This window comes from Labrenzia sp. PHM005, assembly GCF_006517275.1.
Lineage (GTDB): Bacteria > Pseudomonadota > Alphaproteobacteria > Rhizobiales > Stappiaceae > Roseibium.
Window position 1 is genome coordinate 172618 of the sequence record NZ_CP041191.1, and the last position, 230686, is coordinate 403303.

Annotated in this window: 211 protein-coding genes, 4 tRNA genes, 1 other RNA gene and 1 pseudogene (2 of these 217 running past the window's edge); 79 read left to right on the forward strand and 138 right to left on the reverse strand. The window is 55.1% G+C overall.

Going from position 1 to position 230686, the window contains the following annotated elements:
* The 4 genes from pabB to msrA (FJ695_RS00960) all read right to left on the reverse strand — a co-directional run.
* Positions 1-509, reverse strand: the 5' portion of a protein-coding gene (gene pabB, locus FJ695_RS00945; RefSeq protein WP_141183698.1) for an aminodeoxychorismate synthase component I. The gene continues 1351 nt to the left of window position 1, outside the view; 509 of the gene's 1860 nt are visible here — the first part of the coding sequence; its start codon is at positions 507-509; its stop codon lies off the left edge, out of view.
* Positions 510-699: 190 nt separating this feature from the next.
* On the reverse strand, positions 700-2190 hold the full coding sequence (locus FJ695_RS00950; RefSeq protein ID WP_141183699.1) for a methyl-accepting chemotaxis protein: 1491 nt from the start codon (positions 2188-2190) through the stop codon (positions 700-702).
* Positions 2187-2453 (reverse strand): hypothetical protein, encoded by a 267-nt coding sequence (locus FJ695_RS00955; RefSeq protein WP_141183700.1) that lies wholly within the window; start codon positions 2451-2453, stop codon positions 2187-2189. Before FJ695_RS00955 ends, FJ695_RS00950 begins: the two co-directional genes overlap by 4 nt.
* A 322-nt stretch (positions 2454-2775) precedes the next feature.
* Positions 2776-3441, reverse strand: a complete 666-nt coding sequence (gene msrA / locus FJ695_RS00960; protein ID WP_168206227.1) for a peptide-methionine (S)-S-oxide reductase MsrA — start codon at positions 3439-3441, stop codon at positions 2776-2778.
* Positions 3442-4405: 964 nt separating this feature from the next.
* Between msrA (FJ695_RS00960) and FJ695_RS00970 the strand changes: the two genes are divergently transcribed.
* Positions 4406-4495 (forward strand) — tRNA-Ser (locus FJ695_RS00970).
* A gap of 78 nt (positions 4496-4573) precedes the next feature.
* On the opposite strand, the gene FJ695_RS00975 is transcribed toward FJ695_RS00970, so the two are convergent.
* The 3 genes from FJ695_RS00975 to FJ695_RS00985 all read right to left on the reverse strand — a co-directional run bounded on the left by FJ695_RS00975 (position 4574) and on the right by FJ695_RS00985 (position 10018).
* Positions 4574-5935: a lipopolysaccharide biosynthesis protein gene (locus FJ695_RS00975; RefSeq protein WP_141183702.1), complete on the reverse strand. Its 1362-nt coding sequence runs from the start codon at positions 5933-5935 to the stop codon at positions 4574-4576.
* 5 nt (positions 5936-5940) lie between these two features.
* Entirely contained in the window at positions 5941-7209 is a 1269-nt protein-coding gene (locus FJ695_RS00980) for a GNAT family N-acetyltransferase (protein ID WP_141183703.1), read from the reverse strand.
* Between the two features lie 382 nt (positions 7210-7591).
* A complete protein-coding gene (locus FJ695_RS00985; RefSeq protein ID WP_141183704.1) occupies positions 7592-10018 on the reverse strand; it encodes a hypothetical protein in 2427 nt (808 codons plus the stop codon).
* A gap of 577 nt (positions 10019-10595) precedes the next feature.
* On the opposite strand from FJ695_RS00985, the gene FJ695_RS00990 reads away from it, so the two are divergent.
* Positions 10596-11888 carry an Hsp70 family protein gene (locus FJ695_RS00990; protein ID WP_141183705.1) on the forward strand — a complete coding sequence of 431 codons (1293 nt, stop codon included), beginning with the start codon at positions 10596-10598 and terminating at the stop codon, positions 11886-11888.
* A gap of 191 nt (positions 11889-12079) precedes the next feature.
* Here the strand turns inward: FJ695_RS00990 and FJ695_RS00995 are convergent, their stop codons facing one another.
* Both FJ695_RS00995 and FJ695_RS01000 read right to left on the reverse strand, forming a co-directional pair.
* The gene (locus tag FJ695_RS00995) at positions 12080-13486 is read right to left on the reverse strand and encodes a PepSY domain-containing protein (protein ID WP_141183706.1); all 1407 of its coding nucleotides are present in this window, start codon (positions 13484-13486) and stop codon (positions 12080-12082) included.
* Positions 13487-13562: 76 nt separating this feature from the next.
* Positions 13563-13862 (reverse strand): hypothetical protein, encoded by a 300-nt coding sequence (locus FJ695_RS01000; RefSeq protein WP_141183707.1) that lies wholly within the window; start codon positions 13860-13862, stop codon positions 13563-13565.
* A 478-nt stretch (positions 13863-14340) separates the two neighbouring features.
* On the opposite strand from FJ695_RS01000, the gene FJ695_RS01005 reads away from it, so the two are divergent.
* Genes FJ695_RS01005 through cobM form a run of 7 tightly spaced genes read left to right on the forward strand, consistent with a single transcriptional unit; the run spans position 14341 to position 20013 of the window.
* Positions 14341-14586 (forward strand): DUF6732 family protein, encoded by a 246-nt coding sequence (locus FJ695_RS01005; RefSeq protein WP_141183708.1) that lies wholly within the window; start codon positions 14341-14343, stop codon positions 14584-14586.
* A 36-nt stretch (positions 14587-14622) separates the two neighbouring features.
* Positions 14623-15264: a precorrin-8X methylmutase gene (locus FJ695_RS01010; RefSeq protein ID WP_141188512.1), complete on the forward strand. Its 642-nt coding sequence runs from the start codon at positions 14623-14625 to the stop codon at positions 15262-15264.
* 1 nt (position 15265) lies between these two features.
* Positions 15266-15511 carry a hypothetical protein gene (locus FJ695_RS01015; protein WP_141183709.1) on the forward strand — a complete coding sequence of 82 codons (246 nt, stop codon included), beginning with the start codon at positions 15266-15268 and terminating at the stop codon, positions 15509-15511.
* Complete coding sequence (cbiE, locus tag FJ695_RS01020; RefSeq protein ID WP_141183710.1) at positions 15508-16707, forward strand: precorrin-6y C5,15-methyltransferase (decarboxylating) subunit CbiE; 1200 nt, start codon at positions 15508-15510, stop codon at positions 16705-16707. Before FJ695_RS01015 ends, cbiE begins: the two co-directional genes overlap by 4 nt.
* Complete coding sequence (cobI, locus tag FJ695_RS01025; protein WP_209011051.1) at positions 16704-17429, forward strand: precorrin-2 C(20)-methyltransferase; 726 nt, start codon at positions 16704-16706, stop codon at positions 17427-17429. Before cbiE ends, cobI begins: the two co-directional genes overlap by 4 nt.
* Positions 17399-19243 carry a precorrin-3B C(17)-methyltransferase gene (cobJ, locus tag FJ695_RS01030; RefSeq protein ID WP_141183712.1) on the forward strand — a complete coding sequence of 615 codons (1845 nt, stop codon included), beginning with the start codon at positions 17399-17401 and terminating at the stop codon, positions 19241-19243. Before cobI ends, cobJ begins: the two co-directional genes overlap by 31 nt.
* Positions 19240-20013 carry a precorrin-4 C(11)-methyltransferase gene (gene cobM / locus FJ695_RS01035; RefSeq protein ID WP_141183713.1) on the forward strand — a complete coding sequence of 258 codons (774 nt, stop codon included), beginning with the start codon at positions 19240-19242 and terminating at the stop codon, positions 20011-20013. The genes cobJ and cobM overlap by 4 nt, the downstream gene beginning before the upstream one ends.
* A gap of 47 nt (positions 20014-20060) precedes the next feature.
* On the opposite strand, the gene FJ695_RS01040 is transcribed toward cobM, so the two are convergent.
* On the reverse strand, positions 20061-21407 hold the full coding sequence (locus tag FJ695_RS01040) for a cobyrinate a,c-diamide synthase (RefSeq protein ID WP_141183714.1): 1347 nt from the start codon (positions 21405-21407) through the stop codon (positions 20061-20063).
* Positions 21397-22245, reverse strand: coding sequence for a uroporphyrinogen-III C-methyltransferase (gene cobA / locus FJ695_RS01045; RefSeq protein ID WP_371708948.1), 849 nt, complete (start codon positions 22243-22245; stop codon positions 21397-21399). The genes FJ695_RS01040 and cobA overlap by 11 nt, the downstream gene beginning before the upstream one ends.
* A 138-nt stretch (positions 22246-22383) precedes the next feature.
* Between cobA and FJ695_RS01050 the strand changes: the two genes are divergently transcribed.
* From FJ695_RS01050 to FJ695_RS01060, 3 genes are all read left to right on the forward strand, one after another.
* Positions 22384-23478, forward strand: a complete 1095-nt coding sequence (locus tag FJ695_RS01050; protein WP_141183716.1) for a cobalt-precorrin-5B (C(1))-methyltransferase — start codon at positions 22384-22386, stop codon at positions 23476-23478.
* The gene (locus FJ695_RS01055; protein WP_141183717.1) at positions 23468-24223 is read left to right on the forward strand and encodes a cobalt-precorrin-6A reductase; all 756 of its coding nucleotides are present in this window, start codon (positions 23468-23470) and stop codon (positions 24221-24223) included. Before FJ695_RS01050 ends, FJ695_RS01055 begins: the two co-directional genes overlap by 11 nt.
* A 496-nt stretch (positions 24224-24719) precedes the next feature.
* A complete protein-coding gene (locus FJ695_RS01060; protein ID WP_141183718.1) occupies positions 24720-25796 on the forward strand; it encodes a glycoside hydrolase family 5 protein in 1077 nt (358 codons plus the stop codon).
* A 134-nt stretch (positions 25797-25930) separates the two neighbouring features.
* Here FJ695_RS01060 and FJ695_RS01065 read toward each other — a convergent pair whose 3' ends face one another.
* Genes FJ695_RS01065 through FJ695_RS01080 form a run of 4 tightly spaced genes read right to left on the reverse strand, consistent with a single transcriptional unit; the run spans position 25931 to position 29264 of the window.
* Entirely contained in the window at positions 25931-26755 is an 825-nt protein-coding gene (locus tag FJ695_RS01065; RefSeq protein ID WP_141183719.1) for a class I SAM-dependent methyltransferase, read from the reverse strand.
* Positions 26752-27810 carry a glycosyltransferase family 4 protein gene (locus tag FJ695_RS01070; RefSeq protein WP_141183720.1) on the reverse strand — a complete coding sequence of 353 codons (1059 nt, stop codon included), beginning with the start codon at positions 27808-27810 and terminating at the stop codon, positions 26752-26754. Before FJ695_RS01070 ends, FJ695_RS01065 begins: the two co-directional genes overlap by 4 nt.
* Before the next feature lies 1 nt (position 27811).
* A complete protein-coding gene (locus FJ695_RS01075) occupies positions 27812-28210 on the reverse strand; it encodes a 6-carboxytetrahydropterin synthase (RefSeq protein WP_141183721.1) in 399 nt (132 codons plus the stop codon).
* A gap of 19 nt (positions 28211-28229) precedes the next feature.
* Positions 28230-29264: a zinc-binding alcohol dehydrogenase gene (locus FJ695_RS01080; protein ID WP_141183722.1), complete on the reverse strand. Its 1035-nt coding sequence runs from the start codon at positions 29262-29264 to the stop codon at positions 28230-28232.
* Between the two features lie 97 nt (positions 29265-29361).
* On the opposite strand from FJ695_RS01080, the gene mdoH reads away from it, so the two are divergent.
* Positions 29362-31194, forward strand: a complete 1833-nt coding sequence (mdoH, locus tag FJ695_RS01085; protein ID WP_141183723.1) for a glucans biosynthesis glucosyltransferase MdoH — start codon at positions 29362-29364, stop codon at positions 31192-31194.
* 236 nt (positions 31195-31430) lie between these two features.
* Here the strand turns inward: mdoH and ptsN are convergent, their stop codons facing one another.
* The 9 genes from ptsN to FJ695_RS01130 form a co-directional block, all read right to left on the reverse strand.
* Positions 31431-31898: a PTS IIA-like nitrogen regulatory protein PtsN gene (gene ptsN / locus FJ695_RS01090; protein ID WP_141183724.1), complete on the reverse strand. Its 468-nt coding sequence runs from the start codon at positions 31896-31898 to the stop codon at positions 31431-31433.
* Positions 31899-31965: 67 nt separating this feature from the next.
* Positions 31966-32553, reverse strand: coding sequence for a ribosome hibernation-promoting factor, HPF/YfiA family (gene hpf / locus FJ695_RS01095; RefSeq protein ID WP_141183725.1), 588 nt, complete (start codon positions 32551-32553; stop codon positions 31966-31968).
* A gap of 300 nt (positions 32554-32853) precedes the next feature.
* On the reverse strand, positions 32854-34416 hold the full coding sequence (gene rpoN, locus FJ695_RS01100; protein WP_141183726.1) for an RNA polymerase factor sigma-54: 1563 nt from the start codon (positions 34414-34416) through the stop codon (positions 32854-32856).
* Between the two features lie 82 nt (positions 34417-34498).
* On the reverse strand, positions 34499-35281 hold the full coding sequence (gene lptB, locus FJ695_RS01105) for an LPS export ABC transporter ATP-binding protein (RefSeq protein WP_141183727.1): 783 nt from the start codon (positions 35279-35281) through the stop codon (positions 34499-34501).
* Between the two features lie 96 nt (positions 35282-35377).
* A complete protein-coding gene (locus FJ695_RS01110; protein ID WP_141183728.1) occupies positions 35378-35968 on the reverse strand; it encodes an LptA/OstA family protein in 591 nt (196 codons plus the stop codon).
* Positions 35965-36564 carry an LPS export ABC transporter periplasmic protein LptC gene (gene lptC / locus FJ695_RS01115; RefSeq protein WP_209010862.1) on the reverse strand — a complete coding sequence of 200 codons (600 nt, stop codon included), beginning with the start codon at positions 36562-36564 and terminating at the stop codon, positions 35965-35967. The genes FJ695_RS01110 and lptC overlap by 4 nt, the downstream gene beginning before the upstream one ends.
* A 113-nt stretch (positions 36565-36677) precedes the next feature.
* Complete coding sequence (locus FJ695_RS01120; RefSeq protein ID WP_141183729.1) at positions 36678-37298, reverse strand: ribonuclease D; 621 nt, start codon at positions 37296-37298, stop codon at positions 36678-36680.
* A gap of 170 nt (positions 37299-37468) precedes the next feature.
* A complete protein-coding gene (locus FJ695_RS01125; protein WP_209010863.1) occupies positions 37469-37930 on the reverse strand; it encodes a cytochrome c in 462 nt (153 codons plus the stop codon).
* 326 nt (positions 37931-38256) lie between these two features.
* A tRNA-Leu gene (locus FJ695_RS01130) sits at positions 38257-38343 on the reverse strand.
* Positions 38344-38521: 178 nt separating this feature from the next.
* Here FJ695_RS01130 and FJ695_RS01135 point away from each other — a divergent pair.
* Positions 38522-39496, forward strand: coding sequence for a complex I NDUFA9 subunit family protein (locus FJ695_RS01135; protein ID WP_141188515.1), 975 nt, complete (start codon positions 38522-38524; stop codon positions 39494-39496).
* A 104-nt stretch (positions 39497-39600) separates the two neighbouring features.
* Here the strand turns inward: FJ695_RS01135 and FJ695_RS01140 are convergent, their stop codons facing one another.
* Positions 39601-39837: a DUF1127 domain-containing protein gene (locus FJ695_RS01140; RefSeq protein ID WP_141183730.1), complete on the reverse strand. Its 237-nt coding sequence runs from the start codon at positions 39835-39837 to the stop codon at positions 39601-39603.
* Between the two features lie 148 nt (positions 39838-39985).
* Between FJ695_RS01140 and FJ695_RS01145 the strand changes: the two genes are divergently transcribed.
* Positions 39986-41014, forward strand: coding sequence for a YafY family protein (locus FJ695_RS01145; RefSeq protein ID WP_141183731.1), 1029 nt, complete (start codon positions 39986-39988; stop codon positions 41012-41014).
* On the opposite strand, the gene FJ695_RS01150 is transcribed toward FJ695_RS01145, so the two are convergent.
* Positions 41006-41812 carry an undecaprenyl-diphosphate phosphatase gene (locus FJ695_RS01150; protein WP_141183732.1) on the reverse strand — a complete coding sequence of 269 codons (807 nt, stop codon included), beginning with the start codon at positions 41810-41812 and terminating at the stop codon, positions 41006-41008. The two genes, FJ695_RS01145 and FJ695_RS01150, sit on opposite strands and share 9 nt — an antisense overlap.
* Before the next feature lie 192 nt (positions 41813-42004).
* Between FJ695_RS01150 and FJ695_RS01155 the strand changes: the two genes are divergently transcribed.
* The 3 genes from FJ695_RS01155 (at position 42005) to FJ695_RS01165 (ending at position 46161) form a co-directional block, all read left to right on the forward strand.
* Positions 42005-42697, forward strand: a complete 693-nt coding sequence (locus tag FJ695_RS01155) for a glutathione S-transferase family protein (protein WP_141183733.1) — start codon at positions 42005-42007, stop codon at positions 42695-42697.
* Between the two features lie 18 nt (positions 42698-42715).
* Complete coding sequence (gene queG / locus FJ695_RS01160; RefSeq protein WP_168206228.1) at positions 42716-43876, forward strand: tRNA epoxyqueuosine(34) reductase QueG; 1161 nt, start codon at positions 42716-42718, stop codon at positions 43874-43876.
* Positions 43877-43983: 107 nt separating this feature from the next.
* Complete coding sequence (locus FJ695_RS01165) at positions 43984-46161, forward strand: hypothetical protein (RefSeq protein ID WP_141183734.1); 2178 nt, start codon at positions 43984-43986, stop codon at positions 46159-46161.
* A 66-nt stretch (positions 46162-46227) separates the two neighbouring features.
* On the opposite strand, the gene fdhF is transcribed toward FJ695_RS01165, so the two are convergent.
* The 17 genes from fdhF to FJ695_RS01250 form a co-directional block, all read right to left on the reverse strand.
* Positions 46228-48996, reverse strand: coding sequence for a formate dehydrogenase subunit alpha (gene fdhF / locus FJ695_RS01170; RefSeq protein ID WP_141183735.1), 2769 nt, complete (start codon positions 48994-48996; stop codon positions 46228-46230).
* The gene (locus FJ695_RS01175; RefSeq protein WP_141183736.1) at positions 48993-50669 is read right to left on the reverse strand and encodes an NAD(P)H-dependent oxidoreductase subunit E; all 1677 of its coding nucleotides are present in this window, start codon (positions 50667-50669) and stop codon (positions 48993-48995) included. The genes fdhF and FJ695_RS01175 overlap by 4 nt, the downstream gene beginning before the upstream one ends.
* Before the next feature lie 138 nt (positions 50670-50807).
* The gene (locus FJ695_RS01180) at positions 50808-51338 is read right to left on the reverse strand and encodes an RNA pyrophosphohydrolase (protein WP_141183737.1); all 531 of its coding nucleotides are present in this window, start codon (positions 51336-51338) and stop codon (positions 50808-50810) included.
* 27 nt (positions 51339-51365) lie between these two features.
* Positions 51366-52520: a divergent polysaccharide deacetylase family protein gene (locus FJ695_RS01185; protein WP_209010864.1), complete on the reverse strand. Its 1155-nt coding sequence runs from the start codon at positions 52518-52520 to the stop codon at positions 51366-51368.
* 102 nt (positions 52521-52622) lie between these two features.
* A complete protein-coding gene (locus FJ695_RS01190; protein ID WP_141183738.1) occupies positions 52623-53951 on the reverse strand; it encodes a S41 family peptidase in 1329 nt (442 codons plus the stop codon).
* Positions 53948-55315: a murein hydrolase activator EnvC gene (locus tag FJ695_RS01195; protein ID WP_209010865.1), complete on the reverse strand. Its 1368-nt coding sequence runs from the start codon at positions 55313-55315 to the stop codon at positions 53948-53950. The genes FJ695_RS01190 and FJ695_RS01195 overlap by 4 nt, the downstream gene beginning before the upstream one ends.
* A 228-nt stretch (positions 55316-55543) precedes the next feature.
* Positions 55544-56026 (reverse strand): 23S rRNA (pseudouridine(1915)-N(3))-methyltransferase RlmH, encoded by a 483-nt coding sequence (gene rlmH / locus FJ695_RS01200; protein WP_141183739.1) that lies wholly within the window; start codon positions 56024-56026, stop codon positions 55544-55546.
* 82 nt (positions 56027-56108) lie between these two features.
* Complete coding sequence (rsfS, locus tag FJ695_RS01205; RefSeq protein ID WP_141183740.1) at positions 56109-56492, reverse strand: ribosome silencing factor; 384 nt, start codon at positions 56490-56492, stop codon at positions 56109-56111.
* 232 nt (positions 56493-56724) lie between these two features.
* The gene (locus FJ695_RS01210) at positions 56725-57360 is read right to left on the reverse strand and encodes a nicotinate-nucleotide adenylyltransferase (RefSeq protein ID WP_141183741.1); all 636 of its coding nucleotides are present in this window, start codon (positions 57358-57360) and stop codon (positions 56725-56727) included.
* Positions 57357-58637 (reverse strand): glutamate-5-semialdehyde dehydrogenase, encoded by a 1281-nt coding sequence (locus tag FJ695_RS01215; protein WP_141183742.1) that lies wholly within the window; start codon positions 58635-58637, stop codon positions 57357-57359. The genes FJ695_RS01210 and FJ695_RS01215 overlap by 4 nt, the downstream gene beginning before the upstream one ends.
* A 52-nt stretch (positions 58638-58689) precedes the next feature.
* The gene (gene proB, locus FJ695_RS01220; RefSeq protein WP_371708959.1) at positions 58690-59841 is read right to left on the reverse strand and encodes a glutamate 5-kinase; all 1152 of its coding nucleotides are present in this window, start codon (positions 59839-59841) and stop codon (positions 58690-58692) included.
* The gene (gene obgE, locus FJ695_RS01225) at positions 59829-60875 is read right to left on the reverse strand and encodes a GTPase ObgE (protein WP_141183744.1); all 1047 of its coding nucleotides are present in this window, start codon (positions 60873-60875) and stop codon (positions 59829-59831) included. Before obgE ends, proB begins: the two co-directional genes overlap by 13 nt.
* Positions 60876-60921: 46 nt before the next feature.
* Complete coding sequence (locus FJ695_RS01230; protein ID WP_141183745.1) at positions 60922-61467, reverse strand: GNAT family N-acetyltransferase; 546 nt, start codon at positions 61465-61467, stop codon at positions 60922-60924.
* Positions 61464-62033 carry a GNAT family N-acetyltransferase gene (locus FJ695_RS01235; RefSeq protein ID WP_141183746.1) on the reverse strand — a complete coding sequence of 190 codons (570 nt, stop codon included), beginning with the start codon at positions 62031-62033 and terminating at the stop codon, positions 61464-61466. The genes FJ695_RS01230 and FJ695_RS01235 overlap by 4 nt, the downstream gene beginning before the upstream one ends.
* Positions 62030-62635, reverse strand: a complete 606-nt coding sequence (locus FJ695_RS01240; RefSeq protein WP_209010867.1) for a GNAT family N-acetyltransferase — start codon at positions 62633-62635, stop codon at positions 62030-62032. Before FJ695_RS01240 ends, FJ695_RS01235 begins: the two co-directional genes overlap by 4 nt.
* Positions 62636-62776: 141 nt before the next feature.
* Entirely contained in the window at positions 62777-63046 is a 270-nt protein-coding gene (gene rpmA, locus FJ695_RS01245) for a 50S ribosomal protein L27 (RefSeq protein ID WP_008192734.1), read from the reverse strand.
* 55 nt (positions 63047-63101) lie between these two features.
* Entirely contained in the window at positions 63102-63701 is a 600-nt protein-coding gene (locus tag FJ695_RS01250) for a 50S ribosomal protein L21 (RefSeq protein WP_141183748.1), read from the reverse strand.
* A gap of 437 nt (positions 63702-64138) precedes the next feature.
* On the opposite strand from FJ695_RS01250, the gene FJ695_RS01255 reads away from it, so the two are divergent.
* Positions 64139-64228 (forward strand) — tRNA-Ser (locus FJ695_RS01255).
* A gap of 22 nt (positions 64229-64250) precedes the next feature.
* Here the strand turns inward: FJ695_RS01255 and FJ695_RS01260 are convergent.
* Positions 64251-65081: an alpha/beta hydrolase gene (locus FJ695_RS01260; protein ID WP_141183749.1), complete on the reverse strand. Its 831-nt coding sequence runs from the start codon at positions 65079-65081 to the stop codon at positions 64251-64253.
* A gap of 83 nt (positions 65082-65164) precedes the next feature.
* Here FJ695_RS01260 and FJ695_RS01265 point away from each other — a divergent pair, with 83 nt between their 5' ends.
* On the forward strand, positions 65165-65767 hold the full coding sequence (locus FJ695_RS01265; RefSeq protein WP_141183750.1) for a TetR/AcrR family transcriptional regulator: 603 nt from the start codon (positions 65165-65167) through the stop codon (positions 65765-65767).
* Positions 65768-65904: 137 nt separating this feature from the next.
* Positions 65905-66984 (forward strand): LysM peptidoglycan-binding domain-containing protein, encoded by a 1080-nt coding sequence (locus tag FJ695_RS01270; RefSeq protein ID WP_141183751.1) that lies wholly within the window; start codon positions 65905-65907, stop codon positions 66982-66984.
* A 50-nt stretch (positions 66985-67034) separates the two neighbouring features.
* On the opposite strand, the pseudogene FJ695_RS01275 reads toward FJ695_RS01270, so the two are convergent.
* A pseudogene (locus FJ695_RS01275) lies at positions 67035-67169 on the reverse strand (MGMT family protein); the annotation flags it as partial.
* Between the two features lie 158 nt (positions 67170-67327).
* On the opposite strand from FJ695_RS01275, the gene FJ695_RS01280 reads away from it, so the two are divergent.
* On the forward strand, positions 67328-68962 hold the full coding sequence (locus tag FJ695_RS01280) for a PD40 domain-containing protein (protein WP_141183752.1): 1635 nt from the start codon (positions 67328-67330) through the stop codon (positions 68960-68962).
* A 53-nt stretch (positions 68963-69015) separates the two neighbouring features.
* On the opposite strand, the gene FJ695_RS01285 is transcribed toward FJ695_RS01280, so the two are convergent.
* The 9 genes from FJ695_RS01285 to FJ695_RS01325 all read right to left on the reverse strand — a co-directional run bounded on the left by FJ695_RS01285 (position 69016) and on the right by FJ695_RS01325 (position 78884).
* Positions 69016-70077 carry a bifunctional transcriptional activator/DNA repair enzyme AdaA gene (locus tag FJ695_RS01285; protein WP_141183753.1) on the reverse strand — a complete coding sequence of 354 codons (1062 nt, stop codon included), beginning with the start codon at positions 70075-70077 and terminating at the stop codon, positions 69016-69018.
* Positions 70078-70176: 99 nt separating this feature from the next.
* Positions 70177-70932, reverse strand: a complete 756-nt coding sequence (locus FJ695_RS01290) for an ABC transporter substrate-binding protein (protein ID WP_209010869.1) — start codon at positions 70930-70932, stop codon at positions 70177-70179.
* Between the two features lie 174 nt (positions 70933-71106).
* Positions 71107-71862 carry an ABC transporter substrate-binding protein gene (locus FJ695_RS01295; protein ID WP_141183755.1) on the reverse strand — a complete coding sequence of 252 codons (756 nt, stop codon included), beginning with the start codon at positions 71860-71862 and terminating at the stop codon, positions 71107-71109.
* Positions 71863-72274: 412 nt separating this feature from the next.
* On the reverse strand, positions 72275-73084 hold the full coding sequence (gene panB / locus FJ695_RS01300) for a 3-methyl-2-oxobutanoate hydroxymethyltransferase (protein ID WP_141183756.1): 810 nt from the start codon (positions 73082-73084) through the stop codon (positions 72275-72277).
* Between the two features lie 38 nt (positions 73085-73122).
* A complete protein-coding gene (panC, locus tag FJ695_RS01305; protein ID WP_141183757.1) occupies positions 73123-73974 on the reverse strand; it encodes a pantoate--beta-alanine ligase in 852 nt (283 codons plus the stop codon).
* A 113-nt stretch (positions 73975-74087) separates the two neighbouring features.
* Positions 74088-75704 (reverse strand): thiamine pyrophosphate-binding protein, encoded by a 1617-nt coding sequence (locus FJ695_RS01310; RefSeq protein WP_141183758.1) that lies wholly within the window; start codon positions 75702-75704, stop codon positions 74088-74090.
* Positions 75701-76981, reverse strand: coding sequence for a CaiB/BaiF CoA-transferase family protein (locus tag FJ695_RS01315; protein ID WP_141183759.1), 1281 nt, complete (start codon positions 76979-76981; stop codon positions 75701-75703). The genes FJ695_RS01310 and FJ695_RS01315 overlap by 4 nt, the downstream gene beginning before the upstream one ends.
* A 118-nt stretch (positions 76982-77099) precedes the next feature.
* Complete coding sequence (locus FJ695_RS01320; RefSeq protein ID WP_209010870.1) at positions 77100-77990, reverse strand: PHB depolymerase family esterase; 891 nt, start codon at positions 77988-77990, stop codon at positions 77100-77102.
* A 108-nt stretch (positions 77991-78098) separates the two neighbouring features.
* The gene (locus FJ695_RS01325) at positions 78099-78884 is read right to left on the reverse strand and encodes an ion transporter (RefSeq protein ID WP_141183760.1); all 786 of its coding nucleotides are present in this window, start codon (positions 78882-78884) and stop codon (positions 78099-78101) included.
* Positions 78885-79100: 216 nt separating this feature from the next.
* Here FJ695_RS01325 and FJ695_RS01330 point away from each other — a divergent pair, with 216 nt between their 5' ends.
* Complete coding sequence (locus FJ695_RS01330; RefSeq protein ID WP_141183761.1) at positions 79101-79862, forward strand: SDR family oxidoreductase; 762 nt, start codon at positions 79101-79103, stop codon at positions 79860-79862.
* A 295-nt stretch (positions 79863-80157) separates the two neighbouring features.
* Here FJ695_RS01330 and FJ695_RS01335 read toward each other — a convergent pair whose 3' ends face one another.
* Complete coding sequence (locus FJ695_RS01335) at positions 80158-80541, reverse strand: DUF302 domain-containing protein (protein WP_247653772.1); 384 nt, start codon at positions 80539-80541, stop codon at positions 80158-80160.
* Positions 80542-80736: 195 nt separating this feature from the next.
* Complete coding sequence (locus FJ695_RS01340) at positions 80737-81888, reverse strand: YeeE/YedE family protein (protein WP_141183763.1); 1152 nt, start codon at positions 81886-81888, stop codon at positions 80737-80739.
* 242 nt (positions 81889-82130) lie between these two features.
* Between FJ695_RS01340 and FJ695_RS01345 the strand changes: the two genes are divergently transcribed.
* Entirely contained in the window at positions 82131-83516 is a 1386-nt protein-coding gene (locus tag FJ695_RS01345; RefSeq protein ID WP_141183764.1) for a tetratricopeptide repeat protein, read from the forward strand.
* Positions 83517-83569: 53 nt separating this feature from the next.
* Positions 83570-84844, forward strand: a complete 1275-nt coding sequence (locus FJ695_RS01350; RefSeq protein ID WP_371708968.1) for an OpgC family protein — start codon at positions 83570-83572, stop codon at positions 84842-84844.
* Between the two features lie 75 nt (positions 84845-84919).
* Here FJ695_RS01350 and FJ695_RS01355 read toward each other — a convergent pair whose 3' ends face one another.
* The 4 genes from FJ695_RS01355 to FJ695_RS01370 form a co-directional block, all read right to left on the reverse strand.
* Positions 84920-85204, reverse strand: a complete 285-nt coding sequence (locus FJ695_RS01355) for a DUF1150 domain-containing protein (protein WP_141183766.1) — start codon at positions 85202-85204, stop codon at positions 84920-84922.
* A 33-nt stretch (positions 85205-85237) separates the two neighbouring features.
* Positions 85238-85666, reverse strand: coding sequence for an Hsp20 family protein (locus tag FJ695_RS01360; RefSeq protein WP_141183767.1), 429 nt, complete (start codon positions 85664-85666; stop codon positions 85238-85240).
* Positions 85667-85873: 207 nt separating this feature from the next.
* Positions 85874-86275, reverse strand: coding sequence for a DUF4440 domain-containing protein (locus FJ695_RS01365; RefSeq protein WP_141183768.1), 402 nt, complete (start codon positions 86273-86275; stop codon positions 85874-85876).
* Between the two features lie 194 nt (positions 86276-86469).
* Entirely contained in the window at positions 86470-87288 is an 819-nt protein-coding gene (locus tag FJ695_RS01370; RefSeq protein ID WP_141183769.1) for an RNA polymerase sigma factor, read from the reverse strand.
* A gap of 165 nt (positions 87289-87453) precedes the next feature.
* Between FJ695_RS01370 and FJ695_RS01375 the strand changes: the two genes are divergently transcribed.
* From FJ695_RS01375 to FJ695_RS01385, 3 genes are all read left to right on the forward strand, one after another.
* Positions 87454-87813, forward strand: a complete 360-nt coding sequence (locus FJ695_RS01375; protein WP_141183770.1) for an MmcQ/YjbR family DNA-binding protein — start codon at positions 87454-87456, stop codon at positions 87811-87813.
* Positions 87803-89002, forward strand: a complete 1200-nt coding sequence (locus FJ695_RS01380; protein ID WP_209010871.1) for a nitrate/nitrite transporter — start codon at positions 87803-87805, stop codon at positions 89000-89002. The genes FJ695_RS01375 and FJ695_RS01380 overlap by 11 nt, the downstream gene beginning before the upstream one ends.
* A 68-nt stretch (positions 89003-89070) precedes the next feature.
* Entirely contained in the window at positions 89071-89709 is a 639-nt protein-coding gene (locus FJ695_RS01385; protein ID WP_141183771.1) for a glycoside hydrolase family 25 protein, read from the forward strand.
* Between the two features lie 117 nt (positions 89710-89826).
* On the opposite strand, the gene FJ695_RS01390 is transcribed toward FJ695_RS01385, so the two are convergent.
* The 3 genes from FJ695_RS01390 to FJ695_RS01400 all read right to left on the reverse strand — a co-directional run bounded on the left by FJ695_RS01390 (position 89827) and on the right by FJ695_RS01400 (position 93326).
* On the reverse strand, positions 89827-91572 hold the full coding sequence (locus tag FJ695_RS01390) for a methyl-accepting chemotaxis protein (protein WP_141183772.1): 1746 nt from the start codon (positions 91570-91572) through the stop codon (positions 89827-89829).
* A gap of 122 nt (positions 91573-91694) precedes the next feature.
* Entirely contained in the window at positions 91695-92693 is a 999-nt protein-coding gene (locus tag FJ695_RS01395) for a DNA alkylation repair protein (RefSeq protein ID WP_209010872.1), read from the reverse strand.
* A gap of 309 nt (positions 92694-93002) precedes the next feature.
* On the reverse strand, positions 93003-93326 hold the full coding sequence (locus FJ695_RS01400; protein WP_141183774.1) for a hypothetical protein: 324 nt from the start codon (positions 93324-93326) through the stop codon (positions 93003-93005).
* Between the two features lie 71 nt (positions 93327-93397).
* Here FJ695_RS01400 and FJ695_RS01405 point away from each other — a divergent pair, with 71 nt between their 5' ends.
* Positions 93398-94135, forward strand: coding sequence for a YafY family protein (locus FJ695_RS01405; RefSeq protein WP_209010873.1), 738 nt, complete (start codon positions 93398-93400; stop codon positions 94133-94135).
* A gap of 423 nt (positions 94136-94558) precedes the next feature.
* A complete protein-coding gene (locus FJ695_RS01410) occupies positions 94559-95320 on the forward strand; it encodes an amino acid ABC transporter substrate-binding protein (RefSeq protein ID WP_141183775.1) in 762 nt (253 codons plus the stop codon).
* A gap of 193 nt (positions 95321-95513) precedes the next feature.
* On the opposite strand, the gene FJ695_RS01415 is transcribed toward FJ695_RS01410, so the two are convergent.
* From FJ695_RS01415 to FJ695_RS01435, 6 genes are all read right to left on the reverse strand, one after another.
* Positions 95514-96590, reverse strand: a complete 1077-nt coding sequence (locus tag FJ695_RS01415) for a sn-glycerol-3-phosphate import ATP-binding protein UgpC (RefSeq protein ID WP_141183776.1) — start codon at positions 96588-96590, stop codon at positions 95514-95516.
* Between the two features lie 8 nt (positions 96591-96598).
* The gene (gene ugpE, locus FJ695_RS01420) at positions 96599-97441 is read right to left on the reverse strand and encodes a sn-glycerol-3-phosphate ABC transporter permease UgpE (RefSeq protein WP_141183777.1); all 843 of its coding nucleotides are present in this window, start codon (positions 97439-97441) and stop codon (positions 96599-96601) included.
* A 10-nt stretch (positions 97442-97451) separates the two neighbouring features.
* Positions 97452-98333 (reverse strand): ABC transporter permease subunit, encoded by an 882-nt coding sequence (locus FJ695_RS01425; protein ID WP_141183778.1) that lies wholly within the window; start codon positions 98331-98333, stop codon positions 97452-97454.
* Between the two features lie 95 nt (positions 98334-98428).
* Positions 98429-99739: an extracellular solute-binding protein gene (locus FJ695_RS01430; protein WP_141183779.1), complete on the reverse strand. Its 1311-nt coding sequence runs from the start codon at positions 99737-99739 to the stop codon at positions 98429-98431.
* Positions 99726-99854, reverse strand: coding sequence for a hypothetical protein (locus FJ695_RS28385; protein ID WP_256370142.1), 129 nt, complete (start codon positions 99852-99854; stop codon positions 99726-99728). Before FJ695_RS28385 ends, FJ695_RS01430 begins: the two co-directional genes overlap by 14 nt.
* 388 nt (positions 99855-100242) lie before the next feature.
* Positions 100243-100665, reverse strand: coding sequence for a YqaA family protein (locus tag FJ695_RS01435; RefSeq protein WP_209010874.1), 423 nt, complete (start codon positions 100663-100665; stop codon positions 100243-100245).
* 149 nt (positions 100666-100814) lie between these two features.
* Here FJ695_RS01435 and FJ695_RS01440 point away from each other — a divergent pair, with 149 nt between their 5' ends.
* Positions 100815-101780, forward strand: coding sequence for an RICIN domain-containing protein (locus tag FJ695_RS01440; protein WP_141183780.1), 966 nt, complete (start codon positions 100815-100817; stop codon positions 101778-101780).
* A 57-nt stretch (positions 101781-101837) separates the two neighbouring features.
* Here the strand turns inward: FJ695_RS01440 and FJ695_RS01445 are convergent.
* Together FJ695_RS01445 and FJ695_RS01450 are read right to left on the reverse strand one after the other, a co-directional pair.
* A tRNA-Ala gene (locus FJ695_RS01445) sits at positions 101838-101913 on the reverse strand.
* Between the two features lie 148 nt (positions 101914-102061).
* The gene (locus FJ695_RS01450; protein WP_141183781.1) at positions 102062-102448 is read right to left on the reverse strand and encodes a TIGR02300 family protein; all 387 of its coding nucleotides are present in this window, start codon (positions 102446-102448) and stop codon (positions 102062-102064) included.
* 272 nt (positions 102449-102720) lie between these two features.
* Between FJ695_RS01450 and aroA the strand changes: the two genes are divergently transcribed.
* From aroA to rpsA, 3 genes are all read left to right on the forward strand, one after another.
* Positions 102721-104076, forward strand: a complete 1356-nt coding sequence (gene aroA, locus FJ695_RS01455) for a 3-phosphoshikimate 1-carboxyvinyltransferase (protein ID WP_141183782.1) — start codon at positions 102721-102723, stop codon at positions 104074-104076.
* On the forward strand, positions 104073-104693 hold the full coding sequence (gene cmk / locus FJ695_RS01460; protein WP_141183783.1) for a (d)CMP kinase: 621 nt from the start codon (positions 104073-104075) through the stop codon (positions 104691-104693). Before aroA ends, cmk begins: the two co-directional genes overlap by 4 nt.
* Positions 104694-104963: 270 nt before the next feature.
* The gene (gene rpsA, locus FJ695_RS01465) at positions 104964-106661 is read left to right on the forward strand and encodes a 30S ribosomal protein S1 (protein WP_141183784.1); all 1698 of its coding nucleotides are present in this window, start codon (positions 104964-104966) and stop codon (positions 106659-106661) included.
* A gap of 105 nt (positions 106662-106766) precedes the next feature.
* On the opposite strand, the gene FJ695_RS01470 is transcribed toward rpsA, so the two are convergent.
* Entirely contained in the window at positions 106767-108782 is a 2016-nt protein-coding gene (locus FJ695_RS01470; protein ID WP_168206229.1) for a bifunctional UDP-sugar hydrolase/5'-nucleotidase, read from the reverse strand.
* Positions 108783-109028: 246 nt separating this feature from the next.
* Here FJ695_RS01470 and FJ695_RS01475 point away from each other — a divergent pair, with 246 nt between their 5' ends.
* The 5 genes from FJ695_RS01475 (at position 109029) to FJ695_RS01495 (ending at position 112242) form a co-directional block, all read left to right on the forward strand.
* On the forward strand, positions 109029-109457 hold the full coding sequence (locus FJ695_RS01475) for a peptidylprolyl isomerase (RefSeq protein WP_141183785.1): 429 nt from the start codon (positions 109029-109031) through the stop codon (positions 109455-109457).
* A 127-nt stretch (positions 109458-109584) separates the two neighbouring features.
* Positions 109585-110571 carry a signal peptide peptidase SppA gene (gene sppA, locus FJ695_RS01480; RefSeq protein ID WP_141183786.1) on the forward strand — a complete coding sequence of 329 codons (987 nt, stop codon included), beginning with the start codon at positions 109585-109587 and terminating at the stop codon, positions 110569-110571.
* 16 nt (positions 110572-110587) lie between these two features.
* The gene (locus tag FJ695_RS01485; RefSeq protein WP_008191762.1) at positions 110588-110887 is read left to right on the forward strand and encodes an integration host factor subunit beta; all 300 of its coding nucleotides are present in this window, start codon (positions 110588-110590) and stop codon (positions 110885-110887) included.
* Positions 110888-110951: 64 nt separating this feature from the next.
* Positions 110952-111317: a lipopolysaccharide assembly protein LapA domain-containing protein gene (locus FJ695_RS01490; RefSeq protein ID WP_141183787.1), complete on the forward strand. Its 366-nt coding sequence runs from the start codon at positions 110952-110954 to the stop codon at positions 111315-111317.
* A 16-nt stretch (positions 111318-111333) separates the two neighbouring features.
* Positions 111334-112242: an ornithine cyclodeaminase gene (locus FJ695_RS01495; RefSeq protein ID WP_141183788.1), complete on the forward strand. Its 909-nt coding sequence runs from the start codon at positions 111334-111336 to the stop codon at positions 112240-112242.
* Between the two features lie 286 nt (positions 112243-112528).
* Here the strand turns inward: FJ695_RS01495 and FJ695_RS01500 are convergent, their stop codons facing one another.
* Positions 112529-112867, reverse strand: a complete 339-nt coding sequence (locus tag FJ695_RS01500; protein WP_247653774.1) for a VOC family protein — start codon at positions 112865-112867, stop codon at positions 112529-112531.
* A 217-nt stretch (positions 112868-113084) separates the two neighbouring features.
* Positions 113085-113681 (reverse strand): short chain dehydrogenase, encoded by a 597-nt coding sequence (locus FJ695_RS01505; protein ID WP_141183789.1) that lies wholly within the window; start codon positions 113679-113681, stop codon positions 113085-113087.
* A gap of 100 nt (positions 113682-113781) precedes the next feature.
* Here FJ695_RS01505 and FJ695_RS01510 point away from each other — a divergent pair, with 100 nt between their 5' ends.
* Positions 113782-114669 carry a LysR family transcriptional regulator gene (locus tag FJ695_RS01510; RefSeq protein ID WP_141183790.1) on the forward strand — a complete coding sequence of 296 codons (888 nt, stop codon included), beginning with the start codon at positions 113782-113784 and terminating at the stop codon, positions 114667-114669.
* Between the two features lie 7 nt (positions 114670-114676).
* On the opposite strand, the gene FJ695_RS01515 is transcribed toward FJ695_RS01510, so the two are convergent.
* From FJ695_RS01515 to FJ695_RS01585, 15 genes are all read right to left on the reverse strand, one after another.
* Positions 114677-115288 carry a trimeric intracellular cation channel family protein gene (locus FJ695_RS01515; RefSeq protein WP_141183791.1) on the reverse strand — a complete coding sequence of 204 codons (612 nt, stop codon included), beginning with the start codon at positions 115286-115288 and terminating at the stop codon, positions 114677-114679.
* Between the two features lie 78 nt (positions 115289-115366).
* Positions 115367-116002: a nucleotide exchange factor GrpE gene (gene grpE / locus FJ695_RS01520; protein WP_141183792.1), complete on the reverse strand. Its 636-nt coding sequence runs from the start codon at positions 116000-116002 to the stop codon at positions 115367-115369.
* A 151-nt stretch (positions 116003-116153) separates the two neighbouring features.
* Positions 116154-116474, reverse strand: a complete 321-nt coding sequence (gene trxA / locus FJ695_RS01525) for a thioredoxin (RefSeq protein WP_008194002.1) — start codon at positions 116472-116474, stop codon at positions 116154-116156.
* Between the two features lie 85 nt (positions 116475-116559).
* Positions 116560-120075, reverse strand: coding sequence for a double-strand break repair helicase AddA (addA, locus tag FJ695_RS01530; RefSeq protein WP_209010875.1), 3516 nt, complete (start codon positions 120073-120075; stop codon positions 116560-116562).
* A complete protein-coding gene (addB, locus tag FJ695_RS01535) occupies positions 120072-123212 on the reverse strand; it encodes a double-strand break repair protein AddB (protein WP_141183794.1) in 3141 nt (1046 codons plus the stop codon). The genes addA and addB overlap by 4 nt, the downstream gene beginning before the upstream one ends.
* Positions 123213-123214: 2 nt before the next feature.
* Positions 123215-123949 (reverse strand): nucleotidyltransferase family protein, encoded by a 735-nt coding sequence (locus FJ695_RS01540; RefSeq protein ID WP_141183795.1) that lies wholly within the window; start codon positions 123947-123949, stop codon positions 123215-123217.
* A gap of 46 nt (positions 123950-123995) precedes the next feature.
* A complete protein-coding gene (tsaE, locus tag FJ695_RS01545; protein ID WP_141183796.1) occupies positions 123996-125519 on the reverse strand; it encodes a tRNA (adenosine(37)-N6)-threonylcarbamoyltransferase complex ATPase subunit type 1 TsaE in 1524 nt (507 codons plus the stop codon).
* A 12-nt stretch (positions 125520-125531) separates the two neighbouring features.
* Positions 125532-128042, reverse strand: a complete 2511-nt coding sequence (locus FJ695_RS01550) for a PAS domain-containing sensor histidine kinase (RefSeq protein ID WP_209010876.1) — start codon at positions 128040-128042, stop codon at positions 125532-125534.
* Between the two features lie 246 nt (positions 128043-128288).
* Positions 128289-129677 (reverse strand): adenosylhomocysteinase, encoded by a 1389-nt coding sequence (ahcY, locus tag FJ695_RS01555; protein ID WP_141183797.1) that lies wholly within the window; start codon positions 129675-129677, stop codon positions 128289-128291.
* A gap of 371 nt (positions 129678-130048) precedes the next feature.
* Positions 130049-131347 carry a cyclopropane-fatty-acyl-phospholipid synthase family protein gene (locus tag FJ695_RS01560; RefSeq protein WP_247653776.1) on the reverse strand — a complete coding sequence of 433 codons (1299 nt, stop codon included), beginning with the start codon at positions 131345-131347 and terminating at the stop codon, positions 130049-130051.
* 61 nt (positions 131348-131408) lie between these two features.
* Positions 131409-131678, reverse strand: coding sequence for an HPr family phosphocarrier protein (locus FJ695_RS01565; RefSeq protein ID WP_141183798.1), 270 nt, complete (start codon positions 131676-131678; stop codon positions 131409-131411).
* 22 nt (positions 131679-131700) lie between these two features.
* The gene (locus FJ695_RS01570; RefSeq protein WP_141183799.1) at positions 131701-132105 is read right to left on the reverse strand and encodes a PTS sugar transporter subunit IIA; all 405 of its coding nucleotides are present in this window, start codon (positions 132103-132105) and stop codon (positions 131701-131703) included.
* A gap of 119 nt (positions 132106-132224) precedes the next feature.
* Positions 132225-132692 (reverse strand): HPr kinase/phosphorylase, encoded by a 468-nt coding sequence (locus tag FJ695_RS01575; protein WP_141183800.1) that lies wholly within the window; start codon positions 132690-132692, stop codon positions 132225-132227.
* Positions 132689-134512, reverse strand: a complete 1824-nt coding sequence (locus FJ695_RS01580) for a sensor histidine kinase (protein WP_141183801.1) — start codon at positions 134510-134512, stop codon at positions 132689-132691. The genes FJ695_RS01575 and FJ695_RS01580 overlap by 4 nt, the downstream gene beginning before the upstream one ends.
* 29 nt (positions 134513-134541) lie before the next feature.
* Positions 134542-135240 carry a response regulator transcription factor gene (locus FJ695_RS01585; protein ID WP_141183802.1) on the reverse strand — a complete coding sequence of 233 codons (699 nt, stop codon included), beginning with the start codon at positions 135238-135240 and terminating at the stop codon, positions 134542-134544.
* A gap of 677 nt (positions 135241-135917) precedes the next feature.
* Here FJ695_RS01585 and FJ695_RS01590 point away from each other — a divergent pair.
* The 7 genes from FJ695_RS01590 to FJ695_RS01620 all read left to right on the forward strand — a co-directional run bounded on the left by FJ695_RS01590 (position 135918) and on the right by FJ695_RS01620 (position 145159).
* Entirely contained in the window at positions 135918-137528 is a 1611-nt protein-coding gene (locus FJ695_RS01590) for a phosphoenolpyruvate carboxykinase (RefSeq protein ID WP_141183803.1), read from the forward strand.
* Between the two features lie 127 nt (positions 137529-137655).
* Positions 137656-137991 carry an XdhC family protein gene (locus FJ695_RS01595; protein WP_141183804.1) on the forward strand — a complete coding sequence of 112 codons (336 nt, stop codon included), beginning with the start codon at positions 137656-137658 and terminating at the stop codon, positions 137989-137991.
* Between the two features lie 13 nt (positions 137992-138004).
* Positions 138005-138634 (forward strand): LysE family translocator, encoded by a 630-nt coding sequence (locus tag FJ695_RS01600; protein ID WP_141183805.1) that lies wholly within the window; start codon positions 138005-138007, stop codon positions 138632-138634.
* Between the two features lie 3 nt (positions 138635-138637).
* Positions 138638-139333 carry an XdhC family protein gene (locus tag FJ695_RS01605; protein ID WP_141183806.1) on the forward strand — a complete coding sequence of 232 codons (696 nt, stop codon included), beginning with the start codon at positions 138638-138640 and terminating at the stop codon, positions 139331-139333.
* Positions 139330-140949 (forward strand): NTP transferase domain-containing protein, encoded by a 1620-nt coding sequence (locus FJ695_RS01610; RefSeq protein ID WP_141183807.1) that lies wholly within the window; start codon positions 139330-139332, stop codon positions 140947-140949. Before FJ695_RS01605 ends, FJ695_RS01610 begins: the two co-directional genes overlap by 4 nt.
* A gap of 288 nt (positions 140950-141237) precedes the next feature.
* Complete coding sequence (locus FJ695_RS01615) at positions 141238-141444, forward strand: hypothetical protein (protein ID WP_141183808.1); 207 nt, start codon at positions 141238-141240, stop codon at positions 141442-141444.
* Between the two features lie 313 nt (positions 141445-141757).
* Entirely contained in the window at positions 141758-145159 is a 3402-nt protein-coding gene (locus FJ695_RS01620; RefSeq protein ID WP_141183809.1) for a PAS-domain containing protein, read from the forward strand.
* A gap of 78 nt (positions 145160-145237) precedes the next feature.
* Here FJ695_RS01620 and FJ695_RS01625 read toward each other — a convergent pair whose 3' ends face one another.
* The 6 genes from FJ695_RS01625 to FJ695_RS01650 all read right to left on the reverse strand — a co-directional run bounded on the left by FJ695_RS01625 (position 145238) and on the right by FJ695_RS01650 (position 152973).
* Positions 145238-145645 (reverse strand): F0F1 ATP synthase subunit epsilon, encoded by a 408-nt coding sequence (locus tag FJ695_RS01625; protein WP_141183810.1) that lies wholly within the window; start codon positions 145643-145645, stop codon positions 145238-145240.
* Between the two features lie 106 nt (positions 145646-145751).
* The gene (gene atpD, locus FJ695_RS01630) at positions 145752-147176 is read right to left on the reverse strand and encodes a F0F1 ATP synthase subunit beta (protein WP_141183811.1); all 1425 of its coding nucleotides are present in this window, start codon (positions 147174-147176) and stop codon (positions 145752-145754) included.
* A 25-nt stretch (positions 147177-147201) separates the two neighbouring features.
* Positions 147202-148086: a F0F1 ATP synthase subunit gamma gene (locus FJ695_RS01635; protein ID WP_141183812.1), complete on the reverse strand. Its 885-nt coding sequence runs from the start codon at positions 148084-148086 to the stop codon at positions 147202-147204.
* Between the two features lie 33 nt (positions 148087-148119).
* Positions 148120-149649, reverse strand: coding sequence for a F0F1 ATP synthase subunit alpha (gene atpA / locus FJ695_RS01640; protein ID WP_141183813.1), 1530 nt, complete (start codon positions 149647-149649; stop codon positions 148120-148122).
* Positions 149649-150209 carry a F0F1 ATP synthase subunit delta gene (locus FJ695_RS01645; protein ID WP_141183814.1) on the reverse strand — a complete coding sequence of 187 codons (561 nt, stop codon included), beginning with the start codon at positions 150207-150209 and terminating at the stop codon, positions 149649-149651. Before FJ695_RS01645 ends, atpA begins: the two co-directional genes overlap by 1 nt.
* Before the next feature lie 568 nt (positions 150210-150777).
* The gene (locus FJ695_RS01650) at positions 150778-152973 is read right to left on the reverse strand and encodes a primosomal protein N' (RefSeq protein WP_141183815.1); all 2196 of its coding nucleotides are present in this window, start codon (positions 152971-152973) and stop codon (positions 150778-150780) included.
* A 286-nt stretch (positions 152974-153259) separates the two neighbouring features.
* Here FJ695_RS01650 and fsa point away from each other — a divergent pair, with 286 nt between their 5' ends.
* Positions 153260-153913 carry a fructose-6-phosphate aldolase gene (fsa, locus tag FJ695_RS01655; protein ID WP_141183816.1) on the forward strand — a complete coding sequence of 218 codons (654 nt, stop codon included), beginning with the start codon at positions 153260-153262 and terminating at the stop codon, positions 153911-153913.
* Between the two features lie 88 nt (positions 153914-154001).
* On the opposite strand, the gene FJ695_RS01660 is transcribed toward fsa, so the two are convergent.
* Entirely contained in the window at positions 154002-154571 is a 570-nt protein-coding gene (locus tag FJ695_RS01660; protein ID WP_141183817.1) for an NADPH-dependent FMN reductase, read from the reverse strand.
* A gap of 119 nt (positions 154572-154690) precedes the next feature.
* On the opposite strand from FJ695_RS01660, the gene FJ695_RS01665 reads away from it, so the two are divergent.
* Together FJ695_RS01665 and FJ695_RS01670 are read left to right on the forward strand one after the other, a co-directional pair.
* Positions 154691-155572, forward strand: coding sequence for a LysR family transcriptional regulator (locus tag FJ695_RS01665; RefSeq protein WP_141183818.1), 882 nt, complete (start codon positions 154691-154693; stop codon positions 155570-155572).
* Positions 155573-155635: 63 nt separating this feature from the next.
* Positions 155636-156589, forward strand: coding sequence for a tyrosine recombinase XerC (locus FJ695_RS01670; protein WP_141183819.1), 954 nt, complete (start codon positions 155636-155638; stop codon positions 156587-156589).
* A 45-nt stretch (positions 156590-156634) separates the two neighbouring features.
* Here FJ695_RS01670 and FJ695_RS01675 read toward each other — a convergent pair whose 3' ends face one another.
* On the reverse strand, positions 156635-157147 hold the full coding sequence (locus FJ695_RS01675) for a GNAT family N-acetyltransferase (RefSeq protein ID WP_141183820.1): 513 nt from the start codon (positions 157145-157147) through the stop codon (positions 156635-156637).
* A gap of 151 nt (positions 157148-157298) precedes the next feature.
* Here FJ695_RS01675 and FJ695_RS01680 point away from each other — a divergent pair, with 151 nt between their 5' ends.
* Entirely contained in the window at positions 157299-157730 is a 432-nt protein-coding gene (locus FJ695_RS01680) for a hypothetical protein (protein WP_209010878.1), read from the forward strand.
* A gap of 112 nt (positions 157731-157842) precedes the next feature.
* A complete protein-coding gene (locus FJ695_RS01685; protein ID WP_141183821.1) occupies positions 157843-158070 on the forward strand; it encodes a hypothetical protein in 228 nt (75 codons plus the stop codon).
* A 64-nt stretch (positions 158071-158134) separates the two neighbouring features.
* Here the strand turns inward: FJ695_RS01685 and FJ695_RS01690 are convergent, their stop codons facing one another.
* The gene (locus tag FJ695_RS01690; protein WP_141188528.1) at positions 158135-158788 is read right to left on the reverse strand and encodes a cation transporter; all 654 of its coding nucleotides are present in this window, start codon (positions 158786-158788) and stop codon (positions 158135-158137) included.
* 75 nt (positions 158789-158863) lie between these two features.
* On the opposite strand from FJ695_RS01690, the gene FJ695_RS01695 reads away from it, so the two are divergent.
* Positions 158864-159283 (forward strand): helix-turn-helix domain-containing protein, encoded by a 420-nt coding sequence (locus FJ695_RS01695; protein WP_141183822.1) that lies wholly within the window; start codon positions 158864-158866, stop codon positions 159281-159283.
* Positions 159284-159316: 33 nt separating this feature from the next.
* Here FJ695_RS01695 and FJ695_RS01700 read toward each other — a convergent pair whose 3' ends face one another.
* Positions 159317-160591: an agmatinase family protein gene (locus FJ695_RS01700; RefSeq protein ID WP_141183823.1), complete on the reverse strand. Its 1275-nt coding sequence runs from the start codon at positions 160589-160591 to the stop codon at positions 159317-159319.
* Between the two features lie 283 nt (positions 160592-160874).
* Here FJ695_RS01700 and FJ695_RS01705 point away from each other — a divergent pair, with 283 nt between their 5' ends.
* Entirely contained in the window at positions 160875-161174 is a 300-nt protein-coding gene (locus FJ695_RS01705; protein ID WP_141183824.1) for a helix-turn-helix transcriptional regulator, read from the forward strand.
* Positions 161174-162367, forward strand: a complete 1194-nt coding sequence (locus FJ695_RS01710; RefSeq protein ID WP_141183825.1) for an NADH:flavin oxidoreductase/NADH oxidase family protein — start codon at positions 161174-161176, stop codon at positions 162365-162367. The genes FJ695_RS01705 and FJ695_RS01710 overlap by 1 nt, the downstream gene beginning before the upstream one ends.
* A 79-nt stretch (positions 162368-162446) precedes the next feature.
* Here the strand turns inward: FJ695_RS01710 and lpdA are convergent, their stop codons facing one another.
* The 9 genes from lpdA to zapE form a co-directional block, all read right to left on the reverse strand.
* Positions 162447-163850, reverse strand: coding sequence for a dihydrolipoyl dehydrogenase (lpdA, locus tag FJ695_RS01715; protein WP_141183826.1), 1404 nt, complete (start codon positions 163848-163850; stop codon positions 162447-162449).
* 51 nt (positions 163851-163901) lie between these two features.
* Positions 163902-164660, reverse strand: a complete 759-nt coding sequence (locus FJ695_RS01720) for an SDR family oxidoreductase (RefSeq protein ID WP_141183827.1) — start codon at positions 164658-164660, stop codon at positions 163902-163904.
* Between the two features lie 3 nt (positions 164661-164663).
* A complete protein-coding gene (locus FJ695_RS01725) occupies positions 164664-165278 on the reverse strand; it encodes a LysE family translocator (protein ID WP_141183828.1) in 615 nt (204 codons plus the stop codon).
* A gap of 39 nt (positions 165279-165317) precedes the next feature.
* A complete protein-coding gene (gene odhB, locus FJ695_RS01730) occupies positions 165318-166826 on the reverse strand; it encodes a 2-oxoglutarate dehydrogenase complex dihydrolipoyllysine-residue succinyltransferase (RefSeq protein WP_141183829.1) in 1509 nt (502 codons plus the stop codon).
* Positions 166827-166890: 64 nt separating this feature from the next.
* Positions 166891-169878: a 2-oxoglutarate dehydrogenase E1 component gene (locus FJ695_RS01735; protein ID WP_141183830.1), complete on the reverse strand. Its 2988-nt coding sequence runs from the start codon at positions 169876-169878 to the stop codon at positions 166891-166893.
* A gap of 221 nt (positions 169879-170099) precedes the next feature.
* Complete coding sequence (sucD, locus tag FJ695_RS01740; RefSeq protein ID WP_141183831.1) at positions 170100-171008, reverse strand: succinate--CoA ligase subunit alpha; 909 nt, start codon at positions 171006-171008, stop codon at positions 170100-170102.
* The gene (sucC, locus tag FJ695_RS01745) at positions 171009-172208 is read right to left on the reverse strand and encodes an ADP-forming succinate--CoA ligase subunit beta (RefSeq protein ID WP_141183832.1); all 1200 of its coding nucleotides are present in this window, start codon (positions 172206-172208) and stop codon (positions 171009-171011) included.
* A 68-nt stretch (positions 172209-172276) separates the two neighbouring features.
* On the reverse strand, positions 172277-173239 hold the full coding sequence (gene mdh / locus FJ695_RS01750; protein WP_141183833.1) for a malate dehydrogenase: 963 nt from the start codon (positions 173237-173239) through the stop codon (positions 172277-172279).
* Between the two features lie 173 nt (positions 173240-173412).
* Positions 173413-174594 carry a cell division protein ZapE gene (zapE, locus tag FJ695_RS01755; protein WP_141183834.1) on the reverse strand — a complete coding sequence of 394 codons (1182 nt, stop codon included), beginning with the start codon at positions 174592-174594 and terminating at the stop codon, positions 173413-173415.
* Positions 174595-174943: 349 nt separating this feature from the next.
* Between zapE and FJ695_RS01760 the strand changes: the two genes are divergently transcribed.
* Positions 174944-175939 carry an ABC transporter substrate-binding protein gene (locus FJ695_RS01760; protein ID WP_168206231.1) on the forward strand — a complete coding sequence of 332 codons (996 nt, stop codon included), beginning with the start codon at positions 174944-174946 and terminating at the stop codon, positions 175937-175939.
* Complete coding sequence (locus FJ695_RS01765) at positions 175936-177963, forward strand: bifunctional diguanylate cyclase/phosphodiesterase (protein ID WP_141183836.1); 2028 nt, start codon at positions 175936-175938, stop codon at positions 177961-177963. Before FJ695_RS01760 ends, FJ695_RS01765 begins: the two co-directional genes overlap by 4 nt.
* A gap of 196 nt (positions 177964-178159) precedes the next feature.
* Here FJ695_RS01765 and FJ695_RS01770 read toward each other — a convergent pair whose 3' ends face one another.
* From FJ695_RS01770 to FJ695_RS01785, 4 genes are all read right to left on the reverse strand, one after another.
* Entirely contained in the window at positions 178160-178945 is a 786-nt protein-coding gene (locus FJ695_RS01770) for a hypothetical protein (protein ID WP_141183837.1), read from the reverse strand.
* 73 nt (positions 178946-179018) lie between these two features.
* A complete protein-coding gene (locus tag FJ695_RS01775) occupies positions 179019-179552 on the reverse strand; it encodes a protease inhibitor Inh/omp19 family protein (protein ID WP_141183838.1) in 534 nt (177 codons plus the stop codon).
* 274 nt (positions 179553-179826) lie between these two features.
* Positions 179827-180267 carry a low molecular weight phosphatase family protein gene (locus FJ695_RS01780; protein ID WP_209010879.1) on the reverse strand — a complete coding sequence of 147 codons (441 nt, stop codon included), beginning with the start codon at positions 180265-180267 and terminating at the stop codon, positions 179827-179829.
* Between the two features lie 148 nt (positions 180268-180415).
* Positions 180416-180778, reverse strand: a complete 363-nt coding sequence (locus FJ695_RS01785; RefSeq protein WP_141183840.1) for a carboxymuconolactone decarboxylase family protein — start codon at positions 180776-180778, stop codon at positions 180416-180418.
* Between the two features lie 125 nt (positions 180779-180903).
* Here FJ695_RS01785 and FJ695_RS01790 point away from each other — a divergent pair, with 125 nt between their 5' ends.
* The 3 genes from FJ695_RS01790 to recQ all read left to right on the forward strand — a co-directional run bounded on the left by FJ695_RS01790 (position 180904) and on the right by recQ (position 184278).
* Positions 180904-181281, forward strand: a complete 378-nt coding sequence (locus tag FJ695_RS01790; protein ID WP_141183841.1) for an MAPEG family protein — start codon at positions 180904-180906, stop codon at positions 181279-181281.
* A 115-nt stretch (positions 181282-181396) separates the two neighbouring features.
* On the forward strand, positions 181397-182290 hold the full coding sequence (locus tag FJ695_RS01795; protein WP_141183842.1) for a 1-acyl-sn-glycerol-3-phosphate acyltransferase: 894 nt from the start codon (positions 181397-181399) through the stop codon (positions 182288-182290).
* Positions 182291-182388: 98 nt separating this feature from the next.
* Positions 182389-184278 carry a DNA helicase RecQ gene (recQ, locus tag FJ695_RS01800; protein ID WP_141183843.1) on the forward strand — a complete coding sequence of 630 codons (1890 nt, stop codon included), beginning with the start codon at positions 182389-182391 and terminating at the stop codon, positions 184276-184278.
* 23 nt (positions 184279-184301) lie between these two features.
* On the opposite strand, the gene msrA (FJ695_RS01805) is transcribed toward recQ, so the two are convergent.
* Positions 184302-184946 (reverse strand): peptide-methionine (S)-S-oxide reductase MsrA, encoded by a 645-nt coding sequence (gene msrA / locus FJ695_RS01805; protein ID WP_141183844.1) that lies wholly within the window; start codon positions 184944-184946, stop codon positions 184302-184304.
* 221 nt (positions 184947-185167) lie between these two features.
* Entirely contained in the window at positions 185168-186574 is a 1407-nt protein-coding gene (gene creD / locus FJ695_RS01810) for a cell envelope integrity protein CreD (RefSeq protein WP_141183845.1), read from the reverse strand.
* Positions 186575-187108: 534 nt separating this feature from the next.
* On the opposite strand from creD, the gene FJ695_RS01815 reads away from it, so the two are divergent.
* From FJ695_RS01815 to FJ695_RS01830, 4 genes are all read left to right on the forward strand, one after another.
* Positions 187109-188302 (forward strand): hypothetical protein, encoded by a 1194-nt coding sequence (locus tag FJ695_RS01815; RefSeq protein ID WP_209010880.1) that lies wholly within the window; start codon positions 187109-187111, stop codon positions 188300-188302.
* Positions 188299-189084, forward strand: coding sequence for a bifunctional 2-polyprenyl-6-hydroxyphenol methylase/3-demethylubiquinol 3-O-methyltransferase UbiG (locus FJ695_RS01820; RefSeq protein ID WP_141183846.1), 786 nt, complete (start codon positions 188299-188301; stop codon positions 189082-189084). The genes FJ695_RS01815 and FJ695_RS01820 overlap by 4 nt, the downstream gene beginning before the upstream one ends.
* Positions 189085-189262: 178 nt before the next feature.
* Entirely contained in the window at positions 189263-190651 is a 1389-nt protein-coding gene (locus FJ695_RS01825; RefSeq protein ID WP_141183847.1) for a glutamate decarboxylase, read from the forward strand.
* 4 nt (positions 190652-190655) lie between these two features.
* Complete coding sequence (locus FJ695_RS01830) at positions 190656-192140, forward strand: amino acid permease (protein ID WP_141183848.1); 1485 nt, start codon at positions 190656-190658, stop codon at positions 192138-192140.
* A gap of 180 nt (positions 192141-192320) precedes the next feature.
* Here FJ695_RS01830 and FJ695_RS01835 read toward each other — a convergent pair whose 3' ends face one another.
* From FJ695_RS01835 to FJ695_RS01860, 6 genes are all read right to left on the reverse strand, one after another.
* On the reverse strand, positions 192321-193634 hold the full coding sequence (locus FJ695_RS01835; RefSeq protein WP_141183849.1) for a tetratricopeptide repeat protein: 1314 nt from the start codon (positions 193632-193634) through the stop codon (positions 192321-192323).
* Between the two features lie 167 nt (positions 193635-193801).
* Positions 193802-195556, reverse strand: a complete 1755-nt coding sequence (locus FJ695_RS01840) for a mechanosensitive ion channel family protein (protein ID WP_141183850.1) — start codon at positions 195554-195556, stop codon at positions 193802-193804.
* A 90-nt stretch (positions 195557-195646) separates the two neighbouring features.
* Positions 195647-196624 (reverse strand): DUF808 domain-containing protein, encoded by a 978-nt coding sequence (locus tag FJ695_RS01845; RefSeq protein ID WP_141183851.1) that lies wholly within the window; start codon positions 196622-196624, stop codon positions 195647-195649.
* A 136-nt stretch (positions 196625-196760) separates the two neighbouring features.
* Entirely contained in the window at positions 196761-199892 is a 3132-nt protein-coding gene (locus FJ695_RS01850) for an efflux RND transporter permease subunit (protein ID WP_141183852.1), read from the reverse strand.
* Positions 199893-199894: 2 nt separating this feature from the next.
* Positions 199895-201025, reverse strand: a complete 1131-nt coding sequence (locus FJ695_RS01855) for an efflux RND transporter periplasmic adaptor subunit (RefSeq protein WP_141183853.1) — start codon at positions 201023-201025, stop codon at positions 199895-199897.
* Between the two features lie 249 nt (positions 201026-201274).
* Complete coding sequence (locus FJ695_RS01860) at positions 201275-201832, reverse strand: hypothetical protein (RefSeq protein ID WP_141183854.1); 558 nt, start codon at positions 201830-201832, stop codon at positions 201275-201277.
* Between the two features lie 205 nt (positions 201833-202037).
* Between FJ695_RS01860 and FJ695_RS01865 the strand changes: the two genes are divergently transcribed.
* Both FJ695_RS01865 and FJ695_RS01870 read left to right on the forward strand, forming a co-directional pair.
* Entirely contained in the window at positions 202038-202766 is a 729-nt protein-coding gene (locus FJ695_RS01865) for a DUF1028 domain-containing protein (protein WP_141183855.1), read from the forward strand.
* Between the two features lie 323 nt (positions 202767-203089).
* Positions 203090-203275: a hypothetical protein gene (locus FJ695_RS01870; protein WP_141183856.1), complete on the forward strand. Its 186-nt coding sequence runs from the start codon at positions 203090-203092 to the stop codon at positions 203273-203275.
* Positions 203276-203410: 135 nt separating this feature from the next.
* Here FJ695_RS01870 and FJ695_RS01875 read toward each other — a convergent pair whose 3' ends face one another.
* Positions 203411-203908 (reverse strand): MarR family winged helix-turn-helix transcriptional regulator, encoded by a 498-nt coding sequence (locus tag FJ695_RS01875; protein WP_141183857.1) that lies wholly within the window; start codon positions 203906-203908, stop codon positions 203411-203413.
* A 101-nt stretch (positions 203909-204009) separates the two neighbouring features.
* Between FJ695_RS01875 and FJ695_RS01880 the strand changes: the two genes are divergently transcribed.
* A complete protein-coding gene (locus FJ695_RS01880) occupies positions 204010-204435 on the forward strand; it encodes a PACE efflux transporter (protein WP_141183858.1) in 426 nt (141 codons plus the stop codon).
* A gap of 308 nt (positions 204436-204743) precedes the next feature.
* Here the strand turns inward: FJ695_RS01880 and FJ695_RS01885 are convergent, their stop codons facing one another.
* From FJ695_RS01885 to FJ695_RS01920, 8 genes are all read right to left on the reverse strand, one after another.
* Complete coding sequence (locus tag FJ695_RS01885) at positions 204744-205526, reverse strand: succinate dehydrogenase iron-sulfur subunit (protein WP_141183859.1); 783 nt, start codon at positions 205524-205526, stop codon at positions 204744-204746.
* Between the two features lie 60 nt (positions 205527-205586).
* Positions 205587-206423, reverse strand: coding sequence for an FkbM family methyltransferase (locus FJ695_RS01890; protein WP_168206232.1), 837 nt, complete (start codon positions 206421-206423; stop codon positions 205587-205589).
* Between the two features lie 21 nt (positions 206424-206444).
* A complete protein-coding gene (gene sdhA, locus FJ695_RS01895; protein ID WP_141183860.1) occupies positions 206445-208274 on the reverse strand; it encodes a succinate dehydrogenase flavoprotein subunit in 1830 nt (609 codons plus the stop codon).
* A gap of 5 nt (positions 208275-208279) precedes the next feature.
* Positions 208280-208663 carry a succinate dehydrogenase, hydrophobic membrane anchor protein gene (gene sdhD, locus FJ695_RS01900; protein ID WP_141183861.1) on the reverse strand — a complete coding sequence of 128 codons (384 nt, stop codon included), beginning with the start codon at positions 208661-208663 and terminating at the stop codon, positions 208280-208282.
* Positions 208664-208673: 10 nt separating this feature from the next.
* Entirely contained in the window at positions 208674-209072 is a 399-nt protein-coding gene (sdhC, locus tag FJ695_RS01905; protein ID WP_141183862.1) for a succinate dehydrogenase, cytochrome b556 subunit, read from the reverse strand.
* A 356-nt stretch (positions 209073-209428) separates the two neighbouring features.
* Positions 209429-210346: a glutaminase gene (locus FJ695_RS01910; protein ID WP_141183863.1), complete on the reverse strand. Its 918-nt coding sequence runs from the start codon at positions 210344-210346 to the stop codon at positions 209429-209431.
* Positions 210347-210375: 29 nt separating this feature from the next.
* Positions 210376-211044, reverse strand: a complete 669-nt coding sequence (locus tag FJ695_RS01915; RefSeq protein ID WP_141183864.1) for a sulfate transporter family protein — start codon at positions 211042-211044, stop codon at positions 210376-210378.
* 79 nt (positions 211045-211123) lie between these two features.
* The gene (locus tag FJ695_RS01920) at positions 211124-211687 is read right to left on the reverse strand and encodes a GNAT family N-acetyltransferase (protein WP_141183865.1); all 564 of its coding nucleotides are present in this window, start codon (positions 211685-211687) and stop codon (positions 211124-211126) included.
* A gap of 197 nt (positions 211688-211884) precedes the next feature.
* On the opposite strand from FJ695_RS01920, the gene FJ695_RS01925 reads away from it, so the two are divergent.
* Entirely contained in the window at positions 211885-212631 is a 747-nt protein-coding gene (locus FJ695_RS01925; RefSeq protein WP_168206233.1) for a class I SAM-dependent methyltransferase, read from the forward strand.
* A 7-nt stretch (positions 212632-212638) separates the two neighbouring features.
* Here the strand turns inward: FJ695_RS01925 and FJ695_RS01930 are convergent, their stop codons facing one another.
* The 4 genes from FJ695_RS01930 to FJ695_RS01945 form a co-directional block, all read right to left on the reverse strand.
* Complete coding sequence (locus FJ695_RS01930) at positions 212639-213283, reverse strand: hypothetical protein (RefSeq protein ID WP_141183867.1); 645 nt, start codon at positions 213281-213283, stop codon at positions 212639-212641.
* Positions 213284-213365: 82 nt separating this feature from the next.
* Positions 213366-213974: a recombination mediator RecR gene (recR, locus tag FJ695_RS01935; RefSeq protein WP_141183868.1), complete on the reverse strand. Its 609-nt coding sequence runs from the start codon at positions 213972-213974 to the stop codon at positions 213366-213368.
* Between the two features lie 244 nt (positions 213975-214218).
* Positions 214219-214539, reverse strand: coding sequence for a YbaB/EbfC family nucleoid-associated protein (locus tag FJ695_RS01940; protein WP_141183869.1), 321 nt, complete (start codon positions 214537-214539; stop codon positions 214219-214221).
* Between the two features lie 377 nt (positions 214540-214916).
* Complete coding sequence (locus FJ695_RS01945) at positions 214917-216848, reverse strand: DNA polymerase III subunit gamma/tau (RefSeq protein WP_209010882.1); 1932 nt, start codon at positions 216846-216848, stop codon at positions 214917-214919.
* A 140-nt stretch (positions 216849-216988) separates the two neighbouring features.
* On the opposite strand from FJ695_RS01945, the gene FJ695_RS01950 reads away from it, so the two are divergent.
* The gene (locus FJ695_RS01950; RefSeq protein ID WP_209010883.1) at positions 216989-217243 is read left to right on the forward strand and encodes a hypothetical protein; all 255 of its coding nucleotides are present in this window, start codon (positions 216989-216991) and stop codon (positions 217241-217243) included.
* Complete coding sequence (locus FJ695_RS01955) at positions 217243-217647, forward strand: hypothetical protein (protein ID WP_141183872.1); 405 nt, start codon at positions 217243-217245, stop codon at positions 217645-217647. Before FJ695_RS01950 ends, FJ695_RS01955 begins: the two co-directional genes overlap by 1 nt.
* Positions 217648-217671: 24 nt before the next feature.
* Here the strand turns inward: FJ695_RS01955 and ffs are convergent.
* Positions 217672-217769: signal recognition particle sRNA small type (gene ffs, locus FJ695_RS01960), an RNA gene on the reverse strand.
* A 117-nt stretch (positions 217770-217886) separates the two neighbouring features.
* Positions 217887-218519 (reverse strand): LysE family translocator, encoded by a 633-nt coding sequence (locus tag FJ695_RS01965; RefSeq protein ID WP_141183873.1) that lies wholly within the window; start codon positions 218517-218519, stop codon positions 217887-217889.
* Between the two features lie 99 nt (positions 218520-218618).
* Between FJ695_RS01965 and FJ695_RS01970 the strand changes: the two genes are divergently transcribed.
* The 9 genes from FJ695_RS01970 to FJ695_RS02010 all read left to right on the forward strand — a co-directional run bounded on the left by FJ695_RS01970 (position 218619) and on the right by FJ695_RS02010 (position 228173).
* Positions 218619-219113 (forward strand): HIT family protein, encoded by a 495-nt coding sequence (locus FJ695_RS01970; RefSeq protein WP_371708972.1) that lies wholly within the window; start codon positions 218619-218621, stop codon positions 219111-219113.
* A 43-nt stretch (positions 219114-219156) separates the two neighbouring features.
* Positions 219157-220104 (forward strand): NAD(+) diphosphatase, encoded by a 948-nt coding sequence (gene nudC, locus FJ695_RS01975; RefSeq protein WP_209010884.1) that lies wholly within the window; start codon positions 219157-219159, stop codon positions 220102-220104.
* A complete protein-coding gene (locus tag FJ695_RS01980) occupies positions 220101-220679 on the forward strand; it encodes a histidine phosphatase family protein (protein ID WP_141183874.1) in 579 nt (192 codons plus the stop codon). The genes nudC and FJ695_RS01980 overlap by 4 nt, the downstream gene beginning before the upstream one ends.
* Positions 220680-220749: 70 nt before the next feature.
* Complete coding sequence (locus FJ695_RS01985; protein WP_371708987.1) at positions 220750-221958, forward strand: lytic murein transglycosylase; 1209 nt, start codon at positions 220750-220752, stop codon at positions 221956-221958.
* A 50-nt stretch (positions 221959-222008) separates the two neighbouring features.
* Positions 222009-222788: an FkbM family methyltransferase gene (locus FJ695_RS01990; RefSeq protein ID WP_168206234.1), complete on the forward strand. Its 780-nt coding sequence runs from the start codon at positions 222009-222011 to the stop codon at positions 222786-222788.
* 377 nt (positions 222789-223165) lie between these two features.
* Positions 223166-225250 (forward strand): G8 domain-containing protein, encoded by a 2085-nt coding sequence (locus FJ695_RS01995; RefSeq protein ID WP_168206235.1) that lies wholly within the window; start codon positions 223166-223168, stop codon positions 225248-225250.
* A gap of 464 nt (positions 225251-225714) precedes the next feature.
* Complete coding sequence (locus FJ695_RS02000) at positions 225715-227037, forward strand: peptidoglycan-binding domain-containing protein (protein ID WP_141183878.1); 1323 nt, start codon at positions 225715-225717, stop codon at positions 227035-227037.
* Between the two features lie 29 nt (positions 227038-227066).
* On the forward strand, positions 227067-227294 hold the full coding sequence (locus FJ695_RS02005) for a hypothetical protein (protein WP_209010885.1): 228 nt from the start codon (positions 227067-227069) through the stop codon (positions 227292-227294).
* Positions 227295-227543: 249 nt separating this feature from the next.
* Entirely contained in the window at positions 227544-228173 is a 630-nt protein-coding gene (locus tag FJ695_RS02010) for a hypothetical protein (protein WP_141183880.1), read from the forward strand.
* Between the two features lie 48 nt (positions 228174-228221).
* Here the strand turns inward: FJ695_RS02010 and FJ695_RS02015 are convergent, their stop codons facing one another.
* The 3 genes from FJ695_RS02015 to FJ695_RS02025 form a co-directional block, all read right to left on the reverse strand.
* Positions 228222-228971: a VOC family protein gene (locus FJ695_RS02015; protein WP_141183881.1), complete on the reverse strand. Its 750-nt coding sequence runs from the start codon at positions 228969-228971 to the stop codon at positions 228222-228224.
* Between the two features lie 3 nt (positions 228972-228974).
* Positions 228975-230252 carry a tetratricopeptide repeat protein gene (locus FJ695_RS02020; RefSeq protein ID WP_141183882.1) on the reverse strand — a complete coding sequence of 426 codons (1278 nt, stop codon included), beginning with the start codon at positions 230250-230252 and terminating at the stop codon, positions 228975-228977.
* Positions 230253-230314: 62 nt separating this feature from the next.
* A protein-coding gene (locus FJ695_RS02025; RefSeq protein ID WP_141183883.1) for an ABC transporter ATP-binding protein crosses the window boundary here: on the reverse strand, positions 230315-230686 show its 3' end. It continues 1260 nt past the right edge of the window; only the last 372 of its 1632 coding nucleotides appear in the window; the start codon falls outside the window, past its right edge — the gene reads right to left on this strand; the stop codon is at positions 230315-230317.

Genomic DNA, 230686 nt, shown 5'->3' on the forward strand with positions numbered 1-230686 from the left:
CGCAGCAAATCCTGGAACAAGCGTTCTGGTGCCCCTTGTTGCTGAAAGCGGGCTCGCAGCGTCAGATTAACCTGATAGATATCGCCTTTTGCCAAATGATCCTGAACTTGTGAAAAAGCCGTCCCATAGGCTTCCGGCCCCATGTCGAAGGCCGGTTTGGAAAATGAAGGCGAGGTGTCTTCGCCACCGGCCTCCAGAATACCAACAGCTTCAGAAAGTGAGAGCTCTTGCGCCCTCTCATAAAGACCAAACCACATGAGTGGTTCGCCGGTCTCCTCAAATCGGCTGCGGAGCTTTTCCTCAAAAGCAAAGCCGAGTTCATAGGCAAGGAAACCAGCAGCATAAAGGCCTGTTTTTTGTGCTGCCTCCAGACGAAGAAGCGCTGCTTCCACGTCTTTGAGCCGGGTGCAGGTCACGATCTCCTTTGGCGCATCAAACAACAGAGCCGTCCGGCGTTTCAAAACGTCCAGAAGCAGAACAGACCCAGTTTTTAACGTACGTTGAGACATCCGTTGACGCTGATTTCCTAAGAGGACCGATCCATTCCCATTCCTTACAGGTTTTATGGGATGTCAGCCGTCTGTAAAAGGCGGCAGATTGCATCCATGCGTCACGCGGTCAAGTATTTCATCGTTCTGAAAACAAAAATGACCAGCAGGCGTCCCTGCTGGTCATTATTTCGAGGGGCCAACGGAGACCTTATGCCGCCGCAACATCCTTCAAGAAATTGTCGATCGAACGCCGCATATCCGCAGCTTCGTCATTCAACATTTGCGTTGCGTCAACCATCGACAGAGCAGAGGTTCCTGTCCGCTCGGCCGATTCGCGTACATCCCCAATGTTTGCAGCAACCCGTCCGGTGCCATCTGCAGCCTCGGCCACATTGCGGGAAATCTCCTGGGTCGCACCGCCTTGTTCTTCAACAGCGGCAGCAATCGCCGAGGTATAGCTGTTGACTTCATCCATGGTGGAGGCGATCGCCCCGATGGACTCAACCGCATCCTTGGTCTCTGCCTGAATGGCTGAGATCTGCGCGCCAATTTCTTCGGTCGCCTTGGAGGTTTGGGTCGCCAGTTCTTTCACTTCGGCTGCAACAACGGCAAAGCCCTTGCCAGCCTCGCCAGCACGGGCCGCTTCGATTGTCGCGTTTAAGGCAAGAAGATTCGTTTGCTCGGCAATCGCTTGAATGAGTGTCACCACTTCGCCAATACGGTTCGCAGCTTCCGCAAGCCCCGCGACTTTCTGGTTGCTGGTCTGCGCATTCTCGGTCGCCCTCATGACAATGCCGGTCGTCTGTTCCACTTGCCGGGAAATCTCCGAAATCGAGCTGCTGAGTTCTTCTGCCGCAGACGCAACAGTCTGAACGTTGGACGAGGCGTTTTCCGACGCATCGGAAACAGATGCGGCCCTGCTGGAGGTGTCATCCGCAATCTGGCCAAGGTCCTGGGCAGAACCGCGCATTTCGTCCACTTTTGCAGTCACACCGTCGAGTTTCGCCGTAATTTCCGACTGGAAACGCGCGATCCGATCTGCGACCGCATTTTGTTTCTCACGCTCTTCTTCTGCACGGTGCTCATCCTGATTTTGGAGAACGCTCGCTTCGGTTTGAGCTGCTTCGGCCTGCTCTCGCGCCTCATCAGAGTCCGCAAAGGCTTTCGCCACACAATCCGTCGTCCACCAAAGGGCGGCCACTTCCGCAACAACGATCAAAGCATGAAACACCACCCGGCCGAAGTCAGCCCCAGCGGGAAATACCGCCCACGGCATGGCGAAGTTCAAAACCAGGTGGTGAACCGCAACAACTGCTGCATATCCAACCAGTGCCCGCCAGTCCACCCAACCGGCCAGGATCGCCAATACGGCAAAGAAATACATATGGCCATCGAGCTGGAAGGAGGCTTGAACATCTGGCGTGTGAAGCGAGGCCACAAAAAGTGCGACCAATCCAGCCTGAGACATTGCTGTCGCGAGCCGGGTTTCAATGCCAATTCCAAAGCGGACCCAGCTTGCAGTCGCTGCAACACCTAACAGCAGAGCACCGCCACAAATCGTGACAAACGACACGTTGCCAACCCACCAGGCCGTGCCGATGACCAGAAACACGTTAAACCATGTGAAGAAGATGACGATCCGGGAGAACTTCTCCCGCAGCATATCCAGGCCCGACAATTCGGTTACTGTTTCGCTCATTCCTGGCTCTCCATAGATAATCCGGTCAATCGCGCGCAGGCATATGCAACCGCAGACGACGCGACAAACCCTGCTCCCGCCCGATAGAGGCGGGTGACAAATCCACTATCCGATGCTTCGGTAAGCGCAATCCAAGACGAAGAAGGCGCGGACATCAGCCGACCTTCGGCCTTAGCAACCACCTCTAAGGCAGATGTGCCCCAGGGTTTTGCAAAGACGACAACTGGTCCATTGCCAGACGGCATGAGACTCCCAAGAAGCATGATCAAACAACTTCCCAGGAAATAAATAGCCGCAAAGCGTTTCACGGATTTCGTCAATCGCCTCCCCCAGATGCGCAAAGCATTTGGTAAGCGATTATCCGTGCGGCAATTTAATAAACTCTAAAGCAAAATGTCATTATGCAATTTTTGCGTGTAAGCACTTGCTGCGCATCCGCTTTTCTGTAGTTCAAACCCCTTCGAGCCATTTATGCCCAAACGCGTTTTTCCCTCGGAACAGCGGCACCAAAGCACACTGATTCGCGGCCAGGCTTCATTGATCAATGGAATCTAAAAAACCTGTGCCATTGGCCGGATATCAAAACTAGATATCCTGGCCAAGACCGGCTGGACACGTCACGCCAGTACCACCAATTCCGCAATACCCATCTGGGTTTTTCGCCAGATACTGTTGGTGATAATCCTCGGCGAAATAGAATTCGTCGAGTTTGCGGATTTCTGTGGTGATGGTGTTGCTAATCCCACCGCTTCGCAGCGCCGATTGATAAGATTCTTTGGATGCCTCAGCAAACTCTAGCAGAGTGTCCGTCGGAGCATAAATGGCGGACCGGTATTGAGTTCCCGTATCATTTCCCTGACGCATGCCTTGCGTCGGATCATGGTTTTCCCAGAACACTTTTAATAGATCACCTATTCCGATCTGTTCGGGGTCATAAACAACAAGCACGGCTTCTGTATGCCCGGTCCGGCCCGTACAGGTTTCATGATAGGTTGGATTGGGCGTTAATCCGCCAGCATAACCAACCGCCGTCACATGAACGCCCGGCAAAGACCAGAACAGACGTTCCGCACCCCAAAAGCAGCCCATGCCCAAAAGCACTGTTTCCAGTCCGTCCGGATAGGGCCCGGTCATCGTTTTCCCATTTACAAAGTGGGGGGCCTCCGGATGGATCGCGTCTTGGCGCCCGGGAAGCGCCTCTGACGCGTTCGGTAAAGAGAACTTTTTACTCAACATGGTCATGAAAGACATGATCGATTCCCGGATCATTGAAGAAAACTGGCGGACACCGCCACCTTTGGCCCATCGATCGGCAAACCGGCGGGCTCTGCCACATTATGTGGAACTTTTATCCAGCTTGTCCATGACCTTGGCCAGAACAGGAACTGTCAGCTCAAGCGTAGCGAAAGCGCTGTTTCTGCCGCTGTGCACCCAACCACAGGAACATCAAGCCAAAACCGGCAAACACCACCCACGCAGGCCAAGTCAGCAAAGTTTGTATCATCGGGTCCCAGACTGTCGGATGTACGTACCGTTGAATGACCGCCTGAGACAGGTTCAAAGTTTCCGGAGACATTTCAAACCAAAGCTGGCCAAGCGGTTTGAGCGTAACACCCGATTCTGCAATTGACCGGCTGGCGTCCGAAATTCCCGATATGATTGCAAGCGCAAGTAAGACCGCGCCTAAAACTCGTAAAACAAACTTCAAAATACTTACCATTGCCGTACCGTAGGGCTTGTAATCCCAATAAATGTTGAACCAAGCGGAGAGTGTTTTTTACCGGCTTCAAAAACATAACCAGCGGCAACTCCGCGCCACTCATAAATATTAACTTCAAAATCTTGATCAAGTATTCCTGTTTAACACTTTTGTGTTCACCGCGCCAACAAAAGGAGCTTGCAATTTCCCTACCCAAGACCTGTTCAGCCTGAGACGTTCAATTCTGTTTCTTTCGAACTGATGCACCAAGGCGGTAAGTGGCAAGCAGCACCCATAGGTCACCAGAGGATCCCAACGCCTTGATCTCTTTGTTTAACTGGTTATCCCCCGACCGAAAAATGCACACTGCCCCCCGTTTTTCAGATGCAGCTTTAATCCCAAAAACGCACTATCCCCAGGCCTGAGGAAATAGATGAAAAAAAACTTCTTCGAGCGCTTGCCTTCAACCGCCGCATCAGTATATTGCGCCCACTCAAGCGGGACACTGCTTGCGACGGACAGGTGGCCGAGTGGCTGAAGGCGCACGCCTGGAACGCGTGTATACGGGCAACCGTATCGAGGGTTCGAATCCCTCTCTGTCCGCCATTTTCTTCTGAAGACATCAAAACAGCTCTTTGTATGCCCGCATGTCTGAGCGGAGCTGTTGTTTCAGCTATTTCCGGTTCAAACGCGTTTCAATGAACCGATAAAAGATGATGTCCCAAGATACCGCCGAACCATCAGCTCGATCATGATGGAATAGACGATCAGCGAAACGGTCGTCGCAATAGCTGCACCGTGCATGCCAAGCCACGGAATCAGCGAAAAATTCAGAACCAAATTCAGGCCCGTGGACACCGCCTTTGCTTTGAATTCTGCGTATTCATAGCCAACCATTTTCAGCGCATCTTCCGCCCCACCCGTGCTGGCGCGCACCAGAAGCCCGAGCGCAAGGATCGGCAGCAGAGAATAGGCCGAGGTAAATTCTGCTCCGAACAGCCACAACAAGGGCCACCCCGCCACAAGAATTCCAACCGTGATTGCGAGTGTTGGCCAAAAGATCCACCGCACCGAATTGTGCACAAGTTCGCGCAAAGCAACCAGATTGTCTGTTGCTTTGAAGGACGACATTTTTTGCGCCACTGCGCTTAAGACCGAAAACTGCACAGCTGCGATTTGGGACGTGATCCGTGTTGCTGCGAAATACAGAGCAACGGTGGAACTGTCTAAGAACATCCCCAAAATGATTATGTCGCTGAAAGTCAAGCAGAGCTGGAACCCACTGGCAAGAAGCATCGGCAGTGCTGTTTTCATCCAGTGCCTGCGCTCTGTCTTCAAAGGGGCTTTCGGCAGAATTTTCGCGGTTCTATGTAGAAAAATCACCAGTTGGCCACCGGCTGATAAAAGCAATGCCAGCAGAACACAAAGCAAAGCCGTGGCCGCAGTTACAGTGTTCCCGGCAAGGACAAAAGCCAAAACCAGAACCATAATCAGAGCCTGACGCAAGACATAAGGTGGAATGTGGCCAAGACCGGTCCAGGAAAAGGAGAGCGCGTACCCCTCCATGAGCTCCTGCAAAGCCATCAGCGGCAAGCACAACAGGGCCAAGACAATGAGAGTTACATACCCCTCCGGCAGGGTTTGCTGAAATATGAAAGCCCAGGAGATGCCGATGACCGCCAAGCCAATGGAAGTGATAAGTGTCAGCGACAGGGCGTTCCAAATAAACCCCCAGGCAAGATCATACTTACCGGTGTCCCGATACTCAGCGATGAAGCGTGTGGCCGCTTCACTCAGCCCAAAGCTGGTGACCAGCCCACCGACCATGATCCAGACCCAAAAATAGGAGTAAAGACCATACTGCTCAGCGCCAAGAACCTGGGCGAGAAGAATTTGGCTGCCAAAACCAAGCCCTGCCGCGGCTATTTTCACGGCGAGCGCGGTCAGCGCGGCATAATGCAGCTCAACGGATGCTCCGATCAATCCGAAACGCTGTGAAATTAGGTTCTTCAGCTTTCGAATTCGCTTATCTCCGTTCGCCCGCAATTGGGTTACCTTTTTTGGCGTATGCGGCCAATGAGCCCGTTACAGCTGTCCCGGAGGGTTTTCGCTGCGCGCCGCGTGTTGATTATGCGATCTATGCGCTTAGCTCCTGACCGCTGGCTGGCGGTAACATAAACCGCTTCGATTGTCTTGCGCTCAAGCCAATACTTGTTCAGCAAATGATTGCCGTCAGTGCACGAATCCAGCAGCTGATAGTCCCCAGTTTCCAGAAGTTTTTCCAGCAACCAGGTATATGCAAGAATGCCCGGGCTGCATTGCGCCAGAGACTCATCGATTCCCGACCTCACGCCGAACACATGTCCTTGTGAAACCAGATTGAACAAGCCAGCTATGATGCGCCCATCCAGCCGGATTACCGATAGGAGTGCCGCGCTCGGCAAGATCTTCGGATTGAAAGCATTAAGGGCAAAATCGCGTGAACCTTTCTGGCTATTGAAAGCAGTCCCCATTTGCCCCTTCCAGCCAGACGCCTCAAGTTTCAACAACTCATCCAAAGCATCCGAGAATCCCGGATCTGACTGAGAAATGTTTTCAAACGTTACCGTGCCCTTTTCGGCCAGCTTGCGATGCGCCGCTCTTAAGTTTCTCGAGCGCTTTTTCGACCATTTCTTAGTGTAGTCAGCGTAAGAAGAAACAGGTTTTGCGACAGCACGTTCGTGGCTGTTTTCAACGTTTCGAATGATACCTTTGCCCGAAACGAGATTCTGAAGGGCAAGCCCACTCTGGGTGTCTGCCCCCAATTCACGGCAATGTAGTACATCTGGGAGATTGGGATGGCGTGCCAGAAATTCCAAGAAGCACGACCACACGGTTTCTACAGTTTCGATCGTTTCACCTGAAATTAGCGGCACGGTGTTCCCAGTCACGCAGTCCCGCCATAACTCGCAAACCGGATGAAGATACCCGTACCGGATCCCCTTCACCGAAATTGGAAATAGACCTACCAGCTTCTTGGGTCCGTCGCCTTGCCATACGAGCACAAGCTGGCAAGAGGTTTCGGGACAAAGATGTTTGGCGCTGGCCAGCAAATAAGCCGGATTATAATAGGGGGTGGGATCAACGGCCCGCTCTGCCAATCGCAGCCAATCTCCCATGAAGTGGTTGGCTTCCGACAACGGAACCAGCTCAGCATCAAATTTTTCCGGCTTGTTAAGATGGCGCTCTTCGTTTGTTAATTTTTGATTTGAATACTCTTTTTCGCCTGCAGGATTGGTAGGTTCAAAACTTCGACGCTTCTGAGTTGCCAACTCACCCATGCGAAATACCCTAAATAAAAACAGTTCTGCCCGATTTGACGTGTCCTTACACGACCGTAGATGTTGTACATCCACTTCTGGAAAAAAGTCTTAATCTGGCAATTTTACGCATGACAGAAATGCTATGGGGTGGAGCGGATGACTCCATTCCCGCGCTCGCGTCAGGTTTTCGGAAACAAGCGGCAATTTCGCTTTCCGAAGGTCTCTACTTAGGCACCAATAATCGGCTTTGAGTGTAGCTGGCTGTGTACCGGCATTGTGCTTCTTCCCGCATGCACGCCACAACTGTACGAAAACGCCAGAACTCCCTTTTTGGCTGCCGTCTAGCGGAATTGGGGCGCACGCAGAAAACAATGCCTGGCGTGCGCTCCGAATACAGCCGTTAGAAGGAATCGAACATCAACGAATTCGCCGCGAAATTCGCATAGTCCCCAGCAGACATCTCTATGGAGCCAATGATGTTGACCGCATCAGTGGAATCCAGAAGGTTATTCACGCCAAGATCATCGACATAACCGATGACCGCGCTCCCTGTTTCTAGATCCGCATCAAAATAGGAAACCAATACACTGGTGTCCGCACTCAAAGCTGCCCCATTGTTCACATTGACCGTACCGGTACCAATCGCCTCACTGAAGCTCGTCGCGCTCGTATCTGTGAAATTGATAATCTGGTGCTCTGCAGCGTCAGCGACGGCCCCCGCATCCGCAGCAACCTCCAGCACTGAGACCAATCCGCGATCGACCGCCGCACCGATATCACTGTTCGCCCCATCTCCATGAATGGTTGAGAACGACAGGGAAGCGGTGTCATCGGCATCCACATCGTCAATCGAGAACAGTATTGAATCGCCCGAACTCGCATCGACACCGACAGTAAAGCCACTTATCGCGTCACCGCCAAAGACCAACGTGCCATTTTCGACTTCGAATATACGGAGCACATCGTCGCCACTGCCAAGTGCCGCGGTGTCTGCGCCAGCTCCCAAGGATATGTCATCTCCGAAGTCTGAACCGGTCAGTCCAAGTGTGCCATCAGTTTCAAAAATTCCGACGAACATCAGGCCATCGGTAAGAGCAGATGCATCAATGCTGGTGGCAGCTCCTGAAGCTGTTGTCTCATCTGCAATCACAAAAGTTTGGGCACCGCCTGCCAACTCGATTGTTTCAAAGTTTCTGACAGCATCAAGGTCGCTTCCCCCCTTGAGTGCGTCGGCCATGATGAGCGTGTCCGTGCCATCACCGCCGTTGATCAAACCGTCGTCGGATCTAACGGCACAGGCATTATCCGCATCAAGCTTCAGCGAGTCGTTTCCGGAAGACAGAAGGACACCTCCGGCACCGCCGTTACCCAGATTTGACAGATCCACGTCGTATCTTGAGAAGTCGATGTCCCCGGCGGCCGTCAGCACGAGCGTTTTAGCTGCCCCAGTGTCTTCGAAGTTGGTCTCGTAGATGCTGTTCCACCGGTCTGCGGTACCGTTGACCCAAGTGTCTTGCGGTCCACTTCCATCAAAGACACCTAGAAACCTGACACCATCAAAGAGATCAACCGTTGTTGTGTGAGTATCATCTTCATAGATGTCCAGGTATTCGACCCCGCTGACATTGGTGAAGACATAGTGGGTATCCGCCGTGATATCAGCATCGATGATCAAGGCATCCTCGTTCCCATCACCACCCAAAATGGTGGCGGTTTCTGCTGCCTCAGCAGTCACGACGATCAAGTCGTCTCCGCCGCCTGCGTCGATGTATGCGTCGCTTGTTTGAAGTTCATCAATCAAATCGTCGCTGGCACCGAGCGTTACCGACAGGCCGGTGTGATTTGACAGTGTAATTTCCGAATAAAAACTTCCGCTTGTGTTCCCAACAAGCAAAGTCTGGCCATCGGCTTTCGTAACTGCTTCCAAGGCGCCAGAAGCGCCCTGGACTTCTATGTTTTCACCGTTGTGTTTATCCTCGATGTCGACTTCACCAATCGCATCTTCAAAAATAATGTTTTCAACGGACGTCAGATCCATATCAAGCTGGTCGGACACGTCGGATGCGTCGTTCGTCCGGACATCGTCAATTGCGAAAGTATTGAAGCCAGTAATGATGAGTGTATCGTCACCATCTCCGGCGTCGATGACACTCAAGTCTGCATTGTCGAACGTGCTGTAGATGGTGTCACCCAAGTCGGTCGCTGAATTTGTCGCGTTAACAGGAACGCCGCCAACCAAAACCTGTGAGGCTCCAGCTTCCAGCAGAATAGTGTTTCCGGTTGGGCTGGCACCGCCTCCGCCACCACCGCCTCCGCCGGCCCCGGCGTCACCATCATCGCCATCCCCGATGCCGAGTGGCGTATCAGAGTTTCCGCCAGACAAATCTGTACCCGATAGTGTCTGTGCACCTGGACGGTTCTCAAACTGGCCGTGCAAAATCCAGTGCTGATATGCGGTCATCTGCCCGGCATCTACAGCGGCCTGAACGTCGGGATTGGCGGCAAGATAGGTTGCCGAATCAAAGACATCGTCGCCTTCGCCAATTGCCGGGTAACCGAGCAACGCATCGATTGTCGGATTAGGCACACGACCTTCTGCTGCACCATACGTCAAAAAATGATGAAACGGGTTCACGCCGGCAGCGGCAACATCCGGGTTTTCCGAAAGGTAAAAGGAGGTATCAAAATGTTCGTTTGGATCGCGGCCTTCTGACCATCCAAACAGATTGTAATGTTCTTCTGCCGAGGCAACTGTTCCGGCAGCAACCGCTTCTGCAACATCTGGGTTGTTGGCCAGATAAAAGGTTTCATTGAACGCAAATGACATAATTTCCCTAACAAGGATACAGCTGCTGTGACGGGCTAATCACCATCACGACATAAGGGAACCGCACTGTTTTTGCGGCGTAATAGATCCGCCAGATATACCTAACGAATTATTAATATCAACTATTTTTAGATTAATTCAATGTATTAATCAAAACCCTCACCCGTCATTCAAATATTAACCAAAATATTGCCACAATTAACCTTAATTTCAGGAAATATAAATTCATAATAATGAAATTAAACTCAGATTGAAGACTGCTTCCACACAATTTCCACTTGATACATCAAACTCTCCCGAATATTGCACCTCACCACTCCGATATTTCAGAAGTCCAGTTGGCATCTGCGCATTAATCCAGCGCTTGTTAAATACAAAAACACTTCAATACTTCGGCTACAGCGAAGCTATGACCGCAATCATCACTGGGTTCTCCGATTTGCCCCATCTCCAATCCCTTGCTTTTTCTCCAAAACAGGCGTAATCGCCTCGGCTCCTTTCAATAAACCAAACATCGTTTGACTGACCCTGCCAGGCGGTGCGGGACGTTGAGCTGTTGCGGAACAAAGGCACCGGCATGAAACAAACCATCGGCCTCGACTTTGGAACTTCCAACACCGTTGCGATGGCCGCAACCGGTGCAAGCTCTGCCACGGCTGTCGACTTCTGCCGTGGCGAGGATACTGTGGCGTCCCTGCCCTCGGTTCTCAGCTTTTTGGACAAGGGCGCCGCCAAAGCACCGCACCCGGAAGTCGGTCCCTGGGCTATCCGCCAATTTCTGGAAAGCTTTGGTGATGTCCGCTTTATCCAGTCTCTGAAGACCTTCGCTGCAAGTTCAGCGTTTAAAGGGACCGGAATTTTTGGTGTCCCTTTCGATTTTGAAAGCCTGATGGCAACTTTTCTTGCATCCGCTATTGAACGCGCCAATCCGCAAATTGATCCAGCAAAAACCCGGCTTGTGGTCGGCCGTCCGGTTGAATTCGCCGGCCATAATCCCGATGAAACACTCGCTATGGCGCGCTACCGATCTGCCTTCCGAAAACTTGGCTATGAAGATATTTTGTTCGTCATGGAGCCAGTCGGGGCTGCGTTTTCTTATGCTCAATCACTGAAACAGGACACTACCATTCTGGTGGCGGATCTTGGCGGCGGCACTACCGATTATTCCCTCATGCGGTTTGAAACGGCAGCCGGTCACATGCAGGCACACCCGCTTGGGCGCGGCGGAATTGGCATTGCTGGAGACACGTTCGACTACCGGATCATCGATCAGGTCGTACTGCCGAAACTCGGCAAAGGGTCACAATACAAAAGCATGGGTAAAACCCTCGATATTCCGCCAAACCTTTTTTCGAATTTCGCCCGCTGGCACATGCTGTCGATCTTCAAGACGTCAGACGATTTCAAGGAGATGAAAAAGCTGCTGCGCTGGTGTTTGGAACCGGAGAAAATCGAACTCTTCATCGAGTTGGTCGAAGAAGATCAGGGGTATCCGCTTTACAAATCCGTTTCCGAAACCAAGGCAAATCTGTCATCCGAAGATGCGGCTGAATTGGTGTTTACACCCCTCGGAGCTGATTTCAGGGCCACAGTTGCCCGCAAGGATTTTGAGGACTGGATTGCCTCGGATCTAGCAAAGATGAACCGGGCGCTTGATGACACACTTGAACGCGCCAATCTGGCAGAAGCGAAAATCGACCGCGTGTTCATGACGGGCGGAACATCCTTTGTACCAGCCGTCCGCAAGATGTTTGCTGACCGGTTCGGGCAAGACCGGATTTCAGGCGGCAACGAATTAACATCCGTTGCCAACGGCCTTGCTTTGATCGGTGCGCGTGAGGATGCGGCAGATTGGGCGGTCGCGGCTTAGATTTCAGCCATAGTCTAGAAGGTCGATCTCCGCCATCAGATCCGGCTACGGTTTCCTGACACGCATCGTTGGGCTCAACCGGCATCAGCTTACCCGCAAGCCTGTCGAATTTATTGTTGCGCACCTGATGCGAACTGTCGTTGAAAGAGGACACTTGGCCTCGGATAAGACGAGGCCAAGTGCGCTGATCATCAACCGATTGCTTTACGCAAGACCGGGATACGTTTGACCAGCAGATAGTCAAGCGCCAGAACGGTCAGCAATGTGATGCCGACCAGCGGAAATGCCAACGACAAGAACAGCATGAGGATCATGGCTCCACGCCAATGCGGAAGATCCTCTGGCGTTTTCGGCGCAACAATCCGCAAGGCTGCGCCTTTGGGCCTGCGGATCCACCACATAACGACGCCGCTGATACACAGGAATATCACTGACAAGCAGGCAATCGTGTTGAGGATCAGGTTCCACAGTCCGACCAATCCCATATGAAGCGGGATACCGACTGCCATTGCCTTGGCCGCCAGCGAATAATCGGCGAACCCCACCGAAGCCAAAATCTTGCCGGTAAATTGATCCACATGAACCGTTCGATCTGAGAACGGATCTTCGGCGTCGGAACTCATCGTATCTTGATTGATCGTCCAAACGCCCGTCGTGCCTTTGGGATAGGCAATGCGGTAACGGGCATTGAACCCGATGGCTGCTGCTAGGTTCGAAATGCTATCAATGTTGACGGGCACCCCGTCCACCGTTCCGGTTACACCTTGATTTGAGCCAGAAGCCGGCATGGGCGTTTGTTCCAGCGCCCAAGGGACATCCGAGGCCGCATCATGGTTCATGGATGCGTGTGTGTCATCTGACAGCGGAACATTGTTCCACTTTTCGGCCGGAAACGTGTTCCAGGCTTGCATCAGCTTGCTGCCCCAGATCCCGGTCCAGGCCATCCCCGTGATCAGGAACAACAGTAATATGGCAGACAACCAGATCCCGATGCTGGAGTGAAGCGACCGCCAGAGTGCCCGGCCCTTCTGACGCACATCAGGAAACAGCACTTTGGAAACGCCACCACCACGCGGCCACCAGAGATAAATCCCAGTCACGATCAGAACAATCGACAGGCCAGCTGCAATTTCGAGCAAACGGTCACCCGTGACACCCAGCAGCAGATCGCTGTGAATGCTGTCGGCAAAGTCGTACCAGCCTTGCCGGCGCACCCAAGTTTCAACGACGTCTCCGGTGTAAGGATTGACTGCTACCATGGTCTGGCCGGTTTCGCCTTGAAGCCTGAAAACCGAAACGCTTTCAGCGCCCCGGCCCTTCAGCCACTCAATGACCTGGCTGCCTGGTATTTGAGCGGCGGCGGCCGACGCCTGGTCCGATACGCTCAGCACCTCGGCGTTTGCTGGGACCGGTACAGTTATCCTTTCTCCGTCGCGGCCATCGAACAGGCCGATATACATCATCATCATGCCGGTAACCGCCAAGATGATCAGGAACGGCACCACAAAGATGCCGGCGTAGAAATGCCAGCGCCAAGCTGCCAAATAGAAATGCGAATGGGATGGCGTGCTGTCCGCCGCCTGTGTGTTTTGTGTCATGAGTGTTCTCGCAAAGGCCGCAGCACAAACCTGTGGTTTGTCGGCCAGTTATTAAGTTCAAAAGGATGGATTGGACTTATGCGAGAAAAGGCGGAGCACGGGCCCCAAGACGGTTCGTGATTTTGCGCCGGATCTGCTGGGCCGTGCTGACCGGCCAGGGGAGAAGTGCGGGAACACCGATCTCTCTACCGCTTGCAATATCCGGCGCAACGAGATCAGACCCGAGAATGCTGAAAACACAGTGGTTACTAGGAGAGGTGTCTTCATTTTGATCTGCGGGAACCTCTTGACCGGTTTCGTCAAAAACAACGGTCCGAAGTCCATCCGTGGTACAGATCGTAACGGTAAACCAGCCATCACCGGTCGAAGCCGGCATGACACCTTTTGGTAGAGCCGAGACAAGCAGAAACGGCAGAAGAAGGAATGCTCCTATCAACTGCCTTAGCTGCTTTTTTGTCCGCCCGATAAATTGCACCGACCTGAGCCCCTCAACTCTATACGTACAACCCCCTATATGGTTTGGTCCGCAGTGTAAATTGTTGCTTGGTCGAAGAGTGTTCGCTCTAGAAATCGTTGTGGACGGCTGCATGACGCCAGTGGCTCAATTCTTGTCGGATTGATGCTTGATCCGGCAAAGGTGCTCCCCTAAGGTGCCGCCACCTGACGGCGTCCTGACAGGGACTGAAAGCGATTCTGGATGCGGCTGACCCAGTCCGGGGGCCAAGGCCGGAGCTGTTAAAGGCAAGTGACCCGAGCGCGGTTGATAGACCGTGCCGAAGAGATTTGTCTTTCTTTCTCCCTTTCGCAACTTGCCGTATTTATTCGCCGAAACGGCATCAAGATAGGGAAAGACCATGACCACCAGGATCGTCCTGTCCGGACTGCTAACGATATCCGCACCTACCGCTGCTTTTGCGCATGCAGGCCATATCGGTGAACTTGCGGGTCATGCCCATTGGGTTGGTATTGCAGCTCTTGCTGGTGCCGCTGCGATTGCCGGTGTCGCGGCATGGGCAGGCCGTAAGAATGGTCAGGCCGACGCCGAACAAGAGGAAGCCGCAGATCAGGATCTCGGCGAAACAGCTGAAGAAGCTGTTTGACAGCACAACTGAGTAGATTTCGTGCCGACCACCGAGATGCCACACTATGCCTATGAAACGGACCCTGCGGAAATCTACCGCCAGTCCTTCTCCATAGTACGGCAAGAAGCTGACTTGTCTCATCTGCCGGAGATGCTGCGTCCGGTCGCAGTGCGCCTGATCCATTCATGCGGCATGACCGACCTGCCGCAGGACCTGGTCTGGTCGAAAGATGTCGTGAGTGCGGCCCAAGCTGCCTTCTCAAAAGGGGCGCCGGTATTCTGCGACGTTGAGATGGTAGCGCACGGCATCATCAAAAACCGGCTGCCTGAAGCCTCCAAGGTTGTTTGCACATTGAACGATCCGTCTGTTCCGGATCTGGCAACGAAACTGAATACCACCAGGTCAGCAGCCGCGGTCGAGTTGTGGCGCGATCAGCTGGATGGCGCCATCGCCGCAATTGGCAACGCACCAACAGCGCTGTTTCATCTTCTAGAGATGGTCGCTGCAGGAGGACCAAAACCAGCTGTAGTCTTGGGGTTTCCAGTGGGATTTGTGGGCGCCGCGGAATCCAAGGATGCGCTTGCCGAAAATCCTTTCGGCATTCCGTTTCTGGCAATCAAGGGCCGCCGCGGCGGATCAGCTATGGCTGCAGCTGCTGTCAATGCGCTGGCCGCCGGACTGCCGGAGGAGGCCTGAGATGAAAGATCCGGTTTCGAAAAGGGGGCTAAAATCCGTCCCGGCAGGCAAGCCTCTGCGCTCGCGCGGATTTTTGTCTCAACCAGGCGGCCAACCATCTGGAGCAGGCAACGGCACAGAACGCAAAGAAGCCGGCAAACCCTATAAGTCCCGGGGACAACGGCAACCGGTTGTGACCGGAAATGGAACACCCGAAACCTTGGCCGCCAAAGCATCAATCCGGCGATACAAGCTGGAGGACAAATGACCACACCCTGGCTGACTTTGATCGGGCTTGGCGAGGATGGATCATTTTCGACAGCCGCCTGCACCGCGCTTGAGACTGCAGACATCATCTATGGCAGCGCACGGCATTTTGAGCTGGTGCCAGCGCTTTCAGGCGAAAAACGCCTGTGGCCGTCGCCCTTTTCCAAAGTGTTTGACGATCTGGCGGCGCTGAAAGGCCAGTCCGTCGCCGTGCTCGCAACCGGCGATCCGCAGTGGTATGGCATCGGTTCCAGCCTGGCGCGGTATTTTCCTTCAGAAGAAATGGTCGTCTTTCCGGCCCCTTCCGCGTTTCAGCTTGCGGCCGCGCGGCTTGGCTGGGCAGTTCAGGAGACGGAATGCCTCTCCATCCATGGCCGCCCTGTCGACCTGCTGCGTTCACTGCTTTATCCAGGCGCCCGGCTTCTGGTCCTGACCAGCAACGGCAAAGCACCAGCCCAAGTCGGCAAAATCCTCGCTGGCGAAGGCTATTCCAAAAGCAGATTGACGGTTCTTGAACATCTCGGCGGCGACAAAGAACGCATCATATTCAAGACTGCGGACGCTTGGACGGAGGAGGTTGCTGATTTTCACACTCTTGCTGTTGAAGTGATCGCCGATCCCGATACCAAGGTCCATTCCCGTGTTCCGGGTCTTGCCGACGACATGTTCCGTCATGACGGCAAAATGACCAAACAAGAAGTCCGTTCGGTCACACTCGCCGCCCTCAAGCCTTATCCCGGCGCCCTTCTTTGGGATGTTGGGGCAGGTTGCGGCTCGGTTGCCATTGAATGGCTGCGCGCGGCTAATCGGACAAAGGCGATTGGGCTGGAACCCTATGCCGACCGCCGCCAGATGGCGGCGGAAAATGCGGTTGCCCTCGGCGTCCCTCATTTGGACCTCCGCAATGCAAATGCACCGGATGGATTGCGGGATCTTCCAGAACCCGATGCGATTTTTATCGGCGGTGGCCTGACGGCCGATGGCATGATTGAAACGTGCCTTGAGGCCCTGAAGGCCGCTGGCACGCTCGTTGCCAATGCTGTGACCTTGGAAAGCGAAGCAGTTCTCTTGGATGCTTATCGGCAGCACGGCGGCGATCTAAAACGTCTGTCCGTCCAGCGCGCGAGTGCAGTAGGCGGCCTCACCGGCTGGCGCCCGGCCATGCCGGTGACCCAATGGAGTTTTACAAAATCATGAGCGGCAAGCTCTTTGGTATTGGTCTCGGCCCGGGCGATCCGGAACTGATGACCTTGAAGGCGCACCGGCTGATCTCCTCAGCCAAGGTGGTCGCCTATCCGGCCCCAGATTCCGGCGATAGTTTTGCCCGCTCGATCGCGGCGGCTGCAATCCCTGAAAGTGCTCGAGAAATCCCGATTGTTGTGCCAATGCGCGTGGACCGGTTCCCGGCACAAGAAATCTATGATCGGGCCGCAAAAGAAATTGGCACGGTCCTTGAGGCCGGCGACGATGTCGTCGTGTTGTGTGAAGGCGACCCGTTTTTCTTCGGCTCCTTCATGTACCTATTCGAGCGCCTGTCGGGCCGTTTTGACTGCGAAGTGGTGCCGGGCGTCACGTCCATGACAACCTGCGCGGCTCAATTGATGCGGCCGCTAACATCACGCAATGATGTGCTGACGGTCATTCCGGGCCCGCTGCCCGACGTCGATATCCGCGCCAAAATCAACGAAGCGCAGGCGATCGCCATCATGAAGGTTGGCCGGCACTTGGCGCGCTTGAAGGCCCTTCTTGATGAGATGGGCCTTCTGGAACGGGCCGGGTACGTCGAACGGGCCAGCTTGCCGGAACAAAAGGTTCACCGCCTGATTGACCTCAATGCGGAAACCGCCCCCTATTTCTCTATGATCCTCATTTACAAGGGAGACGAAGCGTGGACGCTTCCCCCATCCTTCTCGTCTTGAACCAGGCAGGCCTCGACACGGCCGAGGACATCGCCAAACGGTTTTCGACCGCACGCATCCACGGCCTCGCTGGCCGTGTCCCGACAGCCGACACGCAGTTCAATGAAACCATTGAACACCTTCAGATGCTGTTTAAGGCTGGCCATCCGATCATTGGATTTTGTGCCAGCGGCATTCTGATCCGGGCGCTGGCGCCGGTCTTGTCGGATAAGCGTAACGAGCCGCCTGTTGTTGCGGTTTCCGAAGACGGGTCCAGCATTGTCCCGCTTCTCGGCGGTCATCGCGGTGCCAACGAATTGGCCCGTCTACTCGCAAAAGGCCTTGGCGGGCATGCGGCGATCACGACGGCCGGTGACACTGCACTTGGTATTGCGCTCGATGCTCCGCCAAAGGGATGGAAACTCGCCAATCCGGACGATGCAAAACCGGTGATGGCCGAACTCCTCTCCGGTGCAGCCGTTCAGATCCTTGGTCAGGCAGACTGGCTGAAACAGGACAAGCTGACGATTTCGGAAGATGCGGATCTCACTTTGCTCGCGACCGATGAGCCGGTGGACGGCTCACCAACACGGCTGGTATATCACCCGCAGCGCTATGTCGTTGGGGTCGGCTGCGCCAGGGGCTGCGATCCGCAGGAACTGATTGATCTCGTTGATACACATCTGGCGATCCACAGCATTGCCAAGGGCGCAATTGCCTGCGTTGCGACCATTGATTTGAAGGCCGACGAAGCGGCGATGAATGCGCTCGCTGCCCATCTCGGCGCGCCTCTCCGGCTTTTCTCGGCGGAACAGCTGGAACTGGAAACACCGCGGCTGAAAAACCCGTCGGAAGTTGTCTATTCAGAAGTCCGTTGCCACGGCGTTGCCGAAGGGGCCGCCCTCGCCTCTGTCGGCCCTGATGGCCGCCTGGCGGTCGAAAAACAAAAAACCGCCAATGCCACCTGCGCCATCACCCGCGCTCTCGAGCCAATCGACGCGCTGTCCGTCGGCCGGCCGCGCGGGCATCTGTCGGTTATCGGCATTGGGCCCGGCAAGGACGACTGGCGTACGCCTCAGGCAACTAAGCTTCTGGCCGAGGCCACGGATGTTGTCGGCTATTCGCTCTATCTCGACATTGTGTCCGCCCATATCACCGGCAAAACACACCATAATTTTCCTCTTGGCGCGGAAGAAGACCGCGTTCGCTTTGCACTGGAGGAAGCTGGCAAGGGCAAAAACGTCGCGCTGATTTCGTCCGGAGATGCCGGCATCTACGCCATGGGCGCGCTCGTCTATGAACTACTGGACCGGGATGGTGACAATGGCGGCGTGACAGATGCGGCCAAACGGGTCAGCGTCACCAATGCGCCGGGAATTTCAGCTTTGCAGGCCTGTTCAGCTCAGATTGGAGCGCCGCTCGGCCATGATTTCTGTGCGATTTCTCTTTCCGATCTCCTGACGCCTTGGGACTCCATTGAAAAACGGCTGAACGCTGCGGCGGAAGGCGATTTTGTCATCGCCTTCTACAATCCCGTCTCGAAGCGCCGGCGGACGCAGTTGGCAGCCGCCAAGGAAATTCTCCTAAAACACCGGCCGGCCGACACTCCGGTGGTGCTCGGCATCAATCTCGGCCGCCCGGAAGAAACATTGCGGGTGCTGACCTTGTCAGAGTTGGAGGTCGATGATGTCGACATGCTGACCACCGTAATGGTCGGCTCGTCCAATTCCAAAGCGGTTACACGTGGCGACGGCAAACCTTTTGTCTATACACCGCGCGGCTACGCCAAACGCATCGACGCCCCCAAAGGCCAAAAAACGGAAAACAACAAATGACCGTACACTTCATTGGCGCCGGTCCCGGCGATCCGGATCTGATCACCGTTCGAGGTTTGAAGCTGATCCAATCCTGTCCGGTCTGTCTATATGCCGGCTCCCTGGTGCCGGAGCAGATCGTTGCGGCCGCTCCCGAGGGCGCAAGGGTGATCGACACCGCCCCGATGACTCTAGATGAGATCATCGCGGAAATTGAAACGGCCCACGCAAATGGTCAGGACATTGCGCGCGTTCACTCCGGCGACCCGTCCATCTATGGCGCAACAGCCGAACAAATGCGGCGGTTGGATGCGCTCGGCATCGATTACGATATTACGCCTGGTGTTCCAGCGTTTGCTGCAGCTGCTGCTGCTCTAAAAACCGAGCTGACCGTGCCGGAAGTCGCCCAGACTATCATTGTCACGCGCACGGCGATGCAGTCCTCGGCCATGCCGAACAACGAGGACCTGGATACGCTCGGCAAAAGTGGGGCTACTTTGGCTATTCACTTGTCGATCCGGAACTTGCGTGAAGTCGAACGGCAATTGACTCCACACTACGGTGCTGACTGCCCGGTTATCGTGGCTTACCGGGTCGGCTGGCCGGATGAATTCTTCATTCACGGCACGCTTTCAACCATCGCGGAAAAGGTCCGGGCTTCCAAAATCACCCGCACCGCACTGATCTTTGTTGGTCACGCCCTAAAACCAGGCGAGGACTTCCGCGACAGCGCCCTTTATGACGCAGATCATGTCCATGTTTTAAGGCCGAAGAAAAAGGCGAAGGGTTAGCGCAAAGCTGTTCGGGCTCCTGGCACTTAGCAGCTGGAAAGGTGTTTTCAGCTGCGCCGGTACTGGTTCACCGGACCAAGGGCAATAATATGCGCGAAAGACCCCATGACATTCCCGGCGCGCAGCCCCATGTCGGCCAGGTCCTGGCCTTCTGCATCCTTGGCTGCAAAGAGCCGGTCGGCATCACCTTCGCGGACAATACTGGCGTAGTGAAATTCATGTGCCGACAATGGCGTATCCCAAGGAACGCCGGCTAACGGCTTTAGGCAACGATACCCCAAATGCCGTTTGCGCGCCTGAAAGCTTGTCTCCAGCGGCAACAAGCCCAGCATCTCATGACGTTGGCCACCCACATCGATCAAGCTGTCGCCAAGCGCCATATAGCCGCCGCACTCACCGTAAATCAGTGCGCCTTTATTGGCAGCAGACCGCATCCCGGACTTAAATGACTGAGCATTTGCCAACTGGCCCGCATGTAGCTCGGGATAGCCGCCCGGCAAATAGACAGCGTCAGCTCCAGTCTCTGGCCCCTCATCTGCCAACGGCGAAAAGAAGGAGATCTCCGCTCCGCTCCGGCGCCAGTGGTCCAGCAAATGCAAATAGGAAAACGCGAAGGCAACATCCTCTGCAACGGCAATCCGCTGGCCGAGAGGAGTTGGAAGTTGAACGCTTGATGACTTCTGATCGAGGTCGATGTCCCCTGCCAGGTCCTTCACTGCTGCCAGATCCACATTCTTGAAACAAATGTCTGCGGCCGTCTCAAGAAACGCTTCCAACTCAGGATGTTCTACCGCCTGAACAAGACCGAGATGGCGTTCGGGCAATACCAGTTTTTCCGTACGCGGCAATGCCCCAAGGACCTTGATGTCGAGACCAGCCAATGCCTTACGCAACATTTGTTCGTGCCGAGCACTGCCGACGCGGTTTAGAATGACGCCCCTAACCGAGATATCGGACCGGAAGGTTTGAAATCCGCTGACAAGCGCTGCCACCGACTGGGCTTGTTTTGCGCAATCGACCACCAGAATGACCGGCACGTTCAGGCTTTTCGCCAGATCAGCGGCCGATCCCACACCGCTGGCTGCACCGTCAAAGAGCCCCATCGCTCCTTCGACAATCAACAAGTCATGGCCGCTGACATGTCCTTTTGCCAAAGCTTGAAGCGATCGGACCTCCATCGCCCACGCATCCAGATTGATACAGGGACGGCCGCTTGCAGCTTCATGGAATTTAGGATCGATATAGTCCGGTCCGGATTTTGCCGAGACCACAGATTGTCCGGCGTTCTTCAAAGCCCGTAGCAGCGCGAGCGTCACTGTCGTTTTACCAGCGCCGGATGACGGTGCCGCGATCAACAGGCCTTTTGTGTTTGGCAAAGGCTGTTCAACCGGCATCGGACTGACGGGACTTGGAGCGCAGTCCGAGCGGATCGGATTGAAGAACCTTGCCGGACATGGCTCCGAGCCAATCGAGGCCGGACCTGAGCCGCACCACCTCACCAACACAAACGATAGCCGGGGGGTTTAGTCCTGCTTCGGCGACATCCTGAGCGCATCTGCCCAGCGTTGTTTCAAGAACGTCTTGGGTATCCAAAGATCCGTTGCACACGATACACACAGGCTCATCCAAAGACCGTCCTCCGGCAATCAGTTTGCCGGCAATCGTTTCCAGGTGTTTCATCGCCATATACATGACAATGACTTGCGATCCCTTGGCAATTCCGTCCCAGTTGATGGCATCCGGAGCAAGGCCCAGCTGATCGTGGCCGGTTAGGAAGGTGACCGCCTGATTGCAATCTCTGTGCGTGGCTGGAATACCGGCATAGGCAAGGCCGCCGATCCCCGCCGTAATGCCCGGTATAATCCGGAACGGAACCCCCGCTTCAACCAAACCAAGCGCTTCTTCACCGCCCCGGCCAAACACAAAGGGATCGCCACCTTTCAGACGCAGAACCCGTTTTCCGGCCCGGGCGTACTCAATGAGTTTGAGGGTAATGTCGCGTTGATTGGGGCTCGGTTTTCCGCCGCGTTTGCCCGCATAATCGAGCACAGCGTCTTGTTTCGCCCATTCGAGGATACTCTTGTCTACAAGTGCATCATAAACAACCACATCAGCCTGGCGCAGCCCGTTGACCGCATGCAGCGTCAAAAGGCCTGGATCGCCCGGCCCTGCTCCGGCAAGCCAGACCCATCCGGCTTCGAATTCGGGCAAAGACTGAGCGAACAAGGTCATTTGGGGATCATCGTGCATTACTTCTGTTTATCGTTTTGCCCTGCGAGCGCCAAGCCTTTCCCGGTATAAAGCTATGCGAAAACGACATTTCATTTCTTGCGCTACGCACCTTGTGCAAAGTTCAGGTATAGAACATCCATGAACGAACCTGAGGGAAAAGAACTGCGGCGGGGCTGGACCACAGGCGCCTGTGCAACAGCGGCCGCAAAAGCGGCCTATCAAGCGCTTCTGACGGGAAGTTTTCCAGAGATCATCGAGATCACTTTGCCCCGAAATGGGACCGCCGATTTTGTTCTGACCCACCACGGTCTTTCGCAGGGTGAAGCCTTTGCCACAGTAACAAAGGATGCCGGTGACGATCCCGATGTTACTCACGGCGCGGAGATCACATCGACAGTGCGCCTCATGCCGAAGGGCGCCGGGATCTCTTTCAAGGCCGGACAAGGGGTCGGCACAGTAACCCGCCCCGGCCTGCCGATTCTCCCCGGCGAACCGGCCATCAATCCGGTCCCCCGTCAAATGCTGCAAACCGCGATCAGCGAGATCGGCGATACATTCGGTGGTTCTGGCGACGTCGAAATCGAAGTGTCAATCAAGGGCGGCGAACAACTCGCACAAAAAACCATGAACCCGCGTCTTGGCATAGTCGGTGGACTGTCCGTGCTCGGAACAACCGGCATCGTACGGCCCTTCTCTTGCGCCGCATGGATCGCCTCAATCCACCGCGGCATTGATGTCGCCCGGGCAACCAGTCTGGACCATGTGGTCGGGGCAACGGGCGCAATGTCCGAAAAAGCCGTTCAAACCCGCTATCAGCTTGAGGACGGTGCCTATCTGGACATGGGTGATTTTGCCGGCGGACTGTTGAAATATCTCAGAAGCCATCCGGTTCCAAAACTCACAATGGCAGGCGGCTTTGCCAAATTCACCAAGCTTGCCCAAGGGGCCCTGGATTTGCACTCCGCCCGCAGTTCCGTGGACTTTGAGTTTCTTCAAAGCCTTTTGGCTGAAGCTGGAGCTGCTTCCGGTCTGATTGAGCGTACGGCCGAAGCAAACACGGCCAAGGAGGTTCTAGACTTTTCAGCAGACAGAGGCATTGACCTGAGCCCCTATCTGGCGCGGCGGGCCAAACAGGCCATCAAGACCATTTTGCGGGACGCCCCCATCGCGGTCGAAGTCTTCATTGTCGACCGTCAGGGCAACATTCTCGGAGAGTGCGGTTTTGACGACTGACAATCCGCACATCCTGCTGCTTGCCGGAACACATGAGGCCCGGCTTTTGGCTAAACAATTGCCGGAACGCTTTCCCGGTGTGCGCCTGACCGCTTCTTTTGCGGGTGTTGTCAAAGACTTGCAGGAGCTCGACATCGCAAAACGAGTGGGTGGTTTTGGCGGCACAGAAGGACTGAAGGCCTTTGTTAAGGCTGAAAATGTCACGGTAATTGTGGATGCCACCCATCCCTTCGCGGCGCAAATAAGCCGGAATGCCGTAAGCGCGGCAACAGGTCTTGGTATTCCAGTAATCCGGCTTGAGCGGCCGGCATGGTGCGCCGGTCCCGGTGACCAATGGCAAACCGTTTCAACAATAGAGGAAGCGGCGAAAGCACTTCCTGCCGGTGCCCGGGCCTTTCTTGCTGTCGGGCGCAAGGAAGTGTCGGCGTTCTATCATCGCACCGACATATTTGGTCTGGCGCGCATGATTGAACCGCCCGAAAACCCTTTGCCGCATGGCTGGTCCTTACTTTTATCACGCCCACCACAGGATACTGACGAGGAGGTTGCGCTCTTCAAACATCATAACATCAGTCATGTTGTGACGAAAAACAGCGGCGGGACACGCGCCTTTGCTAAGATAAAAGCCGCCCGGCGCCTTCAGCTGCCGGTCATCATCATTGAACGGCCTAAGCTACCGGACACGGAAACGGCAGCAGATGTTCCGGAGACGCTGGATAGATTAGCGAACTTCGTCGACAACTGATTTCTCAACTGCAAATTTTTAGACGAAGAATTTGATAGAGAAATCTTGGCCCGCCGAGGACATAACGGCCAAAAAAGTGCCGTGGTTCCCGTAAAAACTAATAGAGCGTTTCCGCTCAAAAATCCGCTTTTTCATTCAGCACGGTCACCGGTGCTGGGCAAATTAGGCTACTTAAGTTTGTTTGAGAAGATCGTGTATTACCTTTCGGAATCTTGTGCTGGATTTGGCTCTGCAAAGAGTCCTGGGTTCCGTCTTTTCTGGTCCTAAAAGGTAAAGTCATTTTGGTCATATTGTCATGTCACAGGAATGAATTTGCTATCAAAAATTCGGACTTCATACTTGGGTTCCACGCCATCTCATATTAACCTAACTCCCGATTAGGGCTCAGGATTACTCCCTGCGGCAGTTTTCCTCTTGCGCAAGTCCGCTAGTCCTTCTTTTATGATTGTAGCTTCTAATAATCTCTACTTGTTCAAGTGTCTTTACAGGCCATTGTATGATCAATCGTTTTGCGAACAATCCAAAGACAACTCGAAACATCATCTTTGCAGCATTGTTCCTGGTAATGCCTCTGTTTCTTTCCGATGCTTCGGCTAAAGAGCGAATTTGCCTTAGAGGCGTCAACATCGCAGGCGCCGAATTCGGCGGTTATGAAGGCGAATACGGCAAGGCGTATATCTATCCCTCAGATGCCACGTTGGCATGGGCGGCCTCAAAAAAGATGACGGCGATCCGGCTTCCCTTTCGTTGGGAGCGGCTCCAGCCCGAGCTTTTTGGCCCATTTGATCAAGCGGAATTGTCCCGGTTACATGATACCGTTTCACGCGCCACTGAACTTGGATTATCTGTAGTCCTAGACCCCCACAATTTTGCCGAATACCGGGGTATCAAACTGGGCAAGGGTAACTTCACGGCCGGAGCCTTCGCTGATTTCTGGCAGAAACTCGCACCTGAGTTTTCAGACGACACCCATGTCATATATCTCTTGATGAACGAACCGGTCGGCGTAACGGCCACCACCTGGTTTGATGCGGCTCAGGCAGCGATCAATGCTATAAGGCGTACAGGTGCAGACAATCTGATACTAGTCCCGGGAACAATCTGGACCGGGGCATCTCACTGGTTCGAGGATCAACCGGGCGGCTCAAATGCCGAACTGTTCAAAGACATTTCAGATCCGATGGACAATTTCGCCTTCGAAATCCATCAGTATCTCGATGTCGATTTTTCCGGGACAAACGCGACTTGTCCGCGCACCGGGGACGCCATTTCTGCTTTAAAAGACGTGACCGATTGGATGCGCCTTCATGGATTTCAGGGATATCTTGGTGAATTTGGCGGTACAAGTTCGCCAGATTGCCTAGAAGGCATCTCGGAAGTGGCCGCGTTCATCAACAAAGAGGACGCAATCTGGTTGGGTTGGGCAGCTTGGGCCGCCGGTGACTGGTGGGGCAGTTATCCCTTGTCGCTTCAACCCAACAATGGCGTCGATAAACCACAGATGGACGTGCTTGAAGCCTATATTCCAACAACGAATGGCACGGCACCCGTGTGCGGAACTCCCGCCAACTAAGGTTTAGTCTTGCTGGCATTACGGTGTCCAAGATGATTACCCAAATTCACGGTCGCAAAGGTATCGAAACTCGGTCTCCACGATCCCGCGGATAAACACGCATAGCCAGAAACAGGCTATCTGCACGTCTTCCGCTAGAGGTCGTTTTTGCTGTTGCCTTGCAACTTTGGCAGCGCGACAAAGTCCAAATGTCCGACCATCATGGACAGTCTTTTTTCTGAAATTTGCTGGCTGCGAAGTTTCAGCCATCTATCCACCTCAGCCGGATTAAGGCCTTGTTTGCAGCCAACACGAGCCCAGCCGGACAGAAACTCTTTCAAGAAATTAGCGGCACCGGGCTCAATCTGCCAATCGGAAGCACCTTCTTTGACAAGATACCCTTTCGCGGTGAAGAGGTCGATTGCGCGCCGAGCTGCCTGCGGGCCCAGCGCCGGACCAAATCCCTTGTCGGTTTGCTGGTCTTTGTTCAAGGCCTCCCGCAGTGACTCATCCAGGGGGTTAGCCGGTTCAAATGTTGCCCGGCCATCATAAGTGAGGCTGGCTAAAAAGGGCTTTCCGGCACTTGTCACAGCATCGACCAAACGTTGCAAAAAACCTTCGGACGCCAAATCCAAAAAAGCCGATGTGGTGACGGCATCCACTTCGGAAAGCGGAAGCAGATCCAAACCTTCTGCTAAATCCACCTCCAAAGTTACGAGATTGGCAGGCGTTTTGTTATACCTGCGCGTGGCAGCAATGGTCAGAAGTTCAGCGTCATAATCGGCCAAAGTCCAGCTGATGACCGGGACGCCCCCGCGTGACAAGGCCGCAACTGTGGATCCGGCACCGCTTGCCAAATCGAGGACCTTCAAATCACGATCAGGAAGAGCAGCAAAAAATGCCGCTTCAACCTGTTTGTTGCGGGCGGCAAGATCCAAAGGTTCACGCAGCGCTAGCCACTCAGCTGAAAACCCACTCATGACCGCACCTTTTCAACGACAGTTTCAAATACGGTCACCGCGTCCTCCCAGGTCGGCAAGGATTGGGCCGCGAGGTGTGCCTCTTGAGCCAGTTTCTGCCGCGCTTCTGGATCTATGAGCAGCCGCTCTAAGGCGGCCTTGAGCGCCGGCACATCCTCGACACCACAAAAAAGCGCACCGCCGCCGGAAAGTGTGTCTTCTACCGCCCCCGCACCACTGCCGATCACAGGCAGGCCATGCGCAATTGCCTCGGTGTAAGCCATTCCGTAGCCCTCATAACGGCTGGCGAGCACGAACACATCCGCCGCTTGATAGAAGTCAGACAGCCGGTCATAGGGGACAGCTCCATGGAAGGTTAGACGGTCGGCCAGCTCCAGATCATCTGCCTGTGCATTGAGCGCTAAGACACACTCCGGGTCAGCTTCCAAGCCACCGATGATATCGAGATGCCAATCATGCTCTTTAAGGCCAGCTAAGGCGGAAAACAGAAGATCGTAGCCCTTACGCTGTGTCACCGTGCCAATGGACAGCAACCGCACCGTTTTTGACGGCGCGCGATCTATTGCCTTTGGCCGCTCGGTTCCAGGAAGTGCCACGCTGATTTTCTCGGCTGGAACGTCAAACAGATCTTGCAGCTGATCAGCGGTGGCCGGGCTGGTAACGATAATATGCTGGGCTTGGCGCAAGGCTGCGGCTTCACTGGCTTTTAGGTTTTGGGCCCCGTCTTCCGTAAGGCCATTTTCCTTACACAGCGGATGGTGGACCAGCGCCACGATGGTCAAACTTTCTGCGAGCCGTTGAGCAACATCGCCCAGTACACCAAAGGCAAGTCCATCGATAATCACCACACTCTTGTTGGGCAAAGAGGCTAATGAGCCCTCGGCAGACTGGAGTGTTTCTACGTTCGGGAAAGGAAATCCAGGACCAAGTGAAACCGGATGAACATCCCACCCATCTGATCTGAGGCCCGCAAGGATCTGGCGGTCATACCCATACCCGCCGGTCAATGTGTTGAGATCACCGGGATAAGCAAAATAAAATGCCGGCAAGACCATTCTAGATCTTGGCCTCGTACCAGGCCCGGGCAACATGGGATTCTGAAATCGTGATGCGGATGGATGTCAGCTCATCGCCTTTTCGGCCAAGCCGGTCCTGCCGGGCCGCTTCCGCCAAATGATCATGCACATGTTTGGTCAAAAACTCCGTGGTGGTGTTGATGCCCTTGAATTGAGGCAGATCGTCCAGGTTTTTGTAGTTCAACGGCTCCAGAACTTCCTTTAGCGCCTCATGTGCCCGGCCAATGTCGATCACCACTCCGTTTTCATCCAGAGCTTCGGCGAGGAATGCCGCATCAACCACAAATGTCGCGCCATGAAGTGCCTGGGCCGGGCCAAACAAGTCTCCCTTGAACGAGTGAGCAATCATCACATGATCGCGAACTTCAACTGCAAACATTCCTGTAATCCTGAATTTATTAAGTCTGGCCAGACGAGGCTGGCGCCTCAGCCGGTTGGTCATAAACGATGAGCGCCGCCAAGACATCTGACGCCTTGTTCAACACTTCGGGAAGTCTTACTGGGGTATCCTCGAACGGAACCCGGTGGCTGATCAACTGATCTAGCCGGGGATCTTCGAGAAGAGACAAAGCTGTTTGCAACCGCCGACGATACGTCCACCGTTCCTGCCGTTCGGGTGGAATGGTTCCCACTTGACTGGAGATCAGTCTGATCCGGCGGCTGTGAAAGTCTGCCCCGAGCGGCACTTCAACCGCCTGATCACCATACCAACTCATTTCTACGACGCTGGCGCCATTGCCCGCACAGGACAGCGCAGTGGTTAGACCAGCAGCTGTCGCACTGGTGTGAAACACAATATCTTGATCAAGAGGGACATTGTCTGGATGGCAAAACTGCAATCCCAATTCGCCAGCAATCTGCGCGCGCGCAGGATTTACATCGACCAGTGTCACCGTTGATCCAGGAAGCTGTCCGCATACGTAAGCGGTCAAAAGCCCGACAACGCCGCCGCCAACCACGCAGATGTGATCCCCAGGTGATGGTTTTCCATCCCATAAAGCATTGAGTGCAGTTTCCATATTGGCCGCGAGCACGGCCTTATGAGCCGGAACCGACGCGGGTACGGGAACACAAGCATCGGATGGGAGAGTGAAAAGATTTTGATGCGGATAAAGCGAAAAAACGGTCTGACCAATAAGATCGGCATCGCCGCCGATCACCTCGCCGACGCTGGCGTAACCGTACTTGACGGGGAATGGAAAGTCGCCCTCCTGAAAAGGCGCGCGCATGCGCTGCCATTCGCTTTCCGGAACAGCGCCACGGAAAATAAGCCCTTCAGTACCCCGGCTGACGCAGCTGTAAAACGTTTTGACGAGAACATGGCCCGGCTGCAAATCCGGGACACGGATATCCTTCAAAGCAACCGTTTCAGAGCCCATGTACCAGAGCGCTTGGGCTGCGCATCCGTTTGTAGCCGTCGCGCTACTCACCATTCACCAAGGTCTCCGAACTCTGTCACGTTTTTGCCACGACCCCATCATACCGCTAAGGCCACTATTGCTATGTTTGCGAGGATTGGAAGCCCCAAATATGCTGCAAGCCATTGATAAAATCACTTCATTTCAGGGTAACAAGACATTGACCGTCCGCCGGATCATCTTTTCATTGTTGTTAGCGACCAGCTTCCTTGCTTTGGCCGCGCTGATGTTCGTGACCTTATCGCCGGGTGGTCATTCGGCACTTGATCTGTTCATTTTCGCCTGCTTTTTGATCACACTGCCCTGGACCATCATCGGTTTTTGGAACGCGGTGATTGGCCTTATCATCATGCGGATGGCGAAAGACCCGATTGCCACGGTTTGCCCGATTGCCAACGCGGACCCGGAAGCTCCGCTCACCAACTCCACAGCCTTGTTGTCCTGTATCCGAGACGAAGACGTCGACGCTTTGGAGACCAATCTCAACGCCATGGCCAGCAATCTTGTTCGGGCCCGGGAAAACCAGAACTTCACGCTCTACGTGCTAAGTGACACATCTCAGGAAGTCATCGCACGCCAAGAAAAACACATGGTCGCGCGTCTCTCAGACCGGCTTTCCGGTCACATGGACGTTGTCTACCGGCGGAGGGCCGTGAACACCGGTTTCAAGGCCGGTAACATTGAAGACTTTTGCAAGACCTGGGGCGGACAACACGCCTATGCGATTGTTTTGGATGCCGACAGCTATATGTCCGTTGAAGCGCTCACCGGCCTGGTTCGGCGAATGGATGCCAATCCCCAAGTTGGAATTCTGCAAAGCCTCGTAGTCGGTCTTCCAACAGACAGTGCTTTCGCCCGTATCTTTCAGTTTGGTATGCGCCTCGGCATGCGCTCTTACACTATCGGCAGCGCCTGGTGGCAAGGGGATTGCGGACCTTATTGGGGGCACAATGCGATCCTGCGCCTAAAACCTTTCGCTGAACACTGCCGGCTGCCGCAACTGCCTGGCAAAGGTCCACTGAGCGGGCCGATCCTGTCACACGATCAGGTAGAAGCAGTGTTGATGCGCAGAGCAGGATATGAAGTCCGTGTTCTGCCGTTGGAAACAGGCAGCTATGAGGCCAACCCACCCCATCTCCTGGAGTTCATCCGCCGGGATCTGCGCTGGTGCCAGGGCAATCTGCAATACCGCCGCTTGCTGGGCCTGAAGGGTTTGAAACCAGTCAGCCGGGCACAGTTGGTGCTGGCGATCTTGATGTTCCTGGGCTCACCCGCCTGGATCGGTTTCATGGTCGGCGCTGCGACACTGGGCATGACCACGGATTATGCACCCTATCGTGCTGATACAGGTGCCGCGTTGTTTTTCAGCGTTCTAACAATGGTTTTTGCACCAAAGTTGGCCACGGTTGCAGATATTCTAGCGCGAAAGGATTTGCGCAAAGCCTTCGGCGGTTCCTTTAGAATCCTGCTCAGTGTCGCCATCGAAATTCTGTACTCAGCCATGCTCGCACCAATAATGGCGGTCGCCCACACTATCTTCATGGGCGGGTTGGCGGTTGGCAAGTCGATTGGCTGGGGTGCCCAGGCAAGAGACGTTGCACGCTTGCCGGTTGGTCTGGTTCTGCAGAAACTCTGGCCTCAAACAGTCTTTGGATTGGCCGGTTTGTTTTGGCTTGTCCATCAGCCTTTAGATCTTGTTTGGCCCGTAATCCCGGTGGCTATTGGTCCGCTGTTGGCAACTGTCCTGGCGGTAGCAACGTCCACCGCGACATTGGGGAGCTTGGCTATCCGCTCGACCCTTTGGCGCATTCCGGAAGAAACGATCCCGCCCACAGAGCTGCTCGATCTCCACTTGCCATCTCTTCGAAAAGGCTCGATCACTCCCACTCAGCCGCAAGAGATATCTGCTGGTCAATCCGAACCGGAACCGGCGGAGGCGGGCTGAGGGTCAAAACGCCCTACACCCTCGTCCATATTGCGAGGGTGGTTGTTTTAGAGCCTGCCGCACCCTTCCATATAAAAAGGCAAAGAATAAGGGCCGGACATATTTGCTCACTTGCGTCGTTGTTTTGCGGTTATGGTGATCACACTATCGCACGCAAATCGCCTAGCCAGAGATCAAATGTGTCACGGTCAAATGAAGCCAATTAGGTGCGGCAAGCTCTAATCTGCAAAGAGAAGCTAAGCCGCGTTAGAGGATGCAATCGGCTGGATCAGAAGGTCGTAGATGCCGTCGGCATCCGGTGCCGTCCGGATTCCTTCGGTTACGGCTGAATCGCGCAGCTGGCGTGCAATGCGGGCCAGCGCTTTCAAATGGTCCGCTCCAGCGCCTTCAGGCGCGAGCAGGAGAAAAACAAGATCGACCGGTTCTTCGTCGAGTGCATCAAAGTCGACTGGCCTGTCCAACTTGGCAAAGACGCCGACCAAACGATCCAAACGCGTCAGCTTGCCATGCGGAATCGCGATGCCATGACCGACGCCAGTCGACCCTAGGCGCTCCCGCTGCAGCAGCGTATCGAAGATTTCCCGCTCTGAAAGACCAGTCAGTTCCGCGGCTTTGGCCGCCAGTTCTTGAATCGCCTGCTTTTTGCTTTTGGCTTTCAATCTGGCGATAACCGCGTCTTTGCTCAGAAGATCACTAAGATCCATTCCTTCGCCTATTCGTTTTGGGCGCCGGCTTCCCGCTTTCAGGAAGCCGGACCCTTGCGCATGAGTGTTATTCGGCGGCTGCGTTTACCACCAGTGCCGGGTCTATCCACCCTATATTGCCATCTGCGCGGCGGTAGACAACGTTAACACCACCATTTGCCGCATTCTTAAACATGACAACAGGCGCTTCCGTCAAATCAAGTTCCATCACTGCCATACCGACAGTCATGGTTTTCACCTTCGCAGACGTTTCTGCAATGACGAGCGGATTGAAATCCGCCGGAACTTCCTCGTCCTCATCCGGAGACGCTAGAACAGAGTAAGCCGCTTCGACCGCCTCGCGGCCATTGCCATTGTGGCTATGATGATCCTTCAGTTTGCGTTTGTAACGCCGCAGGCGTTTTTCGATCTTGTCAGCAGCCAGATCAAAACTGTTGCGCGGATCTTGGTCCTGCGCGGACACCTGCAATACGATTCCCGTATTCAGATGCACGGTACACTCGGATTTAAAACCCGTGCCCTCCCTGCTGAGCGTTACGTGGCCAGTGAAACCGCCCGTAAAATACTTCGAAAGGGCGTCTTCGATTCGGTCGGTGATATGGACACGCAGTGCGTCGCCTACATCAACATTTTTACCCGAAATCCGCAAAGCCATGGGGACCTCTTCTTCTTCTATTGACCGACAGGTCACCGGCGTTTCTGCCGGTGGGGAAACGAGAAACGTTTCACGCCTACACAATGGACCAGTCAGCGCTAAAGTGCCATCCCCTCATTGTCACAAGGGCGGTCCTATAATTGGCGCCTGCATGAGAGTCAATTGTCTCATCAAAAGGGAAACAATCCGATAAATCGGATCGAGCAATCGAACTGAAATTTCAAAAATCGCGCGGAAACTCTACATTTCTTCCGGGCTTGGCTATGAATTCACAAGCAAGCCTCGACAGTTATGCGACGCTTACAGCTTTGCGTTCTTCTCCCGCCGCCGCTGAACAGATGAGCCGATTTTCATAGCTTCCCTGTATTTTGCGACCGTTCGCCGCGCGATATCCACACCCTCCCCCTTCAAAACCTTAACGATCGTGTCATCGGATAAAATGGCTTTGGGGTCTTCGGCGTCAATCATTTGCTTGATTTTGTGGCGCACGGACTCAGCAGAATGCGCGTCTCCACCAACTGTTGCGGCGATTGCAGAGGAAAAGAAATACTTCAGCTCAAATATGCCTCTGGGCGTTGCCATATATTTGTTCGACGTCACCCGGCTGACGGTCGATTCGTGCATCTCAATGGCTTCCGCGATGATCTTAAGATTGAGCGGGCGCAGATGCTCGATTCCGTGGGTCAGAAAACCATCCTGCTGGCGGACTATCTCTGTCGAGACTTTCAGTATCGTTTTGGCGCGCTGGTCCAAGCTCTTGGCCAGCCAGTTCGCTGTTTGAAGCGATTCAGTTAAATACTCTTTTTCAGTTTCATCGCGGGCGGTTTTCACCACTCTGGCATAGTAAGTCTGGTTCACCAGCACTTTCGGCAAGGTATCTGAGTTAAGCTCGACGTTCCAAGTGCCATCGCTGGCAGGGCGAACAAACACATCGGGCACCATCGGTTGAACAAGGGCACCACCAAACACCGATCCCGGCTTTGGATCGAGCGCCCGGATCTCCTGGACCATTTCCACAAGATCTTCATCATCCACACCGCACAGTTTTTTCAATGCGGCAAGATCCCGTTTGGCAAGCAACTCAATATTCGCAATCAAGGCTTCCATCGCCGGATCGTAGCGGTTCTTCTCAATGAGCTGCAGTTTCAAGCATTCAGCCAGGTTACGGGCAAATACCCCAGCCGGTTCAAATGTCTGCAGGACAGCCAGCACGTTTTCAACTCGAATCAGATCAACGCCCAACTGCTCAGCTGCCTCGGCAAGATCCAGATATAGATATCCGTTCTCATCGAGAGAATTGATCAGATGGCCCGCTATCAGCTTGTCGGCTTCACTGGCAAAGGCCAGATTCATCTGCTCTTCCAGCGAAGTTACGAGAGACTCCTCATCTGCAACAAAGGCTTCCAGATTATAATCTTCCGAAGCCGCGCTGGAGCTTGCGTTCTTGTAGCTGTCACCGCCTTTCAATTGCGCAGGATCCGGTGATGCAGGAACGCCGGGTTCGTCCGGAAACACATTGCCGAGATCGGTGTCCATCCGCGAGGCAATGGCTTCTGCACCAGTTTCCAGATCGCTCTGCATCCAGTCGCCCGTTCCCGGCTCACCGTCAGCCGCGGTCATGACCTCTTGCGCATCTGCCCGATCACCTGCCGGAGCTTCTGCTTGTGTATTGACATCGGACGGCGAGTTTTCTGCCGGGTCGGCTTCACCTTTTTCTAGGAGTGGATTGCGCTCAAGCTCAGCCTCCACATAAGATACCAAATCGAGATTAGACATTTGCAGCAGCTTGATCGCCTGCATCAGCTGCGGCGTCATGATCAGCGACTGGCTTTGCCGCATCTCCAATTTGGTTGAAATAGCCATTAATGTCCCAGGCGCCCGTCAGATTCTCTTGGTCTGTTTCTTGCTTGTTATCACAAGATACAAACTTGCACGCGCCTTGTCATCAAAGGGTAAACTGCTCACCAAGATAAAGCCGCCGGACGTCCGGGTTGGCCACGATGTCTTGGGGCAATCCTTCGGTCAGCACTTCGCCGGCCGCAATAATATAGGCCCGGTCAATCAACCCAAGGGTTTCTCGGACATTGTGGTCCGTGATCAGAACGCCGATCCCTCTCTTGGTCAGATGACGCACCAGCTGCTGAATATCGCCAACTGCAATCGGATCGATACCGGCAAACGGCTCGTCGAGAAGCATGAAGGATGGCCGGCTGGCGAGGGCTCGCGCAATTTCAACGCGGCGCCTCTCACCGCCGGACAAGGCGATGCTCGGCGACTTACGCAAATGAGTCAGCCCGAATTCGGCAAGCAGAGAATCCAGATCTTCTCTACGCCTTTTCCGGTTCGGCTCGATAACCTCAAGGACCGCGCGAATGTTTTCTTCCACCGTCAGCCCGCGAAAAATGGAGGCTTCCTGGGGCAGATAACCGATCCCGAGCCGGGCGCGCCGGTACATCGGCATGCGCGTGATATCAAACCCTTCCAGATAGATCTTGCCTTGATCAGGCCGGATCAAACCGGTGATCATATAGAAAGTCGTGGTCTTGCCAGCACCGTTCGGCCCAAGCAAACCAACGGCTTCACCCGGCCGGACCATCAAACCAACATGTTTGACAACCTGACGCCGCCCATAAGTCTTGCCGATCCCTTCGACAACAAGCGCATTCGACAAATCTTCGGCAGGTTGCTCATAGCCTGAGTAACCTTGCTGAAATTCCTGATTGTCCATTGGAGGCCGATTCACTGATGCGCTGTCCGTCAAGTCTGTCGTCGAAACACAGATAATGTATTGATTGTTTGTTTCCTAGCAGAACTTCTGCATAGGCTATTGCTGCGCACTTGGAACGGAATTCGGCAAAATCCGAACCTTTACCCGGCCAGACCCACCACCCTGGTTTGCGGTGGCTGGTGCAGGAGCTGCCTTCAGGTTTGCTTGTCCAGTCTTCAGGTTGACCGTCAAACGGTTGCCAACGACCACATTGGCGCCTTGGCTCAAAACAACTTCCCGGCCAGTCATCACCATGACTTCACGCTTCATATCGAAATTCGCGGCATCGCCGGTCGCGGTTTGATCTTTTGAAGAGATATGAACACCGCCAGCTGCTTCCAGCCGGGAAATTTCCTGCTGGGCGGTGGCCGGCTGTGCGCCACTGTTGCCGCCGCCATCGTAAAACACTTTCAGGCGCGCGGTCTCAAGCCGGGTATCGCCCTGGACAACAACAACGTTGCCGATAAAAGTCGCAACCTTGGTTTTGTCTTCCACTTGCAATTCGTTGGATTCGATCTCGATCGGCTGTCCATTGCTGGAGCCAAATCCGGCAAAAGAGTCGGAGAATGTCTGAGCTGCAACAGGTGCGCTCGCCAACAGCAGCGCTGAAAATACGATCAGGCTACCTTTTAAGACCGATTTCATCATTGCTTATTGTCCTCGGTCTCCGGATATAGAGTGATTTTTACGCCCTCTTTGAACACTACGATCCCTCTATCCTTGTCGTAATCAATCTTGCCAGCGGCCAACCGGCCTTTGTCAGATGTGATCGTAATGGGTTGATCTGAAGACATGGCGCCGGTTTTCAAATCCACTTCAACCTTGTCGACTTCAACACTATAGCCTTCGCTCCATTCCAGCTGCACCCCCTCATAAAGGCGCAAGGATTCAGCAGCATTGTTATAGATGCCCTTCAGTGACAGTATCTTGGCGCCTTCATCCGGCCCAAGAACAATGTCGGCCTGGATTTGTTCCAAATCTATTATTCGGGGATCAGTCAGCCGTTGCACCGCCTTGCGTGCTGTCACCTGATAGGAGCGGTCACCATCATGGCCGGAAAGCTTTGGATGATCCATTACGATCCCGTCGCTGGTCAGAACAAGGTTAGCGGCACCAAAAGAGCCGAGCACATTAAAAAGAACCACAGCCCCGATCATTCCTACCAGGATTAATAGACCGATCGCCGGAAACAAAAACCGCAACGTCCGCACGAGCACGCTGTGCCGGCGTGCTGAGCGTTGCACACGGCTTTCCATGTCACGAGGAATCAACCCTCCGAACTCTTGGCTCACAGTGCTCAAAAGCAGCTCCGAAAATCCATTTCCTAAGGCCGCCAACCAACGGATGGGTCCCGCGATCAGGAATGGGCAAAAATATCAGTCTCTTCCCAACCCTTCAGGTCGAGTTCGGCACGTGTTGGCAAAAAGTCAAAACACGCATCGGCAATGTGTGTCCGCTCCTCGCGCGCCAACATCATATCCAGTTTTTGCTTCAGCGCATGCAAATGCAAAACATCTGAAGCGGCATAGGCCAATTGCGCATCTGAAAGCGTTTCTGCTGCCCAATCTGAGCTCTGCTGCTGCTTCGACAGTTCTACGCCAAGCAACTCTCGGGTGATGTCCTTCAATCCGTGCCGGTCAGTGTAGGTCCGCACCAGCTTGGACGCGATCTTAGTGCACCAGACCGGTGCGACCTGAATGTCCAGATAGTGACGCAAAACGGCGACGTCAAACCGTGCGAAATGAAATATTTTCGGTTTCGACGGATCCGTCATGAGCGCAGCCAGATTTGGCGCTTCCTTTTGACCCTTAGCAATTTGCACAACGTCGGCCGACCCATCGCCAGGTGACAATTGAACCACACATAGGCGGTCACGATGCGGATTAAGGCCGAGGGTTTCTGAATCCACCGCGACCGCGGATGCCGATTCATAGGCACTCAAATCCGGCAAATCGCCTTTGTGGTAGCGGATTGTCATGTTGCCTTGTCCTTCCGGTTCTCTTGCTCAGGGCCGATGCAAAATTCAATGAACGTATTCGCCGAACGGAGTTTCAGGTAGAGCATGACACCGCCTGGCGCAAGGGTTCCTGCCGCGCGTTGGCGGCTTGAAAACAATGCGCTCCGAACCCTTAAGAGCGGCTCAACAGTCTATTTTTCGATCCGAAAAGCTTCGTGGCACGCCTTGCAGGTCTGTGCAAGTTTGCTGAAGGCCGCCGCGACAGCCCCTTTTTCCGCACCTTCTCCAGCTTTTATTGCCAATTCGCTGGCCGCCGCCTTCATATCGTTAGAAAAGCCAGCAAACTTATCCCAATCCTGCCAGATTTCCGGCCGTGCTTCCGTTGGTGGCATCAAGCTGCCCTCCGGAAACAAGCGCGTTAGTTTCTCGCCCGCATTTTCTGCAATGGTTTCAGCCGCCTGCCTGAGCGCGGCAGCATCATAAGGTTTCTGACCACGCAGCATCTGCCCGGCCAGTTTCATATTGCCGCCGATGGCTTCCATGGCGTCCATACGCTTTTTGACGATACCGGTTGCCCCGCCATGGGCAAACACGATCGCGCTTGTCAGAATAACCGCTAGAACGGCACCACCAAATAGTTTCACAAGCCGCATGATGGCAGTCCTTTCAACTGGACAGACGGACGGCGCGTTGCAGAAATCTTTTAGATGCAACGATTTTAGCGCCACCGCCATTCCCACCTAGCATCTGGCCCACAATTAATAGGATGTCCAGAGGTCGTGATCCCGCCGCATGCCTGTGACAGGACTTTCAAAAGATTTGCCTTGCCGGAAAGGGACCAGGAACGGGCAGCATTTATGCGGCAATCGGGCCCGAGCGCGGATGAGCATTGTCATTTTGATGAAAACGAAAAAAGCCCCGGAAACCGGAGCTTTTTCGGAGTGTTTCGGATCGAACTGGATGATCTGAAACGTATGTTTGGTGCCCAGGAGAGGACTCGAACCTCCACGCCCATAAGGGCACTAGCACCTGAAGCTAGCGCGTCTACCAGTTCCGCCACCTGGGCTGTGAGGGAGGCTTCTAAGGGGCTGCCCTGTCCTTGTCAATCACTGGCCGATACTTTTTTTGTTCATTCCCGCCCAGCCCTTCACACACTGCGCGCAAAGGTCTAAGAGACGGGGGGAAAATTCCGGCATAATGTTTGCGGGAAACAGCTTTTGGACGCGACAAAAGGCATTTTCAAGATGTCCACACCCCTCAACGGTAAACTCGTCACAGTATTTGGCGGCTCTGGATTTTTGGGCCGGCACATCGTTCAGGCTCTGGCACGGCGCGGTTACCGTGTGCGCGCGGCCGTCCGCCGCCCGGATCTGGCCAGCCATCTTCAACCGCTTGGTGCTCCAGGTCAGATTATGGCCATCCAGGCCAACCTGCGTTACCGCTGGTCTGTCGACCGGGCGCTGCAGGGATCAGATGCGGTCGTCAATGCCGTCGGCATTCTGGCACCAACCGGCAAGCAAAGCTTCGATGCCGTTCAGGCGTTCGGTCCACGCGCCATTGCCGAAGCTGCGCGGGCGGCCGGTATCAACGCGATCACGCATATTTCCGCTATTGGAGCGGACGCGGAAAGCTCTTCAGCCTACGCCCGGACAAAAGCTGCCGGCGAAGCCGGGGTGCTTGAGACGTTGCCAGAGAGTGTCATTCTGCGGCCGTCCATCGTCTTCGGGCCGGAAGACGATTTCTTCAATCAGTTTGCCGGGATGGCGCGCTTCTCGCCTGTGCTGCCACTGATAGGCGGCGGAGCCACCAAATTCCAGCCGGTTTATGTCGGAGATGTTGCCGAAGCGGTCGCCCGCGCTGTCGATGTCGATTTGAAAGCGGGCGCTGTCTATGAACTCGGTGGCCCGGAAGTTAAAAGCTTCAAAGAGTGCCTGGCGGAAATGCTGGACGTTACCCGGCGCTCCCGTGTGCTTTTGCCGATCCCGTTCGAGATTTCCTCTGCCATGGGCAAGGTGATGCAACTCCTGCCGGGTGCGCCGCTGACAGCCGATCAGGTGGAACTTTTAAAGACCGACAATGTGGTTTCCGAAACTGCAACTGCTGACAACCGGACACTCGCCGGTATTGGAATTACCCCGGCCACCACTGCAGCGATCCTGCCGTCCTACCTCGACCGGTTCCGCGAACACGGCCAATATGACGCGCATAGAGCCGTCTAGTCTGGACACGTCAGTCACGTGATGCAGTTAAAAGGCGGGCAAGGCCCGCCTTTTTCGTCTTCCTGGCCATATCGGTTGGCCGCCAACTGGTTTCGCACAGCCAGTTACACATTCCAGTACCCTGCTCCCAATCGGTCATGATGCAGTTTCCGGTAGCCATCATGTGTCCGCACCAAACCAATGTCCTGGAGCTCCTGCGCATTCAAATTGGCCAGAGCCCGTTCAGTAGCCCGACGGCGCCGATAAAGCTGGACGCGTGCGGCCAGAGCACGAAAGGCAACGAAGACAAGACTGCGATTGTTGGCACGGCGGCGGAATACGGTATCGATCTCAAGGCTCATCTCACTTCTCCTGAACTTCCTTCACCCCGATTTCTCCGGGGATGTGGACACAATGACAGGGCAATCCTGACAGCTGTGAGTCATGTTTGATCTTGTTCTGTTCTCGAGCTAAGATTTTTTTCGCCACAACCTAAAAGAGCTTTGTTCCATGAACCCGATTGAGCGTGCGCTCGGCATCTTGCTGCTTCTGACCGGCGGTAAACTCGTCCCTGCGACTGTCCTTGCGGACCGGTTTCAAGTCTCCTTGCGAACCGTTTATCGGGATATCGACCGGCTGATTGCGCTTGGTGTTCCCATCGATGCCGAACGCGGGGCCGAAGGCGGTTACCGGCTGGCGCAGGGTTACCTGCAGCCCCCTGTCGCGCTCACCCGCAACGAGACTGCAGCACTTTTGACTGCTATGGCCCTAGTGCGTTCCAGCCGCACCGTCCCGCTCGCCGATGACCTCGGCTCCGCTGAGAAAAAGCTCCTGGCAACCCTGCCAAAGACCGTTCATGGCCTGTTGAAAGACGCGGACCGAATCGTTGGTATCGAACCGATCCCGCCAGACATATTTCACTCCGGAACAAAAGCCGAGCCGAACGACGCCTGGCAAAATGCCCTCGACGGTTTCATGACCGGAATTCTGGAAACACGCCGCGTCCGGTTTGAACACTTCAATCCGTCCCGGAACACCCGCAAAGGACATGATGTAGAACCGCTCGGCGTCATGTTCGACCGGGATCTTTGGTATCTTGCCGGCCGCTGCGTCGACACTGATACACTCAAAGTCTACCGCGCTGACCGGGTCCACGACCTTGAAATCAGTGGTTTCCGCTTCCGGCCGCCAAAAGAGTTTTCCATTCAGTCCCTGCTTGGCGGCACCTGGTTATCAGAGGCCATGCGCCGCTGGGAGCGCGAAGAAGACATTGCGAAAATCAGGATCACAGCAGCACAAGCAAAAAAACTCAGCGCGGACTGGTACTACCGCCACGCGGTGTTCACCCCTATGGCGGACGGAGATGTTCTGATCAGCATCCCGAGCACCAACCGCGCCCGGATCCTGCCTCTGGTCCGCTGGCTAGGCCCCGGAGCAGAGCTTTTGGAACCGGCTCATTTGAGGCAAGAGCTGGCGGAGGAACTTTCATCGCTCACAGCCTGTTACGCCCCGCCACATACCTTCGACCGATCAGCCTAGGAAATAGAGCCCGGCAAAGCCCGCAAGGCCAACAATGATCCGCCACCAGGCAAAGGCGGCAAAGCCATGGCGGGAGACAAAGTCCAGGAGACCTTTGACCACAAACACGCCGGCAATGAAGGAGGCAACAAATCCGATGCCAATCAGCATTGCATCATCCATGGAGATGACATTTCGGTTCTTGAACAGATCATAGGTGAAGGCACCGGCCATAGTCGGCATTGCCAGGAAGAAGGAGAATTCAGCGGCTGACCGTTTGTCTGTCCCCATCAAAAGAGACCCGGCGATGGTTGCCCCAGACCGCGAAACGCCGGGCACCATGGCAAGGCACTGACAGATCCCGATCTTGAGGCACAGCGACAGCGGATAATCCATGACATTGGTATAGACCGGCTTTAGCGGCAGCCGGTCGATCCAAAGCAAGATAATGCCGCCAAGCAACAAGGTGGTGCAAACCAAAGCCGGTGTTTCGAACAAAACACCTTTGATGAAACCATGGGCCATCACGCCGATCACAGCCGCTGGCAGAAAAGCAATCAGGATCCCCAAAACAAATCGCCGGCTGGCCGGATCGCTTGGCAGCGCAGTCGCCAATGTCCACAGCCGGGCGGAATACACCGAGAGAATCGCCAGGATAGCCCCCAGCTGAATCAGGACTTCAAACGTTTTTCCAGTGCTTTCAAATCCTAGAAAGTGGCCGATGAGCAGCAAATGCCCGGTCGAGGATACCGGGATGAACTCGGTCAACCCCTCAACCACTCCCAAAATGAGAGCATTTACAATCGTTTGGCCATCCATTGTGTATCAGGTCTCCAAAAGCCTTGATGGAATGCGGGAAGGTCCGCTAAGTCTCGCGACGAATTTCGACCGCCTATTTGCCGGACCCAAAGACCTCCGTCAAACCCTTGATAACCATATCTGAGGCAAACTGCCCTGCCATGACGGCTTTCCGGCATAGTCTTGCCACAGTTCAGGCTCTTAAACGCTTTCATGCTGACCCTTTATCATCACCCGTTTTCTCCCTCCTCTAGGTTCGTTCGACTGATCTTGAGCGAATATGGCGCTGCGTTTGAAGAACAACATGTCAATCCTTGGGAACGCCCTCAGGATTTGTTGATGCTCAATGCCGCGGGCACGATCCCGGTTATCGTAGAGAATGAGGGACCCGCCATCTGTGGGCCTGGGCCAATCATGGAATATCTGGATGAGACCAGGGGTTATGCCGTGGGAGAACGGCGTTTGATGCCCGATCATCCCGATGCGCGTGCAGAGACCCGCCGGCTCGTGGAGTGGGCACTTGGCAAATTCGATGTAGAAGTCATTGGTCATTTGGTGCGCGAGCGGATCTACAAGCAAATCATGCCGAAATCGGCTGGCGGCGGTGAGCCGGATTCAGCAGCGCTGCGGGTTGCGCGAGCCAACATCAATCATCACCTGAAGTATTTCGGCTATCTGGTTGCTTCACGCCGCTGGATCGCAGGAGACCGGCTTTCCTTCGCCGATTTTGCATTGGCAGCGGGCTTGTCCTGCGCCGATTACCTCGGCGAAGTAAAGTGGAACACGGAAGAGGATATCAAAAACTGGTATGCGCGGGTAAAATCCCGGCCCAGTATGAGGCCGCTCTTGGGCGAAAAAGTTCTGGGCATGCCACCTGCCCCGGCCTACGCGGATCTCGATTTTTGATGTGTGTTGGAACCCCAATTGGACGCCAAGACCCAAAAACTTCTGACTGCCTTTACAGCCAAAGCGACTGCACTTGGATTTGATAGCCTAAAGATCGCTCCGGCCGACAGCATTCCGGAAGCGAAAGCCCGGCTGCAAAAATTTCTCGCTCAAGATTACCATGGCACTATGGCCTGGATGGCTGAGACTGCTGAACGCAGGTCTTCACCGCAAGCGCTCTGGCCAGAGGTGACGTCGGTCATCATGCTGGCAATGAACTACGGTCCGGATGATGCGCCGGAAAACCACCCGCTTGCGCATTTGAATGACAAAGGAACTGGCGGGATTTCGGTGTACGCCCGTCACCGGGACTATCACGACATCATCAAGGGCCGGTTGAAGGAACTGGCCAGTTTCCTGATATCCCGGGCAGGTGGCGATGTGAAGGTGTTCGTTGATACGGCTCCAGTGATGGAAAAACCCCTTGGCGAGGCCGCTGGCCTTGGGTGGCAGGGTAAACATACCAATTTGGTCTCCCGCGAACTCGGGTCCTGGTTTTTTCTTGGATCTATTTTCACGACGCTTGAACTGCCAGCGAGCGGTGCAGAGACGGATCATTGCGGCTCCTGCAGATCCTGCCTCGACGCCTGTCCGACCGATGCCTTTCCCGCGCCCTATCAGCTCGATGCGCGCCGCTGTATTTCCTATCTGACGATCGAGCATCCAGGACCAATTCCAATGGAGTTCCGGAAGGCCATGGGCAACCGGATCTACGGCTGTGACGATTGCCTGGCTGCGTGTCCCTGGAACAAATTTGCACAGGCGGCCAATGAAGCGAAACTAATCGCCCGCGACGACCTGAAATCACCGCAATTGGCTAATCTCCTAACTCTTGATGATCCCGCATTCCGGAAGCTCTTTTCCGGGTCCCCCGTTAAGCGGATTGGCCGGAACCGGTTTCTGCGCAACGTCCTGATTGCTGCAGGGAATTCTGACGATACCAGCCTACAAGACATGATCACGACACATTTGGAAGATCCAGATGACACGGTCCGCAGTACCGCTGTTTGGGCGTTACGTCAGCTGGTGGAACCGGATGAATTCAACAAACAGTGCCAACAAGCACTTCAATCAGAAACTAGCGATTTGGTCCGCCGCGAATGGCAGGCCGGTATCCAAAAAAGTGATCTCCAGCTATAGGCCACCTCATCGTGAGATTGGTCTATAGTCATGACAAGGTCGAAAGCTTCTTCCCATAGACAGTCCCCGCCGGCTGACTTTCCTTCTGTTCCTCAGGAGCCTCAAAAATGTATTTATTTAATGTCCGCTCAAATTTCTCGAACTCCTTTCGAACTCCATTTCGCAGTACCGGACTGCTGACGATCAGTGCTGCAATAGCGCTTTATGCAGGCAATGCAACTGCACAAACAAAAGGGCTGGACGCTTTTAATGCCTACGTCAGCGGCTTGAAAAGCCTTGGCCTTACAGTTGAAAACGGCGCCATCGATTATGACGGCACAACGGACACGCTGACGATCTCAGATACCGCGCTCGGTTTTGGCGGCACGATTGCCGACATCCCCGCAGACAATGCTGATATCGGTGGTAACGACACCACTCCGAAGTTGGATCTGCCAAAGAAAACAGACCTGACCTATGAAATGTCTTTCTCGTCGGGGACCATGACCATTGTCGGTTTATCGGAAGACAACAACGTCTTTGCCGCCGACAGCTGGACATACTCCGATGACAGCAGCCTATCGATTTCTGCAAAGGTCAATGGTGAAGGCCGGTTCAAAGTAGACGGCCGCCTGGCCGGAACGCTTGCGGAAAACTACAGGTTCACTATGCCGGAGCTTCCGACTGAAGATGCGAAGCGCCCGGCAAGCCGCTGGCTCCCCTTTATGAAAACCACCCTGTTGGCGTCTTACGATGAGGTCCGTGTCGATTCCACAGCGCTCACCTTTGAAGCTTATGCCGAAGAAGGCGAAAGCGAATCTCTTGTTGCTTCTGGAACGATGCAACTGGACGGTTACAAAATGGCGGGTGCGGACAACGGCCGAATTGAACTTTATTCTCTCGACAAGCTGTCCCAGACACTACAGACCCTAGATGCGGCCTCCGGCCAAATGCTCGTGCAGACGACCACGCAAGGCAAAACCGTTTATGAGGGTATAGACGCCAATCCGTTGATCGCGCTGTTTGATCCATCTGTTTCGGAAAAAGATGAAAAACTGACAGTCATTCGCCAAGGGTCCGCGGTTGATTATGTTAGCAGCCAGGAACTTGGTGACGGTATTGCACTGAAGATCACTGTAGACCGCAATTCGCTCAATGATTTCACCATCCAAAAGCGTGAAAGTGATATTCTGGGCCTCCTCGATGGTGTCCTCACCGGCGAAACCCCGGAACCGCAGAAACTGATCACCAGCCTTTTCCAGATCTATCGGTCTTTTGGAATTGCCGATGCCCGTGTCTCCGGCATTGGGCTTGAGGTCACCAACCCTGAAGAGGACATGACAGTGAACGCCACGATCAAGGAAGTGGCTGTCACCGATTTCAATTCCAATGGCATTGGTGAAATGATGGTCGTCGGCCTTAGCGCTCCTGACCTTCCCGAAGGCGCCGCTGTATCCCTTGATTGGGCTGCCATTGGAGGCATTGAGTTTGCTGACTTCGATCCGATGGAAGCCATGATTTCCACTTTGATCGAAAATCCGGACTACGGCGACGACAACCCCTTAGAAGTTGTTCGCGCTTTCATGCCTCATTCGTTCGGGTATGAGCTTGAAGGCCTTAAAGTGGTTGTTCCAGATTACGGACTGTCTCATATCGGGCGCGCCGAAATGAAGGTTTCCACCACGGTTCCGCCGATCCCGACCAGCTATTATGCCAAAAATGAGGGTATCCAGATTCCGGTCGCTACTCTTGACGACGAGGACATGGAAAAGTTTTTGGAGGCCCTTGGGATCACAGAAATTGTTTGGTCTGATGAGACCCGTCTTTACTGGGATGAAGCCACCAAGGAACTCAATCTGGAGCGTTTGACCTTCGAAATGGAAGGCGTTGGCAGGGCGGAGGCATCGGTCCGTTTTGCCAATGTACCAAAAGCGTTGTTTGAAGACCCGGAAGGACAAGGCCAAATGGCTCTGGTTGTCGCCCAGTTTGTGGAGGCCAAGATCAGCTTTACTGATGATGGTGTTACTGAAAACGGACTGGCCCATATTGCTGGACAAGAAAACATCCCGGTCAACGTTTTCCGTGAAGCGTTGGCAGAACAGGCAGCAGAAGCAACGGCGCCAATTCAGAATGCGGCGTTTACGGATATGGTCCGCACGGCCGTCTCTGATTTCTTGAAAAACCCTGGAGAAATCTCGCTCACTCTGACCCCGTCAGCGCCGGTTCCAGTGGCGCAAATCGTGGGCAGCTTGGCAGCTCCACAAACACTTCCGGATCTGTTGAACGTGAAGGTCAAAGCGAACTGAACAAGTGACCAAATTCTGATAACAAAAAAGGCGGCCACGGGCCGCCTTTTCAGTCTTTGCTCCAGCCTATTCGGCCGCTTGCTGATGTTCTGCCGCGGATATCCGGGCTGCGCAGAACTTGAACTCCGGGATCTTGCCAAAGGGATCCAGCTGCGGATTTGTCAAGAAATTCGCTGGGGCTTCAAAGAAGCAGAACGGAATGAACAGCATGCCCGCCGAAACATCCCGATCAGCCCGGAGCGTGAGTGTGATCGCGCCGCGGCGCGTTTCAACCGTCACCTGCTGGCCGATTTCCAGCCCCTGAAGTTTGATGTCACGCGGGTTCATCGAAACGACCGGTTCCGGCTCGATGGCGTCCAGAACTGCGGCCCGCCGGGTCATCGCGCCGGTGTGCCAATGTTCCAGCATCCGGCCTGTAGTCAGAACCAGCGGGAAGTCCTCATCCGGAGTTTCATCCGGCGGCACAAGATCCGTCGGGACGATTTTGCCGCGGCCATCGGAAGTCGGAAACGATTGACCAAATAGGATCTCGTTACCTGGCGTATCCGGACTGTCCGCCGGGTAGGTGACTGTGCCTTCCCGCTCCAGACGCTCCCACGAGATGTTCTGGATCGATGCCATATGAGACCGCATTTCTTCGTAGATTGCCGGAACACCATCGTAGGACCAGTTCAAGCCGAGGCGATTGGCGATCTCAATGATCAGCTCCCAATCTGCCCGAACCTCACCTGGCATAGGCACACATGGCTGACCAATCTGAACCTGGCGGTTGGTATTGGTGTAGGTGCCGAGCTTTTCCGCATGAGCGGACGCAGGCAGAATCACATCCGCGTGCCAGGCCGTTTCAGTCAAGAAAATATCTTGGACAACCAGATGCTTCAGGCTGGCCAGTGCCTTGCGGGCGTGGTTCTGATCCGGGTCTGACATTGCCGGGTTTTCACCCTGAATGTACATCGCCTCGATGCCGCCGGCCAGAATGTCGTCCATGATCTCAACGACCGTCAGCCCTCGCACTGGATCGAGCGTCCGTCCCCAGGCATCTTCATATTCCGCGCGGATATCGGCGTTCTCAACCGAGCGGTAATCCGGAAACACCATCGGGATCAGGCCGGCATCAGATGCGCCCTGCACGTTGTTTTGACCGCGCAGCGGGTGCAGGCCGGTTCCCGGACGGCCGATCTGGCCGGTGGTCAGCGCCATAGCAATCAGACAGCGGACATTGTCCGTGCCGTGCACATGCTGGGAAACACCCATGCCCCAGTAAATAATGGAACGCGGGCTTGTGGCGTAAATCCGGGCGACCTCGCGCAGAGTGCCGGCCTCAATGCCGCAGACCGGCTCCATGGCTTCCGGAGTGAAGTCCTGGATTTTCTCCTTTAGCGCTTCAAAACCATCAACATGAGCCGCGATATACTGCTCGTCATATAGCTTTTCAGTCACAATCACATTGAGGATGGCGTTGAGCATGGCAACATCCGTCCCTGGCTTGAAAACCAGGCTGTAATCGGCATGACGCATCAGGCCTTGACCACGCGGATCCATGACAATCAGTTTGGTGCCGTTTTTCGCTGCCTGCTTGATGTAGGTCGCGGCCACCGGATGGTTTTGTTCCGGCCGTGCACCGATCACAATCATGCAGTCGGCGTCTTCTGCGGCGTTAAATGGCGCAGTCGTTGCCCCGGAACCAATGCCTTCCATCAGCGCAGCCACAGACGAAGCATGGCAAAGCCGCGTGCAGTGATCGACGTTGTTGGTTTGGAACCCCTGCCGGATCAGCTTCTGGAAAAGATACGCCTCTTCGTTTGAGCCTTTGGCAGAGCCAAAACCCGCAATGCCCGCGCCACCTTTGGCGTCGAACGAAGCCTTCAGTCCGTTTGCGGCCCGATCAAGCGCTTCTTCCCAAGTCGCCTCCCGGAAAACGTCCAGATAGTTGTCGAGGGTCATGGAGATGTTGCCGCGTTTGGGCGCATCATCCCGGCGGATGAGCGGTTTGGTCAGCCGCTCCGGACTGGACACATAGTCAAAACCGAAACGGCCCTTCACGCAGAGGCGGTTTTCGTTTGCCGGGCCATCGCGGCCTTCAACACTGACGATCTTGCCGTCTTTGACCGAGACAGAGGTCAAGCAACCGACACCACAGAACGGACAAACGCTGTCGATGGTTTCTTCCGGATAGACTTCCCTGGTCGTCGCGGTGGCGTCCATCAGGCTCTTTTCCATCAGCGCCCCAGTCGGGCAGGCAGAAACGCATTCCCCGCAGGCCACGCAGGTGGAGATCCCCATCGGATCTGCTAGATCGAAGACAGGCGCAACATGCGAACCGCGGTCGGCCATGCCAATGACATCGTTGACCTGGACTTCCCGGCAGGCCCGTTCACATAGATTACAGGCGATACAGGCGTCGAGATTGACCGCGATTGCCGGATGGGAGACGTCTTGCGCTGGCTTTTCACAAGGTGCAAAGCGGCTGGATGTGACACCAACCGCATCAGACCACTTCCAGAAATCACTTTCCGGATCCGGATGTTGATCGCGGCTCGGCTGATCGGACGCCAGCAATTCGAAGACCATCTCGCGCGCTTTGGACGCCCGCTCAGTGGCGGTTTGAACCACCATGCCTTCCGCGGGTGTCCGGATACAGGAGGCGGCCAAAGTACGCTCGCCCTCAATATCAACCATACAGGCGCGGCAATTGCCGTCAGAACGATAACCCGATGCATCCTTGTGGCACAGATGCGGAATGGCAACGCCTTCGCGTTTGGCCACTTGCCAGATGGTCTCACCATCTTCAGCTGTTACGGTTTTGCCGTCGAGAGAGAAGGTGACATTACTCATACTTCAAACTCCTCGGAAAAGAATTTTAGCACGGAGGCCACTGGGTTGCTCGCCGCTTGTCCCAGACCGCAAATTGAGGCGGACCGCATCACTGCATCCAGGTCGGCGATCTTGTTCTTGTCCCAATCGCCATTCGCCAGAAGCTGTTCCATCTTCTCCGTGCCCGACCGGCATGGCGTGCACTGACCGCAACTTTCGTGCTTGAAGAAACGCATCAGATTGAGTGCGGCATCGCGCATATCGTCCTGATCGGAAAAAACAACGATCGCGTGACTACCAATGAAACAACCGTGTTTGTCGAGCGTACCGAAATCGAGCGGCTCATCAGCGAGGGACGCGGGCAGAATACCGCCAGACGCCCCGCCAGGCAGATAGCCCTTGAAGCTGTGGCCCTCATCCATGCCGCCGCAGAATTCGTTGAGCAGCTCATTCATGGTTATCCCGGCAGGTGCCAGTTTTACACCCGGCTCCTTAACCCGTCCGGATACCGAGAATGACCGAAAGCCCTTGTGGCCCCGGCGGCCTTGTTCGGCGAACCAGTCAGGCCCTTTTTCGACAATGTCGCGGATCCAAAAGAGGGTCTCAACATTGTGATTGAGGGTTGGACGGCCAAAGAGCCCAACCTGGGCGATGAACGGCGGTCGGTGGCGCGGCAGGCCACGTTTGCCTTCGATCGATTCGATCATCGCGCTTTCTTCGCCGCAGATGTAAGCACCCGCACCGCGGCGCAGTTCGATATCGATTGAGGTGATGATTCCTGCAGCCCGTAAAGCGGCGATTTCGGTCTTCAGGATTTCAAGAACCGCTGGATATTCATCACGCATATAAAGATAAACGCGATCAGCTGAAATCGCATGGGCCGCAACCAGCGCTCCTTCCAACAGCCGGTGCGGGTCACTTTCCAGATGATAGCGGTCTTTGAACGTGCCAGGCTCGCCTTCATCACCATTAATGGTCAGAAATTTCGGACCTGGTAAATCATTGACGATTTTCCACTTGGTACCGGTCGGAAAGCCCGCGCCACCCAGGCCGCGCAAACCAGCCGCAAGCGCCATGTCCGCAATATCTGCAGCAGCCAACTCACCGGATCGTACGCGCTCGAGCACATTGTAACCACCGGCAGCCTTGTAAGCTTCGAGTTTTGTGTATTCCGGAATGACAGGGTCAACCGAGCCTTCAAACAACGTCGCACGAACGGACATTTCGCTGGCGTTGTCGACAGCGCGTTTGCCGACTTGAACAGCCGGCGCACTGGCACAGCGGCCTATACACGGCACTTTCTGGATGCGGACGTTTTTGGGATCAACACCGCTTTCCAACGCTGCGGCCAGAGCATCAGCACCTTTCAGGGAACAAGCAATGCTGTCGCATACTCGCACGGTCACAGGCGCCGGTTTGGTCTCATCCTCACGAACGATATCGAAGTGATGATAGAAGCTCGCGACTTCGTAGATCTCGGCTTGAGACAGACGCATTTCTGCTGCGAGTGCCCGCATGTGCCGGGCCTCCAGACAGCCATACGCGTCTTGAATTTTATGCAAATGCTCGATCAACAGATCGCGGCGGCGCGGCTCATCCCCCAAAAGGTTCCGAACCTCGGCCAAAGCCGCATCTTCTAATTGACGCCCTTTTGGCTGGGACGGCTTGCGTGAAAGCCCCTTGCCGAAAGACATTGGCGTTTACTCCCAAAAAGATTTCGTTGGCCGGATGTTATTCACCGGGACCAGCCCTTTCTGTTTGAAAAACGACAATTGCCGCTCTAAAGCTGACGCTTTAGAACAAGCTGTTCACATTGCAGATATTTTTTCAGGTCAGATCGTCAAATGCGCAAAAGCTGCGACGACCTTTTCATAAACCGGCCGTTTGAATGGCACGATGAGATCTGGAACACGGGATACATCTTCCCAACGCCAGTCATCAAATTCAGCCGAATGGCCATCTGGCGGCGTCAAAATATTGACTTCGTCGTCAGATCCTTCGAACCGGTAAGCCAGCCACCTTTGAGCCTGCCCACGGTGTTTTCCCTTGCGCGTGTTGCGCAGGATTTCTTCCGGATAATCATAGGCAAACCACTCAGGCGCCTCTTCCAAAAGTGTCACCGAATGGATTGATGTTTCTTCATAGAGCTCGCGGCGCGCCGCTTTTTCTGGCGTTTCGCCGGCATCAATGCCGCCTTGCGGCATCTGCCACTTGTAATCGTACCCGTTTTTGTTGGCTTCTTGAGACCGGCTGCCGACCCAGACCTTGCCCTGGCGGTTGATCAGCATAATGCCGACACAGGGCCGGTACGGCAGGCCATCCACAGCTTCAGGATACCCTGGTCCAAAATCCAATTTTGTCACGAAAAACCTCGTTCGAAATACCGGATGTTACTTGTTTTCACGGTCAATCGTTGCACTGACTGGGACAAGCTGCAGGCCACGCTGCTCCAGATCCTGAACCCATTCTTCCAGTTGACGTACTGTGACCGGTAGTGCTGAACCGGCAGCAACCGCAAATCCGCGCGCCCGGGCCACACTCTCCAGCTGAAGCAGCTTTGCATCGATATTGCTCTCACGCGGGACTTCATCAAGCACCACATCAACCCCGCTGAAGGGCATGCGAACGTCAGCGGACACTTCGCCTGCGATGCTGCGCGACGTCGTCCCATTGTCAACGAACATCAACCCGCGGGATTTCAATTTTTCGAGCAGAAACTGCATGGATGGTTTTATCGATGTATACCGTGCGCCCATCTCACCAATGACACCGACATAGTTGGTGACCCGTGTCAGCAAAAACGCCAGTCTGTCGAGAAGTTCTGCCGGCTTTAAACTGACAAGCAGCGTATGTGGCCCTGGATCATTGTCCGGGAAATCAAAGGGTTCCAACGGGATTTGCAACAACAGTTCATGGCCTTTCATCCGGGCCTGCTGCATCCAAAGGTCAAGATCCGAGCCATAGGGCGCCAATGCAAATGTCACATCGGGCGGCAAGCGGTCGATCGCGTTTTGTGTCCCGGCTTCGCTCAATCCGAGCCCCGTGATAACGACCGCAATTTTCGGAATGGACGTAAATTCCGTCGCAATTGGCCGCGAATAAGCATCAAGCGGGCGTACACCGGCGTCGCTGATCATTGGCAAGAAGCCGTAATCGGACCGTTCGCTCACTCTGGTGTCTGGGTTGATCGCCAATCCCGTGATTGGCGCGTCATATTTCAGCCCATCCGGACGGATGATCATTTCATAGCGTGGCCCTAGGAAGTCTCCGCCGTTCTGCGGGCGTAAATTCGGGCCAAGCTCCCCTCCGACCGTTGGCCGGATCTCAACAACTTCAATATCTTGCGAGGTGATCCCTTCAACAACTTCGTCCAGAGGCAAAACCGCAACCGGTTCGCCGCCCAAAGGATCGTCGACCACTAGAATCCAAATAAGCGCCGTTGTGAAAACGACACTTATCAAACCTGCACCAATCAAACCAAACGGCAGCCTGACCAGCCGCCGTTTTCCCATTCCTAAGGGAGCTGTGAGATCTTCGCTCGCCATACCGTCCGGAGCCTTTTGGCCGGCGGGCTGCCGGCTCGATCGTTGTTATTTGATACGCAGAACGAATGGAAAAGCGCGCCGCTACCGGCGCGCCTTGAAATCTTAGTTCGGAACCGCGGCCGTGTCCGCAATCGGCGGGAAGGCGCTATTGACCTGAACGCCACGCAGGAGATCCAATGCGAGGTTCAACTGAGTGTCATCTTTCGGATCCGGCGGGACATAAGCCTGGCTGCCGGACTTTTCTTCGCCGTCAGCTTCCAAGTGACCACGCAGGCCTGCTTCGCCCTTTGTGTTGACCCGGCCGACGAGTTCTTCAGGCAGTTCCTGGAGCGCTTCAATGTCCGGCACGATGCCCTTGGCCTGAATGGACGTTCCTGCGGGTGTATAATACCGCGCGGTTGTCAGACGGATCGCGCCATTGGCCCCAAGGGGGATAATCGTCTGGACGGACCCTTTACCGAAGGACCGCGTCCCAAGGATGGTGGCCCGGCGGTGATCCTGCAGAGCGCCTGCAACAATTTCAGAAGCAGAAGCAGACCCGCCATTGACCAGAACAATCACAGGCTTGCCACCGGTCAGGTCACCGGCACGGGCATTGTAACGCTGAGTTTCTTCAGCTTCACGGCCACGGGTTGAAACAATCTCACCGCGATCCAAGAACGCATCAGATACCGCGATAGCCTGATCCAACAATCCACCTGGGTTGTTGCGCAGGTCGATGACGAAGCCTTTCAGCTTGTCCTTACCGATCTTCTCTGCAGTTGTTTCAAGACCTTTTTTCAGGCCATCAAAGGTCTGTTCGTTGAACTGGGTTACGCGGACATACCCAATATCATCCTCTTCGCGCCAGCGCACCGAACGGATCCGGATAATGTCGCGCGTGATCGTGATTTCAAGCGGTTCAACGCGGCCATCACGGCGGATGCTGACCACGATATCGGTGTTAACTGGCCCACGCATTTTTTCCACGGCTTCGTTCAAGGTAAGGCCCTGAACCTGTTCGCCATCGATATGTGTGATCAGATCACCCGCCAAAACACCTGCTTTGGCTGCTGGCGTATCGTCAATCGGCGACACTACTTTCACCAGACCATCTTCCATGGTCACCTCAATGCCGAGACCGCCGAATTCGCCACGGGTTTGTACCTGCATGTCGCGGAAGCTCTTTGGCGACATATAGCTGGAATGCGGATCAAGGGAGGTCAGCATCCCGTTGATGGCGCTCTCAATCAGCTGAGCATCATCAGGAACTTCCACATAATCCGACCGCACCCGTTCAAAGACATCTCCAAACAGGTTCAATTGCCGGTACGTATCCGTTGCAGCGGCATTGGCCTCCGCCGAAACATGGAACGGCATTTGGGACAAGGTGGTCACAGCTGCAGCCCCCATCAGGGCACCTGCCAGCAGCAAGGAAGCTTTCCGTATCATCCGCGAGCCTTTTCTTCTTCTGTGCGCGCCCACCACGGGGTGGGATCGACCGCACGGCCGTCCTTCCGAAATTCAACATATAATATCGGCTGGGTCGAGCCCAAACCGAATGTGGAGGCGCTAGCCCATTGGGTTGCCCCCATAACGCCAACCGGTTCCCCGGCCAAAACAAATTGCCCCAGCTCTGCATCTATCCGGTCCATGCCGGCCAGGAGCACATGGTATCCGTCTCCGGTGTTCAGGATCAAGAGCTCACCATAAGATCGGAACGGCCCTGAATAAACCACCCAGCCATCCGCTGGCGAGGTCACATTCGACCCCGGACGTGTTGCAATCGACTGGCCTTCCGTCATACCGCCGAATTCGTCTTCCTGCCCAAAATCCTTGAGCACCGTTCCCGAGACCGGTTGCGGCAATCGACCGAGGGCATCCTGAAACGCAATTGCCGGAGCCAAACGGCCCGGATCGGAAAACGGATCAAATTCACGCGATCTTGTCCGGCCAGTTTTCAAGGCCGCCTGTCTGGATTTTTCCGCCGCCTCGCGTGCGCTGTCGATTTCAGCTTCCAAATCTGCAATCAGTTCCTTGAGTGAACCTGCCCTGGCGGCTAATTCTTCAGCCCGGCGTTTCTCATCTGCAAGGACTCGAACTGTTTTAGTATGTTCCAGCCTTTTGGCGCTCAGGAGAAGTTCAAGCCGCGACTTTTCCTCAGCCAATCGCATTGCATCGCCGCGAAGACGGCGTTCTTCCTTAGCAATGACAGCCTTAAGCCGTTGTAATTCTTCGAGATCGGCCGCAAGCGCCTCTGTTTCCACCCTCAGTTCGGGCATCACCGCGTTTAGGAGAATCGCACTTCGAACCGCCGACAACGCATCACTTGGCCGGACAGCGAGGGCTGGCGGCGGTCGCCGGCCGATTCTTTGAAGTGCCGCGAGAACCTCAGCGAGGACATCCCGGCGCGCAATCAAGGACTGACGGACCGCATCTTCATTTTCACCGAGGCTGCGCAGGCGACGTTCGGTGTCGGTCAACTCCGTTTCCAGCCCGCGGATGGTATCGGCCGTATTGATAATTTTGGCGTTCAGCGTATCCCGATCCCGGTCCAAAGTTTGGATTTCCCGGGCAATAGCAGCCTGCCTATCGGCTGAAACGGTAATGTCGGACGTGAGGGCTGCAAGTTCCTTTTCCCGCAGATCTCTTTTGGCGATGGCCGCTTCAATTTCAGGTGAATTGGTCTTAACTTCGACCGTTTCCGGATCAGTTTGCTCCGTTGCAACTGCAGTCGACGGGCCTAAAGCTGCGCACATCACGATACCGCCAAGGAACAACTTGGCTCTGCCAAGCTCCTTCAGCGCGAATAGCACACCCCTGCCCGGATCTGTTATCAACGTGCCTCTAACTCCCATTCGGCCTACAATTTGCGATACCGTCATCGTGTTAACGAACCGTTTACCCTGGTATCCAATTCGTTAATGCAGCAATATTTGTCCACCAATTGCAGCCGTTTTTTCTCTACGCTGGGAATGCGGCGATATGCTGGCAAACTTTTGTGTTTGGGAAAACCGTGAGATTCATCCGTTGATAATGCGGTGTCATACCCGATGATATGGATGCCCAGACTGAATAGTGATCGCCCTATAGATCTGTTCGGCCAGCAGTATCCGGGCAATTTGATGCGGCCAGGTCATCGCGCCCAGAGCAAGCTTTAGATCTGCGCGTGCAAGCATCTCCTGCCCGTGCCCATCGGCTCCACCGATCGCAAAAACGATGTCTGGGATGCCATCATCCTTCCAGGCTTCCAGACGCCCTGAGAACGCTGGACTGGTTAGGTTCTTCCCGTTTTCATCTAATACCACAAGCTTGGCACCTGACGGCAAAGCCTGAAGGATCGCCTTCGCCTCATCAGCCTTGCGATCTTCTGCCCGCTGGCCGCGGCTTTCTGGCAATTCGGTGATCGCAACATCAGTGATGCCAAGCGCGCGTCCAGCCTTACGCGCTCTGTCCAGATAACGGTCGAAAAGATCTTTATCTGCACCCGCTTTCATGCGGCCAATGCAGATGAGTGAGAAGCGCATAAAATCCCCGCCGGACAAATTCCGGTGTTACGGCTGCGTCGACAATGTCACGAGATTCTTGGTTTAGAACCTCGATCCGGGATTAGCCGATGAACTGCGGAGCTTCATCCGTTTCCGGGGCCCACATCTTTTCCAGATTGTAAAAGCCACGAACTTCAGGACGGAAGATGTGAATGATCACATCGCCTGCATCAATCAGTACCCAGTCGCAAGTGGTTTGGCCTTCCACAGTTGGATTGCCGTGCCCTGCAGATTTCAGATCGCGCTGCACATGGTCCGCAATCGCCCCAACATGACGATGGGAGCGTCCGGACACAATCACCATGTGATCTGCCAGGGAACTTTTTCCTGCGATGTCGAGAGTAACGAGGTCCTCGGCTTTGGAATCTTCTAAGCTCGCAAGAACCGTATCGAGGAGGCCTGCCGCAAGGTCTGCGCCTACGGAAGCCTTCAGAGGAGTGGACATATCTGTCCGCCCACTTTCAATGGACATAGTCAGGTGGAGTGCCTTTCACTTTGGTTTCTGTCCTGCGTCCAACGTCGTCACGAACTTGATGGTTCGGCTTTGTACGTCACCCGTTTTGGCGCCAGGACCGGTTCATCGGTATACGACCGCTTCCTCCGGCGATCAATTAACATAATACCGCGTCCCACTTGGCAATTTCAAGACAACGGAGTTTTCACAAGGGTGTTTAGCGTTAACGGCTCGAACGTTGTCTAAGATCTGTTGACGAAGATTGGTCGAGTACCGTGTGCAAAAATGTCCAAACCGGCGGTTCCATTTCTGGCAACAATGCGGCGTCTTCTTCCGGAAGCCGATACTTTTCAAAGGCTTTTGCCATTGGCGAGGACATGACAGATAAAGACGCGCCGGGCCTGTCGACCACGGCGACTGGCACGGTCCCCAATATCCCCCGCCAATCTTGCCAGCGGTGGAAATCGGCCAAATTGTCAGCACCCATGACCCAAACGAATCGCACAGCCGGGTTCCGGGAGCGCAGCGCCTGAAGCGTTTTGGCCGTATAGGGCGTGCCGAGCACTTTTTCGTGCGCGGTCACCTTCATCCGCGGATGGTTGGCCAGTGACTGTGTCTGTTGCAGCCGGTTTTCCAGCGGAGCAAGATCTGAGTGGCTCTTGAGCGGATTGCCAGGAGTGACGAACCACCAGACCTGATCCAGGCCCAACCGTTTCAAAACCGTGTCCGCCACCATCTTGTGACCGGAATGCGGTGGATTGAACGACCCACCGAAAATCCCGATACGATTGCCCGCTTCACAATGTGGCAGTTTCAGCCAGTCCCGACTTCGGGCCTGGCTGGAGGAAGACTTGCTCATGGACGAATTTGGCCCGTCCCATGCACTTTGTATTTGAAGCTGGTGAGCTGTTCGACACCAACCGGCCCGCGGGCATGCATCCGTCCGGTGGCAATGCCAATTTCCGCACCCATGCCGAATTCGCCACCATCGGCGAACTGGGTCGAGGCATTGTGCAATACAATCGCCGAATCGACTTCCGCCTGGAACCGGTCTGCGGCGGCCTGATCTTCGGTGACGATACAATCGGTGTGATTGGACCCGTATTTGGTAATGTGCGCGATCGCCGCGTCGAGATCCGGCACGATCATTGCGGAGAGGATCTTGTCCAGATACTCCGTTGACCAATCCTCTTCGTTCGCTTGCAAAACACCGGAGCCAATCTTTTGAACTTCGGCATCGCCACGGATTTCGCACTCCCCCGCGTTCAACGCCTCCAAAATTGAAGGCAAGTGGCTTTCAGCGACGTCTTCATGCACAAGCAGCGTTTCCAAAGCGCCGCAAATTCCTGTCCGGCGCAGCTTGGAGTTTTTCACGATCGCGACAGCCTTTTCGAGGTCTGCTGCTTTATCGACAAAGATGTGCACCAGACCTTCGAGGTGCGCAAAGACAGGCACACGCGCTTCGGTTTGAACACGCTCGACAAGGCTGCGGCCACCACGCGGAACGATCACATCCAGATTGCCATTCAGCCCGCGCAACATTTCACCAACGGCTGCCCGATCCGTCACGGGAACGATCTGGATTGCGTCTTCCGGCAGGCCGGCTTCCACCAGCCCCTTTTGCAGCGCTGCGTGGATCGCCTTGTTGGAGTGGATGGTGTCGGAACCGCCACGCAAAACAACCGCATTGCCTGCCTTGAGGCACAACGCTCCGGCATCGGCGGTCACATTCGGCCGGCTCTCGTAGATCACCCCGATTACGCCAAGTGGTGTGCGAACCCGTTCGATCTTGAGGCCGTTGGGGCGGTCCCAAGCTGCCATCACGCTGCCGACGGGATCTTCGAGCGCAACAATGTCTTCCAGTGCCTTGGCTATCGCTTCGATGCGCTCTTCGTTCAAGGTGCCACGATCCAAGAACGCAGCGGTCTGACCATTGGCCTTCATCGCCTCAACGTCATTGGCGTTGCCCTTAAGAATAGTTGGGATCGCTGCCCGAACAGCCTTTGCCATTGAAAGCAAAGCCGTGTTCTTGGCCTCGGTTGGGGCATTGGCAAGCACCCGGCCAGCAGCCCGCGCGCGTGTGCCGATCTCCGCCATCAAAGCTTCCGTCGACAATGCCTCAACCTTATCCAACATTCCTTCAACTCCTGTTTGGCGATCTTCTCGTTCACCGCCTCATATGGTGTTTTTAACTTGTTCCGTTCAAAAAGCCATCTTCCAGGACCAGATCGTCCCGGTGGATCATTTCCGCGCGCCCCGGATAACCGACGATGGCCTCGATTTCCCGGCTGTTGCGCCCGGCAATCAATTGCGCTTCTTCCATGTCATAGGCAATCAACCCACGGCCGATCACGGCGCCTTCAGGTCCCAGAACCTTCACCGCGTCCCCGCGGCTGAAGGCACCTTTTACAGTCGTCACACCGGCGGGAAGAAGGCTCTTGCCGGATTTCAGTGCTTTCACCGCACCAGCATCCAGACCGATCTGACCGCGCGGTTCTAAAGTCCCACCGATCCAGGCCTTGCGGGCACTGGCCGGTGTCGCAAGTGCCGGGAACCAAGTAGCCCGCGCGCCCTCATCCAGCCGTTTGAGCGGATTAAGCTCCTTGCCAGACGTAATCACCATGGAGGTGCCAGCGGCGGTCGCGATCTTGCCGGCGTCGATCTTTGTTTTCATGCCGCCGCGCGACAGTTCTGAGCCGGCACTGCCGGCCATCGCTTCGATTTCGCCGGTAATTCTGGGAACTTCCGGCAGGAAGACCGCGGACGGGTCCTGCTGCGGCGGCGCAGTATAAAGGCCATCAATATCGGACAGCAAAACAAGACAATCGGCGCTCGCCATGGTCGCGACGCGGGCTGCCAGACGGTCATTGTCGCCGTAACGGATTTCGGAGGTCGCAACAGAATCGTTTTCGTTGATGATCGGCACAGCGCCAAGCTTCAACAACGTGCCGATGGTGGCGCGGGCATTGAGATACCGCCGCCGCTCTTCTGTATCGCCAAGGGTCAACAGAATCTGTCCAGCCTTGCGTCCATGGGCGTCCAAAGCATCAGCATAGGCTTTTGCAAGCGCAATTTGACCAGCAGCCGCTGCTGCCTGGCTCTCTTCCAGTTTCAGCGGTCCCTTGGGCAATCCCAAAACGCCACGGCCGAGCGCAATCGAGCCGGAGGACACCAGCAGAACTTCCGCACCAGCCTCAAGAAGACCGACGACATCTGAAATCAGCGCTTCCAGCCAGGCGCGTTTCAGCGCACCGTCCTCGACAAGCAGCGCCGAGCCGATTTTGACCACAATCCGGCTGTGGGTCTTCAGGGTCCGCAGATCCGACATTACGGATGCCATCCCTCCTGCTCAGGCGCAGGCACCTGATTGGCAGCTTCTTCTTTGTCTCGGTCGATCGCGCGCACGATCATGCGCAGCGCCCGGTCGACATTCAGACCACTCGCCGAAGACAAAATAAGAGGTTTCTGGCCGCAAGCGGCTTCCAAACTGGCTGCTTGTTCCGCAATCAGCTCTTCGTTCAAGGCATCACATTTGGACAAAGCAACGATCTCAGGCTTGTCGGTCAGGCCCGCGCCATAGGCTTCCAGCTCACCGCGCACCACCTTGTAAGCTTCGCCGGGATCTTCCTCACCCGAGCCATCTACTAGATGAAGAAGAACACGGGTGCGCTCAACATGTCCTAAGAAGCGGTCGCCCAGCCCGGTGCCCTCATGGGCGCCTTCGATCAAGCCGGGAATATCAGCCATGGCAAAGCTGTTGCCGTCGATCTGGACAATGCCGAGATTCGGGTGCAGCGTCGTGAAAGGATAATCGGCGATTTTCGGTTTGGCCGCAGACACTGTCGACAGGAAAGTTGACTTGCCGGCATTGGGCAATCCCACAAGCCCGGCATCAGCAATCAGTTTCAAGCGCAGCCAGATCCATTTTTCCTCGCCCTCAAGACCGGGATTCGCCCGGCGCGGTGCCTGGTTGACTGAAGATTTAAAGTGGGCATTTCCAAAACCACCGTTACCGCCGCGTAGCAGATGCACTTTCTGACCAATCTCTGTCAGGTCGGCGATAATGGTCTCGTTGTCCTCTTCGAGGATCTGGGTTCCCACCGGGACTTTCAAAACGGTATCGTCACCATGCGCACCTGTCCTGTTTTTGCCCATGCCGTGAATGCCAGTGCCAGCTTTGAAATGCTGCTTGTAGCGGTAGTCGATGAGCGTATTGAGACCATCGACACATTCCACCACGACGTCACCGCCTTTGCCACCGTCGCCGCCATCGGGGCCACCATACTCAATATACTTCTCTCTACGGAAAGAGACGCAGCCCGCACCGCCATTGCCGGAACGCACATAGACCTTGGCCTGATCGAGGAATTTCATTGTTTTTCTCTTTTCGTCCTGGTTCAGGCCTTGATCTTATTGCCAATCAATGGCCGGTCATAAACTCGCTACGGTGCAATTCGGCGCGTACGGCAGGAACACTACCCCCGCGGGACACGCTGTTACAGCCCACCTCGCCAACGACACGGAAACCGATATTTTCCAATACTTTCAGGGAAGCCGGATTCTCTTCCATGGCTTCTCCGGCCAGGACCCTGTGAGCGGTGTTTTCAAACAACCAGCAGGTTGCTGCATGAACCGCTTCGCTCATGTATCCCTTGCCCCAGAAAGGCTTGCCTAGCCAATAGCCGAATTCCGGGGTCGCCCGCAACTTTTTGAAGGAAACGCAGCCAATCATTTGGCCGTCTTGGTCAATATGGAAGGGCAACTCATCCGCATTTTCTGGATCCTGCCAATTTTCGGCGGCCTTCGTGAGATACGCCCTGCCGGACTCAAGCTCATACGGATATGGCACCCGGGAAAGCATCTTGGCGACGTCATAATCGCCCAAGAGCTCCGCGCAGGTGTCCAAGTCGTCCATGTGCGGCGGCCGGAGCACCAGCCGCTGCGTCCGGATTTCCGCCGGCATCATGCCACCTGCCTCCGGGCTTCGAACTCGTTGCGTTCCAAACGTACAACGACATTCGACACTTTCCGGTCCAAGGCCTTGGCATGGCGTTCGGTGAGCGCATACGGCTTGAAGCCAGCTTTGCGCAACAGCGCCCGCGACCGCGTGTTTTCTTCATAGGCGCGCGCGGCCAAGGCATTTGCTCCATAGACCTCGAATGCCCAGGCCAGCACCGCTTCCACGGCTTCGCTCGCATAACCATGACCTTGGAACGCCCGGCCAATCCAATAACCCAAGGTCGGATCGTCCGGCAATTCGGTCAGATCGCCCGGCGCTTCAACTGCCACGATGCCAATGAAGACACCACCCAGCGTGATGGCAAAAATGGCTCCGGTTTCCTGCGGATCCGTTCCGATGATTGATCCAAGAAATTTCTCGGCACTGCCGTCTTCATACGGCCAAGAATATGATGTCAGCCAGCGCGCCACGCTGAAATCCTTGCCTGCCAGTTCTTCAATCGCAGGGGCATCGCTCAGTTCGACCGGCCGCAGAATCAGACGACGGGTTTTTAACTCTGGCAACGTGATCATCGGCCCTGCCCCCAACCTTTCAAAGACTTCCAGATAGTCCGCTCAAGCGTATAGCGCTCAATCGGTACAGAGCCGCCTGCGCCAACAGAGCGGATCATGGACTGGTCGCGGTATTGGAACCCGGACTTCACCAACACCCGGCGCGATGCCGGATTGGTCACCCGGCAGGAGCCCTGCAGCTCTTCGATGTCGGTGTACATGAAGGCATGATCGACCAGCGCATGCACGGCTTCGGTGGCAAATCCCTGGCCCCAGAACGGCTCACCCAGCCAATAGCCGATATGGACCGGACCACCCGGCTCAACATTGGCATAGCGGGTCAGACCGATCAGCCGGCCGGTGCTTTTCAGCCGGATGGCAAACCCCTCTGAGCGATGCAGATTGAGGTTCGCCTTGGTGATCAGCGCGCGGCCGTCATCCGCCGTGAAGGGATGCGGCATAGTGGACAGGTTCGCTGCCACTTGCTTGTTGTTCGCCAGGAACACAAGATCCGCCAAATCGTCCATGCGCGGTTTGTCGAGCCGCACATGAACCGCTTCCTGCGGCAACGGGGCCGCGGCCAAACTGCTTTCGTCTAACAGTCCATCACTTTCAACAACCATAACTTCCTCCAGCCAAAACAATTCAAGGGAAAGATGGCGGCCCATCTTCCCCTTGGATCTTTGACTGGTCTTGGTTGCTGACCTGTCTCGAATTGCCGGGGTCTTGATGGGACGCCGGCGCTTCGAAACTTCACGTCGGCTTTACTCCGCAGCTTCCGCCACTGGGACCACATTGATGAAAGTTCGTTTGTTGGCTTTCGCCTGAAACTCAACTTTGCCTTCAACGGTCGCAAAAATTGTGTGGTCCTTACCCATGCCCACACCGGTGCCCGGGTGCCATGTGGTGCCACGTTGACGTGCGATGATGTTGCCCGGAATCACGGCTTCACCACCATACTTTTTGATGCCAAGACGGCGGCCAGCTGAGTCGCGGCCGTTGCGGGATGAACCGCCTGCCTTTTTATGTGCCATCGTTAGAACTCCTCGTTCTTCGAATTCTTACTCGTCAGGGTTTCGAAACAGCGGCTTAGTTGCCAGCCAGTTCTTTCGCCTGCTCAACCCAGTTACCGCGCTCGAACTTGCCCTTCAGACCAGTTTCTTCTTCAACGCGGGCGATGTCGTCAGCGCCCATTGCTGCGATCTGAGCGAAAGTGGTGATGCCAGCTTCGTTCAGTTTCTTCACAGCAGCCGGACCGGCACCATCCAGTTTCTTCAGGTCGTCCGCGCCAGCATCAGCCGCCGGTGCGTCGTCCTTTTTCTCTTCAGCCTTCGGCGCAGCCTTTTTCGGCGCTGCCTTTTTGGCCGGCTTTGCACCACCGGTCAGGATGTCGGTCACCTTAACAAGGGTGAAGGCCTGACGGTGGCCGTTGCGGCGGCGGGAATTCTGACGCCGGCGCTTTTTAAAAATGATAACCTTGCGGTTACGGCCCTGATCGACCACTTCCGCAACAACGCTGGCACCTTCAACGGTCGGTGCACCAACGGTGGTGTCTGTGTCGCTGCCAACCATCAGCACTTCGTCAAAGGTGACGGTGCTGCCAGCTTCGGCATCGAGTTTTTCGACCTTCAGGAGGTCGTCAGCGGCAACTTTATACTGTTTGCCACCAGTTTTGATCACTGCGAACATGTCTCGCACGTCCTTCTTTTCATTTTTGAACACGCCCCGGCAGTAAAGCTGGGACTGTCTTTTAAGGTCGAACCGAGGCGCCTGTCCTGTCAGGTTTTTACCTGGAGGGACAAGGTCTTTTGTGCTGGGTTTGCTTGGATAGCGAACAGCCCGGCAGGCCTTGAACGACAAATCAGCCCGGAAAGCGGACCTTTTCGAGCGAGGCGGAATATACTGAGCTTGGATTTGGAGTCAACATTTTATCGCGCAAAAGACGGGCTATTCCCGCCTACAGGCACAAAACAGCCACGCCAAACAATCGTAGCAACTGGCGTTATCCCAAGTGATTATCATTCAACAGGGAAAAATCAAGCACCGGACAAACTGGCCCTTGCGAAGGCACAACTGCTTCAGTATGTTCCGCGCCACTTGAACACCCGTTTGTTGTCAAGTCCTGTGGAGAGGTGCCGGAGTGGCTGAACGGGGCGGTCTCGAAAACCGTTGAGCGCGCAAGCGTTCCGGGGGTTCGAATCCCCCTCTCTCCGCCATTTTTCTACCCAACCCTCACGGTTACCGTTTCACGAAATTCGCTACGGCCTCCAGAACCTCAGGCGCTTTCAGAATACGGTTGTGACCATAACCGCTGATTTTGAAAATTTTCGTGCCTGGCCACAGTTGGGCAATCTCATCGGCATCTGTATGCCGAACCCGCGGATCTTCCTTGTCATAGATCGCCAGCATCTCTTTTCCGTCTTCCCATACAAAACTCTCCCCTTTGACCAGGGATGCCCAACTCATCTGAAACTGGTCGCTCAGCACTGCTTTGACATAGTCCAGGGATTGTTCCGGCGCACCCTTCCCGCGCATGGTCGCGAGCGGGACATAGGGAAATAGAGGAGCGCTGATCACGGCATATTTCTGCGCGCAAATACCAAAAAGTGCCCGGGCGCGCATGAAGGCCAAGGCTCCGGCCGAATGCCCGATAAGGGCGCGAACCGGTTCGCCGAGATGAGTAATGATATCCCGCGTGTCGGTCATGAAAGTTGAAAAGCCGATCTTCTCAGTTTCAGACGCACCATGTCCACCTGCGTCAAAGAACACGCACCGGAACCCTTTCGCCGCAAGCGTTCTGGCGAGCGCAGCCATTTGCACACCGCGCCCGGAATATCCATGAACCAGGATGACAAGCGGACCTGAACCGGCCGACCAGGCCACTCTGCAGTTGTTTGCCCCAAAGCGAAAGGTCTCCAACCCCTCCAGCAGCGCGGCATCCTGCGGCCGCAAAGGCAAAGCTTTGGCCTTGCCCAGCGCACCGGTCAGCCCTGCTGCCAGTTCCAGGGCTAGATTGGACTGTGAGTCACCGGGCGATCCGATTTCGAGCCGTTTCGTTTCGATGTTCATGGCATCCTCCTTTCAAGTGTTGCCTGAATAGGAGATTTGGTTTTAATTAGACCAGTCAATATAGTATTAAAATCTGGTGACACATGGCGAGGGTTCAAAAACACCGCAAACCAATTATCGACACCGCTGTTACATTGTTCCGGCGGCAGGGTTATGCCAGCACCGGACTCAATGACATCGTCGACCATTCAGGTGCGCCGAAGGGATCGCTCTACCACTATTTTCCGGAGGGAAAGGTTTCCATTGCGGTCGCGGCTGTTGAGGAAGCAGGGAGACGGGTTGCAGAAACGCTTGAAGATCTGTCCCGGAAAACCGAGACAACCGGGGACCTTTTGAAAGCCCATGCCCGCCTATTGGCCAGCTGGATGAAACAATCCGGCTTCCGGGACGGCTGCCCGATCACCACTGTTTTGCTGGAGCTGGCACCAAATGAGCGCTTGATTTCCCAGGCCGGCCGCAAAGCTTATTCAGCGCGTATTGGGATCTTGCGGGAGCAGTTGATCGCTGACGGCTATACCCACGACCGTGCGCAGCGCCTGGCACAACTTTGCACTTCGGCGTTGCAAGGTGCCTTGATCCAGGCACGGATCGAAAGAAGCGGCGAACCAATCGAAACAGCGGCCAGTGAGCTGGCCGAAATGCTTGAGAGCGCCAACCCGAAAACCTCCCCTACGGCACATCGATAATTTTGTAAGAATTTGAGAGTCCACGGCATTTCTATTCAAAAAATTTAGTCCTTGGGAAAAGCCGCATATTTATGCCAATCTCTCGAAATACTTAATTTCACTTTGCTCGACGCCAACAACAATTTTGCGGGGAAAGCATGTTTATATTCGCCGGTGTGGATGGCACGGGGCCGGACGACGATACCCAATATAAAAATGACTTCAAAAACAGTTTCGTCAATCAGATGGGCCGGATCGGGCACTGGCAGGGATACTCCTACTACACGCGGGGTCCCACGATGGCTGGAACCGAAACCGGCGGGCTAGCGATCAATACCTTTGCCGTGACAATGGCCAATTACACCCGCCGCAGGGCGATGTCGCCGAACAAGGTTCCGGCCGTTTTTCTGGCAGGGTACAGCCGCGGAGGCGCCGCCATTTTGAAAACCGCGAACATGCTGAACAAGGCCAACGTCCCGGTTGAATGCCTCGTCCTGTTCGATGCTGTCGACCGCACAACAACCATTGGCGATGACGACACCTATGTTCCGCCAAATGTCCGCACCTGCCTCCATGTGCGGCGAGACCCTTCAGCCCGGTCACGGACAAATTTCGGCTATTGCCACGCCACCCCGAAAAGCCCTGCGACCCAATACACTGAGAAGTATTTCTTCTGTACGCACGGCGGTGTTGGCGGGACACCCTGGACGGAAGAAAAATACACCACACTGGGTTATATCGACGAGTATACAGACGCACAGTCCCGGGCCGGACAAGTGTTGAGCCACCTGGTCCCCGGTCTCGGTGGGGTTGTTGTCGGGCAAACGCTCCCCACACAAGTCACCCTGGCCCAGGAACAAATGGGAACCGCCATGACCCTTGGCTGGTTTTGGCCCAGGCTTGTTCAAGCGATCGCAAAGGTGATGCATCGGAATTCAGACCATAGCCCAGCCCCTGCCGGACCTGGTTCATCCGATCCCCAAACAGGCCCCGCCAACGGCAATCAGCCCGCCATGATCCGGCGCCACACGGTTGTTTCCGGCGAAAGCCTGTCGATGATTTCCTATCAGTACTACGAGGACTTCCGGCTGTTTCCGCTCATCTACGATGCCAACGCGGATCAAATCGGATCAAACTGGAACATCATTCAGCCGGGTATGACGTTCAAGATTCCAGACAAGAAATCGTTTTCAACCGCAGAGCTGAACGCAGCGCGGCAAAGGGCTCGCGGCGGTTAAGATCGTTTCGGGCACTCGAAAACAACAGCTGGACCGGAAGTGTAAGAAACTCAGACAGACCCGGCCCGGCATCTCCGCTCCAGCTCGAACAGCTTTTGTTTGCGCCACAGGCCGCCGCCATAGCCCGTCAAAGACCCATCGGCGCCCATGACCCGGCGGCAGCAGACAGTGCAACTACAAGGGTTTCTGGTAACATTTTCGGCTTATCATTTTATATTGTAAATTTTTACAATATAAGTTGACGCCCCACTCTCGACGTGCAACTTCCTAAAATACACCCACCTGCCCAATGCATGAGTGAAACTCCTGTTTTTATAACCTTTTTCGTAGGGTCAAAAGAGCCGTGTTAAATTTTGACGAGACCTATTATCTTACCAACAATCTGGATGTAGCTGCGACGATCCGGGCTGGATTGGTCTCCAGTGCGCTAGAACATTTCAAGACAAGCGGATTTAGAGAAGGTCGAGATCCGCATGCTTTGTTCGATGTTGCATATTATCTCCTGCAGAACCCGGATGTAGATGCTGCGGGAGTAAACCCGCTTGACCACTTTAACGCCTCGGGGGCAAACGAAGGCCGTAATCCCAACCCTCATTTTGATACAGCATACTACCTAGAACAAAACCCAGATGTGGCGAACGCAGGGGTCAACGCGTTTGAGCATTTTATAAAATTCGGCGCAGATGAAGGCAGAAACCCAAGCGCAAATTTTGATGTCACTTTTTACCGCGACAACAACCCAGATGTTCGCGATGCCGGGATAAACCCGCTTGAGCACTACCTGGGTTTTGGCCTCAACGAAGGTCGCGCACCAATTCCCGATCCCTTTGATTTGCTGGAACTAAGGCTCAGCAATTTGACATCAAACGGAAATGGCACCAGCTCCAGTCCGTCGGTTTCTGCGGACGGCAAAACCGTTGTTTTCGGCAGCTCCGCTACGAATCTGATCGTGGGGCAGACCGACAACAATGAACAGACTGATATTTTTCTGTTCGATGCCAACACAAAAAGCTTAACCAACCTCACAGTCGGCTCGAATGGCCACAACACCAATGCATCGGTGTCTTACAATGGCAATGCTGTTGCTTTTAGCAGCATAGCCACGAACCTTGTAGACGGCCAAATAGACAGCAGTAGTTCGGATATTTTCCTCTATGACGCCACCACCCAGACAACAAAAAATCTGACATTTGGTGCAAACGCAGGAAGCTATAACGCTTCTATTTCCGGAGATGGCAACTTCGTAGTATTTGAGAGCGATGCTACCAATCTTGTTAACGGGCAATCGGATACGAATGGCCTCAAAGACATCTTTATCTACGATGTCAACTCTCAGACTGTTCAAAATCTGACGCTTGGTGCGAACGGTGAAAGCATCAAAGCTGTTACATCCCAAGACGGAATGATTGTCGTATTTGAAAGTGACGCAACCAATCTTGTTAGTGGTCAGAACGACAACAACCTGAGCCGTGACATTTTCTTGTATAACGCCAATACCGGGAAAATGACGAACTTGACTCACGGTGGGTATAGCGGCAGCCACAACGCTTCAGTATCATCGGATGGCAAGACTGTTGTATTCAACAGCTACGCGAACACCTTGGTAACAGGCCAAGCGGACGTCAATGGATCCTCAGATATCTTCGTGTACGATGTTGAAACTCAAACGACGTCCAACATAACGCACGGAGCGAATGGAAACAGTTTCTTCCCCGAAGTCTCTGCGAACGGCGAAACAATTTCTTTCTACAGTTACGCAAGTAATATTCACGGTGCTGGGAAGGGGGACAGTTGGATTAACATTATCCTTTATAATATCTCGTCTCGATCTGCAAAAAACATCACTTTTGATGGCAGCGACAACAGTTATAACCCCTCCGCTTCTTCAGACGGGTTAATCGGCGCATTTGAAAGAGGTAGTGGCGAATATACGCCCTCGGATTATAAAGTGGATATCGTTTTCTGGGAGCTCATTTGAAGACCTAGAAATGTTTCCCTAATTATAGTTGAGTGTTTATTCGTTCGTTTCCCTTAATCGTCTGTGGCCCGATATCCTCGCTCCAGCTCGATCAGTTTTTGTTTGCGCCAAAGGCCGCCGCCATAGCCGGTCAAAGACCCATCGGCGCCCATGACCCGGTGGCAAGGGATGACAACCGCAATCTGATTGGCGCCGTTGGCGCGGGCGACCGCGCGCACGGCTTCCGGCCGTCCAAGCGCTTTTGCAACATCTGAATAGCTGCGGATGGTGCCGGCTGGAATTTTGATGAGCTCGAGCCAAACGTCTCGTGTGAAGGGTGTGCCGTGCAACGCCAGGGGTGTTTCGAAAATGGCCCGGTTACCATCAAAAAATCCGGTCAATTCTTCCTGGATTTGATCCGTGATTTCGGTCCGGCCAAAGCCGAGGCTACCACTGGCATTGCGTTGTAGTTTTTTGACTTCTGTTGGCAACGCTTTGCGGTCCAGGAATTCCAGAAGGTGCAATTGGGACTGATCAGCGATGGCGATCATCGGTCCGAGTGGACTCGACACCCAATCCGCCTTGAGCAGCGGATTAGATGAAAAGGCCCCCGGCGCCTGTCCCAGGATCTTGGCAAAAGCGTCGCGAAATGCGCTTGGAGATTCAAAGCCGGCAGAGATCTGCGCTTCAATCACCTTGCCCCCCTCTGCCAGGGCCGAGAAACCTTCCTGCAGCCGGCGCTGGCGGGCCATTTCCAAAAATGTCATACCGAAGTGGCGTTTGAACGTCCGGCGCACAGTGGAGGGATCAAAACCCATCCGGCGGAGATCCGGCTCGCCCCAGCGGTAACCGGGACGTCTCTCCAGTTCAATGACCAAGGTCTTGATCACAGGATCTGCACTCGCTTCCGGAGCTGTCGGCTTGCAGCGTTTGCACGGCCGGAATCCAGCGTCAAAACACTCCGATACAGTCTCATAGAAAGTACAGTTCTTGCGTTTGGGCTTGCGCGCCGAACAGGTCAACCGACAGAAGATCCCGGTGGAGGCAACGCCGACAAACGCCCGCCCGTCGTAAGCCGGGTCGCGGTTCAAGAGCGCATCATAGAGCGTGTCGAAATTTGGTCGGATCATAAGCATGCGACAAACATACGCCCGAACCTCGGCAGGTGCAGCCGAAATTCGGGCATGGAATTTTGCAGGTACCCTGCCGCGCCAAAGCGACAGCCGCCAACTGCTCTAGCCAGCGAAGTAGGTGTCGATAATTTTTTGATATTCACCAGATGCAATCATTTCTTGGAGAACACCATCCAGTTGATCCCGAAGACCTGCTAGATTGTTCTTTTTAGAAAAGGCAATGTATGACGGTATGGATGATATCTCCGGCTGTAGTTCAACCACCTTGTCGAGACCCTTGTGGTTCTTCAGGTGATGCATGGCGCCGTATTTGTTCATAATGATCGCATCAATCCGGCCACCCATCAATTTCTTGATGTTGTTTTCGCTTTGCGGCGCATAGTCAACGGACTTCAAAGTACCAACCTTAATTGCCTCATCGACCATTGTGCCGTAACTAATTCCATCAACCAGCCCAATTTTGTGGCCAGCAATACTGTCCATGGATCCGTCAAAGCCAACATCACTGCCTTTCTGAACCCAGACAGAGAGCACTTGCGGCATCAAAACGGTTTCCGAATAATCAAGAAACTTCACCCGTTCATCGTTCTTGTAAGCTGTGAAAATGGCGTCAGCATCGCCTTCCTTGACCATATGCAACGCACGTTTCCAAGGTAGAACCTCGATCGTTATGTCTTTACCTAGTTTTCCGAAGGCCGCTTGAAGGATCCGGACAACAATCCCGTCAGCAGAGGAGCCATCCTTGTATTCATAGGGCGGGTATTCCAATGTCACCAGTTTCACGGCTTCTGACTTTGCACTGGTAACGGATAAGGCCAGCACGCTCGCTAATAAGACAGTTTTCAGGATTTTGATCATGATCAACTCCATTGAAAAGAGACAAGCCAACCTATCCTTAATTGGTTTCTTCAAAATAAACTCATTATAATAAACTTAAAAATACTCGCATTAATACAAATACCAATAGTATTTAGAACAGTAATTCATGACTTCTCGTTTTTTTGACCCACACCCCGAATCAAAAACTTATTTTCATTGCCCAAAGTAGGAATCGTAGATTGTTTCGAACTCCCCACCTTTCAACATCGATTGCAATACCGTATCCAGCTGATCTCTGAGGGCAGTCAGCTTGCGTTTTTTTGAGAAGGCAATGTAGCTCGGTACCGAAGAAACTACTGGCTTCAGTTCCCTAACATCCTTCAAAGATTGAAACTTTTTCAGATGATACATGGCACCGTAACGGTTCATCATGATCACCGCCGTCCGCCCGGCAAGTAATTTCATAATATTGTGCTGACTATCTGGCGCATATTCCAAGTGTTTAAGCAATCCGGAGTGAATCACTTCATCGGCAGCGGCGCCGTAACTCACGCCGTCCACGAGACCGATCGAAACATCGCTTAAACTTGCCAGATCACCATTGTAGGGCACTTCAACGTTCGTGAGCGCCCATAAGGATACGACCTGCGGCATGACGATGGTTTTGGAGTAATCCAGGAATTTCAAACGTTCATGGGTTTTATAGACCGTAAAAATGCCGTCAGCGGCCCCTGTTCGTGCCATCAACAAGGCCCGTTTCCAAGGCAAGACTTCGATCTCGATTTCATGGCCAAGCTTGGCAAACGCCCGGCGCAACACCCGGACAACAATGCCGTCTACCTGATCTCCTTTTTGATATTCATAGGGCGGATAGTTGAGAGTAACCAGTTTGTAGGTTTCCGCGTGTGTTCCCGTGCATAACAACCAAACGATCCCGGCCCACACGCCCAATTGCTGTATCACCTTCATGTCCAACACCCTCAACGGCACCAAAACTCAGAAGATCAAACTGGCATTTCTCAAAATCTCAGGCCGACAGGATCTCGTCCGCATCACGGCCACAAATATTTTATCTCGTTTAAACCACGCACTCAGTGAATAAACTCTGCACTTCAGCGTCGAATCTCAACACTTAAACAAATATCGCTATAACAAAATAGAATTCACCCAAATGATGCTTGGCATTTATGCCAAGACAACAAATACAATAACGATTATCTCCCTATCGCACCCGTCAGGACTTACGTCTTAAGCTGAATGTTCACTCGGGGTATTTTCCATTTCATCTAGGACTCTGAACGCGGATTGAAATCTAGGCTTCAACGCATAGAGCAGCGAAATGGCCTCAGCGGAGAGCGAAACATTCAAAACGTCAACCGCATCACCGGTAGACCTGATCCTCTGTCGGAAAACTCCGGTCCTTGACCTCATCCGCGTAGGATTTCACCGCCGCTTCGATCTGACCGCCGAGGTTGCCATAGACCTTGACGAATTTGGGTGGCGTGGGATTGAGGCCGAGCATGTCTTCCAGAACCAGGATCTGGCCATCACATTCCGCCGAAGCGCCGATACCGATGGTCGGAATGGAAATTCGCTTGGTGATCCTGGCCGCAAGCGGCTCGACCATGCCTTCCAGCACCAGAGCAAAGGCCCCGGCTTCAGAAACGGCCTTGGCGTCTTCTTCGTGAATGGACCAGGTTTCCTCTTCACGCCCTTGCGTCTTGAAACCGCCCATCACATTCACCGATTGCGGGGTGAGGCCAATATGCGCCATCACCGGAATGCCGCGCTCGGTCAAAAAACGGATGGTCTCGGCCATGCGCGCACCGCCTTCCAGTTTGACAGCGCCGCATTGAGTTTCTTTCATCACCCGGGCGGCATTGCGGAAGGCTTCCGACGGGCTTTCCTCATAGGTGCCGAACGGCATATCGACCACCACAAGCGCGCGCTGGGTTCCCCGCACCACGGCCTTGCCGTGCATGATCATCAGATCAAGCGAAACGCCGACGGTGGATTCCATGCCGTGCATCACCATGCCGAGACTGTCGCCGACCAGAATGAAGTCTGCGTATTTGTCGACAATGGCCGCCGTGTGGGCATGGTAGGACGTCAGCGAGACGATCGGTTCAGCGCCCTTGCGCTTGGCAATTTGCGGTGCGGTGATCCGGCGGACGGGTTTTTGAGCGCTCATATCAGGCCCTTTCAATTTAGATTGTTGGTGGCCAATGCTCAGGTAGCGGGTGACACAACCCGCTGATCGATCAGCAGAACCGTTCCGAACCGGACGGCAAGCAGGATGACAGCTGGCCGGTCGAGTGCACCGCCCAATTCGGCAAGTGTTTCCGCATCGCGAATGTCTACGCTTTCCACTTTTCCTAACGGCGCATCACTAAGAGAGCCGCGAACAGCGGCTTCCAAGTCGGTAATCTGAGGTGCGCCTTTGGCGAGCTGCTCGGCTTCGTTCAAGGATTGGCTCAGCGCGAGCGCCTCTTTGCGCTGTTCAGAACTGAGGCGGACATTGCGCGAGGACATGGCGAGGCCATCGGCTTCGCGCACTGTCGGGTGGCCGATAATTTTCAGTGGCGCATCCAGATCACGCACCATCTGCTTGATCAGGACCAGCTGCTGGTAATCCTTCTCGCCGAAGACCGCGATATCCGGTGTGACGATGTTGAAGAGCTTGCTGACAACGGTCGAAACACCGCGGAAGTGGCCGGGCCGGAGAGCGCCTTGCAGGATTGCCGAGAGGCCCGGCACCTCGACATAGGTATCTCCGCCGGCGCCATACATTTCTTCCACGCTTGGCATGAAGACAGCATCAACCGCGTCTTGCTCCAATAGCGCCTGATCACGTGCTTCATCCCGCGGGTATGTGTCGAGATCCTCGTTCGGGCCAAATTGGGTCGGATTGACAAAGATGGTTGTGACCACCCGATCGGCTTCTGCCTTGGCCTTGCGAACCAACGACAGGTGCCCTTCGTGCAGATATCCCATGGTGGGCACAACGGCGATCGTTTCGCCCTTGCGCCGCCAACCGCGCACGACCGCGCGCATCTCCGCCTTGGTCCGGCAGATCTCCATCAGCTCTCCTCCCAATCCCCTCCCGGGATTTTTCGTTTTCGCAGGTGCAGCATAGTCACCTGAAATCGGAAGGTCCAGTATTCGTTAGTTGTCTAATATCTTTGGCCAAATGGTCAAAACGCGCCGTCGTAAGACCGTTGCGCAATGCGGCAGGCAAGCAAGGTAAACCCATCCCGGTGAAGGGCTTCGGCGGCTTCTTTTTTCAACTCCCCGGCGTTGTCTACCCAAACTCCGTGCCCCCCATAGGCGCGTGCGACCGCTGGGAAATCAGTCTCGCCGAAATCAACGCCGACATTCGGACGCTGGCTGTTGCGTTGTTTGAGTTCGATCAGCGCTAAGCTGGTATCCACCAGAACGCAAATGATCACCGGGATCTTTAGGTCCCGCAGGGTGGAGAGTTCGCCGAGGCACATTTCAAGCCCAGCGTCGCCAACAAAAGCGATCACTGGCGCAGTCTGATCGACAAGCCTGTACCCCATGGCCAGCGGCACAGCGCAGCCCATCGTGCAAAGCGCGGAGGACTGCAGCATTTGCCTTGGGCCTGAGCAGCGCCAGATCTGGCTGACGAGAATCCGGTGCGCACCACTGTCCGCCGTTGCAACGGTGTTTGCTGGCATGACGTCGCGCAGCACATGGAAGGCTGTGCCTGGTCCCCAGCCTGCGGGTCCCGGTGCAAAGGCTTTGCTAAGGTCCTTCCGGACAGCCTCCGGCTCGCCGTCCGGCCAGGAAGGGCTTGCAGCGTCGCGGGCCTTAGACAAGATGTCTAGCGCTGGGGCAACGGCGCTGCGTAGGGTGACAGCAGCTTCATGCATGCCATGGGTCCGAAGCACCGGCGTCACGTCAATCACCGGTGCATCAGCTGGCCACGGATTGCGCCAATTGATGCGCATCTCAATCGGGTCGTAACCGAGTGATAGGATACAGTCACTTTGATTGATCAGTGGCAGCAGGAGGCCATCTGCTTTTGGTGACAAGCCCGCGCCGCCCAGCGCGAGCGGATCATTTTCATCCAGAAGACCTTTGCCCTTGTAGCTGGTCACCAGCGGGATCCGGAAGGTCCGGCAAAATTCCGTTATGGCCTGCGAAGCCTCTTCATTGACCGCATCCACCCCGGCAATCGCGATGGGCCGCTCGGCCTTTTTGAAAAGCTCAACTGCAGTGTCTAGGTCCGGACCGGCAATCGGCGCAGAGGCTCCCGGTTTCGACCGGAAGGATGGTGACCAGGTTTCCGCTGTCTCCGATTCTGCAACCTTGATTGGCACATCGATGTGCACCGGGCCGGGCTGACCGTCGAGGGCGATCACCAGAGCTTTTTCCATCATCACGTCAAGCGCACCGAGGCGGGCGGAAAAGCTGGCCTTGACGATCGGGCGCAGCAATCGCTGATGATCAAAGACCTGATGGGTGTAACTTTCCGCTTCCGCCTGATCGACACAGCCGGTCAGGAAAATCAGCGGCACCCGGTCTTGCCAGGCATTGGCAACCACATTGATAGCGTTCGCCGCTCCAGGGCCGAGTGTTGCCAGCAATACGCCGGGTGCTCCGTCTGCATGCCAGCCACCTTCCGCCATGAAGCCGCCTGCGTTTTCGTGTTTGACCAACACGAATTTCAGCCCGGCCTGATCGAGACCCTGCATAAGCGCCAGCACTTCACCACCCGGGATCCCGAAGGCATGACGGCAACCCGCCCCATGAAGTTTCTGGGCAATGATATCCGCACCGGTGGTCATGCTTTTTCTTGTCCTTTGTCGGAAGTGTGCAGTCCAAGATCCAGAATGCCCTTCTCGGCCAGTCCGGCGATCTCATCATCGTTCAATTCCAGATGCCGCTTCAGAACATTGGCCGTATTGGCCCCAAGTGTAGGCGGGGCAGCGCGATAGATAACCGGTGTCTTGTCCATCTTGATCGGCGAACCGATCAGGTCAACAGATCCGCTGATTGGGTGCGGTAAACTGATTTTCATATCCCGGGCCAAGATCTGCGGGTCGGTGAAGACTTGTCCCAAATCGTTGACAGGACCACAAGGCACACCGGCGTCTTCCAAGGTTTTGATCCAGTCCGCAGCGTCCCGTTCAATCGTAATCCGGCGGATTTTGGGGATGAGTACCTTCCGGTTGCGGACCCGGTCGGCATTCGTGGCAAACATCGGATCTTCCGCCAACTCCGGTGCGCCTGCAATCACGCAAAACCTCTGAAACTGAGTGTCGTTGCCAACCGCCAGAATGAAGGGTCCGTCAGCCGCAGGAAAAGTCTCGTAGGGCACGATGGTCGGGTGCCCATTGCCGAGCCGACCGGGCACGTCTCCGGACACCAGATGGGCAACACCTTGGTTGATCAGCCAGGACACCTGGGCATCGAGCAGGGAGATGTCGATGTGCTGCCCTTCTCCCGTTTTGTGCCGGTGATTGACGGCGGCCAGGATCGACACACAGGCGTACATGCCGCACATGACATCGGCAATGCCCACACCGCATTTGGTCTGGGTGCCGCCGTCTTCATCGGCAAAGCCGGTCAGCGACATGATCCCGCCCATGCCCTGAATGAGAAAGTCATACCCTGCACGATGAGCATAAGGACCGGTCTGGCCAAATCCGGAAATCGAGCAATAGATCAGCTTCGGGTTGAGGGTTTTGAGCGTTTCATAATCAAGCCCTCGCCGCTTCAAGTCTCCAACCTTGAAGTTTTCGACCAGAATGTCGGCCTTGGCTGCAAGATCCCGGACCAATTGCTGCCCGTCGGCGCTCGCCAAATCGATCGCCACAGAGTCTTTGTTGCGGTTGGAGGAAAGGTAATAGGCGCTTTCGGCGGTGTCGTTGCCCTCTGCGTCTTTTAAGAATGGAGGTCCCCAGCCTCGGGTGTCATCGCCGCGGCCCGGGCGCTCGATCTTGATCACCTCCGCGCCAAGATCACCCAGGATCTGAGTACAGGTCGGACCTGCCAGAATGCGGGAAAGATCAAGAACCAGAAGGCCGGATAAGGCCCCCGGAGAAGTTACGGTGTGCTGCACGGATCATCCTGTCGCTGATGGTCCGGGAAAAGGACATGAGAGCCGGGTGTCCGTCAACAGCAGTGGCCGCTTCATGAGATCGCGTCAGCTCACATTCCTGTCAGCCTTCAGTGATCGGTCAGCCAGTCCAGCCCTTCATCTCCGACAACAGGGTCCACGCACGCCCAATCCATTCGGCCCGGACATTGTGCCCACCCTCGTGCAAACACAACTCCAGAAGCCCCTTTTCAGGCTGCCAGCGCTCACAGGACAACTCGCCGTCTGTCAGTGTCTCAGGAGCCGCCTCTGCCAGCCCTGTTTGCCGGCGCCAGATATCAAAACTCTCAAACACGTCCCCCTGTTTCCATTGCCCTCCGCCGAGCCAGCGGCCTTCTAGCGGAACAACCGTGTCACTGGTTCCATGAACGTGGAACAGATAGGGCGGTTCCGTTGGACAGTTCTGTGGCAGCGGTTCCCAAAACGCTCCTGCAATTGGTGCATAACCGGAAAACCGGTCTGATTGTTCACAGGCCAGGTACCAGGTCATGAATCCACCGGATGAAAACCCTGTCAAAAGGGTGCGGTCCTGATCAACGCCGAAGCGCTTCGCCAAATCCTCAAGCACGCTGTCGAAGAAAACAGGCTCATCCCGCAAGTTCCGGGGGGCGGTGGGGAAAGACCAGGTCCCGTTGACGCCTTGAACCGCAACGAAGGCTACCCCCAATTCATCCGCCATGCGCTGAAAGCTTTTGTTCTTCAGCGCATTGATTGCTTTCCCCCGGTGACCATGAAGATAGAGGACCGCGCCAAGCGGTTGAGACGGATCGTGGGCCGCTGGCAGGTGGATGTAATAGGTGCCGCCGGATACTGTGCAGGGCATTTCTTCGCCGCATGGCGCAGCTTCTGCATCTGCTGCCATTCCCCCGATCAACAGCATCGCTACAAGTCCCAGTGCCCAAAACTGCTTAAGTTTCAAATGCCCCTCCCCGATCGTGGTCCAGAGACCCTTCACGCTTTTCCAATCTGACATCCAACCTTGTGACAGCTAGATGCAATTGAGAGGTTGTCCCAAACTCGCAAAAAATCCAGAATGTGGGAGATCACAAGCCCGCGATCAACGCCTCAAGCACCGCCTTCGTCAGTCCCACGCACCATGGGTCGGGATATTGAGGGTCCGTCCGCAGTGCTTGCAATGAATCGCATCCGGATCATGCCGGTTCAGCCCGCAATCCGGACAGGGCAGATTGACTTTTGCCGGCCTGAATATCGTTTGCACCAACCGTAGGAACAACGCGACCCCAAAGATCATGATCAGGACCGTCAACAACCGTCCGGTCGTATCGGTCATGGTGATGTCACCGAAGCCGGTTGTCGTCAGCGTGGTCACAGTGAAGTAGAGCGCATCCAGATAATTGTTAATGTTCTCGTTGCTGTCATGTTCGACCACAAAAACGATCGCGGTCACGACAAAAATGAAGACAAACAGATTGACCGCAGAATGAAGAATTTCCTCATTCCGCCGGAACCATTTTGATGTGTCCCTGAGCTCCTTAAGCAGATGATAAGAGCGCAGCAGGCGGAGCATGCGGATCACACGCAAGAACGCGAAGTTCTCTAAAAACGCCGGAATGATGAGCGATATGACGACAACCACATCTGCAAGGGACGTAAAGCTGACAACATATCTCCACCGCGTTCCGGAGGCGATCAGCCGGGCAACATAATCCAGAGCCAAAACAACAGCGATCGCATAATCAAGTTCGTGGTGATGCCGGTCCGGATCGATGATTGCCGAGACTATGAAATAGCCGATCGTGATCAGATCAAACGCAAGAAGGAGATAACGAAAGGTCCGGGCGCTGGCTGAATGACCGAAGTACAATTGCCGCAAACGCGTTTGCAGATCCGTTTTTTCTGCCGCCATTCATGAAGCCCCGTTGCGTGATCTTTCGCGTCTCCAACCGACAAGAGCGGCACCAAAAAGTCAATCACAAGGCTGCGGCCCACCCTCGCCATGCACAATTCGTGACCGATTTGCACGACAACCGTGATGTTAGCCTGTTTATTCCAGATGCTGTCCGCATTAGGTTCATCACAAACATGGACCGGCCCTCGTGGGCCAAGACGAAGAGGATCTTGAATGTTTGACCTGAAAGGCCGCGTTGCCCTTGTGACCGGTGCTAGCCGGGGCATCGGTGAAGCTGGTGCGAAAAGCCTTGCCAAATACGGCGCAAAAGTCGTTCTGGCGGCGCGCTCCAGCGGCAATATCACCAAAATCGCGGAAGACATTCGAGCCGAGGGCGGCGAGGCAATCGCGATCACTTGCGATGTGGCCAACTACGAAGATGTCGCCAAGGCGGTGCAAACTGCGATCGATACATTTGGCGGGATCGATATTCTGGTAAACAACGCCGGTGTCATCGAGCCGATCAGCCGGATCGAAGAGTCTGATCCCGAAGCTTGGGGACAGGTCATCGATATCAATGTGAAGGGCGTTTATCACGGCATCCGGGCGGTTGCCCCGCATATGCTTGATAAAGGTGCCGGTACTATCGTCAACATCAGCTCGGGCGCAGCCGTTAGCGCCCTGGAAGGCTGGAGCCAATATTGCTCTTCAAAAGCTGCGGCCCTGTCCTTGACCCGCTGCAGCGACAAGGAATTCGGCGACAAGGGCATCCGGGTTGTGGGCCTCAGCCCGGGAACGGTGGCCACAAAAATGCAAGTCGACATCAAGGCTTCCGGCATCAACCCGGTCAGCCAGCTGGATCCATCGGTTCATATCCCAGCCGAATGGGTCGCCGAGACGATCTGCTGGCTGTGTACGGACGCCGGCGACACCTACCGGGGCATTGATTGTTCTTTGCGCGATGAAGACGTGCGCAAATCAGTGGGTCTCATCTGATCCTGCATACGAAAAGAGGGCCGCTGAGCGGCCCTCTCATGAGATCGTTTGACCTTTGGTCCGGATCAAATCCCAGTGAAACCGTTCAATACCAGAGGCTGCTCCAGCACCGTTCCATTTCACCCAGACACTGGGCCAAATTCCGATACTCACTAGACATGGGCACCTCCTTTCTCACGTTGAAGACACCACTGAGTGTTGGTGAGAATCATCTGCAAAACAAGCTCAAAAACTGGTCTCACCTGCCTTCTAAACAGGCAATTTCTTTAGCTGTTGCTTGGCGCGCATGTCACAGCTAATTGGCAACGGCCTTGGCCGCGATGGTCTGAAACACACCGTCGAGTTCTTGTGCCAATTCGGACAGCGCCTCTCCGCCTTCCGCCATATACGGTGCAAACACGAAACTTGGTGTTTTCCAGGACAAGGTCGCCGTTTGATCCTTGTTTTCGGTGACATAGAACCGGACCGGAGCTTCGATCCCGGCGGCAATAGATGCCTCTAACATGCGGATCGCATAGTCGTTCCGGTAGACGCCAATGATCCGGTTGCCCGGGATTTTGAGCCCTCGCCCCTTGGCGCCGGCAGACGCACTGGCCTGCGTCACCAGCAGCATACCTTCCGCCTTCACCGCCGTTTTCACGCGATCAACCAGATCCTGATAAGCGTGCGTGGTCGGCATGATCTGCCACCCTTCGCGCGGTGCCAAACTGTCCGCAAATGCAGATCCCAAACTTAGGAAACAGGCGAATAAAGAAAGTAAAGCCCAGCGCATCAGGCGCACCTCCAACAAAAAAATAGTTTTTCGGAGGAGCACCCTAGCTTGAGCAATCTCACAACGCCGTCACAATCAGGTGTTTGCTGCTAGGGTGTTTCGTTATCCCATGCCGAGCTTCAACCGGAGCCGGACACCTGCGAGCGACCCCAGAAACCCGAAAAGCAGCCACAGCCAGCCGTGTAAGGACCCTGATACAAGGCCGCCAAGATAAGCGCCGATATTACAGCCATAGGCAAGCCGCGCGCCATATCCCATCAACAAGCCGCCTGCAATCGCGGTCAGAACATCCCGGCGGGTCAGCTTCCAGATCGGGGCATACTTTCCGGCCAGAGCCGCAGCAGCCATGGCACCGAAGATGATCCCGAAGTTCATGACTGAGGTCGTATCGCGCAGGACTGTGTTCTCAAGTGCGCCCTGCTGCCAGCTCCAATAGGGCCAGGTTTCGACCGGTATCCCGAAAAACTGAAACGTCTTAGCGCCCCAAAGTGCAAAGGCTGACGTGATCCCCCAAGGACGACCGACGACAACAAAGGTTGCGATCCCGACCACGGCCAGCATGACAGCGCCAAACATCGGCGACCATGGACCTTGCAAGACGGATTCTGTTTTGCGGGCCGGGGCAAGATCACCGTGAGCGCGGCGCTCGATCCAGACCGTCGCCAGCGCAATGGTACCGAGCACACCGGCTGTCAGCAAGAAGGCGCCATGGGGACCGAATTCCTTGATCAGCGAAACTGGCTGCATCTTGGGCAAACGTCCCCACAGATGAAGATGCGCCGTTGCCAGCACCGACCCTAAAACAAAGGCGGCCAGCGTAATCATCATGCGGGTCGATCCGCCGCCTGCAGTAAACAAGGTTCCGGATCCACAGCCGCCGCCAAGCTGCATGCCGGCACCGAACATGAAGGCACCAAGGGCGGCTGCCACTCCAAAGGGAAAAACAAAACCGCCAGCCGGCCAACCAAGACTGGCGCCCCAGGCAATTAAGGGAAACGACACGGCACTAGTGAGCAGGATCAGGACAAATTGAGCGCGCAGACCGCCTCCACGCTTTTCCGTGACAATCCGGCGCCACGCTGCCGTGAAGCCAAAACTAGCATGATAGAGGGCAATGCCGGCAATCCCACCGATCAAAACAGCCATGCCCTGGCGCGGCCCAACGGCTGCATAGGCGCCGATCGCGATCAGCCCGAGAACGCCGAACGCGATTGCTGCAATTGCTGCCTGCGGGCTTTTGAGCGACACAGCCATGGTTCTTATTCCATCCCCATTGTGACAATTCAGGAACCGGTGATGTCCCTTCAGTAGCGATCCTCTGCGCACAGTCAAAGGAAATTCCGATCAACACGCTGCCAACACCATTTTGTGTTTTGCAGTTCATGCCATAGCTGCGGATTTTGGACTGAATATCGATCACTCCGTTGAGGCTGGCTGCCACCTCGTTCTTACTCCTGGAAGCAGCGCCACCAACCGGACAGCCACAAAGGCTCACCATGCGTCTTAGCGATCAATTCGGATACGACATCACTCTCACAAGCCCCACTGCCGCTGCTGACTGGAACAAAACCGTCACGGCATTCCTGGCGCATGGCAAAACAACGCCCGAACATCTGGAGCGCTGTTTGTCAGATTCGCCGAACTTCGCATTGGGGCATGCGGCGCGCGGTTTGTTTTGTCTTCTGCTGGGCCGCAGGGAATTGGTGACGACCGCACAAGAGTGCCTCTCAGTTGCCAAAACATCTGCGGAAAATACACCCGTTACCGAGCGGGAGAGCGCGATTACCGAAGCTTTGGCCGCCTGGTTAAATGGATTTCCAAGCCGCTCGGCCGACCTTCTGGATTCCGCCCTTCAGAAAACACCCCGCGATGCGTTTATACTGAAGCTGATTCATGCAATCCGGTTCGTCTTAGGCGATGCAGCCGGGATGCGCGCCTCGATTGATGGGGTGATCGAAGCGTATGACGAACATCATCCCGCCTATGGGTATGTGCTAGGATGCCGTGCCTTTTCGCTTGAGGAAACCAGTGACTACCGGCTTGCCGAAGCTGCCGGCCGGAAAGGCCTGGAGTTTGCCAGCGATGATGCTTGGGGGCTTCATGCGGTTGCCCATGTGCATGACATGACGGGTCGCACCGAAGAAGGCGCCGGTTGGCTGGAAAATCACCCGGACGGCTGGGCCCATTGCAACAATTTTGGCTATCACGTCTGGTGGCATCTGGCGCTGATGTATCTGGATCAAGGCCAAGCCGACAAAGCCCTGATGCTTTATGATGGGGACATTCGCAAAGACAAGACAGACGACTACCGAGACATTTCCAACGCCGCTTCCCTGTTGGTGCGCCTCGAACTGGAAGGCGTCGACACCGGCAGCCGGTGGGACGAACTGGCGCTTCTGTCGGACAAGCGCGCCGAGGATGGCTGTAATGTCTTTGCGGATCTTCACTATCTCCTGGCGCTTTTGAATGGTGGCCGGCGGATGGGAGCGGACCGTCTGCTGACCGGCCTTAAAACCCGCGCAAAACTGGAAACCGATATCGGCCATATCTCCGCAGAAGCTGGCCTACCGACCGGATTGGGTCTGGAGCAGTACCGCAAAGGCAATTATGCATCCGCATTCACTTTGTTGACGTCCGCGCGCAGCAATTTGCCGATGATCGGCGGCTCGCATGCCCAGCGCGATGTGTTCGAGCGCATTACCATTGATGCAGCGCTTAGAGCCGGCTTGTCGATTGAAGCGGAAACCCTGATCAAGGACCGCTCCCGCAAACGCGGCGCGCTTGATCGTTTCGCGGAACAAAGGCTCGAGACTTGCGAAAAAATGCGCCGTGCGGAACAAGTCATGCAGGACGAACGCTTGAGAGCTGCGGGTTCTGTTTAGAAACCGCAGCTGAATAAATCCGATATATCGACTACACTTACCATGTGACGAACGTGAACCCCCAGCCTCATATCAAACGCCCTCGTGACCCGCGGCTCGATTTTTTCCGCGGGATCGGCATGTTCATCATCTATATCGCCCATGTTCCTTCGAACTGGTGGACCCTTTGGATCCCGGCCCGTTTCGGCTTTTCCGATGCAACCGAGATCTTTGTATTCTGCTCCGGGATGGCCTCAGCGCTTGCCTTCGGCAAGATCTTTGACCTGCACGGCTGGGGCATGGGCGCTGCCCGTATTCTTCATCGGATGTGGCAGGTCTATTGGGCCCACATAGGGCAATTTCTGGTGATTGCTGTTGGCCTCGTTATGGTCCATGAAAGCGGTTATCTGAAAAGTTGCTGCGATCTGACCCAAGACTATGTGGTGTCGTTGAACCTGTGGCACCTCTTCAACAAGACGGCCGTTGCTCTTCCTGGCATCATGACCCTGACTTGGGTGCCGAATTATTTCGACATCCTGCCGATGTATATCGTCATTCTGGCGCTCATTCCGGCGATCATGCTGGCAGCCCGCGTGTCTGTCATCGCAGCTTTTGTTCTGTCGATAGGCCTTTGGCTGGCCTCACAATTTGATCTGCTCAGCTTGCCTGCCGAACCCTGGTCGGATCGGGAGTGGTTCTTCAACCCCTTCGCCTGGCAGTTACTGTTTTTCACCGGATTTGCATTTATGCGCGGCTGGATCCCGGCGCCGCCGGTGAATGCAAAGCTGATCTTGGCCTGCGCAATCATTGTGTTGGCAACCGTTCCTTTCGCTTACTTCCGGGTTTACGGCGAAAACTACCTCGATTGGGCTTGGGCCAGAGACATTCGAACAAGCATCAAGCCGCTTTGGATCAAGACCGAATTCGGCATCCTGCGCTACATCCACTTCCTGGCACTTGCCTATCTTGCTTGGGCTGCGGCCGGGGAACACGGCAAATACCTGCTTGGACATGGCAAAGTGTGGGGTGGATTTGTCCGGGTCGTTCAGAAGGTTGGCCAGCAGTCACTCGCTGTTTTCATGGCCAGTCTGGTGATCGCCCAGGCCGCAGCCATCTTGCGCGACATGGTCTGGGGCCGCGGCGAATGGATGCCGCAAATCTTGTCTAACCTGCTTGGATTTGCAGCCCTGATTGCGGTGGCTTACCTGGTGTCCTGGATCAAGAGCGACCCCTGGCGCAAACCACCTGGCAAAGCAACGCTGCAGCCGGAGTTCACACGCCGACCCAGTCCACCGGCCGCAAGCGGAGAAGTTTCCGGCACCAAAGAAAAAGACAAAGCCCTGACCTAGGGCTTCCAAAACAAGAAAAACCCGGGAGCAAGCTCCCGGGTTTTTCTTGATCAGGACGTGACGTCCACAGATCTCTCAGTTCAGAGAGACCATTTCCAATTCCTGTTCAAACGCATTGGCTACGGCAGCAGCCCGGCTATCAGCAAGAAGGATCGGTGTGCCGTCGGCATTCAGGAGAGCATAAAGGGTCATGTCGTCCTGTAGCGGTGGAACATCTGGAAACATTTCCCGAAGCTCCCAAGCCTTCACCGGCTTGATGTAGGCGACATCTCCAGTGCCAAGTTCACTCAGTTCATCGACTGTCATGACTTCGGCAAGCTCATTGGCGTTTGCCCAGACGGGCGAATTCGTGTTGTGCATCAGTGATTCTCCATTTTGTTTTTGCAGCGAAGGTCATTCACCGCTGGAGATTTCTATTTTTCGAATGACGCGTTCCGGTTCGGGACGTGCCAGGTCGATGGACAACAGCCCATCCTTCAAATCCGCACCGAGGATCTCGATCCCCTCGGCGAGGACAAATGCCCGCTGAAACTGGCGGGCAGCAATTCCACGGTGGAGATACTGGCGGCTTTTGTCGTCCACCTGCCGGCCCCGGATTACGAGCTGGCTTTCTTCCACCGACACATCGAGCTGGTCCCTTGTAAACCCGGCCACAGCCAATGTGATCCGGATAACATCGCCCTGACTGTCGGTCTTCGGCAACCGTTCAATGTTATAGGGCGGGTAGCCATCATTGGCTGCCTTGGACACTCGATCGAGCACTCGCTCGATATCATCAAACCCGAGCATAAACGGGCTGGAAAACGCTGACATGCGCGACATCCTCAAAGTCCTTGTCGAAGCGACCTTGCTTCCAGGCCCTTTTTTAAGGCACCCGGACAGGAGCTGCGTGCTCCCGTTCTTATTAAATATGGAGACTTGTTAAAATTGATTCAAGGACGCCCGAAAATTCTCGGATTTTTGCGGTGTTTTCCAACGATAGTCCACAGAATGGCCGCACTGTGAACAATTCGTGCGGCCACCCAATGATTATTGAGCCGTCTCAGCAAGAAGACGGTTACCATATGGATTGTCGATCACCATTTTCCAGCTCCCATCTGACTGCCGCCTTAATACTGCGACCGAAAGACCGCTCGCCGACATGTCTGTCCCGTCCGCACCCTTGGCGGTCATGCGCCACGGTGCGATATGGACGGCCAAATCCCCCTCAACAATGACCTCGTGCCCCTGATAGGTAAACTCTGGTGCCATCTCAGAAAACTGCTGAAAGGCCTGACGGGCGATGGCTGCATCAGACACCGGATTGCCGGGTTCAAACGCAATTGATTGGCGCGCTTCATACGTTTTCATGACCGCATCAATATCGCCAGCGTGAAAGGAACTTGTCATATGATTGATCACACTGAGAACGGTTTGTTGGTCTTTGGTCATTGTTTGAGCCTCTTCTGATTGAGCGGGAATTGAGATATTTGAGATGAGAACGGCGGCCACGACAGATCCGGCGCGCCAGAATTTTGGGATTCTCACAAGTTCACTCCTGAGGTTTCGGCAGACACAGCGGCGCCAGTCCCGCTTGCTGCCAAGCTGGTTAAATGAGAAAAATGTCTGGCGGTTCTGAAGCCGGTCTAAATGTTCGGCGACAGGATTTCGGTCAGCTGATGACGTATATCGTCAGGACAGCGGTGATCCGGCACGGCGCTGAACAACTCATAACTCTTCAGCGCATCCACCACGGAACCGATCCTGCGTTTGACAGCCTGAAAGCTGTCTGCACCCTCGCCCGAGTTTGGATAATCGTTCAGCGTAATGCGTCCACTCGCCATAGCAGCCGGCAAACGGCGGGGACACGAACAGGGCGCGGATTGGTTCACCAGACCGCAATTTTGCGCGGTAAATGCATGGACGGCGCTTCTTGCCCGCGAAAGGCGCTTTCGGAATGCCGCTGGTGTGACTTCCAGGATGGTTGCTGCTTCTGAGTGATCCAGTTCGAAAATATCACCGAGCACATAAGCCAAACGCAGATCCAGTGTCAGACACAACAACATGGCCATGGTGCAGGAGGTTCGCAGTTCGTTTAACAACAGATCCTGATCCGGCGCTTTTGGTGGATCGGCCACAAGCCCGTTTTCCAGGTCCGCTGCAAACATCTCAAAGGTCAATCCAGGGTCGCGGGCACGCAGCTTTTTAGCATTGACCAGATATCGTACGGCGATTTGGTATACCCAGGTGGAAAAGGCGCTTTCGCCGCGAAAGGTGGAAAGTTTCGTCAAGACGAGAATCAGGATTTCCTGGGTTGCTTCGCGGGCATCTTCCACGTCGACCAGGATGCGCCGCGCCAGCGCATGAACCTGATCCTGAGCCCCTGCAAGCACGCTTTCCAGCGCTTGCCGGTCTCCGCCTTGTGCCGCGTCCACTGTCTCTTGCGCAATCCAGATGGCTGCCATGTGCCGGTCTCCCTTAATGGTCACTATAAGGTTAGAGGGCCCGGCTGCCGAATGTGTGACCGCAAATGAGAACTTTTTTCTTGCATCCCCATTTGCACCGCTTCACGGTGTGGCTTAACTGTTGATGCGCTTATCCTTTTTCAAATCCAAAGACCAATCAAGACTATGACCCGGGACGAATTCGACACCTATTGTAAAAGCCTGCCGGCCACGACTAATGTCGTTCAATGGGGCAATGCGTCCGTCTGGAAGGTTGGCGGCAAGATCTTTGCCATCTGCTCCGGTTGGGGCGAAGGCTCACACGAGAAATTCAGCTTCAAGTGCTCCGACCTGTCCTATTCCCTTCTGATCCAGCAGGACGGTGTCATTCCCGCGCCTTATTTGGCTCGGGCCAAATGGGTTCAGCGGGAAGACGATACCAGCATGCCGGACGATGACCTCAAAGCCTATATCGAAGCCGCGCATAAAATCATCGCTGCCAAACTGACCAAAAAACTTCAGAAAGATCTCGGCCTTGCAGATTGATGTTGCGGCCAAATGGCGCTCACTGGCGTTTTTGATGATTGCCGAGATCGCAGGCATGAGCCTGTGGTTCATGTCGGCAGCGATCTTACCGGATCTGACCCGAGAATTTCAGATTTCAGAGTTTCGTCAGGCCGCGCTGTCGAGCGCCGTACAAATCGGCTTTGTTGCAGGCGCGCTCACCTCGGCCCTGCTTGGATTGGCAGACCGGATCGATCCACGCCGACTGTTTGCATTTAGCGCCATTTCCGCTGCACTTTTTAATGCGAGCCTTTTGGTTGTCGAACCGGGAGGGGCTTTCTCAATCTTTGCCCGTTTCGCCACTGGCGCACTGCTGGCTGGAGTTTACCCGGTTGGCATGAAAATCGTTGTTGGCTGGGGTCAGAAAGATCGCGGATTTCTGGTTGGAACACTTGTCGGCGCGCTGACGTTTGGCTCCGCAGCCCCCCATCTGTTGGCGCTGTTGGGCGGAACCGATTGGCGCTGGAGCCTCACCGTCGCGTCTCTTGCTTCAGGGCTCGGTGGGCTCCTGTGCCTGGCAACGAAGTTGGGTCCGTTCCACGGCACAGCCCCCAAGATGGACATCGCCGCCATCTTCACCGCCTGGACAAATAAGAAAATCCGCTACGCCTACGTCGGCTATCTCGGGCATATGTGGGAACTCTATGCCATGTGGGCCTGGATCGGGGTTGCTTTGACCGTTTCGTTTACCGCTCACATGCCAGACGCCGACGCCATTCCATTAGCCCGTCTTATTGCGTTTCTGGCGATTGCGGCTGGAGGCGTCGCCTGCATCGGCGCCGGACTTCTAGCTGACCGGATCGGCAAAGCCAACATCGCAATTCTGGCGATGGCGATCAGTGGAACTGCCGCGCTTTTGAGTGCGCTGACTTTTGGCGGGCCGGTTTGGCTGACGGTGCTCTGCGTTCTGGTCTGGGGTGCGGCGATCTTGCCGGATTCCGCGCAGTTTTCTGCCCTGGTCGCCGATTATGCGTCCCCAGAACAAGCGGGCAGCCTGATGACCTTTCAGACCGCCCTCGGATTTGCACTCACCTTCCTGACGGTACAGGTCACGCCCATGCTTGCCGGTCTGATCGGCTGGCCGGGTGTCTTTGTTCTGATGGCCATTGGACCGGCTGCCGGCATCGCCGGCATGCTGCGCCTCAAGAAACTACCCCCCGGAAACAGCTAAAGCCCTGCTCACATTCGTTAGCTTCCTGCGTCTTGATGTGGGCAAGTGCGCGAGCGAGGGATAAACAAATGGCTGTATCCGGTGAAAACGGGATCGACGTTTCCCACTATCAGGGTGTCGTCAACTGGAGCAAGGTCGCGGCAGACGGAACCACGTTTGCGATGATTAAGGCAAGTGAGGGCGAAAATTACACCGACCCCATGTTCGCTGCGAATTGGGCGGGATGCAAAAACAACGGCATCTCTTGCGGCGCCTATCATTATTTCCTGCCAACAGATTGTTTTCTCAAACAGTCTGACTTGCTCATCAAGCAGTTACAGGCCGTTAGCTTCGATCATGAAACAGATCTGCCGCCAGCGATCGACTGCGAAGACATGGAACGTGCCTCTGCCTCGGTCTACGTCTATGCGCTCAAAGAACTGCTGGAAACCTTGCAGCGGCAAATCAAATGCACGCCGATGATCTATGTGTCCCCGGCCTTCTGGCAGGGTCTCGGCAATCCCGACTTCACCGAGTATCCTCTTTGGATTGCGAACTACACCTCCGCAAGCGAACCGGAAATTCCAGCTCCTTGGAAAGGCTATGCCATCTGGCAGTTTTCAGAAGGTGGCCAGGTCGATGGCATCACAGGCGATGTTGATCTTGACCGGAACAATCCAAGTGTTGACGCCCAAAGCGTCCAAGAGCCGAAACTGAACTGGTTTTAAGAAACGCGTCCGAAGCCAACAAAAAGGGTCTGTGCGGATCACATTGCCGAATGGTCCGCCCTCCGAAATCGCCAGTTATCCGGTATCTCGGTTTCCTGTTCCACGCGTTTGATCTGCTCAAGCTTGCCGAACTTGTTGAATGAAGACTTCCACCTCTTCATTCAGTTGCTCTGCCTGTCCAGCCAGGATCGAGGCAGATGCCATTAAGTTGCCCGATATTTCTCCAACCTGCTGATTGGCATCGGTCACGGAGGCGATGTTTTCGTTCACTTTCCGCGTGCCGTCAGCAGCCGAGTGCACACTGCTTGCAATTTCACGCGTCGCGTCTCCTTGTTCAGCCATTACACTGGATATCGCGCTTGAGATTTCATTCACGGTTCTGATCACTTGGCTCAGGTTTTCCAAAGACCCCGATGCCTCTTTCGTGGCCAATTGAATGTCCTCAATCTGCTGAACAATTTCCTCCGCAGCACGCGTGGTTTGGCCGGCAAGTTCCTTGACCTCACTCGCCACGACAGCAAAGCCCCGGCCAGCCTCACCAGCTCGGGCCGATTCAATCGTCGCGTTCAGAGCCAGGAGGTTGGTCTGCTCGGCAATTCCAGAGATCATACCGATGACTTCGCCAATCTTATTCGCGGTATCGGCCAGGACCCCCATTTGCGAGTTGGAGTTCTCCACCTCAGTCACAGCTTTTTCGGACGCCTCTGTCGCATTTGCAACCTGCTGCGTAATTTCATCGATCGTTTTCGACATTTCCTCGGTTGCTGCAGCGACAGTCTGCACATTGTTCAGCGCATCGTCAGAAGCTTCTGAAACGAAAGCCGCTTTTTGAGAGGACTGTTCAGACATTGCCGACATGGAGCGGGCGGTTTCATCTTGCTCCTGCGAGGAGGATACGAAGGATCTCACAACATCGCGAACCTTGCCGGTAAAGGCGCTGATCACTTCGTCCATTTTGCGGCGCTCGGTTTCCTGTTGCGCGTGCTTGGCATCTTTCTCTGCTTCCAGGTCTTTGGCTTGCTGCAAACCATCTCTGAACACGGTCAAGGCACTCGCCATTTGTCCGATCTCGTCAGCGCGCCCGCTTCCGGGGATGTCGGCGGTCAAATCCCCGTCGGCCATTTTCATCATGCTTTGGGTGATATCGGAGATCGGCCTGGACATTTTTCTGGCGCTGATCAACACAACGGCCAGGATCAATCCGCCAGCAACAACAAGTCCGACGATGATGCTCATTGTGACTGATTGCGCTTCAGCAAGGGCTTCACCGATATCCGTATCAACTTCCAGGATCCCCCGGACGTCGCCGAGCTTCCAATCGTTCTTTGGCGTGTCAGGATGCGCATTGTGACACCCAACACATCCTTTGGCGCTCATCGTATCTGCAATCGCGACCCGCATAACCGTTGCGCCATTGCGGACCTCATCCCGGGCAAAAGTCGCATCGGGATTTTTAGTCAGGTATTCCCAGGCGTCTTGTTGAAATTTGTCGAGCTTCCGGCTTTTCCTGTTTGGAAAAGGATAGGCGCTGTACAGCGACACGCTAGTGCTGTTGGTTTCAAGCAACTTGCTCAGATCGTGGATCATCGTTGCCGGAAGTGGGATCGCGTCATCCGAACCCTTGTGATTGATCGATGGCTTTAGAGCTCCGCTGGCTTTGGCTTTGCGGATGACGTTGCTGGTATAATACCCGCGGATTGTCTTGAATTGGTTGGCGGCTTGCACGCCGTTTCGCGTTGCGCTTTGGCGTGCGTTTTCTATGACCGCGCTTGGTATCAACCACCAGGCAATTGCCAATCCAGCCAGAACAATTATAGGAATCGGGATTACCAGCTTCCAAACCAATGAATTTGACGTCGACATCTCAAAGCCCCTAGGCGAAATTTTCCTCGACGTTATTATCCAATAAAAATCTGAATTTTATTATAACGAAATACTTAGTTACTTAAATCACCGACATTAGTAACCATTAAACTATTTATGATTTACTTCACCAACATGTGCAATTCAAACTCGCAATACCCGAAATCTTGTCCGTTTATACGCAGACTGATCGCCTGGGTGCCGCCGTAGTAAACCCGAGTGGTGATAGGCTTTATGGCATGGGCTCTCTCAAGAGTGAGCGACTCACCCGCCTTAAGGTTCGTTTTTGTCCATTTGAACACTTTAGGAGCCAGAGTGCCGTTGGCTTTCTTGAAATGGATCACATAGTCGATCACCAAGTCCTGTGGTTTCTTACCCGTTGATTTCAGATCAGCCGAGAAAGAAACTGTCTCCCCGTATTGGACATCGGGATTGCCGATGGTTGGGCCATCCAACTGAATTTCAGGCGCCCCTAAACCAAACGCGTCCAGCGTCGCCCTATGCCCCTGTTTGATCAGCGACCGGCAGGCGTGACGGACAAGTTTTTGGCGGTTTTTGTCAGCATCTTCAAGCCATCTGGCTGCAATGTCGGCAACAAGATCCGGGTGATCTTTGGCAATGTCATTCAAATGATTGGCAACAGAACGGCGAACATACTCTTCCGGATCATCTTTCAGAGCCTCCAGTAATGGAAGCGCCGGTGCCGGGTCTTCGACGAGACGCTGCAGCCGCATGCCCCAAGGAAGACGGGGACGGGTGCCTTCCGACACCAAACGGCGCACATGGACATTTGGATCAGAAGTCCAAGGTGCCATGATATTAAGCGCTCGCTCCTGATCAGCTGCAAGAAACGGCCGGACGTCAAACTCGGCCGTCGCGCGTTTTGTCATGTCCTTGAGGAGGTCAAATGATTTTTCAAAATCGTCCATACCACAATCTGATACAATCATCGAAAGCGGCATCACACCCCATCCGCAGATGCCTTTGTCATCACTCGACCAATCAAACGATTCTCCGGTGTCGGGATGGAGAACGGCGCGCAGAATTGCGAAACGGGCATCTAAGTCCTCAGGCAAATGGCGAGCGGTCACATCGGCAATCAGGCGTGCTCTTTGCTTCAATTCAAGCGGCTCCAATTCCGCGAGAATTTCAGCTTCATAAGCTTCTTTCGAGAAATCCGTAATCTGCCGGTTTAGATGAAAAGCAAAACACCGGACCAGCTCAGGGGAAAATTTGTTTTTAAACGGTTCCAAAACCAACACCTTACTTTCAACAATAGCTTGTCAGAATTGCCAGAGAATATGCAAACTTGGCAATGGCTTACGGCAAGCATCCTGACACCATTTGTCAGGAGATGTCAGATATCCGGGGCACGGCCCTACCTCTTATTCGAGGCAGGGCCAGATGTGAGGATTGAGTTGACCGGCAGGTTAACGCTTGTAAGTCGCAAGTGACTGATACAGCGGCATTTCTGCCTCCATATCAACACCGGTCAGATCCATAAGCGAGAAAAATTCCAGACAATCTGGAGAGGTCCGTTCTGCCTCCATGACAGCCTGTGCGTCTTCCGCACTTTTGAACTGGACAATATCGAGATATTCACCTTCGGACTTACGAATGAGCTCACGGCGCAAGACACCTGGCTGATGGCTGACAAAGTTCTTCTCAAACAAATCTGAAGCTTTGAGCAAGTCTTCTTCGGTTTTCCCAGGTGCCAGTTTAATCGGCGCTAGAACAGTGATCGGCGCAGACATTTTTTTCTCCATGTATTGAGTGATGCTGGCACCATATGGATAAATACGCCATTTTGTGTCCTATTTAACAAATGACCAAAACATCGACCATTGAACGGATGAAGCGACTGGATTGGATAAGTGCGCGGCTCAAGGCCGACGAAGCCTTGACCGTATCAAGTCTGTCCGAAGAACTCGGTGTCAGCAGCCGGACCTTAACTCGAGATATTCAGCTTCTTCGTGACCAGGGCCTTCCTATTGAAGCCGACAGGGGCCGTGGCGGCGGAATCAGACTGCATCGAACCTGGGGCGTGGGACGAGTCAAGTTCAGCTATTCAGAAGCGATCGACCTACTGGTGAGTCTGGCGATTGCTGAACAAATGAAATCTCCGTTTTTTATGGCCGAACTCGCCCCCATCCGGCGCAAGCTCCTTGCCTCCTTGTCGCCTCGCCTAAAAAGCGAAATATCCGATCTGAAATCGAGAATACTGATAGGCGAAACCGCATCCCACTTTGTCTTGTCCGGGTTTAACCCGCCACGGCAGCCGGTGATTGATACGCTGCACCAAGCGTTCGTTTCACGGCAGACTCTGGAGATTTCCTATGAAGCGATATCTGGTGACAGAACAGCGCGGGAGATAGAACCCCACTACCTGCTACTGCACAGCCCGGTTTGGTACGTGCTCGCGTTCGATCGCTTGCGAGACGATATTCGCACTTTTCGGTGTGACCGCATCGCGAACGCAAACATCACCGACGACACATTCAAGTTGCTTGCCATTGAGCGTTTCGATCAAGCGCTTCAGGATCTTGATGTTATCGCGCCGTGAAAAGGTTATTCTGGTTTTCAGGGTTGGACATGCTGAACAGAAGCTACTGTGTTTTAAAATCCAATTCACTCGGCTCATAAACTGGCCGTCCAAGCCGGTTTTCGTTGAAGTGTGGCGGCTTTGTTTTTTTGCTAGTGCCCCTGACAACCGTCTTCAGCAGAGTTTCTGGATTTGACGCAGGCGTTCACACAAGCACGGACACACAGATTGCACCCATAATTTTGAACTAGGTATATTTATCAATAATTCTGTAGATACAACGACCTCTTGAAACAAATATATTTCGAGCAATTGCTTATTTACACAATAACAACCTCCACGCCCCTTTAATATATTTAGAACTACGGTAGCTACATTCGAAATTGCGCTACAGTCCGTTTCATAAACGGAGATTTAGGGACAGGCTTCGCCTTACGAGAAGATATGCGATCACATGCCCCCAGTTTGGGCTTTAAGGCCCTCCAGTATTTCTTCATGGCGCTTCAGTGCCTCGGACTGGTGTTGCTGATCTCTGGAACCTCAGCGGCCGAGCCCATAAAAATCTACACCACGGAACTGGATGGGCACCACCAGCCGGACCTGCGTGGCAAATACGATCAGATTGTTTTGTCAGCGGCGGCTGTCAAGAAACTCAATGTCGAATTCCAGTTTTTACCTCCTGCCCGGGCGATCCTTCAGTTCTCGCGCTGCGAAGACTGTTGCGTTAGCCCCTGCAACAGCGCCCCTGATATTACGCACTGCCCCGGAGCGACTTTATCTGATGTCTGGGATCGGGTGGAGCTGCATGCTTTTAATGTCACCCCAGGGGAACTCGATGTGTCGATTGAAAACTTCAAGAACCTCCGGGTGGGGGCCATCCAGGGCATGCCTTTGGGAGCAAAGGTTGAAAAGAACCTGACAGAAATCCGACGCCTTGAGACCCCACGCGCCGCTGCCAATATGCTCAATCTTGGCAGACTCGATGTGTTTCTGGGCTGGATTCCGGAAACCCTTGTCTATTTTAGGGCCAACAACATTCCGGTGCCGAAGTACAACGCAAAGGCCCCCGTCAAGAGTGTGCCAATCGGCATTGCCTGCAAGGGACCAAAGTCCTTGCAGCTGATTGACGCCGTCAATGCATATTTGCGGCAGGCTCCAATCACATCGGACGTAAAACCTACCGCCAAACCAAATTCTGACGGTTGAATGATTTGGTCAATATGTTCGTTATCATAAGGGCTTAAGTCAGGTTGGGCGGATCGCGGCCAACCCGGCCTAGTGGCTTTCTTTCTGTAAATGCTATTTTGGAACAAAAAAACCACCCCGGCTCGCCGGGGTGGTTGAAGCGAAACAGGCAGCCCCTCGTTACTGCCACCTGCCTCGAAAGTTCAAATCAGCATCAGTCGATGCGTTTGCCCGTATCCGCATCAAAGAAATGCACATCTTGCGGCAGCGCTTTGAGGTACATTTTTTCGCCCGGCTCATGATGAGCATGACTGGAAACGCGGATGACAATTTCAGGGCCGCCTTCTTCAAAGCTGGCATAGACATAGCTTTCCGCACCAACTGGCTCGAGGACGGTGACGGTCACCTCAAGCGCCAGCCCATCACCGGAGGCCGGGCTATCGACCACTTCCAGGTGCTCCGGACGGATCCCAACTTTATAGGCATCCTTGCCTTTGGTGTTGGCCCCAGACAGGCCTTTGCCCTTGGCAAGGGCCAAACCGTCCCCAGTCGACTTCAGATCCAGAAGGTTCATTGCTGGTGACCCGATGAAGCTCGCCACAAACGTGGACGCCGGCTTGTCATAAACATCGATCGGCGCGCCGATCTGTTCGATGTTGCCGCCGTTCAAAACCACCAGGCGATCTGCCAGGGTCATGGCTTCCAGCTGATCGTGGGTCACATAAACGCTGGTGGTGCCAAGTGACTGCTGCAGACGCTTGATTTCAACGCGCATCTGAACCCGCAGCTTGGCATCCAGATTGGAGAGCGGTTCATCGAACAGGAAGGCCGCAGGCTCTCGGACAATCGCCCGGCCCATGGCCACGCGCTGGCGCTGGCCGCCGGAAAGTGCCCGTGGTTTGCGGTCGAGATATTCACCGATCTCCAGAATGCGGGCCGCTTCCTTCACCCGGCGGTCGATCTCGGCCTTGTCCATGCCCCGGTTTTTCAGGCCATAGGCAAGGTTGTTGTAAACCGACATATGCGGGTAAAGCGCGTAGTTCTGGAACACCATCGCGATATCACGGTCTGCCGGGTCGACCTTGTTGACCAGCCGGTCGCCAATTTTGATTTCCCCAGTGGTGATATCTTCAAGGCCCGCAATCATGCGCAGCAAAGTGGATTTGCCGCAGCCGGACGGACCAACCAGGACAATGAACTCCCCTTCGTCAATATCGATGGAAACGCCCTTAACCGCTTCCACCGCACCGCCGTATACCTTGCGGACAGTGTCGAGAGTAATTGTTGACATTTAAAACCTCACTTATCGCTCTCGACGAGCCCTTTGACGAACCAGCTTTGGAAGACCACAACGATCAGGACCGGCGGTACGATGGCCAGAATGGCGAGCGCCATAGCCTCATTCAGTGCCGGGATCTGCGCCCCCACCCAGACCTGCATGATCTGCTTGATCCCGCGGACCAAGGTAAACAGGGATTCTTCGGTGGTGATCAGGGTCGGCCAGAGATACTGGTTCCAGCCATAGACGAACATGATGATGAAGATAGCCGCGATCATGGTTTGCGACAGCGGCACGAGGATATCTTTGAAGAATTTCCAGGGGCCGGCTCCATCGATCCGCGCAGCTTCCAGAAGTTCATCTGGAACTGACATGAAGAACTGGCGGAAGAAGAAGGTACCCGTTGCCGACGCGATCAACGGAACGATCAGGCCGGAATAGGTGTTCACCATTCCGAGCGACTGGACGATCTCATAAGACGGCAGGATGCGAACTTCCAGCGGCAGCAACAGCGTTGCAAAGATCACCCAGAAACACAGGGTTGCCATGGGAAAGCGGAAGTAAACGATCGCATAAGCCGCCAGCATAGAGATGATGATCTTGCCGATCGCAAATCCGAACCCGAGGATCATCGAGTTCTTCAGCATGACAAAGCCATCAACTTCCTTGGTGAAGCCACCGGCCCGGAAGAGCACAGTTTCATAGTTTTCCAGGAACTTGCTGCCCGGAACGAATTGGATGCCTTCTTTATAGATCGTGATGGCGTCATGCGTGCTGGTCAGGAAGGCCAACGCGACCGGTGTGACCATGAAGAACACACCTAAGAGCAAGACAACGTGATCCAGAATTTGAAGTTTTCTCATCTCACGCCCCTTATGTGTAATGCACGCGCCGCTCGATCAGCCGGAACTGAACAACGGTTAGGATGAACACCAGAGCCATCAAGATGACCGACTGTGCAGACGACCCACCAAGATCATTGCCACGGAACCCATCAAGAAAGACCTTGTAGACGAGTGTCACCGGGTTGTTGCCCGGCTCCTGCTTCACAAGAACATCGACGATACCGAACGTGTCGAAGAACGCGTAAGTGATGTTGATGATCAGCAAGAAAAAGCCTGTCGGGGCCAGGAGCGGGAACGTCACAGTCCAGAACCGGCGGAAACCTGAGCGGCAATCGATGCTGGCCGCTTCCTGGACCGATTTGGAAATTCCCTGAAGGCCTGACAGAAAGAAGATGAAGTTGACCGGAATTTGCTTCCAGACCGCCGTGGTGGTCATGGCAAAGGCCGTGTCGAAGTAACTCACGCCGATCTGCAGGTTCCAGCCGAACAAGGCAAAGAAATCAACGATCGGGCCGACGTGCTGATCGAACAGCATAACGCCGATCAGGCCGGCAACCGGAGGTGCGACCGCATAAACCCACATAAGCAGTGTTTTATAGGACGACGATCCGCGCAAAACCTTGTCCGCCTTGACCGCCAAAAGAAGGGCAATGCCAAGGGACAGGAAGGTCACGAAGAAGGTAAAGACAGCCGTGAAGCGGGCGACGCGGCCATAGTCTGTGGAGGTCACTGTGTCGACGAAGTTGTCCATCCCGACAAACGTCGAACCGAACCCGAACGGGTCCTCGAGATAGAAAGACGACTGAACGGCTTCAGCTGCCGGCCACAAGAAGAAGATCGTCACGATGGCAAGCTGCGGCAAAAGCAGCATGTAGGGCACCCACCGGGACTGGAATTGAACTTTTTTCATCACGTCACCGCAACGGGGAAAGCGGGCCACAAACGGACCCGCCTTCTAGTCAAAGATATGGGAGCGCACCATGGCGCTCCCAAATGGTCAACTTATTAGTTGCCGGTGGTCTTGGAGAACCGCTCCAGAAGCTTGTTGCCATCGGCTTCGATGGTTTTGAAAGCGTCTTCAACAGAAGTCTCGCCGGACAGGATCTTACCGTATTCGCGGTTCATGATGTCGCGGATCTGGACGTAGAAGCCCATGCGGTAACCCTTGGTCCACTCGCCACCCGGCAGCGTCAGCTGCTTGATGCCGATTTCGGCAGCCGGAGCGCGGTCATAGTGGCCGTCTTTCTTAGCCAGCTCATAAGCAGCATTTGTGATCGGCACATAACCGGTCTCTTTGTGCCACATGTATTGGACTTCCGGAGAGGTCAGGTACTCAAAGAAAGAAGCAACACACTTGTTTTCGCCATCCGGCTTGCCAGCCATGGAGAACAGAGCCGCACCGCCGATGAAGGTGCCCGTGCCGGCGCCGTCAACAGCATCCCAGTAAGGCAGGTATGTTGCAGAGAATGGGAACTCAACGGTCTTGGAGATGCCGCCGAAGGAACCCGAAGAACCGAGCCACATGGCGACCTTGCCTTCGTTGAACGGGGTCTGGTTGTCGCCCCAGCCGGTGCCATAGTAACCGAACAGGCCATCGTCCAGCCAGCCTTTGACGGCGGTGAAGTGGTTCTTGATCGGCTCACCGAAAATCAGCTTGGTGTCCTTTGCACCGTCGTAACCGTTGTTGTTGGTTGCGAACTGCTGGTTATGACGGGACTTGAAGTTCTCTGTGAAGATCCACGGCAGGTGAGACTGAGCGAGCGGCACATAACCAGCTTCTTTCAGCTTCGGCGCGATGGTCTGGAATTCTTCCCAGGTCTTCGGAGCTTCAACACCTGCTTTTTTCAGCGCGTCTTCATTGTAATACAGAATCGGCGTGGACGAGTTGAACGGCATGCCGATCATCTTGCCTTCGCTGTCCGCATAGAAGTTACGAACACCTTCGATGTAGTCATTGATGTCGAAAGCGACGCCAGCGTTTTCAAGAATTTCTTGTGCTGGGATCGTTGCGCCTTTTGCGCCGATGATTGTTGCGGCACCCGCATCAAACACCTGCAGGATGTTCGGCTGTTCGCCAGCGCGGAAAGCTGCGATACCAGCGGTCAATGTTTCTTCATAGGTGCCTTTGTAGACCGGTGTGATCTGACAAGCATCTTGAGATTCATTGTAACCGTTTGCGATGTCGACAACGACTTCACCAAGACGGCCACCCATTGCGTGCCACCAGGAAATGTCGGTCGCCGCGTAGGACGCGGAAGATGTACCCAAAAGGGCCGCTGCAGCTACAAAGCTGGCGACGGTCTTACGGTAAGCCATAGTGTTTGCTCCCATCTAGAAGGGCGGTTGCCCCGATCAGCAGTTGGTTCATCATGACGCTGACGGCTTCTTCAACGCCTGAAACGATAACGCCTGCGTTTCGTATTGTTTTCATATGAACGTTATATGACGCTCATATGAACATTAAACGACGCCTTTCCCGCGGCTGCAAGAGAGAAGTTTTCAAAAATGACTTTTGTTTAGCTAACTGAGTATCTGGTTGCATTTCTTCAGATCTCTACTTTTAAGAATGCGAACTCAGTAACCAGATACACTTGTCTATGCCGTAGCGTAGAAAACTGAGCAATTCAGTCTTGAAAATAAGGAGTTACCAGACCCGTGCAGCGCGGCAGCTAAATCCAGCACACCAAAAAGTCGGCAGCAAACTGTCTGCCAATCCACAAGACCATCACCAAACCTCGAAGCACAAAAGCATCTTCTGCGCTCCAGCTTACAAAAAATGCGATGACATCTGCCACCAGCCTGGCATCACAATGACATGATCATACCAATTGCAGCGCCAGAAGCGCCACCACGACGTACCGGGCTGTCTTTGCCAGCCCGACCAGCATCAAGAACCGCCACCAAGGCTCTTTAAAGACCCCGGCCACTAGCGTGACCGGATCCCCGATCAGCGGCATCCAGCTTGCCAGCAAACTCCAGTAACCGTAACGCTCGTACCAGCCCTGAGCCGTTTGATACCATTTGGAAACCTGCCCTGAATTGTCGGCCGGACGGGCAAAGCGGATGGCGCCCAGCCCAATAGCCCAGTTCACCACAGAACCAAGCGTGTTCCCGAGACTGGCAACAGCGATCAGTATGAAAAAATCTTGCGGGTTGGCAGCCACCAAATAAGCAAGACCCAATTCCGATTGGGCCGGCAGTAACGTCGCAGCAAGAAAGGCGGCAGTGAACAAAGCGATCATGGCGCGCTGCGATATCACAAAGCGCTGGCCGCTGTCATTCTGGAACAGCTGCGATTAGAGAGCCTGGCCCACCTCATCAACACCTGCAATGCGTTGGACAGAGTGCCGGAATTGGCGTTTACTCGCATGTCATTGATGAAGAGGCCATCATGAAACGCTTTCTGCTCCCGTTCTTCTGCTTGACTGTTTGCATTTCTGGTATGGGCACCGCCAATGCTGCTCAGCAGCTTATCTCCGCAGCCAACGGCAGTTGTCTGGCCAATCCTAAAGGCAGCATGGAACCAGCGACACGTCTTGTTGTTGTGCCATGTAATGGGAATCCCAATCAGCTTTGGGAGTTTTATCCTGACGGCCGGATCGTGAATGCCAAATCCGGCCTTTGCTTGAGCGTGCCAGCGAAGAAGTTGAACCAGAGGGCGGGTGTTTATCAAGCGGATTGCAACAACAAAAAACACCGGTTGTGGCAACCAGAGTATGTTGGCGATGCCGTCGTCAAAGTGCGCTCAGGAGGTGGTTTATGCCTGGACATCCAGAACAAAGGCAAAAAAGCTCGGTCCAAAGCCGTCCAAGCCACATGTGCCGAGAGCGCCAGCCAAGTCTGGCAAGTCGCCAACGCACCGGCATCGAAGACGGCTGCGTCAGCACCTCCGGCAGCATTTGATCCCGAAGACCCTGTCAAAGAAATCATCTCCATAGCCGAGAGCAATTTTTCCGTTCCGTTTCCAGGCGTAATGCTCGATTATTTTGCCGAAGGGCGGTTGGAACGTATCTACAGCAAGGACCTGATCGGTTTTTATAAGCGGGCCATCAAAACCGAAGCGGCTCAGCAAATGGGCGGACGCGCGCCTGATTTTGATATTTTCACGGGCACCCAAGACGCCTGCCCTCTGGAAAACATCTCGCTCTCAACGGAAAAGCCGTTTGAATCTTCCTGGGATATCTCCGTCACCTATCAATATCAGGCCTGCTGGGGGAACCCGGCTCTGTCCAAAACAGACTTCATTATCATTGAAGAAGGCGGGCAGCCGGTGATTGACGACATTTTCACGTATGATGAAGCAGAAGCCATCAGCTCGCTTAAGGTCGCTTTGGATCAATATGTACTCGGGCGGTGAGTCGATAATAAACGAACCGCTGCAAGGCGTTTGGATCTGATTTTTGGGAAAGAAAAATGGTGGAGCCTAGGGGAATCGAACCCCTGACCTCTTCGCTGCCAGCGAAGCGCTCTCCCAGCTGAGCTAAGGCCCCATTTATTTTCCAACGGCTGGGTCACCGTCGGCTGATGGAGGCGGAACATAGTCACACCTCCGAACAAGATCAAGCAGAAATTTACAGGAATTTCTGCAAGCCTTGTGGAAAAGGCGAAACAGAAAAAAGCTGCTGTTTCGCCAATATCTTACTGATCGCCGTCGTCGTCGACCGCGACCCGGATGCCCGGAACGGCATCGTCGTCTTCGTCGTCTTCATCGATAAAGACGTCATCATCGGAACTGTCATCGTCGATCTCAACGTCATCACCGTCGAGGTCCGGCACATCATCGCCGCCTTCAGCTTCCGCATCCGCTTCTTCCAGCGTTACGATTTCCGGTGCCGCTGCGTCGTCCTCTTCGTCATCGTCTTCCGGTTTTTCTGCCGCCTTGGCCGCTTTCGCCGCGCGGGAGGTCATCACCGCTTCAAAGATGGTACCGCATTTCGGGCAGGTAATCGGGTCGCGGTTGAGATCGTAATATTTGGCGCCGCAGCCCGGGCACAGCCGCTTTGTGCCAAGTTCAGGTTTTGCCACTGTGCTCACCCTTCATAGCTTGCATGGTCGATTTGAAATTTTGAGTTCGCCGCCCTTAGCCCTAAGAGCGGTGTGCTGTCAAAGGCAAATCACCGTTTTTTCTTTCTCGCCCCACTTTTCTGCACGATGTGTCGCAAATTTCAAGCAGGCTCAAGGTCTTCATTCACATAAAGCATGTTTGAGACACCTATCCCTTAATGGATGACGCCGCCGCCCTTGCGTGATAGGACGTGTCACCTTTTGACAACCTGACAAGCTTGCGGACATAAAAAATGTCACATTCTTCCGCGCCTGTTCCGCTCACTTCAGCGGCCGGCAGCCCGCTGAAAGGCACCATTCGTGTGCCGGGCGACAAATCCATCTCGCACCGGTCCTTAATGTTCGGTGCCCTCGCCGTCGGCCAAACAACGGTCAAAGGTCTTCTAGAATCAGAAGACGTCCTGGCAACCGGCGATGCCATGCGCGCTGTTGGCGCGAAAATCGAAAAACTGGACGACGGCTCCTATACCGTCGACGGCATTGGCCTCGGCAGTCTTTTGGAACCTGAAGGTGTGATTGATTTTGGCAATGCCGGAACCGGTGTGCGCCTGACCATGGGCATTTTCGGCAGCCATAACATCGCAGCAACTTTTGTCGGCGATGCCTCGCTGTCCAAACGGCCGATGGGCCGCGTACTTGATCCCTTGCGCGACATGGGCACCAACGTGATCGCCCGTGACGGCGACCGCCTGCCAGCCTCCATCCGCGGCGCAGAACAGGCTCTTCCGATCACCTACCGGGTGCCTATGCCGTCGGCACAGGTCAAGTCCGCCGTTCTGCTCGCCGGCCTGAATGCACCGGGCATCACCACCGTGATTGAACCAATCGCGACGCGCGATCATACCGAAAAGATGCTGAAAGGCTTTGGCGCAGATATTTCAGTTTCGCTGAACGAAGCCGGAGAGCGGGTGATCAAGCTCACCGGCCAGCCGGAGCTGAAACCTCAGGATATTGACGTTCCAGGTGACCCGTCCTCTGCCGGTTTCCCGCTCGTTGCGGCCCTGATTGTTCCAGGGTCCGATCTGACGATTGAGAATGTTCTTTTGAATGAACACCGTACCGGCCTGATCACCACTTTGATCGAAATGGGCGGCGACATTGAGATCATCAACCGCCGCGAAACCGGCGGCGAGGAAGTCGGTGATCTGCGTGTGAAGGCCAGCAAGCTCAAAGGCATTACTGTCCCTGCGAAACGTGCACCGTCTATGATCGACGAATACCCAGTGCTGGCAATCGCGGCCGCCTTTGCTGAAGGCGACACTTTTATGCCCGGCCTTGATGAACTGCGCGTCAAAGAATCCGACCGTCTCGCAGCTGTTGCCCGCGGACTGGAAGCCAATGGCATTCCATGTGTTGAGACCGAAGACACGCTGACCGTGACTGGCGGCGCATCCAACATAGGTGGTGGCACAGTCGTTACGCATCTGGACCATCGGATTGCGATGTCGTTCCTCATCCTAGGCATGGCGGCCCATAATCCTGTCACGGTAGACGATGGTGCGGTTATTGCGACCAGCTTCCCGACGTTCACCTCTTTGTTTGAGGGTCTCGGCGCCAAGATCACCGCAAACTCCAGCGAGGCCGCATGATTATCGCCATTGACGGTCCGGCAGCTTCGGGAAAAGGCACGCTTGCCCGCAGGCTGGCTGACCATTTCGGCCTGCGTCATCTGGACACCGGCCTCACTTACCGCGCCGTCGCTGCGGCCCTTCTTGCCAAGGGCCTGCCGCTCGGTGATGAAGGCGTTGCCATTGAGATCGCCCAGCACCTCGATCTTGCCCAGATGGATAAGTCGGTTCTATCTGCCCACGAAATCGGTGAAGCAGCATCGCGCATTGCGGTTTTGGGCGGCTTGCGGGAAGAGCTGGTAAACCTGCAGCGCAAGTTTGCAGAAACACCTCCGGGCGCTGTTCTGGATGGCCGTGACATCGGCACGGTCGTTTGCCCGGACGCGACGGTCAAATTGTTCGTCACCGCCAGCCCGGAAGCCCGGGCAAAGCGGCGTACCGACGAGATGATCTCCAAAGGCAATGAAGCCACCTACGCCTCCGTTTTGGACGATCTGAAACGGCGGGACGAGCGCGATAGCCAAAGAACCGTGGCTCCGATGAAACAAGCGGACGATGCGGTCTTGCTTGATACGACAGAAATGGATATAGAAGCAGCGTTCCAAGCAGCTGTAGACATCGTTTCCAAGGCTGCATAGGCATCAGATAACCCGGGGCTCACTTCAGAGTGCGCCCCTTTTCGTGCATCTGACAGGGAACCCGCCCTCAGGGCCTTTTGTTCAGAAATGGACATAATTTTTCGGCAGGACACGTTTTGTGACCTGTGACGAGACCGGATTTTCTGTTTCTCGCCCCGCCGGCCCGCTTTTAAGCGGCAGAACCAGACGAAACGTCGGTTCCGGGAAGTAGGACATCCGGAGTGCAACACCAACCCGCCGGCGGCGCGCCAAAAGGCGCTAGGAGTATCTATGACTGATTTTAATCCCTCCATGGAAGACTTTGCGGCTCTTCTTGAAGAGTCCTTCGTCCAGAACGACCTCTACGAAGGTGCTGTTGTCAAAGGCACCGTCGTCGCCATCGAAAAAGACCTGGCTGTTATCGACGTTGGTCTAAAAGTTGAAGGCCGCGTGCCGCTGAAGGAATTCGGCGCAAAAGGCCGCGACGGCGAAATGGGTGTAGGCGACGAAGTCGAAGTTTACCTGGAGCGTGTCGAAAACGCCCTCGGCGAAGCCGTTCTGTCGCGCGAAAAAGCGCGCCGCGAAGAGAGCTGGGTTCGTCTGGAAGTGGCTTTCGAAGCCAACGAAAAAGTCAACGGCCAGATCTTCAACCAGGTCAAAGGCGGCTTCACCGTCGATCTGGATGGCGCTGTTGCCTTCCTGCCGCGCTCTCAAGTGGACATCCGTCCGGTGCGCGACGTCACTCCGCTGATGCACACACCGCAGCCGTTCCAGATCCTGAAAATGGACAAGCGCCGCGGCAACATCGTTGTGTCCCGCCGTGTTGTTCTGGAAGAAACCCGTGCCGAGCAGCGTTCGGAACTGGTCCAGAGCCTGGAAGAGGGTCACACTGTCGAGGGTGTCGTCAAGAACATCACCGACTACGGTGCATTCGTCGATCTCGGCGGCATCGATGGCCTGCTGCACGTCACCGACATCGCGTGGCGCCGCATCAACCATCCGTCCGAAGTTCTCACGATCGGTCAGACCGTCAAGGTTCAGATCATCCGCGTCAACCAGGACACACATCGCATCAGCCTTGGCATGAAGCAGCTTGAAGCTGATCCGTGGGATGGCATCGAAGCCAAGTACCCGATCGAAGCCAAGTTCAATGGCCGCGTGACCAACATCACCGACTACGGTGCATTCGTCGAACTGGAGCCGGGCATCGAAGGCCTGATCCACGTTTCCGAAATGTCCTGGACCAAGAAGAACGTCCATCCGGGCAAGATCGTTTCTACTTCTCAGGAAGTCGAAGTGATGATCCTGGAAGTCGACCCGGTCAAGCGCCGCATTTCTCTGGGCCTCAAGCAGACCCTGCAGAACCCGTGGGATGCGTTTGCTGAGCAGTTCCCGATCAACACCGAAGTTGAAGGTGAAGTGAAGAACAAGACCGAATTCGGTCTCTTCATCGGCCTCGACGGCGACGTTGACGGCATGGTTCACCTGTCTGACCTCGACTGGAACCGTCCGGGCGAGCAGGTCATCGAAGAGTATCAGAAGGGCAACATGGTCAAGGCCATCGTCCTGGATGTTGACGTTGAGAAAGAGCGCATCTCTCTCGGCATCAAGCAGCTCTCCGGCGATCCGATGGAAACCGGTGCTGCTGGCGAGATCCGCAAGAACTCTGTTGTGACCTGTGAAGTCATCGAAATCAAAGACGGCGGTTTGGACGTCAAGATCGCAGACAGCGATCTGACTGCCTTCATCCGCCGCGCTGACCTGTCCCGTGACCGGGATGAGCAGCGTCCGGAGAAGTTCTCCGTCGGCGACAAGTTCGATGCCCGCATCACGCAGTTCGACAAGAAGACCCGCCGCGTTTCTGCCTCCATCAAGGCGCTGGAAATCGCAGAAGAGAAGGAAGCTGTCGCACAGTACGGTTCTTCCGACTCCGGCGCGTCCCTCGGCGACATCCTGGGTGCTGCTCTCAAGCAGCAGAACGACGACTAAGTTTTCAGCTTCTTTTCGAAGTTAGAAACGCGAAAGCCCGGCAGCAATGCCGGGCTTTTTGTTTAGGCCGTGTGGCCAGACGTTTTAACACCTGACCAGCTCGGACTACTGAACGATCGTCAGACGGCCATCCTTCTTTGCGCCCGTTTCCGGGCCAACAGTTCCGGTCGCGCGAATATGCGAAATCACTTCGTTCCGGTAGACAAGGCCGGTGTGTTCATACGGCAGCTGGCGCACGTCAAAACTCGCAATATTGCCCGGAACATCCGCGCCGATCTGCTTGCCGTTCCAGGTTTCCCCGAAAGCGCCCAGCGCGATGTAGGTGTTGAAGGCAACGCGGAAGGTTTCTTCCAGCTGCTCGTCAAGCGGCTTGCCCTTGAGCATGATTTCAACCGCTTTGGCGTCCGAGGCTGCGGCGCCCAATGCGATTTTGTAGCGCAGCTCCTTGGAAAAATGCAGGAACCCGCGTGAAACGAAGCCTTTCATGTCGACACTTTCCGCTTCTTCAGGACGCAGCAGGCGCTTGGCATTGTTGTCGAGCATGTCCTTCAGCTGCGCGCCGGTCATGGTCGCGACATGCACCGCATCGGCATACGGCATAACATCGTACCAGCCACGGAAGGTCAGATCGCCTTTGGCAACACCGGAGGAAAGACCTGTTGCGTTGAAAAGCGCAAGATCCACCTGTCCTCCCGGAAAAACCTTGGAGGCTTCGACCAAGGCATCGTTCATGTAGTTCGCTAGCGCGACTTCACCGACATACCGGTCGGCAAAGGTCTCTTCTGATGTCAGGTCCTTATCGCCGGAAACCTGCCCGATCACCTCTGCCAGTTTGGTATCGAGCGCCTTAATCATAGGAGCGATATGCGCTTCTTCAAACGCCTGATCGTAGTCTTCCGGCTGCTCCAAAGATGCAAATCTCGGATCGTCGGAGGCTACGCGTTTGTCGCGTTTTTTGGTGGCATGCAGACCAACGGACGTGAACCAGCCTTTGCGGCCCTTGTCGGCGGCAATCGACATGGCAACATCACCCAGGAACTTGCCGTGGGCATTCGCCTGAGTGATCAGCACACCGCTGACAACGTTGTCCGTGTTGATGCCGTTTTCGTTCAGCGTCGTATGGGAATGGCCGCCGATCAGAACCACCGGTTTGTCGGTCAACGAGCCAACGGCATCCGCGATTGCAAAGTCACCTTCGCCTATGGTGCGGGACGTTGCCGCCTTGCCACTCTTATGCTGGTCGCCGCCATAACCACAGTGTGACAGGACAACAATGACATCACAGACTTCGGACAGTGCCGGGGTCAGGTTGCGGGCGGCTTCAACAGGGCTGGCAACAGCAAGAGACGGATCGTCCGGCTGACCGACACGGGTGTCAACAGCGGTCGTTAGACCAATGAAACCGATCCGGAGCCCCTTCACTTCGGCGATCGCCGCAGCAACATAATCTTCGTTCTGGCTAAGATGCTTGGAGCCATGCACATTGGCGGACAGGACCGGGAAGTTGGCGTCTTTGTCGATGCCCATTTTCAAGAGTTCCGCACCGCGGTCGAACTCGTGATTGCCAAGCGCGGCAATGTCGACACCTGCGGCGGAGTTCGCCCGGTATCCCGCGTCAGCCACAAATTCTTCCTGCGCCCAGCCCATCAATTCATCAAAGATCGAACCAGTGTGATCGTCACCAGCAGACACGAAAAGAACGACCTCGTCGTCCTTTGCAGCACCGCGGATGTCTTTGACCATTTTCACCATTTGTGAGAACCGGTGTGTGTCGCCCCGCTTACCGTGCATCTCGGTCAGGTGATTGTGCATGTCATTGAAATGCAGAACCCGAAGCACGCGCCGCTCACCATCTTCAAGCGTTGGCATCGGAACAGGATTGCCTTCTTCAGTTATGATCGTCTGGATCGGACCCGAGAGCGGATCACCCTTCAGGAGGAAAAGCCGTTCAACGACGCCGTTTGCATTCGGCTGCGCCGGAACCATTGCCAGCTCGCCAGGGCCAGCTGTTGCGTGGGCTCGGAAAGAAATAACAGACGGTACAATTGTGGCTCCAGCAACGAGTGCACCTGTTTTCAAAAACGAACGGCGCGAAAGCCCAGAATTAGCTGGGTTCGACATCATAACCTCCTTGGCGCTCGGCCGACTGACAGGAAAAGAACGGATGTCGTCTTTCACGGACGGGTGACAGCAAAATGAATAGCCTGATAAACAACGCGTTTTCAGGTGAGCTCGGTGATCTTCGACATAGGTAGAGATGCCGGGTTTCGCTTTCCGGCACCGTCCTATAAGCTTCTAACACATTTGAATGCCTGCAGATTTCTGCAGCCGCGCATCGCTCCTCCAGACAGAATTGCGAAATACGTTATGACCGAAGCCAAGCAGGGTGACACGGTACGTCTCCATTACAAAGGCACGCTGGATGACGGGTCTGTCTTTGACAGTTCCGAAGGCCGGGACCCTCTAGAATTTACCGTTGGCTCGGGTCAGATTATCGTCGGCCTCGACCGCGCCATTCCGGGCATGAAGGTCGGAGACGAGAAAACCGTTAAGATTGCAGCTGAGGACGCCTATGGACCTCATGATCCGGATGCACAGCAGACCGTTCCGCGTGCTCAAATCCCTGACAGTGTTCCGTTGGAAGTTGGTATGCAGCTGCAAGGCCAGACCGCCGACGGTCAGGTGATGAGTGTGGTTGTGGTGTCTTTCAGCGACGAAGATGTTGTTCTGGACGCCAATCATCCGCTTGCCGGAAAAGACCTCACCTTCGAGATCCAGATCACCGGCATCAACTGATCTCTTTGGTAAAGGGGCGTGGTTTTAAAACCGCCCTATTCCATCTGTAGATTCCAAACCAGGATTTGCAATTTTCAATTGCCAAGCCTAATCAATGGCAGATGGCAAACTTGGAGTTTCATACGCGATGGCGATGGATGTTGACGCAATGATTGACCGCCGGCGGTTGCGGCGGAAACTCACCTTTTGGCGGGTTGCAACGTTTATCGTGATCGCGGCGGCGCTCATTGGCGGGATTGCCTATATCGCCGGAGCATCCAACCTATCAAAACGTAAGGCCCATATTGCAAGGATCCCAATTGAGGGCATGATCCTTGAGAATCGCAAAACTCTGGAAATGCTCGAAAAGATCGGCAAATCCGATGCTGTTAAGGGTGTGATCGTATCAATCAACTCCCCTGGCGGCAGCACAACCGGTGGAGAAGCCATCTACGGCGCCCTTCGCAAACTTTCCGAAAAGAAACCTTTGGTCACCGAGATGCGGACAATCGGCACATCCGCCGGTTATCTGATCGCCATGTCAGCGGATCATATTGTCGCACGCTACAATACGATCACCGGTTCGATTGGGGTACTCTTCCAATTCGGCAACATCGAAAGGCTGCTCGACACTGTTGGTGTCTCTATGGAGGCCGTCAAAAGTGCTCCGCTAAAGGCTGAGCCCGATTTTTATTCACCAACCACGCCAGAAGCCCGGGCCATGCTGCAGGCGATGGTGACGGACTCTTATAACTGGTTCGTCGAAATCCTTGCAGACCGCCGGAATCTGGCGCCAAACAAGGCCCGCGAGCTCGCAGATGGGCGCGTACTTTTGGGAAATCGGGCGCTTCAGGAGAAGCTGGTGGATGCGATTGGCGGTGAAGAAAAAGCCGTGGAATGGCTGGAAACCGAGAAAGGCGTTGCCAAGGACCTGCCCATTGTGACGTGGACCTCAAAAGAGAGCATTGAGGAACTGCCATTCGCTGCCCGTATCTCCCGAGAAGTCGGAAAAGGGCTCGGTACGGCTATAGTAGAACCACTAAATGATGCTAAAGGGCTGATTTCTCGAGGTCTTATGCTTGACGGGCTCGTGTCGGTTTGGCAGGCTCCGGTAGCGGCAGATAACAAACCGTAAGTCGAGGGGGCTCTTCATGATCAAATCAGAGCTTGTTCAGCATATTGCCGAACAAAATCCACATCTCTATCAGCGGGATGTCGAAAATATCGTCAATGCAATTCTTGATGAGATCACTGAAGCGCTGATGCGCGGGGACCGGGTCGAACTCCGAGGCTTTGGAGCCTTTTCGGTCAAGAACCGCCCAGCCCGGATCGGCCGCAATCCACGCACTGGACAAAAAGTGGAAGTGGACGAAAAACATGTCCCGTTCTTTAAAACGGGTAAGGAAATGCGTATACGGTTGAACGATGGTGTTGACCACGGGGATGATTGATTCCCATAAGGTCTGTCCGATCAACTGACTTTGCATTTTTGCAGATAACTCCTGGGAGACTGCCGTGACCCGCTTTATCAAGAACTTGATCTTGCTTGCCATCGCGGTTGTCCTCGTACCATTGTCGGTCGCGAACCGGCATACGGTGTCGCTGTCGCTCAATCCGTTCGACCCGCAGGACCCGCGTCTGACAGTCCCCGATATTCCACTTTTCTGGATCATCTTCGCGAGCCTTGGCTGCGGTATCATTGTCGGTGGCATTGGTGCCTGGGCCAAACAGGGACGCTGGCGCAAGGAAGCCCGGTCCAAACGCCGGGAAGCCGACAAATGGCACAAGGAAGCAGATCAGCTCCGGGAAATGAATACAGCCGGACAATCCGCATCGTCAGCCAAGGGACTACCTGGACCGGGCAACCGCAACGCCGCGTGATCAGGGTCGCGGCTTTATGCGGATTATTTCCAGCGGAGACATAGATACCAGCCTGACCGACCGGGATGCGGTCGAAATCCTGCGGCAGGCCTTTCGATCACCGGTAAAGGCCCCAGATCCCATAAATTTAAACATTTCCCGGCCGCAAGACTTGACGGGGCAGTTTCTCGTGCAGCCGGTTTGGTCCGATTTTGCCGGCCAAGGACACACGGACCGAGGTTATATCGGCTGTTCCCTGTCGCTTGCCCTTCCCGAACAAGAAGGCGGCTCGTCAAATCTCTATATTCTATTTTCCGGCAAAGGCGGTCAGCCGATTGCGCTGCTGGATGGCGTCCGGCTCGCCGCTTGGCGCGATGCCGGTCTGCACGCGCTTGCGGTCGCCTATCTGTCACGCGAGGATGCACAGCGCCTTTTGATTGTTGGAAGCGATCCCCGCTTGCCCCGGCTTCTGGCCGCCTATTCTGCCGTCCGCAACATCACGTCGGTGCTGTTTGCCGGGACAGACAAAGAAATTCGCCGGCGGATTGCTGGCATGCCGGACCTTGCGCAGATCACGGCCCGCACAACAGACGATATCGGCAGCGCTCTTGAAGGAGCGGACATCGTTTGCCTTGCGGGAAAAAATGCAGGAACCAACGCATGGGCGGACCTTTCGAGATTTGATCCACCAGCGGGCTGTCATATCGACACCCTTTTCGCTGATCCCCCTCTGCCCGAGATGATTTGGCAGGATGCCCGGCTGTTTACGACCCATCTGGGGAGTGCTCCCCGTGATGGCTGCGAATGGACCGCGGGGTTAACCGAGCTTGCAATGGGTGAGCGGGCGGGACGCCGTTATTACGGTCAAAGAACGCTCTATGTTCCAGGCTATGAGACCGGTCTCGCGGACTTCGCGCTTGCTGCACACGTTTTCTTGAAAAGCTGACATCTGGACTTCGAAGAGCCGATTACCCACCTAAGGTCGTACCCGGGAGCGTTTTAATGAAACCGCCGCCCAGGTGCTTACACATGCGCATTTGGGCTGATGCTGCTGCAATTTGTCGTTTTGCAAAGGAGCAGGACATGCTGACGACACTTGCCTATTCAGCAAGCCTTCCAGCGATCGCAATCAGCTTGATTGTTTTCGTGTCTTTGACGTACGGGCTTGTTTTTTAAGTGTTTTAAAAGCCGGTTCCTAAGGAACCGGCTTTTTCGTAATCTAGACTATTTTCCTAAGCCGGTGTCATCCAGCCCTGCGCAGCGCCGCTCGAATCCTTTAACAAGGCGATCCGGCCAATACCTGGGACATCAAACGGCGGACGGACAATTTCGCCGCCGTTTTCCTTTGCCAGAGCAAGACGGTCATCAATGTTGTCGACGGCAATATATGAAAACCAATGATCCCGGAGGCCTTCATAATCCGGCCCATTCATTTCAAAAAGTCCACACGCCGGTTTTTCACCTGGATTGGCGATTAAGTAGGTCCCGCCGCCTTCCATCGGCATCTCCGCAAATGTCCAACCGAGCGACTTGCCGTAGAATTCCTTGGCCTTTTCGACGTCCCTCGTCATCAATTCATTCCACCAAAAATACCCGTGTTCCCACATAACATTCCCTTCCACATTTGCTGTTTCCGGAGTTTCTGTTTGAATTAATGAGAAAAAGGCACTCATTAAGCTCAGAGTATGCGGTCCGAATGTATGTAAATACAACCCGTGACGGGCACATGCAGCCCGTCCAACCCGTTGAACCCCGGGTTGGACAAAAGTTGAAATTGCTGGGAAAGGATCAGTTCTTCACCGGCCGAACCTGGCCGCTGAAAGATCCGGTAATGCAGTCCTGGTAGTGCTTGGACACATCGGACGCTGGAACGCAACCGCTGCTGTCCATTCCAAACTTCTCAGCCGATTCTTTGACAAGAGACAAGCTGATCGCGTTTATCCGCTTTTCTTCCTCCAACTCGAGAGCAACCGTTGCAACAAAGGCATCAATAGCCCCGACCCCAGCTGCAATAGCAGCCGTGTTGGGCATCGGATTTTTGGCAACCGAACCCGAGGTCAAGGTAATCGAGCCGCCGGTTTTCAGATATTTGTGCCCAACCCGGACCACGTTTACCTGGCCCATGACCTTGCTTTTTAGCGCCAGGTCGTAGGCATGATCGCTTTCATCATCAAAACGCCCCATTACGCCGTCACCCGCCGCGACAACAATGGCGTCGACTGGTCCCACTTTCTCAAACAGCGCTTTGATCGAGTCTTTGCTTTCGATATCAACTTGTAGATCGCCACTGGTTCTGCCAACGGCAATGACGTCATGATCCTGGCCCAGCAATTTAACAATTTCGGTGCCAACCAAGCCGGTACCACCAATAACTACAGTTTTCATGTTCAACTCCTATCAAAATCAGTGTGTTGAACTGACGTATCCTTCATTTCGGTCAGGAAAAAGCATAGCTTTTTGATCAATACGGTCATATTTTTAGACCATGCCGAACCTCGATCATCTCGATGTCATCGACACCATTTGCGAAACAGGCAGTTTCCAGTTGGCCAGTGAAAAGCTGAACAAGGCGCGTTCTGCGGTTTCCTATTCGGTCAAGCAAGTAGAGGACTTTTATCAGATCCAGATCTTCGACCGCTCCAAATACCGCCCCGAGTTGACCCCGGAAGGCCGAATTCTTCTCTCCCGCATTCGCATCCTTTTGGGGCAAGCACAGGCCTTTGATGCATTTGTAGAAGAGTTGAAGGGAGAAACTGAAACTGAATTGGCGCTCGGTGTTAGCAGCATTTTCCCAACCAAACAGCTCACAGGCCTGCTGAAATCGCTGCGTTCCAATTTCCCGGCAACAAGCATTCATCTGGAATTTGAAGTCGCCTCAGGCGAGCGCATGCTGCTGGCTGAAAAGGTGGATGTTGCCGTGTTTGCGGCACCGGTCCGCAATGCGTCGCTTGATTACAAACCAATCGATACGATCGACGTGCCGTTGTTGATTTCGCGGGAATTGATCAACGAGCAGCCCGATGCCATCACCCGCACTGATCTGATCCGTCACCCTCAAGTGGTCGTCAAATCCTCAGACGACAAATCCCCTGATGCCGGACTGCTCGACGAAGCGCAGAAGTGGTACGTCACAGACCTAAGCGCAAAAAAAGATCTCATTTGTTCCGGATTAGGGTGGGGGCGGGTTCCCCGGCATATGGTTGAAGAGGAGATCAACAGTGACCGCCTAGTGGTTCTGCCCACGCTTGGCGAGGTTGTACTGCCAATATGCCTGTCAAAACGCGCCAATCAGTCTTTGGGGCCGGTCGGTCAGCACATCTGGAACTTCTTTGATGTTCAGGCCGCCAGCCTTCAACAAAATGACAACGACTGAAGCGGAATTATTGAGCTTTGCTCTGCCCATAACCGGGCAAAGTCCAGCCAAAATGGATCGCACCGCCCCTTAGAACAAAGGCTATGCCTCCGGCGAGAACTGCGGCCGCCCAGGGCACAACACCGACTACCGTCAAAAGGACATAACTCCCGGCGCCAGCAAACGCTGCGCTGACATAGATCTCCGATTTGACGATCGAAGACGGCTCTCCGGCGATGGTATCCCGCAACACGCCGCCAAATGTTGCTGTCGCCACGCCCATTAAGACGGCAACCAGCACCGCATCCCCCACGCTGATCGCCTTGGCCGCACCCATCACGGAATAGGCCGAAATCCCGACTGCATCTGCCCAGCGCAGTGGTTTGCTGAGTTTTTCGATCTTGTTGGCGAAGAACCAGACCAGCACGCTGACGATCAGACAGACAACGAGGTATGTTTCGTTGACCACCCAAAAGACTGGCACGCCCAGAAGCAAATCACGAAGGGTGCCCCCGCCAATCCCGGTCAGTGTTGCAAAAAACAAAAAAGCAATAATATCCAGCTGCTTGCGGGATGCCATAATTCCGCCGGTGACTGCAAAAACAGCAACACCGAGGTAGTCCAGCAGCTGCAGCAACATGGATAGAGCCTTTTCCAAACAAAGAACCGCCCCTCATTTCCGGAAGGGCGGCTCAATTCAATCCAGTACAAGAAGCAATTAAGCGCTCTTGTCGACCGTCTGGCCCGCATCTGCCGGAGCATCGGGTTTTGGAGCTTCTTTCGGGCCGCCCTTGGAGACGCCGACCATGGCCGGACGCAGAACCCGCTCGCCAATGACGTAGCCAGCTTGTACGACCTGAACAACTGTGTTGTTCGGAACCTCAGTGTTGGGCACTTCAAACATGGCCTGATGGAAGTTCGGGTCGAACTTGCTGCCTTCCGGGTCCAGCTTGCTGACGCCGTTCTTCTCAAGCTGTTTCAAGAGATCGCGTTCAATCATCTCCACGCCATCAATCAATGCGGCAATCCCCGCATCGGCGTTTTTTCGATCGTCTTCCGGAAGGGCTTCCAGAGCCCGGCGGAGATTGTCGGAAACCGTCAGCATGTCCCGCGCAAAGCTGGAGACAGCATATTGGCGAGCATCTTTGACTTCTTTTTCTGTCCGGCGGCGCAGGTTTTCCATTTCCGCCATAGTGCGCAGCGCCCGGTCCTTCAGGTCTGCGTTTTCGGCCATCAGGGCCTCTACCGGATCAACCGCATTTTCTTCTGGAGCCGCACCAGCGCCATTGGCGCCTTCCGGTTCCGCAGTCTGTACTTCCGGCTGGTCTTCCGGGGATTTGTTTTCGTCGCTCATGGGTGTTCCGTCTGACTGAGACACTTCTTGCGGATGCTTATACGTGCGAGCGGAGCGAATTCAAAGAGGAACCGGCGGATCGCATCACGCAAATCCGCCGGTTCCGCATTTTCTTCGCCTACTGCGCTCAGCGGCAATCGCGTCTTCGGCCTTAAAGGGCGCTTTTGATCCAATCAGAGAGCTTGCCTTTCGGCGCTGCGCCCACCTGAGTTGCCATCGGCTCACCACCTTTAAAGAGGATCAGCATAGGGATAGAGCGAACGCCATATTTCATGGCCATGTCCTGGTTCTCATCGATATTCAGCTTGGTGATTTTCACCTGGCCGTTCATCTCTTCGGAGATTTCTTCCAGAGCCGGGGCGATCATTTTACATGGACCGCACCACTCAGCCCAGAAGTCGACAACAACAGGCTCATCGGAGTTCAGAACATCAGCTTCGAAGGAAGCATCGGTGACTTGGGTGGTAGCCATTACAACATCTCGTGGTTGGTTGCTTCACACATACCCAATAAAGGTATGCCAGTTGGGAGGAACGTAGGTAGCCGGAGCGCCTGCGTCAAGCGGATCGACCATCAGGTGACAAACCTGCGAATGTTTCCTCAAGCAGATTTTCCGGAATCTCCATCAAGCTCGGTGCGGAGGTCCAAAGCAAATACGCGCAGATGCGCTTTTCTGGATAAATCTGTTTCAGCAACTGCCTGTAAACACTAAGCTGCGCGCGGTACTCCAATGGGATTTCAGCTGCATTCTCCGGCGGACGGAGGTTGGTCTTGTAATCCACAATCACAACTTCGTTTTCATCCACAATCAGCCGGTCGATTTGGCCCCAAACTTCGACTTCGGTGCCGTCATGCGCGCGAATCGTTCCCGTCAATGACACTTCTGACCGCGCGTTCTGTGAAAACACAGAAACGAACGCCGGATTTTCCAGTACCTCCTTCAGCTCCGTCAGCAACGGTTCCTTGAACGAGATAAATTCTGGTTTGAGGGACTGATCCAAGAACTTTCTGGCGGCTGTCATGCGCTCACCATCCGGCAGATTAGGCAACAGCTCCAGGAGACGGTGCACCAAACGGCCACGCTCCAGCGGCCAGGAGTCTGGCTGGCGCCCGGCAGAAAGCCGAGCAAGTGCCGTTACAGGTTCAACACCTTCTTTGTCTTCCATCGCCTCAAAGGCCCGTGAGGGCTGGAGGCGGGTCTTCTTTGGCACAGGTTTGACCGGCTGATGCGCCCAATCCGGCAAGTCCAGAACCACGTCTGAAACGTCATTGTTTTCAGTGCCGTGTGCTCCGCGCCCTTGGGGCGCACCGGGGCTGTCAGGATCCTTTTGCCAACGCCATCCGGCGACTTCGCCCGCTGCATTCGTCAACTCACGGGCTTGCGGTTTCAAGGCACTGGAAACAAGAGAATACCAGCAGCTTTCATGCGCCCCACGTTTCGGCTCCCAGCCGCAGACAACCAACCGGTCTTCGGCCCGTGTCAGTGCGACATAAAGGAGGCGCCGGTATTCTTCTTCCTGTCCCTGCCGGAGCGTATCGACCGCCTCATCGTGCCAGGCGATCCGCCCAGTTCTTGGCGGCAGCCAGACAAGGGCTGGCGGCAGCAGATCATTTTCAAGTCGGGGACGTGGCAAAAACGCTGGATCGTGGATCGCGCTGACCGGCGCGGCCCCGGGGTCCACCAATATAACAATCCGCGCCTCCAGGCCTTTTGACCCATGCACGGTCATGATCCGGACCATGCCCTTGGTGTTGGTCAGCTCGCGTTTGATTTCTGTTGGCGCCGCTGCCATCCAGGCAAGGAACGCTTCCAGTCCCGGTGTCCCAGCTTGTTCGTAGGCAATGGTCAGCGCAAGAAATTCATCCAGCACGTCGTCGACCTCGACGCCAAGTCTGCGCCGAAATGCCTGCCGTCCGCCATCAGCGCCCAGTAGCCGGGCATAAAACTCATAAGGCGGCACAAAGTCGGCCCGGGCGCGCCAGTCTTCCAGCTGACTGCGCACGGTTTGCCACTTCGGTGACGTCTCTGACCGTTTGACCAGCATCTGCCACAGTGTGCCCGGCCGGATTGTCTCATCCGTTTCGCGGGCAACTTCCAAAAGATCCGTATCGTCCAGATCGAACAACGGGCTTTTTAGGACCGCGGCAAGGGACAGATCGTCCTCCGGCAGCAACAAAAAGCGGCCGAGTGCGGCAAGATCCTGAACGGCGATGTGATCGGTCAGGATGAGACGATCCGAGCCAGCCGCCGGAATGCTGAGGTTTTTCAGCTCCCGGTTCAGCGCTTCCACAAAAGGCCCGCGCTTGCGCACGAGGATCATCACATCACCTGGATCAGCCGTTCCGTCGCGCATCCATCCGGCGATGGTTGACGCGATCCGCTTGGCAACCTTCAACATCGGACTGCCGGAGCCGACATGATCCACCGGTAACCGCCAATCGTCCGGCTCGGTTATCTCGGCTTCAGCTTCCAGTGGCCAAATGTCGACAATGCCCGGATCCCGGCGGATGGCCTCGTGCACCGGCGCCACACCCTCCTGAGACAGCCCTTGATAGGCGTTCTCGTCTTTGAAGACCTCATCAACCGCACCAAGAACATCCGGCGTGGAGCGAAAAGAAAGCTGCAGGTTGACCGAATGGAATTCCTGTTCCGCCCGTTCTGCCTGACCGGAAAACGCCCGCCGCATGGCATCGAAATAGGCCGGAACCGCGCCCTGGAATGAATAGATCGACTGTTTTTCGTCGCCGACGGCAAAGAGAGTGCGCACTTTCTCCCGTCCGCTGTCGCCGACGAAGAACTCGGAGGCCAGCGCGTTGACCACTTCCCATTGGCGCGGGCTGGTATCCTGCGCCTCATCAACAAGGATATGGTCGAGCCCCTGATCAAGTTTATACTGCACCCATTGTGCGGCATCGGACTTGGCCAGCAGTGTTGCTGTTTTGACCACCAGGTCTTCAAAATCGAGATAACCCTTGGCCGTCTTGGCCCGCTCGTAATAGGTGATGACGGCGTCGGCGAGCCTTAGAAGCGAAGCCGTTCCTTCATAAGTCAGCACCTTGCGGCGGCCGTCCAGAAGATCCAGCAGACGGCCCTGTTCGGCAATCAACGCCTCAACCATCTCGGGGAAGGCTTCAGCCACTTTCTTGGTCGCCAGCGATTTGCGCGGCTCTAATTTTCCGGTCAGGAACACCGGTAGCCAGGCCTCCCGGAAAACATCCGGATCAGTTTGCCGGTTTGCGGCCACCAGCGCATCCGCCCTGCCCTGATCGGTCTTGGTGCCGGTGTTCAGTGCTTCGGCGTAACTCAAGCAGATGTTCAGATCGATTGGGCATTCGGAGCGGAAGCGATGATCGAATTCAGAGATCTGAAGTTTGGGATCAACGTCGAGGTCCTCCGCGAGCTCGGCAAGAGCAGGTTCCAGACCGCCGGCATCCACCGTCCAGCGGCGAAACGCATCCCGATTCTGAATCAGTTCATCAAGTGCCTTCTGCGCCCCGCCATCACTCATCAGATCAATGACAGAGGCAAGCGCTGCACCGAAGAGGCTTTCCGGCTCCATTTCGGCCTTATACAAGACACTCGCACGCGCTTCGGCCATCAACTCGGCAGCAATGCGGTCATCGAGCACATTGAAGTGGCCGGCGACATTGGCCTCCAGCGGAAACTGATGCAGCAGCGCTTCACAAAAACCATGGATGGTCTGGATTTTGAGGCCGCCCGGTGTTTCGAGTGCCCGGGCAAACAGGCGCCGGGCCATTACGATCCGGGCTGCGTCCGGCTGCCGTCCCTCGATCTCGAACAGCTCCTTGGCAAGATCCGCGTCGTCCATGGTCACCCAGGTGCCGAGGATCTTGAAGACACGGGTCGCCATTTCAGCGGCGGCTGCCTTGGTGAAGGTCAGCGCCAAAATGCGCGAGGGATCTGTGCCGTCCAGCAGCAGCCGCACCACCCGGCGCGACAGAACGAAGGTTTTGCCGGAACCCGCATTTGCGCTCACCCAGGCCGAGGCGCGCGGGCGGGAGGCGAGGTCTTGCCGCTGGCGCGTCAAATCCGGGATCTGAAATCCGCTCATGCCGGATCCTCCCCGCCAAGCGCCCATTCCTGGGCACGTGCCAAGTGATCATAGGGCCCGTCCATTTGCCGGCCCTGCATCACCCGGGCGCGGGAGAGATACCCAGTTTCTTCCTTGGCATAGTGGGCGATCAACTGTTCCAGCCGCTGCCAGGCATCCTCTATCAATTCTTCCAGTGCAGTGTCCTTCGGGTTCCGGCCAACTTCCAGAACCGGTTCTGTTCCACCTTTGAGCTGGAGGTAAAGAAGTTCCCCGATAGGCTCTCCAGCAGGAACATCCTTGAAACCTCCGCGCTGGATCATGGCAGCTTCCAGGGGTAACTGCGGCGACAGGAGCGCATCTACCTGTTTCTGCGACGGCACTTGCCCGGTCTTGTAATCAATCACGGCCAACGACCCGGAGGTCATCAGATCAATCCGGTCAGCCCGCCCGCGCAGACGGAAATCAAGCCCCGGAAGCTTCAATTCGACCCCTCCACCGATTTCCAGAAAGCGCTTGTCGATCTGTGGCGCCCTGTTTGCCTCATAGGCCACGAACCCGGCTGCAATCCGCTGGAAACGCGGCCACCATAGAGCCCTAATTACAGGAAAAGCATCTAGGGGCTCAAACAGTTCTTCGCCAATTTCCAAGAGGGCCTGCACCGCCGTATCGTCAAACGGCCCTGTCCAAGTGGACAAGAACTCGGCCAGCGCATCGTGAATAAGATTGCCCTTGTCGGCCGCGCCCGGCTCACCTCCAACCGGGTCGACCGGCTGAAGTTCAAGCGAATGGCGGGCAAATATGGCGTAGGGATCGCGCACCAGGCGTTCGATTTCCGTAATAGAGAGCGACTTTGGTCGGGCGGCCAACGGCGGTTTGGGCGAAGGCCGTACTGCCGGGCGGACCTCGCCTGCTTGCCGGTCCAAAAGGGCCGCAAGTTTTGTGTACCGGTTGCCCCGCCCTTCCATGTCAGATGTTGTTTCCGGGCCTGCCAGTGTCGTCAGCCGTTGCAACCAGCGAGAGGCAACCGTAGGCGCCCCATCGGCCCGTGCCGCCCGCGATAACAGAACACGCTTGGCGCCCATCCCTTGGGCAAAGTCATGCGCGGCAGCTCCAAGCCGGCGTTCAGGCGGTTCCAGCCCCATATCGCGCTTCATCGGCCGGTTCAGCCAGGGATCGTTGCGGGTGCGCTGTGGCCAAGTGCCCTCGTTGAGGCTACCGAGAATGACAAAGTCAAAAGACTGCAGCCGTGCTTCCATCGGCCCGAGGATCTGCACGCGCGGATCTCCGGGCAGCCGGCGGCGTACAGCTTCACCGGACATCAGCGCAGACAGGACAGCAGGCCACTCACGCGGCGGCACAGCTAGACCACTGGCCTCAGCTTCCAAAAGTCCCGCCCAAAAACTGGCTAACGCCTCTCCCGCTTCCGCGGCATAAAGTTCATCTGCCGACCCGGTTTCATCGGCAGAGATCGCCTGCATCACATCGACATGCGCCTGAACAAGAACCTCGACCTGCACCGGTTCCTTTGTGCCAGCCAGGTCTTCAAGCGGGGCAAGTGCCTGCTTCAGCCGGTCTACCAGATCTACAATGACGTCCCAGTCGCCTTCGTGAATTTTCTTCCAGCGCGGCGTATGAGCATCTTCAGCAGCTGCACGGCAAACCTCAACCGCATGAATCAAACCATCCGTGCCCGGTCTTGGCCGCTCCCCACGGATGACACCACGTTCTAGTGCACGGGCAGCGGAACGGATGTCCTTCACCGGCAGACCAAGCCGCGCCAGTGGATGTTTCAGAAGCGCCAGCAAGTCAATCGGTTCACAGCCGTTGAGCGCCAGTTTGGCAGCCAATATGGCCAGGATCGCCGGTGCCGTCTGGTCAAGTGGACGGCCGGCACTGTCATCGGCGACGATATTCCAGCGTGCAAGTTCGGCTGCAACGCGGCGGGTCAACATCCTGTCAGGTGAAATTAGCGCCGCCATTTCTCCAAGCTCAATGGCTTCGCGCAAAGCGATGGCAAGGCTCAAGGCTTCGTCCGCCTCGTTGCGGGCCGTCATCAGCGCAACATTTACAAGTGCCGTTTCCCGAATCTCGACCGGTGTATTGGCAAGGTACGCGGTCCAGCCATCGGACGTGTCTGCCGGACGCAGCGCCTCGGACACCAGTTTTTGCCGTTGTGCCAAGATCGGATCTGATTGACCTAGCGGATTGACTGCATCCCTTGTGACACCGAGCCGTTCCAGAAGCTGCTTCAAGGAATATTGCGGATGCGCGGATAGTGGCGGATGATTTTTACCAGCTACGAAGGATGCGCGGCCCGGCAGCGGCCGCTGGCCAAGCGCCTGCCAGGACAAGTCGTCTAGATCAAGATCCAAACCGGGTAGAACAATCACGCCTTGGTCCAGTCCGGCCACGGCCTTCAGAAGTTCTGAGGTTGCCGGCACCGAACCGGTGACACCGGCGACAATCACCGGGCCTTTCGGAGGATTGGCGGCAAGGCGCTGTGCTTCCCGGCGGATCAGGGCCGACCGACGGGCTTTTGGGTCCATCTTGCCGAGCTCGGCCAAATGCGCTGGCCAGGCTTCCTGGACAATCTTCAGAAAATCTAAAGTGATCTGCCAATAGCGGGCATGGTCGTCTGGCACCAGGCCTGCCAATTCGCTCCATTCGGCCTCTTCCGTTTCAACCTCGTCCATTAGGGTCAGCAGATCGCCCGCCAGCCAAGCGGCATCGGCCGTCGAAGCTGGCAAACCCAACGGCTCATCAGAGCGCAGACTTAATGCCTCCCGGCGCAAGGCGCCCTTCCAGGCCATCACCAGCCGGGTCATGGCCAGATGCCGGTCGATCAACGGCATAGCCTGGGGCAAGGGTTCCAAGTCAGGGGCAGCGCTCAGAGATTGCGCGTCTTCGTCGGCGTCACCGACCGGCCGGATAACAGGCAAAAGAACCGGCTTGCCGCCAAACTTCTTCTGAAACAGATCGGGAAGCAGACGGGCAGCGCGGCGGGTCGGCAGATAGAGCGTTGCCGATGACAGCAGCAACGGATCGTCCAGTGGCCTGAACCCAGGCACCAGATGTCCCTCAACGAGACTGTCGACAAGGGTTTCAAGAAAGGAAACGGACGGCGGGATCGTGAAAAGACGAGGCTGATCCGGCATTTTTAGGCGGCACTCTCGCGCACCGCGTATTCAGCCGCCCGGATCGCTTCCGGCGTGCCGATGTGGAGCCAGACCCCCTCCATCTGAACACCAAACAGGCGGCCCGCCTCGATCGCCTTGTCAAAGAGGACATTCATGGAAAACGGCCCGTCCGGCGCATTTTCAAAAAGGCGCGGATGCAAGATGGCGGCACCTGCATAGGCGAAAGGAGTCACGCCCTTTTCCGGACGGCGGGTTAAAGCACCGTCCCGTGCCATGTCAAAGTCACCACGGCCGTTGTAGGCGACCGCCTTAACTGTTTCGGCAACCAGAAGCAGGGCGTCCATGCGGCTGTCGTCCCAGGCTTCGACCATATGCTCCAGGTTTGGCTTGACTCCCTCTACCCAGTAACAGGTATCGGAGTTCAGCTGAAAGAACGGATCAGGGCCGAGAAGTGGCAGTGCGTTTTTAATGCCGCCGCCGGTTTCCAGAAGCAGGTCGCGCTCATCGGAGATCGTGATGTCCATGTCCTGCCGCTGGCGCACATGCACCTCAACGAGATCGGCCAGATAATGCACATTCACAACGCAGTTCTTCACGCCCGCAGCGGATAGCCGGTCCATGCCGTGATCAATCAGCGCCTGACCATTCACCTCAATCAACGGTTTGGGCGTCGTCGCCGTCAACGGCCGCATGCGCTTGCCGAGACCGGCGGCAAGAATCATGGCATTGGTGGGACGAAACCGCGTTTGTGTCATCGTTTTTCTCAGTTGTGGCAGGAGCTCTCTGGCACGAAAATTGCCGTCAAGCCCGATACTGCTGATACCATTTTTTTAGATCCGACAACACTGGCGACGCCAATACCCGGTCCAGATATGCCTCCATTCGGGGCAGATGACCAAGGTACGCCGATTTGCCATCGCGCCGGGCCAGCCGCACAAAAATTCCCAGTATCTTGGTTATCCGTTGCGCGGCCATGATTGAATAAGCATTTGAAAACGCTTGACTGTCAAAGCTGTCTGATTGCTCAGTCCGCGCCTTGACATAAGCATCATACAACGCGTTTTCCAAACTGGCATCTATATCTGTGCGTGCATCCAAAAGAAGCGATGCCACATCATAGGCCACCGGACCAATGACCGTATCCTGAAAATCGATGATCCCGATCCGGTCCGTGCCGTCCGCCTGCTCTTGCCACAACAGATTTGGCGAATGAAAATCCCGCAAAACCCAGCCAGTTTGCGCCGTTGAGCAAGCGTCCAGCGCTTGACGCCATAGGATTTCGAATTCGGCCTTGCTGTGCTCACTTGCCGGTTCACCGGTCATTTCCGGGACATACCAGTCCAGAAACAGCGACGCCTCGGCGATCAGTGCGTCGATGGAATAGAGCGGTACTTGATAGGTGTCACCGGTATCAAGCTGCACAGTTTCTGGAAAATCATGCGCGTGCATAGCTGCCAGAACATCAACAGCCGCGAAATACCGCTCCGGGACCGGCTTGCCATCAATAACAATGGTCTCGCTGCCCAGATATTCCGACAGCACCAATCCATTCTGAAAATCTGCTGATTTGATCGCCGGGGCATGAATTCCGGCCTTTCGCAGCTCCTGCCCGACAGCCGCAACAGAGCGGCAATCCTTGGCCAAATGCACTTTGTCCATATAAGCCCTGACAGGCTCCGGCAGCATGGCATCAGAGAATGGCCAGCGCATCAGCACCAAAGATTCACCACCCTTATCGATCCTCTCGAACGTGCGCAAAGACGCATCGCCTGCCAAGTGATGACGCTCAAAGGTAACCTCGAGCGTTTCATCCAGAAAGGCGCGAATTTCAAGGGTTGCTTCCAACCGCTCCTGCCACACTGGGTCTTCCGAAAAGAATACAGCCTGGCGGGTATCTTCATCGTCACCATGCTGGAATTGCAGCCACAACGCCGAATCAGGGAGCAGCTCTTCTGCTTTTTCCGGCCATTCGATCAGAGCTGCACCGTCCTCTAGCAGCTCTTCAAGCCCGAGCTCTTCCAGCTCTTCTGGCTCTTCGAGCCGGTAGAGGTCAAAATGGGAAAGATTGAGCCGGGCAAGGTCGTACGGCTGAACGAGTGTAAAGGTCGGGCTGGGCACTTCCAGATCGTAATCAGCGGCAACATTGCGGATCAACGCGCGACTGAAAGTGGATTTACCAGCGCCGAGATCACCGGACAGGCACAGCACATCACCCGGCTTCAGGATCAATGCGATGTCTTCTGCCAGCTGGCGCGTTTCGGCTTCAGAGGAAAGTGTGAGAGTGAGGAAGGAGTTGGAAGGTTCGCGGAGCTGATGGGACGCCATGGTGTCCGGGCCCTATTCGGCCGCGGCCTGGTCTGCCAGTTCCGGATGCGCGGGGAAGACACAAGTGACGGTCGTGCCTTGACCTTCGGCACTGTCAATATCAACCGTCCCACCGTGCAACTCGACAAAGCTCTTCACGATTGCAAGGCCAAGTCCGGCGCCCTGACGGCGTGCGCCCGTGTCATGACCGACAAAACGGTTGAACACTTGTGTCAGGATTTCCGCAGGAATACCAAGGCCGTGATCCTTGACCACAAAGGTTACCTTGTCATCATCCCGGTCGCAGCTGATGTCGACAACACCATCGGGCTCAGAATAGCGCACGGCGTTGGAAATCAAATTGAACAGCACCTGGCGCAACCGTTTTTCATCGGCGACCATATTGCCAATGTCATCTGGAACTTGAGTTCTAAGGTTGATCCGGGCTTCAGCAATTCTGTCTTTAAGGCCTTCGACCGCCGCTTCAACCGTGGAGGCGACATCAACTTCGCCAAGATCCAATTCCATGATGCCGGCGTCCAGCGTGGCCAGGTCAAGGATATCATTGATAATGGCAAGAAGTGCAGAGGAGGACGACTGGATGTAGTCCGCGTATTCGCCCTGTTTTTCGCTCAAATCGCCAAACTTCGGATCGGCAAGCAATTGAGCAAAACCGATGATATTGGTCAGCGGCGACCGCAGCTCGTATGAAACGTGCTGAATGAACGCGTTCTTGATCTGGTCGGCCTGTTGAAGTGCATCGTTCTTTTCAAGAAGTGCCCGCTCTACATTCACGCTGTCAGTGACATCAACAAAGGTGACCAGCGTGCCACCATCCGGCAGAGGCACCGTAGCATAGTCGAGCACTTCACCGTTATGACGCTCCAGACGGCTGACATTCTGAGTGCGGTTGTCAACCAATCCAGTGACACTTCCAGCCAGCTGTTCCCAAGCCTGCTGCTCGGTCTCGTTCAAGGCGCAGGACGTGACCACTTCATTGACATGCGGCAGTGTTGCAAGCCGCTCTTCATCCAAGTTCCAGATCCGGCCGAACGCAGGGTTCCAGAGCCGCAGCTTGCCATCAGAGCCGAACACAGCAACGGCTTCTGACAAGTTGTCGAGCGTTTCCCCCTGGACCCGAGACAGTGCGTTGTAGCGGCTTTCCAGATCGAGCTGCTCGGTGACATTCTCGTAAATGTACGTGACGCCGCCCTGCGGATGCGGATTGGCGATTACGCGCACCGTGCGGCCATCTGGCAGGTGCCACCAGTTTTCCTTGGCTTCCAGGGACTGGTAGCTCTCCAGCATCTTGTTACGCCAGCCGCGGTAGTCTGCCTGTTCTGGAATTTTCCGCCCTGCGCGTAGGGTATCGAGAACAACGCCGTCCTCCGGGCGGCTTTCCAGGAAGGCCGGATCCAGATCCCACATTTGCCGGAATGCAGCGTTGTAGAACTGAAGTTTCTTGTCGCCGCTGTAAATCGCCACGGCTGCTGCGAGCTGATCCAGAGTCCGGCCATGGAACTCTTCTGCGCGGCCCAGTTCCTTTTGCGCCTGTTCCAATTCGCTGATGTCCACGGCAATGCCGGCCCCACCGACATTCGCGTTGACATCGGTGATTTCAAACACCCGGCGCTGACCGGAAGCGACAATTGGAATCCGGGCGCTGAAACAGCCGTCTTCATTGCGCTGAACGGCCATTGCCGTACGGGCGGCCGCATCGAGGAATGTAGCGCCTTCTTTCACTGCTGCTTCTGCATCTGGCATTTCAACCGCTTCAGCATAAGCATCATTGGCCCAGATGACATTGCCTTCCGCATCCCGCTGCCAGGCAGGCGCGGGCATGGCGTCTAGCAGCGCATGCAGCATGTGAAGTTCGCCCGAAATCTTGGCGTTGCGGGCCTGAAGTTCGGCCTGCATCTGACGTTCGCCGGTCAAATCGCGCAGGCGCAGCACCACAGCACCACCGGTCGTGCGCCCAAGCGCTTCGACATAACTGCCCGTCCGGGTTTTTAAAGTGGTGGTGAATGTTTCTCCGGTGCGGAACAACAGATCCAGATACCGTTCAAGATCGCCGGCGCATTTAGCCGAAAGCCAGCTGCCGAAGGCCAAAAGCTGTGCCGGAGGCCGCGGCACGCCGGATTTTTCCGGCAAGATGCCCCAAATCTGCGGCATGGCTCCATTGCCGGTCCAGACGATGACCCGCTGCTCATCGGTGTTGAGCATGGCTTCCAGACGGTCGACACGGAACTTCAGATCCCGCTTTTCCTTTTCAAGGGAATCGGTTAGCTGTCCAGATTGACGGCGGTGATGAACAAGGGCGATCGCAGCGGTCACGGCAAAAGCGCACATGCCGCCAAGAGCGCCAAACAGAACCATGTTGTCGGGGTTGATCGCAGCCATTGTGCCAGACAACAGATCAGCGGCCGCAGACCCTGCTGACAGGGACAGCGCCGCACCCGACATGCCGCCGAGTTTGACCGTCTTCAGACTCCAATCCTGCCACGCCGCGCGGCCTCGCACGCCGTTTCTGCTGCCTTCCGGCATTCCATGATCCCCTTACGCCGCCTTCACCCGCATTTTGCGGGCTGCAGCTCCCGGTTATTGAGAGCAAATCAAAGACATCCGCCTTCTGGCCTCTGATTCGTTAAACAATAACCTTTTTGAGAATCGCGCAGAAGAGTCCCTTGCTGAAAAGTTAACAGGACCCTTTAATTTGAAGGGTCCTGCATTTTTTTGTTCACAGAGCCGAATCACAGCGCTCACTACATGTAGTGGTGAGGGTCGTGTGAATCAGTATTTGTAGTGTTCAGCCTTGAACGGGCCGGCCTTGTTAATCCCCAGATAATCGGCTTGCCCGTCAGTTAATTCGGTTAACGTGACACCGAGCTTGGCCAGATGCAGCCGGGCAACCTTCTCATCCAGGTGCTTCGGAAGCACATAGACTTCGTTTTTATACTGATCGCCCTTGGTGAAGAGTTCGATCTGCGCCAAGACCTGGTTGGTGAAGCTGGCCGACATCACAAAGCTCGGGTGACCGGTTGCGTTGCCAAGGTTTACCAGGCGGCCCTGAGACAGCAGGATCATACGCTTACCATCCGGGAACTCATACATGTCGACCTGATCTTTGACCGGGCGCAGTTTGGTGTTCTTCAGAGCAGCAACCTGGATCTCATTGTCGAAGTGACCGATGTTACAGACGATCGCCATGTCCTTCATGCCGCGCATGTGGTCGAAGGTGATGATGTCCTTGTTGCCGGTCGCGGTGACATAGATATCGCCTTCCGGCAGCGCCTGTTCCATGGTTTTGACTTCAAAGCCATCCATGGAAGCCTGCAGTGCACAGATAGGGTCGATTTCGGTGACAATCACACGAGCACCTGCGCCAGCCAGAGACTGTGCGGAGCCTTTGCCCACATCGCCGTAACCACAGACAACGGCGACCTTGCCAGACATCATAACGTCTGTACCGCGGCGAATGCCGTCGACGAGAGATTCGCGGCAGCCATACCGGTTGTCGAACTTGGACTTGGTGACACTGTCGTTGACGTTGATCGCCGGGAACGGCAGCTTGCCGTTTTTCTGCATTTCATAAAGACGCAGAACACCGGTGGTGGTCTCTTCAGTGACGCCCTGAAGCATATCGCGTTGCTTGGTGAACCAGCCTGGGTTGGCCGCTGCACGTTTCTTGATCTGAGCGAAAAGAGCTTCTTCTTCTTCAGAACCCGGGTTTTCGATCAGAGATGTTTCACCGGCTTCAACGCGCGCGCCCATAAGGATGTAAAGGGTCGCATCGCCGCCATCGTCGAGAATCATGTTCGCGCCATCTTCAAAATCGAAGATCTTGTCGGCGTAATCCCAGTACTCTTCCAGCGTCTCACCCTTAATGGCAAAGACCGGAACACCAGATGCAGCAATCGCGGCAGCTGCCTGATCCTGCGTGGAATAGATGTTGCACGATGCCCAGCGAACTTCCGCGCCGAGCGCGACAAGTGTTTCAATCAGAACAGCAGTCTGAATGGTCATGTGCAAGGAGCCGGCAATACGGGCGCCTTTGAGCGGTTTGCTCTCGCCAAACTCTTCCCGGCATGCCATCAGGCCCGGCATTTCGTGTTCCGCGATTTCAATTTCGGTCCGGCCCCAGTCTGCGAGCCCTATGTCTTTGACGATATAATCAGCCATGAAATGTTCCTGCTGTTGATCCCGGCCGCTGTTGCTGGGCCGGCTCTATGAAACCGCCGTCTGCTTTTCGATTGGCCGGAGCCAATTTATTGATCGCGCGCGGCAACCGGCCGGATTGATGGCAAATCCATAATCCGTTGCCGGGGTTATACCCTTCCAGGCTGTACCATGCAATAAAGATATAAAGACTTCTTTATATGATTAAGTCATCGTTAGGATGCCGGTATTAGATGGGATTCCATCATTGGCCAACGCTGAGCGTGTCCCAAGGCGATCGCACCAACCCCGCCCCCTACATAAGATGGCTGATTGTAAAAATCTCCGGGTCGCCAGATCATGCGGCAGCCTTTTCAAAAGTCGCCGCGCTTCTATCATGCTTTGTAAAGATCTTCGCGACTCGGCGGCATGTTGGACGGGCCTTTGGTCCGTTTAGTTGCGACGGTCTGGAAGATGTTGATTGTGCCACGCTCAAAGCCCAGCGAAACGCCCGTGAGATACGCGAGCCAGAGCCGGTATTTCTCTTCTCCAACTTCGGCGATAGCCTCGTCTTTGGCATTCATTAGATTGTTCGCCCAGAGCCGGGTGGTGCGGGCATAGTGCTCCCGCCAGCCCTCGACGTCGTGCACCTCAAAGCCATGCGCTTCCAGATTGGTCAATGTCCAACCGATGTGGTCAACCTCGCCGCCTGGGAAGATATACCGGACAAGCGCTTTATATTCCGCCCGCTTGCGGCGGAAAGTTTTGAGATCCTTCTTGCCGCGCCGAGTGATGGCGTGATGCAGATAAATCCCCCGTGGACGCAACAGCCGGCAAACGGCTTCATAATACTCGTCGTGGTGGTCAATACCGACGTGCTCGAACATACCGATGGAAGAGATCTTATCGAACTCCCCTTCCATGGCGCGGAAGTCCTTCAACTCGACAGAAACCTTGTCTTCCAGGCCTTTTGCTTTTATCCGCTCCCGTGCCAGCACAGCTTGTTCTTCGGATAAGGTAACCCCAACAGCTGTCACGCCATAGTTTTCAGCGGCATAACAAATTAGGGCACCCCAGCCGCAGCCGATATCCAGCATCCGGTCGCCCGGCTGAAGCCGCAACTTTCGGCAAATCATCTCCAGTTTGTTTTTCTGAGCCGTAGCCAGATCGTTGCTCCAATCCCGAAAGTACGCGCAGGTGTAGAGCATCTCCGGATCCAGAAAGAGCCGGTAGAAATCGTTGGAGACATTATAGTGAAAGGCAATATCCGTCTGTCCGCTGCCAGAACGTTGTGCCGCTCCGCCGCCATCAAAGTTTGTCGTCCTCTTGTCTTTTCCCCGCGCAGCAAAAAACAGCTTCGCCGCCAACCCCAGCACTAGGCGTTTGTTCAGTTTCTTTAACAGTGCTTTGGTCTTCACCGACGGCCGCTTATCGGCAAACTCAAATAAAGAGCCCCCGCGCGGCTCTATCTCGCCGCGGGCATAGAGCTCTAGAAGCGTTTTGAGGCCTGGGCGCCGCAACAGAGACGGGATCGCGGTATGCGACAGATAAAGGCGGAGCCCGCCCACGTTTTCAGTTTCCGGAACAAGCGAACCATCAGGAAGTTCAAAGGAAAAGTCGGCGTCTAACGCGCCATGAAGGTGGGCCAATAGATCCTTGGTGACCTGCAAATCCCGATTCACAACCGCGTCCAACAGTACCCCCCCTTTAATATCCGGGCCGAAGGGAGGTTGCGGTCTGATCATAAAGAGGCGGCTAGTCTTCTTCGCCGAACCCGCTTTCAACCAGATCGGTGATCGCCTCCAGCGCCGGTTCTGCTTGTTCACCGCTAATGCGAACCCGGATGCTGCTGCCCGTGCTCGCCGCAAGCATCATCAGTCCCATAATCGACGTTCCGCCCACGGTTTGACCGTCTCTGGAAACTTCGACATCGGCGTCAAAAGTTTCAACCAGCTTCACCAGTTTCGCAGATGCCCGGGCATGCAGTCCGCGCCGGTTCACAATCGTCAGGTCTTTTTCCAACACGCTTTTTTGCGTCCTGTTCTTCTTAGTTCTGTCCCGACAGCACCTGGCTTGCGACGGAAATATATTTTTGTCCGGCCTGACGCGCCTCGTCAACGGCCTGCGCCAGGTCGCGGTCAGCCCGGACACTGGCAAGTTTGATCAGCATCGGCAGATTGACCCCGGCCACAACCTCCACGGATTTGCTGTCCATAACGGAAATCGCCAAATTGGAAGGGGTCCCACCAAACATATCGGTCAGAAGGACCACCCCTTTGCCGGAATTTGCCGCATCTACAGCGGCCAGAATGTCCTGCCGGCGCTGTTCCATGTCATCGTCTGGGCCAATGGAGATTGTTTCCACCTGCTCCTGCGGTCCAACGACATGTTCAAGGGCAGCCTTGAATTCCTCTGCGAGACGTCCGTGAGTGACAAGGACTAGTCCGATCATATGTATAAAAACCCGATTATCGAGGTCCGCTTGGCTCATTTTAGAGCCGGGCGTTTATCAGTCTGCTGCACTCTCGACAACCGGTTCGCCAGTTGCAAGTAAAAAAGAAGCAGTGCGCCCTAAAAATAGTCAGGACTTCCTGGAAAAAGGTGTTTGAACGCCCAGCGGATCAGTCGAAGTGCGGATTGTGGTGCTACAGCGGGGCATTTGATGCCAGAAAGTTGGGCACCTTCCAACATCACATTTGCCACAGCAAGCTCGGGGATCCGTTCCATTTCCTCCAAGTCAATAAGATCAACGATCAAATGCACTTGTGCCTTTGGCAAATGACGGACCTGAACAATGCCAAACCCGCGTGTTTCCATCAGGCCTTGGAGGGTGGATGGCGGTTCGGCGATCAGCCGTCCCGTTTCCACTCTCAATTGCACCCGATCATCGGATACGAGCGCAGCGAATTGGCCCCGCACTTGAGCAGATTCGATGAGCGTTTCAGAAAGACTGGACTTGCCGCTTCCGGATGCCCCCCGGATCAAAATACCCTTTGTTCCGACGACCAAACAGTTTGCATGGATCGTGGACCGGCTCACTTAGTGCGGCCTGCAGGCAACAAAATGGTAAACCGCGCTCCGGCAACCGTATCGTCGCCATCTTCATCTGCTTCAATCCGGTTTGTCGCCGAAATCGACCCGCCGTGTGCATCTATGATCTGGCGGGAGATAGACAGGCCGAGACCGGAGTTATTGCCGAAACCTTCGCCGTCCGGCCGGTCGGTGTAAAACCGCTCGAAAATCCGCTCGGTATTTTCGGCCCGGATCCCCGGACCGTCATCATCAATCGTAATCTTGATCTGGTGGCTGCCACGGCTGAGATCGACGCGGACAATCCCGTTTTCAGGCGAGAAAGACCGCGCATTGTCGAGAAGATTGCTGATTACTTGGCCCAGGCGGATATCATGACCTTGAACATCATAGGGTTTCGCGCCTGGCGCATCAGCAACGGTCAGCTTGACCCGCGCTGCGCCGTCATCGGCTCGCTCATTGGCTGCATCGGCCATGTTACGCAGAAGTTCTGCCATATTGATGGTCTCTGACTGAGTCCGGGCCAATTCGGCATCCAGTCGGGACGCATCGGATATGTCGCTGATCAAACGGTCGAGGCGCCGCACGTCATGTTGGATGACATCCATCAACCGGTTGCGAGAGTCTTCATTGCGGGCAAGCGGTAGTGTTTCAACGGCACTACGCAAAGAAGTCAATGGGTTCTTGAGTTCGTGTGCCACATCGGCCGCGAACCGCTCGATGGCATCGATCTTATCATAGAGCGCATTGGTCATCTCGCGGAACGAACGCGCCAGATGACCAATCTCATCCTGCCGGTCGGAAAACTCCGGAATTTCCTCGCGCGATGTCGTCGACCCTTTGCGCACCCGATCGGCGGCTGCGGCCAAGCGGCGGACCGGACCGGCAATAGTGCCCGCCAACAAGATCGACAGCAAAATGGTGACGGTCGCGGCAAACATGAAGACGCGAATAATCGCGATGCGTTCTGCGCGCACGATGGCATCAATATCGCCGCCTTGGGTGGAAAGCAGAAGTGTGCCCAAAACAGCCCGGAACCGCTGGATCGGAACCGCGACCGAGACGATCAGTTCGCCACGTTGCGAGATCCGGGTCACACTGGCCGGTGACCCGGCGAGGGCTGCCTCCACTTCCGGATAGGCACGTCCGTCCCCGGCACCGACCTCCTGATAAAGCGGCAGATCGCCCTGACGGAACCACCGTTTGGTCCACTGCCAAAGCGTATCCCAGAAACCGTCTTCTTCCGCATTTGGTGGCGGCAGATCAAATCGCAGAATTTGCGCGCCGGAATAAAGGTGGCGCGAATCCAAAATGAGGATCCCTTCCGGGTCGTAAATCCGGGCGCGGGTCTTGGTTGGCGATATCAGGCGCCGCAACACTGGCCCGACCCGCTCCGGATTGATCGGAAAGTCGAGGCTTTCCAAATCATCGCCTGTTGTGGGTGTGATGCTTTCGCCGGCTTGCAGCTGTAGCAAGCGCTCCGGATCTACCGTGATAGCCCCGGTGTCAACCGTCGCGGAGGCCGCAATTGCGCCTGCAATGATTTCGCCTTGGGTCAAAAGGCTTTGTACCCGTGCATCGATCAGACCGGCCCGGAACTGATTGAGGTACAAGATCCCGATCACCAGAGCGATCAGGCCAACCAAGTTGATGGCGATGATCCGCCGGGTCAGCGAAGAGAGAACGTAAGTGCCAAAAATCTGGCCGAACCGGCTAAGGATGCGACGGCGAACCCGTTTTTTGCCAAGACGGCGCAAGCGCGAGCGCTCCGAACCGGTTTCCGGTTCAGAGGACGGATCAACGTCAAGATGCTCGCTTTCAACCGCCATTCAGGCCTGCCTTTAGGGGCTTTTCCGGCTCAGACCTCTCTGAACCGGTAACCGACACCATAAAGGGTTTCGATCATGTCGAAATCATCGTCAACCACTTTGAACTTCTTACGCAGACGTTTGATGTGGCTGTCGATGGTGCGGTCATCGACATAGACCTGATCGTCATAGGCCGCGTCCATCAGGGCATTCCGGCTTTTGACCACGCCTGGCCGCTGAGCAAGGGCCGACAAGATCAGGAATTCGGTGACCGTCAGGGTAACCGGCTTGTTGTTCCAGGTGCACGTGTGCCGCTCCTGATCCATCAAAAGCTGTCCACGCTCGAGCAGCTTATCCGCATCGTCCCGCGGCGCTGAGGCGTCCCGTGGCTGTGCCCGCCGCAATACCGCGCGGACCCGCTCGACCAGCAAACGCTGTGAGAAGGGTTTGCGGATAAAGTCATCGGCGCCCATTTTCAAGCCAAACAGCTCGTCGATTTCATCGTCCTTGGAGGTCAGGAAAATCACCGGAATATCTGACGTCTGACGCAAACGGCGTAGGAGCTCCATGCCATCCATGCGCGGCATCTTGATGTCGAAGATCGCGAGTTCCGGCGGATCGCTCTGCAGTCCGTCCAGTGCGGAGGTTCCATCCGTATAGGTCTGAACCCGGTAGCCTTCCGCCTCTAGCGCAATCGAAACTGAGGTCAAAATGTTGCGGTCGTCATCAACCAGGGCAATTGTCGGCATTTTTGTCTATTTCCATTTCCGGCAACGCACCGATGGCACGCATCGGCAAAACAGTAACACATTGCCTTTGGCCTGCTAAATGCGCAAAAATTAAGGCAAACATCGCGATTACCCTGCGCAAGCATGCCTCTGTTGGGAATTGGGTGCCTTGCGCGCGGAGCCGTGATCTTCGTCGAGATGGCTGGTCCGCGGCCTGGTTTCAAGCCCAGCTGGCCCCTTTCGAAAGACTGACCCAACCAAATTGGCTTTCAAGCCAGTTGACACATTTCAATATAGGACGCATGCAGGATCTGTCTCTTGGAGCATTCCTCTGGGGCCGTCGACAGTCGCCGATTGGTGGTTCTCACTTACTCTGGCATTCAGCTTCCGGTCACGTGGCTTTCTAGCCAATTGCTGACTGCTTGCGGCCCGGCAACGGCGCGATATAAACGCAAATACTTTCACCTCAACAAGCAAATCGAAGAATTCGAAAGTTTCGTTTTTTAGTTTGCCGACCAAATTAATTAACTGTCATTTATTCCCTTTTTTTAATCGATTAAACAAACACATAGCCCTTTGGCTGTCTTGCTGCACAACTGCGCATCCACTAGGTTCGCACCCCTCACGACCGGGTTCAGTATTTGTTAACACTCGCCCGGTGGCGACTGAATAGCTCCCATCACAAGGATCTCGGGATCATGCAGGAAGTAGGCGACAGGAATTCAGCCATTGGCAGCGAGACTTTCGGTTTCAAAGGCCTGAAAGCGCTCTATTGGAACCAGAACGAGCCTGCGCTTTATGAGTATTCACTGTCCCGCGGCGAGAGCCGGATGGCAGCAGGCGGTGCGCTGGTCGCCGAAACCGGCGTCCACACCGGCCGCTCCCCCAAAGACAAATTTGTTGTTCTTGATGACCAGACCAAAGATACTGTGTGGTGGGACAACAATTCTCAGATGAACCCGGAGCAGTTCGATGTACTCCTGGGCGATTTCCTCGCGCATGCGGACGGCATGGAACTGTTTGCGCAGGACCTTTACGGCGGAGCAGACGCTGAAAACCGGCTGCCGGTGCGTGTTTACACCGAATATGCTTGGCATTCGCTCTTCATCCGCAACCTGCTGCTTCGCCCCGAGCGTAGCGAGCTGGCGGCTTTTGCTCCAGAAATGACCATTGTCGATCTGCCGAGCTTTAAGGCCGATCCGGCCCGGCATGGTTGCCGCACAGAAACCGTGATTGCCGTTGATCTGACCCGCAAGATCGTCCTGATCGGCGGAACATCATATGCCGGCGAAATGAAGAAATCGGTCTTCACCGTTCTTAATCACCTGCTGCCGGAAAAAGGCATCATGCCGATGCACTGCTCGGCCAATGTCGGTGAAGATGGTGACACTGCAGTATTCTTTGGCCTGTCTGGCACCGGCAAGACCACTCTGTCCGCTGACCCGTCTCGCACGTTGATCGGCGATGATGAGCACGGCTGGAGCGAAAACGGTGTCTTCAATTTCGAAGGCGGCTGCTACGCCAAGACAATCAAATTGTCCGCCGATGCAGAACCAGAAATCTATTCGACCACGCAACGCTTCGGAACGGTTCTGGAAAATGTGGTTCTGGACGAAAACCGGGTTCCGGATTTCGACGATGGCTCGAAAACAGAAAACACCCGGGCGGCCTATCCTATCCACTTCATCTCTAATGCCAGCGACACAGGCTGCGCGCCGGTTCCAAAAACCATCATCATGTTGACCGCTGATGCTTTTGGCGTCATGCCGCCAATTGCCCGCCTCACTCCGGCGCAGGCCATGTACCACTTCCTGTCCGGTTACACCGCGAAAGTGGCTGGTACCGAAAAAGGCGTAACTGAGCCGCAGGCTACCTTCTCGACTTGCTTCGGCGCCCCTTTCCTGCCGCGGCATCCATCAGAATACGGCAACCTGCTGAAAGATCTGATTGCCAAGCACAATGTCGACTGCTGGCTGGTGAACACCGGCTGGACCGGTGGCGCCCACGGTGTTGGCCACCGCATGCCGATCAAGGCAACCCGGACGTTGCTACAAGCAGCTCTGTCGGGCAGCCTGGCGAATGCTGCGTTCCGTACGGACGCGAATTTCGGCTTTGAGGTTCCGGTTGACGTTGAAGGCGTTGACAGCACCATCCTGACACCGCGCGAAACTTGGGCGGACAAGGATGCCTACGATGCACAGGCCGCCAAGCTGGTGGATATGTTCGTCGGCAACTTCGAAACCTTCGAGCCGCATGTCGACAGCACTGTGCGCAGCGCTGCACCAGCGGTGCGGCTTGCCGCGGAATAAATTCCGTCTGACAAGTGGACTAATTGAGGAGCACCTGCCGGCCGGCAGGTGCTTTTTCTATTGCAACTCCTCCTTTCATCCTTTTGCGGACCCGCTATATTCAGAATGGATTTGAGGAGAATGAACCATGCAGGATGGCGACAGCCGCTCCGCCCCCGATATTCTGGCGACCACAGAAGCTTGGAAACAGGCTGGACGATCCGTTGCGCTCGCGACAGTAATCGAAACCTGGGGCTCCGCACCGCGCCCGGTTGGCTCCCATCTCGTCATCGATTCTGACGGCAATTTTGAAGGATCCGTGTCAGGCGGCTGCGTCGAAGGGGCCGTGGTCGCCGAAGCTGTCGATGTGATAGACACCGGCAAACCCACGACGCTAGAATTCGGTGTTGCCGATGAAACCGCTTGGCGCGTTGGCCTCTCCTGCGGCGGCCGCATTCTTGTTTATGTTGAACCTGTTACCTGATTGAGTTTCCCATATGGCTTCATTTGAAACGCTTTTGGCCTTTGCAGCGGCGGCTGCTCTTTTTGCCTATATGCCCGGCCCCGCTTTGCTCTACACAGCAGCGCAAACAATATCGCGTGGCAGAAAGGCTGGTCTTCTTGCAGCACTTGGCATTCACATCGGGTGTTATGCCCATGTTGCCGCGGCTGCTTTTGGCCTATCGGCCATTTTTGCTGCAGTGCCAACGCTCTATTTCGCCCTAAAATTGATCGGTGGTGCATATTTGGTGTTTCTCGGCATCCAAATGATCCGTACCCGCGCAGAAACCGGACCTGTTCCCGCATTGCCGCTTAAGACCAACCGGCGGGCCTTTATCGACAGTGTTCTGGTTGAAGTGCTCAATCCCAAAGTGGCTGTCTTTTTTATTGCCTTCCTGCCTCAGTTCGTCAGCCCGGAAGCAGCTTTGCCAATTTGGGCTCAATTCCTAATCCTGGGTACCGTGGTCAATTTCTTCTTCACGTCAGCGGATTTGGTCACGGTCTTCTTTGCATCTGAAGTCACGAAACGGCTTGGCCGCTCTTCCAAATTCCAAACCCTGACCCGTTGGGCCGGCGGGTCTGTGCTCACAGGTCTTGGGCTCAAGCTGGCAACGGACCGCGGGTAAAACATGGATTTTTCTCTTCTCAGCCAGCTGAATGCCGAAAGGGCAGCACGGCGCGCGGCGATCCTCGTCACTGAGATGGCTGATGGCCGGCAACGGCTCATCCAAAAAGATAAGCCCTATAGCGACGACCCTCTGGCTGAAGAATTCGGCAAGCGTTTCCGGTCCGGGAAGTCCGGCATTGTTGAAACGGTCCTGGGCGAGGCATTTCTTACAGTTTCAGTGCCAGCGCCCCGCCTTGTGATCATCGGAGCGGTTCATATCAGCCAGGCCTTAGTTCCCATGGCCAAGATCGCCGGTTTCGATGTGACGGTGATCGACCCGCGTACCGCTTTTGCAACGGAAGACCGGTTTCCCGGGAGCAGCTTGATCGCTGATTGGCCCGAAGACGTTTTGAAAGACCGGCCGCTCGATCCCTACACGGCCGTAGCGGCTGTCACACACGATCCCAAAATCGATGACTTTCCGCTGATGGAAGCGCTCAAGACAGGGTGCTTTTACGTTGGCGCGCTCGGCAGCCGGAAGACCCACGGCAAACGTCTTGACCGCTTTCGCGAGGCCGGTATCTCCGAGGGCCTCATGAACCGGATCGAAGCGCCAATCGGCCTTGATATTGGTTCTGCCTCCCCAGAAGAAATTGCCGTTTCTGTCTTGGGCTCGATCATCAAGGCACTCCGGAAACCGCTGGATAAAGCAACATGAAATTCGGTCCAGTCGCACCAAGCAACGCGGAAGGCAGTGTCCTTGCGCATTCGACAAAACTTGCGGACAGGACCCTAAAAAAAGGCCACAAGCTAACGAAAGACGATTGTAGGGCCCTTGCCGAGAGCGGCCTGAAGTCGGTTGTTGTTGCTTCTTTCGATGATGACGACCTGGATGAAGACACTGCTGCAGCAAGGCTCGGAGAAGCCGCCAAAGGCACAGGCCTTTATCAAGACGCCCCTTTCACCGGCCGGATGAACCTGTTTGCCGAAACCAACGGTGTTCTGGTCGTCGACACAGCCGCCGTCTCAGCAGCCAACCGGATAGATCCAGCGATCACATTCGCAACCCTTGCCAATTACACACGGGTAACGCCGGGCCGGATGGTCGCGACATCAAAGATCATCCCCTTTGCAGTGCCAGAGGCCCTGATCGAACAGGCAGAAACTGCAATCAATGGGGCCGTTCGTATCGCCGGTTTTTCACCCAAGAAGATTGGCTTAGTCGCAACCAAACTGCCCCATTTAAAAACGGCAACCATGGATAAGACCCGCCGTGTTCTGGAGGACCGGCTGCGGCCAAGCGGCAGCACAATCTTGAAAGAGCTGCGCGTCGACCATACGGAAACGGCCGTTTCGGACGCTATCAGCACGTTGTCGGCAGACGGCGCGGAGTTTCTGATCCTGTTTGGGGCATCTGCCGTCGTCGATCGAGCGGATGTTCTTCCCGCCGCCTTGGAAATGGCTGGCGGAACCGTCCGCCATCTTGGCATGCCCGTCGATCCAGGCAATTTGCTGATGCTTGGAGAGTTTGATGACAAACCGGTGCTGGGCGCACCAGGTTGCGCGCGCAGCCCCAAGGAAAACGGCTTTGACTGGATCTTAGACCGGCTGCTTGCCGGGCTGGAGGTTTCTGGAAACGACATCACTGCTATGGGGGTCGGTGGTCTGCTCATGGAAATCGGTACACGGCCGCAGCCGCGCGCTCCCAAACACACAAGGCCTTCGCCAAGAATTGCGGCCATTATCCTCGGCGCCGGCAAATCCTCGCGTATGGGCGGTCCGAACAAGCTTCTTGCAAAACTCGACGGCAAAACCCTGATCCGCCATGCGGCGGAAGCAGCCTGTGGGACGAACCTCACACAGACCATTCTGGTAACGGGACATCTGGCCGACAAAATCCAAGACGAAGTATCCGATCTTAACCTGACCACCGTGCACAACCCTGATTATACCGATGGCATGTCCGGTTCTATCCGGACCGGTATGAATGCTTTGAAGTCCGACATTGACGCCGTCTTGATCCTTCTAGGTGATATGCCCCGGATCACTTCAGATGTTCTGGGACAAATGATTACCGCTTATAGCCAAAACACCAATGACTTGATCGTCACAGCCACAGCCGGCGGAAAACGCGGCAATCCGGTTCTTTGGGATCGACGTTTTTTCGAAGCACTGAAGTCCTTGAGCGGCGATGTTGGCGCGCGGCATGTCATCGCCGACAATCCCGGATTTGTTGCCGAAGTGGACATCGGCGAAGCTGCCAGGCTAGATCTCGATACTCCCGAAGCCCTTCAAGCAGCCGGCGGGCACCTGCCAGATAAACACACCAAATGATTGTTTTTGCTTCTAAAGTATTTCCAAAATAGATAATTGGTAAAGAAGCTTTAACCGGCTATGCAACAAATGCAAAGCGGTCATGCTGGCTATTCTATTGCAATTTTGTGACATTGGCCTTATGTAAGCGCTGCGTTTGCTGAAGAGCGCCCTGCTTGCAGGGGGGACTATGAAAAATGTCCTGAACGCTGATTACATCCGATTTCTTTCGAAGGCTGTTCGGATCCTCACATGGGGAGGATGCTCGAGCGCCTTTGTTGTGTGCGTGACCAAATAAAGGAAACTGTCATGGCTGACTTGTCTCTTCCGCGTCCGGGCTGCTGCAAATGGGCAGAAGGTGATGCTGGTAACTACACCTTCCCGTGCAACAACCGCGTCGAGCCAGGCGTTTCTTATTGTGAAGAGCACCGCTCCATCGTCTACATTCCGCCGGAAGAGCGCCGCCGCAACCGGTCTGGTGGTGGCATGAGCCTGTCCTTCCGCCGCGCGGCTTAAAAACAGCTGCCTGATCCAAAAGGCACATATTCCCGTGGAATTCCACGAGACTTTAGGACCCGGTCATTTGACCGGGTTTTTTGTTTTTTGGCATTCTGATCGCCCTTACGGTCTATTACACACCGAAATATCGCAAGTTACCCTAGGTAAGTATAATACTTTTAACAATGTCGTAAATTGTATTTACAATATGCTAATCTTCTCACTGAAGTTACTGCGTATAGATACATACAATTTAATTCTTTATTTTTATTCTGGCGATAGATTTTGTAAAAAACTATGACACTGTGCAACGAAAGCGCTGGAATCAAAAATGATCGTCCAGTCGGAAAATGAAACCGAGCGTCTGAAGGCCCTTCGAACGCTGCAGCTTATAAACTCCGGACGCCTTCCGGAGTATGATGCTATCGTTGAGCTCGCGGCAGCTGTGTTCGATTGCCCATTTTCCCTGATTTCCTTCATTGAAGAAAAGGACCAGTGGTTCAAAGCTTGCTGCGGCATGGAGTTGGTGAGCAGTCCCCGTGAGATCTCCTTCTGCCAGCATGCAATCTTGTCTTCCGATCTCTTCGTCGTCCCCAATGCTCTCGAGGATGACCGATTTAAAGACAATCCCTTGGTTGTTGGCGATCCAAAGATCCGGTTTTACGCTGGCTGCCCAATCTCACTTGACGGGAAACACCGGCTTGGCACCCTTTGTGTCATCGATACCAGACCGCACACGCCAACCGCATCACAGCTCAAACAGCTACGCCACCTTGGCACCGTCGTCGAAGGTTTGATCAAAACCCACCAGGCAACGGTCGAAACAGAACAAGCTGTTAAGCAGGCGGATGCCGAGCGGAATACTGCGCTGCTCAAAGGCGAACTCCTTGAAGAAGTGGCGAGTGTTTCAGGTGTGGGCGCTTGGGAATTATGCCTCAAGTCCAACAATTTGACCTGGACCGCAAAAACACGCGAAATCCACGAAGTACCTGAGGATTTCCAGCCGACTGTTGAACTCGCGCTTGCCTTCTATCCGCCTGATAGCCGCAGCAAAATCTCCCACGCCATAGAGCAAGCAATTGAACAAAAAATTGGGTGGGATGTAGACGTTCCGTTCACAACAGCTACCGGCCGGAATATCTGGGTCCGAGCGGTCGGACGCCCAATATTTGAAGATGGTGAAGTCACGCGGCTGATTGGCGGTTTTCAAGACATCACAGACCAAAAGAAGACAGAAACATCCATCCGTGCGGCAGAAGCGACACAGCGAACGACACTGGAAAGTCTGAGCGAAGGGATTTTGCTCATTAGCAGATCCGGAAACATCCAGTCGATCAATGCTGCCGGTGCCGATTTTCTTGGCTATTCTCCCGAAGACCTTACCGGATCTCGGATCCAGGACCTCGATATTGAGTTGCGTTTCGAAGGCAACGATAAAACCAAGTCGGCGGCGATCCTACGAACGATTTCATCCCATCCGGAACGGGTAAACGACATCGTTGCGTGCGTTGCTCGCAAAGGAACATCTGACTCCTATTGGCTACGCGTCAACGCGTCCCCGGTTGAAGCAGAAAACGAGTTTGGATTGGATGGTGTCGTCGTATCTCTAAAAGACATCACCGAGCAACGGCGGCAAGAGGAAACACTAAAGGCTGTATTTGATAATGTTTCCGCCGGCATTGCTTGCTTTGACAAGAATATGCACTTTTCTGCGTGCAACAATTCCTTCCAACAGATGTTGAGTTTTCCTGAAGAACTGATTGAGCGAAAAGCTCACAAACTGGACTTTATGCGATATCAGGCGGCTCGAGGAGATTACGGTCAAGGCGACCCCGAGCAGCTTGCTCAAGAAAGGTACAACAACTGGGATCTTTCTGTTCCAACCCAAGAAGAGCGCGTGCAAGCCAATGGACAGGTTCTTGATATCCGCTCAACCGCGCTCCCTGACGGCGGCGTCGTATTTAACGTATTTGACATTACAGAACGGAAACAAACTGAGCAGAAAATCCTGCAGGCAGAAGCGATCCAAAGAACAACACTGGAGGCGCTGAGCGAAGGTGTCTTGCTGATTGACCGTAACGGGAATATCCAGTCCGCGAACCCCGCGGTCGTCGATCTCCTGAGATACCCCTTAGATGAATTGATAGGCCGCAACGTTGATCAGCTTGATCTCGACATGACCTGCGATATTGACGGGATCGGGCACTGTAACGAACCATTGTCGATGTCTGTCCGCGATCCGCATGTCATGACAGACATCCTAGTAAGGTTTACGCCAGCTTTCGGTTATTCGACGAGTTGGCTAAGGCTCAATGCACGTTCGATCGAAGATGATTCTCGGTCCGGTTTTGATGGTGTGGTTGTGTCATTGACCAACATGACCGAAACCAAAGTGCAGGCTGATACGCTTCAAGTCATCTTTGACAACTTCCCCGGCGGTGTCGTCCATTATGACGAACACTTCCAATTGGCATCCTGCAACTCCGCCTATGGCGAGTTGCTTGGATATCCGCAGGAGCTCGTCGATCGCAAACTCCATATATTGGATTATCTAAAATTCACTGCGGAAAAAGGGAACTTTGGGCCGGGCGACCCCGAACAGCTTGCCTTGGAAAAATTTAGTCAATTGAAATCTCCTGATCCGTACAATTTTGATCGGAGTACAGCAGACGGCAAGTTTTTGGAAGTGCGTGGGACACCGCTGCCTACCGGGGGAGCCATCTTAAATTTCTTTGACGTCACTGACCGCAAAAAGATGGAGAAAGAACTCGCAGAGAGCGAGCAGCTGGCCCGGCACCGGTTTGAAGAACTGGAAACCGTCCTTGCCAACATGCGCCAGGGCGTCAGTGTCTTTGATGAACGTGGCCGCATCACCCTTTGGAACCGGCAATACATCGACATCTTCGGCAAACCTGACGGTGAAGTCGTCAAGGGTAAGACATTGAGAGAATTGATCGATGCTGAAAAAGCCCGCGGCGATTTTGAAGGGGACGTGCAAGAACACATCCAGGACTTGATGATGCGAATGAGTGCCGGAGAAGTCGTTCGGTCCAAATTCGCCCATAAAAATGGCAAAATCGTTTCCGTCATTCATGCTCCTCTTCCCGGGGGCGGTTGGATCGGCACGCATGAAGACATCACGCTGCGCGAACAAGCTGCAGCCAAAATTACCTATGCGGCCCACCACGACAGCTTAACCGGTTTGGCAAACAGAACACTCTTTAACGCAACGTTAAACGACACATTGGCGAACGCGCGGATTCAGGGGACGACTGGCAACCTTCTTCTCATGGACTTGGACAAATTCAAACCGGTCAACGACACCTATGGGCATGACGTCGGCGACGAACTTCTTAAACAGGTTGCGATCCGTTTTAGGGACTGCGTCCGCTCGTCCGATCTGGTTGCGCGACTGGGCGGTGATGAGTTTGCCATCATTTTACCCGGGACCGGCCCCAACTCAGCGGGAACAGCAGAAATCGCCTCAAGGATTGTCGAAAGCATCCGCCGTCCGTTTAAGATTTATGCTGAGAAAATCGAAATCGGTATCAGCGTTGGAATAGCGCCGATTCTCGTTGGTGATGCAGATACAAGTACGATCATCAAAAAAGCCGATATCGCCCTTTATGAAGTCAAAAATCAGGGGCGCAATAACTTCCGTTTTTATGATGAGAACAGCACATTGCGGCCGATCAAGACACTCCATAAAGCTGGGAAAAGCTCGGTGGCCTAGAACCTTTGAGGGCTCCAAACAAAAAAACGCGGCCCGTTAGGACCGCGTTCTCAAAATCATCAGCAAATTGAAGCCGGATTAGGCCGCTTTCAACGCTTCTGCGACGTCCTTCAGCTGAGATAAAGTCATCTCGGCCTTTTGTTTGGTGTCGTCATCCTTGGCGTCAGCAACATCTTCTTCAGCATCTTTGATCTGCTGATCGAGTTGTTCTGCGCTGATTTCGGACACCGGGATTGCCTGTTCTGCAAGAACGGTCAAGCCGCCTGGCGCCACATCAGCAAAACCGCCGCGGACGAAGTATTCGTCCCACGCACCACCGCCATTGCGGACTTTCAAGATGCCCGGCTTGATGGTGGACATGAATGGGCTGTGGTTCTTCAGAACGCCAAACTCGCCTTCAGTGCCAGGGATCACAACCTCGGCAACTTCGTCGGACAGGAGCTGGCGCTCCGGCGAGACCAACTCAAACTGGAAAAGTTCAGCCATTTGGCGTCTTCCTTGTCAGTCTTCGGTTCAGATGGACAGTGCAAACGCAGGCCCATCAAACGGGAGTGAACCGGACATTCTCATGAACGTCCGGTCCGTCAATGCCTTAAGCGGCTTCTGCAGCCAGCTTCTGAGCTTTCTCGATGGCTTCATCAATGGAGCCAACCATGTAGAAAGCTGCTTCCGGCAGGTGGTCGTATTCACCTTCAACAAGGCCTTTGAAGCCCTTGATGGTGTCTTCCAGAGCAACCAGCTTGCCCGGAGAACCGGTGAAGACCTCAGCCACAAAGAACGGCTGGGACAGGAAGCGCTCGATCTTACGGGCACGTGCCACGGTGAGCTTATCTTCTTCAGACAGTTCGTCCATACCGAGGATGGCGATGATGTCCTGAAGAGCCTTGTAGCGCTGCAGAGTACCTTGAACAGCACGGGCTGTTTCGTAGTGCTCTTCACCGATGATACGGGCATCCAGCATACGGGATGAGGAATCCAGCGGATCCACAGCCGGGTAGATACCTTTTTCAGCGATGGCGCGGTTCAGAACCGTGGTCGCATCCAAGTGAGCAAAGGTCGAAGCCGGTGCCGGGTCGGTCAAGTCATCGGCAGGAACGTAAACGGCCTGAACCGAGGTGATTGAGCCCTTGTTCGTGGTGGTGATCCGCTCCTGCATGCCGCCCATGTCGGTGGCAAGTGTCGGCTGGTAACCCACAGCAGACGGGATACGGCCGAGAAGCGCAGACACCTCAGAACCAGCCTGGGTGAAGCGGAAGATGTTGTCCACGAAGAACAGAACGTCCTGGCCTTCGTCACGGAAGTGTTCAGCAACCGTCAGACCGGTCAAGGCAACACGGGCACGGGCTCCGGGAGGCTCGTTCATCTGACCGTAAACGAGGGCCGCTTTGGAGCCTTCTCCGCCGCCTTCCTTGTTCACGTTGGATTCGATCATTTCCCAGTAAAGGTCGTTGCCTTCACGGGTCCGCTCACCAACACCAGCGAATACGGAGTAACCGCCGTGCGCCTTAGCGATGTTGTTGATCAATTCCATGATGAGAACGGTTTTACCAACGCCGGCGCCGCCGAACAGACCGATCTTACCGCCCTTTGCGTACGGTGCGAGAAGGTCAACGACCTTGATGCCCGTTACAAGGATTTCAGCTTCGGTGGACTGCTCGATGAATTCCGGAGCTTCCTGGTGAATGCCGCGCTTGGCTTCGTGCTTGATTTCGCCAGCATCATCAACCGGCTCACCAATCACGTTCATGATGCGGCCGAGTGTGCCGTCTCCAACCGGAACCATGATGGCAGAACCGGTATCGACAACTTCTTGACCGCGAACCAGACCCTCTGTGGAGTCCATCGCGATGGTACGTACTGTGTTTTCGCCCAAGTGCTGAGCAACTTCGAGCACCAAGCGGTTGCCCTGGTTGTCTGCTTCAAGAGCGTTCAGGATCAACGGCAGATGGTCATCGAACTTGACGTCGACAACGGCGCCGATGACCTGGGTGACCCGTCCGACTTTTTTGTCAGCCATTTCCCTAATCCTCGTCTCGATCCCGTTACAGCGCTTCCGCGCCTGAGATAATTTCAATCAATTCGGTCGTAATCTGAGCCTGACGCTGGCGGTTGTAGTTGATCGTCAGCTTGTCGATCATGTCGCCTGCGTTGCGCGTCGCGTTGTCCATTGCGGACATACGGGCGCCTTGCTCAGATGCAGCGTTTTCCAGAAGAGCCCGGAAAACCTGAATGGAGATGTTCCGCGGCAGGAGATCTGCGAGGATCTCGGCCTCATCCGGCTCATACTCGTAGACCGCGCTGGCGCCTTCTTCGTCGTTGCCTTCACTTGCTTCGAAGTGAGCAGGAATCAACTGCTGTGCAGTTGGGATCTGGGCAATGACAGATTGGAAGGTCGCGTAGAACAGCGTGCAGACGTCAAACTCACCATTGTCGTACATGGAGAGGATTTTCCGGCCGATTTCATCCGCGTTGGAGAAACCTACGTTCTTGACGCCGCGCAGCTCGATGGTTTCGATCACGTGCTGGCCGAGGTCACGCTTGATCGCGTCGAACCCTTTCTTGCCCACACAGAGGATCTTAACCGTCTTGCCCTGCCCGATCAGGCTTTTGGCCTTTTCGCGTGCCAGCTTGGCGATGTTTGTGTTGAAGCCGCCGCAAAGACCGCGTTCGGCGGTTGCAACGACCAGGAGATGAACCTGGTCATTGCCCGTACCGGACATCAGCTTCGGAGCGTCGTCGCGGCCTTCAAAAGCCACGGCGAGGTTGGCCAGCACGCTTTCCATGCGTTCCGCATAGGGACGCGCGGCCTCCGCAGCTTCCTGTGCACGACGCAGTTTCGCCGCGGCCACCATTTGCATGGCCTTGGTGATTTTCTGCGTCGCCTTAACAGAAGCGATGCGGTTTCGTAAGTCCTTCAGGCTCGGCATGGCCGCCCCTGCTCCTTATCCCAGCGTGTGGTCTTAAGCGAAGTTCTTGGCGAACGTGTCGAGCGCAGCTTTCAGCTTGCCCGTCAGATCGTCGTCAAGTGCCTTCTTCTCCCAAATGGCGTCGAGCAGCTCTTTGTGCTCACCGCGCAAGAACAGAAGAAGTCCTTCTTCAAATTCCTTCACACGGTCAACCGGATGGTTGTCGAGATAACCATTCACGCCAGCGTAGATTACGGCGACCTGTTCTTCAGTCTTCAGCGGCGAGAATTGCGGCTGCTTCAGAAGTTCGGTCAGGCGTGCACCACGGTTCAGCAGGCGCTGGGTGGTGGCATCCAGGTCAGAACCGAACTGCGCGAACGCAGCCATTTCACGGTACTGAGCCAGTTCACCCTTAATCGGGCCGGCAACCTGTTTCATCGCCTTGATCTGCGCAGAAGAGCCCACACGGGACACCGACAGACCAACGTTCACAGCCGGACGGATACCCTGATAGAACAGGTCCGTTTCCAGGAAGATCTGACCATCAGTGATCGAGATCACGTTGGTCGGAATAAACGCGGACACGTCATTGCCCTGGGTTTCGATGACCGGAAGAGCGGTCAAAGAGCCCTTGCCATGATCTTCGTTCAGTTTCGCAGCACGTTCCAGAAGACGGGAGTGCAGGTAGAAAACGTCGCCCGGGAAAGCTTCACGTCCCGGCGGGCGGCGAAGAAGCAGAGACATCTGACGGTAAGCAACAGCCTGCTTTGTCAGATCGTCGTAACCAATCACGGCGTGCATGCCGTTGTCACGGAAGAACTCGCCCATTGCACAGCCAGCGAACGGTGCCAGGAACTGCAGCGGAGCAGCTTCGGACGCGGTCGCGGCGATAACGATGGAGTATTCCAGAGCGCCGTTGTCTTCCAGCGTCTTAACGAACTGGGCAACGGTTGACCGCTTCTGACCAACAGCAACGTAGATGCAGTAGAGTTTTGCATCTTCGTCGTCGCCAGCATGCAGCGGCTTCTGGTTGAGGAATGTGTCGAGGATGATCGCAGTTTTACCGGTCTGACGGTCACCAATGACAAGCTCGCGCTGACCACGGCCAACCGGGATCAGGGCGTCAATGGACTTGAGGCCAGTAGACATCGGCTCGTGCACGGACTTACGCGGCAGGATGCCTGGCGCTTTAACGTCCACACGGCGCTTTTCAGTTGCTTCGATCGGGCCTTTGCCGTCGATCGGGTTGCCGAGCGGATCGACAACGCGGCCCAGAAGACCTTTGCCAACCGGGACCTCAACGATGGCGCCGGTCCGCTTAACGGTGTCGCCTTCTTTAATGTCACGGTCAGAACCGAAGATAACGACACCGACGTTGTCAGATTCCAGGTTCAGGGCCATGCCCTTAATGCCACCTGGGAATTCGACCATTTCACCAGCCTGAACTTTGTCCAGACCATAAACACGGGCGATACCGTCACCGACGGAGAGCACCTGACCAACTTCAGAAACTTCGGCTTCCTGGCCAAAGCTCTTGATCTGGTCCTTGAGGATTGCGGAAATTTCCGCGGCCCGAATATCCATCAGCCGACCTCTTTCATCGCGAACTTGAGTGAATTGAGCTTAGTACGCAGTGAGGTATCGATCATGCGGGACCCGACCTTGACCACCAGGCCACCGATCAGAGCAGGATCAACCTTTGCTGCGATGTTTACGGATTTGCCCGTGGAAGCAGAGAGCGCTTCTTTCAGGGCAGCGACATGTTCGTCAGACAATTCAGCTGCGGAGATTACCTCAGCTGTTTCCTCGCCACGCTTTTCTGCAAGCAGAGCGCGGAACGCCTTGATCATGCCGGGAAGTACGAAGAGGCGCCGGTTACGGGCGGCCAGCTTCACAAAGTTTGCGGCCAGGCCTTTGATGCCAGCCTTGTCCAGAAGTGCGGTGAGCGCTGCAAGCTGCTCCTCAGCACTGAATGCCGGGCTTTTCACAAGACGGTCGAGATCGTCGCTTTCGGCAAGCATGCCTTCAAAAGCTGTCAGATCCCGTTCCACGTCTGCCGTTACGCCGTCACCCTCTGCAAGGTCGAGAAGGGCGGACGCATAACGCTGTGCCACGCCGGATACGAGAGATACGTTGTCAGTCACCAGGTCCGTGCTCTCTGACGTTTTTCATGCCCGCAAAACAGCAAGTGTCCGCAAGGCATTGAAAAAATGAATGATTTCAAGGTCAGAAGGTATGACGGTTAAACCGTTCCCCCAAAGCCGCGCCTCAATTAGCACAGGGTTTCCCAGTGTGCAACGCCGCCGAAAGGCTGTATTTGCCGATTCAGAGCTGTTTTTTGCCCTATCGTCATAAAAAGTGCTGCGAAACGAGACGGCCTAGCCCCCATAAACCTTTAGGTGGGTGCTGGAATTCTCCGCACATTCAGGCAGTTTTGTAATTAGAACTCATGCCACCAAAGAATAATGACGGAATTACAGATTAAGCCTCCAACTACGGTTGGAGCTCGCCGAATATCATCTGCTCTATACGGATATTGCTACCGACCCTGGACATAAACTCATCCCAAAGCGGGGCCTTGGCCATGTCTTTCACCTCGCATCAGTGGTTTTTGTGTCCGGTCACGAGGCCTAGGCAAAACGACACTTTCATCCCCTGCCGTCTTTTCAGCCTTAGGCATTGAAAAAACTTCTCCGTCCGGGAGAAAGCAGATCAAAGGAAATGCTGAGGGTCTATGTCGACCTGAACACGCAGACCTTTGCTGGGCTTTGGTCCAGCTGCGAGCCACGCACGAAGATAAGTCTGTAAATCATATTGGCGTGGTGCCATGGCAAGGAGGCGGAACCGGTAGCGCCCACGAACCATCGCAAGGGCCGCTTCAGCAGGCCCGAGCAGCGTAACGGCGGTATCCTGAGGCGCGGCGCGGACAAGCTGCCGGGCGTACCCTTCAGCAAAAACCTTGTCCGGCCCTGATATCACCACGGCCGCCAGGCGGCCAAACGGAGGCAGTCCGGCTGCACGGCGGGCTTCAATCTCTGCTTGGTAGAAGGCATGTTTGTCATTAGACAAAAGCGCTCTGATCACCGGATGGTCCGCGCTGTAGGTCTGAAGAAAACCCCGACCACCGCCAGTGACCCGGCCAGCGCGGCCGGTCACCTGCGCCAGCAGCTGGAAGGTTTTTTCCGCAGCGCGCGGATCTCCATGGGCAAGACCCAGATCGGCATCGACCACACCAACCAGCTTGAGTTTCGGAAAATTATGCCCTTTGGCGACCAACTGCGTTCCGATAATGATATCGGCGCCGCCTTCTTCGACGATCTTCATTTCCCGCTTCAGGCGTTCTGGCCCGCCGGGCAGATCGGATGACAACACCAACGTGCGTGCTTGGGGAAAAAGGTCGCTGACTTCTTCCGCAATCCGCTCGACCCCCGGCCCGCAGGCAACCAGTGTATTGGTGCTTTGACAGGACGGACAACTCTCCGGAACGCGCTCATTGTGACCGCAGTGATGGCAGACTAGTTTTTTCTGAAACCGGTGCTCGACCAGCCAGGTGCTGCAATGCGGACATTGGAAGCGATGACCGCAGGTGCGACATAATGTCAGGGGGGCATATCCGCGGCGGTTTAAGAACAAAAGAGATTGATCGCCGTTGGCATAAGATTCTTTGATTGCACCCACCAAACCCGGTGCCAGCCAGCGCCCCTGCTCCGGTCCGTCCAGACGCATGTCGATGGCGGACAGGTCCGGCAACGCCGCGCCCGAGGCTCGGTCGGGCAGTTCTACGAGACCATACCGTCCTTGTTCAGCGTTCACCCGGCTTTCGATCGACGGCGTGGCGGACGCCAGCACAACAGGAAATCTTGAGATATGACCCCGCACCACTGCCATGTCCCGGGCGCTGTAGGGCACACGGTCATCCTGCTTGAAGGCGCCATCGTGCTCTTCATCGACGATGATTAGTCCGAGTTCCTTAAACGGAAGAAACAAGGACGAACGCGCACCAATCACAACACGGACATCGCCAGAGGCGACCCCACGCCACACCCGGGCCCGGTTTTTTGGCGTGATTTCGGAGTGCCATTCAGCAGGATAGACGCCGAATCTTTGTTCGAACCGGCGCAAGAATTGTTCCGTCAGCGCAATTTCGGGCAAAAGGACCAGCGCCTGTTTGTCCCGTTTGAGTGCTTCAGCAATCGCCTCGAAATAGACTTCGGTCTTTCCTGATCCTGTGACACCATCGATTAAGGTCACCGCCGCGCCCTTATCAAAACTGTCTTGCAACGTTTCAGCAGCGGCTTGCTGAGCCGGAGTCAGTTCCTTTTGCGCATAGTCTAACTGGGGTTTCGGTGGCGGCGGTGCAGCCGGCATGAAAACAACTTCCAGAACTTCCTGATGGATCAGCCCGTCGATCACCGACGCGCTGACACCGGCCGCATGAGCCAGCCCGCTCTTGGTCCAGGCGAAGCCATCTTCCATGGTTTCCAGAACCCGCCGGCGCGCCGGGGTCATGCGCTCTGGTTCAGCCCCCTCAATACGCCTAACCCCGGGAACGGGTGCTTCCGGCTCCAAAGCCTCTTCTGATCTGAGCACCATGCGCACCACCATGCCGGGTGCACCAAGTGTCCAGCTAGCCACCCAGTCGACAAACCGGCGCAGATCTTTATCCAGCGGCGGTGTGGTCTCATAGATATGGGAAATGGATTTTAGTTTTTTCGGGTTGATCGCTGCATCCGGCTCCCCATCCCAGACAGCGCCAATCACTTCGCGGGGTCCAAGTGGAACCTTGACGATGGTGCCAGGAACGACCGTCTGGCCCGTCGGCACTTTATATGTATAGGCTACCGGCACCGCGACCGGCACCAGTACGCTCGCTATCGTCTCTTTTGGCTCCAAATCGTCAAACAGCACGGCGCTTCGCAGTCTTTCCCATGTGATCAGACACAAGTTTTCAAGCGGCCAGCCGTTTCAAACGACGAACCAATGCTGTGCCCGGAGATCGCCCGGATCTGGCTCCAGCGCAAGCCAACAAAATTTTGAGGTACGTACCACAAAAATTCTATCACCAGAGAATCAGGGCTTCAGTTGCGTCTCATCCTAGGCTAAAGAAAGCGCAGCTGACCATTCATTCGTTCGCCCGCCAATCTGTGTGGGCCATCTGGCGCAGACACTCAGCGCCTACTGGGAGACATCATCCATGAAGTTTTTCGTCGACACCGCGGATACCGCGGAAATTCAAGAGCTGGAAGCAACCGGCCTTCTCGACGGCGTCACCACAAATCCATCCTTGATTGCCAAGTCCGGCAAGGATTTCAAAGAGGTGATCGCCGAGATCTGCAAGATCACCAACGGCGATGTTTCTGCCGAAGTTGCCGCGACCGACTTTGACACCATGATCAAGGAAGCGCATGTCCTGCGCGCAATTGCCGACAATGTCGTCATCAAACTGCCGCTGACCTTCGACGGCCTGAAAGCTTGTAAGCAACTGACCAACGAAGGCACCAAAACGAACGTAACGCTTTGCTTTTCTGCCAATCAGGCTCTGCTCGCTGCAAAAGCCGGCGCAACTTACATTTCACCGTTCATCGGCCGTCTGGACGACATCCACATGGATGGCCTTGAGCTGATCCGCGAAATCCGGGTGATCTACGACAACTACGGCTTTGAGACAGAAATCCTGGCCGCGTCCATCCGCACTGCAAACCACGTGAAAGACTGTGCAATCATCGGCGCAGACGTGGCAACTGTTCCGCCGTCAACGCTCAAATCCCTGGTCAAACATCCGCTGACCGACAAGGGTCTGGACGCATTCATGAATGACTGGGCCAAGACTGGCCAGAGTATTCTCTAAGAGATTTCAATCTCGAAACAGAAAAAGCCCCGCAGAAAACTGCGGGGCTTTTTTGCTGGAAATCCCACCAATATGAAGCCCGCGGTGATCAGGCTGCTTTTTCTGAACTTGTCCGGTCTTCGACCAGCGCGGCCAAAGCTTCGCGAAGGGACTGGTTCAAGGTCTCGTCTACTAGCTTGCCTGCTTCGGTATCGAATTTTTCACCAAAGGGACCAACCGACAGACTGCCGCGGATGTCGGCGCCAAAGAAACCGGCGGATCCTGTTGCGGAATTCAGAACGCTCGCAGCGCCACCAGGCCCCATGGACGCGGATAGTGCGACCTGTGGCTTGTCCTGGAAAACCTTCATATTGATGCGCGACGCCCAATCGAACACGTTTTTGAAGGCGGCGGTATAGGTACCATTATGCTCGGCATAGGAGACGATCACGGCGTCGGCGGACCCGATCTTGTCGAAGAACCGCTTGGCTTCCTCTGGAATACCGCCCTCATTCTCCCGATCTATGCTGTAAATCGGCATCTCATAGTCGTTGAGATCGATCACCTCAATGTCCGCGGACGGATCCAGATCGGACTTAATGATGTCGCCGGCAGCTTGTACCAGCTGCTTGTTGATGGATTGGCGGCTGCTTGTGGCGGCAAATGCGAGAACTTTCATGGCTCAACCTCATTGGTGAATTCGAACTGTCATCGTGTTGAACCAGATTTAATATGCTGCATATTTGTTTTGAAGTGATCGAATTTGACATCAAGTGCGCGAAAATGTGACATATCGATATGGAACATTGGACAGAAATCAGAACCGCCGCGCGTGTCGCCCGCCTCGGAACGGTCACCGCAGCTGCAGACGCACTTGGCGTTCATCGGGCAACCATCAACCGGCACATCGATACGCTGGAAACGGCTCTTGGCGGCAAGTTGTTTCAACGTCATGCAAAAGGTTTCACGCCAACGGACCTTGGCCGCGAGCTTCTGCGGATCGCCGATACGGCCGACGATCAGTTTGAAGAACTCCACCGCAAAGCCAAAGGCGGTTCGGATACGTTGCAAGGTGATTTTATCGTCACCTCAATAGCGACCTACGCTTCGACCTTAATGCCGATCCTGAAAACTTTTGGAGACAAACACCCCGACCTGATCATCCGCTATCTGGTGAGCGACAGTTTATTGCGCCTGGAATACGGCGAAGCGCATGTCGCCTTTCGCGCTGGGAGCAAACCGGACAATCCGGACAATGTTGTGCGCGAAATAGAACACATCGAGATGGGGCTTTTTGCGCACGCCAGCTATGTCAGCCGCTATGGTCTGCCAGCAGGACTGGAAGATCTGAAAAACCACCGGTTTGTGGGTTCAGATAGCGGCACCCACCGTGCGCCCTTTTTGGTGTGGCTTCACAAAACCATTGCACCGGAAAATTTTGTTTGCCGGGCCAACACAATTCAGGCCATGGCAGAAGCCATTCAATGTGGAATCGGCATCGGGTTTTTACCGCGCCATTCTGCGAACAAACAACCAAATCTCAGTGAGGTCATTCCACCTCAACTAGAATGGGTCTCCCAGATGTGGATGGTGACACATATGGATTTGCATCGGACAGCAAAAGTTCAAGCCTTCATTAAGGAACTCGATCAATTGAAACGGTTCGGGGACTGGCTATGACAGCTCTGGAAAAGGCTCCGTGAATTAACGAAACGCTTGGGAGTTCTTCGTAAATTTGTCCTTATGTCTTCTGCTGATCCCAATACCCTGCTGGTGACCGCCAAACCGGACCTCAACGACCGGATTACAAAATGGCTAGATCACCTTGCGGATGAACGGCGTCTTTCTGACAAAACGCTGATCGCCTATGAACGGGATCTGCGTCAATTCCTGCGGTTCTTGACCGATCATCTGGGCGGCGCGCCTGGCATCAAGGACATCGCGACGCTGCGGCCCGCAGATTTTCGTGGGTTTCTGGCTCAACGGCGGCGGCAAAAAGTTCAAAGCCGGTCGCTCGCCCGTGGCCTTGCGGGGATCCGGTCCTTTTTGAAGTTTCTGGAACGCAGAGGCGAAATCAATGCCGCCGCCTCCGATGCCGTGCGTCCGCCCCGCCAAGCGCGGTCGCTGCCCAAACCGGTCTCGGCCAAGGATGCTATCGACATCACCAGCGGCGATCTGGCGATGGAGTCCGAAGCCTGGATCGAAGCGCGCAATGCAGCCGTTCTGACGCTTTTATATGGCTGCGGCCTTCGAATATCAGAGGCCCTGTCCCTCACCGGCAAAATGGCGCCGAAGCCAGGCACCAAAACCATGCGTATTGTCGGCAAGGGCCGCAAGGAACGGATTGTGCCAATCCTGCCAGCCGTCTGCGAAGCCGTCGCGCAATATATTAAACTCTGCCCCTATGCGATTTCCGCCGACGGTCCGCTGTTTCTGGGCGCGCGCGGCGGGCCGCTCAATCCACGGATGGTTCAACTCGCCATGGCCAAGCTGCGAAGTGCCTTGGGCCTGCCCGACACCGCCACGCCGCATGCGCTACGCCATTCCTTTGCAACACATCTTTTGGCTGGTGGCGGCGACCTTCGCACCATTCAAGAACTGCTCGGCCATGCAAGCCTGGCTTCGACACAAATCTATACAGAGATCGACAGCGCCCATCTGCTTGCAGCCTACGACAAGGCGCATCCCCGACGCTAACCGAGGCCGTCAGGGTGAAATGCCTCTCTAATTCGTCAACACGGCCTAAGCCTGTTTGTCCGGATGCGGCAGACCGTAAACGGTCCGTTCCTTGCCATCAGGAAAGGTTTCCCGCGCGATCGCCTCGCCGCCGAGTTTCAGGACCAGTTTTTGGGCCGCTATATTGGCGTCGTCCATATGGGTTTCGACCATGGGCCAGCCATAGCTGTCATAAGCGTGCCGGATCGCGGCTTGCGAGGCTTCAACGGCAACGCCATTGCCGCGCGCCTCCGGCAAAAGCCACCAGGTCAGCTCCCGACGGGGCCAGCCTTCCGGCCACACGAGACCACAGCCGCCGAGAGGAGCACCACCTTCTTTCGGCACGATCATCCACATGCCGTATCCGCGCAGTTGCCAATGTCCCAGGTGACCCGCCAAGGATCGCCAGGCCTGATCTTCCCGCAAGGGACCGCCATAAAAATGGGATGCCTCGCCGTCTGAGAAAAACTGTCTGTAGATTGCAAAATCATTAGCAGACGGTGGCCGCAGCAAAAACCGCGGGCTGTCCAAACTATGCATAGCAATACTCTTGATTGATGACCCAGAACGGGCATCATGCGGGCAATAAAGGTGAGCCCTTCGACTGGAACGCCTCACACAAGGCGTCTGTGGTATATGGCGTTCTACTTTGAAGCAAGCAGATACAAAGAAACAACCGCGGAGGATGGAGATGCGCATAGCGCTTGTTGCAGTTGGTCTCCTGGCCTCACTGACGATCTTTCACGACCCGGCACAAGCTCAGTCTCAACCCCAATCAGATCGCATTTATTGCCCCATTCCAGAAGACGGCATCTGGGTCAATCCAGATGCCAAACCGAAAGAAATCACACGGGTTGAAGTAGAAAGCCGCTGCGAGGACGAACAGGTTTTCGTGCGCGCCCGCGCCTTTACCTCCTGCATCCCGCGCGACTGCAAATGGGGCTGGACCAAAGCTGAAATGCGGTCTGATGGGGTGGTGAAGGTTCTGCTGATCGGTTTTCTGCGTAGCAAGCAGATCACATTGAAAGCCTTTGGCGATTTGCTGGATGTCCGGGTTATCAACATCATCAATGACCTGTCCGAACCGAATGTCACGAAGGTCTACAACCTTCAACGAAAGTAACCCTATCGTTCACGATGTGCCCTGTTTTTCCGGTTTTCCTTGGCCAATTGGGAGATCTGGATTACCTTAGGGAACGTAAAGCGTTCGCAAGTGCAATGAGAGGGATGAGAATATGCGTCTATTGACCAGTGGTCTTGCCGCCCTTGCGGTGTGCGCCTTTGCCGTTGCCCCGGCCCATGCGTGCTCCTGGGGCAAAACTGCCAGCTCTGGAAAAATGACGGTTGCCGACACAAGCACCGTTCCAGAAACGGATGTTTCTATCGCGACAAACGACCTCAGCGAAGAAACACTCAAGGAAGTGATCGTCCCGACAGAAACTCCGGAAACACCGGCGGATTAATCGACCACTCTTTGTTGCTCCAATGCAAACCCGCTGCCCCGGCAGCGGGCTTTTTCGTTCTCGCTCAGTGCGGATGGCTGTGTTGTGGGTCGCTCGGATCCACCTCTTCGGTATGCCGGTACTCCTCAAACGCCTGGCGTAGGATCTGGACCGCAGAGTTGATGAAGAGCGTTGCCATCAAGCCGGCGACAATCAAATCGGGCCAGGCAGTTGCCGTGCCCCAAACCCCAAGCGCGGCCAGCATCACGGCAACATTGCCGATGGCATCATTGCGCGAACACAGCCAAACAGAGCGGACATTGGCGTCGCCATCCTTGTAGCGCACCAGCAGCATCACGCTGGCCAGATTGACAGCCAGTGCCAGAAACCCGATGGACCCCATGATTTCGGCTTTCGGGACCCCTAAAACAAAGAACTGGTAAGCCGTTGAACCGCCTACCCACAGGCCCATCAGCAGCAGGCTGGCTCCCTTAAAGAGCGCTGCAACCGCTCGGGTTTTCAGCGAAGCGCCAATAACCGCCAGCGAAATGCCGTAGGTGACCGCATCGCCAAAAAAATCCAGAGCATCGGCTTGCAAGGCTTGCGACCGCGCTGCATGGCCGGCCGCCATCTCAACCACAAACATTGTGGCATTCAACGCGATCACCAGCCACAGCCGGCGTTTGTAATCCTTTGATACACCGTCGAATTTAGTGTTTGACCCGCAACAGGCGCCCATCGCGCTTTGCTCCTTGATTTTTGTCTCCAGCACCTGTGTAATCCCTATAGTGACTAGAGGTTCAAGAGGTTTTTGATGGATTTTTCAATCGGCGAGCTGTCCAAGGCAACCAGCGTGAAAGTGCCGACGATCCGCTACTATGAAAAAGAAGGGCTTTTGGATGCCCCGATCCGGACCGAAGGCAATCAACGCCGGTACCGCAAGACCGATCTGGAGCGGTTGCGGTTCTTAAAACACTGCCGGGATCTTGGCCTGCCTATGGAGGCGATCCGGGAACTGATTGACCTCAGCCAGCACCCGGAAAAACCATGCAGCAACGCCAATCGTATTGCCGCAGAACAGCTGGCCGCCGTCCGCGCGCGGATCAAACACTTGAAAAAACTGGAAAAGGAACTCGCCCGCATTTCTGCCAGCTGCACCGGCGAGCACCCGGCTGCCGATTGCAATATCTTAAAAGCCTTCGGCGATCATGAGCTGTGTTTGGGCGAGCATTAGCGGATGCATATTCCAAATTAGCAAGTTGCCTGCTTACTGCGCAGCCGGAGCCTTGTCCCATTTATCCCAGAGCGGATCGACATAATAGGGATCAGTGATGCCCTGTTTGCGCATGGCGATGCCGGTCAGCATCTCGCGCATCGCGCGGACCCCAACAAGCTTGCTGTGATAGGAGTGATCAGTCAGCGGATTGACTTCAACAATCTCCATACCAACGATTTCCTTGGCAACACCAACAGCACGGAGCATTGGGAACAGCTCGCGGATGGTCATGCCACCAGGTTCCGGTGTGCCCATCCCCGGTGCATAGGCCGGATCCAGAACATCGGTGTCAAGCGACAGGAACACCTTGTCGATCCCCATGGAATCCAATTCCGCCAGAACTTCATCCATCACCGTGCGCCAGCCCTTACGGTCAACTTCGTGCATGAACCGGAACTTGATGTTGTTGGCACGCATCCACTCCACATCGGATTTGCCGGGTTTTCCAGAATTCAGACCAATCTGGATCAGGTGCTCACCCTTGATGTGATCCTCGTCGATCAGACGGCGGACCATCGCCCCGTGGGTCAGATAGTGACCGAACAACAAGGGGATGCCATCAAAATGAGCGTCGAAATGGACGACCGCCACCTGGCCTTTGCCATGGACATCGGTCACCGCAACAACGTCGGAATACATCAGTGAGTGATCACCGCCGACAATGAAGGGAATGGATCCGGCATCGGCAACCTCTTTCACCCGGTGGTGGACTGACAGGACGCTGCGCTCGGGCGAATAATTGTCCACAATCGCGTCGCCATAATCCACCACGTTCAGGACCGCCATGAAGTCGATATCGCCGACCGTTGGATGCGCGATTGGAACCAGCGCGCCCCAAGGAATATGCGTTTCGGCTGTTCGCAACGCCATAGGCCCATATCCTGTGCCGCGCATACCGGTGCTGAGATCAACCGGCGCTCCCATAATCGCGACATCCACCTCACCGGCAACAAGGTCCTGCGGACAGACAGCGACCGGTGCACGGAAGAATGTCGGAATGCCGACTTGGGCTGTCCCACCAACGGTCGCCTGAATCTGAATCGGCCCTGGATCCCGCCCCTCAATATTGGAACAGTCGACATAAAGCTCCGTCAGATTGCGCGATGGATCTCTGGGTTCCAGCGGAATGGAATTTGGGTCCGCCCGGAAGAGATCAATGATCGGCTGTTCCGTCTTCGGGTCGAATTTGTCTGCCGCAAGGACTGGCGCTGCCAGCATCAGGGCACATGTGGCGGCAGAAATATGGCTAAGGAACGAAGGAAGCATAGTGACAATTCCTTGAACGGTTTCGGATGGGCCTTTTCATTCTTGGAAGCGCGGCTACGGATTTCCGCCGCTATTACCCAACGTTATCAACAATATTTCTGGCCGTATAGAACCGCTTCTGAAGAATCCCAGGGCAGATACCTGGCTGTTGCACCTCCATATTGCAAAATTTTGGAATGCGCTGGTTTGCGAAGACTTGAAGAGTATTCTCTAAGGCGCTTTTGTTCAGGTCTGTTGTCAGATGGGCTTGACTCCTCATTCTTATATCGCAATATTTCGATTTATGGATATTGATAAAGTTCTATCTGCTTTGAACAACCCGGTCCGGCGTCAGATCCTGGCGTGGCTAAAGGATAGGTCCAACTTTCCGCCTGCCCTGCCAGAACATGCCGGACTGGACGGTGTTTGTGTCGGATACATTCAGGACAAAGCCAACCTCTCGCAGTCGACAGTTTCCACCTACATGCGGCTGTTGAAAGACGCTGGCCTGGTGGTCTCTGAACGGCATGGTCAATGGACATTTTACCAACGGGATGAACAGGCCATTGCAGAGGCCCTCAGACGGCTTGCAGAGGATGTGTAATGACTGACATCAGCCAGCCCCTAAACCTGCCTTGCGGCATAGTCGTCAAGAACCGGATTGCCAAATCCGCCATGTCCGATTCTCTTGGGGATGGCACAGGATATCCAACGGCGGCGCAAGAACGTCTCTACCAGCGTTGGGCGGAAGGAGGCGCTGCCATATCCATCGTCGGAGAAGTTCAGACCGACGCCGGCTTTGCCGAAAAACCCGGCAATCTGGTTTTGAACGCACAGTCTGACCTTGAGCGGTTCCACAAGCTTGCAAAAACCGGGTCTCAAAACGGCGGTCAGCTCTGGCTCCAACTCGGCCACGCCGGTGCGATGGCCTATCCTCCGACAAGCACGCCCAAAGGGCCAAGTGCGCTTGATCTGCCCGGATTAAAATGTGCCGCCCTCACCGAAGATGAGATCAAAGTACTACCCGCCCAGTTTGCCCAAACGGCGCAGTTGGCTCGGGAAGCTGGGTTCGGCGGTGTACAAGTTCACGCTGCACATGGATTTCTCCTCAGCCAGTTTCTTTCGCCCTTGTTCAACAAACGAACCGATGAGTATGGCGGTTCGATCGACGGCCGGATGAAGCTTTTGCTGGAGGTCATTCAAGCTGTGCGGCAAGCCGCCGGGCCGGATTTTCCGATTGCGGTAAAGCTCAATTCTTCAGACCAACTCGAAGGCGGCCTTGAGGAAAAGGATGCTCTACTGGTGGTTTCGGCCCTGGATAAAACGAGCATCGACCTCATCGACATCAGCGGCGGAACCTATTTCCCCGGTGCGAAATCAGCCTCCGACAGCAGCGGCAAAGGGCCTTATTTCCTCAACTTTGCAGAAAAGGCCCGGAAAAGAACCACCAAGCCATTGATGGCGACCGGCGGGTTCAAAACCTTGGCCCATGCTACCGGGGCGCTTTCAGGCGGGGCAATTGATGTAGTCGGCCTCGCACGGGCGCTCGTTGTTGAGCCGTCTCTGCCCAACTTGTGGCTGACCGGAGAGTGCTCGGAGCCAGAATTTCCGCGATTTACCAATCCTCCTGAAGGTGGCGTCACCGCATGTTATACACTGCGGCTGACCGAGATCGGCGAAGACCGTGAGGGCGCGTTTGATACCGATCCGGACAAGATCATTCAGGCCTACGAGGCTCGTGACCAGCAACGCGCAAAAATCTGGCAGCAGCATTTTGGGAGACCCACGACCACGTAACCTCTAGATACGATTTTATGGCTTACAAAAAAGCCCGGGATGACCCCGGGCTTTTCCAATTCTGTAGCTGCCAGAATTTTTATGAATGGATTGGCTTGGCGAAGGCGCCCATGGCTGCTTCCTTGACGGCTTCCGACATGGTCGGGTGGGCGTGGCAGGTGCGGCCGAGGTCTTCGGCTGAGCCGCCGAATTCCATCAGAACAGCAGCTTCGTGGATCATTTCGCCCGCGCCGAAGCCGACGATGTGAACGCCGAGCACCTGATCGGTCTTGGCATCAGAAAGAACTTTGGCGAAGCCATCGGTGTGGTTCATCGCACGTGCCCGGCCGTTGGCTGAGAAATTAAACTTGCCGGTCTTATATTCAATGCCAGCGCCTTTGAGTTCTTCTTCGGTCTTGCCGACGGAGGCGACTTCCGGCTGGGTGTAAACAACGCCCGGAATGACATCGTAATTCACGTGACCAGCCTGACCTGCCAGGATCTCGGCAACGGCAACCCCTTCATCTTCCGCCTTGTGAGCGAGCATCGGACCAACAACCACATCGCCGATGGCATAAATGCCGTCGACATTGGTCTTGTAGTGGGTGTCGATCTGAACCCGGCCGCGGTCATCGAGCGCAACACCAGCGGTGTCCAGGCCAAGGCCTTCGGTGTAGGGGCGCCGCCCGATTGCGACCAGCACGATGTCAGCCTCAAGGACTTCCGCATCGCCGCCAGCTGCCGGTTCAATCGAAACCGCGAGACCCTTACCTTTCTTCTCAACGCCAGTGACTTTGGAGGAGAGTTTGAATTTCATACCTTGCTTTTTCAGCATCCGGTTGAAGTTCTTCGAGACATCGCCGTCCATCGGGCCAAGAATCTTCGGCAGGAATTCAACAACGGTGACCTCCGAGCCGAGACGGTTCCATACGGAACCCAGCTCCAGGCCTATAACACCACCACCAACAACGATCAGTTTGCCCGGAACCTTGTCCAGTTCCAACGCACCAGTGGACGACACGACCTGCTTTTCGTCGATCTCAACGCCCGGCAGCGGCATGACGTCAGAACCAGTGGCAATGACGATGTTCTTGGTGTCGAGAACAGTGGCTTTGCCATCTTCGGCGGTGACTTCAACCTTGCCCTGCCCCAGAATCTTGCCAGTGCCGGTATGAACGTCGATCTTGTTTTTCTTCATCAGGAAGGAGATGCCGCTGACATTGGCGTCCACCACGTCCTGACGATGTTTCATCATTTCCGGCAAGTCGAGCTTCGGCTTGGAGACCTTGATGCCCAGCTTTTCAAAACCATGACCGGCTTCTTCGAACATTTCAGAGGCATGCAAGAGCGCCTTCGACGGGATGCAGCCGATGTTCAGGCAGGTGCCGCCAAGAGTTGCGCGTTTTTCGACAACCGCGGTCTTTAGACCGAGCTGAGCCGCCTTGATCGCACAGACATAGCCACCAGGGCCGGTTCCGATGACGACAAGATCATATTGGGACATTGTGGGTCGCCTTTGCCTTCTTCAGTTCTTATTCCGCGATATCAAAGCGGATCAGGGTAGTATCGCGCGGCCGCCGGAAACATCCAGGATCGCGCCGGTTGTGTAACTTGCTTCGTCAGACAGCAGCCACTTGATGGCCTTGGCCACCTCTCCGGCGCTGCCTGCGCGTTTCATGGGAAGTTTGGATTCCAGTTGTGCCACCCGGTCGGGCAGGCCGCCGGAGGCATGAATTTCCGTATCGATGATGCCGGGCCGGACCGCATTCACACGAATGCCCTCGTCGGCAACTTCCAGCGCCAATCCGACAGTCATCGTGTCAATCGCCCCCTTGGAGGCGGCATAGTCGACATATTGCTTCGGCGAACCAAGCTTGGAGCCGGCAGAGCCGAGATTGACGATTGCCCCGCCTGTGCCGCCATGTTTTGTCGACATGCGTTTGACCGCTTCGCGGGCACATAGGAACGATCCGATCAAGTTGATCGCAAACATCCGTGTCAACCGGTCGAGCGACATTTCATCAACCCGCTGCGGGTTGTCGACCACCCCGGCGTTGTTGACCAACCCGACCAGCGTGCCCTGATCATCGCAGGCGGAAAAAATCGCCAGAACGTCAGCTTCCGATTGCACATCGCCTTGGATCGCAAAAGCCGATCCGCCACGCGCTTCAATATCAGTGACGACCGCATCAGCTGCCGCCTTGTTGTGCACGTAGTTGACCGCGACCGTGTGGCCAAGATCTGCTGCTGCAAGACAGGCCGCAGCGCCAATTCCGCGGCTGCCGCCGGTGACCAGGACAATGCCCGCCGCCATCCGTTATTGCTCCGCCAAAGCGAGGCGCAAGCCGAAGCCGGCAAACGTGGCCGCAATGGTCCGGCGCATCCACAACATCACCTTGTCGCTCTTCAGCACCTTCTCACCGACCAGCGCGGCGAAGAGGCCGTAGACGACGAAGACGGCGAAGGTCATGGCCATAAAGACACCGCCGAGCAGCAGCATATCCACCGTTGGATTGGCCGCTACCGGATCAACAAATTGCGGCAGAAACGCCAGAAAGAACACCGTCAATTTCGGGTTCAAGATGTTGATCAGGAACGCGGTGCGCGCAGTTGCCAGAATGCTCTTGCGGCCGGATTTATCCGCTTTCAATTCCAGCGGTCCGCTGTCTTTCAACGTCTGCCACGCCAGATAGAGCAGATAAGCGACACCAGCGTATTTCACCAATTGGAAGACCAGCGCGCTGGTGTGCATCAGCGCGGCCAGTCCAACAACGGAGGCGAGAATCGCCGGAATTATTCCAAGAGTGCAGCCGAAGGCAGCAGCGATTGCTGCCTGCCGGCCTTTTCCAAGTCCAACCGCCACGGTGTAAACCACACCGGTTCCGGGGACCAACACCACGATCAGGGCGGTGATCAAAAACTCCAGACTCATATTCCGGCTCCTCTGAGCGTCGGAGGGGGAATGCCTGGATCAGAGATCCAGAACCAGACGCTGCGGGTCTTCCAGGCTTTCCTTGACGCGGACCAAAAAGGTCACGGCTTCCTTGCCGTCAACGATGCGGTGGTCGTAAGACAGCGCCAGATACATCATCGGGCGGATGACAACCTGACCATTCACGGCCATCGGGCGTTCCTGGATCTTGTGCATGCCCAGAATGCCAGACTGCGGTGCGTTCAGGATCGGCGAGGACATCAGCGAGCCGTAAACACCACCGTTGGAGATGGTGAAGGTGCCGCCGGTCATGTCGGCCATGCCGAGTTTGCCGTCGCGCGCCTTGCGGCCCAGGTTGCCGATTTCCTGTTCAACTTCAGCAATCGACATCTGGTCGGCGTCGCGGACTACCGGAACCACCAGACCCTTGTCGGTGCCAACAGCAACGCCGACGTGGCAGAAGTTCTTGTAGATGATGTCCGTACCATCGATCTCGGCGTTGACTGCCGGGATTTCTTTCAGCGCGTGGGTCACGGCTTTGGTGAAGAAACCCATGAAGCCGAGCTTGACGCCATGTTTCTTCTCAAACAGGTCCTTGTACTGCTTACGCAGCTCCATGACCGGGCCCATGTCCACTTCGTTGTAAGTGGTCAGCATGGCCGCTGTGTTCTGAGCATCCTTCAGGCGGCGCGCGATGGTCTGACGCAGCTTGGTCATACGCACGCGCTCTTCACGCACTTCATCTTCCGCTGCGACCGGACCACGGGCTACCGGGGTCGGCGCCGGAGCGGCCGTTGCGGTTGCACCGGAGGCGATGGCGTTGATGACATCGCCTTTCAGAACCTGACCGCGTTTGCCGGAGCCAGCAACCTGATCGCCGGAAAGATTGTTTTCAGCCATCATTTTTGCAGCGGACGGTGCCGGCGGCATGGACGTGCCTGCACTCGCGGCCGGAGCAGCGGTCGGAGCCGGAGCACTTGCGGCAGGAGCCGCTGCGGCACCTGCACCAGACGGATCGATCTGACAGAGCAGAACACCCGGCTCAACAGTTGCACCGGTTTCAGCGGCAATCGCGACAACGGTGCCGCCGACCGGCGCCGGAACTTCCTGGGCGGCCTTATCGGTTTCCAGTTCGACCAGCGTGTCGTCCGCCTTGACGGTGTCGCCGACCTTGACACTCCACTCGCCGACTTCAGCTTCGGTGACGCTCTCGCCCGCACTTGGGGTTACAACGTCAACCAGCGTGGCCTTTGCCGCTGGAGCTTCTTCTTTTTTCGCTGGTGCGGCCGCTGCCGGGGCGGCTGCGGCTGCGCCTTCTGCGATTTGACCAAGCAGGGCGCCGACTTCAACAGTGTCGCCTTCCTTGACCACGATGGATTCCAATGTTCCGGATGCCGGTGCCGGAACTTCAACGGTCACCTTGTCGGTTTCCAGTTCGACCAGCGGTTCATCCTGGTTGATGGCATCGCCTGGTTTCTTGAACCACTGAGCAATGGTTGCCTCGGATACGGATTCACCAAGCGTCGGGACGCGAATTTCGGTTGCCATGGTTGCCTTCTCTTAAATTTCCCAGGCCAATTTCGATGGAGGGGGCCCCTGCCCCCTTCCGTGATCAGTTTCCGAGTGCCTCTTCGAGGAACGCCTGCATCTGGGCCAAATGCGCAGACATCAGACCAGTTGCAGTCGATGCCATGGCAGCCCGTCCGGCGTAGCGCGGACGCTTGTGCTTGGCATCGATTTGTCCAAGAACCCACTCAATATACGGTTCGACGAAGAACCAGCTGCCCATGTTCTTCGGCTCTTCCTGGCACCAGACCATCTCCGCATGCGGGAAACGGGCCAGCTCCATCATCAGAGCCTTTTTCGGGAACGGGTACAGCTGCTCAACACGCATCAGGTAGATGTCGTTGAGGCCGCGCTTCTCGCGCTCTTCGTAAAGATCGTAGTAGACCTTGCCGGAGCACATGACGACGCGCTTGATCTTGTCGTCGGAAACCAGCTTGGTTTCAGCCGCAGGATTGGATTCCGCATCATCCCACAGCAGACGGTGGAATGAGCTGTCCGGTCCGAGTTCCTCGAGTTTCGAAACAGCCTTCTTGTGACGCAGAAGCGATTTCGGCGTCATCAGAATGAGCGGTTTACGAATATCGCGGCGCAACTGTCGGCGCAGGATGTGGAAGTAGTTGGCCGGAGTCGAACAGTTCGCCACCTGCATGTTGTCTTCCGCACAGAGCTGAAGATACCGCTCCAGACGCGCAGACGAGTGCTCCGGGCCTTGGCCTTCATAACCGTGCGGCAGAAGGCAGACCAGACCAGACATTCTGAGCCATTTCCGCTCACCGGAGGAAATGAACTGGTCGAACAGGACCTGTGCACCGTTGGCGAAATCACCGAACTGGGCTTCCCACATGGTCAGAGCCGTCGGCTCGGCCAGCGAATAGCCATACTCAAAACCAAGCACCGCTTCTTCTGAGAGCATCGAGTTGATGACCTCATAACGCTGCTGGTTTTCACCCACGTGGTTCAGCGGAATGTAACGGCTTTCATTTTCCTGATCGTAGAGCACCGAATGGCGCTGGGAGAACGTGCCGCGCTCACAGTCCTGACCGGAAAGGCGCACCGGATGGCCTTCCTTCAACAGTGAACCGAAAGCCATCGCTTCGGCGGTTGCCCAGTCGATGCCTTCACCCGTCTCAATCATGCGTTCACGATTGTTCATGAAACGCGCGATCGTGCGGTGAGCGTTGAAATCATCCGGAATGCGGGTCAATGCCCGGCCGAGATCTTTCAACTCATCCATCGGCAAACCGGTTTTACCGCGGCGCGGATCTTCCTCGTCATCGGCCCGTTTCAAACCAGCCCACTTGCCATCAAGCCAGTCAGCCTTATTCGGTTTGAAAGCCTGCCCCGTATCAAATTCGGAATCGAGGTGCTTGCGCCAATCGGCCTTCATCCGGTCGACATCTTCCTGGTTCATCACACCTTCTTTGATCAGCCGATCGGAATAAAGCTGCAAAGTGGTCTGATGCTTGCGGATCTTGCGGTACATGATCGGCTGGGTGAACGCCGGCTCGTCGCCTTCGTTGTGGCCGAAGCGGCGGTAACAGATCATGTCGATGACGACCGGACGGCCAAAAGTCTGGCGGAATTCAATCGCGATCTTCGCGGCGAAGGTCACAGCTTCCGGATCATCTGCATTGACGTGGAAAATCGGTGCTTCGATCACCTTCGCCATATCAGACGGATAAGGCGAGGACCGCGAGAAACGCGGATTGGTGGTGAAGCCGATCTGGTTGTTGATGATCACATGGATCGAACCGCCGGTCCGATGGCCGCGCAGTGCGGACAGGCCGAAACATTCAGCGACAACACCCTGACCGGCAAAGGCTGCATCGCCATGCAACAGCAGCGGCAACACAGTGGTGCGGTCAACTTCGGTCGTCGTGATAAATGTGCCGTTATCAGCAGCAGCAAGTTGGTCCTGCTTGGCGCGCGCCTTGCCGAGGACGACTGGATTGACGATTTCCAGGTGCGACGGGTTCGCCGTCAGCGATAGGTGGACGTCGTTGCCGTCAAAGGAGCGGTCGGAGGATGCACCGAGGTGGTACTTAACGTCACCGGAGCCTTCGACATCGTCCGGGGCATAAGAGCCGCCCTTGAATTCGTGGAAGACAGCGCGGTGTGGTTTGCCCATCACCTGAGTCAGCACGTTCAAGCGGCCACGGTGGGCCATCCCTAGCACGATGTCTTTGAGCCCCATCTGGCCGCCGCGCTTGATGATCTGTTCAAGCGCCGGGATCAGAGCTTCCCCGCCATCCAGGCCGAAGCGCTTGGTGCCGGTGTATTTCACATCAAGGAATTTTTCGAAGCCTTCAGCCTCAACCAGCTTGTTGAGGATTGCTTTTTTACCTTCAGAGGTAAAGGCAACCTGCTTGTCCGGGCCTTCAATGCGCTCCTGAAGCCAGGCTTTTGCCGCCGGGTCGGAGATGTGCATGAATTCAACGCCGAGGGTCGAGCAGTAGGTCCGCTTCAGGATGTCCAGCATCTCGCGGATGGTGGCGTATTCCAAGCCGAGAACATGATCGATGAAGATCCGACGATCCCAATCGGCTTCGACAAAGCCATAGGAAGAGGGATGCAGCTCTTCATGATCGCCCTTGCCGGCCAAACCCAGCGGATCGAGATCTGCATGAAGGTGACCACGCATACGATATGCGCGGATCATCATCAGGGCGCGGACAGAATCGCGGGTCGCCTGGAGCACCTCGGTTTCCGATATCGGTGCGCCGTTCGTTTCCGCTTTTTTCTTCAGCTTTTCGCCAAGCTGCTTTTCAATCGGCGCCCAGTTGCCGTCAAACGCGTTGACGAGATCGCCGCTGGCCTCTACCGGCCAATCCTTGCGCTTCCAGGGCGCGCCGCGGGCTTCTTTTAGGACCGCTTCTTTTTCATCCTGGAAAGCCGCGAAGAAATCTTGCCACTCCGGATCAACCGAATGGGGATCAGTCTTGTAGCTTGCGTAGAGGTCTTCGATATAGGCTGCGTTGGCGCCGTAAAGCAACGACGTCAGTGCGAATACGTTGTTCGCTTCCTGCCGTGCCATGTTCACTCAGCGGAGGGCTTCTCCGCCCTTATTCTTTGGCGGGCCAAAAACTGGCCCGCGGCCGGTTCCCTACAAAGACCGGCGCACATCACCGGTCCCTCGAAAAGTTTGGGGGCAAAGCCCCAGATTGCGGCACGTTGCCGCGCCGTAACCTATCCTTTGGACCATGCAGCAGGAAACGTAAACAGTTTCCGCTACCTGCTGCAGTTTTTTTGCAAGAATTAGCCCTTCAACACTTCGAGAAGTGTTTCGCCGAGCTTCGCCGGGGACGGTGACACTTTGATGCCAGCTGCTTCCATGGCTGCAATCTTGTCTTCCGCGCCGCCTTTGCCGCCGGAAATCACAGCGCCAGCGTGACCCATGGTGCGGCCCGGAGGTGCTGTCCGGCCAGCGATGAAACCAGCCATCGGCTTGGAGCGGCCCTTCTTGGCTTCGTCCTTGATGAACTGAGCGGCTTCTTCTTCAGCAGACCCGCCGATTTCACCGATCATGATGATGGATTCTGTTTCATCATCGGCCAGGAACATTTCCAACACGTCGATGAACTCAGTGCCCTTGACCGGGTCGCCGCCGATGCCGACAGCCGTTGTCTGGCCGAGACCAGCGTTGGATGTCTGGAACACAGCTTCATAGGTCAGCGTGCCGGAACGGGAAACCACACCAACGGAGCCCTTCTTGAAGATAGAGCCCGGCATGATGCCGATCTTGCATTCTTCAGGAGTCAGGATGCCCGGGCAGTTCGGACCAAGCAGACGGGAGTTGGATTTTTCCAACCGGCGCTTGACTTTGACCATGTCGGCAACCGGGATGCCCTCGGTGATGCAGACGATGAACGGGACTTCCGCATCGATCGCTTCGATGATCGCGGCGCCTGCGCCTGCCGGCGGCACGTAGATCACGGATGCATCGGCACCGGTTGCTTCCTTGGCTTCACCAACAGAGGCAAAGATCGGCAGTTCTGCAGCGCCTTCGACACCGGCAGACCATTTTTCGCCACCCTTCTTCGGATGAACACCGGCCACCATTTTGGTGCCGTAGTATTCCAGGGCCTGTTCCGTGTGGAACGTACCGGTCTTGCCGGTCAGACCCTGAACAATGACTTTTGTGTCTTTATTGACGAGGATCGACATTTACGCGCCCCCCTTAACGGCTTTCACGATTTTCTGGGCGGCGTCGTCAAGATCGTCAGCGGCGATCACATTCATTCCGCTGTCGGAAATGATTTTCTTGCCGAGCTCGACGTTGGTGCCTTCCAGGCGCACAACAAGCGGCACCTGCAGACCAACTTCGGTCACAGCAGCCAAAACACCTTCTGCGATGATGTCGCAGCGCATGATGCCGCCGAAGATGTTGACCAGGATGCCTTTGACGTTCGGATCAGAGGTGATGATCTTGAACGCAGCTGTCACCTTCTCCTTGGTCGCACCACCACCAACGTCGAGGAAGTTGGCCGGTTCGGCACCGTAAAGCTTGATGATGTCCATGGTTGCCATGGCAAGGCCGGCACCGTTGACCATGCAGCCGATGTCACCGTCGAGCGCAACGTAAGCGAGATCGTATTTGGACGCTTCGATTTCCTTGGCGTCTTCTTCGGTCTCATCGCGCAGAGCCATGATGTCGTCGTGGCGGAACAGCGCATTGCCGTCGAAGGACACTTTCGCATCCAGAACGCGCAGATGGCCGTCTTTCATGACGATCAGCGGGTTCACTTCCAGAAGCGCCATGTCTTTTTCGACGAAGGCTTTGTGGAGGATCGGGAACAGCTTGAAGCCATCTTCACGTGCCGCACCGGTCAGCTCCAGAGCATCGCACAGTTTGGCAGCGTCGGCTTCCGTCACGCCAGTGTCCGGATCGATCGGCAGCGTGATGATTTTTTCCGGTGTCTCTTCGGCGACAGCTTCGATGTCCATGCCGCCTTCGGTGGACACAACAAAGGCCGGGCGGCCAACGGTGCGGTCTACCAGGATGGAGAGGTAAAGCTCGCGCTCAATGTCGGCACCGTCTTCGATGTAGAGACGGTTGACGACTTTGCCTGCGTCACCGGTCTGGGCAGTCACCAGCGTGTTGCCGAGCATTTCTGCCGCATGCGCTTTAACTTCGTCCAGTGAGAAGGCGAGGCGGACACCGCCCTTGGCATCGGCGTCAAGTTCTTTGAACTTGCCCTTGCCGCGGCCACCAGCGTGGATCTGTGACTTCACAACCCATAGCGGGCCCGGCAGGCTTTTGGCGGCGGCTTCTGCTTCATCGGCAGAAAAGATCGCAACGCCCTCGGCCACTGGAGCGCCGAATTCTTTCAGCACGGCCTTGGCCTGGTATTCATGAATGTTCATGTGTTTCCCCCGTTGTCGGAGGACCGCCCCAACACAGGGCGGCCGCTAAAACTTTTGGCAGGCACTTATTAAGCGAGCGCCGGCTGGATCTTCTTGCAGGCATCAACCAGGCCATCGACGGAAGCAACAGACTTTTCAAAGCCGACTTTTTCGTCGCCTTGCAGGTCGATCTCGATGATGCGCTCAACACCTTCAGAACCGATCACAACCGGAACGCCGACGTAGGTGTCTTTCAGGCCGTATTGGCCGTCGAGTGCTGCCGCACACGGCAGGACGCGTTTTTTGTCTTTCAGGTAGCTTTCAGCCATCTGGATCGCGGAAGCCGCCGGTGCGTAGAATGCAGAACCGGTTTTCAGGAGACCAACGATCTCTGCGCCGCCATCACGGGTGCGCTGAACGATTTCTTCCAAACGCTCGGCTGTGCACCAGCCCATCTTGACCAGATCCGGCAGCGGAACACCGGCAACGGTAGAGTAGCGTGTCAGCGGCACCATGGTGTCGCCGTGGCCACCCAGAACAAACGCTGTGACGTCTTCAACGGAAACATTGAATTCGTCTGCCAGGAAGTAGCGGAAGCGCGCACTGTCGAGAACGCCAGCCATACCGACGACTTTGTTCTTCGGAAGACCGGAAAACTTCTGCAGCGCCCAAACCATGGCGTCGAGCGGGTTGGTGATGCAGATGACAAAAGCATTCGGTGCGTATTTGGCAATGCCTGCACCCACCTGCTCCATGACCTTCAGGTTGATTTCCAGAAGATCATCGCGGCTCATGCCTGGTTTGCGCGGGACGCCGGCGGTGACGATGACAACGTCAGAGCCTTCGATCGCTTCGTAGCTGTTTGCGCCAGCGAGTTTGGCATCAAAGCCGTCGACCGGGGACGATTCTGCAAGATCAAGTGCCTTGCCTTGTGGCATCCCTTCGCTGATGTCGAAGAGGACTATGTCTCCCAGTTCCTTCAAACCTGCTAGGTGAGCGAGTGTGCCGCCAATCTGACCTGAGCCGATCAAGGCAATCTTGTTCCGCGCCATATCGAAAGTTTCCCTTTACGTAAGATGGAACTCTATGCCATCCGCCGATGACTGACGATGGCACTACTCCCTTTGCTTCGCCTGCGCAACCTCGCCAAAAGAATATTGCGCTGGCGAAATCAAATTTTTTCATTTCTTCCCGTGCACATTCCTAACCTATAGGGAATGCATATTTATGCGTGTATCTCGCGCCGATCACCCGCCAGATAGGCTTCTGACCGCATTTCAATCAAACGCGACGCCGTCCGGTCAAATTCAAACGCTTCCGTCCCGTCTGCGGCAACATAAAGGTGCGTCGGTTCGGCCTCAGCGGAGATGATCAGTTTGATACCGTTGTCGTACAGCGTGTCGATTAACGTGATAAATCGCTTGGCTTCATTGCGCCGGGCTTTAGACATCACGGGAACGTCTTCAAGGAACACAGTGCCATAGGCATGGGCAATGCGCAGATAGTCGCTCGCTCCCAGCGGCTGCATACAAAGTTCCGTGAACGTAAAGCGCGCCGCGCCGGCAGCAGTGCAGCGGACCGGAATCTTCCGGCCCTTGTTTTCCAGTTCCTCGGCATGCGGTTTCATGCCATGTGTCAGCTTCTGCCAAAGACGGTCCATTTGTCCGTTTGCATCATCTCCGAGCGGCGTCAGGTAAATCGGTGCACCTGCCAGCTTTTCCAGACGGTAATCCGTTGGCGAATCCAGATGCAGCACACTGACTTTGGATTTCAGAAGGCCGATGAAGGGCTCAAACAACTGCCGGTTCAAACCGTCCTTGTACAAAAGATCTGGATCAACATTTGAGGTGGCGACCACGATCACACCGAGCTCGAACAATTGGGTGAAGAGCCGTCCAAGGATCATCGCATCGGCAATGTCGGTAACGGAAAACTCATCGAACAGAAGGAGTCGGGTTTCTTCGGCAATTTGAGCCGCCACTGGCGGGATTGGATCATCACCCTTCACTTCACCGCGTTTGTGCGCTTGCCGGTGTGCGTGAATACGCTCATGTACATCCGCCATGAACTCATGGAAGTGAACACGGCGTTTGCGCTGGATGACCGTGACCTCATAAAAGAGGTCCATCAACATGGTTTTCCCGCGGCCAACGCCGCCCCACATATATAGTCCCCGAACCGAGGCCCACAGCTGGTTCTTCTTTTTGGCGAACAACCAACCCAAAGAACTCTTTTTGGACGCCAGGCGGGTCTCGCCCAAACGAGTGTTGAGCACATCAAGATGCCGAACGGCTTCGCGCTGAACAGGGTCTTCAGAAATCTCGCCGGATGCGACAAGTGCATCATAACGGGCGCCCAAGGCGCGGTTGACCGGCAATTCCAGCTTCAAGGGCAGCGCTCCATTCATGACTGGTCATGGAGAATTATACGGAACCTATTGCCCGGCGAAATAAAGTCAATCGGCCGTTGATGCAAGCCACCAAAAGGCGAACATCATATGCGCTCCCTTCTGGCAACCTCGTGGTTACTGGCTGGTAGGTGTATTATAAATATCTGTTTTTAATGATTATTTTGAAATTCTTTTTCCAAGAAAATCTCCAGCAACCTCCGCACTTTTCGCAGTGTTGAAACCCATCCTAAACACACCCTATGATATATAAATATCTATAATGCACGGAGTGGTTATAATGCCAAGTCTCTTCCGCCGGTGCACCGACTACTCAAATTGCTTCATGTCCCGATCTGCAAGACTTTTCTTGCGCGATTTGCTGTGCGGGATCCCGGTTCTTTTAATCTTATCGTTTTTGCCACTATCCGCGTTGGCCCAAGACGTAGCTCTCAAAAAAATTCGCCTCGGCGTCGCATCCGTCGTCGGTGACGCCACAACAATCTACGCGTGGCATCAAGGCTGGTTTGCCGAAGAAGGGCTGGATGTCGAGTTGGTTCAAAACTCCGCAGGAGCTATCAATTTGCGGCAAGTTCTGAAAGGTGAACTGGATATCGGAACGGTAGCACCGACACCGATTGTTTATACCGCCATGGGCCGGAGTGGCTTGGACCCGAATTTCAGAATATTCGGCAGCATTATGCGCTCCACAAGGATGAGCAATCTGGTCGTGCTCGACTCCCGGAAAATCCAGGATGTTAAATCCCTAAAAGGCAACCGCATTGCCCTTCAACAAGGAACTGCGTCCGAGTTCTTCTGGCATCAAATGGCAATTGCCCACCACTTGGATCCGGACACAGTCGAAATCGTGAATATGCGCACGCCAGAAATTCCTCAAAATGTGGGAAAAGACCAATTTGACGCTGCCATTGTCTGGATCCCCTACGAGCAGGAGTTGGCGCAGAAGGCCCACACGCCGGCAAAAATCTACAACGGCGATCAGTTTTTCACCACGAGCTGGCTGACTGTGGCTCAACCACAGTTCATCGCGGACAATCCTGAAGTTATTGAAGGATTTCTGCGTGCACTGTTGCGCGCCCAAAATCTGATGATCGAAGATCCAATGACGATCGCCTTGGTTCAGAGCCAATATGTGGATGCCAGTCCAGAAGAACTTTTAAGGTTTTATACGAGCGCGACCTACCACCTTGGCCTAACGGAGTCCCTACTAATCAACCTCACACGGCAAGGCGACTGGGCCATCAGAAAGGGGTATGTCAACCAAACCATTCCAGATTTTAGCGTTTATATGGATGCCGGGCCGCTCAAAAAGGTCACACCGGAAAGTGTGATGCTCCTGCGATGACCCTTTCAGCAACCACAATAGGCCGAACCGTATTCGTACTTGTTACAACCAGTTTCATTTGCCTGACCGTCACACTTTACCTCATGGCAAGCGTTTATTGGACCTACAACCAGGACCGCAGTATCCTCCAGGAAATCAGCGAGACCATTGGCCGGACAAGCACATCACTTGGCCTCTCTCCTTCCATGCCGCTCGTCTACCGGCAGCAGCTGATTGACAAAATCATTCCGGCTTTACAGGAACGAAGTGACAGCATTCCAATAGACAAGTGGCAACAGCTGCAGAACCGCTTTGTCAATGCCCTCAGCGGCATCGAGAGCTACAATCAGGCCATCAAAACCAATCATTCAGAAGAATATCTCGATCACTTGCATGTTCAGTCGATGATGCATCTCAGTTTGATTCTGGAAGAAAATGGCAAGCTGTCGCGCATTCTTTATGAACAGCAGGCCAACAGAACCCTGTTTTTCATGACGTTGACCGGTATTCTTTGTGTGATTCTGATGGCAGTCCTCACTGGGAGCCATGTTCTCTTTCATAAGGTCTTGTTCCGGCCGATCATTCAGTCCGCCAAACATATCCGTGCCAATCAAGTCGCTCAGCTGCAAACGGGCAGCAGACTGGCCGTCACCGAACTCTCCTGGCTGCTGATGTCCTTGAAAGAATCGTGGCATCAGCTCGAAGTCGACGCGACCCACGATCACCTGACCCGTTTGCCGAACCGGTTGTTTTTTTCGCGTCGGCTGAACTTGTCGACCAATCAACTGGAAGAGACCAATCGCCATATCGCGATTTTGATGCTGGACCTGGATGATTTCAAATTGATCAACGACACCCTCGGTCATCCGGCGGGCGATGAACTGCTAAAGGTATTGGCCAACCGGCTGTCTCGGGTGGTGCGGGGGACAGATTGCCTCGCACGCCTCGGCGGCGATGAGTTCGCCATCGTTCTTGAAGGGTTAGACCCAATCAGAGCGGAGGCTCAGGCTGCCAGTGTCGCCGAAAAAATCCTAACAGCTGTCGAACAGCCCTTCGAAATTGCCGGACACTCGCTGTTGGTCCACCTGAGCATCGGAATAGCGCTCGGCCCCAAGGACGGCGGAGACCCCTCCTTGCTAATGCGCAATGCGGATGCAGCGCTCTACCGGGCGAAGGCTCAAGGCAAGGGTAAAAAAGCTTATTACACTGAGGATTTGACCACCTCGATGGAGCAAAATCTCTGTCTAGAACGAGAAATAAAAGAAGGGCTGACCAGCGAACAGTTTTACCTCGCCTTTCAGCCGAAAGTTGATACGCGTACCAACCGGGTTATCGGTCTGGAAGCTTTGCTACGCTGGTCGCACCCCGAACGCGGCACCTTAAACCCAGCTGCTTTTTTACCCTTTGCTGAAAAAAACAGCCTCATGCACATGATCAACGATTATGTGCTCTCTCGCGTCTTCCGCCAATGTGCGGACTGGCGAGCCATGGGCCGGACAGTACCAGTGATATCGATCAACCTGGATGCAAATTACTTACGCATGGGGAATTTGTGTAAGAAAATCGAAGGTCTATGCAAAAACAATCACGTGAGCGCCGATTATTTCTGTTTTGAGATTACAGAGGGAACGTTCTTGAACTATTCGCAAGACACGAAGTTCACCCTCGACCTCCTGCGCCAGATGGGGATCAAAATCGCAATTGACGATTTCGGCACAGGTTTTTCCTGCCTCAGTTACATTCAGGATCTGCCTGTAGATGAGCTTAAAATCGACAAGAGTTTTATCAACAATGTCGACGGCCCCGACTATGAGTCACCCGTTCTTGAAGCCATCATGGCGCTCGGCAATGGCTACCATATTGGCTTGATTGCCGAAGGTGTTGAAACGGAACACCAGCTGGAATACCTGCAGAGCCGCGGCTGTTTCACAATGCAGGGATACTTCACCGGTAAGCCGGTCCCCTCCGAATCCCTACCTTGGAGCGACATGCAATCCCCATCTGGCGTGCGGTCGAGCCAGCCGGCGACCCTTTATTTGCAATAATGGTACCGGCCAAGCATACCTCTCCAAACCAACTACAAACCCTAGATCACAAGGCGCTTTTTAAGCTGAGACCATCTTAGGCTCGTCCGCTATAGCTATCAAATCTGCTCTGAAATGCGAAAACCCTCTCCGGTAGATGCCGGAGAGGGTTGCCTCATCGGTCGATGGAGGAACACAGACTGATGGGCAGAGCCGTTTACAGCTGTAGAAGCTTTGATTTCCGTCCAGATTGAAGCTCTTGCACGTAGAGCAGTTGCGCGACCAGGTTACATTCAGTCTTGTCATCAAGGTTTGCTTTACGGCCACGGCCATCGGTCAAAAGCCAGGCGTTTCCGGGCTTAACCACATCGCATTCGATCGGTTTTTCCGGATCAAAACCGGATTTTTTAATCAAGAGATGGCCAGAGCGGTTTTCTGCACCGCCATCCATGCCCTTCATTTCCATACGTAAGGCCCGGTACAAGTGCTGTACGGAGTGTGTTGCAACCATCACTGTTTTCACGTCGTCGCCATCCATCGCGGCAAATCGGAGAACACCTGCCTCTGCCGGAATTGTCGAATGCGAACACGGTGTTTTCTGCACATCACCGAGTGTCGTCCACTCCGCGCGGAGGGTAACGGTTGCTGGTTGCCGCAAGGACACCATTTCCCGGCCAAGCCGCTTCTCGGCAGCCTTTTGCGGATTGCGGTCCGCCCTGTTTGATCGTTGGCTTTGGTTGGCAATGGATGTGCCGCCAATCCGCAAGCGGCGGAAAACAATCACGTCTCGATTGAGGTCCGTGCGCTCAACCCGCCAGCCGGCATCAAGCCAGGAGTTTTGATGGACGAGGCTACCACCCGAATTTGCCCACCAAGTGCGGTGCTCACGGGCACTGCGGGGTAAGTTCGACCCGATAATGCTTTCGACTTCATCCAGCTTCGCTGCCCAGACAACATCATCCATCCGAGCGAGATGTTCTCGCAATGGTTCATATTTTGACATTTGCACAGTCCTTAGTTGACTACGCAAATATACACGTTTTACGAGCGTCGTCTAGATAAAATACCAAGGGTTGTTAACGGTAAAGAGAAACTGGTGCTCCGGTCGCCGTCTGACCGTCAAAACGACCGGATTCACTGGAATAAAGCTGCGCAACGGTCTGCCCGCTTCCGTCCTTCAAGACCACTTGATTGCCATTTAAATCCCAGGCTGAGATCCCCGACAGGACCGGCTCGCTACAACCTCTGGTATTCGCTCTATAGCCGCCAGACCAAGTCGTCAAAGTCATGAATGCCATACAATTATCAGCGCCAGATGCCAGTTTCCAGCCGCCTAACAGGTCAGTCCGGCCCACTTGTTGTGCATTGGCCGGTGCCGTGAGAGTACCGGCGGCACCGGCCGCTCCGGCGCCATTGCTATCTATGGCTGCAACGGCAGTTCCTGCGCCCGGGGCATTAGGATCCAGTGGCTGCAACGCGCCCGAGGCGACCGGGGTGGTTGGTGTCGCAGGGAGCGGTTCAGCATATTTCGGACCGCTGGAAAGCCGCTGACAACCGGCTGCCAGTATCACCAATCCTACAACCAAGCCCATTTTTGCCGCACGTTTCATACCGAATCAGTCCCTTGATGGCGTCCCCACTGTGCCGCCACTCTTAGCCTACAATTTGTCGAAAATCCAAAGGCAGCGCAGAAACTCTACAAATTTCCGTTAGGCGAGCTTATTCCCGGTGGATAGGTCCGGAACCACGAGTAAAAACCTGTAGGCATTTCACCTGTCTCATTTGATGGCTGACAGTGCGGAACAAATGCGGTGCGGCCGGTGACCAAAAAGCACTGTCCAACCAAAGCCAAAAGCGGAGTGGCCAGTTAGAGCCTTCCTCGGCTTACGCTTGGGCCTCTAACGGAACAGATGGATCTATCAGACCGTCGATCGCCAACCAGATGCGCCGCAGATATTCAGAACACGCAGAGAAATCGTCTTTCGGTGCGCCACCTTCCGTAACACTCCACCAATGGCTGGATGTGGTTCCCTTCCAAGCTGGTGGCTGGCAGATCGCTTTCATATCGGAAAGGTAGATGATGCGATCCGGCACCTCCGCATGCGGCATGAGAAACACATCGAGCGGTTTGGGGGTCAAACCCTTTGCGCTGACGCCATGGGCTGTCAACAGGCGGGTTGCATGATTACTGATCCGAACTGCAGGCTGAAGACCTGCAGAAAACGCCCGGATTAATCCGCCGCTCCTTGCATTGAGACATGCCTCAGCCATTGGACCAAGCAAGCTGTTATCGGGACATACAAACAACACAGTGGTTTTTGCCACGGGGCCATCCTCTTGCGACATCGTGCCGGGGGTCCCCGACGTCGCGCATCCCATATCCAATGGTCTGGACTCTATTGTGACACTTCTAGGTTTTGCCTAACTTTCAGCACCACCTGGTCTAAGCCGCTCCAAAACACATCCAAACTGGTTACGTTTCGTCCTGGCGATTTCCGGAGAAGGTATCATAGGCTGCCAAAGCTTCGGCACCGTAGATCATGGAGGGACCACCGCCCATATAGACCGCAACACCAATGGTCTCCATAATTTCCTCCCGGCTCGCACCGTATTTGGCAGCGGCCTTGGAGTGATAAGCCAGGCAGCCATCGCACCGGGCAGCAATGCCGATAGCCAATGCAATCAGCTCCTTAGTTTTTGAATCGAGCACCCCCGGTTTGATCGCGGATCTGGCAACCTCATGAAAGCCTTTGGTTACACCGGGTATTCCTGTTCTCAGATCCGCCATTCTCTTGTCGGTCTGGGAAATAAACGTTTGCCAATCGCTGACGGACATTTTGGTCTCCTGATTGCCGGTAAATTAGGCAATCACTTAAGACCGCTGCACGGCGGTTGGCGTTGATATCACTCAATTTGCGTGCCAATGACCTACGGTACGGACACACATATTTGGAGACATTCATGCCCATTTCCATCTGGTGCATTCTTGTTGCGGCGATCCTTCCCATTCTGTCGGCCTATCCTGCCAAGCTCAGTAAGGAGTTTGACAATTCCAACCCACGCGATCCCAACTACTGGCGCGAGGGGTTTCGGGCCCGGGCACAAGCAGCCCAGGCCAATGGGTTTGAAGCCTTTCCGCTGTTTGCTGTTTCAGTGATCATCGCCATCGGTCAGGGCGGCGCGTCCCCCTGGATCGATCAATTGGCTGTGCTTTTTATCCTTCTGCGCCTTATTTATGTTTTTTGTTACTGGACCAATCGTGCCACGCCACGGTCGATTGCTTGGGGCGCCGCCTTCCTGAGCTGCGTCGGAATTTTCACCAGTCCGCTATGGAGCTAAATGGCAACAGCGAGGGATTTTAAAATTTTGTTTTACCCGTAACATTTGCAAGGCGGGCCAGCTTTGGTTAACGATGCTCGTGTGGATCGAGCAGCGCAACCGTCAGGGGTATAGAGTGCGGACGACAGACCAGACGACCACAACACTGCCCACACGCAATGATTCGGTGGCTTCCCGCCTTCCGGCCGACGAACACATCGTGGATGTTCTTATTGCCGAACGCGGCAAGAAGGTCATGGCCAGCCCTTGGTGGCCTCTCATCCGGCCCTTTGCGCTCAAAATATTGCGGTACCGCTCCGCCGTGGATATGGCCAACACCATTGACCAGATGAGCGCACTCGATGTTTTCCGCCATTTAAGCAATCTGCTGGAACTCAAGGTCAACACCTTGGGCCTGGAGCGTGTGCCGACGGAAGGGCCCGTCGTTCTTGTCTCCAACCACCCAACAGGCATTGCCGATGGTGTTGTATTGTTCGATGCCATCAAAGAGCGCCGTTCAGACCTGGCGATCTTCGCCAACCGCGATGCTATCCGTATCAATCCGCAGCTTGCCGATATGATCATCCCCGTTGAATGGCGCGCCGATTTCAAAAGCCGGGAGAAGTCGAAAGAAACGCTAAAACTTGCGTCTTCGGCCTTTTCACAAGAACGGGTCGTGGTGCTGTTTCCATCCGGCCGGCTGGCGTATTGGCACCAGGGCAAATTGACCGAACGCCCGTGGATGACGTCCGCCTTGGCCCTTGCCCGGAAAAACAAGGCCCCGATAATTCCGATGCACATGGGCGGACGGAATTCCGGCCTGTTTTATTTTCTCGCCCGCGTTTCCACTGAGCTGCGCGACATGACCGTGTTCAACGAACTGCTCAACAAAAAGAACGCTGAGTTCCGCGTGCATTTCGGTAAGCCGATCCGGCCAGACCGACTTGCGGGCGACCTGAGCGAACTGACCGACCAGATGCGGGTCCACTGCGCTGAGACGCTGGCGAGCAATCCGGACGCGGAGTTTTAGATAAAAACGCCGCAAAGCACAGTCATCCACAGGCCGTGCAATTGCCCAAAGACTGCGAATAAGACATTGTGCGCTGAGTTCAGGAGAAACAACCGCACATGTCCGCTTCACCTGCGCAGGCCGCAGAGGAAATTCCTCCGATTCAAGTTTCAACGGCACCGCCGGTCACCGGCGAGGCCAAACCCTTGGCTGTGCTTCAGAAAATCTTCGGCTTCAGCGAATTCCGCGGCAAACAGCAGGCAGTCATCCAAACGCTGGTAGACGGCAAAGATGCGGTTGTGCTGTTCCCGACCGGTGCAGGCAAATCGCTTTGTTACCAAATTCCCGCCTTGTGCCGGCGCGGTGTTGGTATTGTTGTCTCGCCGCTGATCGCCTTGATGAAGGACCAGGTGGGTGCGCTAACGGCCGCTGGGGTCAAGGCGGCCGCATTTAATTCCACGCTCAGCCCAGAAGAGCAGGCGGACCTGAGAGCGCAATTGCAACGCGGCGAACTCGATCTGCTCTATGTGACGCCAGAACGCCTCAGCAACGAAAACTTCCGGCGGCTTCTGGATACGTTGGAAATCGCGCTCTTTGCGATTGATGAGGCCCACTGTGTCAGCCAATGGGGACACGACTTCCGCCCGGAGTATCTCAGCCTGTCCGCCCTTGTTGAACGCTATCCGGGTGTTCCAAGAGTTGCTCTGACAGCAACAGCCGATGCGCACACACAACAGGACATCCAGGCCCGGCTGAAACTGGATGACGCGGAGGTTTTTTCCACCAGCTTCGACCGGCCGAACATCCGCTACGAAATTGTCGAGCGTACCAACCAGCGCCAGCAGCTTCTCGACTTTCTGAAGAAACATAAAGGCGAGTGCGGCATCGTCTATTGCCTCTCCCGCGCCAAGGTTGAGGACATTGCCGAATGGTTATGTTCCAAAGGGGTTCGTGCGCTGCCTTATCACGCAGGACTGCCAACCGAGCAGCGCGCGGCAAATCAGGATGCCTTTTTGCTGGAAGAAGACTTGTGCCTTGTCGCGACGGTCGCATTCGGCATGGGGATCGACAAACCAGATGTGCGGTATGTGGCGCATCTCGATCTGCCCTCGTCCGTCGAAGCCTATTATCAGGAAACTGGCCGTGCTGGCCGGGATGGTGCGCCCTCAGAGGCCTTCATGGCTTACGGCATGGCCGACCTTGTGCAGCGCCGGCGCATGATTGCCGAAGGTGATGCGCCCGATGAGGTCAAACGGGCGGAAAACGCCAAACTGAATGCGCTATTGGGTATTTGCGAAACGGCAGGATGCCGCCGCCAAGCGCTGCTGGCCCATTTTGGCGAAACTTATCCAAAGCCTTGCGGCAATTGCGACACGTGTCTCTCCCCGGTGGAAACCTGGGATGGCACTGAAGTTGCCCAAAAACTGATGTCGGCGATTTATCGTACTGGCCAGCGGTTCGGCACCGGCCATGTCATCGATGTCCTGCTTGGTAAGTCGAGCGAAAAAACAGCCCGGTTTGGCCATGACGGCCTATCCGTATTTGGCATCGGCCAGGATCAGTCGCAGAAGACATGGCAGTCAACTGCCCGCCAGCTGGTGGCCGCCGGTTTTGTCGACGTTGACCACGCTCAATACGGCGCCCTTGTGCTGACCGAAAAGGCAAGGCCGGTTTTGCGCGGCGAAGAAACAATCGATCTGCGCAAGGATCGCAACGCTGCCGGGCTAAAAAACACACGGACGTCTCGCGCGGCTTCCCTTGCCGACGAGCTCGACCAGGAAGACCGACTGCTGTTCGACCGGTTGCGCCGCTTGCGGACTCAGATCGCCCGGGATCAGAACGTCCCACCCTATGTTGTTTTTCCAGATGCAACGCTTGCCGGTATCGCCGCCGCCCGCCCAGTAACGCCGGACGCGCTCCTCGCCGTTTCCGGCATAGGTCAGTCAAAACTTGAGAAATACGGCGACGCCGTCCTTGACCTTGTTGAGGCCTTTGAAGTTGGTGTCTAGAGCACCGGGCGAAAACTGGGCCCTTAAGACCCAGCTTTTGGCAGGCCTTTGAAGGCTTCTTGACCCCATACGGCTTTGACACGGGCATCCCGGCCGCAGGCTTTGCGATACCCCTTGTAGGCATCGGCTCGTGTGACATACCCAAAACGGGTCAGTGTTCGTTTCTGACTCTTATAATAAGCTTGGTGATACTCTTCTGCCGGCCAGAAAACAGCAGCGCCCTCAATTGGTGTGACCACTTTTTGGCCCAGCACTTTCTGAGCTTTGGCGATTTCCTGTTTGGCTGCTTTTGCTTGTGCATCCGTGAGGGGATGAATGGCAGTCGAATAGCCAAAGCCGCGGTCGCAGAACTGCCCCCCGCTGTCGGTCACATCGACCGTTCGCAGGAATATCCCAAGCAATTCACCGTAACTGATTTTGCTTTCATCAAAATCGACCTTCACGACTTCGCGGTGGCCGCCGCGCTCATAGGTCTTGTAGGTTGGGTTTTCAGACGTTCCGCCGCCATACCCGGAAACCACGTCCCGAACACCAGGAAGCTTTTCAAGATCCGATTCCACACACCAGAAACACCCGCCGGCAAAGACGGCTGTTTCGGCAAGGACGGGGGCCGTAGATGCAGCTCCGCTTATAAGGGTCGCAAGTGCAAGCGGGACCAAGCGTTTCATAGAATTCCTCCATCAGTTGCCACCAGAGCTAACGCATCTGTTGATGAAGGCAACTCAACTTCAATGGCTTTTCCGCACAAGCGTGTGAGGCCGTTGTGACCGCTTCAACATACCTGGGGTTTCAAGCCCCTTACCGACAAGTCCCATCTAGTGCTCGTGCAGGCATGAACTTGGCCTAAAGCCTATCCATACTGCACGAACAGTTTATTGGTCTAAGTTTTCTAGCTGCTGGTTGACGGCTGAAGCGGCCGCGCCCCGGTCCAGTCGATCTTTTGTGTTGCGAACATTGTGACAGCCAGCGCCGCGAAGGCGATCATGGCGCCGATCAAAAGCGCATAGTCCTGTTCGCGCATAAGGGCATATAGCGCTCCGAATACCCCGCCAAGCACTAAGGCCATTATCACACCTGCACCCCGGCTTTTTAAAGACGTGCCGACGTAGACCGTATTCAGAACCGTTGCTGCAGAGGCAGCAATCAAATAGGCCGGCCCGTATCCGATATGTTCCGAAAGGGCCAACAGCATCAGATAAAAGATGATCAGAGCAATGCCGACCAGCCCATACTGGATCCAATGAAATTGCCACGCCGACCGGATCTCCAAAACAAAGACTGCCAAAAACGTCAGACTGATGAAGCCAATGGCGTATTTTAGCGATCTGGAAATCGTCTGGTAGAAATTCACCGGTTCGACGAATTTAACTCCCATCACTTTGTCAGACAGCGGCAGTGTGCTGGTCTCCAGCATTTTTGGAATTCCTCGCGCCAGATAGGGGATCGTCCAGGCCGCCTCGAAACCCGTTTCGGTGATTTCCCGGTTTTCCGGAAGGAAAGCGCCGGTAAAGCCAGGATGCGGCCAATCCGACTGCAGCTTAACGGCAGTAGTTTGCCCGGCTGGCGCGACATAGATGGACCTCGATCCGTTCAGTTGCAGGGCCATTTCGAAAGAAAAACCCTTCTGCCAGACCGCAGGCAAGATGGCTGCATTGATGCCGGAACCGCCGTGTTTGGCGAACGGTCCAAGCCCCGGTTCAAACTGGACTGCGGCTGATTTTCTGACGTTAAGTGCAACTTCACTGCGCAAGGCCCGAACATCAGAAATGCCCAACACAACTGCTGCCTTGCCAGCCGCAATGGCAATGGTTCCTCCATGTACGGGTTCAAACATGCCCGGCGGGGGTGCCGAAAACCGGCCAGTGAGAGCAAATTTCCCTTGATAGACTGGCAATTTGTAGATGGATTTCCGGCGCTCTTCCACATCGATCTCTCCAGTTATCTCAAGGCGCTCCGGGAACAAAACCGCGGTCCGGTGCCGAACCTCTTGTTTGTGTTTTTCGCCCTCCCCGACAGGTACGGTCTCGGTGAAAGGGATAACCAAATAAGGGCCATTGACCGTCTGCGTTCCTCCCCAGGAGCGGGCGATATCTGTGGCCACATCGCGGGCACGGTCGGCCCGCTCTTCCACCAGAATCCACACAAGCGTGCTCGGTAGGAGAAGAACGATGGTCAAAAGCCCAATCAGAACACATTTCACAGCCGGTGATTTCAGAAAAGCCGGCAATCTGGGCGATAATTCTGTTTCCGATGAGCCATTTCGCGGCCCCGGCGAGCCTGCCGAAGGGTTTGTCATGTTGTACAATCCTCTGCCTATAGGGCGCCCACAACCATCATCAAAACGAGACAATCAGAGGATAATTTGAAGCCTTGAAGGATTTTCAGAGGTAAAACTGTGGTGCTTGTTTGCCTGCAGACTTGTCAATTTAGGCAGGCAGCGCTGGCGTTAACGTTACTTCTAACAATGGAAATATTCGATCTCAAATTCAGCAAAATCAACAATAAGGCGTAAATTTAACCTTGTGATAATTATATAGATTCTTAATATATTTCGAACGGCTTTTGCCCAAAAGGCCTCCAATCAACGTGAAAACCTGACGGGACCTGTTGTGAACAAAGTTCGGAGAAATCCTTGGCGCTGGTTGAAGTTCAATCAGATTCAACTTTTGATCTCAACAACCTAACCTGCACCTCAATCTGTTTCAGTCGCTGCCCGCCAAACGGCCGTTAACTGTGAAACAGGTTTATACCGGGTTTTTTGACAACCGTGACTTGTCATCGCTCGGGCAGCTGGTTCTTAATATTTCGTAAATAAAAGGACACTGTGTGGATGACCCCGTTGAACACCATGGCTCTTCGAGCCAATGCAGATTTTGTGCGCCGCGCCAACTATCTTCCGGCCCTGGTTGAGCGGTTGGATTTGTTCAAGGCAGAAGCGCATCGCTTCATGCTTGTGGCGCATCTGTTTGACGATACCATGCGCATGATCGATGCCCTTTCTGGCATCATGGATTTCGATTCCATCATCGGTATTCCATATTCATCGGGAAGTGATGCGACCCGCATCAAATGGCAGTCCCGCTACGGCACCATCGTTCATTGCCCGAAGAGCGAAGACGAATTCAAAGACACGCTGGCCGCGGCCATTCAGAAGAGTTTTCTGCTGTGCCGGTCTTCCGGCCAGAAACTGGTCATTCAGGAAGTCGGTGGCTACGTGGTTGAGCTTCTGCATGAACGTTTCGCCGACCAGCTCGATCTTGTCGAAGGTGTCGTCGAAATCACCAAACAAGGCGTGTGGCGCGCCCAGCAGCTGGATCTGCAAGTTCCCGTTCTGCATTGCGCCGACAGCGAGCTGAAACGGCTGGAAGCCAAGCGATGCGGCGAGACCATCGTGCGCTGCCTGGATGGCCTGTCACGCGATCTCGGCAATTCCCTGGCTGGCCGGCATGCTGCTGTGTTTGGCGCGGGCTGGATCGGTTCCGGTGTTGCCCAGGCTTTCCGGCGGCTCGACGTTATTCCGATGGTGATCGATACCGATCCGCTGAAGATTGCAGAAGCCCGTCTCTCCGGTTTGCACGCTGTATTATCGCCAAAAGATCTCGACACATGCGATCTGGTGGTCGGAGCGACCGGCCGCCTGTCGATCACCGAACCGGTACTGGGCCAACTGCGCGATGGCTGCATTGTCGCCAGTGCCAGCTCAAGAAGAATAGAGATCGACGTCGACTATCTGGAAACGATGCCGAGCGCGGACGTACACCCGTCGATCAAAGCTTTCCATTTTCCCAAAGACAATGGTCACGGAGACCGCCAGATTTGCCTGGTGAACGATGGCTATCCCGCAAATTTTATTCCCGGTTCGGGCAGTGTTGCTGATGAGATTGTGGAACTTATCCTCGGTGAACTGATCGTGCTGATGTCTGACATCACACTCTATCCCTTCGAACCAGGCATTCATCGGATTGCGCCTGCCAGCGAGGCGCTTTGTACGCAGCTGTGGATTGAGCAAAGGGACCAACTATGACAGACGTGACCAACGAGTTGACGGTTCACTCACAGTATCTCGTGAAGAAACTGTCCAATTCCAAGCAGAACCTATACGGCACCGTCAAATTCGACGTCGTTTCCCGGAAAATCCGGTCCTGGGCAAAAGGGCGTACGGACGTTCCAAAAATCCTCGATATCGGCTGTTCCACTTCGATTTCAAAAGAGTATCTGGCTGCAACCGGTCTCAATTTCGAATATTGCGGCGCCGACTATGAAGCTGCTTTCCAACCGGATATCGTGCTTGATGCCACCAAGCTGAGCGAACACCGGGAGGATCTGCCTTGGCGTCCAGACGTCATCACTCTGCTCGATGTTCTGGAACATCTGCCCGGAAAGGCGAACGATATAGAATCCACCATGCGCCAGTGCTGCGAAGTGGTGAAGCCGGGTGGGCTGGTTCTGGCTGTCGTGCCGCAGCTTTACCGGTTGGACCGGTTGAAGTTTGACCATCTGCACTATCCTGAACACCAAGTCCGTTTTACCTTGAAGGAATGGATGGACATCGTTGACCGGGCAGCCCACATCGACGAAGTGCACGGCATTGGTTATTTGAGCGTCTTGCCCTACACACCGATGTTCAGCCCCTGGTACAAAGAGCACAACCGGCACGGCAAACTGTTCCATCACCTGAGGTCGAAAACCTTTGAATGGGGCCCTCTGAAACCAGCTGAAATTGGCCTCACCCGGGCTCTCGGCCGTCTGCCCGGCCTGCGTGGCTGGTGCAACAGCACACTGCTGGTGTGTCGAGCCAAGACATAATTCCTCTAAATGACTAGACGCTCCGGCACTTTTTGGAAGCCGGGGCGTTTTATTTAATACGGGTGACCTGAAACACAGGTTTTCAAGTTTCATCACCTTCTCAATTGCGCTCCCCAAATCCGCTTCCTAAGGTGTTGCTGTCTTTCAGTAAAAACCTGTGACCACAGGGAGCTCTTCAATGTCATTGCATAAATCGAATTCAAGCCGTCGCGATGAGGTCTTCGACATCTATTCTCGCGATTTGGCCGAACAATCCTTGCCGAAGTTCAAGATGCCGGACAGAGCATCCCTTCCAGACACCGTATACAATCTGATCCACGACGAGTTGCTGCTTGACGGCAACTCCCGGCAAAACCTTGCCACCTTCTGCACCACCTTTGTCTCTCCCCAGGCGCAGCAGTTGATGCAAGACTGTGTCGATAAGAACATGATCGATCAGGATGAATATCCGCAAACTGCAGAGATTGAACACCGCTGCGTTCATATTCTCGCCGACCTCTGGAACGCTCCGGAAGCCCAGTCGACACTCGGATGTTCAACAACTGGCTCCTCCGAGGCGGCCATGCTTGGCGGGCTGGCACTCAAATGGAAATGGCGCAAACGCCAGGAGGCAGCCGGCAAACCGACAGACAAACCCAATCTGATCTGCGGCCCTGTTCAGATCTGCTGGCACAAATTCGCCCGCTATTTTGATGTTGAATTGCGCGAGCTGCCGATCCTTGAAGGCGAACTTGGTATGACGCCTGCTCAGCTCTCCGAAGCTGTCGACGAAAACACCATTGGGGTGGTGCCAACGCTCGGTGTGACCTTCACCTGCGTCTACGAACCGGTCGAAGAGATTTCTAAGGCCCTCGACAAGATCCAAGCCGAGCGCGGGCTGGATATTCCCATTCATGTCGACGCAGCGTCCGGAGGGTTTATTGCTCCGTTCCTTCATCCGGATGTTGTTTGGGATTTCCGGTTGCCGCGGGTGAAATCCATCAACGCGTCTGGTCATAAATACGGGCTTTCGCCGCTTGGGGTGGGCTGGGCGATTTGGCGCGAGCCGGAAGATTTGCCGGAAGAACTGATCTTCAACGTCGATTACCTCGGCGGTGAAGTGCCAACCTTCGCGCTTAACTTTTCGCGCCCAGCTGGCGAAATCGTAGCGCAGTATTACCAGTTCCTCCGCCTTGGCCGGGAGGGTTACACAAATGTGCAAGGAGCCTGCGCCGAAACCGCCCAGTACCTTGGCCGCGAGTTGGAGAAGACCGGCCATTTCAACATGCTTTACGACGGGGACGGCGGACTTCCTGCAGTCTGTTACACATTAAAAAACAGCTCTGATCGGAGCTATACACTTTATGATGTGTCGGAGCGCCTTCGCATGCGCGGCTGGCAGATTGCATCCTATCCATTGCCATCGAACCGGCATGATACCATCGTCCAGCGGGTCATGGTCCGCCATGGCATGGGCCGGGATCTAATGGCCCTCCTGGTTGAGGACATAAAGCGGACCATCGCCTTCCTCGACCGCAATCCAATGACCAACTCGGAAGCCAAGGCTTCCTTCCATCACGGGAAGTAAGCCGATGAATGATGCCTCTTCTGTAGCCACAGAGCCTAAACCTCAAAAGTCAGCCGCAGCTGGCCAAATCTCAGTACTCGGGCTTGCGATGATGACTGTCGCGGCCGTGGTCAGCCTGCGCGGTTTGCCCCTCATGGCGGTCGAGGGCACGACTTTGTTGTTTTACATCGGTTTTGCAGCCTTCATCTTCCTGATCCCAGCTGCTCTCGTGGCGGCCGAGCTTGGTGGGATGTTCGCCCATTCCACAGGCGGTATCTATGATTGGGTCAAGGCACCTTTTGGGGCGAGGGCTGGCTTCGTTGCCATCTGGCTGCAGTGGATCCAGAATGTTGTCTGGTATCCGACGGTCCTTGCTTTCGCAGCCGCTTCATTGGCGTATGTCATTGGAAGGCCGTCACTGGCTGACAACGGCATTTACACCGGAACAGTAATAATCGCAGCTTACTGGTTTGCCACTGCAATTGCGCTGACCGGCACCAGTGCCGCAGCCCGCTTTACTTCGGCCGGCTTCCTTCTAGGAACAGTTGTTCCGGGCTTACTAATCATAGCGCTTGGAGCTGCCTGGATTGCTGACGGCCATACAATGGCATTCCTGACTGGAGCTGACGGATCAACGACAAGCGCATCGCATTTGCGGTTTTTCCCTCACATCACGGGGCTTTCTTCTCTGGCCTTTTTGGGCGGCATTGTTCTGCTTTTTGCCGGAGTGGAAGTTCATGCCGTCCACGCCAATGAACTGAAAAACCCTTCCCGTGATTTTCCAAAAGCCATTCTCCTGTCGGTGCTGATCATTGTGGCCCTTTTCCTGCTTGGATCACTGGCACTGGCATCAATCGTACCGGCGAACAAAATCGCGCTTGATCAAGGTCCAATGCAAGCTTTCGACATCGCCCTGACGGATTATGGCCTTGGCTGGCTGGTGCCGGTTCTGGCGCTGCTGATTGCCCTTGGCGCACTTGCAGGCGTCATGTCCTGGATCACTGGCCCAAGCCGCGGCCTTTTGAGAACCGCGAAAGACGGCGAGCTGCCTCCGTTCCTGGCGCGAACCAACAAAAACGGTGTGCAAGTCATGATCCTGCTCATTCAGGGCACCATCGTCACCCTGCTGGCATTGCTCTATTTCGTCTTGAAAAACGTTTCAGTTGCCTTCTTCCTGCTCTCGGCCATGACCATCACGCTATACTTGGTTATGTACATGATGATGTATGCCGCTGCTGTGCGGCTGCGCATCACCCGGCCAGACGCTGAGCGCAGCTACCAGGTCCCAGGCGGGTTGCCCGGCATGCTGGCAATTTCTGGTCTTGGATTTGGCGGTGTGGCCTTTGCGTTCGTCACGTCCTTCTTCCCCCCCAGCCAGCTGCCGGTCGGCAGTCCAGCAACTTATGTTGGCGTGGTTGCCGCCGGATTTGTTGTCTTTATCGGCCTGCCAATCTTGATCCACGCGCTGAAAAAGCCGAGCTGGGTCAAAGTAGAAGACGACAGAGATTGAGCTGTTGGTCAGAGAGCAACGAAAAGCTCTCTGACCGAAAACATAATGTCTTAGCGCCGCATACTACAGTGCGGCGCTCTCCTGAAACGGGCGATACCAGCGACGGTCGTTTAGAACGCATGATTGGTCTTCTGGGTGAGTTCGAGACACTCGCCGGTGAGCTTGAACTGATGGCCAGACTCAGCCAACGCCGGGATTAGCCGGTTTCTGAACCTGAAAGATCAATCCCATGACGTCCTTGCCGAGCTCTTTACGCAGCATAACGCACTCTTCCAGCCCGTAATTCAGTCCAGCAGTTTCGGCAGTCTTCCGTAAGTAGGACGGCGCATGACTGTAGCGGCCGGCGTCATGCAGGTGATACGTCCCATCTGGCTGATCCTGCGTTTCAACGCTTGCCAGAAGCACTCCCCCAGGCTTCAGCGCTTTCTCAATGCCTTCAAAAAAGGGTTTGAGATCGCCGAGATAAACAAGTGTGTCGGCACATATGCAGATATCGAACTGGGTCGGCAAATCGGCGTTCAAAAAGGCGACAAGCTCACCTTCAATCAAGAAATCATAGACATTGCGGCTCGCCGCCTTCTTGAGCATGCCGGCGGACAAATCGATCCCGGACAGCTTTGCGCTAACTTCCCGGATCAAGGGCCCGCACAAACCGCTACCACAGCCAAGATCTGCAACATCTTCAAATGGATGCCCCACCTTTGCGGCCAAGGCCTTGACCTTATCAGCAATCAACTGCGGTGTTTCGTAGTTGAGGGCGGTCAAAACCTCATCGAAGGTCGGCGCAAAACTGTCGAAATGGGCTTTGACGTAATCTTCTGGAGCTTGTGAAAGTTGCTCCCCTTTGGCCGCCGCCAAATAAAACTGCGCGTCGGCATCATCTGGATATTTTTCGACCAGCCGTTCCAAATGAGCAATTGCTCTGTCTTCCTGGCCGAGTTGAGCTAGAAACCGAGCACAACGGACCGCAACACCAGCAGGCTCAATTCCCAATTCCAACGCGGTTTCCAATGCCTCGACCGCCTCTTGGGGCCGCTCGGCCCGCCGGAGTGCCTGTCCGTAACTGCACCAGGCTTCCGGGTGTTTCGGAAATTTTTCAGTGATCGCACCCAGCACGGACAGAACATCACCCGCCTTCGCCGTATCGCCTGCAAGCATCGACAAGTTGCGCCAGGCTTCTTCATGGCCGGCATCGGCATCGACCGCCCGGATATACCCTTTCAAGGCGTCCTCGCGCCGTCCGAGCAGCTTGAAAATATTGGCGAGATTGTTGTGCGCGGCGGCATTCATTGGATTGAGCTCAAGCGCATGTTCGATCAAGGCAATCGCATTATCCGGATCGTCCTTGTTGAAGATCAGCAACCCGAGGTAATGCAGCCCATCCGGATGGTCCGGGTTCTCTGCCAGCACAGCTTTATAGGCTTCCAGCGCTGTCTCGCCATCTCCAGACTGATGCGCCTTGATGCCCGCGGCCAGACGGTCGTCAATCTCCATGCCCAAGCTCCCTCAGGGTGATCAGGACATTCCATACCTATCTGACCCTAGGGCAGTTTTTCTGTTTCGGCTAGTGAGCGCCGACTGCTCCCTTGCGGCCAATCATCCTTCATGAGGAGCTTTTATGGGTGGGAACAAACGACTATCACTTGGCTAGAGGTTCGGCCTTACTGGCCTTGAGAAGGCGCCACTAAAGATGGATTGACCGCTTCCAAGGATCCAACCGGCCGCGTTTCGAGCGTTTGCGTCGGGGCGATTTCAACACCCAGCTCTTCCGCAAGGGTCATGATGTCCATGAGAACCTTTTCCTGCCCTTCCAAGAAGTCCGCCCAGCCGGTTACGCTCAAATAGTAGTAGAGGAAAATCTCCAGATACCCTGGGCCGAGCTTTTGTAAATAAACATGCCAGCCTTCCTGCCTAACTTGAGGATTGCTGGTCAAGATTTCTCTGGTCCGCGCGACAAATTCCGACACCTTTGCCGGTGATGTCAGGTCACTGATCCGCAGCGTGTTGTTGCTCAGCCGATACCGCCGATAGCCGTAGTTGACGATACGGCCACCGGAAAGTTTGGAATTTGGGATGGACACAACCAACTCGGATAAGGTCCGGATTTTGGTGCTCCGGATACCGATTTCCTCGACTGTTCCGGCATCAGATCCGATCTCAATGTAATCGCCAATCTGATAGGGCCGCTCGATCAGAACAACAAAAGAGCCGAGAATATCCGAAAGCGTTTCCCTGGCTGCGAGGGAAACCGCCAGGCCTCCAACACCAAGACCCGTCACAATTGAAAGGGCAGGAAGGCCAAACTCTTCGGCCAGTTTGACTGCAACGAAGATGACGATGAAGGCGCCGACAAAATATCCGATCAACCGGATCAGCTGCGTTCTTGCGGATTTGGCATCTGCCCCGATACGCAGAGCGATCACCTCTGCCAGCTGGGACACAATGACAAAACCGAACCAGGCTTGAAAAACATGACTGATGAGCGAAAACAATCCGGCAGTCCAAAGGAGTGCTGTCCCGGTGAGATTGAAATAATCCTCAATCAGGACTTCAGCGTAACTGGCAACGGCGATTGATAGGCCCAGCGCAAGCAATAACCCAGGCCGCCACGGCCGCTCCGTTTTCTCTTCCAGCCGGCCATCCAGACGGAAGCCCGCCGTTATGAAGATCCTGACTGTCGCGCCGAAGAGAAGAAACGTTCCGATCGCCGCGACCCATTGCCAAATGGTTTGGCCGAAAAACTGAAACTGCATCCATTCTGGGATCCGCTCACTGCGGGCCACATGAATTCCGCGCCCTGGCGTCAAAGCATAGGCATCGAAAATACCCGGAGTGGCATTTTCAGAATACGGCAAATGTTTTGTGCGGTTGTACCAGTGTTCGGCGCGGATGACCGTTTGCGGAGTAAACAGGTACTCCCCTTCCCGCGTTCCTTCCGATATCCGATGTATGCGGATATTCGTTCCTGGAATTTGCCAGATCGTGATCGGATTGCCAGCCTCGGTCTCACCGCCTTGCAGGATTCCGGTGTCACTTGATTGACCCGTGGCCAATTCCCGGCCTGGAACCGCGTTGCGATCGGGGAGATTTATGCGGTCAAGAACCTCTTTCAGATAAAGCGCAGCTTCCGGAGCTAGGTAGTCCTGCGAGCGCTTGGACATTTTTGACAAGTCCAAATGCCTGACCGCCGCATTGACCAAGACAACCGACCGTTCGGGATTGTCGCTCCGCCCGATCCGATAGGCCCGGTTCAATGTGCTGATAAAAGAATACAGCGTCGCGCGCGGACTTGTGGTCTGTGCAGATCTCACCACGTCGTTTTCGACCTGAGCCACGACAGATGGTGCCGCGATAGCCAGAGCAAGCCAAACATAAAGACCTACCAGAAAAGTCTTAGAAAGCCGAAGTGCACTCAAGGGCAAGTCCTGGATGGTTCAATATTCACTTATTTGGAGGAACATTTTGCCCCCAATAACCATCAACTACAATGCCCCCTCAATGCCTCCTCAATGCCCCTTGGCTTCTTGCCCTTTGCCTTTGATCATATTCCAGACCGGTTCGATGACCTTGGCGACGATGGGGATCAGGATCAGGCCCAGGATCAGGCCAAAGACACCATCCATCGACGCCGTGGCGAACCAGGCCAGAAACCCTTCGGCGGTACCGATGGTATGAGCAATACCGTGGGCGATGTCGTGGATGGTGGTGTAAAGCCCTTTCAGGCCCAATTCCTTCATTCCATGAATGACGATTGAGCCGCCAACCCACAGCATGGCCGCCGTACCGACGGTCATCAGGATCTTCATGACGCCCGGCATCGCCTTAACGATACCCCGGCCAAACGCGCGGGTGATGCCAAAGCTGCCTTCCCGCGACAGATGCAGGCCAATGTCGTCGGCCTTCACGATCAGCGCCACCGAGCCATAGACCATCACTGTGATGCCGATGGCAACGACGGCCAGGGTGGAGGCTTCCATCCAGATGTTGCTGTCCGGAATTTCGGCCAGCGCAATGGTCATGATTTCCGCTGACAGGATGAAGTCGGTCTTTATCGCCCCGGAAACTTTCTGCTCTTCCAAGTGGGTCGGATCCTGAACCATATCCTTTGGCTGATCGGCGTCGATGTGGTGCGGACTAAAGATGTGCACCACCTTTTCCGCGCCCTCAAAACAAAGATAAGCGCCCCCCAGCATCAGAAGCGGTGTGATGATGCCCGGCAAAAAGGTGTTGAGCAAAAGGCCGACCGGCAGCAGGAAGATCAGCTTGTTTTTGAGCGATCCCTTAGCTATCCGCCAGACGATGGGAAGTTCCCGGGCCGGTGAAAATCCGGCGACGTATTTCGGTGTTACCGCCGCATCGTCGATCACCGCACCGGCGGCCTTGGAGCCCGCCTTTGCAGCTTGGGCAACAACATCATCGACGGAGGCTGCCGCCACCTTGGCAATGGCTGCCACATCATCAAGTAGGGCAAGAAGACCGCTCATGGCCGCTCCAGAATCACTGTTAATCTCAGGGCGCAGACCTTACTGCTTTTTTATGGCAGACCCAATGCAGTGACGAGACTGAAAAGCCCCACCAAGTCAAAGCATCCTGCTGCACCTAAAACTGAACCCACCATTTTTATACAGTTGAAGCGTTTTCCAATGGTGGAGAGGCCTCCCGGTTGTCATCGCCGCCCGGCACCTTGATCCCATGAAGCGTTGCATAAAAGACCGGCACCATGACCATTGTGAGAATGGTGCCAACCGTCAGCCCGCCCATGAGGGTGATCGCCAATCCGATCCAGAACACATCCGGCAACAGAGGAATGACGCCCAGCACGGTTGTTGCCGCTGCCAAGGCCACCGGCCGTAAGCGCGAGGCGCCCGCATTCAAAACCGCATCATAAGCAGGTTGCCCCCGCCCCAGATTGTCATTGATCTCATCAATCAAAACGATGGAGTTCTTGATCATCATGCCGGAGAGACTCATCGCGCCGAGCAATGCCACAAACCCGAAGGGCGTCCCGGTGAACAACAAGCTGGGTGTGATGCCAATGATCGCAAAGGGGATGACCAGAAAGATGACCAGAGGCACCCGGTAGGCATTAAAGAGCGCAACCACGATCAGCGCCATGACAGCCACCGCCGGCAGCATCCCCGGAATGAGGGACGCTTGAGCATCCACAGTGCCTTCGTGTTCCCCGCCCCATTCCATGACATAGCCTGGCGGCAGGTCGTCCGCCAAAGCTTCGAAATCGGCCAGCACTGCAGCCCGGTAAGTCGCGAATGTAACAGCATCGATCTGATTGGCCTGAACCATCAGGGTACGCCGGCGATCCCGCCGGTTGACCATTGGGTTTTCGCTTCTTGTTTCGACACCACTGACCACTTGCGCCAAAGGTACAGGGTTGGTTGAAATCTGAGATTGGATCTGCAGGAACTCGAAGTTATCGACTGCGGCCGTGTCTTCTTCGATATGCCGCAACATGATAGGGATGAGCTCGTCGCCTTCGCGATACAAACCGATCTGCCGGCCGTCATAGGCCCGTTTAGTGGTACGGGCGAGGTCTTCGGGTACGATACCTGTCCAGCGGGCACGGTCCTGATCATATTCCGGTACGGCCTTCCAGACCTTTTCCCGCCAATCGGTGTAGGCAACCTTTGTCCAGGGATGATTGTCGAGGATTGCGACGGCCCGATCGCCGATCGCCCGCAATTCGGTCGGATCTGCATCCGCCGGGCCGATAAACCGGACTTCAAACGGCCACGAATAACTTGGCCCCACACCGAACTGGCGCACAAAGGCTTTTGCTTCCGGATGGTTTTCCCGCATCCAGACTTGCAGCGCTTTGGCGATATCCGGGATTTCGCGATAATCCTCCACATTGACGATCAACTGTGCATAGGCCGGATTGGTTGGCTCTGGATCGACCGGCAGATAAAAGCGCGGTGGCCCTGCTCCAATGAAACTGGCAATCCCGGTGACCCGCTCATCGGTTTCCAGTTTCGATTCAATATTGCCAACGGCGGCCGAAACCGCCTCAATCCGGGTGCCTTCCGGCGCATAATAATCGACCATGAACTTCGTCATGGCCGATGTCGGGAAGAAGAGCTGCTGCACGGAGCCAAACGAAATTCCTGCTGCAACCAGTGCTGCAACGGCAACACCGATCGTCAGATAGCGCGCTCGGATCGCCATCCGGAGAACCCGCCGGTAGACGGCAAACAGTCCTGTATCGAATGCCGCTCCCCCAGCGCCTTCTTTCGGCTCAGGGAGCATGGCAACACATTGCAGCGGCGTTACGGTCATGGAGATGACCCAGCTGGCAATCAAAGCAATGCCGACAACTGAAAACAGCGTCCGGCAATATTCACCGGCGCTCTCAAGCGAGGCAAAGATCGGGTAAAACGCCATGACAGCGATGATGGTCGCTCCAAGCAGCGAAATCGACGGCCGGCTGGCCGCCTCGATCGCGGCTTGTTTTCGGTCCATGCCTTGCGCCATGCGCACGGTCGCGCCATCGGCAACCACAATCGAATTGTCCACCATCATGCCGAGCGCGATGATGAGCGCCCCGAGCGACATGCGCTGCAGGTCGATACCCAGCATCGCCAGAACGATGAAAGTGGCAAGGATCGTCAGCAAAAGACCGGTGCCGATAATGATCCCCATGCGCAGGCCCATGGTCAGCGTCAGAACCACCAGAACAATCACAACGGCCTGAGCCAAGCTGATTAGAAAACTCTTGACGGCGAGATCAACGTCATCTGACTGCCAATGAACCTTGTCGACCTCAATGCCAATCGGCAGCCGCGGTATCAGTTCGGCAATTCGGGCATCAACGGCTTGGCCAACCTTGACCACATTCACCCCAGGCTGAAAGGAGATCGCCAAGCCTATAGCTTGTTTGCCATCGTAACGCATAAGCGCTTGCGGCGGTTCCGCATACCCTTCGCGGATTGTGCCAATCTGACCAAGCCTGATGGAGTTCTGCCGGTCGCTGCGGCCAGCCTGGGCGGCATCTGTTGCCGTCGGCCGGATGACCAGATCTTCAATGTCGCGCGGCGAGAGAAACGCTCCAGTCGGCGCAATCCGCATCCGGTACTCATTGATGTTGACCGAACCGGAATCGACCACCGCATTCTGGTTCTGGATGGTCTGCTCCAAGGTGATTTCAGAAATTCCAAGTTCGACGAGATTTTCCTCGCGCACATCAAAATAGAGAACTCGGCCGCGGTCTCCCCAAAGGTCGACCCGGCCAACTCCATCGACGAGAGACAATTCCCGCTGCAGGAAGTCTGAGTAGTCTTTCAAGTCCCGGTAGGAAAATCCGTCAGATGTCACGGCCATCAGCAGGCCGAAGACATCTCCAAAGTCATCATTGACCGCCGGCCGGCCGGCACCCGGTGGCAAAGAGCTCTCCACATCACGGATTTTACGGCGAAGTGTGTCCCAGATCTGCGGGAGTTCATCGGACCAGAACCTGGGCTGGATCTCGACCTTGATGCTCGAAATGCCAGGCCGGCTCGTGCTCTCGATGTACTTGATTTCCTTAATTTCCTGGAGCTTGAGCTCTATCCGTTCGGTAACTTCCTGCTCCACTTCTTCCGCGCTGGCACCGGGATATGGCGTAGCGATTACAGCGGTTTTGATTGTGAATTCTGGATCTTCCAGCTGGCCGAGCTGGGTGTAAGCGCCGATCCCGCCCAACACCAGCATGATGACGGCAAACCAGACGAACTTGGCGTTTTCTACTGCAAACCGGGCCATGATCAGTTGCCGCCGTTGTCGTTCATCAGGGCAACTTTTTGGCCCTCGCGCAGCGAATTCGCTCCGGCAGTGACAATGATCTCACCCGGTTCAAGACCCTCGTTGATGGCCAGGCCTTGAGTTCGCGGCGCTCCGACTTCGACTGGGCGCGCGGTTACAACATTTGACCCTGAACCAACAATCCAGACATGCGGTTCAGTTTTCCCTTCTGGCGTAAACACAGCCGCCGGCGGAACCACGATGTTGCTGAAGGGCATATACTCTTCCGCAACCTGTCCCTTGGCGCGCCCAGTCATGCCTGGAAGAACCTGAACGTTTTCAGGTTGGTCCATCAACAATGTGACGGGAAATGTGCGTGTTGTCGCCGACGCTTCAGTCCCGATTTCGGTAACTTTCGCCGGGATTTCTTCATTACCGACCGCATCGAAGGTCACCTTCACATCCGAAACGTATTTCGTCAGCCCGATGTAACGCTCCGGAATGTCGATCACCATTTCGATGTGCTCGCTGTCCAGCACACGAAGGACCTGGGTTTGTGCCCGGATTTCCTCGAAATCCTCGACATATTTGGCGACGACCATCCCGTCAAAGGGGGCACCAAGCTCGGTGTAGGACAGGTTCAGCATGGCCTTGTCCAACGCCCCTTGCACGGAAGCAATCGACGCTTTGGTCGAACGTTCGGTTGCTGTGGCCCTGTCTAACAAGGATTGGGAGACATGGCCCCTTTCAAAGAGCTGCCGCTGCCGTTCGGTCTGTTCTCTGGCGTTTTCATAAGTTGCGATCGCGCTTTCCAGATCTGCAGACAAGCGATCTACTTCCGCCTGATAGGGAGCCGGATCGAGAGTGGCAACAACCTGATCCTTTTCCACCTGATCGCCAACTGCGACAGAAATAGTGGTCAGTGTTCCAGAAACCGGAAACGCCAAGGAAACTTCCCGAGCCGCCCGCGCTGTCCCTATGAAGTACCGGCCGTGAAGGTCACTGGCATCTGACACCAACATTGTCCGGACAGGGCGCACTATTTCAGCCACCTCCGGCGCACCGCTGTCATCCTGGCAACCGGTAACAAAAGCCGCGCCACCAAGGGCAAGAACGGCGCTGAGCCGTTTCCCGTTTTCTTTCAAGAAAGACATGATCAGCCACCCTGTCCGTCATTTTCGCATTGAGACATTCTCGATACTACGAAACTCAAACAGGGTATCGTCAAGCGAATTTCCGCAACGTCCATCTTGTTTTAGTTGCAGCAATCTATAACTGAAGCGATTCTGGTGTGTTCTACTGGCGGGATTTTTTTTTGCTTTGAAAAACAAAAAGCGACGCATGACGGCAGCTCTGTTGGCTTACATCTGCCGCGCATCGGTAACCGGATTTCTCCAAGGCGGTTACATCATCGCGCCCGGCGACCTTTCTGTGAAGACGCGGATGTAATCTCCCGGTGAAGAGCCTGCCCAAAAGACCCAAAGGCGGAAGGGGTCTTTCGGATCGACCCAGACATAATCTCCTGGCTCCAGGCCCCGGAGGTCTGTGCTGATGTAATTGACAGAGGTGTTGGCGAGAAAGTCTGTAGCGTCCAGTGTCGCGGGCAGCGCTGCGATCCCGAGGATCGGTGCATCAAAATCGACATACCCTTCGTGAATACCCGCCAGACTGTCGAAAAAGACGTAGTGGCTTGCAACGACTTTGCCTTGCGGAATGATGCCCCGATCACCGCCGATATCGACGCGCAGCGGTTCGCTCAAGAGAATATTCTGATCCTCGTCAAACGCATAAAGATGGTCGGTGTTGAAATTGTCATGGCCGACGGAAAAGGGCTTGGATGTGTCGAGCAGTTTAAACTCGCCATTGCCATTCTGGCGGAGTACTTCGCCATTTATCACCGTCGCGGCTGCAGGCGCGATGCTAAGAAACAGCACTGAAAAGATTGTAATCACCCGAACCATTGCCATCCCCTTTCGCTTCTGGATCTCACTATGTCGCGGGCCTTCATCAACTGACATTGACGGATGCGTGAACAAGAGCGGCTGAGTGCCTTTTCTATTGGAGTGCGGTGCGTGGTTCGAGGCCGTTGATCAATGGCTTTATTTGAGAATGCACGAAAACTGATTCCGAACTACACTCAATACGTGCAACAGAAGGGTGGGGTTCATGCGGCGGTGTTGTTTCGGTGTTGTTGTTCTTGCGATGATCAGCTGGTCCGGCACAGCGTCGGCAACATGGTCTGTCGTGGCAGTGGATCCGGCAACTGGCGAAGCGGGCGGCGCCGCGGCAACCTGCACACCTTGGGCGGCGGCGATCATCGGCGTCGTGCCGGGAAAAGGTGTGATCGTCACGCAAGCTCAGTCGAACAAGACCGCACGCCGTCTAGGTGAAAAACTGCTGCAGAAGGACATGCCGCCGGGCGCCATCATTACCGCAATCACCCAACCGGAGTTTGATCCCGATTTCAAACGCCAACAGCATGGCATCGCATCATTGCATGCAGGCGGTAAAGCAGCCGGTTTCACTGGACGGCGGACAGCCGACTATACGGGCGACCTCCAGGGAACAAACGTCTCCGTCCAAGGCAACATTCTTACCGGCCCGGATGTATTGACGGCCGGGCTTGAAGCATTTGAAGCCGCCGGAAATGACCCTGCAAATACTTTGGCAGACAGATTGCTGAAAGCCTTGGAAGCTGGCGCCGATAAGGGCGGCGACCGCCGGTGCGGAGACCAAACAGCGCTTTCAGCCTATCTCGTGGTTTATGAAAGAGACGCTCTGCCCGGGCAGCCGTCGTTAGAGTTTTCTGCGTCCCAGCTCATTCGCGGCGGCGAGAGTGCTGTCAAACTGCTGCGGGAAAAATACGACAGTTTCCGCCAAGAAAAAACCGAATAGCTCTTGGTCTCAACACGCCTTGCTTGAATTTGCCGACGTCCAGCAAGAGGTTCTCAAATTTCTAAAGGAGACTTTGGAGAAATCAGCGCGACAGCGACTCGCCCGATGCCCGTAGGCACCGCAATCGCAGTCCTTGGACAATGACTGTGCTTCGACCAGACACAACGCTGCGGTTTTCGGCCCACCGTCGAAACGTTAACAAAATGCCTGAAAACCGGAAACAATTTGCTGAAAAGCCTTAGCGCCGTTTTTGCACCTCTTCCCTATGGTGGCTTTAAAGCGCTCCAGTTGGAGCCAAAAAGTTCAATTGGGGGACAGAGGCCATGCTCACGACAGGTTCAGAAGTTGCAACCACAGACGCGGATTTTGGCGATATGGCGGGCCCGGAGGCCGGATCAAATTTCTACCCGATCATGGGGGAAAACATCTCCATTCAAGCGATCGTCGAAGGTTCACTTCTGGCTGAAATCGAACTTGATCCGATTCCCGAATACGGTATCCATCTCTGAGCGGCCTCTGAGGCGCTAGGGCGTTCCTGACAAAAAACAAAAATCCCCGCCCGCTTGGATCGGTTCTAATCTTCTTCCGTGCATACCCAACGGGGCCCCTGCCCCGGTCAGGCCAGCAGGAAGAAACTGTTGTCGCTACACCCCGAGCTTCACCACCACGTTGAGGAGCGTGTCGCGGAGGGATTGGACTTCGTCTTTGGTAAGGTTCTGGTAGATAACGCGCCGGTCGCCAGCCATCACACTTTCCATGGCTCTTTCGACAATCGATGTGCCGGCCTCAGTCAATCGCACGATCTTGCTGCGTTTGTCTGTGTCGTGATCTATCCGGGTCACAAGGCCATCTGTTTCCAGTTGTTTGAGAATTTTGGTCATGCCGCCGGATGTCATCAGCAGAGCACGATACAGATCGCTCGGCGACATTTCCCTCGGCTCAGGACAGCCGCGCAGAGCAACCAGGACCTCAAAGGCGCCATTGGTCAGGCCGTAAGCTTCCAGTTCTTTGGTGCAACTCTGGTCGAGGACTTCGCTGAACCGGCTCATGCTGAGAAACAGCTCGGTTTCAACAGAAACAGCTTCCGGCCAGTTCTGGCGCATCTGCTCAAGGGCTTTGTCCAAGGGATAGGCTTTCGTCATGAGATCCTCGTAAAATGCCTACCGTTTTCTAAATTATACCTTGCCAGAAAGATAGTTTGAATATATCTATCTGGAAAGCTTTTTGGATAGTTAGGCGTGTTATGAGAAGTTTCTGGGATAGAGTTCGGCACTCCGTGCTGTTTGAGGGGATCGCCCTTTCAATCGTCGCAGTGTTCGGAAGCTGGATTACGGGTCATTCCATTTCAGAGATTGGTGTTCTCGGGCTGATCATGTCGTTGATCGCCATGGGCTGGAACTTTGTTTACAACTGGTTGTTCGACAAATGGTATGTGGCCAACCGTGGCACCAAGCCAAGAACCGTCCCCTTGCGTGTTGTCCACGCGATCCTGTTTGAGGCGTGCCTGCTGGCGATCGGCATCATCGCGATCATGTGGTGGTTGCAGCTGGATTTCGTTCAGGCCTTGCTGCTTGATATCGGCTTTGCAGTGTTCTTTCTGGTTTACGCCTTCGTCTACAACTGGGTCTACGATTTGGTGTTCCCGGTTCCGACGACCGAAGCCGCCTGAAGCACTCCTGACACAAAGAAAACTTATCCCCGTCATGGTTCCGTAAACCAATTCAAGGCGCAGGATCCCAGGGTATCAGTACAAGAAGAATGGCCGGTGATCGAGGTTGAAACCAGCTCTCTGGAAACGAGTAGATCCCCGCATAGTGGCGGGGATGACGAAGGTGGTTTGAAACTGCGCTTTTCGAAATCCCCTATTTGTCCCTGACACGGTCCCAATCGAAATAGGAAACCAAACAAAAACCGCCCCGAGTTTCCCTGGAGCGGTTTTCTGTTCTTCGATTTACCAAGGCAAAAGCCCCAGAAAAATCACACGCGCCGCTCAACCAGCATTTTCTTGATCTCGGCGATGGCCTTGGCGGGGTTGAGGCCTTTCGGGCAGGCCTGAGAGCAGTTCATGATGGTGTGGCAGCGGTAGAGGCGGAACGGATCTTCCAGATCGTCCAGGCGCTCACCGGTCGCTTCGTCCCGGCTGTCGATCAGCCAGCGGTAGGCCTGCAAGAGAATGGCTGGGCCGAGATACCGGTCGCCGTTCCACCAGTAGCTCGGGCAGGAAGTGGAGCAGCAGGCACACAGAATGCACTCGTAGAGGCCGTCCAATTTCTGGCGGTCTTCATGGGACTGGCGCCATTCCTTTTCCGGGGCCGGTGACACGGTTTTAAGCCACGGCTCAATGGAGCGGTGCTGGGCATAAAAACGGGTCATGTCCGGCACGAGGTCTTTAACCACCGGCATATGCGGCAGCGGATAGATCTTGACCACATCACCAGCGACCTCATCCGTACCTTTTGTACAGGCGAGCGTGTTGGTGCCATCAATGTTCATGGCGCAGGAGCCGCAGATGCCTTCGCGGCAGGAGCGGCGGAAGGTCAGTGTCGGGTCGATCTTGTTCTTGATGTAGATAAGACCGTCCAGCACCATCGGGCCGCAATCGTCCTTGTCGACAAAATACGTGTCGACACGCGGGTTGCGGCCGTCATCCGGATTCCAGCGGTAGATCCGGTATTCGGTGAGGTTGGTTGCGCCCTCCGGCTTGTCCCACACCTTGCCTTCCGTCACCTGAGAGTTTCGGGGAAGCGTCAGCTGAACCATTTCTCAATGCTCCGCGTTGGGCCCAAGTTCGCGTCCGGGCCAATGCCTTCTAACTCGTGCTTACGCCGTGAGTTCGAAGACCATGTTGTCATTCGTCTGGCCGGTGACCTTGTAGGCCCGGTTTGCCAATTCAGACAGGCAATCCTCGGTCCAATAGGGCCGGCAATTTGTTTCAAGCAGGATCACGCGGGGCCACAAGGAGCGCTCCGCGTGCCGGAGGAACGGCAAAAGCACCCGGTCCTCGAACCCTTCGACATCCACTTTCAGAACGTCGATCCGGGTCAGCATTTCATCATCGGTGATCGCCGTCAGCGGCTTGACATCGACAAAGGTCGGCGACCAATTGCCCGCCCATTCGCCGGTGGTCAGATCCTTGACGAGGGTAGCAAACCCATAGTTGGACGGCTCCAGCCACAGCGGCAGCGTGTCCTCTTTCGGGCCAACCGCCGTTTCAACCACCTTGACGTTTTCAAGACCATTGGCCCGGATGTTGAATTTCAGCTTGGCCGCCGTGTGCGGATTGGCTTCAACGGCCAGAACCTCAGCGCCTTTTTGGGCGGCAAAGATTGAGTAAGAACCGATGTTGGCGCCGATATCGACAAACAGTTTGCCATTGCCCAGATAGGGTTCGAGCAGCTTGTGTTCGTCCCGCTCTGGCAACCGGCCTTTGGCCAGGATCTTGCGATCATCGTAGTTTTCGCCTGGGTAAATCCGGAACTTCAGGCCTTCTGCTTCCAGGTCATACGGCCCGGAGAACACCCAAGAGACCAGAGCCCGGATGCGCCGCCGCAAGCTTTTGGACAGATCGTGACGGTCGGCCAGACGCCAGGCAGCCCGGACCAGACGCTCGGCACGATACGTGCCGAACGGGCTTCTGGTATCCAGGATGGCCGCCATTTGATCCAACCCCGCCTCCGCTTAGTAGACGCGCGCTTTCGGCGCGATCTTCTTCGGATCGATGCCACCGTCTTCGTGTTTGGTCAGCGGATCGGTGACGACCGGGCGGTACTCCAGCTTGACGTCGCCGGTTTCATCATCAACCCAAGACAGGGTGTGCTTGCGCCAGTCGTCGTCGTTGCGGCCGCCGAGCGGGCCGTCCTTGTAGTCTTCACGGGCATGGGCGCCGCGGGACTCCTTACGCGCTTCGGCGCCATAGACGGTGGTGATCGCGTTCGCCATCAGGTTTTCCAGCTCCAGTGTTTCCACCAGATCGGAGTTCCAGATCATCGAGCGGTCAGAGACCTTGATGTCCTTCATCTCGCCCCAGATTGCGCTCATGCCTTTGCAGCCCTGCTCAAGGCTTTCCTGGGTCCGGAAGACGGCTGCGTCTGCCTGCATCGTGCGTTGCATCTTGTCGCGCAGGGTAGCCGTCGTCGTGGAGCCGTTGGCGTTGCGCAAACGATCGAAGCGATCCATGATCTTTTCGCAAGACGCTTCGTTCGGGGTCGGCACAGCTTCTTTCGGATCAACAACCTCACCGGCCTTAATGGCAGCGGCACGGCCGAAGACCACCAGGTCGATCAGCGAGTTGGAGCCAAGACGGTTGGCGCCGTGAACGGACGCACAGCCGGCTTCACCGACAGCCATCAGACCCGGCTGAATACGGTCCGGATTCTTTTCGTCCGCGTTCAGCACTTCACCCCAGTAGTTGGTCGGAATGCCGCCCATGTTGTAGTGCACGGTCGGGATCACCGGGATCGGTTCCTTGGTGACATCGACGCCTGCAAAGATCTTGGCGCTTTCCGAAATGCCTGGCAGACGTTCTGCCAGGATCGCCGGATCAAGGTGATCCAAGTGCAGGAAGATGTGATCCTTGTCCTTGCCGACACCCCGGCCTTCGCGGATCTCCATGGTCATACAGCGCGAGACAACGTCACGGGAGGCCAGATCTTTCGCTGACGGCGCATAGCGTTCCATGAAACGCTCGCCTTCCGAGTTGACCAGATAACCGCCTTCACCGCGGGCCCCTTCCGTGATCAAACAGCCGGAGCCGTAGATCCCGGTCGGGTGGAACTGAACAAACTCCATGTCCTGCATCGGCAGGCCCGCACGGGCGACCATGCCGCCGCCATCACCGGTACAGGTGTGGGCGGACGTTGCCGAGAAATAGGCACGGCCATAGCCGCCGGTCGCCAGAACAACCATCTTGGCGGAGAAACGGTGGATGGTGCCGTCATCAAGGTTCCACGCGATCACCCCCTGACAAACGCCGTCGTCGGACATGATCAGGTCGAGCGCGAAATACTCGATGTAGAACTCCGCATTGTGGCGCAGAGACTGGCCATAAAGCGTGTGCAGAATCGCGTGGCCAGTCCGGTCAGCCGCCGCGCAAGTGCGCTGCACGGGAGGACCTTCACCGTAGTTCTGCATGTGGCCGCCGAACGGACGCTGATAGATGCGGCCATCTTCCGTCCGGGAGAACGGAACGCCGTAGTGCTCCAGCTCGTAAACCGCTTTCGGTGCTTCGCGGGCAAGATATTCCATGGCATCGGTGTCGCCGAGCCAATCAGACCCCTTGACCGTGTCGTACATGTGCCATTCCCAGCAGTCCGGCGTCATGTTGGTCAGAGACGCTGCGATGCCGCCCTGAGCTGCCACGGTGTGGGAGCGCGTCGGAAACACCTTGGTGATGCAAGCTGTGCGCAGGCCCTGCTCGGCCATGCCGAGCGTTGCACGCAAGCCCGCGCCACCGGCGCCAACGACAACCACATCATAGGTGTGGTCGACAAATTCATAGGTCTTGGCCATCCGGGTTAACCTCCAAAGCCAATCTTGAGCACTGCAAAGATGCAGCCGAAACCGATAAAGACGCAGAAGAACGTGTTGGCCATGACGGTCAGGACCTTCAGGCCTTCGCCATGCACGTAGTCTTCAATGATGACCTGCATGCCGAGCTTCATGTGATAGACGCCGGAGAGGATCACCAAGAGCAGGATGATGGAGACCAGAGGGTTCTTCAGGGTCTCAACAACATCTGCGTGGGTGGAGCCTTGCATCGAGATCACCAGAATCACGAAGAAGGAAATCAGGAAAACATTGGCAACAGCCGTCAGACGCTGTTTCCAAAAATGATCGGTGCCATCCTTGGCGGAGCCCAGGCCAAGAACTTTGCCGAGCGGAGTGCGCATATCGCTCATGACAGTCTCCTTAGCGAACCGCGTAGCCGATGATCCAGAGGATCAAGGTGAGGGAAACGGAACCGACAATGGTCGCCTTGGCGAGCCATTCGCGCGCTTCCTTGCCGAAACCAGCGCCCATGTCCCAGATGAAGTGGCGGATGCCGCCGAGCATGTGATGCACCAGGGCCCAAGTGAAGCCGAACAGGATCAGCCGTCCGAGGATCGACCCGTAAAGCTCGTTGACGAAATCGAAGTAGGCAGGACCCGCAGCAGCCGCGATCAGCCACCAGGCCAATAGAATGGTGCCGAAATAGAGCGCCGCTCCGGTGATGCGGTGCAAGATCGACATAACCATCGTCAGGATCGGTTTATAGATCTGAAGATGGGGCGACAGCGGGCGGTTGCCCCGCAAATCGGCGTTCGACATGGATTTCCTCTCCCGTGCGACGCAAGTTTACGTTTACGCAAACGTAAACATTTCAAGACGTTGTCTAGAGGGTTCTAGCGCCAACGCCGCGATACGTCAAAATATCCTATAGGTCTAATTCGAGAAAAACGACTTGTGAATCGGTTTAAACGCATTTGGTTAGACGGAAAAACAGATATTCTGCGCCGGAATGCCGCGACTTGGCGCCGCAATGTGAGCAGTCATCACAAAAATAGTCCGCGAGAGAAGACTAAACGAATCTATTCATGACAATGCTTACGTGAACGTAATTTCGCAGTCCCGTCAGACTTGCACGCTGTTGGTCGGCAAATTTATTGGAAACGGAACACGCGCAATCAAAACTGCGGCGCACCAAAAACGGACCATCCGGTTTTCTGGGCGAACATCTCCATGGCTTCTGTCCCGAGTTTGGAGTTGCCATACTGGTTGAGGCCCGGCGACCAGACCGCTATTGATGCCCGCCCCGGCGCAATTGCAAGAATTCCGCCGCCCACACCACTTTTTCCCGGCAAACCGACACGGAAGGCAAAGTCGCCCGACCCATCATAGTGGCCGCATGTCATCATGAGCGCATTGATCCGGCGGCGGCGCTCTTTGGACACAAGGCCCGGCATATCGTCACGCTCGACCAGAAACCGCCCGGCGAGCGCCAACTGGCGGCACGACATTTCAACGGCGCATTGATGGCAATAGGTGCCCAGGACCTTGTCGACACCGGCATTCATGTTCCCGCAGGACGCGAGATAATGTGCCAGCGAAAAGTTGCGATGGCCTGTTGCGATTTCAGACCGGGCCACGGCTTCGTTGATATGGATACTGTCATCGTCGGCGGCAGAGCGGACGAACCGGAGCAATTCTCCAAGAGCTTCTTTGGGGCTGTATCCAGACAGATACGTATCCGTTGTCACCAGGGCGCCGGCATTGATAAACGGATTTCGTGGTACCCCGTTTTCTCGCTCCAGCAACAGGATCGAGTCAAAAGAAAGTCCAGACGGTTCCCGCCCGACCCGTCGCCACAACTGATCTCCGACTTTGCCCAAAGCCAATGCAAGCGCAAACACCTTGGAGACGGACTGGATCGAGAAGGGTGTCTCAGCATCACCTGCAGAATAAACGTTGCCGTCGGACGTCGCCACGCAAATTCCGAATTGCTCCGGATCAATTTTGGCAAGTTCGGGAATGTAAGTCGCGACTTGGCCCTTGTCCGGGCTGGTCTTGGCAACCTCTGCAATTTCTGTCAGCAAATCCTGCATACACCCCTCCAATGCGGGCGCATACATGGTCAGATCTGAGCATTGGAGGCAAGCCGTTTGTAGACGTGCATCATGAAAATGGTGGCAAAGATGGGTGTCACCAAGTTGAGGATCGGCACGGCAAGCAGTCCGGCGATGATCAGCCCTCCGAGAAAGACAGTCCCGCCCCGTGCCTTGCGGAAGGCCCGCGCCTCAGCCGGCGGCATAAACCGCATTGCGGCGAACTCGAAAAACTCGCGGCCGAGCAGATAACCGTTGACCAAGAAGAAAGCCACCATATTCACGCCCGGCACCAAAAGCAGCAGCAGGGCGAAGAGATTGCCCAGGATGACCACTCCGGTGAATTTGATGGTCTGAATGATCGACTGCGAGACAGGCAAAGCCGTCCCCGGCCGGTCGCCCGGATAATCCCGCGCTTCCACAATATCGGCGATTTCATCTTGAAACAGACCAGCAAACAGCGCCGAAATCGGCGCAATCAGAAACCCAAGCGCGAAAATGGCGCCAATACCGGTCAAAATAGAAAGCGCTGTTTCCAGCCAAGGATAAGGCAGCGCGACAAAACCGGCGATGAGGCCCTGTAGCGCGATCCAGATCACCACAAGCACGGCCAAGGTAAAGCCGAGCATTTTCCAGAAAACGGCCCTGAACGGGCGCTCAAACACCTGGGACATGGCGCGGCTGGCAGCTTGGAACATATGACCTTCAACGGTTTGTGATCGACGGCCTCGACATAAGTGCGGATAGGAGAAGGTGCAAGAGGCGGTGTGAGACTGGTCAAGCCCCCTCAAAAACCGCTCTCGGCAGGATCAAGTCGATTTGCTCTTCCGTTTTCCCGGTGGTGCGGTTGAAATCGTTGCTGGTTCCAACCGGTTCAAACCCCTTTTTGGCCAGAAGTTTTTCCGAGGCGACGTTGCCCAGATAATGGGACGCGCGAATGGCGTCAGCGTCCGTCAGGCGAAAAATCTCTTCAAACGCAGCATCCAAGGCTTCGTTCATGAACCCTTTGCCATGGAATTTTGACTCTAGAAAGAAGCCGACAATGGGCGGTTTTTCCGTGTCCATCCAGTTTGCAAGGATCAAGCCGATTGCCTTTTGTTTGCGGTCGGATTTCTTCGACAGAATGAAGCAGCGCTCATGGGGCGGGAAAGTCAAAAACCGCTGAAATCGCTCCAGCGCAAAGCCTGTCGGACAGGGATGGGGAACATTCACCCACCGGGCCACCTCAAAGTCGTTGTAGATCGGATCGATCGCAAAAGCGTCTTCCAAGACCGGGGCTCGCAGACACAATCGGCGGGTCATGATGCTGGCGGGCGCATTCGATTTTGTATTTGGAATCATAAAGGTATGGACCTAAGGACGGCAGCTTCTGGATCATTGGGCTTCCGCCCATCATTCTATGGAAAGTGAAAGGTAATCAAGGCCTCTGAGTGCAACAAAAAGGCTCAAGGCTGGCGGTGGTGCCCCAGTAATCCGATTGACCCGAAAACTGATTGCGCTAGTCTATTATGCACCTTTTAATTGCTTTCGAGGCGATTATGACCGAAGTTTCCATTCAAGAAAACAGCTCGGCATCCGGCCAAACAGACCCCCATTCCATTTTTGAAACCGACTGGCGTATCTACAGAACTCTGGTCGACTACAATCTGTTTTGTCACCGCGAAATTGCAAGCATTCTGAGCAAAGAAATCACAGACCGTTTTCCTGATGGTTTCAAATTTTTAGATCTGGCGTGCGGAGATGCCGAGGTCATCTCTCGGGCTCTGCGGCCGCTAAACGTTCATCGCTACCATGGTGTTGATCTGTCGCCCCAAGCGCTGGACCTTGCCTGGAAAAACCTCGTTGCAGCCCCTTTTGACGCCCGGCTTGAAGAAAAGGACATCCGGCGTGTCCTTCTGGAAAATCCGCAGGAGTTTGACGTCGTCTGGTGCGGCCTTTGTCTACATCATTTTGCCAGTTGGGACGAAAAGGCAGAGGTTTTGACTGCCATCTACAGGGCATTGAACCCCGGCGGTATGCTTTTGACATTCGAGCCCGTGTTGCCCGATGGCGTGACGCTCGATGCGTTCAATCGCAACAACCGGCAGTATTTCCGCCAGCAATGGAGCCCGCCGCTCTCCGGCGCGGACTTCATGCGGATGATGGACCACATCGAAACTTGCGATTTTCCGGAAACCAAAACCGGCTGGCAGCGCGCCGGACTTGAGGCCGGCTTCCAATCCGCCGAAACCCTGTTTGCCATGCCCAGCAAAGGTTATTGCCAGCTGTTTCGGTTTGTTCGCTAAACACCTTCTATTCGCTGAGAGATTTTTGATAGCCTTTCCACGGTTCTATCCGCATTTGCTCTGTATAGTGCGCGGCAACGATAACAGAACAAAATAGAAAAACTGCAAATGGATAAGTAGCCAGAAAAAAGTAACCTTTAAAACTACCAATACCGTGTCGAGTATCGCCAACCAACCCAAACTGGACAACCAGAATATAAATTGCAATGAAAGCCCATGCAGCCATTTGCAAAAAAGTTGCTGCCGCTGGTTCCTTTTTGCGGAGCCTTTTGGTCATTAACAGGGCCCAATTAAAAAATTTGTTCGTCTGCAAAAACCAAGCGGGTATTAGCAGACAGAACACAATCGAAGACACATAATAAAACAAAATTGAGAAGAAGTACTCACGCAGCCAATGCTTCCGCTCCAAGAGAATACTCTGAAAGTCTGTCTTGATAAAAGTGAACTCCATTAGCGCAAGGAGTAAAGGTTTAAGTGTAGCAACTCCCAGACGCGAGATTAGCAGTGAAACGGTCACAACAACACCAAGTGCTAAGATAACCTGTAGATCAACAGACAACCTTCCAACAGGCTTCACAACCGGTTTCTTCAATAAAATCAGGAAGAAACACATCCAATAGCCAATCAGAAATCCAAAAGCGCCAAGTGTCAAACTCAAGACCAATAGGGATAACGAGCAGACGAGATAGTAAAGAACTCTAAAAACAATGCCTTCTAACAAATACAATCCTTACTCAAAACCGCGTCCGCGCCTTTAGCGCCTGGGCGAGGGTGCCCTCGTCGAGATAATCCAGTTCACCCCCGACAGGGACACCATGCGCCAGTTTGGTGACGTGGACATCCAGGTGGCTAAGCTGGTCCATGATGTAATGGGCCGTGGTCTGTCCCTCGACCGTCGCGCTGATTGCCAGGATGACTTCGCCGATTTCCGGCGCACCACAGCGATCGATCATGGTAGCCAGATTGAGATCGTCCGGGCCAACCCCATCAAGCGGCGACAAGGTGCCGCCGAGCACATGATAGCGGGCATTGACCGCGCCTGCCCGCTCCAGCGCCCAAAGGTCGGAAACATCCTCGACGACAACGAGAACGCTGGGGTCCCGTTTTTCGTCGGAACAGATGGTGCAAGGGTCGGACGTATCGACCGTGCCGCAGGTCGAACAGATGCCGATGTCGCGCACGGCAATGCCCATGGCCTCTGACAGCGGCACCAGAAGCTGGTCTTTTTTCTTGATCAGATGCAGCGCAGCGCGGCGGGCGGAGCGTGGACCCAAACCCGGCAGCTTGGCCAGCAACTGGATCAACCGTTCAATTTCCGGTCCCGCAACCTGCTTCTGCGCCATGTTTTCTCACTGTGCACTTGTATGTTCGATGAAAGCTCTGGGGGATAGTGTGCATCGACGCTATCAGTCATATCCAACTCTGACGTCATCCCCGCCTTGAGCGGGGATCCAATCATTTGCAGAGAGACTGATAGGAAACTCTACCTCTGCAACAAGTGGGAACGCGAGTGGATCCCGGCTCAGGGCCGGGATGACATCGAGACTAAGACGCCCGTTGGTCTATCCTAACCTCGAACCAGAAAACTTAAAATGGCAGTTTCATGCCAGCCGGAAGGCCGAGGCCGCCCATCATTTCCTGGGTTTTTTCCTGGATCGCCTGATCGATTTTCACCCGGCCATCGGTGTGCGCGGCAATGATCAGGTCTTCAAGGATCTCGCCTTCGCCCTCTTTCATCAACGACGGATCAATGGTGAGACTTTTCAGCTCGCCCTTGCCATTGAGGCGGACGCTAACCAGACCGGCGCCAGAAGAACCTTCTGCCTCAATGTCTTCAATCTGGCCCTGCAGAGAGCCCATCTGCTCCTGCATTTCCTTGGCCTGCTTCATCATCTTGAGGAAGTCCATTGGATCTCTCCTTAAAAGTCTGCTGCGCCACCTGCGGCGCTTCTTATCTGGGACCTGCGTTTAGAAGAACAATAGCGGAATTGCCACCCCAAAACACCAATCTGGAGCGGCGCTGGCTTGAAGCCCTTTGAATTCGGGCCATAGGCTCATTGTTTTTTAAAACACAGGTAGAAAATCCGGCCCGCGAAATACAATCCAATGAAGAAAAAAGCGCAAACCAGGGAGACGACAGTCACCAGTTTCACATATTCATCCATATCCGCCTTTGAGACGAACAACATGGACAGCAGGCAAACGGCCCCAGCCACGAAAAACATAATGATGTTGTTTTTTATTTTTTTATCGCTCACGGCGTCCGGCCTTTGGTTGCGGCGGTGTTAGTCGTCATCGTCATCCGTGCCCAGCGCTTCGTTGAGCAAGGGATCGTTGACCAGCGGATCGGCCATCGCAACTTCGTCCTCTTCGGAGGCCTGTACCTTGACATCGATCACTTTGGCGCCCGGAAACTGTGCCAGCAATGCGGCCACCGTCGGGTGGGATTTGGCGTCTGACAAAAGCTGCTGCTGGTTGGCTTCCTGCTCTTCATAAATCGTCGGACGCCCTTGCGTGCGCGAGACGACAACGAACCAACGCTGTCCGGTCCATTCCGTCAGCTTGCGTCCGAATTCCCCGGCAATATCGGCCGGTGCATCCTCGGTCGGTTGAATCTCGATCTTGCCGGGCTCGAACTTCACCAGCCGCATTTGCCGCTGGATGGCAACCTTCATCGGAATGTCGCGCTTTTCAGACGCCAGTGCGACACAGTCATGCAGGTTTTTCAGATTGTAGGCAGATTGCTGCGGTGCCTGTTCGGCCTGTGGTGCCGATTGTTGTTGAGGTGCTGTCTGCGGAGCGCCACCCTGGATCGCCGACAACTGCGGCCGGGCAGTAGCTTGCATCACTGGCCCTCCCCGAGGGCTGCCGTGCGGCATGGAGGGAGCACCAACGGCCATCGCCTGGCCGCCGCCTCCGGCAGGACCTGCGGGCGCTCCTGTAGATCCACCTGCTGGCGCACCACCAGAAACCGGCATTTGTCCGTTTTGGATCTGCGCCATCAACTCGCCCGGATCCGGCAGATCGGCAGCATAGGCCAGTCGCACCAGAACCATATCAGCCGCAGACAATGGCTTGGAAGCGGCTTGCACTTCTTGAACACCTTTCAGAAGGATCTGCCAAGCGCGGGATAGCAGCCGCACGGAAATCTTTTCCGCAAACTCCTGGCCGCGCGCGCGCTCCGCTTCTGTCACCGAGGCCTCGTCGGCGGATTTCGGGGCCACCTTCATCCGGGTCACAAGGTGGGTGAAGTCGGCAAGATCCGTCAACACGATCGCAGGATCGGCACCGATATCATACTGAGCTTGGAGTTCGCCCAGCGCGTCTTCGATCCGCCCGGCCATGATATGGCCGAAGAGGTCTATCACCCGGGCGCGGTCGGCAAGACCGAGCATTTGGCGCAGATCATTTGCGTCAATCGCGCCGCTGCCATGAGCCATCGCCTGATCGAGCAAGGACAGAGAGTCGCGAGCCGAACCCTCGCCCGCCCGTGCGATCAGCATCAGGGCTTCATCGGAGATTTGAATGCCTTCGGCGTCAGAAATCCGGCGCAGCAAGCCGATCAGTTTAGACTGCTCGATGCGGCGCAGATCAAAGCGCTGGCAACGCGACAGTACGGTGATCGGGACTTTGCGGATTTCGGTGGTCGCGAAGATGAACTTCACATGCTCAGGCGGCTCTTCGAGCGTCTTCAACAGCCCGTTGAAGGCTGCGTTGGAGAGCATGTGGACCTCATCGATGATGTAAACCTTATACCGCGCCGTTGCCGGGCGGTAGCGGGCCGCATCGATGATCTCGCGGATATCGTTGATGCCGGTGTGCGAGGCCGCATCCATCTCGATAACATCGACATGGCGGCCTTCCATGATGGCCTTACAGTGCGAGCCTTCCTGGGTCAGCTTGACCGTCGGTTTATCCGCCTCGCCGGGCACTTCATAGTTCAGGCCGCGCGCCAGGATCCGGGCTGTTGTGGTCTTGCCGACCCCGCGCACCCCGGTCAGCATCCAGGCCTGTGCGATCCGTCCGGTATCAAACGCGTTCTCCAGCGTTTGCACCATCGGCTCCTGGCCAACCAGATCCTCGAAGGTCTTCGGGCGGTATTTGCGGGCCAGCACCCTGTAGGCACCGCCTTCGGCCGCGCCTGGTGCCGTTCCAGTGCCACCCGTCAATTCCAGGCCGGTCTCATTATCGTCTTGCGGAAAGCCAGTCTCATCCATGAGCCGCACCATAACGATTTTTTCCAAAAGGTGGACAGGCTTTTATCTGTTTTCTGTGAAAGGCGGGCGGCAATTCCGCTTCATGCCCATTTCTAACGTCAGCAATTGACAAATAGGTACCTTGGTACCAATATAACATTATGAGCAAACAGATTGAACGCATTCAAACCGGTGTCCGCATGGAAAAGCGGATTGTGAAAGTCCTTAAAGGCCTTGCCGAACATCTGGACATCTCCCTCGGCGATCTGCTCGAGGGGATGGCCCTTCACTGCTTTGAAAACAAAGCGCCATTTTCCGATAACACGTTGGAAAAAATCAAAATTTTGAAACAAGTCTACGATTTGGAACTGACCGCAAGTGACAGTCACAGATTGCTGGAAAAGGAAGCTGACTGATGCATCGAAGTCCGAGAGAGCTGACAGCCTCTTTTGAGGCCGGAACTTTAGAGCCTGCGGAGTTCAGCCATACCGATCATGTCACGGTCGCCCATGAGTTGCTGCTGAAATACGATTTCCTGACTGCCGCAAAATGTTACGTGGAGAGTCTCAAGGCCCTGACAGAAAAAGCAGGCGTTCCTCAAAAGATGAACACAACAATCACACTGGCGTTCTTGAGCATCATCGCCGAGCGCATGCGAGCCAAGGACTATCAAGACATCACGGCTTTTTTGAACGACAACGAGGATCTATTGTCCGGAGACCTTCTGGCGCGCTGGTACACGGCTGATCGGCTTAAGAGCAACGACGCGCGCACCAGTTTCTTAATGCCTGATCAGAACTCGACCACTGCGATCAATTAGCGCATAAACTCGACGTAGGAAAGGGTGGGAGGCTGGCACGGCGACCCGTGCCGAGGCTCGTTAGGGCTGCTTCCTTCCGGACCTGACCCGGTTGGCGAGTGGCTCGTCCACCACCAACCTCCCGAGCGCCTTATATCAGAACACACCGGGTGTTTGGCAAGAGGTAAAAGCCGGTTTTTCTTCACCGGTGAAACTTCGGCACAAAAACACCGGCATCTTTGCCAATGCAGCCGAACCGTTTAAGGACGCAAAGTCGCCAGTTTCAGCCCAAATCCCATGAAAACCGCGCCGGTGATACCTTTGAGCCACCGTTGGAACGTCGGCTTTTGTGCAGCTTCCGACACCCGGGACAACAGCAGGATCATGGCGCCAAACCACAGAGCGTTGATGGCCGAATGAATGACCACGAGCAGCGTTGCCCCGGCAAGCGCGCCCTCTGCAGCCGGAATGAACTGCGGAAACGCCGCCAGATAAAACATGGAGACTTTCGGATTGAGCGCATTGGTTAGAAAGCCTTCGCCAAAGGCCTTAACTAAGGTTCTTTTGCGCCGGGCCGGGGCCACTTTTGTTGCCAGGACATTTTTGGAGAATGCGGATCTCAGCGCCTTTAGCCCAATCCAGAACAGATACGCCGCCCCAAGCATTTTTACGACAAAAAACGCTTCTGCCGAATGCACCAGAATGATGGAAATTCCAAGGATGGACAGCGTTCCATGCAGAAAAAAGGCTGCGATAAAGCCGGACACATTCGCAAACGCCGCCGTCCGACCGGACGTCGGAACAGTTTTGGCGATCAAGACACCGTTTGGTCCAGGCGACATCACCAACAGGGCTGCGACAAACGCAAAACTCAAAATAAGTTCATAGGACATTGACAATTTCCCATGGCAACATCAGCTATCATTTAAATAGCAAAGTTGCCGTTGCCGATGAAAAGGATTTCACTTCCGCACCAATCTAGACATATGGTGATGAAAAGCAATCTGAAGCCGTACGCGCGCTCAAACACCTGCCGACCCAATGACCGGTTTGAACTTATGACTTTTTTCGATCTCAATCCGCGCCTTGAAGGCGACAGCCTCCCAGTGCTGGACCTTGCCTTGTCCTCGGTCCGTCTGATGAAAGACGCCAATTATCCCTGGTTGCTTGTGGTGCCTCGCAAACCGGACTTGGTGGAAATCATCGACCTGGACGAAACTGATCAACTGCAGTTGATGCGGGAAATCGCCATGGTCAGCCGAGTTCTGCGCGAAGTGACAGAATGTGAAAAGCTCAATGTCGGCGCACTCGGAAACCAAGTTTCGCAGCTGCATGTCCATATTGTGGCGCGGTTCCGTGACGATGCGGCCTGGCCCGGCCCAATTTGGGGCGTTGTGCCACCGCGGTCTTATGAAAACGACGCGGATCAACATTTGATTGACCGGCTACGTTCTTCCTTTTCAGCCCTGGCCGAATTGGAAAACTAATCCCCGCCTCGTTCCGGTCATCGCCCAATCCAAGGAATTATCAATGCGCGCTGTTGATGCCGCCCTGCCCGCCATGGAAATGAGTTTTCTCGGCAATTCGCTCGACCGCCAATCAACCCGGCGTGGCGACACAACCTATCTCGCAAGCCTTTTGGACCGACCCGATACAGAGGTTGTGTTGTCCACACCCCGGACATTGGTGTTTCCAGCCGGCTCTCCGTTGAAGGTTGGCCACTCACTTGATGCCGCCCTGGATCTTGGAGCCATTCGCGAAGAGATGGTATTCCTAGGACTTCGACCGGAAAACGGTGTGGCAGTCTTTGCGACCACACTGAAACAGCACGACGAAGACCTTGCCGGAAACCCCGACCTGCAACTTCAGGACCTACGCACATTGGCCCTGCAAAATACCTTCTCACCGGAAGACTTGGGCGCGCTGGCGCAAGCCCGCGCGTTGATCCATTGGCACCGGACCCACCGGCATTGTTCGCGTTGCGGCGAAAAAACGAAGATGGCGGAAGCTGGCTACCGGCGCGACTGCCCTGCCTGCGAGAGCCAGCACTTTCCGCGGACCGATCCTTGCGTGATCATGCTGATCACAGACGGCGACCGCGCGTTGTTGGGACGGCCAGCCCGCTTGGCCGAAGGCATCTTCACCACATTGGCCGGTTTTATGGAACCGGGCGAAACAATAGAACAAGCGGTGCGCCGGGAAACCCTGGAAGAATCCGGCATCAAAGTTGGCGATGTCCAGCTGATTTCCAACCAGCCCTGGCCCTTCCCGGCGAACCTGATGCTCGGCTGCGTCGGCACGGCGCTTTCGAGTGAGATCGCCATCGAAGATGATGAACTGGAAGCCTGCAAATGGTGTGATAGAAATGAAGTCCGTCAAATGATTGCCGGCACCCACCCGGAAGGACACATGATCCCACCGTCCATTTCGATCGCGTATGAGCTGATTACCGGCTGGCTCGAAGGAACAACTCAATGACCTGGTGCGTCTATCTCACCCATCCGGAGGTTATTATCGACAAGGACATTCCCATTCCCGAATGGAGCCTGTCGGATCTTGGCCGAGAACGGGCTGCAAAGGCTGCAGTGTTGCCGTTTGCAAAAGACATTAAACGTGTGGTTTCCAGCGGTGAAGTGAAAGCGGTCGAGACGGCGGAAGTATTTTGCGAACCGTTTGGACTGAAACCCCTTGCCCTCAAGGCGCTGCATGAAAATGACCGGTCGGCGACCGGCTTTCTGCCGCCGGAAGAATTTGAGAAAACTGCAGACTTGTTTTTTGCCCACCCGGATACGTCGATCCGGGGCTGGGAGCGCGCCATTGACGCCCAAATGCGCATTGTCACCGGAATTCAGGCAGCTTTACGCACGATAGATGACGAGGCTCCCGTCCTTTTCACCGGCCATGGTGGTGTCGGCACTCTGTTGATGTGCCATTTGATGGGAGCGCCAATCTCGCGCATTCACGACCAAAAGCGCGGCGGCAGCTGGTACCGGTTCGATAAAACCTGGCTCGCGTCACAGTCGGCACCGGATTTGGCTTGGACAGAACTGTAACGGGTGTCCGCTCGCTTTCACATTCATGGTACGCTCTCCCTGATATCGATGTGGAGACTGCCTCGTGACATTGAAACTCCTGAAGCTTGCCTTGTGTGTTCTGGGCTTTTATAGCCTCAATGATGTCCCGGCCTTCGCCGGCCAATATGATCAGGCGTTCCGGCAATTTCTGGCATCGGATGTAGTACCTGCTGCCCGGAAAGCTGGTGTCTCCCAGGCAACCCTCGACCGGCAATTGAAGGGCCTCAAACCGGATACGTCCCTGCCCGGCCTCGTTGGGCCAGGCGGCAAAGGCACGCCACCGAAAGTCAATTTCCAGGCTGAATTCCGGTCACCCCAACGCTATTTCCGCGACAGCCAATTCAATGCATTGGTGCCCGGCGGACAGCGGTTGATGAAGAAACATGCCGGCACACTCAAGAAGATTGAAGCCCGCTACGGTGTGCCCAAGCGGATTATTTTGGCCATCTGGGCGCGCGAGTCCGGTTATGGCGGCGCTAAGATCCCGCATGATGCGGTTCGGGTCCTTGCGACCCGCGCCTTCATGGGCCAACGCCCAGACCTTTTTAAGGCTGAGCTGATCGCGGCCCTGAAAATTCTTCAACGGGGCGATGTGTCCCGAAAGGTTATGAAAAGCTCCTGGGGCGGCGCTATGGGGCAGCCGCAGTTCCTGCCCTCGTCCTTTTTGAAGTATGCGGTCGACTTCGATGGCGACGGCAAACGCAATATCTGGACGTCACAAGTGGACACCATGGCGTCCATTGCCAATTACTTGGCCAAGCACGGCTGGGTGTCCGGGCGCGATTGGGGCTACGAGGTCACCCTGCCCAACACCGTCTCCTGCACGCGGGAAGGCCCGGACAACCGCCAGCCGATCTCTGCTTTTGTTCAAGAAGGTGTCCAGCGCGTCAGTGGACGCCCGTTTCCGGCGCATGAAGTCAATCAGCCGGGCAACATCCTGATGCCTGCCGGCCGCTATGGCCCGGCGTTCATTGCGACGGAGAATTTCTACGTGATCAAGGAGTACAACGAGAGCGACACCTACGCGCTGTTTGTCGGGCATCTGGCCGACCGTTACGGCTCTAACAAGGCGTTTCGCGGCAGTTGGAAGCCGATGAAAGACACAACCCGAGGCGCGGTCCGCAATCTTCAGCTGCGTTTGGAAGATCTTGGCCATGATGTCGGCGGCGCCGACGGTCTGATTGGATTCAAGACCCGCCGGTCTATCGGCAAAGATCAAGAGAAAAACGGTTTTTTTGCCACATGTTGGGTGGGGTGACTTTTTTCCGATTTTCAGGAGTAATGCCAGAAATCTCTGGGGGAATGCCTGTGACCGTTTTTGATGATCATGCTCTGAGCAAATCGCCTTTCCGCAGGCTCATTCCGAGTCTCTACCGCCGCCTCGACGGCCTGGGATTGCGCCGGCATTCCATAAAAACGCGGTATGGTCTTCAGTTTCTTTTGGACAAGACCAATCTGGTCGACCGTTCGATGAAGTACCGCTTTGGCTGGGAAGGTGAAAAGTTTGAGAAGTTCATTGCCCGGACCCAAGACTGTTTTGGCGATCAGATCGTCTTCCTAGATGTCGGTGCCCATTGGGGCCTTTACGCCATACGCGTATCGCTGTTGCCGAGTTTCGATGAAATTCATGCATTTGAGCCTGACAAACGCAATCGTGCACAGCTCTATGGAAATCTCTTTTTGAATGCGCTTGAGGACAGGATCACGGTCCACCCGTATGCAGTTTCCGACACCGCAGGCGAACTGTCTTTTCTCATGGCGCGGCCAGGCAACAGAGGTGTGTCGAGGATCGTGGAAGACGCCGCAAGCGGCCAGCAGATTGTAACGGTACAATCAGAACCGCTCGACGACCATTTTGATTATAAAAACCGTGAAATTGCCATCAAAGTTGACGTCGAAGGTGCCGAAGCCAAGGCTCTATCAGGAATGAAAGAATTGATCTCGAACAACAAAGTCATCCTGATGGTCGAAATCCATCCGGAAAACTATGCGTTGACAGTTCCGGTGCTTGAGGGGCTGGGGCTTACATTGTCGGAAGAACTCAGCGACACCAAAGGCGAGACCGACTATTTGTTCAAAAACTTTTGAGGTTTGCGAACAATAGGTGGTGTCTCATCTAAACGTAAGCACAATCTCCAGATTTGACAGGTTGAGGCCTATTCGCGGCCGGATGAGCCAACCAATCGATGCCGTACATCGGGCGGTTAGAGTTTCTGATTTGGTTTGATTGCCGGTTCGCAACTTATCGCATGTCCACATTTCCTGACGTTCCTTGCAAGACAAGGTCCCGGTATTAAAACATCTGCAAACAAAGCTGCCGGCACATTCCACGCCCTCAAAAGTGGCTAGCCAAAATAATCAAAAAAAGAACGCCTGAAATGCCTGCGCTGCTGCGTTGAATCGAAGTGCCCTTTTGCGAGCGATTCAAACAGAGGTTCTCAAACATGCAAATGAACATGCCGTCCATGAAACTTGTCTCGTTGGATCAGGTCACACACACAGCAATTTCTTCCGGGGATTGGTCCAACCCGGCAACTTGGTCCAACGGTGTTGTGCCAACACAATGGGCCAAGGTCCACATTCCGGCGGGCATTGAGGTGCGTGTGGACAGCTCCCTGGATACACCGGTCAAGACTGTCCGAGTGGATGGTACTTTGTCTTTTGCCACAGACACCAGCACCCAACTCAAAGTCGACACCCTTGTCACCACCACGTCCGGCCATCTGGTGATGGGAACCGCTGAGCAGCCAGTAGCCGACACCGTTACTGCCAAGATCGTCTTTGCCGATGATGGTGCCATCGACAAGACATGGGACCCGTCCCTGATCAGCCGCGGTGCACTTTTGCATGGCAAAACCACCATAAATGGTGCGGCCAAGAGCGGGTTTGAGGTCGTTGAGGCCTTCCCGATGGCAGGAGACACGTCGCTTACCCTCAAGACCGCGCCAACTGGCTGGGCGGTTGGCGATACAATCGTCATTGCAGGCACAGACCCCAAAAACCCGGCAACGGACGAAAAGGTCAAGATCATTGCAATCGACGGTGCCAAAATCACTTTTGACAAGGCGCTCACCCTTGATCACGCCGCGCCACGGGCAGATTTGAATGTGCATGTGGCCAATCTGAGCCGCAACGTCGAATTCTCTTCGGAAAACGAAGCGCTTGCACACCGTGGGCATGTGATGTTCATGCACACCAACGATGCCGACGTGAACTATGCCGCCTTCGACGATCTCGGACGGTCCGACAAATCCGTTCCTTACAATGATCTGGAGTTTCCCGATCTGAACCCGAACCTGCCGCCGCTTGACCTTGGCGGTGACAACGTGCGCGGCCGGTACGCAGTCCATGTGCACAAGGGCGGAACCGACGCCGAAGGGGCCCCGGCAAAGATTAACGGCTCAGTGGTCACCGATGCCCCTGGATGGGGATTTGTGAACCACTCGTCCAACGTGGATTTCACCAACAATGTGACCCACAACATCACCGGGGCTGCCTACTATACTGAGGCCGGTGATGAGATCGGTTCCTTTATCAAGAACATTGCCCTTCGCACGGTCAACCCGAAGGACCCGCTCAACAGTGAAGAGGACGTCGATCCGGATGCGCGCGAGGGCCGGCAGGATTATGGCTTTCAGGGCGACGGTTTCTGGTTCCACGGCCCGAACGTGAAGGTCGAAGGTAATGTGGTCTCAGGTGCATCCGGCCATGCCTATATCTGGTGGCCGGAAGGACTTTTGGAAAAGGCGCCGGACGGCAGTACGTCGAAGGTCTTTCATGACACGGCGAATGTACCCAATGGCGGCTTAATCGGACCAGCAGGTACAAAGATGCAGATCATGGATGTGCCAATCGGCTCCTTTACGGGGAACGAAGGGTACAGCTCCACAAAAGGTATCCAGATCTTCTACCTTCACACCGAGTTTTTCGGCAACGGATTGCACCTTGAAGATGGGACAATCGATCCGCCTGCGGCCTATGACGCTCAACTGCGTTCCACCTTGTCCAACTCGACGATCTGGAACGTCGAACAAAGCGCCTTTGCAGCCCCCTATGCCAACCGCCTAACCCTCGACAATCTGCGTTTCGTCGGCAATGGCGACAGCAAGACTGTTGGGCTAGATCTCGCCCATTTTCAGAATGAATTGGGCCTGGAAGTGAGGAACGTTACGATTGACGGCTTCGGCGTTGGCATGAAACTGACGACCGAGGGCCAGGTAAGTGTTATGGGCACCACATTCGCCAACAACGGCACGAATGTGCAAAACATCCGGCCCAATGAAGACGGACCTGGCACTATTGTCGGCATGGCCCTGCCTGTTGAAGCTCCCAAGCCGGGCAACGGTTCTGAGATAACCGACTTCTACGCCGACAAAGACAGCTTGGATGTTTTCTTTGGCATTACGCCTGAAATGGCCGGGCCGGGCTATTGGGAGGGCCCTTTTCCAGAAGCCAACAACGGGACCGGCGATTTTCAATCGGATCCGGACAGCCACCAGTTCTCAGGTTTTGAAAACGGCCGCTTTCTCTTCCCAGACTGGTTTTTCTGACACCCAAGCAGAATTTCTAACGGCCACCCCGGACCTTGAGCTTGGGCCACTCCCGACAAACAAATGGGCCAGTCACATGAAACATCAGCCATGCTCCGATGATCTGGAGCGTGGTTTAAATATCCTTCTATCCGTCATCATGACTTGAGGGGCAGAAGGATCACGGCGCTGGGAACTTCCCGAGTTCCCAGCCACCGGACATTTTCAGCCCGGAAATCTCCGCAAACTTGCCCTTGCGTCACCATCAGTGATAGCATCCCCTCAAAGCGCTACCTAAGATATTTTCAGCCCCTACTGGCTTTGGCCTGGCAAAGGCACAGGCCACTAGATCAGCGGCTGATCGGGTGGCATCGCTTGAACAGCCAAAAGCTGATCGATTTTAGTTTGGTAGAGCATCTTATCTGCGTTCACCTGAACGCAGGATGCTCTAGACCTTGTCTCTCCGAGCGCTGCGAGGACATGTCATGCTCACCGAAAGCGAACTTAAAAAGGCGCGGCGCCTTAACCGGATATATGCAGACACCCTGATTTGGAGCGAGGGCGGCGTTCAAAAATCGGGATGGGGCAGCCGGCTCGTCGGTATCAGCAAACTCTTGGATATGACTGGTTTGCCCAATGATGAATTCGGGTTTGCGCAAGCGGTCGCCAATTGGCAGGAGAAAAACGGAATCAAGCCCATCGATGGCATCATCGGCAAGACCACTTGGGCAAAGATGGAACCGCTGACGCGGACCATGGAGCTGAAAATCGACTGGGGGAAGCCCAAACCACTCGGGAACAAACTATTCGACAACAAGGATCCCATCATTCTTAGGAGACCCGGATCTCCCTTTGATCAATTGGAAACCCGGAGCGAATTGGCACAAACACCAATCACCGTCGCTCAATCATCCATGTTCGTGCCGGCCCGTGGTTTTTTGTTTGTCGTGTTTGAACAGCTGCCCGATGTCGGCAGAACCCATTTGATCCGGAAAGTTGCCGTCATTCCAAACAACTTTGCCTTTTCTCCCCGCAATTGGAAGGGAACACTCACCCCGGGCCAGCATGCGCTTGGCAATACACCAAACCTCAGCCAGTACTTATCGGCGAGCAACCGGGCTATCGGCGCACCGTCTATTTTTCCGCGCCAAGGCATGCCAGCGACACCCGTTCTCGTCGACATTGCCAAGATCGAAGCCGCTGGGGGGAAGATCCTTTCGCCTGATGATATTGTCCGTGATCTGCGGCAGATCGCAGCGAAAAATCCAAACATGCAAAAGCGTATCAACACGCTGATTGACGCCGTCAGCAAAATCGAAGGGGAAGTGCTGATTGAAGGCGGCACGCCTCCCGGCAGCGGATCCAAATTGAAAATGGCGCATAAGCCGTACATCCGCGGCGCCGAATTCCAGTGGCAAGAGATGGTGGACGGCAACATCACCCGCGATGCCATGAAAAACAATCTGGATCAGCTAGACGACAGCTTCCGCAGGGCCAGAAATCTTGGGCGCGCAGGCCGGTTTGTCAGCGGTGTTGGTCTGGTGTTCACCGCCTATGATGTGACCAAAGCAACGTCCCAATCCATTGAACAACAATCCTTCAAACCGATCGGCGCAGAAACTATCCGGCAGGTTGGCGGCTGGGGGAGCGGTGTCGCCGGAATGAAAATCGGGTTTGTCACAGGTGCTGCGCTGGGAATCGAAACCGGTCCCGGCGCAATCGTGACCGGTGCGATCGGTGCAATCATCATCGGCGGTTTGGGGTATTGGGGATCTGATTGGGTTGCCGATATGATCCATAAGAACTGAAGATCGACTGCTTGTCCTGGAACCGTTCCGTGCCAAATCAACCGTCAATTCAACCTGAACCGCCTTGGGTCAAGGTCCCCGATGTTGAGGCCTCCTGGGCTGGCTGGCGCCAAGGGGCAGGCGAAGACTGGCTTTGCGAGGTCTGGCTCCCGTTCTGGCACAGCCTGGACGAAAAAGGCCGCAGGGATTACCTAGAAAAATACCCGGTCCCCGATGATGACTGGCAACTGCAACTCGATTATTTCTGGAAACCGTGACTCTCGCGGACAATACCAAGCGCCTGGATCAATTGTCTTCGGCGTGGTTTCGAAGGATTCGGACCAAATGCCCGCCAAACTGACCGCTCTACCGATCAAAAACCGGTTTCCATCACCAATGACCCAGAGCAAATGAGTGTTTTGCCACTGACTGGTAGGGAAGCCATCGGCAAATTTCATTCTTGTTATTTTTTTGATTTTAATTCTTATTGTTTTACGATAATAATCAGCCCGTTTCGGGAGAATGAAATGACAAAACGCCTATTGCCTTCTTCACTCAGTGGCTCAACACGGGTCTTTCTTTTTCTGGTTCTTGGAGCCTTTTTATCTGCGTGTGGCCATGTCCCGCTGACAACGATCGCGAAGCTCAGCCAGTTCGATATGCTGGAAACAAACCCAGATGCGTTGCGCCTCGCCGTCAAATACCCGGAGGGCATCCAAATTCCTCAGGGCGGAGCAACAATGGCCCTCACCCTCAAGCGCAAGCAAGACGGCGTTGTCTTGATGGAAGAAGAGCTTGCCTTTGAAGAGGTCGTCTCCAAAGCTGAAAAGGCCGAACTTTCCCAAGAGCTACAGGACGGTTGGCGCTTGGAGATTTACCGGTTACCAGAGGAAAACCTGCCGTTTTTCCGGAGCTTCCAAAAGCACATGGCGTCCATGTCCAAAAGCGAACGGGAGAAGGTTGAGGGAACCTTGAACATCGGCGTTAGTGGATGTCTTCTTACCGCCGAAAAACCTTCTGATATTCGGGTCAGCACATTTCTAAAGGCAGCTGAACTTGGTGGCTATGTGACGCTCTTGCGCAATTTCGATTTGGAAGAACAGATGACAGAGCTGGGTGGAGAAAACGGCTTGGACCGATGCCCGGATGCGGCATAAGCACCTCGATCCTCAGTGTCGAAAGAAACCCTTTCCCCATACGCACAATCAGACGAAGTTTTCTTTGTCTGTGCCGGTGCGCTCGACAGTAATTCCTGAGTACCCCTTTTGCCCCGGCATAGGGGCAAGGATCTCTGTTTTTCGTTTGATATGCTGAAACTCTAGAACGGTATACGACCGCTGGTAGAGCCATGGCCGGTTGATGAGCGCGTCCGGATCAGGATCGGGCGGCGTGTCCCCGGGTCGTCCCAGAAAATAGAGGTCGAACCCAAGATCAGAGATTCGTTCCCGGACAAGAGACTTGAGGCCGAGCGTTGCTTCGCAGCGGTCAATCTCCTTTTCAATGTTATCGGTGCGCAGGGTAACCAAACCAATTTCAGCACCGCCCCCCAAAGGAAGTGCGGGGTCACCGGTTGTGATTTTGGTTTCGCCCTCAAACGTATGCTGAACCAGCTCGATGATATGACCTTCAGGATCAGCAAAGTGGCTTAAATAGCCGATATCTCGGAACTGATGCGGTTCCGAAGCGCTGATACCATGGGCCTTGAGCCGGGCATTTGCACAGTCGATGTCAGGCAACGTCAGCCCGATTTTCCAGTAACGGTCAGTGTTGCTGTGCTGATAGGGCGCCCGGTCGTCCACCGGCTTTAAAACCAGAACCGCCCCCTCGTTCCCGTAGCCAACGGCAATGCATCCATCCCTCTCAAATCGCCGCATGCCGAGGATCCGGCAATAAAACTCCGCGAGAGTATCCGGGTTCGTGACGTTCAGCGTCAAGGCAGCGAGGCGATTGGGCATATCTCAGTAGAGCCCGTTGAGCGAGCGCGTGCCAATGTTCACAGGGCGGCGCGTGGCCAAAAACCGCCGGGCTTCGCTGGAAAACCCCTGTTTCAGAAGAGCTCCCATATAGGCATATTCAATCAGATCACGCTGCGCCCGGCTTCCTCCGATCCTGGCATGATCGGCCATTGTCCGGACCAAATGGTTTTGCGCTTCCGCCCAGTTTTCTGCTCCAATGGCCGCAAAGCCATTGGCGAGATATTGCACCATGTCGGCAGCCGGCCCGCGGGCTTCAACCGCGATCCGCTGCAGGTCTTCCTGATTGCCAGCCATTGCGTGTGCCAAGGCGGCATGAACATCGGCGAATGCAAGCCCCGTCTTCGGAAAGAACTGCGCCGCATATGCGCTGACCGCCTGCCAACGGTCCGGAGAAACATGCACCCCGGCAAGTTCGGCCCTGTAAAGAATCGCGGCCGTATCGGTCAGCACATTCAAGGCTGGCCCCCAGCCCCCTCCGGGCGCCACGTCAGTATCGACGACTTGCCACATCGTCTCCTCGTCTCCGGTTTCCAGCGCCCAAAGCGCGACATGCCAGGAGATGTGGCAATGCAATATTCCGGCTTTGCTGTAGTCCTTGCGCCAGTCGTTCATATAGGCAATGCCAGCGGCCGTTTCTCCGGTTTCGTAGTGAATGTGGGCCTTGATGTGAGCGCCGTTCGCATTGCGTGGATTGCCGTTAAGCGACCGTTCGATAGTTTCTGCCGCTGGACCGATTTGCCCTGCTTCGGCCTGTGAAAATGCATGCTGCCCGAGGAACCACCAGTCATCGCCGTAATGCGGCAACAGTGCCGACGTGAACGCCAGCTGCTCCGCTTCGCGGCCGGGCTGGCCGGAAAATCCGATCAATCCAAATACACCGGTACAAGTCTGAGCCACCATCGCATCGCGTGGATACTCGGCACAATGTGCCCTGATGGCCGCATAGGCAGCAGGTACTTTGCCCCGCACCAATAGGCCCAGAGCATTCAAATGGCTTTGCTCGCGGGTCGTCTCGGGCTGCCCACACGCTTCGGCGTGCTGCACAATGGTCCGCGCCTCCTGGACATTGCCCAAGATCTGATGGCACCGGGCAAGACCGGCATATGCAAGAGCAAAGTCCGGATCCGCTTCGATCGCCTTCTGAAAACCCTCTAGCGCGCCCTCTTCGGCAGACAGAAACCGGTCGACCGCATCAATATAGGCATCACGAGCCAATGCAGACGACGTTGAAAGGCTGTTGTCGTACCGATCCTGAAACACCCGATCCTCCCTCAACACGAACGCCTCTCGTTCGCTATTTAGAGCAATCCCCGATGGCTTGGTTAAACACTCACCACACCTTCCGGAGCAGTCTCCAGACGGAAGGCAGCCGCCATTAGGGCTTTCGTATAATCGGTTTCCGGGGAATCGAATATCTTCTCGGCCGGGCCTGATTCCACAACCTTACCCTGGCGCATGACGACCACTTCATTGGCCAGTGCCCGAACGACCTTCAGATCGTGGGAAATGAAGAGGTAGGCAAGGCCATGCGCCTTTTGCAGGTCCCGCAGGAGATCGACCACCTGGGCTTGGACACTCATGTCGAGCGCCGATGTCGGCTCATCGAGCATGACGAATTTCGGCTCCAGAACCATCGCCCGGGCGATGGAAATGCGCTGGCGCTGGCCGCCCGAGAATTCGTGCGGATAGCGATG

What these genes read in the sequence shown, in the direction of transcription:
- FJ695_RS00950 (WP_141183699.1), bottom strand. Translation starts at nt 2,190, where the DNA reads ATGAGCGAAACAGTAACCGAATTGTCGGGCCTGGATATGCTGCGGGAG.
- FJ695_RS00955 (WP_141183700.1), bottom strand. Translation starts at nt 2,453, where the DNA reads ATGCTTCTTGGGAGTCTCATGCCGTCTGGCAATGGACCAGTTGTCGTC.
- msrA (WP_168206227.1), bottom strand. Translation starts at nt 3,441, where the DNA reads ATGTCTTTCATGACCATGTTGAGTAAAAAGTTCTCTTTACCGAACGCG.
- FJ695_RS00980 (WP_141183703.1), bottom strand. Translation starts at nt 7,209, where the DNA reads ATGGGTGAGTTGGCAACTCAGAAGCGTCGAAGTTTTGAACCTACCAAT.
- FJ695_RS00985 (WP_141183704.1), bottom strand. Translation starts at nt 10,018, where the DNA reads ATGTCATTTGCGTTCAATGAAACCTTTTATCTGGCCAACAACCCAGAT.
- FJ695_RS00990 (WP_141183705.1), top strand. Translation starts at nt 10,596, where the DNA reads ATGAAACAAACCATCGGCCTCGACTTTGGAACTTCCAACACCGTTGCG.
- FJ695_RS00995 (WP_141183706.1), bottom strand. Translation starts at nt 13,486, where the DNA reads ATGACACAAAACACACAGGCGGCGGACAGCACGCCATCCCATTCGCAT.
- FJ695_RS01000 (WP_141183707.1), bottom strand. Translation starts at nt 13,862, where the DNA reads ATGCCGGCTTCGACCGGTGATGGCTGGTTTACCGTTACGATCTGTACC.
- FJ695_RS01005 (WP_141183708.1), top strand. Translation starts at nt 14,341, where the DNA reads ATGACCACCAGGATCGTCCTGTCCGGACTGCTAACGATATCCGCACCT.
- FJ695_RS01010 (WP_141188512.1), top strand. Translation starts at nt 14,623, where the DNA reads ATGCCACACTATGCCTATGAAACGGACCCTGCGGAAATCTACCGCCAG.
- FJ695_RS01015 (WP_141183709.1), top strand. Translation starts at nt 15,266, where the DNA reads ATGAAAGATCCGGTTTCGAAAAGGGGGCTAAAATCCGTCCCGGCAGGC.
- cbiE (WP_141183710.1), top strand. Translation starts at nt 15,508, where the DNA reads ATGACCACACCCTGGCTGACTTTGATCGGGCTTGGCGAGGATGGATCA.
- cobI (WP_209011051.1), top strand. Translation starts at nt 16,704, where the DNA reads ATGAGCGGCAAGCTCTTTGGTATTGGTCTCGGCCCGGGCGATCCGGAA.
- cobM (WP_141183713.1), top strand. Translation starts at nt 19,240, where the DNA reads ATGACCGTACACTTCATTGGCGCCGGTCCCGGCGATCCGGATCTGATC.
- FJ695_RS01040 (WP_141183714.1), bottom strand. Translation starts at nt 21,407, where the DNA reads ATGCCGGTTGAACAGCCTTTGCCAAACACAAAAGGCCTGTTGATCGCG.
- cobA (WP_371708948.1), bottom strand. Translation starts at nt 22,245, where the DNA reads ATGACCTTGTTCGCTCAGTCTTTGCCCGAATTCGAAGCCGGATGGGTC.
- FJ695_RS01050 (WP_141183716.1), top strand. Translation starts at nt 22,384, where the DNA reads ATGAACGAACCTGAGGGAAAAGAACTGCGGCGGGGCTGGACCACAGGC.
- FJ695_RS01060 (WP_141183718.1), top strand. Translation starts at nt 24,720, where the DNA reads ATGATCAATCGTTTTGCGAACAATCCAAAGACAACTCGAAACATCATC.
- FJ695_RS01065 (WP_141183719.1), bottom strand. Translation starts at nt 26,755, where the DNA reads ATGAGTGGGTTTTCAGCTGAGTGGCTAGCGCTGCGTGAACCTTTGGAT.
- FJ695_RS01070 (WP_141183720.1), bottom strand. Translation starts at nt 27,810, where the DNA reads ATGGTCTTGCCGGCATTTTATTTTGCTTATCCCGGTGATCTCAACACA.
- FJ695_RS01075 (WP_141183721.1), bottom strand. Translation starts at nt 28,210, where the DNA reads ATGTTTGCAGTTGAAGTTCGCGATCATGTGATGATTGCTCACTCGTTC.
- FJ695_RS01080 (WP_141183722.1), bottom strand. Translation starts at nt 29,264, where the DNA reads ATGGTGAGTAGCGCGACGGCTACAAACGGATGCGCAGCCCAAGCGCTC.
- mdoH (WP_141183723.1), top strand. Translation starts at nt 29,362, where the DNA reads ATGCTGCAAGCCATTGATAAAATCACTTCATTTCAGGGTAACAAGACA.
- ptsN (WP_141183724.1), bottom strand. Translation starts at nt 31,898, where the DNA reads ATGGATCTTAGTGATCTTCTGAGCAAAGACGCGGTTATCGCCAGATTG.
- hpf (WP_141183725.1), bottom strand. Translation starts at nt 32,553, where the DNA reads ATGGCTTTGCGGATTTCGGGTAAAAATGTTGATGTAGGCGACGCACTG.
- rpoN (WP_141183726.1), bottom strand. Translation starts at nt 34,416, where the DNA reads ATGGCTATTTCAACCAAATTGGAGATGCGGCAAAGCCAGTCGCTGATC.
- lptB (WP_141183727.1), bottom strand. Translation starts at nt 35,281, where the DNA reads ATGGACAATCAGGAATTTCAGCAAGGTTACTCAGGCTATGAGCAACCT.
- FJ695_RS01110 (WP_141183728.1), bottom strand. Translation starts at nt 35,968, where the DNA reads ATGATGAAATCGGTCTTAAAAGGTAGCCTGATCGTATTTTCAGCGCTG.
- FJ695_RS01120 (WP_141183729.1), bottom strand. Translation starts at nt 37,298, where the DNA reads ATGACAATCCGCTACCACAAAGGCGATTTGCCGGATTTGAGTGCCTAT.
- FJ695_RS01125 (WP_209010863.1), bottom strand. Translation starts at nt 37,930, where the DNA reads ATGCGGCTTGTGAAACTATTTGGTGGTGCCGTTCTAGCGGTTATTCTG.
- FJ695_RS01135 (WP_141188515.1), top strand. Translation starts at nt 38,522, where the DNA reads ATGTCCACACCCCTCAACGGTAAACTCGTCACAGTATTTGGCGGCTCT.
- FJ695_RS01140 (WP_141183730.1), bottom strand. Translation starts at nt 39,837, where the DNA reads ATGAGCCTTGAGATCGATACCGTATTCCGCCGCCGTGCCAACAATCGC.
- FJ695_RS01145 (WP_141183731.1), top strand. Translation starts at nt 39,986, where the DNA reads ATGAACCCGATTGAGCGTGCGCTCGGCATCTTGCTGCTTCTGACCGGC.
- FJ695_RS01150 (WP_141183732.1), bottom strand. Translation starts at nt 41,812, where the DNA reads ATGGATGGCCAAACGATTGTAAATGCTCTCATTTTGGGAGTGGTTGAG.
- FJ695_RS01155 (WP_141183733.1), top strand. Translation starts at nt 42,005, where the DNA reads ATGCTGACCCTTTATCATCACCCGTTTTCTCCCTCCTCTAGGTTCGTT.
- FJ695_RS01165 (WP_141183734.1), top strand. Translation starts at nt 43,984, where the DNA reads ATGTATTTATTTAATGTCCGCTCAAATTTCTCGAACTCCTTTCGAACT.
- fdhF (WP_141183735.1), bottom strand. Translation starts at nt 48,996, where the DNA reads ATGAGTAATGTCACCTTCTCTCTCGACGGCAAAACCGTAACAGCTGAA.
- FJ695_RS01175 (WP_141183736.1), bottom strand. Translation starts at nt 50,669, where the DNA reads ATGTCTTTCGGCAAGGGGCTTTCACGCAAGCCGTCCCAGCCAAAAGGG.
- FJ695_RS01185 (WP_209010864.1), bottom strand. Translation starts at nt 52,520, where the DNA reads ATGGCGAGCGAAGATCTCACAGCTCCCTTAGGAATGGGAAAACGGCGG.
- FJ695_RS01190 (WP_141183738.1), bottom strand. Translation starts at nt 53,951, where the DNA reads ATGATACGGAAAGCTTCCTTGCTGCTGGCAGGTGCCCTGATGGGGGCT.
- rlmH (WP_141183739.1), bottom strand. Translation starts at nt 56,026, where the DNA reads ATGCGCTTCTCACTCATCTGCATTGGCCGCATGAAAGCGGGTGCAGAT.
- rsfS (WP_141183740.1), bottom strand. Translation starts at nt 56,492, where the DNA reads ATGTCCACTCCTCTGAAGGCTTCCGTAGGCGCAGACCTTGCGGCAGGC.
- FJ695_RS01210 (WP_141183741.1), bottom strand. Translation starts at nt 57,360, where the DNA reads ATGAGCAAGTCTTCCTCCAGCCAGGCCCGAAGTCGGGACTGGCTGAAA.
- FJ695_RS01215 (WP_141183742.1), bottom strand. Translation starts at nt 58,637, where the DNA reads ATGTTGGATAAGGTTGAGGCATTGTCGACGGAAGCTTTGATGGCGGAG.
- proB (WP_371708959.1), bottom strand. Translation starts at nt 59,841, where the DNA reads ATGGCATCCGTAATGTCGGATCTGCGGACCCTGAAGACCCACAGCCGG.
- obgE (WP_141183744.1), bottom strand. Translation starts at nt 60,875, where the DNA reads ATGAAATTCCTCGATCAGGCCAAGGTCTATGTGCGTTCCGGCAATGGC.
- FJ695_RS01230 (WP_141183745.1), bottom strand. Translation starts at nt 61,467, where the DNA reads ATGATGCCGGCGGAAATCCGGACGCAGCGGCTGGTGCTCCGGCCGCCG.
- FJ695_RS01235 (WP_141183746.1), bottom strand. Translation starts at nt 62,033, where the DNA reads ATGATCACGTTGCCAGAGTTAAAAACCCGTCGTCTGATTCTGCGGCCG.
- FJ695_RS01240 (WP_209010867.1), bottom strand. Translation starts at nt 62,635, where the DNA reads ATGGTTGTTGAAAGTGATGGACTGTTAGACGAAAGCAGTTTGGCCGCG.
- rpmA (WP_008192734.1), bottom strand. Translation starts at nt 63,046, where the DNA reads ATGGCACATAAAAAGGCAGGCGGTTCATCCCGCAACGGCCGCGACTCA.
- FJ695_RS01250 (WP_141183748.1), bottom strand. Translation starts at nt 63,701, where the DNA reads ATGTTCGCAGTGATCAAAACTGGTGGCAAACAGTATAAAGTTGCCGCT.
- FJ695_RS01260 (WP_141183749.1), bottom strand. Translation starts at nt 65,081, where the DNA reads ATGAACATCGAAACGAAACGGCTCGAAATCGGATCGCCCGGTGACTCA.
- FJ695_RS01265 (WP_141183750.1), top strand. Translation starts at nt 65,165, where the DNA reads ATGGCGAGGGTTCAAAAACACCGCAAACCAATTATCGACACCGCTGTT.
- FJ695_RS01270 (WP_141183751.1), top strand. Translation starts at nt 65,905, where the DNA reads ATGTTTATATTCGCCGGTGTGGATGGCACGGGGCCGGACGACGATACC.
- FJ695_RS01285 (WP_141183753.1), bottom strand. Translation starts at nt 70,077, where the DNA reads ATGCTTATGATCCGACCAAATTTCGACACGCTCTATGATGCGCTCTTG.
- FJ695_RS01290 (WP_209010869.1), bottom strand. Translation starts at nt 70,932, where the DNA reads ATGATCAAAATCCTGAAAACTGTCTTATTAGCGAGCGTGCTGGCCTTA.
- FJ695_RS01295 (WP_141183755.1), bottom strand. Translation starts at nt 71,862, where the DNA reads ATGAAGGTGATACAGCAATTGGGCGTGTGGGCCGGGATCGTTTGGTTG.
- panB (WP_141183756.1), bottom strand. Translation starts at nt 73,084, where the DNA reads ATGAGCGCTCAAAAACCCGTCCGCCGGATCACCGCACCGCAAATTGCC.
- panC (WP_141183757.1), bottom strand. Translation starts at nt 73,974, where the DNA reads ATGGAGATCTGCCGGACCAAGGCGGAGATGCGCGCGGTCGTGCGCGGT.
- FJ695_RS01310 (WP_141183758.1), bottom strand. Translation starts at nt 75,704, where the DNA reads ATGACCACCGGTGCGGATATCATTGCCCAGAAACTTCATGGGGCGGGT.
- FJ695_RS01320 (WP_209010870.1), bottom strand. Translation starts at nt 77,990, where the DNA reads ATGTCAGATTGGAAAAGCGTGAAGGGTCTCTGGACCACGATCGGGGAG.
- FJ695_RS01325 (WP_141183760.1), bottom strand. Translation starts at nt 78,884, where the DNA reads ATGGCGGCAGAAAAAACGGATCTGCAAACGCGTTTGCGGCAATTGTAC.
- FJ695_RS01330 (WP_141183761.1), top strand. Translation starts at nt 79,101, where the DNA reads ATGTTTGACCTGAAAGGCCGCGTTGCCCTTGTGACCGGTGCTAGCCGG.
- FJ695_RS01335 (WP_247653772.1), bottom strand. Translation starts at nt 80,541, where the DNA reads ATGCCGACCACGCACGCTTATCAGGATCTGGTTGATCGCGTGAAAACG.
- FJ695_RS01340 (WP_141183763.1), bottom strand. Translation starts at nt 81,888, where the DNA reads ATGGCTGTGTCGCTCAAAAGCCCGCAGGCAGCAATTGCAGCAATCGCG.
- FJ695_RS01345 (WP_141183764.1), top strand. Translation starts at nt 82,131, where the DNA reads ATGCGTCTTAGCGATCAATTCGGATACGACATCACTCTCACAAGCCCC.
- FJ695_RS01355 (WP_141183766.1), bottom strand. Translation starts at nt 85,204, where the DNA reads ATGCACAACACGAATTCGCCCGTCTGGGCAAACGCCAATGAGCTTGCC.
- FJ695_RS01360 (WP_141183767.1), bottom strand. Translation starts at nt 85,666, where the DNA reads ATGTCGCGCATGTCAGCGTTTTCCAGCCCGTTTATGCTCGGGTTTGAT.
- FJ695_RS01365 (WP_141183768.1), bottom strand. Translation starts at nt 86,275, where the DNA reads ATGACCAAAGACCAACAAACCGTTCTCAGTGTGATCAATCATATGACA.
- FJ695_RS01370 (WP_141183769.1), bottom strand. Translation starts at nt 87,288, where the DNA reads ATGGCAGCCATCTGGATTGCGCAAGAGACAGTGGACGCGGCACAAGGC.
- FJ695_RS01375 (WP_141183770.1), top strand. Translation starts at nt 87,454, where the DNA reads ATGACCCGGGACGAATTCGACACCTATTGTAAAAGCCTGCCGGCCACG.
- FJ695_RS01385 (WP_141183771.1), top strand. Translation starts at nt 89,071, where the DNA reads ATGGCTGTATCCGGTGAAAACGGGATCGACGTTTCCCACTATCAGGGT.
- FJ695_RS01390 (WP_141183772.1), bottom strand. Translation starts at nt 91,572, where the DNA reads ATGTCGACGTCAAATTCATTGGTTTGGAAGCTGGTAATCCCGATTCCT.
- FJ695_RS01400 (WP_141183774.1), bottom strand. Translation starts at nt 93,326, where the DNA reads ATGTCTGCGCCGATCACTGTTCTAGCGCCGATTAAACTGGCACCTGGG.
- FJ695_RS01405 (WP_209010873.1), top strand. Translation starts at nt 93,398, where the DNA reads ATGACCAAAACATCGACCATTGAACGGATGAAGCGACTGGATTGGATA.
- FJ695_RS01410 (WP_141183775.1), top strand. Translation starts at nt 94,559, where the DNA reads ATGCGATCACATGCCCCCAGTTTGGGCTTTAAGGCCCTCCAGTATTTC.
- FJ695_RS01415 (WP_141183776.1), bottom strand. Translation starts at nt 96,590, where the DNA reads ATGTCAACAATTACTCTCGACACTGTCCGCAAGGTATACGGCGGTGCG.
- ugpE (WP_141183777.1), bottom strand. Translation starts at nt 97,441, where the DNA reads ATGAGAAAACTTCAAATTCTGGATCACGTTGTCTTGCTCTTAGGTGTG.
- FJ695_RS01425 (WP_141183778.1), bottom strand. Translation starts at nt 98,333, where the DNA reads ATGAAAAAAGTTCAATTCCAGTCCCGGTGGGTGCCCTACATGCTGCTT.
- FJ695_RS01430 (WP_141183779.1), bottom strand. Translation starts at nt 99,739, where the DNA reads ATGGCTTACCGTAAGACCGTCGCCAGCTTTGTAGCTGCAGCGGCCCTT.
- FJ695_RS28385 (WP_256370142.1), bottom strand. Translation starts at nt 99,854, where the DNA reads ATGAAAACAATACGAAACGCAGGCGTTATCGTTTCAGGCGTTGAAGAA.
- FJ695_RS01435 (WP_209010874.1), bottom strand. Translation starts at nt 100,665, where the DNA reads ATGATCGCTTTGTTCACTGCCGCCTTTCTTGCTGCGACGTTACTGCCG.
- FJ695_RS01440 (WP_141183780.1), top strand. Translation starts at nt 100,815, where the DNA reads ATGAAACGCTTTCTGCTCCCGTTCTTCTGCTTGACTGTTTGCATTTCT.
- aroA (WP_141183782.1), top strand. Translation starts at nt 102,721, where the DNA reads ATGTCACATTCTTCCGCGCCTGTTCCGCTCACTTCAGCGGCCGGCAGC.
- cmk (WP_141183783.1), top strand. Translation starts at nt 104,073, where the DNA reads ATGATTATCGCCATTGACGGTCCGGCAGCTTCGGGAAAAGGCACGCTT.
- rpsA (WP_141183784.1), top strand. Translation starts at nt 104,964, where the DNA reads ATGACTGATTTTAATCCCTCCATGGAAGACTTTGCGGCTCTTCTTGAA.
- FJ695_RS01470 (WP_168206229.1), bottom strand. Translation starts at nt 108,782, where the DNA reads ATGTCGAACCCAGCTAATTCTGGGCTTTCGCGCCGTTCGTTTTTGAAA.
- FJ695_RS01475 (WP_141183785.1), top strand. Translation starts at nt 109,029, where the DNA reads ATGACCGAAGCCAAGCAGGGTGACACGGTACGTCTCCATTACAAAGGC.
- sppA (WP_141183786.1), top strand. Translation starts at nt 109,585, where the DNA reads ATGGCGATGGATGTTGACGCAATGATTGACCGCCGGCGGTTGCGGCGG.
- FJ695_RS01485 (WP_008191762.1), top strand. Translation starts at nt 110,588, where the DNA reads ATGATCAAATCAGAGCTTGTTCAGCATATTGCCGAACAAAATCCACAT.
- FJ695_RS01495 (WP_141183788.1), top strand. Translation starts at nt 111,334, where the DNA reads ATGCGGATTATTTCCAGCGGAGACATAGATACCAGCCTGACCGACCGG.
- FJ695_RS01500 (WP_247653774.1), bottom strand. Translation starts at nt 112,867, where the DNA reads ATGACGAGGGACGTCGAAAAGGCCAAGGAATTCTACGGCAAGTCGCTC.
- FJ695_RS01505 (WP_141183789.1), bottom strand. Translation starts at nt 113,681, where the DNA reads ATGAAAACTGTAGTTATTGGTGGTACCGGCTTGGTTGGCACCGAAATT.
- FJ695_RS01510 (WP_141183790.1), top strand. Translation starts at nt 113,782, where the DNA reads ATGCCGAACCTCGATCATCTCGATGTCATCGACACCATTTGCGAAACA.
- FJ695_RS01515 (WP_141183791.1), bottom strand. Translation starts at nt 115,288, where the DNA reads ATGTTGCTGCAGCTGCTGGACTACCTCGGTGTTGCTGTTTTTGCAGTC.
- grpE (WP_141183792.1), bottom strand. Translation starts at nt 116,002, where the DNA reads ATGAGCGACGAAAACAAATCCCCGGAAGACCAGCCGGAAGTACAGACT.
- trxA (WP_008194002.1), bottom strand. Translation starts at nt 116,474, where the DNA reads ATGGCTACCACCCAAGTCACCGATGCTTCCTTCGAAGCTGATGTTCTG.
- addA (WP_209010875.1), bottom strand. Translation starts at nt 120,075, where the DNA reads ATGAGCGGATTTCAGATCCCGGATTTGACGCGCCAGCGGCAAGACCTC.
- addB (WP_141183794.1), bottom strand. Translation starts at nt 123,212, where the DNA reads ATGCCGGATCAGCCTCGTCTTTTCACGATCCCGCCGTCCGTTTCCTTT.
- FJ695_RS01540 (WP_141183795.1), bottom strand. Translation starts at nt 123,949, where the DNA reads ATGACACAAACGCGGTTTCGTCCCACCAATGCCATGATTCTTGCCGCC.
- tsaE (WP_141183796.1), bottom strand. Translation starts at nt 125,519, where the DNA reads ATGGCGTCCCATCAGCTCCGCGAACCTTCCAACTCCTTCCTCACTCTC.
- FJ695_RS01550 (WP_209010876.1), bottom strand. Translation starts at nt 128,042, where the DNA reads ATGCCGGAAGGCAGCAGAAACGGCGTGCGAGGCCGCGCGGCGTGGCAG.
- ahcY (WP_141183797.1), bottom strand. Translation starts at nt 129,677, where the DNA reads ATGGCTGATTATATCGTCAAAGACATAGGGCTCGCAGACTGGGGCCGG.
- FJ695_RS01570 (WP_141183799.1), bottom strand. Translation starts at nt 132,105, where the DNA reads ATGATCGGACTAGTCCTTGTCACTCACGGACGTCTCGCAGAGGAATTC.
- FJ695_RS01580 (WP_141183801.1), bottom strand. Translation starts at nt 134,512, where the DNA reads ATGGCGGTTGAAAGCGAGCATCTTGACGTTGATCCGTCCTCTGAACCG.
- FJ695_RS01585 (WP_141183802.1), bottom strand. Translation starts at nt 135,240, where the DNA reads ATGCCGACAATTGCCCTGGTTGATGACGACCGCAACATTTTGACCTCA.
- FJ695_RS01590 (WP_141183803.1), top strand. Translation starts at nt 135,918, where the DNA reads ATGCAGGAAGTAGGCGACAGGAATTCAGCCATTGGCAGCGAGACTTTC.
- FJ695_RS01595 (WP_141183804.1), top strand. Translation starts at nt 137,656, where the DNA reads ATGCAGGATGGCGACAGCCGCTCCGCCCCCGATATTCTGGCGACCACA.
- FJ695_RS01600 (WP_141183805.1), top strand. Translation starts at nt 138,005, where the DNA reads ATGGCTTCATTTGAAACGCTTTTGGCCTTTGCAGCGGCGGCTGCTCTT.
- FJ695_RS01605 (WP_141183806.1), top strand. Translation starts at nt 138,638, where the DNA reads ATGGATTTTTCTCTTCTCAGCCAGCTGAATGCCGAAAGGGCAGCACGG.
- FJ695_RS01610 (WP_141183807.1), top strand. Translation starts at nt 139,330, where the DNA reads ATGAAATTCGGTCCAGTCGCACCAAGCAACGCGGAAGGCAGTGTCCTT.
- FJ695_RS01615 (WP_141183808.1), top strand. Translation starts at nt 141,238, where the DNA reads ATGGCTGACTTGTCTCTTCCGCGTCCGGGCTGCTGCAAATGGGCAGAA.
- FJ695_RS01620 (WP_141183809.1), top strand. Translation starts at nt 141,758, where the DNA reads ATGATCGTCCAGTCGGAAAATGAAACCGAGCGTCTGAAGGCCCTTCGA.
- FJ695_RS01625 (WP_141183810.1), bottom strand. Translation starts at nt 145,645, where the DNA reads ATGGCTGAACTTTTCCAGTTTGAGTTGGTCTCGCCGGAGCGCCAGCTC.
- atpD (WP_141183811.1), bottom strand. Translation starts at nt 147,176, where the DNA reads ATGGCTGACAAAAAAGTCGGACGGGTCACCCAGGTCATCGGCGCCGTT.
- FJ695_RS01635 (WP_141183812.1), bottom strand. Translation starts at nt 148,086, where the DNA reads ATGCCGAGCCTGAAGGACTTACGAAACCGCATCGCTTCTGTTAAGGCG.
- atpA (WP_141183813.1), bottom strand. Translation starts at nt 149,649, where the DNA reads ATGGATATTCGGGCCGCGGAAATTTCCGCAATCCTCAAGGACCAGATC.
- fsa (WP_141183816.1), top strand. Translation starts at nt 153,260, where the DNA reads ATGAAGTTTTTCGTCGACACCGCGGATACCGCGGAAATTCAAGAGCTG.
- FJ695_RS01660 (WP_141183817.1), bottom strand. Translation starts at nt 154,571, where the DNA reads ATGAAAGTTCTCGCATTTGCCGCCACAAGCAGCCGCCAATCCATCAAC.
- FJ695_RS01665 (WP_141183818.1), top strand. Translation starts at nt 154,691, where the DNA reads ATGGAACATTGGACAGAAATCAGAACCGCCGCGCGTGTCGCCCGCCTC.
- FJ695_RS01670 (WP_141183819.1), top strand. Translation starts at nt 155,636, where the DNA reads ATGTCTTCTGCTGATCCCAATACCCTGCTGGTGACCGCCAAACCGGAC.
- FJ695_RS01675 (WP_141183820.1), bottom strand. Translation starts at nt 157,147, where the DNA reads ATGCATAGTTTGGACAGCCCGCGGTTTTTGCTGCGGCCACCGTCTGCT.
- FJ695_RS01680 (WP_209010878.1), top strand. Translation starts at nt 157,299, where the DNA reads ATGCGCATAGCGCTTGTTGCAGTTGGTCTCCTGGCCTCACTGACGATC.
- FJ695_RS01685 (WP_141183821.1), top strand. Translation starts at nt 157,843, where the DNA reads ATGCGTCTATTGACCAGTGGTCTTGCCGCCCTTGCGGTGTGCGCCTTT.
- FJ695_RS01690 (WP_141188528.1), bottom strand. Translation starts at nt 158,788, where the DNA reads ATGGGCGCCTGTTGCGGGTCAAACACTAAATTCGACGGTGTATCAAAG.
- FJ695_RS01695 (WP_141183822.1), top strand. Translation starts at nt 158,864, where the DNA reads ATGGATTTTTCAATCGGCGAGCTGTCCAAGGCAACCAGCGTGAAAGTG.
- FJ695_RS01700 (WP_141183823.1), bottom strand. Translation starts at nt 160,591, where the DNA reads ATGCTTCCTTCGTTCCTTAGCCATATTTCTGCCGCCACATGTGCCCTG.
- FJ695_RS01705 (WP_141183824.1), top strand. Translation starts at nt 160,875, where the DNA reads ATGGATATTGATAAAGTTCTATCTGCTTTGAACAACCCGGTCCGGCGT.
- FJ695_RS01710 (WP_141183825.1), top strand. Translation starts at nt 161,174, where the DNA reads ATGACTGACATCAGCCAGCCCCTAAACCTGCCTTGCGGCATAGTCGTC.
- lpdA (WP_141183826.1), bottom strand. Translation starts at nt 163,850, where the DNA reads ATGTCCCAATATGATCTTGTCGTCATCGGAACCGGCCCTGGTGGCTAT.
- FJ695_RS01720 (WP_141183827.1), bottom strand. Translation starts at nt 164,660, where the DNA reads ATGGCGGCGGGCATTGTCCTGGTCACCGGCGGCAGCCGCGGAATTGGC.
- FJ695_RS01725 (WP_141183828.1), bottom strand. Translation starts at nt 165,278, where the DNA reads ATGAGTCTGGAGTTTTTGATCACCGCCCTGATCGTGGTGTTGGTCCCC.
- odhB (WP_141183829.1), bottom strand. Translation starts at nt 166,826, where the DNA reads ATGGCAACCGAAATTCGCGTCCCGACGCTTGGTGAATCCGTATCCGAG.
- FJ695_RS01735 (WP_141183830.1), bottom strand. Translation starts at nt 169,878, where the DNA reads ATGGCACGGCAGGAAGCGAACAACGTATTCGCACTGACGTCGTTGCTT.
- sucD (WP_141183831.1), bottom strand. Translation starts at nt 171,008, where the DNA reads ATGTCGATCCTCGTCAATAAAGACACAAAAGTCATTGTTCAGGGTCTG.
- sucC (WP_141183832.1), bottom strand. Translation starts at nt 172,208, where the DNA reads ATGAACATTCATGAATACCAGGCCAAGGCCGTGCTGAAAGAATTCGGC.
- mdh (WP_141183833.1), bottom strand. Translation starts at nt 173,239, where the DNA reads ATGGCGCGGAACAAGATTGCCTTGATCGGCTCAGGTCAGATTGGCGGC.
- zapE (WP_141183834.1), bottom strand. Translation starts at nt 174,594, where the DNA reads ATGAATGGAGCGCTGCCCTTGAAGCTGGAATTGCCGGTCAACCGCGCC.
- FJ695_RS01765 (WP_141183836.1), top strand. Translation starts at nt 175,936, where the DNA reads ATGACCCTTTCAGCAACCACAATAGGCCGAACCGTATTCGTACTTGTT.
- FJ695_RS01770 (WP_141183837.1), bottom strand. Translation starts at nt 178,945, where the DNA reads ATGTCAAAATATGAACCATTGCGAGAACATCTCGCTCGGATGGATGAT.
- FJ695_RS01775 (WP_141183838.1), bottom strand. Translation starts at nt 179,552, where the DNA reads ATGAAACGTGCGGCAAAAATGGGCTTGGTTGTAGGATTGGTGATACTG.
- FJ695_RS01785 (WP_141183840.1), bottom strand. Translation starts at nt 180,778, where the DNA reads ATGTCCGTCAGCGATTGGCAAACGTTTATTTCCCAGACCGACAAGAGA.
- FJ695_RS01790 (WP_141183841.1), top strand. Translation starts at nt 180,904, where the DNA reads ATGCCCATTTCCATCTGGTGCATTCTTGTTGCGGCGATCCTTCCCATT.
- recQ (WP_141183843.1), top strand. Translation starts at nt 182,389, where the DNA reads ATGTCCGCTTCACCTGCGCAGGCCGCAGAGGAAATTCCTCCGATTCAA.
- msrA (WP_141183844.1), bottom strand. Translation starts at nt 184,946, where the DNA reads ATGAAACGCTTGGTCCCGCTTGCACTTGCGACCCTTATAAGCGGAGCT.
- creD (WP_141183845.1), bottom strand. Translation starts at nt 186,574, where the DNA reads ATGACAAACCCTTCGGCAGGCTCGCCGGGGCCGCGAAATGGCTCATCG.
- FJ695_RS01815 (WP_209010880.1), top strand. Translation starts at nt 187,109, where the DNA reads ATGACCCCGTTGAACACCATGGCTCTTCGAGCCAATGCAGATTTTGTG.
- FJ695_RS01820 (WP_141183846.1), top strand. Translation starts at nt 188,299, where the DNA reads ATGACAGACGTGACCAACGAGTTGACGGTTCACTCACAGTATCTCGTG.
- FJ695_RS01825 (WP_141183847.1), top strand. Translation starts at nt 189,263, where the DNA reads ATGTCATTGCATAAATCGAATTCAAGCCGTCGCGATGAGGTCTTCGAC.
- FJ695_RS01830 (WP_141183848.1), top strand. Translation starts at nt 190,656, where the DNA reads ATGAATGATGCCTCTTCTGTAGCCACAGAGCCTAAACCTCAAAAGTCA.
- FJ695_RS01835 (WP_141183849.1), bottom strand. Translation starts at nt 193,634, where the DNA reads ATGGAGATTGACGACCGTCTGGCCGCGGGCATCAAGGCGCATCAGTCT.
- FJ695_RS01845 (WP_141183851.1), bottom strand. Translation starts at nt 196,624, where the DNA reads ATGAGCGGTCTTCTTGCCCTACTTGATGATGTGGCAGCCATTGCCAAG.
- FJ695_RS01850 (WP_141183852.1), bottom strand. Translation starts at nt 199,892, where the DNA reads ATGGCCCGGTTTGCAGTAGAAAACGCCAAGTTCGTCTGGTTTGCCGTC.
- FJ695_RS01855 (WP_141183853.1), bottom strand. Translation starts at nt 201,025, where the DNA reads ATGTCTTTCTTGAAAGAAAACGGGAAACGGCTCAGCGCCGTTCTTGCC.
- FJ695_RS01860 (WP_141183854.1), bottom strand. Translation starts at nt 201,832, where the DNA reads ATGGTTCGGGTGATTACAATCTTTTCAGTGCTGTTTCTTAGCATCGCG.
- FJ695_RS01865 (WP_141183855.1), top strand. Translation starts at nt 202,038, where the DNA reads ATGCGGCGGTGTTGTTTCGGTGTTGTTGTTCTTGCGATGATCAGCTGG.
- FJ695_RS01870 (WP_141183856.1), top strand. Translation starts at nt 203,090, where the DNA reads ATGCTCACGACAGGTTCAGAAGTTGCAACCACAGACGCGGATTTTGGC.
- FJ695_RS01875 (WP_141183857.1), bottom strand. Translation starts at nt 203,908, where the DNA reads ATGACGAAAGCCTATCCCTTGGACAAAGCCCTTGAGCAGATGCGCCAG.
- FJ695_RS01880 (WP_141183858.1), top strand. Translation starts at nt 204,010, where the DNA reads ATGAGAAGTTTCTGGGATAGAGTTCGGCACTCCGTGCTGTTTGAGGGG.
- FJ695_RS01885 (WP_141183859.1), bottom strand. Translation starts at nt 205,526, where the DNA reads ATGGTTCAGCTGACGCTTCCCCGAAACTCTCAGGTGACGGAAGGCAAG.
- FJ695_RS01890 (WP_168206232.1), bottom strand. Translation starts at nt 206,423, where the DNA reads ATGGCGGCCATCCTGGATACCAGAAGCCCGTTCGGCACGTATCGTGCC.
- sdhA (WP_141183860.1), bottom strand. Translation starts at nt 208,274, where the DNA reads ATGGCCAAGACCTATGAATTTGTCGACCACACCTATGATGTGGTTGTC.
- sdhD (WP_141183861.1), bottom strand. Translation starts at nt 208,663, where the DNA reads ATGAGCGATATGCGCACTCCGCTCGGCAAAGTTCTTGGCCTGGGCTCC.
- sdhC (WP_141183862.1), bottom strand. Translation starts at nt 209,072, where the DNA reads ATGTCGAACGCCGATTTGCGGGGCAACCGCCCGCTGTCGCCCCATCTT.
- FJ695_RS01910 (WP_141183863.1), bottom strand. Translation starts at nt 210,346, where the DNA reads ATGCAGGATTTGCTGACAGAAATTGCAGAGGTTGCCAAGACCAGCCCG.
- FJ695_RS01915 (WP_141183864.1), bottom strand. Translation starts at nt 211,044, where the DNA reads ATGTTCCAAGCTGCCAGCCGCGCCATGTCCCAGGTGTTTGAGCGCCCG.
- FJ695_RS01920 (WP_141183865.1), bottom strand. Translation starts at nt 211,687, where the DNA reads ATGATTCCAAATACAAAATCGAATGCGCCCGCCAGCATCATGACCCGC.
- FJ695_RS01925 (WP_168206233.1), top strand. Translation starts at nt 211,885, where the DNA reads ATGACCGAAGTTTCCATTCAAGAAAACAGCTCGGCATCCGGCCAAACA.
- recR (WP_141183868.1), bottom strand. Translation starts at nt 213,974, where the DNA reads ATGGCGCAGAAGCAGGTTGCGGGACCGGAAATTGAACGGTTGATCCAG.
- FJ695_RS01940 (WP_141183869.1), bottom strand. Translation starts at nt 214,539, where the DNA reads ATGGACTTCCTCAAGATGATGAAGCAGGCCAAGGAAATGCAGGAGCAG.
- FJ695_RS01945 (WP_209010882.1), bottom strand. Translation starts at nt 216,848, where the DNA reads ATGGATGAGACTGGCTTTCCGCAAGACGATAATGAGACCGGCCTGGAA.
- FJ695_RS01950 (WP_209010883.1), top strand. Translation starts at nt 216,989, where the DNA reads ATGAGCAAACAGATTGAACGCATTCAAACCGGTGTCCGCATGGAAAAG.
- FJ695_RS01955 (WP_141183872.1), top strand. Translation starts at nt 217,243, where the DNA reads ATGCATCGAAGTCCGAGAGAGCTGACAGCCTCTTTTGAGGCCGGAACT.
- FJ695_RS01965 (WP_141183873.1), bottom strand. Translation starts at nt 218,519, where the DNA reads ATGTCCTATGAACTTATTTTGAGTTTTGCGTTTGTCGCAGCCCTGTTG.
- FJ695_RS01970 (WP_371708972.1), top strand. Translation starts at nt 218,619, where the DNA reads ATGAAAAGCAATCTGAAGCCGTACGCGCGCTCAAACACCTGCCGACCC.
- nudC (WP_209010884.1), top strand. Translation starts at nt 219,157, where the DNA reads ATGCGCGCTGTTGATGCCGCCCTGCCCGCCATGGAAATGAGTTTTCTC.
- FJ695_RS01980 (WP_141183874.1), top strand. Translation starts at nt 220,101, where the DNA reads ATGACCTGGTGCGTCTATCTCACCCATCCGGAGGTTATTATCGACAAG.
- FJ695_RS01995 (WP_168206235.1), top strand. Translation starts at nt 223,166, where the DNA reads ATGAAACTTGTCTCGTTGGATCAGGTCACACACACAGCAATTTCTTCC.
- FJ695_RS02000 (WP_141183878.1), top strand. Translation starts at nt 225,715, where the DNA reads ATGCTCACCGAAAGCGAACTTAAAAAGGCGCGGCGCCTTAACCGGATA.
- FJ695_RS02010 (WP_141183880.1), top strand. Translation starts at nt 227,544, where the DNA reads ATGACAAAACGCCTATTGCCTTCTTCACTCAGTGGCTCAACACGGGTC.
- FJ695_RS02015 (WP_141183881.1), bottom strand. Translation starts at nt 228,971, where the DNA reads ATGCCCAATCGCCTCGCTGCCTTGACGCTGAACGTCACGAACCCGGAT.